Consider the following 230,686-nt stretch of genomic DNA (forward strand, 5'->3'; position numbering starts at 1 on the left):
TGGTTCCTAAAGCACGAAGCATTTCTGCCGCTTCAGTAAAATCACGCAAATCATCACCGAAACCTAGATGGTTATTGGCTTCGTAAGTGTTCATACCTTCACTTTGCAGGCGGTATGCATCGATTTTATTGTATAAACCAATACCACGACCTTCTTGGCGTAAGTAAAGAATCACTCCACCCGTCTCACCCATAATTCTAATGGTTTCGTCTAGCTGCTCGCCACAGTCACAGCGAGAGGAATGGAAAACATCACCAGTCAGGCACTCAGAGTGCATACGAACAAGAGGTATGTCTTGTGTCTTGTCTGCTGATTTAAATATCACAGCAACATGCTCTTTATCTGTTTTCAATCCATGAAAAGACAGAAGTTCAGCATCAATACTGCTTGTTACCCCTACTTTGAAATCTATTCTGGCACGCACTTCCGCCATAGCTATACTCACTTGAAAATTCGATGTATTTAACAACACTACATTATATGTCTAGGCAATATTTTGTAGCTAACTATCTAATGATAGACACTATGAGGCTGTTAACAATTTTTTTCAAGGTCGACCATGCACTAATTGTTATATTATAACAATAATTTTTCAGGTAACAAAAAACCCCACATTGGGATGACCAGCATGGGGTTATAAATTAATCAGATGCGGCTAAAGCTACGATTTTTTACAGAACGATTAACTTATTTGAGTTTGCTTCCAGATGACAAGCTGAACCCAAGCGTTCTCTAATTCGGTTAACTCTTCTTGAGTAAGCGTAGAAATGCTCGACTTTGCACTGTATTTTTCTGCCCATTTGTCAGATCGGACACGAGTATGGAACTCTTTCTTTAAATTTGAGATTACGTTATCCACAGATACATCCTTATATAACAGTGCTTAGCCTTTATAATCCTTTAATGTTACAAAATACAGGTCAATTGGTAAACAGTAATACATAATTTTTATGAGCTCTTTCTAACACTTTTTACTGATAAATATATAAATAAGAGAAATAATACGCTCGGAAGTAGCCAAAGTAATAAGTTTGAAACACTCATTGCTGGTTTATAGAGCACAAATTCACCGAACCTTTCCGTCATATATTGAGTAATCTCATTATTACTCTTCCCTGCTTTCACCATATTGAATACAACGAGGCGTAAGTCTTTTGCAATTGGAGAGTTCGACTCAATCAAGTTTTGATTCTGGCATTGCGGGCAACGTAGGGTTTTTGCCAATGTAATAGCGCGCTGCTGTTGTTCTGGGTTTTCAAACTCAAACAGTTCAACTTGAATACTCGTATCCTTATTACTGGCTGTAAACAGATCTTCTGCCAAAATCGGAAAACTAATAACCATAAGCGTAGACAGCACAACGAGTGCTTGTATTAAAGGCTTCATCATCCATTCGCACCATCAAAATACATCGCAAGTTCTTCTTGCCACACTGATTCGTTGATCACGCCCAGTAACTTCTTAATGATTTGGCCGTCAGCGTCGACCAGATACGTTTCAGGAGTACCGATTACGCCGAGTTCTAACGCTAGCTTACCTTGAGGATCACTGATCACCGTTGAGTACGGATTGCCATCGCTCGATAACACATTGATCGCTGCCCCGGAGTTATCTCGATAATTTAGCCCAACAATTGGAATACCTTTATCATGAAGTTTGAGCAAAAAAGCGTGCTCAGTTTTACATATACCGCACCACGAAGCCCAAACATTAACCAGTTGATAAGGATGCTGAGTGACATCAGCCAACGTAATTTCCTGTTTACTACTGATGCCTTCACTATTCGCTAACTCAGTAGATATGAATTCTGGGAATGCCCTTTTTTGCTCCGACACAATCGTCGATTGCTGCTTATTATTGAGCGCAAAGGCAAAACCCAACACCACCGTTAATGCCAAGATAATTAACGTGATGAGCTTGTTACGAACGCTGGTATGCATACTGTGACGCCTTAACGGTTTTCTTTTTACGATGAGTCAATGAGAGTAAAGCGCCAAGAATGGAGAACAACCCACCAAACCAGATCCAGCGCGCATACGCCTTGTATTGCACTCGAAACGCATAAGCGGTGGAATCTACTTTCTCGCCCATGGTGATATAAACATCGCCATGCCAGAACCACTTCATTGCAGGCTCACTCATGTTCATAACTCGAACTTGGTAGTGTCTTCTTTCTGGCGCTATGGTAAATCTTTTATCGTCGGCATCTAAGTTTAGTATCGCCTTCTCTGCGGTAAAATTTGAGGCGACATAAAGCTCGGTATCACGATGAGAAAGCGTCCAATCCATGAACTCTACTTGTGCGCCCGGGCTTAGTTTATAGCTGCGCTCAAATGAGTGATAGCTATTCATTGCAGCACCTACAGCGAGTACTGCAACCCCGACATGAGCAAAGGTCATCACCCAGACTTTGCGTTGGAACGTAGAACTTCGGGTAACCACTAAGCCGTAAATATGCGTCAGTAACACCCAGAATGCGAGGCCCCAAGTCAGCAGTGCCATCACTTGGGTCTGCTCGACTTGCAAAGCGTAACAGGCGAACCCTAGACCAATAGATACTAGAGCGATCAGCGTAATAACACCTTTAGTCGCTTGAGGTTTAATACTCAGCAAAGGGGCTAAGCCGACGACGGCTAACGCAAGCAAAGCCAAAGGTGCAATCAATAGATTAAAGTAAGGCGCACCTACCGATATGTTACCCAACCCAAGCAGTTCAAAGACCATTGGATAAAACGTACCAAACACCACAACAGCGGTCGCCAGAACAAAAATGAGCACCGCAACTAGGCTTAAAAAGCTCTTACTCGCGAAGCTAGTAATCGGGTTAGATTCAAAAGACTCTCCTCTGATGATAAGCAGAGAAAATGAGCTCACCAGTACCAACACTAATATAAGTAGCAGTGCGATACCTTTGGTTGGGTCAACAGCAAAAGCATGCACCGACGTTAATACGCCAGAACGAACAATAAAGGTGCCTAAGATACTCAAACAAAACGTAATGAAAGCAAGGCTGAGAGACCATTTCAAGAGCTGTTGTTTGCCCTTAGCAACGCCTAGACTGTGCAGTAAAGCTGTTGAAGTAAGCCACGGCAACAAGCTGGCATTTTCAACAGGATCCCAGAACCACCAGCCGCCCCAGCCTAATTCGTAATACGCCCACCAAGAACCAAGAATGATCCCTGCGGTTAAAAAGATCCAAGCGACTAGACACCAACTGCGACAATGGGCAACCCAATCAAACTCAATAGGATCAACCAGCAAAGCGGCTACAGCAAATGCCAGCACCACAGAAAAACCGACATAGCCAAGGTAAAGTAATGGCGGGTGAAAGATCAGCCCGACATCTTGCAACATTGGGTTAAGGTCACGCCCTTCTAGCGGCAAGATCGAGTTCATTTCAAATGGATTTGATGCGAATAACGTGAACCAAGCAAATATCGCGAGCAGTAGATTCATTACCCACAACACACGGCTTTGGTATTCATTCGAATAGTGTTTTTGTAAGGCAATAACGCCAGACCAGACGCTGATCGTCAGTACCCAAAACAACAAGGAACCTTCATGGCCTGCCCATACGGCTGCGAGCTTAAAAAATGAGGGTAATTGAGTATTTGAATGTTCAGCGACATAGAGAATAGAGAAGTCATCACTGACAAAGGCGTAGCCAAGCAATGCAACAGAAGTGAGAGAAAACAGCGCACTTGAAAGAGAGAAACTGCGGATTAAACCTATATTTTGCGTCCGTTTGTTTAGCATTTGATAAAACGAATGCACACCAATAATGCTACTGAGTACAGCAACCAACACTAAACTAAACAGCCCCAAAGAACCGACCATATCACCTCAATAAGGCTCCGCTTGAGCAGAGCCGATCTGAACACGCATCTCATGTTTACTAAAAGCATGTCCATTAATAAGCAGATGTCTAGTATCCGACATCTGCTCACTAATAAACTTGAGCAAAATTAAGCTATCGTTAACTGCCCTGCATAAAGGACAAAAGTTCTCAGCATTAATACGCCCATTAGGCTTAGCGAAGTCACGGAGAAAATATACACCGAGCTATGGCGGATTGAGGTTGGTGTAACGGCATTCAGCAACAACGGTAAAACCATGCCAACACCGATGACGCCATACCAGAACCAACTCGCCCAGAAACCACTGCCTATTGCGTTCCATACTGCTTGCTCACTTTGACCACCAGCGAAGATAAGCCCAGTAAAGAAAGTAATTAGAACAAACAATTCAAACATCACGACTGGACGTTCGAATCCGTGGATCCATGAAATAGTCGGGCTATGAGGTGATTCTTTAAAGACCAGCACACCAAATAAAATACACGCCGCCGCTCCCGAAGATAAGCTCGAGAATAAGAACAAAATCGGCAGCACTGGGTTATTCAATAGTGGGAAAGTATTTAAAGCTGAAAGCAAGAATCCGGTATAAGCGGCAAGCATAAGAGCAAGAACAGCTAAGAATATTTCCAGAGCATTCTCAAACACTTCTAATTTGCCAATCCAATTACCGACAAAATCAAATCGTCCTTTTAGCCATGCTTGATCATTCAAGAACACGACTATTTGATCTCTAAATATAATGCCGATCCAAAGGAATAAGATCACCATATATACTTGGAATAAGATCACACCCATCGACATCACAGACGTTGGATTATAGAAGATCATGATCTTCCAAAAGGATAACGGTTTTGTCAGGTGGAAAACCAAGATAAGCAGACCTGAAATGATCCCAAATGGCGCAAGAAAAGCCGTGGCCTTTAACACACCATTATGAGCAGGATCGCCTTCAATGACCTTACGTTTTAGGTAAATGGAGATCATTACGGCACCCGCCGACATCCCCGCGAGAAATAGATAGATTGCTATAATCCAGTCCCATACCACGGTACCAGACTGAAAAGCTGCGTCCCATGCACTCATAATCAAATCTCCCCTTTTTGGTGTGGCACTTTATAGAGTTTTGGCTGAGTACCTAGATAAGCTTTATCTCTGTAAACCACCTCAGATTGAAGCACCTGGTTTATCTCACTCTTAGGGTCATTTAGATCGCCAAAGACCAGCGCATTGGTCGGGCAAGATTCGACACAAGCAGGCAACTTCCCTTGTGCAAGATTGGTATCACGACAGAAGTTACATTTATCTGCGGACTTGTTCTCAGGATGGAAAAAGCGCACTTGATATGGGCAAGCCAATAGACAATAACCACAACCGACACACTTCTCTTGATGAACGTCGACAATGCCGGTTTTTTCATCTTTGTAGGCCGCGCCTGTTGGGCAAACCATCACACAAGGTGCGTTATCACAATGCTGGCAAGAGTTACGAGTAAAACGGTAATCAACATTGGGATATTCGCCTTGGGGCTCACTCTTAATAATTTCTAAGCGCGATACACCTTCAGGTACTTTGTTTACTTCACGACATGCTTCGGTACAGGCGGTACAACCAATACAAGCGGTTTCGTCATGAATCATTCCATAACGTTTAGTGCCATCTTCTTGAACATTGGCTAGCGTCTTGCGACTTGTTACTGCCGCAGTTCCCGCTACACCTGTGGTAAAAATAACGGCACCAGCGCCTGCTAAAAAGTTTCTTCTTGAGCAGCTCATAGATTACTCCTCTTCTTTCTTCTGGTTGAAGTCTGAATGGCAATCCACACACAGCTTGATGGTTTGCTTCTTATCTAAGCCCAACACCTTTGCTTCAGTCGCATGAACATCATGGCAGTTTGAACACGTTAAGTTTTGCGCGTGAACATCGTGAGTCCAACTCGCTTCACGCAGATCATCAGGCTTGTGACAATCGATACATTGGCTATTGGCATCTAAAATTAAGCTAGGGTCTAGGAAAACCTTTTCAGTTCCCGGTTGTGATTGAGCCTCGCGATACTTCACCACTTCAGGCGCACCTTCACGGTGATCGGGGCTAATAGAACTATGACAGTCGGTACAATTTACTTCGCGGCCAAGCAAAGCGTGTGCACTTTCACCATGTGAACCCAATACCGTTTCTTTTGAATCTTTATGGCATTGAACACACTTGTAGTCTTTGTCGCGGATTAATTCGACTTCATGTCTTGTTGATTCTCCTACTGGCGTAACAGCAGGCTCAGCAACAGCATGAATGGAATAACCATAGAGGCAGAATGCTAGAAGGGATTTAAGCATTATGACTATGGCCAATTTAATATTGCCCATTTTATCCTTTCCTTATACCGGCATTATTTAACTCTCAACTAAATAATATTCCAGTTAAACAAAAGTACCCTTAAACGATATTATTACCGCTTAAATGATATCAATTCTTATTTTGGATAAGCCACAACGCTTTCTATAGTTAGAATATACCTCTAATTGGGTAATACGAAATTTGGATGGGTTAATCTGTGAACGCAATCACCCTATTTATATCATGGTCAATTTAGGTAATTGATTGTTATATATGATAATAATTCTCAATTAAATTTTAATAACATTGCCCACCAATACCTCTTTAGGGGTATATAAACTTCAACGTGATTGAAGTCACTACCATTAATTGATCTAAGACAAGCTATATCCAACACGTAACAAAATGTGTTTGTTTATGAATTAATATAAACAGGAATTCTCCAGTTCTTAATTTGAATAGCAAACTCACAACGCTTGGTATAAGAATCAGTATATTGGAGATATCACTGTGAAAAAGCATTGGATACGTAATTCGGTCACAGCACTATTAATGGTTAGCGCATCACTAGCAAGCGCGACCAGTTTTGCTGCGTCTGAACAAAAAGAAATTGGCGACCCTCGTAACGACCAGTTCGAGCAAAACCACCCAGATCAATATCATTCATGGAGACAGACTTCAGAAAGCGAAGTTATTGAAGACGCACTAAAAGAAGATCCAAACATGGTTATCATGTGGGCTGGCTACGGCTTCGCAAAAGATTACAACAAGGCACGTGGTCACTTTTATGCGATTGACGACGTACGACAAACGCTGCGTACTGGCGGCCCAACGGACGAAAGCTCAGGCCCAATGCCAATGGCATGTTGGAGCTGTAAGAGCCCAGACGTAGCACGTGTTATTGAAGAACGTGGCGAAGATGGTTACTTCGAAGGTAAGTGGGCGCGTCTTGGCAACGAGATCATTAACCCTATTGGCTGTTCAGACTGTCACGATACCAAAAGCGAAGGCTTTAAAAATGGTGAACCAGCACTTAAGGTGACTCGTCCTTACGTTGAACGTGCATTTGAAACGATTGGTAAAAAGTTTGATGAACAAAGCCGCTTAGACCAACAAGCTTCTGTTTGTGCTCAGTGCCACGTGGAATACTACTTCACAGGGCCAACCAAAGGTGTGAAATTCCCTTGGGACCAAGGTACAACCGTTGGCGACATGGAACGCTACTATGATGCAATCAACTTTAAAGATTGGACGCATAAAGTATCGAAAGCACCCATGTTGAAAGCACAGCACCCAGGTTTTGAAACATGGCGCGAAGGCATCCACGGCAAGAACAAAGTCGTTTGTGCTGACTGCCATATGCCGAAAGTTACCAAAGAAGATGGCACCGTTTATACCGACCATAAAGTGGGTAACCCATTCGACCGCTTCGAAGATACGTGTGCAAACTGTCACACTCAAACTAAAGAAACCATGCGTAACATCGTTTCAAGCCGTAAAGCACAAGTGCTGAACATGAAGCTGACTGCTGAGAAACAAATCGTAGCCGCTCACTTTGAAGCAGGCGCGGCATGGGAAGCGGGTGCGACAGAGCAAGAGATGGAACCTATCCTACTGGATATCCGTCACGCTCAATGGCGTTGGGACTACGCTATTGCGTCTCACGGCATTCATATGCATGCACCTGAAATCGCTCTAGAAGTGCTAGGTACTGCCGTTGACCGCGCAGCGGATGCTCGAACTAAGATTGTTCGTCTACTGGCGAAGAAAGGCATCACCGATCCAATCGAGATTCCAGATATCTCGACAAAAGAAGCTGCTCAAAAAGCGCTTGGAATGGACATGGATAAGATGAACGCTGAGAAACAACACTTCTTAGACACGGTTGTTCCTAAATGGGAAGAGCAAGCTGAAAAGCGTGAAGCCAACTACGAATACTAGTTTCTTCAATTAGACCATTACGTAAAAACCAGTCACACTATTGTTGTGTGGCTGGTTTTTTTAGGTTTTGGGGGAATACACATCAATATCGCCCCCCGATCCACTCGCCAATTCAAGGGATAAACAATGAAAATCTTACTTTCGCTTTCGGCATTATGTATTGCACTACTCAGTTCAGGCGTTCACGCATCTGAGCGTGCTGAGACAGGGTGGGAATTAATAGAGAAAGGTGCATTAGTGGTTGATGTCAGAACACCTGCAGAGTTCGAACAAGGGCATCTAGATAACGCCATCAACTACCCTCTTTCTGAAGTGGCTACTCACTTTGCTAAGATAAATAAAGACCAACCCATCGTGTTGTATTGCCGCAGTGGCAATCGTTCAGGGCAAGCTTATCAATTCTTGCGCGCTCAAGGGTTTACTCAAATCCACAATGCTGGTGGCTTAATCGAAATGCAAGAAAGCCAATAACTTGAGAGATTAATGGCTTTAGAGGCTAATCGTTTCAAAAGCAAATCGCTTCAAAGACAAATAGCTTCAAAAGCTAATCCGGAAGAACAGCCTATTGACCAAGCCTAGCGGATCATCTGTTTGGCTTGGTTGATCGAGTGAATAATAGAGACACGATCAATGCCCTTTTGATTGGAATCTAAGATTTGAGTCCACGCATCAATCGCTTGTTGATAGCGCATGCTGATGAAGTGATCGGTCGCAATCAGCATCAATGCCGTACGATCATTGGGATCAAGCTGCATTGAGTGATCCAATAACGCATTCACGTCATCGCTCATAGCTTGAGAACTAAGATAGTAAAGTGCCGTTGCTTTGGCTGCATAGAGGCCAGAAGGTACTTGAGGGTCTAATCGAATCGCGTAGTCGTAACAGGTAAACGCAGCATCAAACTCCCCTTTCTGCATATACACACCACCAAGCTTAAACCACAAATCGGATTGATTCGGATCTTGCTCAAGGCTTTGCTGAAGTTCATCTTCGAAATCTGTTGCCGTGTAGTTATTGCTATCATCCAAAGGAAGTTGAGGTAACTCTTGCTTCAGTTGAGACCAGACCAGCACGCTCAAAGCCACGGCAGTAAGAGAAATCACCACATTGCCTTTTAGATGACTGCCATTGTTGCTCGCGGCAATAACGACCGCGATCAAAAATAGGCTCATTAGTACCAACGCAACCAACAACCAGATATCCATTCCACATCCCTTTTATTTAGATCTACCCCTACTCTATCGTTTTCGCCCTGCCTCGTTATTGATCAAAGTTTAGCGTTCGAAATTTAGTGCTCAAACTTTCGTATAAAGCGACGGGTTAAGGTTGGTGCTAAGACCTAAGCCATAAGCCATAAGCCAAATGAGAAGAGAAGAGAAAAAGAGTGAAATGACAAGCAATAAAAAACCGAGCACTTAGGCTCGGTCTTTTCATTGGTAAGCTTAATTACTTAACGTAATCGAGATTACTCAGTGTCTTGCTCGCTATCACTTTCAGAGTCAGAAGCATCTGATGCTTGCTCTTCACTTGATTCAGAAACGACCGTTCCTTCTGCATTAACTGTTTCTGCGTTTACTGCGTCAGCATTTGCTTCTTCAGTTTCTTCGCCTTCAACAATCTCAGCTTCTTCTACTTCGTCGATACGTTGTAGACCTACAACATTCTCGTCTTCAGCAGTACGAATCAGTGTCACACCTTGAGTGTTACGACCAACTTGGCTTACTTCCGCTACGCGAGTACGTACTAGTGTACCTGCGTCGGTGATCATCATCATTTCATCGCCTTCTTCAACCTGAACAGCACCAACTACTGGGCCATTACGATCAGAGACTTTGATAGATACTACACCTTGCGTTGCACGGCCTTTCGTTGGGTATTCAGCCAGCTCAGTACGCTTACCGTAACCATTTTGAGTCACAGTTAGGATATCGCCTTCATTTGAAGGAACAATCAGTGAAACCACTTGATCGTCTTCTGGAAGCTTCATACCACGAACACCAGAGGCAGTACGACCCATTGGACGTACTTTGTCCTCGTTAAAGCGAACAACTTTGCCCGATTTAGAGAACAGCATGATGTCGCTATTACCATCAGTAATATCAACGCCAATCAGTGAATCATCGTCACGTAGGTTAACTGCGATTAGGCCGTTAGCACGTACGTTTGCGAATTGATCCAGTGATGTCTTCTTAACTGTACCGTCGCCTGTTGCCATGAAGATGAATTTCTCGTTTGAGAATTCAGAAACAGGCAGGATAGCCGTAATACGCTCACCTTCTTCTAGAGGAAGAATGTTAACGATAGGCTTACCACGAGCTGTACGGCTCGCTTGCGGCAGTTGGTAAACTTTCAGGCGGTACGTTTTACCACGAGTAGAGAAACATAAGATGTTATCGTGAGTATTAGCAACAAGCAGACGCTCAATGTAATCCTCATCTTTCATCTTAGTTGCACTCTTACCTTTACCACCACGACGCTGAGCTTCGTAGTCGCTTAGGATTTGGTACTTAACGTAACCTGCGTTAGAAAGCGTTACTACAACGTCTTCTTGAGCAATTAGCTCTTCCATGTCGATGTCATGAACCGCTGCTGTGATTTCTGTACGACGCTCGTCGCCATAGATATCACGTACCGCTTCAAGTTCTTCACGGATCACTTCCATCAAACGCTCAGTGCTTGCAAGGATATGCATTAGCTCAGCGATCTCTTCTAGAAGTGCTTTGTACTCGTCTAGAATCTTCTCGTGCTCAAGGCCAGTTAGGCGGTGAAGACGAAGTTCTAGAATAGCTTGCGCTTGAGTTTCCGTTAGGAAGTATTGACCATCACGGATACCGTATTGGTCTTCAAGCCAATCTGGACGAGCTGCATCAGTACCAGCACGTTCAAGCATTGATGCAACGTTACCAAGATCCCAACCACGAGATACTAGACCAACTTTAGCTTCTGCTGGTGTTGGTGCGTTCTTGATCAGTTCAATGATTTCATCAATGTTTGCAAGCGCTAAAGATAGAGCTTCCAAGATATGTGCACGGTCGCGCGCTTTCTTCAATTCGAAGATAGTACGACGTGTCACAACTTCACGACGGTGATCAACAAAACACTTCAACATATCTTTAATGTTGAAAAGTTGTGGTTGGCCGTTGTTCAGAGCAACCATGTTGATGCCGAAAGTTGTTTGCAGTTGAGTTTGTGAGTAAAGGTTGTTTAGTACAACTTCACCGACAGCATCACGCTTACATTCAATAACAATACGCATACCATCTTTATCAGATTCGTCACGCAGTGCACTGATGCCTTCAACTTTCTTGTCTTTTACAAGTTCTGCAATCTTCTCGATCAGACGAGCTTTGTTCACTTGATATGGAATTTCAGTAACGATAATTGTTTCTTTACCGTTCTTTTCCATTTCAATGTTCGCTCGTGAGCGCATGTAAACTTTGCCACGACCAGTCTTATATGCATCAACAATGCCCTTACGGCCACTGATTAATGCTGCTGTCGGGAAGTCTGGACCCGGGATGTAGTCCATTAGCTCATCAATAGTGATGTCTTCATTATTGATAAATGCTAAACAGCCATCAACAACTTCGCCAAGGTTATGTGGCGGGATGTTGGTAGCCATACCTACTGCGATACCAGAAGCACCGTTAACCAATAGGTTTGGTATTTTTGTTGGTAAAACTGCTGGTATTTGCTCGGTTCCATCATAGTTAGGAACGAAGTCAACCGTATCTTTATCAAGATCCGTTAATAGCTCACCAGCTATTTTTGACATACGAACTTCGGTATAACGCATTGCCGCAGCTGAATCGCCGTCAACCGAACCAAAGTTACCTTGGCCATCGACTAACATATAGCGTAGTGAAAACGGCTGAGCCATACGAACAATTGACTCGTATACCGCACTATCACCGTGTGGGTGATATTTACCGATTACATCGCCTACTACACGAGCAGACTTTTTATATGCTTTGTTCCAATCATTACCTAGTACATTCATCGCGAACAAAACGCGGCGGTGTACTGGTTTTAGGCCATCACGCACATCTGGAAGGGCACGACCAACGATGACGGACATCGCGTAGTCTAGGTATGAACCTCTAAGCTCATCTTCAATATTTACGGGCGTGATCTCTTTCGCTAGATCGCTCATAGAGCCATTTTCCCTCTATAGTCAGATCGTATTTTTGAATACGTATAAGACCGAAAAATATAACACAAATTTACCTACGGAGGCATCACTTTCCCTCTCCTTTTACCATCTTGTGACCCTTGTAGCCAATCTATTGATGAGAAATTGCACCTCAGCGTCATATCTTGCTGAAACATGGTCACTTTACACCCAATAAACTAGCAAAATTGTAGATCTTCTGGTCAGCAGGAAAAGGCAAGTTATAATGCCTGCAATTTCATGGATGCATTATTTAACTTGGAAATGCCGATTATGACTAAATCACAGAACGTAGACCCAGCAGAAATCAAAAAATTCGAAGACATGGCGTCGCGCTGGTGGGATCTAGAAGGCGAGTTTAAGCCACTACATCAAATCAATCCGTTGCGCTTAAATTACGTGCTAGAGAAAACCGAAGGCCTTTTTGGTAAGAAAGTTCTCGATGTTGGCTGCGGCGGCGGTATTCTGGCTGAAAGCATGGCTGTAGAGGGTGCGGTAGTCACCGGACTAGATATGGGTAAAGAACCGCTAGAAGTCGCTCGTCTGCACGCATTAGAAACCGGCACCAAGCTCGATTACATCCAAAGCACCATTGAAGACCATGCAGAGCAAAACCCACACACTTACGATGTGGTGACGTGCATGGAAATGCTAGAGCACGTTCCTGACCCACAATCAGTTATCTCGGCTTGCTCAAAATTAGTGAAACCGGGCGGCCATGTGTTCTTCTCAACATTGAACCGTAACTTTAAGTCTTACCTGTTCGCTATTGTTGGTGCAGAGAAGTTACTTAAGATTGTGCCAGAAGGTACTCACGACCACGAAAAGTTCATTCGCCCTGCTGAGCTTATCAAAATGGTTGATAACACTCCGCTTCAAGAACTAGGGATTACAGGACTACACTATAACCCGTTAACGAACACCTACCGTTTAGGCCAAAAAGTCGATGTGAACTACATCGTTCACACTCAAAACTTGGGCTAAAAAATATCGGTAGCCCTACCGTAAAATATTTTGTAAAAAAGACGAATGAAAAGAGTTGCAATTACCATAAGTTTGCGACTTTTTTCAGTCTAAATTTCGTGCGCTAGCTTCCATTTTGACCACCTCGATTTAAATTTAATCGTCCAAAATCCATTGCCTATTTTACCCAAAGATCAAGGGATTTTTTTTTATGGGCGTGCAAAAATAAAGCATCCTTAAAAGGCGACTTTTGTACAATCAAGTCACGTCTAACGTCATCAGTTAGTGGTCACTTACAGTTTTTTTTCAATCCACCACTTATCCACAAGCAACCCAATTTCTTTACCTTGAAAAATATCAGTTGTAGCACTATCTTGTAACCCAACAAACAAATGACCCCTATATGTTGTGTTTGAACTACAATATATGGGTAGACCAAGATCACAAAGCCGAAACGTAATTTACAAAAATTACACAGAAATACACAAAAACACGGCCTTGTTCAGTTTTGTTAGGGAAATTAAGCAGAATGAACCAACAACTTACTGTTACCAAGCGTAACGGGCGCAAAGAAACGATCGATTTAGAGAAAATCCATCGAGTGATCACATGGGCAGCTGAAGGCTTGCACAATGTTTCTGTATCACAAGTAGAATTGAAAGCTCACATTCAGTTTTACGATGGCATTACCACGACTGACATTCATGAGACAATCATCAAGTCAGCAGCGGATTTAATCTCTGAAGAGACTCCTGATTACCAATATCTAGCAGCACGTCTGTCAGTGTTCCATCTACGTAAAAAAGCGTACGGTGAATACGAGCCGCCTGCACTTTATGACCACGTTGCAAAACTGGTTGATATGGGTAAATACGATAGCCACCTAATGGAAGACTACACGAAAGCTGAGTTCGAAGAGCTTGACGCGTACATCGACCACAAGCGTGACTTAAACTTTTCTTACGCGGCGGTTAAGCAGCTTGAAGGTAAATACTTCGTGCAGAACCGTGTAACAAAAGAAATCTACGAGAGTGCTCAGTTCCTTTACATTTTAGTTGCTGCGTGTTTATTCGGTAAATACCCGAAATCGACTCGTCTTGACTACATCAAACGTTTTTACGACGCATCGTCTACGTTTAAGATTTCTCTACCTACACCAATTATGTCTGGTGTACGTACGCCTACTCGTCAATTCAGTTCATGTGTACTGATTGAGTGTGGTGACAGCCTTGATTCTATCAACGCAACAGCAAGCTCTATTGTTCGTTACGTATCTCAACGTGCTGGTATTGGTATCAACGCAGGTCGTATCCGTGCGCTTGGTTCTGAAATCCGTAATGGTGAAGCGTTCCACACTGGCTGTATCCCTTTCTACAAATACTTCCAAACAGCAGTAAAATGTTGTTCTCAAGGTGGTGTTCGTGGCGGCGCAGCAACAGTGTTCTACCCACTATGGCACGGTGAAGTTCAGTCTCTATTAGTACTGAAAAACAACCGCGGCGTTGAAGAGAACCGTGTTCGTCACATGGATTACGGCGTACAGCTGAACAAGCTTATGTACTCTCGCCTAGTTCAAGGTGGCAACATCAGCCTGTTCTCTCCTTCAGACGTACCTGGCCTTTACGACGCGTTCTTCGAAAACCAAGAGCGTTTTGAAGCACTTTACGTGAAGTACGAAAACGATCCTTCAGTGAAGCGTGAAACGGTTAAAGCCGTTGAGCTATTCTCTCTGCTAATGCAAGAGCGTGCTTCTACTGGTCGTATCTACATTCAGAACGTTGACCACTGTAATACACACAGCCCGTTTGATTCTGAAGTAGCACCTGTTCGTCAATCGAACCTATGTCTAGAAATCGCGCTACCAACTAAGCCGCTTTCTAACGTAGAAGATGACGAAGGTGAGATTGCACTATGTACGCTTTCGGCGTTTAACCTAGGCGCAATCAACGAGCTAGACGATCTGGCTGAACTTTCTGAACTGGTTGTTCGTGCTCTAGATGCACTACTTGATTACCAAGACTACCCGCTTCCAGCAGCACGTAAGTCGACAATGAACCGTCGTACTCTAGGTGTGGGTGTAATCAACTACGCATACTACCTTGCGAAGAATGGTGTTAAGTACTCTGATGGCAGCGCAAATGGCCTGACTCACCGTACTTTTGAAGCAATTCAATACCACTTGCTAAAAGCGTCTGTTGAACTAGCGAAAGAGCAAGGCCGTTGCCCATCTTTCCACGAGACCAACTACGCGAAAGGCCTACTGCCAATCGATACTTACAAAAAAGATATCGACTTAGTATGTGAAGAGCCACTGCACTACGATTGGGACACGCTACGTGAAGAGATCATGGAGCACGGCCTACGTAACTCTACACTGACAGCACTTATGCCTTCTGAGACTTCGTCTCAAATCTCGAACGCGACTAACGGTATCGAACCACCACGTGGTTACGTATCAGTTAAAGCATCGAAAGACGGCATCCTGAAGCAAGTAGTTCCTGATTTCCTAAATCTTAAAGAGAACTACGAGCTACTTTGGAACATTGGTACTAACGATGGTTACCTTCACTTAGTGGGTATCATGCAAAAATTCGTTGACCAAGCTATCTCTGCAAACACTAACTATGATCCAAGTGTTTACGACAGCGGTAAGGTACCAATGAAGCAGCTGCTTAAAGACTTGCTAACAGCGTACAAGTACGGTGTTAAGACGCTTTACTACCATAACACTCGTGATGGTGCTAAAGACGACCAAGGCGATGCAGTTCAAGTGCCGGAAGAAGATTGTGAAGGCGGCGGTTGTAAGATCTAAACCGCAATAAACATTAAGACCCCAGAGAAGTTATCTTCTCTGGGTTTAAAGCATTAACAGGGTCCGTTTTATTGCGGGTCTTTAAAGGATTTGAGGCATTTATGGCTTACAGTACTTTTTCTCAACAAAAAAATGACCAACTAAAAGAACCAATGTTCTTGGGTCAGTCGGTAAACGTTGCACGTTACGACCAACAGAAATTCGAAATCTTCGAAAAGTTGATCGAAAAGCAGCTTTCTTTCTTCTGGCGTCCAGAAGAAGTAGACGTGTCTAGCGACCGTATCGACTACAACAAGCTTCCTGAGCATGAAAAGCACATCTTCATCTCTAACCTGAAGTACCAAACACTTCTAGATTCAATCCAAGGCCGCAGCCCTAACGTTGCCCTACTTCCTTTGGTATCACTGCCAGAAGTTGAAACTTGGATTGAGACTTGGTCATTCTCTGAAACGATTCACTCTCGTTCATACACGCACATCATCCGTAACATCGTGAATGATCCAGGCGTAGTATTTGACGACATCGTTGAAAACGAAGAGATCCTAAAACGTGCGAAAGACATCGCGTTTTACTACGATGATTTGATCAAGCTGACGGCTGACTACCATCGCTACGGCGAAGGCAACCACAACATCAACGGCGAAGACGTTAAGATTTCACTTCACGACCTGAAGAAGAAGCTTTACGTATGTCTAATGTCTGTAAATGCACTGGAAGCGATTCGTTTCTACGTAAGTTTCGCATGTTCATTTGCATTCGCTGAGCGTGAGTTAATGGAAGGTAACGCGAAGATCATCAAGCTAATCGCTCGTGATGAAGCTCTTCACCTTACTGGTACACAGCACATGATCAACTTGCTACGTAATGGCCAAGATGACTTCGAATTCATGCAGATCGCTGAAGAGTGTAAGCAAGAGTGTTTCGACCTATTCAAAGAAGCGGCTGAGCAAGAAAAAGAGTGGGCAGAATACCTATTCAAAGATGGTTCTATGATTGGTCTAAACAAAGATATTCTTTGCCAATACGTTGAGTACATCACTAACATCCGTATGCAGGCTGTTGGTCTAGGTACTGCTTACCCAGAAGCAACGTCGAACCCAATTCCATGGATCAACGCTTGGTTGTCTTCAGATAACGTTCAAGTTGCTCCACAAGAAGCTGAAATCAGTTCTTACCTAGTTGGCCAAATCGACAACGAAGTAAAAGCTGACGACTTTGAAGGGTTTGAGCTGTAATGCCAACAATCAAAATCAACAAGCTGACTTCTATTGAATCTAACCCTTCAAATACTCTATTGGAAACAATGGAACAAGCAGGGTTAGAGCCAGAATACAACTGCCGAGATGGCCACTGTGGCGCTTGCCGCTGTACGTTGGATTCTGGTGAAGTCGAGTACGTTGGTTTTGCTATGGCTTACACACAAGCCAATGAAATTTTGCCATGCATCTGCAAAGCAAAAACTGAGTTATCGCTGAGTAACGTTATTCATAGAAGCAAGCAAAAACGCGCATAAGCAACTGGCTTTAGGTCGCTTTGCTCGAATAACTTCAATAAGAACTAAAAAGGGTCCGCTTCCTCTAGGAATGCGGACCCTTTTCTATTTATGTCTTTAGGTATCTGAGACGACTCGCCTCTCACTCAACCAAAGCCTTTCTGCTAACTTGCTGCCACAAAGCCAAACCAGACGTTTACTACTGAATAAGGTTCAAAGTCACTGAGCCAATGTAACAAGCGCTTCGGCACTCTCCGCAGCCGTTACACTTATCTTTGTCCACCGTAGGCAACTCCCCTGCTTCGATTTGAATCGCACTTGCTGAACAAGCGGTTTGGCACGCATTACAATCCATTTGCATGTAGTTGTTACAGCTATCCGCAAAGCTAGGCTTGAGGTCGATATAAGGCGTGACCGTTGGATGAAGTGCGCCAGTCGGACACACTTCACTGCACTTGTTACACATAGAACAACTGTTGTAATCCAAATTCAGCAGCGCACTGCCCTCTAGCATCTCTATAACGCTATTCGGACACGCTTGCTCACACAATCGACAACCGTCGCAAAGACGCTCAAACAGCACCTCATCGACCGCTCTTGGCGGCCTTGCATACGAGCGCTGTGACTTCTCTTCATAATTCGCGGCAGCTTTAACCGGTTTAGAAAGTCGAGTTAAGAAACCGCGTCTATTTGAATTTATTTGTTCAGACATTAGTCGATATATAACTTTTTAGGAACAACGTTTATTTTATATTCAGATGTTAGGTATTTAAGCCAATATATTACATCAGTTGATAGTTTCTTATAAAAAGATAGTTCTGATGCTGTATTTAATTTTTCCAAATAAACAGAAGACCAAGTTAATAAATGGGAGCCCAATAATTCACACGCTGAATCAATATTATTGTTCTCTAACAAATACGCATGGGCGAATAACATTAAACCAAATTGATCTTCCGGTTCTCTTAAGCCCGTGTCTAATTCAATCTGATTCAATTCTAAAAACTGTCGATACTTTACAGTAGAAGCACCGAACACAACGCGGTCTTTATCTAGGTAAACAGACCCCCAAGGCGGAGCTGGCATGTCGCCAACGCCTTCAAACAGGCGGCTAAACTCCGCTGAGAGTGCATTTTCGTCTTCACTTCTCAATGCGAGCAAGCATTCTTCGGAAAGCACTTCACTCTCCACCAAAGCTTCGACAATGGTGATCAACTGTTCTTTACTTGTCGCTTGATAAAATAGCGAACCCAATAATTTATGCGTATCGATAATCATTATTATTTATACCGTTATAGGTTTAAAGATAATTATATTAATAAATACATTTCATTCTTTGATCTATTTTATACATTCGATTCATAACATTTAAATTTCGCTCTTATTTGATGCCAATCAATCAATATTTAAAAATTAAAAGACAAAAACAAAACTACCTATAAAGTGCTATTCATCAATAACAATAGGCATCTTAGAATGACGAATAAGAAAGAATCTGGGGTAATGAATCTTACTCGAAGAGGCTTCATGAAGACTTCTTCTGCAGTAGGCAGCGCAGCTGCACTCGCAGGCGGTATTGCGTTACCTTTCAAATCCAAACCCGTAGCGGCTGCGGTTGCTGAGAATGTGGATGAGAAAATCGTATGGAGTGCATGTACAGTAAACTGTGGCTCTCGCTGCCCATTACGTATGCATGTACAAAACGGTGAAATCAAATACGTAGAAACAGACAACACAGGTACTGACGAATACGGTCATCACCAAGTTCGTGCGTGTCTACGTGGTCGCTCTATGCGTCGCCGTGTTTACAACCCAGATCGCCTGAAATACCCAATGAAACGTGTTGGTAAACGTGGTGAAGGCAAGTTTAAACGTATTAGTTGGGAAGAGGCTTACGACGAAGTCGCTAGCACCATGCAACGTCTTATCAAAGACTACGGTAACGACACCATCTACCTAAACTACGGTACAGGTACGCTGGGCGGTACGGTAACTAAGTCTTGGCCACCAGCTCAAACGCTGATTGCTCGTCTAATGAACTTAAGTGGTGGTTACCTAAACCATTACGGTGACTACTCAACAGCGCAAATCGCGAAAGGCTTGAGCTACACCTACGGTGGTTGGGCAAACAACAACTCTTTCTCTGACCTAGAGAACACCAAGCTTAACATCCAATTTGGTAACAACCCTGCTGAGACTCGTATGTCTGGCGGCGGTCTGATCCACCATTACGTAGAAAGCAAAAACAAATCGAACGCAAGAACGATCATCATCGACCCTCGCTACACCGATACTGCCGGTGGCCGTGAAGATCAATGGATCCCAATCCGTCCTTCTACAGATGCAGCATTGGTTGCTGGTCTTGCGCACGTAATGATCACTGAAGACCTTGTCGATCAACCGTTCCTAGACAAATACTGCGTAGGTTACGACGAGACAACACTGCCGGCATCGGCGCCTAAAAACAGCGACTACAAATCTTACATCCTAGGTTTAGGTGAAGATGGCGTAGAGAAAACGCCAGAATGGGCTTCTAAGATCACCGGTATTCCCGTTGATACTATCGTCAAGCTTGGCCGTGAAATGGGCACAGCAAAACCGTGCGCAATCCACCAAGGCTGGGGCCTGCAACGTACTGCGAACGGTGAGCTAGCGTGTCGTGCAATCGCAATGCTGTCATTACTCACCGGTTCTGTGGGTGTGTCTGGCGGTTCAACAGGCGCTCGTGAAAGTGACATCAACATTCCGTTTGTTCGCTTCCCTACTGTGCCAAACCCAGTTGAAACTTCAATTTCAATGTTCATGTGGACAGACGCAATTTACCGTCACCATGAAATGACCGACATCACTGACGGTGTTCGCGGTGCAGAGCGCCTTAAGAACCCAATCAAAATGATCTGGAACTACGCAGGTAACTGCATCATTAACCAACACTCAGACATCAACAAGACTCACGCGATTCTTCAAGATGAAAGTGCGTGTGAAATGATTGTTGTGGTTGATAACCATATGACTTCTTCAGCGAAATACGCCGATATCATCCTGCCAGACTTAACAACGTCTGAGCAAGACGACTGGTGTATGGATGGTAAAGCAGCGAATATGCCTTACTTCATCTACGCGCAGAAAGCCATCGAGCCTCAGTTCGAAGCGAAATCTATCTATGAAATGTGCTCTCAGTTGGCTAAGCGTATGGGCGTCGAAAAAGAGTTCACAGAAGGCCGAACTCAAGAGCAATGGATTGAGCATCTTTACGCTGAAACTCGTAAGAACGATCCAACACTGCCAACCTTCGAAGAGATGAAAGAGCTGGGTATCTACAAACGTAGCTATGACCACCACTACATCGCTTACGAAGATTTCCGCAAAGATCCTGAAGCGAACCCACTGACAACACCAAGCGGCAAGATCGAGATCTACTCAGAGCAACTGGCTGATATCGCGAAGACTTGGAAACTGAAAGAAGACGAAGTAATTCACCCACTTCCCGTTTACGCGGACTCTTTTGAAGGTCACAACGACCCACTAGCAGAGAAGTACCCACTTCAGCTAACTGGTTTCCACTACAAGGCTCGTACTCACTCGACTTACGGCAACGTTGCAGAAATCAAAGCAGCAGCACCGCAAGAGTTATGGATCAACCCGATTGATGCTCAAGAGCGCGGTATTAAAAATGGCGATATGGTGAGTATTTTCAATGACCGTGGCGAAGTTCATATTCCAGCGAAAGTGACACCTAGGATTCTTCCTCGAGTTGTCGCACTAGGCGAAGGTGCATGGTACGCACCAGATGGTCAGAAGATCGACCATGCAGGCTCCATCAACGTGCTGACGACTCAGCGCCCGAGCCCACTTGCTAAGGGTAACCCTCAGCATACAAACCTAGTTCAAATCAAAGCGCTAAACAAAGCATAAGGTAGGTTGGAATGAAACAATACGGCTTTTACATTGATTCAAGTAAATGCACGGGTTGTAAAACCTGTCAGCTTGCTTGTAAAGATTATAACGATCTAGACATCAAAACGAACTACCGTCGCGTATACGAATACGCAGGTGGTGGCTTCACTCAAGATGGTGATACTTGGGTTCAGAAAGATGTCTTTTCTTACTACCTATCTATCGCTTGTAACCACTGTACTAACCCAGCGTGTGTGAAAGTGTGTCCTTCGGGCGCTATGCACAAACGTGATGAAGACGGTTTGGTTGTGGTTGATGAGAGCGTATGTATTGGTTGCCAGCACTGTAGCAATGCGTGTCCTTACGGCGCACCACAATACAATGCTAAGAAAGGTCACATGACGAAATGCGATGGTTGTTACCAACGTGTTTCTGAAGGCAAACAGCCTATCTGTGTTGAGTCTTGCCCACTTCGTGCATTGGAGTTTGGCGAAATCAACACACTTCGCGAGAAGTACGGCTCTGGTGCGGATGTGGCTCCACTGCCATCTTCAACAGAAACGCTACCAAACATCGTGATTAAGCTGAACAAAAACGCGAAGCCGACTGGCGATACCAGTGGTCACTTAGCAAACCCGAAGGAGGTGTAAGATGATTTTTCATGAATGGTCTTTGATCTTCTTTACGGTGCTAGCGCAAACTGCGGTTGGTGGTTACTTACTAATTGGCGCACGTGCACTGGTACTTAGTCATGACGAAGAGAAGCTGAACAGCTACAAGGTTCCAATGTTCATTCTGTGGGCACTGATGGGTCTTGGCTTCATGTTCTCGACAACGCACCTTGGTTCTCCACTGCGCGCGTTTAATGCCTTTAACCAACTAGGCTCTGCTTGGTTGTCTAACGAAGTGTTCTTCGGTGCAGCATTCTTCGCTGTCGGTGGCCTGCAATGGCTACTGTCTGTGGTTAAGAAAGGTGGCGTTGCTATCCAGAAAGCACTGATGGTCGGCGCTATGGTGCTGGGTGTTATCTTCATGTACGCAATGATCAACGTATACATGATCAATACAGTACCAACGTGGGACAACATCTACACACCACTGAGCTTCATCATGACCATGGTTGTGGGTGGATTGCTGCTATCTCAGTTCGTGATTGTATTCGCAAACGACAGCCGCTTTACGGTTGACCGTAACATCACCATGCTGGCTGTTATGGCAGTTGCTATCAGCTTGCTTGTGACAGTAGGAAAACTGAACCTAATCGGTGACATCCAAACTTCAGCGGCAAAAGCATCTGAGTTAGTCGATGGTTTAGGGAGCTATGTGATTCTTCAAGTGGCATTGCTAATGGCAAGCTTGTTGATTTGGATTCTACCTATGCTGAACAAAGCAAAAGTGAACCCAGTTAGCCTTGGCTTAGCACTAGTATTGTTCTTGGCTTCAGAGTTAATCGGCCGTGGTTTGTTCTACAGCCTACATATGACAAGCGGTTTGTAATCGAGTTCTTACAGACATGAGTTACGTGTAACATAGCTGCTTGTTTGGTTATCTAGAAGGCTAGATAAACTAAAGGCCCAACACCTATTTAGATGTTGGGCCTTTTTATTTCGTTTTTTCTAGCGTTTTTAGTACAGACTTGGTTAGCTCGCCTAAATACTTACTTAATAATAGCCGCTGGAATAAACATGTCTTTCAATCGCTTAACCGAAGAGTAAGTGCCAAACATCGGTTTGTTGTCTAAATGCCTTCTCAACATATCGGCAGCAACGGTCTTAATCACGTTACGTTGGTCTTCGCGTGAGTATTGACGATAAAATTCAAGCACCTGGCCCCATTCTCCCGCTTCGGTCGACAATGCAACGCTGAATGTGTTGCCTTCTAACTTGCCAGTCACCAAAGCTAGCTCAGTACCGCACTTCTCTCTTGTTGCGCCAACGAGAGCAAAGGTCGCGGCTAATGGATCGCTCTTCTCAAGTTCACTCTCTTTTGGCTCAGCCATCACCCACGAATGCCCGAAGCAATCTTCAACCTGCTCATTCAACTGCAGCCACGCTGACAATGCGCCTTTGGTCGACACTTCAGACACAGATAACGTCTTCTTTTTCTCAGCCATGATGTGTCCAATATGATCAATCATAGGCTCATCAACACTGACGACATTACTTTCTAACAACTTGTAAACCATTTGCAGCAACTTAACGCGAGTTTCTAAGTCTGCCTTAGGACCAAACAGTTTGACCTCAATGAACGGCAGATAAGAGCGATAACCCAACTCATAACCTTCTGGCAGCTTTAATTGGTCCAAAACATCGGAGATACCGGATTCAGACAAACCAAACGTAAACAGTCGACTGCATTCAGAGGCAACCACTTGAGGGTAAGTACTCGACAAATCAGGAATAATCTCAAACGTCACCATGCGTTTGAATTCAGTCGGGACACCCGGAGTGAAATAGAAAGTCGCATCGTTGATTTTCAGTTTGAAGCCGCAAGCCGTGCCCACAGGGTTATCGACAATCTCTGAACTCGCTGGCAACAAAGCTTGTTTAAGGTTGCTGTCCGGCATCGGCATGCCACGTCCAGAAAACATCTCTTCCATACGAGTTAGCCATTCAGGGAACATGACGAGTTTCTGCTCTGAAGCCGCCGCAGCAGCAGCAGCACTCATATCATCAGTTGTCGGTCCTAAACCACCATTAACGATAACCACATCATAGTTAAAACTCAGCATCAGCAGTTCTTCAACTAGAGCATTCATTTGGTCACCCACAGTCGAACGTTTCGCTAGGGCAAAACCGTGCTGATAAAACTCAGCAGACATCCAAGCTGCGTTTGTGTCTACAATGTCCCCATGAAGAACTTCTTCACCAGTGCTTAACATTGCGATTTTCGTCATATTTCTATCCTTTGTAGTCATAAAAAGACACTGCATTATTTACAAACTGGTCTATGGTTGAGTTTGAGACATTTCATCTTTTCACAAATATTAATAATGTTAAATCTAAGGTTTTCTTAGGAAAAGCAATAAATTATTAGTTCCCTAAATCAGGCATTTAATAGATAATTGTGACTCTGATCAATTCTTAACTTCTCATGGAGACCCTTGTGGCCAAATCACCGTTACTAACGAAGGTTACTGCTGCATTTTCAATGCTAATGTCAGTTAACTCGGTTGCAAGCCAATACGACTTCGACCAGCCAATCAACCTTTCTTACTCGGATGAATGTGCTCAAGATTACTGTGTTAATGAAAGCTTGTACACCTACAAGCCTAGCAAGAACTATGCACTAAGCGAATCAAGTGATCAGTACGATCTAACTATCGATAAGCAACCAATCTACCTTACTGTCAGCGATGGCAAAGATTGGGATTACTTAATGGGTCAAACCTACACAATTCTTGGCCTAAGTGTCGCAACCGTTGGTCTAATGACTCTTTTACCTGAAAGTATCACTAAGTGGGATGATGACCAACGTGATATCAGCGCACTAGGTAAAAAATGGAAAGATAACGTTTCCGAAGGCCCAGTTTGGGACCGTGACGAACACTTCCTAAACTACGTGATGCACCCTTATTTCGGTGGTGTTTACTACACCGCAGCTCGACATGCTGGTTACGACGAGTTTGAGTCTTTCTTATACTCTTGGACAATGTCGACCTTCTTCTGGGAATATGGCGTAGAAGCGTTTGCTGAAGTACCGTCATGGCAAGATCTCTTCATCACACCTTTCTTCGGTGCGGTTGTCGGTGAAATAATGCTAGAAACCGAGCAAGATATCATTGCTTCCGGTGGCGAAGTGATGGGCTCTCAAACCATGGGTGATGTTTCGTTATTCTTCCTTAACCCTGTTGGCCATATCCACTACTGGGTAAGTGATGCATGGGGTGGTGACGCAGAAGTTAATCTGAATACTAACCCTTGGTGGGATAACCAAGATGCTGCTAGATTTGCCTACGATGCTGGCGCACGATACGATTCTCAATTTGTTGGTATGAACTTTAAAGTAACGTTCTAAAACTGCATCCACGTTATTTGCTAAGTTGTTTACTCACAGTAGCTTACTAAGCCGTTTACTCAGTTGCTTGGTTAAGTTTCTGAATCACAGATAACAGCGATAACTCTTCTAAAAAGCGGCTCTCTAGCCGCTTTTTTTGTGCCCTACTCTTCATTCTCTTTTTTTGTATCACAGCTTAGTTTCAAAAATTGACGCAGGTCAAACATTGTTCGATGTAAACTTCTACACTGAAATTAAAGAACTTTATCGCGTGATATCAAACATTTAATTAACAACGATTAATTGAGACTTTGGGGGCTGATATGAACAGTACATTTATCGTAAACTTTATCGGAAAAGCATCACCAGCAACAATCAAGCAACTTGCTGCGGTTACTCACGAAAACGACGGGAAATGGCTCATCAGTAAAGTTAACTTTATTGAAGACCAAGTCGCAGGCGTACTAAAAGTTCAACTTCCAGCCATCAACGAATCGGTAGTGAAAGACGCCTTTAGCGCCAACCCTGACCTCATTGTACAGTTTGTCGATTCAGACCATATACATAATGTTCAAGATACAATACATCACTTACGACTCGATTCTAACGACCGAGCAGGCATCGTGAATGAAGTGACACACGTATTAGACAGACAAGGTATCAGCATTCTAGATATGGATTGTCACCGTGTGTTTATCGCCGGAGGCGGTGGTGTTAGCTCTAGTTTGTTTACTTCCAAAATTGCCGTTAAGCTACCAATCGAAGTTCTAATAGATGACGTGGTCAATGAACTAGAAACCCTCAGCGAAGACACTCGAGTGATGATTGAAAGTTAAGTACTAGTGCCCAGCTGTTGTAATTAACGTTTGTTGTCGCTGACGGTTTATTGTCACTAACAGTTATATCCAAAATCAAAAAGAGCAGCTCATCGGCTGCTCTTTTTATTATTCTGAATTTATGACTCAGCTACTTAACTGACCACTGTGACAGAGAACGTTTGAAGTCTTCATAGCCAAACTCATTCAACTTTTGAACGTCGCCATTGCTTCGCTCGCAGTAGATTGAAGGCATTTTAAGGCCGTTGAACCAGTTCAGTTTCACCATGGTGTAGCCTGCACTGTCTAACAGGTGCAGCTTTTGACCAATCTTAAGTGGCTCATCAAAGCTCGCTTCGCAGAACTGATCGCCCGCAAGACATGAACACGAACCAATCACATAGTCGTGGTTACCGTTTTCAGACGCTTCCAATACCGATGCTGGCTCATTGTAGATAAGCGTATCAAGGCGGTGTGCCTCAGTCGCTGAATCCACAATCGCTGTTTTCTTCACGTTCTCAACAATATCAACCACTGTCACAACTAGGTCGGTTGTTTTAGTGATGATCGCTTCACCCGGCTCAAGGTACATCTGCACGCCGTGTTTCTCAGAGAAGGCTTTCAGCGCAAGACCAAGCTTTTCAATGTCATAGCCCGGCCATGTGAAGAACACACCACCGCCCATGCTCACCCAGTCCAATTTATCTAAATGCTCACCAAACTGTTCTGAGATTGAATCAAGTAGGCCGATAAACGCATCAACGTCTTTGTTCTCACAGTTCATGTGGAACATTACACCATTAATCTCATCGAAGATTTCTGGTTTGATGTGGTCAGCTTGCACACCCAAACGCGAGAATTGACGCGCAGGGTTTGCCAAGTCTTGCCCTGCGTAGCTTACACCTGGATTCAGACGTAAACCCAGCGACGCTTTGCCTTCAACAATATGACGGTACGCTGCGAATTGGCTTTGCGAGTTGAAGATCATCTTGTCGCAGATATCGGCAACTTCTCTCACGTCGTCTTCGCTGTAACCGACACTGTAAGCGTGCGTTTCACCACCAAAGGTTTCGTGACCAAGCTTCACTTCGTATGGACCAGAGCTTGTCGTGCCATCGAGGTAAGGTTTGATGATGTCAAACACACCCCATGTCGAGAAACACTTGAGTGCCAATACCAACTTCACACCTGAAATCTCTTTCAGCTGCTTAGCTATCTCTAAATTCGCAATCAACTTGTCTTCGTTGATCATGAAGTAAGGCGTTTTTAGTTCGTTGTTTTGCATGTTAATACCTTGCGGCCCTCGAGTTCACGAAGGCACATGATAATCGAACAAAGCCGACGCAACAGCATCGGCTTGTAATTATACGTTCTCGTCAATCATATGACTTTGAATGGGATTCGCAGAGCTTTGCCCTTGTCGCTAGGACATCGCGCGGAGTTTACGAACGTAAATGAGCACGATGGACAACGCGACAAGGGCAAAGAGCAAGAACTACTTCAAAGTATGGATTAGAGGTAGACCGGCTGTCGGCTCTAGCTCTTGAACGTGCCAATCTAGACCGATTTCAGGCATTGTTGCTAGGAATGGGTCTGGGTTTAGCTGTTCCATGTTGAACACGCCTTTATCAGCCCATTCGCCACGGAAGAACTGAAGTGCAGCGGTAATTGCTGGAACACCTGTTGTGTAAGAGATCGCTTGGTGCTCTACATCTTCGTAAGCCACTTCGTGGTCTGCGTTATTGTAGATGAATACGCTGCGCTCTTTACCGTCTTTCTTACCTTGAACCCAAGTACCGATACACGTTAAACCTGTGTAACCCGGAGCCAAAGATGTTGGATCTGGTAGTAGTGCTTTAAGAACATGTAGAGGCTGAACCACAGTGCCATCGTGCAGTGTTAGCGGATCTGGGCTAAGAAGGCCGATATCACGCATGCAGTTGAAGTAGTTCAGGTATGCATCACCAAAGCCCATCCAGAATTCGATACGCTTAGCTGGGATGAACTCTTTCATTGAACGAACTTCATCGTGCGCCATTGAGTAAACTTTGTGAGAGCCACAGTTCGGGAATTCAAACTCAAGCATACGAGAGTGACAAGGTACTTGTTTCCACTCTTCATTTTCCCAATAGAAAGAATCGCCTTGGATCTCAAGCATGTTGGTTTCTGGGTCAAAGTTTGTCGCAAACTTCTTGCCGTGATCGCCAGCATTCACGTCCATCACGTCAATTGAGTCAATCTCATCGAACAAGTGCTTAACCGCGTACGCCGCAAAGATTGACACCACACCTGGATCAAAACCAGCACCAAGAATACCTGTGATGCCCGCTTCAGCGAACTTCTCACGGTAACCCCATTGCCAATCGTAAGCTTGTGGTACTTGTTGACCTTCAGAACATAGGTCAACCGCTACCGATGTATCTAGGTAAGATACTTTAGATTGGTAACACGCTTCCATGATCGCCATGTTTACCCAAGGAGGACCAGCGTTGATCACTAGATCCGGCTTAACTTCTTTAATCAAAGCAACAAGCGCATCAACATCATCAGCGTCTACTGAACGTGCTTCTAGTTTCTTAGTTGAATCTTTAAGGTTGTTTTTACCTTTGATCGATTCGATGATTTTTTCACACTTCGCGATTGTGCGAGAAGCGATCGTGATATCACCCAGTACTTCGTTATTTTGTGCTGCTTTATGTGCAACAACCCAACCGACGCCGCCTGCACCAATTTGTAGAATAGCCATAGTTTTAATTACCCTTGTTGTTCTGCTAGCTCAATAGCTAAAGTTTGAATTTTGTTAATTAGAGATTTGAAATCTGATGTCGTTAAGCACGGATTCAAGATAGTGAATTTCAGCGCGCTTTTACCGTCAACGACCGTTTCGCCAAGCACGGCAACACCACGAGTCAGCGCTTCCAGTCTTAACGTTTGATTCAGTTTGTCCAAATCCATAGCGCTGTTTGCTGATTGCCCATGGCTAGGCACCGAACGGAACAGCACAGTCGACAGTGACGGCTCAGCAAGAAGTTCAAAATCGTCATGCTTCTGAATCAGGTCGGCAACCTCAAGCGTCTGCTCAAGGAGATGATCGTACATATCACCCAGTTGCTTTGGCCCAACGCTTTGCATCGTCATGAAGACTTTCAGTGCATCGAAACGCTTGGTGGTAGCGATAGACTTATCGACTAGATTCGGCAGCTCATCGTGTTCACGGTTTAAGTAGTCTGCGTGATGCAGTAGGTACTTAAAGTTTGTTTTGTCTTTGAGAAGCACAGCACCACAGCTGATTGTTTGGAAGAACAACTTGTGGAAATCAACGCTTACTGAGTCCGCTTTTTCGATGCCTCTCAGGCGAGCTTTATGGCTACTTAAGATAAGCGCGCCACCGTAAGCACTGTCGACATGGAACCAAAGATCTTGTTGGCTTGCGATGTCTGCAATCGCGTCAAGGTCATCGATAGCACCGTGATCGGTTGTACCCGCCGTGCCAACCACAGCAAAAGGAATCAACCCTTGAGCTTTAAGTGCTTTCACTTCTGCGTCTAGCAAGTCCGGCTTGATCGTGCCGTTTGCATTGGTATCAACACAGCACACTGCCGCTTCGCCTAATCCCATTAAAGATGCGGATTTTTGAACCGTGAAGTGAGATTTCTTTGAACATAAGATACGCAGTTTGCTCGCGTACTCTGGCAAACCTAACTTTTGGATTGAGTGACCATCGTGCTTATCGGCAACCCAGTCTCTCGCTAGCAATAAACCCATTAGGTTACTTTGCGTGCCGCCGCTTGTAAAAACACCATCAGCTTGATCGCCAAGTTGGTATTTCTCACACATCCAATCCACGACTCGTTGTTCAACATAAGTCGCTGCAGATGCTTGGTCCCATGAATCCATTGATTGATTCAACGCCGCGATAATGGATTCCGCAGCAACAGAAGCCATAAGAGGAGGAGTGTGAAGGTGTGCAATACAGTCTGGGTGCTGCACGAAGATAGAGTTCGCTGCGACTAAGTCAGCCGTGCTATCCACAACATCAACCAGAGCGTGCTGGTTGTTATCGAGATCGACAGCATTGATGGCAGCTTCTAGCACTTTAGGGTCTAAACCTGAATAAGGGGTTTCAACTTGTTCAAAAACGGTTTTCATCGCTTGAGTGGTTTGGTTCATCACGTTAGCGAATTCGTCGCTACCGCCTAAACCTGTCTGGATGAAATGCTTGTTCCATTCCTGATTTGATTCTTCGCTTTGTGTTTGGTCTTGTTGTAAACCACCACCCGCTGCGATGATCGCTTCTTCCATCACGCGCAATGCAAAGTCGATCTGCTCAAAAGAGATAATCATAGGTGGAAGGAAACGAATTACCGAACCATCACGGCCGCCCTTTTCAACCATCAAGCCGCGCTCTAATGCTGCTCGTTGAATCGCTAGGGTTAATTCGCCGTCTGATTGTGGTTCGCCAAACTTGTTAAGCTCACCATTTGGTTTTTTGATCTCAGCGCCAAGCATCAGGCCTTTACCACGAACTTCAGCAATACAGTTCACGCGTGCTTGAATTTTCTCAAGCCCGTGACGTAAGTATTGGCCAGCAATGTTTGCGTGCTCAACTAAGCCATCTCGCTCGATGATTTCCAACGCTTTAGCGCCAGACACCATTGCCAACTGATTACCACGGAATGTGCCGGTGTGCTCACCCGCTTTCCAAGTATCAATACTCTTATCGAATACAAGCAGCGACATAGGCAGTCCGCCACCAATCGCTTTAGACAAACATAAGATATCAGGGTTAACGCCTGACTCTTCAAACGCAAAGCGATGACCGGTTTTACCCACACCACACTGAATTTCATCCAAGATCAGTAGGATGCCGTGTTCATCACAGATGCGACGCAAGCCTTGTAGCCAAGATGCAGGAGCTGGAATCACACCGCCCTCACCTTGTACAGGCTCAACGATCATCGCTGCTGGTTTCATGATGCCGGATTCGTCGTCATTCAACATACGTTCGATATAACGAATGCTCGCGTTGGCACCTGCTTCACCACCAATGCCAAACGGGCAGCGAAGGTTGTATGGGAAAGGCATGAAATGTACGTCAGACATCAAGCCGCTACGACGCTCTTTAGTTCCGAGGTTACCCATCATGCCCATGGTGCCGTTAGTCATGCCATGGTAAGCACCACGGAAAGCAAACATGGTGTTACGACCTGTTGTTTGCTTGGCTAGCTTGATAGCCGCTTCCACAGCATCAGCTCCAGATGGACCACAGAATTGAAGAACAGAGTTAGTTGAAAAGTCTTGAGGGAGAAAAGCTTTAACTCGCTTGATAAACGTCTCTTTTGCTTGAGTCGTAATATCAAGTGTTTGGTATGGCAAACCAGAATCGAGTTGATCTTTAAGTGCTTGGTTGATTTCAGGGTGGTTGTAACCCAAAGAAAGTGTACCAGCACCGGCTAAGCAATCGAGAAAGAGTTGGCCACGAGTATCTTCAACTAAAACACCGCATGCTCGTTTAATAGCAATAGGCAGGCGTCTTGGGTAAGAGCGTACATCCGACTCATGCTGTTCTTGCTCAAGCAAAATAGCGTCAGGTGTTAGGTCGTAAGTTCCCTCAACGATAGGAACCATAGTTGAAAATGAATTTGCGATATTATTAATATCGACTTCAAAGGCGGTAGTCATAAAAATCCCCTTGAATGTGTTCATACTCACCTCCATCAGACGCAATTGCACACCGTCCCTCTATTAATTTAGAGAGAATTCATAGTGAAACACGCGTATTGTCTAGAAATGAGATAATGAGATATAGCTGTACGCTCGCATAAGTCAAATGACGAATACGAAATTAGGCCGTCTTAGGACAGCAAAAATTAGTTAACGTGAGCTCAAGGTTCAGTAATGCTACTATTTTGAAGAATTGGACATTTGTGCAGTATCGGACAGCTATGAAGAACTGGCCCTTTTGGAAATGCAGAGCTGATTAGCAATGTTGTTATTAGTGTGTTCAATGTTGGGTTTCCCATTAGCATGGCGAATTGCGCCATAAGTATCCCGTCTATCAGCTAAAGGATTAGCCGATACCTACCCTACGTAATGTCCCAATCAGCAAGAATGGTCACTACGCGTATCCCCCAGAAGCAATCACGGCTCTTTTTGAGCATCGCCATTCCGAGATTGCGCGGGAAAGTAACATAAAGTGAAATGAACGATCAATAGTTTTCAATAATAGCTTAGTAAATAGCAGCCGTGATTCAAAAATTGCCGAAAATATCGTCAACTTATTTTTTAGGTAAGGAGATCCTCGGTTCATTCGTTCCTCATGCCCGAGGATGACGACGTGGGTATATAGGCGGTGTTAGTGATGGCTTTGAGGCTGTGGCGCATTCCGTCATTCCCTAGCGTGAAGAATGAGTTCATAGGGAGTCCCTTACAACATGTCGATATATTGCTTTATTCAGAAACTATCTGATGCAATAGATTAAACACTAGTTAGTCAGCAGACGATAAGTAGATCCCCGGGTCGCTCGTTCCTCACGCCCGAGGATGACGACGCGGGTATACAAACGTTGCTAGTGAGGCTTTGAGATCTCAGCACCCTTTCGTCATTCCCTAGCACGAAGAGCGAGTTCATAGGGAGTCTCGCTGTTAACGAGCCTTAAAAGCCAACAAAGTAATAAGATGAGTCAAGCCTCAGAGGCCATTTGAGCACAAACGTCATTCCCTAGCACGAGGAACGAGTTTATAGGGAATCTCGCTTTTAAAAGCTAAGTAATGCAAACGAACTTGATAGCGAAGGTTTTGAGATAGACATGAAATTTGAGTGCGGGTTCGAACAAGAAGAGTACTGACATGTAAAAGCTAAAAGCCAGAAACCAAAAAGCCCGAACATTTCTGTTCGGGCTTTTTAATTTGGAGCGATACATCGGGTTCGAACCGATGACCTCAACCTTGGCAAGGTTGCGCTCTACCAACTGAGCTAGTATCGCATTTGCTACATCCGTTAAGACGTAGACTTTAATAGATGGTGCCCCGGGCCGGACTTGAACCGGCACAGCGCGAACGCCGAGGGATTTTAAATCCCTTGTGTCTACCAATTCCACCACCAGGGCACGCAATTCTTTATTGCGATGCCGATTACTGAAAAGTAAAACACCATCTTAATGCTGACGCCAATCAACATTACAAATTTTGGAGCGATACATCGGGTTCGAACCGATGACCTCAACCTTGGCAAGGTTGCGCTCTACCAACTGAGCTAGTATCGCATTTTCATTACTCTTACCTCTTCTCATTAACTAAGAAAAAGAGATAATGGAGGCGCCTCCCGGAGTCGAACCGAGGTCCACGGATTTGCAATCCGCTGCATAGCCACTCTGCCAAGGCGCCTTAGTAACTCCAATCGAATCGCTTATTGCCATCCTCTTGGGTACGGGATGCATTCTACGGATTCAGAGGATTGAGTCAATATTATTTTTGTATTTTTAATTCGTTTGAATAGATTTCATACGAAACAGGCTAAATAGCTGACTTTGTGTGCAAAGGACTTTGTGGACAGGCCATTCAAAGGCGATCTATATCACATTAGATATCCACTATTGATAACTTAACCTTAGGTTAAAGATCAAAAAAGCGAGCCTCAGCTCGCTTCTTCATCAATGATGTTTTTCGTCTAACAAATCGTCTTTGGCGGCCATCAAGTATTGCGCCATTGACCAGTAAGTAAGAACGGTTGCAACATAGAGCGCAATGTAACCTACCCACACCATCCAGTCGTCGTATCGCCAGATCAGTACCCAAAGAGCGAACATCTGAGAAACGGTTTTGACTTTACCAACCCAAGATACCGCAACGCTTGCACGTTTACCGATTTCAGCCATCCATTCACGAAGCGCTGAGATAATAATTTCACGAGCGATCATGGTAACCGCTGGAATCGTTATCCAAATCGAATGGTAATGCTCAGTCATCAAGATAAGAGCCGTAGCAACCAGCACTTTATCCGCTACAGGGTCAATAAAGGCACCGAAGCGAGACGTTTGCCCGAGTTTACGAGCCAGCATGCCATCTAGCCAGTCAGTAAAACCCGCTACCCAAAACACCATTGCAGCAGCAAAAGGAGCCCATTGGTAAGGTAGGTAAAAAACAACAACGAATACTGGGATCAAAAATAGTCTCAGTAAGGACAAAATGTTAGGTATATTCAAACGCATATTATTGGGCTCTTATTAATTGCGCTTTAATGGTGCGGGATTTTTACTATTGTTTCAATGCTTGATAAATGTTTTCTGCCAAAGAATGACTAATGCCCGGTACTTTGGCTATTTCTTCGACAGTTGCACGCTTAAGTTCTTGTAAGCCACCCATATATTTCAGCAAAGATTGACGGCGCTTAGGCCCTACCCCTTCAATTCCTTCAAGCGCACTGGTTCTACGCGTTTTACCACGTTTTGCTCTATGCCCTGCAATCGCATGATTATGGCTTTCATCACGAATATGTTGGATAAGGTGCAGTGCTGGCGCATCACTTGGTAAATTAAACTCTTCACCTTCAAGGGTCACCAAGGTTTCCAAACCGGGTTTACGTGTTACCCCTTTCGCAATACCCATCATTCTTGGTCGAAACGGCCAATCATCCCAATATTTGGAAATGATCTCATGGGCACGATTCAACTGACCTTTACCGCCATCGATAAAAATGATGTCTGGGATCTTGTCGACATCGAGTTGTTTTGAATAGCGTCTCTCAAGCGCCTGAGCCATTGCAGCGTAGTCATCACCACCGGTAATACCTGTGATGTTGTAACGACGGTATTCCGGTTTAACTGGCCCTTCTTGATTGAAGACCACGCAAGATGCAATCGTACTTTCACCCATGGTGTGACTGATATCGAAACATTCCATGCGTTTGATAACGTCCATCGACAGCACTTCTTGAAGCTCCTTAAAGCGCTGATTGATCGTCATCTTGTGATTAATCTTGGTGGTAATGGCTGTTAATGCATTGGTGTTAGACAGTTTAAGGTAGCGACCACGAGTTCCAGAAGGATTGGTATTGAAGTGGATCTTACGACCCGCAACTTCACACAAGGCTTCTTGAATCGGTGTGACATCGTCCATCAAATCAGCATTAAGGATGAGACGAGTTGGGATGGTTCTCGCTTCATTATGTGCAAGATAGTATTGGCTTAAAAAGCTCGAAAAGACTTCCTCTCGCACCGTATTGTTTGGAATTTTCGGGAAATGGCTTCTACTGCCTAAAACCTTTCCTTGGCGAATCATCAAGATGTGAATACAAGCCACGCCATTTTCTTGAGCAAAACCTAACACGTCCATATCTTCCATTGAGTCGTCAGATACGTACTGTTGCTCTTGCACGCGTCGAATCGCTTGGATCTGGTCACGGAAAGCAGCAGCTTGCTCAAAGCGAAGCTCTTGGCTTGCCTTGTCCATTTTGTCGATGAGTGTCTCAAGAACTAGCTTGTCTTTCCCCTGCAGGAATAAACGAACGTAGTCGATAAGTTCACTGTACTCTTCATCAGAGATGATTGAGCTAACACATGGCGCAGCGCAACGACCAATCTGATACATCAAACACGGGCGCGTTCTGTTGGCATAAACCGTATCTTCACACTGACGAGCAGGAAAGATTTTCTGTATTAGGTGCAACGTCTCACGCACAGCGCCGGAATCAGGATAAGGACCAAAGTACTCTCCCTTTTTCTTCTTAGCACCACGATGCATCGACAAACGAGGATGTTTGTGACCGCTAATAAAAATATAGGGATACGACTTATCATCGCGCAGAAGTACGTTGTATTTCGGTAAGTACTGCTTGATGTAGTTGTGCTCAAGGATAAGAGCTTCTGTTTCTGTATGCGTTACAGTGACATCGATTTTGTCGATATTGCTGACTAAAGCGCGCGTTTTTTCACTGTCGACTTTTTTACGGAAATAACTGGAAAGGCGTTTTTTGAGGTTCTTTGCTTTACCGACGTAGATAACAACAGCCTCGGCGTTATACATACGATAAACGCCGGGCTGTTCTGTTACTGTCTTGAGAAATGACACTGAGTCAAACAAGTTGGTCACTATACGATCTCAGTGTTAAAGGGTCTCAGTGTCTAACATTCCATGTCTAATCGCTAAATGCGTCAGCTCTACATCGCCACTGATATCCAATTTGCTGAACAAACGGTAGCGGTAACTGTTGACTGTTTTAGGACTTAGATTGAGTTGTTCTGAAATATCCGTCACTTTCTGACCTTTGGTAATCATCATCATGATTTGAAGTTCACGCTCAGATAAGTCTGCGAATGGATTTTCAGACGCAGGCGAGAATTGGCTCAAAGCCATCTGCTGCGCAATTTCTGGTGAAATGTATCGTTGGCCACTATTAACCACTCGAATTGCATTTACCATTTCATCCGGACCTGCCCCTTTAGTAAGGTAACCAGCAGCTCCGGCTTGCATCACTTTAGTTGGAAACGGATTTTCCGTATGAACAGTTAAAACGATGATTTTAACATCAGGGTTGAAACGCAAGATTTTCTTGGTTGCTTCTAAGCCACCAATACCAGGCATATTCATATCCATCAAAATAACGTCAGTATTATTACTACGACACCATTTTGCAGCATCTTCACCGCTTTCAGCTTCCCCTGCTACGTTCATTCCACGGACGTCTTCAATAATACGTCGTATCCCTGTGCGAACCAGCTCGTGATCATCTACAAGGAAAACATTTATCAAACTTGTATCTCCACACTATTAATTGGCTCTGCAACCACTGTGTCATTTCATCTGTTTGAAACAATTGAACAAAGGAACAGTGGATCGCAGCATTGAGTACATCTTAACTTAATTACTAAAAAAAAGCTCTGTTGAATATGTGCTGAAACACGAACTTTAGCAAGTACTTATTAACAAATAAGCTAACTAAAACAACAAGCTTTTTCTAAAAATCAACCAGTTAAAACAACACCCAATAAAATTACACAAGATAAAGATATTTTCAATACCATTGAATAGCCATTCACGACAATTTCACTTATTTGCTTATGGAGTCCCGTTATTTGCCTCTGTTAACTAGAATTTAGTTAGTATTTTGGTTGCCTGTTGTGCGCAGAGAGCCGCTAGATGGTAGTATTCGATTCCCCATTTCAATAGGTTACTACATTGGATATTCAGCAAGGCTTTGTACTCACAAGACAAGCGAGAGACTTTTCAGGGCGTACCCAAATTGATTTGTGGTTAAGCTCCCCTCAAGGCCCAACTCTGCTGACGATTCAAAATGAAAAACCTGTATTTTTTGTCGCTCAATCTGATGTTGAAGAATGTCAGGCAATCGCAGCGAAAGAGTCGATTGATTGCCAATTCAAGTCCCTAGAACTCGCCACATTCGATCAAACCTCTCTCGCCGCATGTTATACATCACTGGCGAGAAGTAGCTTTGGTTTAGCACAAGCCTTTCACAGCGAAGAAATTCAGACCTTTGAAAGCGATATTCGACTCGCCGATCGATATCTTATGGAACGCTTTATCAAAGGCAGCATTGAGTTCACTGGGACTGCCGTGAAAAAAAGTCAGCATCTTAGAGTTTCCAATGCAAAATGCAGAGCGGGCGATTACTTACCCAGTTTATCTGTGGTTTCACTTGATATTGAATGCTCAGAAAAAGGCGTGCTTTATTCTATTGGCTTAGACAGTCCGATGGACAGCCGAGTCATCATGGTCGGTGAACCACAAAAGGCTGACACAAACGTCCAATGGGTTCCTAATGAGAAAGCTCTACTCGAGGCGATGATTAGATGGTTTTCTGAATTTGATCCCGACATCATCATCGGTTGGAATGTCATTGATTTCGATTTTAGGCTGCTGCACAAACGTTCAGAATGGAACGAAGTGAAGCTCAGCATCGGTAGAGACAATCAACCAAGCTTTTTCCGTAGTTCTGCACAAAACCAGCAAGGCTTTATCACGATCCCAGGCCGCGTTGTGCTGGATGGCATCGACATGCTCAAGACAGCGACCTACCACTTCCGCTCTTGGTCTCTTGAATCGGTATCTCAAGAGCTACTCGGCGAAGGCAAAGACATCCATAACGTTCACGACCGCATGGATGAGATAAACCGGATGTTTAAGTTCGATAAGCCTTCGCTCGCCAAGTACAACCTTCAAGACTGCGTGCTAGTAAATCGCATCTTCGAACACACTCACCTACTCGACTTCGCGATTGAGCGCTCTCGATTAACCGGTGTCGAGCTGGATCGCGTTGGCGGCTCTGTCGCTGCTTTTACTAACTTATACATGCCTCAGATACACCGAGCGGGTTACGTCGCGCCTAATTTAGAGCCCGAGAACTGGATCGCTAGCCCCGGTGGCTATGTGATGGATTCGATTCCCAACCTTTATGACTCGGTGTTGGTCCTCGATTTTAAGAGCCTTTACCCATCGATAATTCGCTCTTTCTTGATTGACCCGATGGGGTTAATTGAAGGACTAAAGTTAGAGTTAGGCTCTGAGGAAGACCAAGCGGTGGCAGGGTTTCGTGGCGGTCAGTTCCACCGCTCTAAGCACTTTCTACCAGAGATGATCGAAAACCTGTGGGCAGCACGTGACGTTGCAAAGAAGAACAACGAAAAAGCGTTCTCTCAAGCGATTAAGATCATCATGAACTCCTTCTATGGTGTGCTTGGCTCTTCTGGCTGTCGCTTCTTCGATACCCGTTTGGCCTCATCGATCACCATGCGTGGGCATGAGATCATGAAGCAAACCAAGGTTCTAATCGAGGATAAAGGTTATCAAGTAATTTACGGAGATACCGATTCAACCTTCGTATCGCTAAACGGCAGTTACGATCAACAAAAAGCAGACGAGATCGGGAACGCACTGGTCGCTTACATCAACGATTGGTGGACGAATCACTTAAAAGAAACCTACAACCTAACCTCAATACTCGAACTGGAATACGAAACTCACTATCGCAAGTTTCTAATGCCAACCATTAGAGGTTCAGAAACCGGCTCGAAGAAACGCTATGCAGGCTTGATCAATCAAGGCGACCAAGAGAAGATCATCTTTAAAGGGCTTGAAAGTGCGCGAACCGACTGGACACCTCTCGCTCAGCAATTCCAACAAACCCTGTATGAGATGGTGTTTCACGACCAAGATCCAACGGACTATGTCAGACAGTTTGTCGATGAAACCGCTGCTGGTAAACACGATGATTTACTGGTGTACCAAAAGCGTTTGCGCCGCAAACTACACGAGTATCAAAAAAACATTCCGCCACAGGTTCGCGCAGCTCGTATGGCCGATGAGATCAATGCCAAGCTAGGTCGCCCGCTGCAATACCAAAACAAAGGGCGTATTGAATATTTGATTACTCTGAGTGGCCCTGAGCCAAAGGAGTACTTGAAGAGTGGTATCGATTATCAACATTACATCGACAAACAAATCAAACCGGTAGCAGAGGCTATCTTGCCCTTCATCGGTTTAGATTTTGAACGAGTCAGCGGACAACAGTTAGGCCTGTTCTAGACCTATTCTATTTTCGATACGATCTTCAAACTCGAGATAAGCTTAAAACGAAAAAAGCAGAGAAGTGCTGTGTTACTCAGCCCGCTCTGCTTTTTAGTATTCATTGGGAGGTTACGAATCTCTATCCGATTCGAAACTCAGTTTTCTGATACTGCTTAACCAGCCACTCGCCAAAGCCATCAAGAATCCCTATCACCGAACGTTTAGGAATCGGTCTACCAGAAAGTAAAATACCTAACCTTTGGATTTCGACGTCTTTATCTGGGTGATACTTCAAGAACTGTTGACCACACTCTATTGGGTCATCGAACCAATATTTGTCACGATACATCACCAAAGAGTAACTGGCTCGCAGAAGCTTCTTGGCAATAATCATCTGCGCGCCTACTTGTTGTTCTGGCGTTGTTGCTCGGGCGATCTTATTGCGATACACCGCTAACCAGTTTTCCGCATCCATATTCCAGTGCTTAGCGATTTCCCAACTTGTTTCAAAATCACCATAACAATCCGATAAATCTTCACCATGCACGCACACAGCTAAATGCTTGAGCATAAAGCCCCACGTGAATATGTTGTCGAAATCAACGATCTCGCTCACCAAGGTAGTTTTAATCGCCACTTGAGTGACCTGCGGGAAGCTCTTTTGAAAACGCCATTTGATGGTATTCAGCAGCGTGGTTCGTTGATCTGGGAAAGGACGATGGGTAACCACAACCACATCTAGATTCGAGCGACCGACGACGGCTTGTTTGCGTGCCACACTGCCATAAACATAGACACTGTGCAGATTGGATCCTAACCCACCTTTTAAAAAGGTAATCAGATCGTTAACCACAGGTTGGAATTCAGGTTGAAATGGCTGTGTTGGGTCAATAACAGGTAGCTGCATAGGTCGTTTCGGTAAATAAAATAATGATTTAACTGTCTCTCTATGATCGCTTAGGTGACTTTATGATTCAAGCTATTCCTATTTATAGCGTCTACGAGATATAATCACCGGATAGACCCAATAAGGACAAACACAAAATGCCTAGAGCAAGTGAGATTAAAAAAGGTTTTGCGATCAACGTTGATGGCAAAACAGTACTAGTAAAAGATATCGAAGTGACAACACCAGGTGGCCGTGGCGGTCAAAAGATTTACCGCTTCCGTGGTCACGATGTAGCGACTGGCGTTAAAACAGAAGTTCGCCACAAGGCTGACGAAATCGTTGAAACTATCGACGTAACTAAGCGTGCAGTGATGTTCTCTTACGTTGACGGCAACGAGTACATCTTCATGGATAACGAAGATTACTCACAGTTCATCTTCAACGGTGAAATGATCGAAGACGAACTACTGTTCATCAACGAAGAAACTCAAGGCATGTACGCGATTCTTATCGACGGTACTGCAGCAACGCTTGAACTACCAACTTCAGTTGAGCTAGTGATCGAAGAAACAGACCCTTCAATCAAAGGTGCATCTGCTTCAGCTCGTACTAAGCCAGCTCGTCTGTCTACAGGCCTTACTGTTCAAGTTCCTGAGTACATTGCAACTGGCGACAAAGTTGTTGTGAACACAGCTGAACGTAAATACATGAACCGCGCAAGCTAAGATATTTATTATGACCGAAGCTAACGACCTAATGTCTTACGACGACGCAATTGACACTGCATACGACATCTTTCTAGAGATGGCTCCTGATAACCTTGAACCAGCAGACGTGATCCTATTCACGGCTCAGTTTGAAGATCGTGGCGCTGCAGAGCTTGTTGAAACTGGTGACGATTGGGTTGAACATGTTGGCTTTGAAGTCGACAAAGAGATCTACGCTGAAGTACGCATTGGTCTTGTAAATGAAGCTGATGATGTCTTAGATGACGTATTCGCTCGTCTGCTGATCAGCCGTGACCCTGAACACAAGTTCTGTCACATCTTGTGGAAACGCGACTAGGCTCTTCTTAAATCAGCTCAGAGTACTGAGCTGATTTTCTTACGACTTCATAGCCTCATCACTTTACCAAACTGCAACTCTACAAAATTATGACCAAAGCAAAGACAGATACACTATCCAAAGGCTATGCCTGTGTTGGATTAGTAAACCCCAAAACACCTGAAAATGTTGGCTCAGTAATGCGAGCGGCTGGTTGCTACGGAGCAAACTCTGTATTTTATACTGGCACCCGTTATGACCACGCTCGACAGTTTCATACCGACACCAAAGAAAAGCACCTTGAGCTACCATTAATTGGTGTTGAAGACCTGAAAGACATTATTCCAGTTGGCTGCGTACCAATCGCGGTTGATTTGATAGAAGGCGCTAAGCCTCTGCCTGATTATAAGCACCCACCTCGTGCTTTTTATATCTTCGGCCCTGAAGATGGGACTCTGAAAAAAGAGATCACGGACTTCTGTCGTGAAACTATCTATGTTCCGACTAATGGCTGCATGAACCTTGCTGCTGCGGTCAATGTCATTCTATATGACCGCATGGCGAAGGGTGACAACTTCTCAAATCATTTGAAAGTGACCTAAAACCAATCGTAGTCCATAGCTAGTCACCCTAGCTAGTGAAGCACTTCTACCTGGTTAATCGTTTCTACTTGGTAAGCACTTCCACATGATTTGAACTGCGCCATATTCAAGACGAAAAAAACCTGCTAAGTTAGCAGGTTTTTTAGTATTCGAAACGTTGGATTAAGCTTTAAGCTTAAGAACTGTAGCAACTACTGGTGTAATTACTTACGTGATCTTGGCTTAGCCGGTTTAGCCGGGCGTCCGTTGTTCAGTTTAGGCTTTTTGGTAGCCTGAGGTTTGCCATTGGTCGCTGGAGCACTACGGCCTGAATCAGGTGTTGTAGTACCGCGAGTTGCAGGCTTCTTACGTTTAGTCTGGTTGCTACGGCCTTTAGGAGCATTTGCACGCTCTTCGTGACGCTTAACAGCACGACGAATTTTTTGACTACGAGAACGCTCACGCTTACGAGAAGTGTTTGCAGGATCAAGATCCAACAGTGTCTCTTTTTCTGGCTGAAGTTCAACAAGCTCACGCAAGTAGTTTACTTCTTGAAGATCTAGCTCTTTCCAACCGCCACGAGGCAGTTTCTTATCAAGGTAGATATCACCGTAACGTACACGTTTCAGACGGCTTACTGTTGTTTCTTGTGATTCCCAAAGACGACGAACCTCACGGTTACGACCTTCGTTAATCGCTACGTAGAAAGTATGGTTCATACCTTCACCGCCAGCGTAAACCACGTCTTCGAAACGAGCCATACCATCTTCAAGTTGAACGCCACGAGTCACGTTCTTAACTTTTTGCTCAGTCACTTCACCAAACACACGTACTAGGTACTCACGCTCAACCTGACGGCTTGGGTGCATTAGGCGGTTTGCAAGTTCACCATCAGTAGTGAAAAGCAAAAGACCCGATGTGTTTGCATCAAGACGGCCAACTGAAATCCAACGAGAACCACGGATCTTAGGTAGACGATCGAAAACAGTGCGGCGACCTTCAGGATCATGACGAGTACAAAGCTCACCTTCAGGTTTGTAGTAAGCAAGTACACGACAAACCACTTCTTCAGAGGCTTTGCCTGTAATAGTGTGGCCATCGATACGGATCACTGAGTTCTCGTCTTCAAGACGCTCACCCAATTTCGCAACTTGACCGTTAACACTTACACGACCAGATTTAATTAAACCTTCTAGTTCACGACGAGAACCGTGACCAGCTCGCGCTAAAACCTTCTGTAATTTTTCGCTCATTTACTCTTTTCTACCTAATTGTCGTCTTCACAGACGTCGAATGAATTTTTCGCGACCAAATCGCGGTCGCGTATTATCGCAAATAATCTGCCAAAAAGCACTTGTTATTTACTCTGGCAGGTTTGCTGTTTCGTTACAGACTGTTAATCAGTAACGCTATTATTCAAACGGCGCTGGATCGCCGGCACCACGACGTAAAACAACGGCATCATCGTCACTGAAGTCAATAACCGTAGTCGGTTGCTCACCTAGATAGCCGCCATTCAAAATGACATCAACCGCATGCTCTAGGCTGTCGCGAATTTCTTCTGGATCCGATTCAGTTGTCTCGTTACCCGGAAGAATCAGAGACGTCGACATCAATGGCTCGCCCATCGCTTCCAACAGGTCAAGTGCAATCTTGTTGTCTGGGACACGAATACCAATCGTTTTACGTTTCGCGTTCATCAAACGCTTCGGTACTTCTTTGGTTGCTTTGAAGATAAACGTGTAAGCACCGGGCGTGTGCGCCTTAAGTAAACGGAAAGCCACGTTATCAACTCGTGCATACAGTGACAACTCCGAAAGATCACGGCATAACAACGTGAAATTGTGCTTATCATCGATTCGACGAATTTTACAGATGCGTTCAAGTGCTTGTTTGTTTTCAAGCTGACAGCCCAGCGCATAACCGGAATCTGTTGGATAAACCACAACGCCGCCATTGCGAATAATCGCAACCGCTTGAGTAATTAAGCGCGCTTGTGGGTTATCTGGGTGTACATAAAAAAACTGGCTCATTGTTGATCCTCGTTATCGAATCTCTCGACTCTATCATCAGAAGGAGCTGGTTCACCTAAATACTGTCATCGGTATCAGTTGGTGAAACCGTTTGAAACTCCCAATCTTTCCATACTTCTTCGACCCCAGAAGGTAGCCAGAGATTACGTCCAAGTTCCATCCACGGAGATGGGTAATGGAAGTCACTGCCTTGGGAGGCTAATAGTTTGTATTGTATAGCATAATCCGCAAGTGTGCGTCTTTCTTGTTGCGCTTGCTGAGGCTGAGCGACTTCCATAGCGTCACCATTTGCTTCAACAAATGCAGCGAGAAGGCGTTTAACCCACTTGGCGGTAAGGCCATATCGCGCAGGGTGTGCAAGCACCGCTTGACCACCAGCAGCATGAATAGCCGTGACAGCATCACTCATTGAACACCACGTTGGCGGCACATAACCTGGGTTATTGCGAGTCAGAAACTTTTTAAACACCTGCTGCATGGTTTTTGCGTAGCCGTTATCGACTAACCACTTAGCAAAGTGAGCACGAGTGATAGGCGCATCACCAGCTATCAATTTAACTTCTTCTAGCAACCCTTCACGAGTCGCTTTCTCAAGACGTTGAGCAATCATCTCTGCACGCCCAACACGGTGTTGCTTCTGTTGTTCAATTAACGCTTTTAGCTCTGGTGACTCCGGATCAACATTTAACCCAACAATATGGATATCTTTGTTTTGCCAAACGGTCGAAATCTCAATGCCGTTGATCAACTGGATAGGAAGGTTGTTATCAGCAATATAGCTGCGTGCTTCAGCAAGCCCATCAGTCGTATCATGATCTGTAATCGCTAACGCTTCGATGTTAAAGCCTAGCGCTCGGTCAATCAGTTCAGGTGGAGTAAGTCGGCCATCTGAGGCTGTTGTATGACTATGTAGATCAATTCTCATATATTCTTTTTCATTGTTTTCAATTTTTATCGTTATATTTGTGTCAACGCACTTGACCTGCAAGCGCAAAACTAGTTAACTAGTACACAAATACGAAGTATCACATTTGATAGGTTCACCATGTTACAAGAATTTAACCAAAACCATAAAGATAAAGTTTTAGAACTTTCTTCAGTAGAAGCAAGTTCAGAGCTTAATTGGTGGCGCACTTGGACAAGTTCTTGGTGGGCTAACGTGTACTTCTAGTTAAACAGTTTGTTTATAAAAAAGTTATCACTAAGCCCGCTTTAATAGCGGGCTTTTTAATTTGTCGAACATCTCACATTCAACTGACTAACAAATCATCGAATTGACCATATTCTAGATTGGGTGAAAGGTATCTTTATGCGACTATGTACGGCAGGAAATTTAAAGAATCATAAAGGAGGTCTTGTGAACAAGGCCATTGAAATCAAAAAGCTGGGAACCATTGAGGTCATCAATTCTTTAGTTCCTTACTCGCAAGATCCAACCAGCGTTTTTCATACTTTGTGTGAAAACAAAACAGACAGTCTGTTGTTGGAATCTGCTGAGATTGAATCTAAACAGAACCTGACAAGCCTACTCCTTATCGACTCTGCTGTTCGCATCGTATGTCGCGGACATGAAGTAACCTTCCAAGCATTGACTGAAAATGGTCAAGCGCTTATCGAACATCTCACTCAAAACGTTAAAGCAGAAATTGAATCTGACCTTACCGATAACGTTTTGACGCTGACTTTTGTCGAGCCAAGCAACGAATTAGATGAAGATTCACGTTTAAGAGAAGCTTCTTCATTCGATGCACTGCGTTTGGTTCAACACAGCTTTGAGCAAGACGCGGATAACAAGCACGCGTTATTCATGGCGGGCCTATTCGCTTACGACATCGTGGCGAACTTTGAACCGCTAGGTGATGCTGAAGCGACTAACAACTGCCCTGACTTTGTTTTCTACGTTGCGGAAACACTATTGCGTTTCGATCACCAAGAGAACGAAGGTCTGCTTCACGCCAGCTTATTCACTCAAGATGAAAACATCAGAACACAATTAACTGAGCGTCTAGCTGATATTCAAACACAATGTCAGTCATTGAAAGCCATCACAGAAGTAACGCCGCTCGACAATGTTGACGCTGTACCAAGCGTTTCAGATGAAGACTTCTGCCAAACGGTTCGTGACTTAAAAGAGTACGTAGTTAAAGGCGATGTATTCCAAGTGGTACCTTCACGCCGCTTCACGCTGCCTTGCCCTGCTCCACTGGCGGCTTATAAAGAACTCAAACAAAGTAACCCAAGCCCTTACATGTTCTACATGCAAGACGAGCTATTTACTCTGTTCGGTGCTTCTCCAGAAAGCGCGCTGAAATACGAAACCGAAACCAACCAAATCGAGATCTACCCAATTGCTGGCACTCGTCGTCGTGGTAAGCGCCCGAATGGCCAAATCGATTTCGACCTAGACAGCCGTATTGAACTTGAACTGCGTACCGACAAGAAAGAAAACGCCGAGCACATGATGCTTGTCGATCTAGCGCGTAACGACGTGGCACGAATTGCGGAAGCTGGCACTCGCCACGTAGCAGACTTATTGAAAGTTGATCGCTACAGCCATGTAATGCACTTGGTTTCTCGTGTTGTTGGTCAGCTCCGTGAAGACTTAGATGCACTGCACGCTTACCAGGCTTGTATGAACATGGGAACGCTAACGGGCGCACCAAAAATCCGCGCAATGCAGCTTATCCGTGACGTAGAAAAAACACGTCGTGGTAGCTACGGTGGTGCAGTTGGTTACCTAACCGGTGAAGGCACGTTAGATACGTGTATCGTGATTCGTTCTGCTTACGTTGAAGATGGCGTAGCACAAGTACAAGCGGGCGCGGGCGTGGTGTTCGACTCAGACCCACAAGCAGAAGCAGATGAAACTCGCGGCAAAGCACAAGCGGTTATCTCAGCGATTCAAGCAGCTCATACTAAGAACCTAACAAATAAGAAGGAGTCGTAATCATGGCTGATATTGTATTCATCGATAACTTCGACTCGTTCACTTACAACCTTGTAGACCAATTTCGTTCATTAGGTCACAGCGTAAAAATTTACCGTAACAACATCTCGGCAAAAGTAGTTGAAGCGGCGATCAACGAACTAGACAACCCTGTTGCACTGCTTTCACCAGGCCCTGGCGCTCCAGCGGATGCGGGCTGCATGCCTGAGCTAATTCAGCTGCTAAAAGGCAAAGTGCCAATGATTGGTATTTGCTTAGGCCACCAAGCGATTGTTGAAGCCTACGGCGGCACCGTTGCAGGCGCTGGCGAAATCATTCATGGTAAGGTGTCGATGATGGAACACCAAAACCATGCGACTTACCAAGGCTTACCTTCGCCGCTGGCTATCGCTCGCTACCACTCTTTAGTGGCAACGCATGTATCCGATAGCCTAACGGTGACCGCTGAAGTCGATGATTTGGTAATGTCTGTAGTTCAAGAACAAGACAAGGTTTGTGGATTCCAATTCCATCCTGAATCGATTATGACGACCTACGGTGCAACGCTTCTAGCGAACGCTATCGAATGGGCTCTTGAGAAACCTCTTCATCTAGAGAAAAGCTCTACTCTTGATAAAAAGACTAACTAGGAAACGATCATGGAACAGATTAATAAACTTTACGAACAACAGTCTCTTACTCAAGAAGAAAGCCAACAACTGTTTGATGTGATCATCAAGGGCGAACTAGACCAAATTTTGATGGCTTCTGCGCTTACTGCATTGAAAATCAAAGGCGAAACGCCAGATGAAATTGCAGGCGCAGCGAAAGCACTGCTTGCCAATGCAAACCCGTTCCCACGTCCTGATTACGATTTTGCAGACATCGTAGGTACAGGTGGTGACGGTCATGACACCATCAACATTTCTACAACTTCTGCATTTGTAGCAGCAGCGTGTGGTTTAAAAATAGCTAAGCACGGCAACCGCAGCGTATCGAGCAAATCAGGCTCTTCTGACTTACTGGATTCGTACGGTATTAACCTAGCGATGACAGCAGAAGACACTCGTACTGCAGTCGACGAGCTTGGCGTAGCATTCCTATTTGCTCCGCAATATCACGGTGGTGTACGTCACGCGATGCCTGTTCGTCAGATGATGAAAACGCGCACCATCTTCAACATTCTTGGCCCACTGATTAACCCTGCTCGTCCTAACATCGAATTAATGGGTGTTTACAGCAAAGAGCTAGTACGCCCTATCGCGGAAACCATGCTGCAAATGGGCATGAAGCGTGCTGCCGTTGTGCACGGTAGCGGCCTTGATGAAGTGGCGATTCATGGCGAAACTATCGTTGCTGAAATTAAAGATGGCAAAATTCACGAGTACACAGTGACACCGTCAGACTTTGGCCTGAACACTCACCCTCTTGAAGCAATCAAGGGCGGCGAGCCAGAAGAGAACAAAGCCATCACAACCGATATCCTGACGGGTAAAGGCACAGATGCTCAAGTGGGCGCTGTGGCAGTCAACGTTGCTCTGCTGATGCGTCTATTTGGTCACGAAGATCTAAAAGCCAACGCACAGCAAGCAATTGACGCGATGAACTCTGGCAAAGCGTACGAGCTTGTACAAAAGCTTGCTGCACACGCCTAATGAACGACGAGACAAAGAACATGACACAGACTACCGATAAATTGTCGACCCACGTTTCAGTCAAAGAAGCTGAAATGGCGGAAGTATTAGCAAAAATCGTTCGTGATAAATACCAATGGGTTGAAGCGCGTAAGCAGACCCAACCATTGGACGAGTTTAAAGCAGCGTTAACCGCAACTGACCGCAGCTTTTATGATGCTCTGAGCGGCGAACAAACCGTTTTCATCACTGAATGTAAGAAGGCATCTCCGTCAAAAGGTTTGATCCGTGACGAGTTTGATTTGGACTACATTGCATCGGTGTACAACAACCACGCCAACGCAATTTCAGTACTGACAGACGAGAAGTACTTCCAAGGTGACTTTGAGTTTTTACCAAAGGTTCGCAGCATTGCTAAGCAACCTATTCTTTGTAAAGACTTCATGGTTGATACCTACCAAGTTTACTTAGCTCGTCATTACTCAGCTGATGCTATCTTGTTGATGCTATCGGTATTGAATGACGAAGAGTACCAAGCGCTTGCTGAAGTCGCTCACTCGCTAAACATGGGTGTACTTACCGAAGTCAGCAACGAAGAGGAGCTTCATCGCGCTGTCGCTTTAAAAGCAAAAGTGATCGGTATTAATAACCGTAACCTGCGTGACCTTTCGACTGATTTGAACCGTACTAAAGAGTTGGCTCCGCTGATTCGCGAACTGGCTCCAAACGCAGTCGTGATTTCAGAGTCTGGCATCTACACACATCAACAAGTTCGTGACCTTTCAACGTTTGCAGACGGCTTCCTAATCGGCAGCTCTCTGATGGCTGAAAAGAACCTTGAACTTGCAGTGCGTAAAGTGACGCTCGGTGAAAACAAGGTGTGTGGTTTAACTCACTCTGACGATGCCGCGAAAGCGTATCAAGCAGGTGCAGTATTCGGTGGTTTGATTTTCGTTGAAGCGTCTAAGCGTCATGTGGATATCGAGGCAGCTCGTTTAACCATGAGCGGCGCACCTTTGAACTACGTGGGTGTGTTCCAAAATCATAGTGTTGCTGACGTTGCTAACACAGTTTCTGAACTCGGTCTGTTTGCGGTGCAACTACACGGTGATGAGTCTCAAGCATTTGTCGATGAACTAAAACAATCTCTACCTGAACACGTTGAGATTTGGAAAGCTTACGGTGTTGCTTCTGGTGCTGAAAACGGTGCTAAAAGCGCGCTACCAGAATTACTGAAAAGCAACGTGACTCGTCACCTGCTAGATACTAAAGTAGGTTCTCAAACGGGTGGTACAGGTCAAGCGTTCGATTGGAGCCTAATCAACAACCAAAGCGCAATCATGTTGGCGGGTGGCCTAAACCCAGACAATGCTAACCAAGCAGCGAAACTAGGCTGCTTAGGGCTAGACCTAAACTCAGGCGTTGAATCAGCTCCAGGTAAAAAAGACGCAGACAAACTGCAACGCGCTTTTGCAGCGATTCGTAATTACTAGTCCAAGCTCGGCGCTAGAAATTAGAAAGCAGAAACTAAAAACATATTTGTGAGCTTTGCCTTTTGCGAAGCTCAAGCAAGATTAAATGACTTGGTGTGAATACACATCGATAGAATTGAAGGAATAACACAATGGCTAAACTCGATGCCTACTTTGGTGAATACGGTGGTCAATACGTACCGCAGATCCTAGTGCCAGCACTAGACCAACTGGAACAAGCATTTATCGATGCACAAGCAGATCCTGAGTTCCGCAGTGAATTCATGACGCTTCTTCAAGAGTACGCAGGTCGTCCAACGGCACTAACGCTAACGCGTAACCTGACTAAAGGTACAAAAACCAAACTGTACCTAAAGCGTGAAGATCTCCTTCACGGTGGTGCTCACAAGACAAACCAAGTTCTTGGTCAAGCATTGCTAGCAAAACGTATGGGTAAACAGGAAATCATCGCTGAAACTGGCGCAGGCCAACATGGTGTTGCAACGGCTCTAGCTTGTGCTCTATTGGGCCTTAAGTGTCGTGTTTACATGGGTGCAAAAGACGTTGAACGTCAAAGCCCGAACGTGTTCCGTATGAAGCTAATGGGCGCAGAGGTTATCCCTGTTCATTCTGGCTCTTCAACGCTAAAAGATGCATGTAACGAAGCACTACGTGACTGGTCTGCAACTTATGAAGACGCGCACTACCTATTGGGTACTGCGGCTGGCCCTCACCCATTCCCAACGATTGTTCGTGATTTCCAACGCATGATTGGTGAAGAAACGAAGCACCAAATCTTAGCTCGTGAAGGTCGCCTTCCAGATGCGGTTATCGCTTGTGTCGGCGGTGGTTCAAACGCTATCGGTATGTTCGCTGACTTCATTGAAGAAGAGTCTGTTCGCCTGATCGGTGTAGAGCCTGCTGGTAAAGGTATTGATACCGACCAACACGGCGCGCCACTTAAGCACGGTAAAACCGGTATCTTCTTCGGTATGAAAGCACCACTGATGCAAGATGAGAACGGCCAAGTAGAAGAGTCTTACTCTGTTTCTGCTGGTCTAGATTTCCCATCAGTTGGTCCTCAACACGCGCACCTAAATGCTATTGGCCGTGCTGAATACGACAACGTAACCGACGATGAAGCGCTAGAAGCGTTCCAATTGATTGCACGCAAAGAAGGTATTATCGCAGCACTAGAGTCATCTCATGCTGTGGCTCACGCGGTAAAAATGGCTCACGACGACCCAGAGAAAGAACAGCTATTAGTGGTTAACTTATCTGGTCGTGGTGACAAAGACATTTTCTCTGTACACGACATTCTTAAAGAGAAAGGAGCATTATAATGGATCGCTATCAATCACTCTTCACTCGCTTAGCTGAAAAGAATCAGGGCGCATTTGTACCATTCGTAACGGTTGGCGATCCTAACCCTGAGCAATCACTTAAGATCATGGAAACGCTAGTTGAAGCGGGCGCTGACGCACTTGAGCTTGGTATCCCATTCTCAGATCCGCTTGCAGATGGCCCGACAATCCAAGGCGCAAACATTCGCGCGTTAGATTCAAAAGTAACGCCAGATGTGTGCTTCGATCTTATCGGTCAAATTCGTGCTAAATACCCAGAGCTACCAATCGGCCTACTGATGTACGCAAACTTGGTTTACGCACGTGGTATAGAAAATTTTTACGAACGCTGCGCAAAAGCAGGTATCGATTCAGTATTGATTGCTGATGTACCAACTAACGAGAGTGGCGAGTTTGTTGCTGCAGCTAAGAAGTTTGGTGTTCACCCAATCTTTATTGCTCCACCAACAGCAAGCGATGAAACACTTCAATCAGTTTCTGAGCTAGGTGGCGGCTACACTTACCTACTTTCTCGCTCAGGCGTAACTGGCGCAGAAACAAAAGCAAACATGCCAGTAACGGCACTGCTTGATCGCTTGAACAAGTTCGATGCGCCACCAGCACTGCTTGGTTTCGGTATCTCTGCTCCTGAACAAGTGAAAGAAGCGATTGTAGCTGGCGCTGCAGGTGCTATCTCTGGCTCAGCGGTTGTGAAAATCATTGAAAACAACGTTGAACAACCAGAAGCAATGCTTAAAGCACTTGCGGAGTTTGTTACGCCAATGAAAGCGGCTACGCAGAAATAATCGACGGTCATTAAATAGACGCTCGTAATCAATGGTCATTAAATAGAACCAGCGATTCAAATACTAAAAGGCTCCACAACTGTGGAGCCTTTTTTATTGCTCTTCATTTGAGCCAATCACTCATCGGCTTTCATCGCTTTCTTAATCGCTGCCTCATTGAGCGTCGCTTTGATCGGGTCGGTTATCTTCTCGACCAGATCGATGGGCATTGGGAATATGATTGTGGAAGTTCGCTCATTGGCTACTTCTGTTAGTGTTTGCATATATCGCAATTGAATGGCGTTGGGCGCTTGATTAAGAACCTCTGCAGCCTCTTTCAGCTTGGTTGATGCTTCTAGTTCCCCTGTTGCATGGATCACCTTAGCTCGACGTGAACGTTCCGCCTCGGCTTGCTTAGCAAGGGCTCGTACCATACTGTCATCAAGATCCACATGCTTGATCTCGACATTGGCAATCTTGATCCCCCAGTTATCGGTGTGTTGATCCAGTATCGCTTGCAAGTCTCTATTGAGCTCTTCTCGCTCAGACAGCAATTCATCCAACTCATGCTGTCCTAATACTGAACGCAACGTTGTTTGCGAAAGTTGACTGGTTGCTTCGAGGTAGTTCTCTACGTTATTGATCGCCATCTTCGGATCCAGCACTCGAAAATAGACCACGGCATTCACCTTCACTGACACGTTATCGCGTGTGATCAAATCTTGCGTCGGCACGTCCAACACGATAGTTCGTAGATCCACTCGCACAATTTGTTGGATGAAAGGAATGATGATAATTAACCCCGGCCCTTTAACACCGTAAAAGCGCCCAAGGAAAAACACCACTGCACGTTCATATTCGCGCAGCACTCTGAACATGCTGGCTATCAACAAGATAACGAGCACAATGACAATACCTATAGTGTGTATAAACATAACCGCCCCCTAATGGTAACGATGGCTAAGCAATTAATAATTCAATAACGTTTGTTCTAGCATGCCGCACTAGCTAGATTTCGATGATGTATCATCGGGCAGCGCCTCAACATCCAAAGATAGCCCCGTCAGCTTGGTCACTCTGATGATCTGCCCCACTTGCAATTCACTCGCACATTTGGCTTGCCAGATCTCACCTTCGACTAGCACATGCCCCGCACCGGGGAAGCCGCTTACCACTTTGCCCGTGTCACCGACTACCGCTTCCATCCCCGTAGTCACTGGTTTGTTTCTCACTCGGACTAGCATTGATATTGTTACGACGATAAAGGCAACAGAGAACAAACTGATCCCGATAATTAGTGGCAATGCGATTTGATAACCCGGCACTTCGGTATCCATCAACATGATCGAACCGAGCGTAAACGCAGCGACGCCGCCCAAACCGAAGATGCCAAAACTGGGGCTAAAGGCCTCTGCGACCATCAAAGCAATTCCCAATAGGATTAAAGCAAGGCCCGCGTAACTCACAGGCAGCATTTGTAAGGAGTACATCGCTAATAACAGACAGATACCGCCCAAAACACCCGGTAGCCCGACGCCAGGATTATAAAACTCCAGCAACAAACCGTAGATACCAATCAGCATCAAAATATATGCAACGTTCGGGTTCGTGATCACTGACAGCAAACTAAAGCGCCAGTCTTGTTCCCGCTCGATAAAAACCACCTCATTTAGCTGAACTTCCTGACTGACACCGTTGATGGTGACGGTGCGCCCGTTACTCAGTTCAACCAATTGCTGAAGGTCGCTGGCAATAAAATCAATCACGTTAAGTGTGAGTGCGTTCTCTGAGTCTAAACTCGCCGCTTCTCTTACCGCTTTTTCTGCCCATTCTTCATTGCGATTGTGTAGCTTAGCCAAACTGACAATGTAAGCCGCAGCATCATTGATGACTTTCTTTTCCATCGCAGTGGTGGCTTTTACTTGGTCTGAGTTCTCTTGTTTTGTTTCGTCTTGCTCACTCGTTGACGTGTTGTCATCTTTATTGGCGTCGTCTTGAGGAGATAACGGATTAGCAGGCGCTTTGCCCCCACCGAGCGACACAGGGGTTGCTGCACCTAGATTAGTTCCGGGCGCCATAGAAGCGATGTGACTAGCAAGTAAAATATAGGTTCCCGCACTCGCCGCACGTGAGCCTGCGGGCCCAACCCAAGTTGCTATCGGAATCGGTGACGTGGTGATGGATCGAATAATGTCACGCATCGACGAATCTAACCCGCCAGGCGTGTTCATTTTCAAAATGATGAGCTTTGCTTGCTCATCGTGAGCTTGTTCTATTTCTCTAGTGAGGTAGTCACTGGTCGCCGGACCTATCCCTCCGTTCACCTCAATCACCCAAACATCATCGGCCTGAGCGAACACAGAGCTGAACAACAGAAGAAACACAAACAAGTACTTTAATATAAAAGTCATAGCCCCTCTCCTTACAACTGAGATGCTAGATAGACGTTTTATTTAAAGCGTAGAGGTAACATCTTGGTAATAAATAGATACCTTAAGCATAGTTCAGGCTAAATTTCACACAACACGTACCTGTGGATTCACCCCAACATAAACGTTCAAAAAACACTCGCGAATGAAATCAAAATGTTAATGGAACGTTTTTCAACACCAACGCTTGCAAATCATTCACAAAACCTCCAGTGAAAAAGCTTTTATAAATTCAACAAATAACATCGCTATAAAAAACCAAGGCAAACGATTGCATTATTGTGCAAAATCAACAAATGACATTAGACCACCTGTTTTTCAGAGACTTTCACCTCTGCTCATATTGATAAATGTAAAGGATACGTGTAAAACTCGTCGCGAAATATTAATCCAATGGTACATCGTACATTGGTGAGTAGTTCTGGGATTTTTATATTTAGTAGCACAGAGGTTATGGAAGTGTTAAAAGAAAAGAGTTTACTAAGCAACATCGGCATTCAAGTCGTTATTGCAATGATCATCGGTACTGTAGTCGGTGCGATGATGGGTGACAGCGCAACTATGTTCGCTCCACTGGGTGCTATCTTCATCAATTTGATCAAGATGCTGGTTATTCCTCTAGTCGCGGTTGCCCTAATTTCAGGTGCTGCAGGTCTAGGTAATAGCTCATCGGCTGGTAAAGTCGGTGTAACAACACTGGGTTACTTTGCACTAACGTCTGCACTTGCTGTAGCACTAGCGCTTGTAATGGGTGAAGTGTTCGAACCCGGTCGTGGTATCGATGTTTCTGGCGTTGAAGGTATGTTCTCTTCAGAATACGCTGCGAAAGGCGAACTTCCAACGTTCTGGGCAACCATCACTGGCATGATCCCTACCAACGTTTTCCAATCACTGAATGAAGCAAACATTCTGCAAATTCTCGTTTTCTGCTTATTCTTTGGTATTGCGATTTCTAAACAAGCAAAAGAGAAACGTGACCCTATCATCAACGGTGTAAATGCTATCGTTGACGCTATGGTATGGATGATCAACAAAGTTATGATCATTGCACCACTTGGCGTATTCGGCCTAATGGCTGAAGCAGTAGGTACGTTTGGTTTTGGCGCGCTTATGGTCGTGTTCAAGCTGTTCATTGTTTACATCGCTGCGATTCTTATCTTCGGCTTTGTTGCTTACCCACTGATGATTCAAATCTTCACTAAGACTTCAGCTAAGAAGTTCCTAGTGGCAATGAAGAAGCCTCAAGCGGTTGCACTATCAACAGCATCTTCAATGGCGACACTACCAGTAACAATGGAAACGGTAGAGAAAGAACTTGGCGTTCGCAACTCTACGGCTTCATTCGTTCTGCCTCTTGGTGCGACGATCAACATGTCTGGTAACGCAATTTACTACGGCCTAGTTGCTATCTTCTTTGCACAGCTGTTCAACATCGACCTGTCTATGGGCGCTTACGTTGCTATCATCGTAACCTCTACGCTAGGCGCAGTTGGTCAAGCTGGTGTTCCAGGTCCTTCTTTCCTAGTGGTTGCCGTTCTTCTAGCAGCTGGTATCCCTATCGAAGGTCTACCTCTGTTGTTCGCTCTAGACCGTATCTTCGACATGATTCGTACTGCTCTTAACATCACTGGTGATGCAGCATGTGCAGTAATCGTTGATTCTCTAATCAAAGACGAAGAACAAGAAGCTGAGCTACAAAAACAGCAAGCGTAATATTAAGCTTCAGTTTTGATTGATAAATAAAAACCGCCTTCATGAGGCGGTTTTTAATTAGGTAATGATCGGTATTGATTCTGTAAATCTTACTCTTGTAAGACTAATTGATTAATCCGAATGCACGAGGCAGAGCCAAACTAATTTCAGGAATAAAAGTAATGGCCAACAATGTGACGATCAATACGGCACAAAACGGCATGATACTTCTTATAACATTCTCTATCTTGGAACCACTGACACTACAACCTACAAATAGCGCCGTACCAACGGGTGGCGTTGCAATACCAATACATAAGTTGAAGATAATCATCATCGCAAAGTGAATTGGATGCATGCCTAAATGCTCAGCAATCGGCATAAAGATAGGGGTAAAGATCAATACGGCTGGCGTAAGATCCATAAACATACCCACAATCAGTAGAATCAGGTTCATCAGAATAAAGATGATAATTGGATTATCTGAAATAGAAAGCATCCAATCACTGATCATGGTTGGTAGACCGGTAAACGCCATTGCCCATGACATGATGGTTGAAGCACCAATCAAGAACAACATAATGCCAGTGACCTGAACCGTTTCTCTACAAATTATCGGGAAGTGTGCCCACTTGAGGGTTCGGTAACAGAGTGACAGTATAAAAGAGTATAGAACCGCTATGCATGCCCCTTCTGTTGCAGTGAAAATACCACCAATAATACCGCCAATAACAACAACTATAAGCCCTAAGCTTGGCGTTGCTTGCCAAACAATATTCAGTACATCTTTTGCTGTGAAGCCGTCATTCGCACTTGTTTTGTAGCCCTTCTTTTTAGCGATGAAATAGGCGACGACCATACAACTTAAGCCCATTAAAATACCTGGGACATAACCTGCGATAAACAGCGCCGCAACGGACGTTCCGCCCGATACTACTGAAAATACGATCAATGAATTACTCGGCGGTATAAGTAAGCCTGCCGGGCAAGATGCAACGTTTACTGCTGTTGCTAAGTTTTTATCATAGCCATCTTTTTCTAATTCAGGGCCTAAGGTTTTACCAACCGCAGCTGCTGCTGCAACGGCTGATCCTGAAACGGCGCCAAACATCATATTGGCGAAGATGTTCACGTGAAAAAGTGAGCCTGGGATCCAACCAACCAAGAGTTTTGCAAGGTTGATGAGTCGACTCGCGATGCCACCCACATTCATTATGTTACCAGCGAGGATAAAGAAAGGGATGGCTAATAAACTGAAACTATCAATACCAGTAATGATTTTTTGACCCGCAGTAATACTTGCGACTTCAAAAGGTAAGATGAAATACATGATCGTTAAAGATGACATGGCAATTGCAATCGCAATGGGCATGCTAATCGCGATCATGAATAAGAATAGGCCTAGCAGCCAAACACCAATGGACAAATCCATAATATAGAGTCCTTTTTAAAACTTACTTTTTGTTGGGTTCACAAAAAAGATCAAACGTATTCATGACCAAATAGATGAGGATAATAACGGCTGAAATCGGCAATATTGAATACACCGTCGACATCGGTAATTGCAGTGCGGGAGAGAGTTGTTGTGTGGTTCTTCCCATTAAGGCGATGCCACCTTGAAGCATTGCTAGAAATACAAATGCGCCAGAAATCACATTGATAAGTAGGTGTAATGCTATGTGTGCTTTACCCTTAAGATAACCATCCAATAACGTTATAGCTAAGTGTCCTTTGATACCGAATAAGTAGCTTGCTCCTAATAAGCCAAGCCATACCATTGCATAACGAGCAAGTTCATCAGTCCAGTTACTTGGGTCATTCAAAACATAACGACTAAAAACCTGCCAAGTGACAGTAACGACAAGTAACATTAATGCAAAAGAAGAGACAAAAAGAATCAACCTATCAAGTAGGTTTCTGAAAGTTGCTAACATGATGTGATACCTCAAAAAATTTTGCCTTAGCAAAGCCAAGGCAAAATTATATTTTCACTAAGACTGATTAAAGAGCTTCAATTTTTTCAATGAATGGAGCTAGTTTTGGATCTTTTTTCGCCTCATCAATCATAGGTTTAACAGCTGCACGGAAAGGGGCTTTATCAACTTCAACAAACGTTACGCCTTCTTTCATTCCTTTCTCTTTGTTCATGTCATCTGTTGCGTCCCAGATTTTGATCTGCTCTTCAAGAGACTCAGCAGCAGCTTCTTTTAAGATTTTTTGCTCTTCTGCCGTTAATGAACCCCATTTGTATTCTGAAATGATGATCACGTCAGGTGTCATCATGTGCTGGTCCATAGAGTAAAATTTGGCAACTTCGCTGTGTTTCATTTCAACTAAGCTAGAAATATTATTTTCAGCACCGTCAATGACACCTTGTTGCAATGCCGTGTATACCTCATTGAAAGGTACTGGTGTTGCTTTACCACCTAATAGGTTAACCATTTCCATCATGGTTGGAGAACCAGGGACTCGAACTTTCATGCCTGCTAGATCAGCTGGTGAGTTGATGGCTTTTTTAGCGTAGAAGCTGCGTGTGCCTGAATCATAGAATGTAAGACCAATGAAGCCTTTACCTTCGCTTGAAAGCAACATCTCTTGTGCAGCCTCACTTCGCATGAACGTTCTCATGTGTTGAACATCACGGAATAAGAAAGGCAGTGCATTAACCTTAAACGTTGGTTCAAAAGATTCGGCTAGCCCACCATTGATTTTGGCCATATCAATCGCGCCAGTAACAACTTGCTCTGCTTGGTCACGCTCAGAGCCTAGTTGACCGTTTGGAAAGATCTTAATCGTAAGGTCACCATTCGATTTTTCTTTCACTTTATCAGCCATGATCACCATGCCTTGGTGAGCTGCGCTTTCTAATGACATTGCATGCCCTAAGGTCAAAGTTTTTGCTTGAGCGCCAAATGCCATCAGAATTGATGCCGCTGCAATCGTCAGTAGGTGTTTTTTCATGTTCTTCTCCAGAATCCATTTTGTAAGAGGTACAGTTTTTATATGACACGTTCTAGCTGAGCTTGAAATCTAACGTTCTATTGCACATCGCTCATAGCAGTAACGTTTCATTACAATATTCTTACCCTATGGATTTTGTATTACAATACTATATGTATATTTTGTGAGCTAAGGTTCATCTATTGGCCTGAGAACCTAATTGATTGTGATACCAATCATATTTGGGACTAATTAGACTATTAAGCAGCCCTACTTTGGATTTTTTGGGAATTTCGATTACTTTCAACTGCTTTAAGAACAATCTCTTAGCAAAAAAGCACCGATATATTTATGTTATTTTAAGACATTAAATTCAGTTATGGAGCACGACAAAGAAGGTCTCATCGATTGAAAAAGCGAGTCGTGAACGGCGATTTCTGAGGTGGTCGAGGTAAGGTTTTAGGCTGAGCGTATGGAACAAGAGTGGATAAGCAGGGATCAAGACAATGGTGGGAATCTTACTAGGACGAATTGTTTGTAACAAAAATCCGAGAGCCTCAAAGCCCTCGGATTTTTTTGGTGGTCTAGTTTTTAGGCGTTAGACGAATTACAAATCAGCACCATAAATATCAAACGTGAAGTACTTAGCGGCTATCTTGTCGTAAGTACCGTTCGCTCTGATCTCTTCAATCGCGGCATTGAATTGTTTCGCCAGTTTTGAATCCTGCTTTCTTAGTGCTAACGCCGTACCTTCGCCAATGTAGGCTTTGTCGGTCACTGCTTTACCTTTAAATTCAAAGCCCTCACCTTCTTTTTTATCCAAGAAAGCTAATGACAGTTGATCTGAGTTGCCGAAGGTTAGATCTAGACGACCGTTTTGCAGATCCAGATAAACTTCATCTTGGCCGGTATAACGCTTAATGTTTGCCACATCGCCAAACTTGTCGGTTACGTAGCGATCGTGAATCGTACCTTGCTGAACACCGATGGTTTTACCTGCTAAGCCTGCCTGATCGACGCTGAACTCGGCGCTTTTAGCAGCAACAAACACGGCTGGAGTTTGGTAGTACTTATCAGTAAACAAGATCTTACGCTTACGCTCTTCGGTAATACGCATTGAAGCCATAATCACATCTGACTTTCTTGCCAACAAACTTGGAATTAGCGAGTCCCAACTTTGTGAAACCCAAGTACAATCGAGTTTGGCTTGCTCACACAAGGCATCAGCTATCTCAATATCAAATCCGACAGGCACACCGTCACTGTTTTTATAGTTGAATGGCGGATACGTAAAGTCCGACGCCAAACGGATTTCTTTCGCCTGTACCGTTGTACCAAGTAAAGCGGCCGCACAAGCGAGTCCTAGTATTATCTTTTTCATCATTGCCATCCTAGATATGATCTTTATCGAGTTGAGATTGAGTTTCTTTATGTTGAGATTGTTGAATTTGTTTGCCTTGTTGATTCTTTTCTAATTCGGTTTGGTAACTTGTTAGTGACGTTATCACTTCTAGCATGCTCTCTTGGCTACCAATACTGATTCGAACACAGTTACGCAAAGCAGGTTCGTGGTTTTGATTCCTTGTCACAATGCCATCCTTCGCCAATACACTGAACACTTGATGCCCAGGTTTTTGACGCAGCAAAATAAAGTTCGTCGATGAAGGGTAAACAGACTCGATGAAATCAAACTGCGTTAACTCACAAGCAAACCAGTTACGTAGTTCGACCAGCTTTTGTGTCGCGTCTTGCATCACTGAGACTCGCTCATCAGACAATGCGTCTAACACGATTTGAGATGAGCAATCTGGCATTGGATACGGTGGAATTAATTTAGCGACATACTGCATCACATTTTGACTCGCTATGATAAAGCCACATCGAACCGCAGCCAGTCCAAACGCCTTAGACAAGGTGCGAATCACTACCAAATGCGGATAACGCTCAATAAGGCTCACCGCTGACGTTTGTGGTTCAAACTCGATATACGCTTCATCGACTACCACTAGAGATTTTCCAATCGTACCTTCCAGTACCTGAATCAAATCCGATTTGGGAATCACATTGCCCGTTGGGTTATTTGGTGAGCAAAGAAACACGATGTTAGCCAACTTCGCTTTGTTCACGATATCAGCGACATCAAGACTCAAATCTTCCTGCAACGGAGAGTCCAAGGTATCGATCGCCAATGCATCGGCGCAAAACTCATACATTGCATACGTTGGTGAACAAATAAGTATATTGTCACTCGCTGGCTTACAGAATGTTCTGATCAGTAAATCTATCGCTTCATCTGCACCACGAACGGCAACCGTTGCAGCATCAGTTCCGCAATACGCTTGATAAGCCTTAGCAATATCTTGCGGTAAAAAATCTGGGTATCTATTGTGGCTTGCTTCTCCTGGAAACAGCGAGCTTTCCAATTCATTGGCGTTTAGCCAGACTCGTCCATCACCACCAATTCTTCTTGCCGATTGGTAAGGTATTAATTTTTTTACAGCCTGAGGTACTAAACTATCGATAAAAGATGTCAAGAAGCTATCCCTTTCACAAAATCACAATGTCTTCACCACTGCCTTCATATTCAAAAAATGTGACTTATACACATATTGAATCACAAATGATGATTAAGTATTTACATTCAAACAGAACACTATTGATAAATGAATCGAAATAATCACATAATAGCCATGATAAAAAATCATAGGTAAAGATATGAATCGCACACTTCCTTCAACTAAAACCTTGCTCGCGTTCTTGTCGACGGCAAGGCATCTCAACTTTACGCGAGCGGCACATGAGCTCAATGTTACGCAAGGTGCAGTAAGTCGTCAGGTATTGTCGTTTGAAGAAAGCCTTGGCTGTGATCTCTTCTATCGACATGCTCGAGGATTGTCTTTAACGCCGAAAGGAGAAGAACTGGTTCCTCTGATACAAGGAACGATTCATCAACTGCAATCGGCTCTCAATCAAGTGGCAAGTTCTCCCTCTAAGATCAAGCTCAACGCCCCCAGCTGTATTACCTCTTGGCTGCTACCCAAGTTGATGTCTTTTCAGCAAGCCTACCCTGAAATTGATGTCGAGCTCACGTCGACCATCAAGCACGTTTTTGAACCAAGCTTTGACCCGTTTGACGCCGTAATCACCTATGGTAAGAAGCCAAACCAACAATCGATTGTGAGCCAGTTATTGTTCAACGAGCAGCTGGCTCCGGTCTGCCAGGCGCAAAGCATTACTCAGGGCCATCTTGTAAGTAACGCTTCTACTATCATCAAGCCACACAAGCTCGCTCAATACACTTGGTTACACGCCAACAATGAACAAAGTGATTGGCGACTTTGGTTAGAGCACATAGGAAGTCATGACCTTTCAAGTAAGAACAACCAACAATTCGCGACACTTGATCAAGCTATGAACGCAGCCATTCAAGGGTTTGGCATTGCCATAGGCGATATCACGCTGGCCAAGCAAGATATCGATTTGGGCAGGTTGGTGAAAGTGAGTGAAGGCAGTGTCTTTTCTGGAAATGGTTACTTCTTGCTGCAGCCTAAGAATCGACAAAATACATCTTTATCTACGCTGGTTGATTGGCTTGTCGATTAGCGGCAATCACCGTAGATAGAAGCACACCATAAATGGCAGTAGAGCGTCATAATGAGAATTTCATCGTTCTCAAAATGAAACTATTTTATGTCTGTTACGTATTGGTTGTCAGAGAATAGAACGTACCTTGCTTTAACTGTTTGAAAAGAAATTCAATTCTATTTGGTAGGGAAAATGTTCCGTTCAATTAGAGAAAATGGCATTCGAATTGCTTTGTCATAGATAACCCAACCAATATACAGCAGGTTGCAACAGTTTCACTGCAGCTTGTCACGGAGGATAGGCTATGACCTTACAAAGACATACGTATTACGGCTTGATTCACCATGGAATTAAAACCTTATTAATGGACAGAATTGGCCACTTCACAGAGCGTGAATATCACGAGTTTCTCGACCTAACGACAGGCAAATCGACGTGTTTTGCCATGAGTGAGCAAGAGCTCGAAAACACCTTAGACAGCTTAAAGAGCGAAGGTTACCTTGAAGACATCAAGAAGCTAATACCTCGCTACCAAACCACATCAATGCGATAACGTTATCCAACTCGATGATGAAAAGATCCGACTAGATAAAGCATTTACATGGAATTAATTAGGACCCAATTGTCTCGGGCTATTTAGCATCGAGACAGTTTTCGTTAGACTGTCTGCAACTCAACTAACTGGACAGTCAGTGCCACATGAAGCAAATCCTTGATTTCATTCCTCTCATTATTTTCTTTGCGCTGTATAAGATGTATGACATCTACACGGCTACAGGTGCATTGATTGTTGCTTCCGCAGTACAAATCGTTTTGACATACGTCATCTACAAGAAAGTAGAGAAAATGCAGATCATCACCTTTCTGATGGTTGCCGTATTTGGTGGCATGACCATTTTCTTGCACGATGACAACTTCATTAAATGGAAAGTAACCATCGTTTATGCATTGTTCGCTATCGGCCTGACCGTCAGTCACCTAATGGGCAAGTCAGCGATTAAAGGCATGCTGGGTAAAGAGATCACACTTCCTGAAGCGGTATGGAGCAAGATCAACTGGGCTTGGACTTTGTTCTTTACTCTATGTGCCATTCTCAACGTTTACGTTGCTTTCAGCCTACCCTTGGATGTTTGGGTAAACTTCAAAGTATTTGGCTTACTGATCGCTACTTTTGCATTTACCTTGCTAACGGGTGTCTATATTTATAAGCATTTGCCGAAAGAACAGCATCTACAAAAAGACCAGCAGAAAGAGTTAACGGATAAAAATACCGACGAGAAGTAACCCTAAGGGATGAGTCCTCATCCCCTTTTTGATACAATTATTATCAATATGCTATTTAACAGTGGCCAATGATACTCGTGATCATTGGCCACTGATTGTTTGTGTTCGGTGAATACGTTAAAAATACGACCACCGCGAACCCCGCAAACACATCTATTTAAATTTAAAACAATCAATACCATTAAGAGTACAACAATGACTATTCAATCAACTTTGAACCCGATTGGTTCTTTACTTCTTCGCACTTTGGCGATGCCTTCTGATACCAATGCAGCAGGCCAGATTTTCGGTGGTTGGATAATGTCTCAGCTCGACCTTGCTGGCGGGATACTGGCGAAAGAGATCTCTAACGGCAAGATAGTCACGGTTTCAGTATCGAGTATCGAGTTCAAACAACCAGTTTCAGTGGGTGATGTGGTATGTGTTTATGGTGACTGCACCAAGATTGGTCGTAGCTCGATGAATATCGACCTAGAGGTATGGGTTAAGCCGGTACTTGATCACGGCATCGGCGATCGTTACAAGGTATGTGGCGCGACATTCAACTACGTTGCTGTAGACGAAAGCGGTAAACCCCGCCCAATTAATAAATAGTACTTTCGACAGCCCTATCGCACTTTAAGGTCTTTAGTCGTTTCGATTAAAAATGCTAAAGACCTTCTCACTCTCCCGCACCATTTCACAATTTCTTATCATTAGCTCTTCCAATACCCATTAGTTCGCGTAAATTAGCAAGATAGCGAATTTAAACGCCCTCAATTTAGTGAAGTAAAATAAGGATATCTCAATATGTGGTACGTGATTTTTTCTCAAGACGTCGAAAATTCATTAGAAAAACGCCTAAGTGTTCGCCCACAACATCTAGAACGCCTACAAACACTTCACGATGAAGGCCGCCTTTTGACAGCAGGTCCAATGCCAGCGATTGATTCAGATAACCCTGGTGAAGCGGGCTTCACAGGTTCTACTGTGATTGCTGAGTTTAATTCTTTAGACGATGCACAGGCATGGGCAGACGCAGACCCGTACATTGCTGCAGGTGTCTACCAAAATGTGATTGTTAAACCATTCAAGAAAGTATTTTAACGTGAAAAAATGGATTATCGGTTCACTGGCCGCTGTTCTGCTTGCAGGCTGCAGCTCATCAAGTGAACAAGACAAACAAAGACAGCTAGAAATGATGGCGCAGCATCGCGCTGGCGTTTTATCCGCAGGCCTTCCGATTGAGTATGGCCCGCTGTCGGTCATGCGCGTGCTGGCAAAGAACACGGTTATCGAAATCATGATGATCTACAACCAAGATGCAAAAGGTGCTAAGCCTTTAAATCAAGTTGTAGACATGAGTGTGAATAGCTACTGCACCAACTCTGAAGTAAGAGCAAACCTCGACATGGGCTTGGCTTACAACATCAAGATTCGCAACACTCGCGGACAATTGATCGTTGAGAAGCTGATCAGTAAAGAGACGTGTCAAAGTAGCAGCTAGTTTCTAGCTCGAGATTCGAACAAGCACAGAACCAAAAGGCCTCGCACTTGCGAGGCCTTTTTTGTGGTTCATCGTGGATTAGCGGATCAATCAAAATCTTAGACTGAATTATACCTCAGCCGATTCCCACTCTTTACGCAGTGTCTTAGTCGCCGACACAAGATTTGTCAGTGCCGCTTCTGTTTCTGCCCAGTTACGTGTCTTTAATCCACAATCTGGGTTTGCCCACAAACGTTCTGCTGGGATTTTTTCTGCCGCTTTCTTAAGTAAATCCACAATCCACTCTTCTGAAGGAATGTTTGGCGAGTGAATATCGTAAACACCGGGGCCAATCGCATTCGGGTAGTTGAACTCTTCAAACGCTTTCAGCAGTTCCATGTTCGAACGAGAAGTCTCAATGGTAATCACATCGGCATCTAGCGCAGCCACTGAATCAATGATCTCGTTGAACTCGCTGTAACACATGTGTGTGTGGATCTGAGTCTCAGGCTTGGCACTCGCTGCTGAAATCTTAAAGGCATCCACTGCCCACTCTAGGTATTCTGCATGGTCGCGCTTTTTCAAAGGCAAACCTTCGCGAATAGCAGGTTCATCGATTTGAATGATGTTGATCCCTGCATCTTGCAAATCAGACACCTCATCACGCAGAGCAAACGCCAGTTGGTTAGTGATCTCTTTACGTGAGATGTCTTCACGTGGGAATGTCCAACATAAGATGGTGACTGGGCCTGTCAGCATCCCTTTCATCTGCTTCGAGGTCAGAGATTGAGCATAGGTCGACCATTCCACCGTCATTGGTTTTTCTCGTTCAATATCCGCGACCACAATCGCTGGCTTCACGCAGCGTGAGCCATAGCTTTGTACCCAACCAAACTTAGTTGTTTGAAAGCCTGCTAGGTTTTCTGCAAAGTACTCCACCATGTCATTGCGCTCGGCTTCGCCATGAACAAGCACATCTAGATCCAGTGCTTCTTGACGCTTAACAGCATCCGCAATATGGCCCTTCAATGCGGTTGTGTATTCCGCTTCACTCAGTTTGCCAGTGCGGTAAGCACTGCGCTGAACTCGGATCTCTCCTGTTTGTGGGAACGAACCAATGGTTGTGGTTGGTAATAGCGGTAAACCCAACACCTCAGACTGATGTGCCGCACGTTCTGCATAAGGCGCACTTCGATCTGCTAGTGCTTTCGTGATGGTATTAAGGCGCTCTCGTACCTGAGGCTTGTTCACATGAGTCGCGCTCTTACGTGCAACGATAGGTTGGCTGTAAGTCTCACACGCCAAAATGGCATTTTGATCGCCATCTAACGCCGCACCCAATAAGCTCACCTCGGTCACTTTCTGTTTTGCAAAGGCAAACCAACTCTTCACTTCTTCGCTAAGCGTCTCTTCTAACTCAAGGTCTACCGGGCTATGCAGCAGTGAACATGAACTTGCGACCCATAGTTTATCGCCTAGCTTTTCTTTCACAGGTTGCAGTAACTCAAGCTGAGAAGCTAAGTCTGCTCGCCAAACATTGCGTCCATTGATTGCACCCGCAGAAAGTACCCAATCTTCCGGTAACTTATTCACCACTTCATCGAGTTGCTGCGGTGCGGCAGCCAAATCGATGTGTAAGCCGTTGACGGGAAGCTCCACGATCTTGCCTAACGTATCAGTCACAGAATCAAAGTAAGTGGTCAGCAATAGTTTCACATCGCATTGAATCACTTGATAAGCCAGTTTGAATGAATCAGCCCACTGCTTTTCAAGTTCCAGAGAAAGGATAGGTTCATCGATTTGAACCCACTCAACACCCAGCTTGGCAAGTTTAGCCAAAATCGCTTGATAGGCAGTAAGAAGGCGAGGCAATAAAGTTAAGCGATCAAAGCCCTCTTCCACTTCTTTGCCTAAGTACAGATATGACAGTGGGCCAAGAAGTACAGGCTTAACTTTGTATCCGGCTTTTATCGCTTCGTTCACTTCGTCAAACAGCTGCGGCCAGCTCACTTCAAAGGTGTCGTCTTTACTGAACTCAGGAACAATGTAGTGGTAGTTAGTGTTGAACCACTTAGTCATGTCGGAAGCAGCCGAACAGTCTTTAGTGCCATCATTCGACGTATGCGTACCACCGCAGCAAGTAGACTGAACTTGAGACTGACCGCGACCTACACGGAACAAGGTATCCAGATCTGGGAAGGCTTTTTCATCTTCTGCTCCACCAGCATGACGTTTTGGCACATGACCTAGAAGTAGAGTCGTTGTTAGAACATGATCGTACCATGCGAAGTCACCCGCAGTTGCAAAGCTTAGATTCGCGTCAGCTTGTACATTCCAGTTACGATTTCTTAATTCGCTGCCGAGTTGTTTGAGCTCAGATTGATCGATTTCACCGCGCCAGTATTTCTCGAGCGTGAATTTGAGTTCTCTTTTCTCGCCGATACGTGGGTAGCCAAGAATATGCGTTGTTGTCGTCATGAGTCTTTTCCTTATTCGATAATTTTAATTTCCGGTCAGACTGCCTTTGATGATTTCAACCTTTCCACAAAGGCGTCTGGATGGCTAAACTATCGCCTTAATCCGATCTATGGACAACGTCCAAATATTCATCTTGTTTATTAATAATATTCATCTTGAATCATCCAAAGATGAACAGTTTAAATCCATCTGGACATCTAGACGTTTACAAAAGACCAAAAACACCGTAGGGTGATTATTAAGAAATATTGAATTGGCTTAGGGAATATGAGGAATACTCATGATAGAGCTTAAACACCTTCGAACATTGACCACCTTGAGAGACAGCGGATCGTTAACAGCCACTGCGACCTCTCTTCACCTGACTCAGTCAGCGCTTTCTCATCAATTGAAAGACCTTGAAGCGCGTATTGGCGGTCAGCTTTTCCTACGAAAAACTAGGCCAGTGAAATTCACCTCTGAGGGTGAGATCTTGCTTAAGCTCGCGGATGAGATACAGCCAAAGATTGCTAAAGCAGAGAATGAGTTGGCGAGCCTAAAAGAGGATGTGAATGGCCGATTGCACATGGCGATCGAGTGTCACTCATGCTTCCAATGGCTAATGCCCGCTTTGAAAGAATACCAAGTTGCTTGGCCAAGCGTGACGCTAGATTTCTCGTCAGGGTTTGGATTCGAGCCTCTACCGGCATTGATGGCTGGAGAACTCGATTTGGTGATCACCTCGGATATACAGCCCCGTTCTGAAGTTCACTACGAACCGCTTTTCGATTTTGAGATGCGTCTTATCACCGCGATCAACTCTCCTTTAGCCGAAAAGCCGAGTATTGAACCGCAAGATCTTAGTGATATTACGATGCTCTCTTATCCTGTTCAAAAGCAGCGTCTCGACGTAGTAAAACACTTTTTGCAACCCGCAGGCGTTGAACCAAAGAAATGGAAACAGGCAGACAACACATTAATGTTGGTACAAATGGTATCAGCTGGCTTAGGTGTCGCGGCCTTACCTAATTGGGCAATCAGTGAGTTTTCAAGACAAGGGTTAATCGCCAGTAAACCATTGGGCAAAGGACTTTCAAGAAGGTTGTTCGCAGCGGTAAGAAACTCAGAAAAAGACAAACGCTACCTGCAAGCTTTCTTTAGCACGGCAAGACAGCAAAGTAAGAGTCACCTAGATGGCATTGAGGTCGTTTAAGAGGCGCGTTGTTGGGTTAGTTTATGCCAGCGTTGAACCAGATAGGAATGCGCCAGAAACAAAAAAGTCACAGATTATCTGTGACTTTCTTCTTTTAGCTTTAGTACCGACGATGGCGGTACTTGTTCATTCACGATACTGGCTTACTCTCGATAACTAGTTCATTCTCGATAACTGGCTCACAATCGATAGCTGACTCACAATCGACAGAAGATGCGCCAGTTTGTTGCTTATCTTGGATAAGACTTAAACTGGTTAGTTAATGGATCGTATTGATAGCCAAGCATATCAAGCTTACCTACAACACTTTCTATATCCATTTCATACATACTGATCAGCTCTTCAAAGCTATCGCATTCTAAGCGAAGTTTTTCATTCACGATTCCCAGCAAAATAATGCTATCGAAACCTTTGACGTTGCTTAAATCCATCCCGTACTCCTAACGAACACACCGACTAGATTTAAGTTTAGAACGCTTACCAACACCACGCTAAAAAACAGATCACACTTTTTCGATTCAACACCGAAAGGCTTGTGAGATCAGTAACCGCCTACATCGCCCAAACTGGCGTTAAACCAACGGCCGCAACCAATAACATCAACAATGAAATAGTCAGCTGAAGCTTTTCAGGGGTTTTAACGAATAATAGATGCCAACACCACACCACGATAGCTGAGATTAGCAAAGCAAAGCTAAACAGTAAGGTTGAAATCATTGGCTCTAATTGAGCTTCAGACAGAGAGTAAACATTTACGACCGTCGCCAAAACCACCAGCATGCCGGTTAATACGCCCACAACAGGCAGAACACGGTGAAATGCTTGTAAGCGTGTTCTCGCAATCGTCAGCAGTAAATGACCAAACGCAGACCCCAACAGTGCCACTAGCAGTAAAGTAGTAATAATACCGACGGTAGTTGCTTGCTCAGTCGCTTGAATAGCAACGTATGAAAGCGCCAAACCACACGCAAGGTACATCACCCAAATAGGACCAGAATCACGTGTCTTCTTGGTTTGAACTTGAGAATAGAAATAAAAGATCGCGAACACGATAAGAAACGCTTCAATTCTTAATGAAGCAACAGCAAGCCAAAGCACGCCAATCGCAGGTAACATCTTGTGAATACGGCCACGTTGTCCCGGGCAAATATCCCCTTTTACCAAGATGAGGGTTAAGATCAGTTGGGCTCCTAATAGCGTGGGAGCAAATTGTACTAATAATGATTCGACCATTGTGGATCTACTTCTTCAGACTTATTTTCGCGAATAATATCAAAAACTGCTGCGAACACTAATCAAAATCACAAATTAGCGACGTTATTCAAGGCTTCAACTATGCTGTTGTATGGTTCTTTTGTCAGCATTATCTGCAAAATGGCGAAAGACATCAGAACTAACAGGGGCATGTTCTACTGGCTAGTCTAGGCTCATGCCGCTATAATTCCCGCCTCAAAAATCAGAGGTTGAAATATGTACAGCGATATCACTCCTATTCACGAACACAAAAAATACTGGGCCGAGTGCTACGGAACAGCACCCTTTTTGCCTACCAGTAGAAAGGAGATGGATGCTCTTGGATGGGATAGCTGTGACATTATTATTGTAACTGGTGACGCTTATGTCGATCACCCGAGCTTTGGTATGGCTATCATTGGCCGTTTGCTTGAAGCTCAAGGTTTCCGCGTGGGCATCATTGCCCAACCAAAGTGGGACAGTAAAGATGCCTTTATGGAACTGGGTCGACCTAACCTATTCTTCGGCATCACTGCGGGTAACATGGATTCCATGATCAACCGCTACACCTCTGATCGCAAACTTCGTCACGACGATGCTTACACACCAAACAATGAAGGTGGCAAGCGTCCTGACCGTGCAACTCTGATTTATTCTCAACGTTGTCGTGAAGCTTACAAAGGCACACCAATCGTTCTTGGTGGTATTGAAGCAAGCTTACGTCGCGTTGCGCACTACGACTACTGGTCTGATAAAGTTCGTCGCTCTGTATTGTTTGATGCAAAAGCAGACATTCTTCTTTTCGGTAACGCTGAGCGTGCACTGGTTGAAGTCGCACACCGAATTGCCGACGGCGAAGATATGTCGACGCTGACAAATATTCGCGGTACTGCAATCAACCTGCCTGCAGCGCCTGAAGGTTACAAAATTATCGATTCTTCTCGTATCGAAAAACCGAACAAAGCCTACGTTCCGGTTAACCCGTACGAAGTAGAAACGCAATGCGATACCAAGAAAGATGAAAAAGAAGAAGTAAAGGCGCAGCCAATTACTATTCGTCCTTCTCGTCACGATGCAAAAACAACCGCGGTTCGTATCCCTGGTTTCGAAAAGCTCAATAACGACCGTATTCTTTACGCTCACGCTAGCCGTATTCTGCACCTAGAGACCAACCCGTATTCAGGTCGTGCTCTTATTCAACGTCACGGTGACCGCGAACTATGGGTAAACCAAGCGCCAATTCCTCTTGCAACTGAAGAGATGGATTACGTGTTTGGCCTTGCTTACAAGCGTGTTCCTCACCCTATGTATGGCAAAGCGAAAATTCCTGCATACGACATGATCAAAACCTCGGTTAACATCATGCGTGGTTGTTTTGGTGGTTGTTCTTTCTGTTCAATCACAGAGCACGAAGGTCGTATCATCCAGAACCGTTCGAAAGAATCGATCTTGGATGAAATCGAAGACATTAAAGATAAAGTACCTGGCTTTACCGGTACCATTTCTGACTTGGGTGGCCCAACGGCGAACATGTATCGTCTAGGTTGTTCTGATCCTAAAGCTGAAATTAACTGTCGTCGCCCATCATGTGTGTTCCCTAAAATCTGTGAAAAACTGAACACAGACCACCAGCACACCATTGATCTTTACCGCTCAGCGAGAAAGGTTCCGGGCATCAAGAAAGTAATGATCGCATCAGGCGTTCGTTATGACCTTGCGATTGAATCTCCAGAATACGTACGTGAGCTTGTGACTCACCACGTTGGTGGTTACTTGAAGATTGCTCCAGAGCACACTGAAAAAGGCCCTCTGGATCTGATGATGAAACCGGGCATGGGCACTTACGATCGTTTCAAAGAGATGTTCGAGAAGTACAGCGCTGAAGCCGGTAAGAAACAGTATCTAATTCCTTACTTCATCTCTGCTCACCCGGGCACGGAAGATGAAGACATGCTTAACCTTGCGTTGTGGCTGAAAAAGCATAACTACGAGTGTGACCAAGTACAGAACTTCTACCCATCGCCAATGTGTAATGCGACGTCGATGTACTACTCAGAGACCAACCCTCTGAAGCGCGTGAAATACAAAAAACGTGAAGATGTTCCTGTGCCGAAAGGTGATCGTCAACGTCGTCTGCATAAAGCATTGCTTCGTTACCACGATCCAGAAAACTGGAAGATCATCCGTGAAGCACTGATCAGCATGGGTAAAAAGCACCTAATTGGTGACAAAGCGAACTGCTTAGTGCCTGAAGAAGACTTTGAGGCTCAGACACCGGCACAGCGTCGTAAGTCTGGTCGTCATGGTTCACAACGTTTTGCAACTAAGCACAGTAAAGCTCAACCGGGTCTTGGTGGCGAAAGCCCACGTAACCATTCTAAGCCTGGTGGCAATAAGCCTAAACCGGGTGGTAAGAAGCCAACAGGTAGCCAAAGCAACGGCAATCAGGGCAACGGGAAGCAGAACGGTAATGGTAATAAACCAGCGACTGGCTTCATCAAAAAAGCCCCTGCTAGCCAACAATCGCAAGGCAATGGCGGAGGGAATGGCAAGCCAAACCGTAGCAAAGCGGGTAATGGTCAAGGTGGTAAACCTGCAAGTAACGGAAAGAATCGCCAGCGCGCAACACAGCGTTAATATAGCGAACCCACTTACTTAGTTATCATAAAAACACAAAGCGCAGCTATTTAGCTGCGCTTTTTTGTGTCTGTTACTAATGAACTACCCAAAGGTTTCACTTGGTTATGTGATTACAAGGGATTCTAACGGGTAAAGACCCAATACTGACTAAACAAATAGTTAGTGACCATGCCCACCAAGATACCAACGGCCATTGCGATAAAGACAGCCCCAGTAAATGCAGGAAGCAATTCAGTCATCAGCTTAAAGCACAGCAAATTAGGTATCGCCGATATCGATGCGGAAAACATGAACTTTTGCCACTGAATCAACTTCTCTGACCAACTACCCTGCCCTTTGAAGTCAAAAGTTAGCACTCGATTACCAAACCACGTTGTCGTTGCGGCTGCAATGAAAGATCCTATCCGTGCACTCATCAAAGGCAGCCCAACGGCATAATGCAGTAACGCAAAAACTAAGCAATCAACAACAAACCCACCAATCCCAACCACAGCAAATCGAACTACCTTGTGGTGGGACTGTAACCTCTGACTGTGCGTTTGAAGCTTGTTGTTGAACATTCGTAACCCCGAGTTAACGCTGAACATCGCTGCCACTTTGAATGTGACTCAACGATAGATTTGGCTTGATGCTTGAGCTATGACAGCTGAATAAAGCACGCTTTATTTTCACCGTTGGCTCTAGAATACACGTTAATGCGTTCTCTTTAATCTTGGTTTCCACTTCAGATCTTTTACCAATCAGGTAGAACTTATCAATGCCATCTAGCTGCTCGATATCGAGAAGTTTTTTCGCTTGACCATGACTGTAAAATTGCCCAGAGAATGGTCGTTTACCCACGTAAAAGCTTGGCGCAGAATCCGTAATCTGTTCGAAGATAATACGGTCACTTTTCTCGTTCGCCTTGCCGAGATTCAGGTAGACCATAGCAATCATTAGTAACACAGGTAGAACCAAAGCCACGCTCGAGAACCACTTCTTATCTTTTTCCACTACGAGTATAGCAATCAACAAGCCAAGAGCCGGAATACCTGGCAGGACGTAAGCTGGGAGAATATTGCCCGCCATAGTGAAAAGAATCAGAGGTGAAATCAACCAACAGACAAGAAATGAAAACAAGCCGCGATTTTCAGTATTAATTTCTGCAATTTTCTTACATCGAGCAAATGCCAATATAGGTAATACAATCGACCACGGCGCAGCCGCTTGAAGCCAAAACAGCCAGATCATACCTCTTGCTTGGTCATGGGCAGAACCATATAAATCGCCCTCCCAGCCACTCACAACAAAACGCTTAAAGTGCTCGCCAACAATAAAGTAATCAATAAAGCCCGGTGTTGCCATTTCAGCCATGATGTACCAAGGCAAAGCAATCGCTAGCATCACACCCAAGCCAGACAACAATGGAAAGCGTTGCCAAAGCACTTTGAAAGCGCCAAAGAAGCCATGTTGTAATACTAACCAAGGGAAAACTGCGATACCCATGATCACAATCGCTACTGGCCCTTTTGCAAGCAAGCCTAGTGCTAAGCCAATGAAACCAACATAACCCCAAGATCGATTAGTCTTCGCACTGCCTTCACCTTTCCAACCCTCTCCTCCTAGCCAACACAAGTAGAAGCCTAACATGGCAATGGTCATCGCTAAGGTTAATGCTATGTCTGTCATCACAGCGCCCGCGGCAATAGAGAAAATACCGCATGTCGCCAACACTACCGCGGCAACCAACGCACTTTGCCCAGTTCGCTTCGCCATGTAAGCGGTTAACAAAATTGTCGCTACTCCCGCTAACCAGTGAGGTGCACGAACAGCAAACTCATTCAAACCAAACAGCTCAATACCAATAGCGCTCATCCACGTAAACAATGGTGGCTTACCCCAAAAAGGAATGCCGTAATCAAACTGCGGTGTTAACCAATTCCCAGTTTCGACCATCAAACGAGCCATTTCGCCATAGCGCGCTTCTGTGGTGTCCATTAATGGGTAAGTCGCCAGAGATAAAAGCCTTAGAACCAATGCAAAAGCCAACAAGTACCATAGGTGCGTTCGGTTCAGGCTCATGCTGACTCCTCTAATTTGAAATGTGTTTTTAACGCAGGTGTATCGACCACCGATTGGATCAGATACAAAGGACGATTCTTGGTTTCAATGAAAATACGGCCTATGTATTCCCCCATTAAACCAATACTTAAAAGTTGGATGCCGCCAAGGGCAAGTTGTACGACCATCATTGACGGATAGCCCGTGATTGGCTCACCAAACATGATGGTTTTGAATACGATAACCATGCCATACAAAAAAGCAGTGAGCGCTACTAGGCCACCCAGTACTGTAGCGATGCGCAGCGGGCGAATCGAAAATGAGGTAATTCCATCCATTGCCAACCCAACCAACTTCAAGTAGTTCCACTTAGTCTCACCACAAAAGCGAGCATCGCGCTTAAATTGGATCGTTGCTTGTCTGAAACCTGGCCATGAAAAAATACCCTTCATATAGCGGTTACGTTCTGGAAGTTGATTGATATGATCGACAACTTCTCGGCTTAACAGTCTAAAATCACCCACATTCTCAGGCACGTCAATCTTCGCCGCCACGTTCATAACTTTGTAAAAGCTTGCCGCTGAAAACTTCTTGAACCATGTTTCACCGTCACGCTGGCTGCGCTGCATGTTGACCACGTCATAACCTTCGCGCCACTTAGCGATCATTTGCGGGATAAGCTCGGGTGGATCTTGCAAGTCTGCATCTAACAGGATCACTGCTTGTCCACGACAATGCTCAAGTCCAGCGCTCATGGCTGACTCTTTACCAAAGTTGCGGCTTAAACCAATAACAGAAATTGAGCTATTAATTGAAGTGAATGAACTCACCAAATCCAAGCTGTTGTCTTTACTGCCATCGTCGACATAAACAATCTCGCTCGTGATCGGTAAGCTATCGAGAACCTTAGTGAGGCGAGAGTGAAACTCTTCCAACACCTCTTGTTCATCGTAAAAAGGCACAATGATAGACAAAGAGGCCGCAGGGTTAATCTGCGACGTGGACATTTTAGGGCGGCTTATATGAAGTTTAGACATAACAAACTCTTCTATTTTCTAATCTGGAACTAACTTACTCTCCCATAAGTGAAAGTTATGTTATTGACATATTTTTCACGCTCACTCAGGATAATGTTACTGTCTATTTCTGTATGAGAATCAAAATGAAACGAGTTCTATTAGTCGAAGATAACCGTGAAATTGCAGGTGTCTTGTTTGATTATTTTGAGTGTATTGGAATGGAACTCGATTACGCGGACAACGGTGAACTTGGCCTGCAGCTCGCGTTGGAAAACTCATTTGATATCATCATATTGGATCTAATGTTACCGAGAATGGACGGCCTCACGGTTTGTAATAAGCTGCGAGACCAAGGCAATGCAACACCGATTCTGATGCTGACTGCACTGGATAGCCGCGAAGATATGTTGAAGGGTTTTGAACATGGTGCCGATGATTATCTCACCAAGCCTTTTGATTTGGATATTTTGGAAGCGAGAATGAAAGCACTCGTTCGTCGCTACCGCGGAAAAGTGGCCTCTTCTAAACTTCAGTTCGATGAACTCACCATTGATCAAAAAACCCGTAAAGCTTACCGCCAAGACAAGCTGCTTGCGCTTAACCCAACCACTTACACTATACTTGAGATGCTGTGCCAAAGCGCACCTGATGTGGTAACACGTGAAGCTATCTCATATAAATTATGGGAAGAAAACGAGCCCAACAATGATGTATTGCGCAGTCACATCTATCAATTACGTAACCAACTCGACAAGCCTTTTGACACTCAGATGTTGATTACGGTGCCTAAAGTTGGTTTCCGATTGGAGCCATCGAATTGATTTCAAATGTTCTTACAAGCACAAAAACCCTAACGGGCCGCTTAGCGGTTTTCTTTGGGTTAATGGCATTGATTGTTTCTGCGTTCGTCTACGTTGTGTTTATCACAGCCCTGTACTTGTCGGAAGACCGCGTGGGTGAAAGACGCATCCTTATTGATCGTAACTATGCAGTCGGGTTATTCCAGTCAGGCGAAAGTGGAGAGCTTCGTATTGATGATTTGACTATCGCTTACAACGATCTTTCCTATCTGCCGAAAAAGTATTTAAAGTATATTAAAGGCAAGGAAAATTTCATTGGTGAGGTCGGTGAAGATCCAGAATCTCGCATGGTATATGTAGGCGAGTATACTCATGAAGGTAGAACCCATCCGATTGTTCTGCTTTCTGAGATAGACCGAGTCGAGCTTAGTGTCTTTGAGCTCGTTTATGCCACCACATTTGTATTAGCCCTTCTCTCTATCTTGATTTTTAGTTTTGGTGCGTTGCTCTACAGGCTGTCTAAGCGGCTGATTGAGCCCTTCAACTCCCTGTCTGAACAGCTTGAATCCAATAAGCTCAACCTAAACGAAGAGTTTGGTGTAAATGACGATGCGGCAGTGGAATTTCGTCAGTTGACGGATCAACTCAATCAATATCGTCGAGAGATCAATTCCCTGCTCAAACGTGAACAAGCCTTTGCACGCTATTCTAGCCACGAGTTAAGAACACCGCTAACTGTTGCTCGTGGTGCCAACAAGCTATTACTGAGAAGCGACATGACAGAGTTTCAATCTCGTCAGGTCGAACGTATTGATGACGCGACTGTTCAAATGTCGGAAATGGTCGATGCCTTACTTGGCTTAGTTCGTTATGAAAGAAATAGCGATGATGCACCTCTCCGGTTATTTAGTCAGCAAGAGTTGGAAACAATAGTCTCAAAAAATTCTGTGCAGGCGAGTGAGAAAAAAGTCGGAATCTCTTTACAGGTTCAATCAGAGCCGACTATTCAAGCCACCAGCCCGATCATGAATATGTTGATCGGTAATTTGTTGAGGAATGCAATTGCTGCGACGAATACCGGTACCGTCAACATCATCCTGTCTCAAAGCAACATTGTCATAGAAGACCAAGGTGAAGGTTTACAAGAACAATACAACCCAAATGGTCATGGACTAGGTTTGTTGATTGTCGACGACTTGTGCCAACGCTTCGGTTGGGGCTTTCAATTATTCAATCGCACTTGTGGAGGATGCATCGCAAAAATCACCTTTCAAACAGAGTCATCCTCGTCAATATCAGAGCAAATAAACTCTTAGAGCTGTACTCAATATCCGACGAAAACTTGATTTAGTTGGTTTACAGCACTTGCAGGCTACTAGATACTTGTTAGTCCTATTTGAACTAAAAATGCTGGCTTCTTAGTCAGCATTTTGTCTAAGCGCGATGAAACTAAATAATAGCCCTGTAACTCAACATCAATACAACGACCACACCTTTTTCTTAAAGCGTGACGATCAGCTCCACTCTCACTTTTGCGGCAATAAAGCACGAAAGTTCATGAAGCTACTCGAAGACGAACACCCGAATACGACAACCTTAATCAGCTACGGTTCTGCGCAAGCTAACTCTCTATTCTCACTCGCTGCACTTGCAAAAATTAAAGGCTGGACGCTTGAGTTTTACGTTGACCACCTTCCTCAATGGCTAAAAGAACGTCCAATCGGCAATTACCGTGGAGCTATAGACTTGGGCGCTAAGGTTATTTCAGTCAAAGAGACGGGCTCTGAGCTTCATCCTCAGGAGTATATTGAGCAAATAAGACAGCCAGATTCTCAGTGCATTGTATTGCCTGAAGGTGGACGCTCTCAGCTTTCTGAATACGGCGTGAAGCAACTGGCGATGGAAATACTCAGCTGGACGCGTTTCGAAAACAAACACGATTTCGTGGTCGCACTACCAGCAGGCACCGGCAGTACGGCTCTATATCTGCATAAGCATTTAAAAGTGCACAACATCCCGGTGTTAACCTGTGCGTGTGTTGGCGGCAGCGACTATTTAACGCAGCAATTCAATGAACTTGGCGAATCCGATCACCCACAGATCTTACCGCTCAAAACCAAACACCACTTTGGTAAGTTGTATCAACAGGACTATCAAACCTGGTTGGGTCTACAAGAACAAACGGATATTGAATTCGACCTACTCTACGACCCATTGATGTGGCAATGCCTAGAGCGATGGCAAGAAGACAACCCAACCAAAACCGTCATCTATATCCATCAAGGTGGCATCTTAGGTAATGAGTCGATGTTGCCGCGCTATCAACGTAAGTATCCAGAGATGAGCATTAGCAAAACCAAAACCAACGCATCTTGGTAATTGTTTTCTTTATTCCCCAGTTTAGCTATTCAAGTTTTGGTAAGCTGAGAACATCACAAAACAGCCATCGTACTCCCTCTCGATGGCTATTCATCAGCAATAGCCTCCTGCTATCCCTGCCATACATTTCAAGTTAAAAACAGAAATCTGGCGAGAATCATCGCGTTATCTATACTTTCGATTGGAACGTCAATTGTCATCGAAAGGAATCACGCATGCGAACAATCAATACGCTCGGCCTGTTTTCAGTTTTACTGCCCTTCTCTGCGATTTCAGGAGAAAACATCACTTACCAAGTCGATGGTATGGATTACGAAGGTTATTGGAGTGAGGCCAGTGACCAAGCACCTTTGGTGCTGCTAATTCACGATTGGGATGGCTTAACTGATTACGAAAAGAAACGTTCTGAGATGCTCAACGAACTCGGGTACAACGTGTTCGCCATCGACCTATTTGGTAAAGGCATTCGCCCGACCGAAGTGAAAGACAAAAAACAACACACAGGCGAGTTGTATAAAGACAGAGAAAAAATGCGTGCACTACTTAATGCGGGAGCGATGGAAGCGAAAAGACTTGGTGGTAACTTAGATAACAACGTGATGATGGGTTACTGCTTTGGCGGCGCTGCCGTTTTAGAAGCTGCTCGTGCGGGTATCTCATCAAAAGCTTATGTGACCTTCCATGGTGGTTTATCAACACCGAAAGGCCAAGACTACTCTCAGACCAAAGCCCCTGTGGTCGTGTTCCATGGCACAGCTGATTCTATGATTACAATGGAAGATTTTGGCAGCCTTGCCGCTCAACTTGAAACAACCAAGGTTCCGCATGAAATGACCACCTACAGTGGTGCGCCACATGCCTTTACCGTATTCGGCTCAAACAACTATCAACATGAAGCTGACCAAAAATCGTGGGATAGATTTACCCATGTGCTAGAAACCACCACCAGATAACCTTCGACATCCACTCAGAAAAGTAACCCCATTCTAAAACTTAGAATGGGGTTACTTGCACCATCATTACATCATGTTGTTACAAATAACGATGAATACTCAAGTCATCTGTTTTGATATCACTTGAAGAACCACTGACTATGCCTGCCAAGATCTTCCCTGAACCACACGCCATCGTCCAACCTAATGTTCCATGGCCCGTATTGGTAAATAAGTTCTTAATCGGAGTCTTGCCGATAATAGGCGTGCCATCTGGCGTCATTGGTCTTAGCCCAGTCCAGTATTCAGCCTTTGAAAAATCACCCGCTTGTGGAAAGAGATCTTTGATCACCATATCAATCGTGGCTTTGCGTTTTTCTGGGATTAGGTAGTCAAAACCAGCGAGCTCTGCCGTACCCGCAATACGAATTCGGTCATCAAAACGCGTCATCGCCACCTTGTAGGTTTCATCCATTACAGTAGAGGTTGGTGACTTATCTGCATTCACGATCGGTAGCGTTAGCGAATACCCTTTCACTGGATAGACAGGTATCGACAAATCGACTTGCTTCAACAAGTCTCGAGAATAGCTTCCTGAAGCGACCACGTAAGCGTCCGCTTTGAAGTCACCTTGAGTCGTGGTAATACTTTCAATGGTTTGATTCTGATGATTGAGCTTGACCACTTCAGTATCAAACACGAACTGAACGCCGAGTTGCTTGGCTTTCTCAGTCAAGGTTAAACAGAACTGATGGCAATCACCAGTTTCATCTTGTGGTAAATACAGGCCGCCAACCAGCTTATCTTTCACATCTGATAAACCTGGTTCAATGGATAGGCATTGCTCAACGTCAAACAACGAGTGCTCTATCCCGCTCTCTTGTAGCAACTGCATATCTTGCTGAATGAAATCCAATTGCTTCTCGCTTCGAAACACTTGTAGCGTCCCTTTCTGCCTACCTTCATAAGCCAATTGCTCACTGGTTCTTAGCTCAGTCAGACAATCTCGGCTGTAGTTTGCGACTCTCAACATCCGCGATTTGTTCTGTGCATATTTAGCTTCGTTGCAGTTGGCGAGCATCTTCGTCGCCCAAGAAACTAACTCAGGAGAAAGTGACGGCTTTACTTTGAGAGGGGCATGTTCTTGGGTTAACCATTTCATCGCTTTCAAAGGGATACCAGGCGCCGCCCATGGTGAAGAATAGCCATAAGAAATTTGCCCTGCATTCGCAAAGCTGGTTTCTTTGCCACTGCTATCTTGACGATCAATAACCGTGACCGAGTGACCTTCTTTCGCTAGGTACCAAGCACTGGTCAATCCAATAACACCACTGCCAATTACAATAACTTCCATTCTCTTCCCCTAACGCCCGACAAAGCCAAAACCAGTCGAACGCAGTTGTCAGTCTAAAACTCGTTTCGTTAATGGTTTGTAACTTATTCCGCACATGTTGACTTAACAATAGAGAGAGCGTTGACAAAAACTCAATTCGACTTAAAAACGAATTCGGCAGTTTAGAACTGTGATATTGGCGGTATTTGAGAGCTTGGGAGGGATAGCTACATAAATCTACAATGCCTAGATATTGTAAGCGTCATGACTCAAGAAAGTGGCGTTTTCAAGTAAGAAATCCAACAAGGTTTCGGCCTGTAACGTAAGTGCGCGACCTTTCAAAGATTGAACCTTAACCGTCGCCTTCGATAGCATCTCCAACTCGGTCGCAACCACTTCGATCTGCCCAGACTTGATCTCATCGATCACGGTGAGTTTGGGCATAAAGGTTACGCCCAACCCTGCTGAAACAAAGTTAGTCAGTGCGGTTACCGAATTGGTTTGAAGCTTTGGCTGCAAGGTAAGATGGGAAAATTGTTCGGCCTGCTTTACCAGTCTCCCCATGCCTGTCGAGTTATCGATCAAGGCGAGAGAAGCATCTTTAATATCTCGCAGTGTCACAAGTGCACTTTTCATCGTCAGGGAGTGTCCTTTCGGAGCAATCAATTCCAGCGGATGGCTGCGTTCAACGTGGGAGTGCAGTTTAGGGTGCGGTGCAGATGCATAGGTTATCGCAAAATCTATCTGTTGATCTTCCAACATTTTTACGGCGTCCAATGCCCCAGCAATCTCAATTGATAAGTTGATATCAGGGTATCGAGCCATGAAGGTTTGCATCGGCTTTGACACCAAGTTGGTAATAAACCCTTCACCGATGGCAATGCTGACATTGCCTCCTTTGAGGTTTTTAAGCTTGGTTAGTCGAGCAAGTACTGCGGCCTCTCCACGAACAATGGAACGGTAGTAATTCAGCAGTTCATTACCCGCTTCAGTTAACAGTGATTGGCGGTTGTTGCGCTCCCATACTTTCATTTCCGCTTGCGCTTCTAACTGTGTCAGCATTCTACTCATCGCGGCAGGGTCAACGTTCATCATCTTAGATGCTTTACGTAACGACCCATATTTTGATAACGCGTTTAAGTACTCGAGAGCACGGATATTAAAGTGGTGCATTCAACTTCCTTGTGATTCAACTGACACTGATTCAAGCGTCTCACAAATTTACTGCGAACATGTATCCCAATTTATCAAGAACGTGTTTGCACTTACTAACTTGTGCACCGAGTCACTGCCAAGCCAAAGATTGAAGGAAGATTCATATTAAGAAACTAGGGTTTCTGTCATGGGGTAATGAATTCCTAATAGTTAGATTATTAATAATATTTCGTACTATTAATAATCTAGATTCATACCAAAAGATCAAGCGTTTATCGATGATAAAAACACCAAATATGGTTCATTCTGCGACGCCATTAATAGAGGAAATAACTATAAAGAAATGATTAAAGGAACTGATACTAGGGATGGATGTAGATGACGTGAAATATAGGGGCTCTAAAACGAGAAAACCCCAGCATTTCTGCTAGGGTTTTGAATAGTGGTGGAAGGATGGGGATTTGAACCCCAGATACGCTATAAACGTATACTCGCTTTCCAGGCGAGCGCCTTAAGCCACTCAGCCATCCTTCCACAAATTGTGTGTTGAGCTTGTCACTCAACGAGGCGCTACTTTATTGATTCTGCTTGCTTTGGTCAAGGGGCTTTGTCAAAAAAAGTGCCTTTTTCAGTTTGTTCGATTACAAATTAACTCATTAGATCAAAAACAAACCAAATTTCATTCTTTCGCTGCACTTACGCTTGTTGCTTTTCTTAAGCTTGTTGGTAGTAGCCCGGAACTCGAAACCATTTACGGCACATATCTAGGAAGTAGCCATAAAGTACACCCATACCACACGAGATAACCGCATTACTGGTTACAGCCGTAACGATCTGGTCGCTTGAAGCACCCACCGCCAATAAAATACCGGCATACACAGGCGACTGGAACAACACGTAAGCTAAAAGGTCAGAAATATTTTTCATCAACGAACTTTGTGAAAGCTTTGCACCATTACGTAAAAACCAATCACGAAAAAGACCATAAGGCCAAGCAATAGCAATGTTCACTGGGATAGATAACGTTCGAGAAGCGAGAGACTGCTCAAATGTCATACCAGAAATAAACACTTCTACGATCATGCCTGAAATAAAACAGAAAACGACCATAGCAAATGTATCCGCAGCTGCGTTTCGAATACAAAATGGACCACGAGACTTCATCGACGACAAACCTAAAATATATCACTGCCTATTGAGTGAATTAGCAACATATAAACAAGGTGCATTTACACCCTACCAGATAATGTCGCTATTAAATCATAAGATTAGCAGTCATACATTCCAAATTAAAAATCAAGTTGTAAATTAACAACCAAAAACCTCTTCAAAAGCAGTAGCTTCCACCAAAAAATCAAACCAAGGTCAAATATTAGACAATTCGTCATTTACTTACCGTAATTAAACAACATTTAAGCCATCGGTAGATTTACGGTAATGATATTAATGACATCTTGTGTAGGTAGTGCTCCTGAAGAAACCTGCTCTAGCGCTTTATCGACTTGTTCAGTAAGTTCAGCGTTGTTCATAGGTTCAACGTGGGCACGTAGACTCTCTAGTGCAAATTGAATCAGTTCTAGGTTGTTGTCTTCTAGCGCCACATACAGCGTCACCAATAGCTCTTCGGTGTTATCTTTATTTCGCAGATCAGGTTTAGGCAGTGACTCGCTTTTACTTTTCGAGTCGTGTTTTTTTACATCTTGGCTTTCGAGAGCATCCGCTTTTACTTCATGGTATTGGTAAAGCTTATTTGAATAGCGGAACAAGGCATCATCCAGTTCACGCTCATCAATCGGCTTAGCGATAATGTAGTCCACACCCGCCCCCAGCATACGTTCGCGAGTCTCTTTAAAGACATCAGCCGTACAACCAAATACCAGTACCGATGACACATCACCTATCAAAGCACGAATCGCAGTGGTTGATTCAACGCCATCCATCACAGGCATATGGTTATCCATGAGTACCAAATCAAAGCGCTCGGCAACCACTGCTTGTATTGCAAGTTCACCATTTTCGACGCTCTTACAAGTGAAACCTTTGCTGCTCATGAAGGTTTCAATGATCACCGTATTCGTTCGGTTATCCTCGACAATCAATACTTTTAAGCCTGAGTAGTCCAACTTCTTATGTGGCAAGCTCTCTATCTCGCCAGGCTGGCATGGCTGAATCTTCAAGCGAACATCAAAGCTCGTGCCTATCCCTTCTTCACTGGTGACGGTAATACTGCCATCCATGAGTTGGGCAATTTTCTTCACTATCGCTAAGCCAAGGCCTGTGCCGCCAAAACGCCTTGTTGTGGAAGACTCCGCTTGTTCGAAAGGTTTGAAAATACGCTTTTGAGCCTCCTTAGAAATACCAATTCCGGTGTCGCGAACTCGAATACTAAGATAGGTGTCACTCCCCTCTATGACTTCTTTCAAGTACACCTCGACAAAGCCTCTGGAAGTAAACTTCACCGCGTTGTTCAAAAGATTAAACAAGATTTGTCGTAGACGTGCTTTATCTGAGAAGTACCAACGACCAGAAGGCACCTCAGAATACACTTTGAATTGCAGCCCTTTCTCTGAAGAGAGTGTGTAGTAGACACTGTTGATACTGCCGATGATCGAATCGAGTGGGAAGCGAGTCTCATCAAGATCCAACCTTCCCTGTTCGATCTTCGAAAAGTCTAAGATTTCGTTGAGTAAGGTCATCATGTGATCACCTGACTCATACAAACTCTTAAGATGCTTCTCTTGTTCAGAATTTAGAGGCGTTTTTAATAGGATCTGAGCAGTACCCAATACCCCATTCATAGGGGTACGAATTTCATGTGACAGGGTCGCAAGAAAAGAAGTTTTAGCATTGGTGGATGCCTGAGCTTTAACCTTTTCCGCTTCAAGATAAATGGTCTTTTCGTTGAACGTTTTAATCAAGTGACCAATTTCGTCTTCACTTGAGTAGTCAACATCTATGATTTCGCCTGCTTTCGAGCTATCTAGCTGTGCGGCAATCGTTGTAATTGGGCTAATCAAATAACGGTTCAATAAGTAGTAGCCCGCCATCACACAAAGTAGCAATAGCGGAACAATACCGCCCTCAATACTCATCACCTGACGAAATACTTCGTCTGCTACACGTGACTTAGAATTAACCACATCCACTTGCCAACCGAAATCACCAAATTGATTGCTACTGATGTAGATCCCTTCAACGAGATTGAAGTTATGCGAAACCAACACTTGATTGAGTTTATCTCTGAGCATAATGCCAAGATTGTATTCTTCGGCGTGGTTCTTGATAAAGCCTAGCAACTCTTCAAGTGAGAGATCCACCGTCGCAACGCCAGCAAAAATGCCGTCGTAATAATAAGGCGATGAAGCGGTAATCATTCGAACGTGTGTGTATGGGTCGATATACACATCGCTCCAAGAGATCGTTCCTTGTTTTTCGTTGACTACAGAGGTGTACCAATACTCTTCTTGATAAGGGGTGTTTTTAGGATTGTTGTAAGAAAACAGCTGATCAATTTGCCCATCGTCGGCTTTGTTGAAAAAGTGGCTGTTAAGAAGTTTTTTAGGGTCAAGCGTATAAGGTTCAGGCCAAATTCCAGCACTGACGATCGTATCGTCGCTCGCCGCCAACATGAACTTAAAGAGCGGAATAACATCATCACCGTTACGATGCGCTTGAGCAAAGCCAACTAGACTATCAACAAAGCCTTGAGAGCTGCTGAGCGGCTCTGTAATCAATGCGGATAAAAGTTGCGTACGCAAGTCGAGGTTTTGTTGTAATTTGGCGCGCACAGGGGATTCTACGACGTAATACGTCACACTACCGACAATGGCAATAAACATCGCAAGGTATAACCCAAGCGCTACCATACTTTTTTTCTTTAAAGACGACCGTATCTGCATAATTCTTTTATTGTTTTCTTTTCTGTTAAACCTAGTGTTTATCATCCATGACATCAAGCCTTTTTAGATTGAAGCTTGATTGGCACAAGTTCATTGGTACTATAAGCGCAAATATGTTCCCTTTTACGGTACCTCACTTTGACTTTACAAGATATTCTTGCGCTTCCAGAGTTGGAAGGAAAGCTAATCACAGAACACAAAACAATGGGTTTTGTCACTGCAATGGCAGCGGCACCTAATGTGTTAACCCCTCATGAGTGGCTACCGTTCTTATGGGGTGGCGAAGAAGTCGCGCCTTTTACGGATGGCGAGCAGCTAGAGAGCTACATTGAAGTTATCATCACGCTTTGGAATAAAACACGTCCTGAGCTAATTGAAGGAACGTGGGTTTGGCCTGAAGCTTGCCAATTGGATGATGCAGAAGTGGTGAATACCGCAGCTCGCGATTTCTGTGAAGGCTTACTTCAAGGCTGGCAGATCGCCCGTGATGACTGGGAAACATTGATGCCTGAAGAAAGCGAAGACAACGCACTCGTGGGCGGTGTGTTGCTTTCACTGAGCATGCTTTACGATCCAGAAACGTCAATTGCGACACTTGCAGAGCAAGGCATCGAAGGCCTAGAGCAATTCGAAGAGATCTTCAACGCGGTTCCTGTAATGCTTTGCGGATTAACGCAGCGTGGTATTGCACTGGCTGAAGCTCAATAAAAGTTAGCTTTATACATACCCAAAAGGCCTCACAATGAGGCCTTTTTTCGTTGTTGGACGAGATCAAAATTGTAGCTCTAGAAGCCTTTCCAATCGAAGTCATCAATTCGCTCGTCGGCGATATAAAATAGTTTAGTACCGCTGCTGACCACTTGATCGAGTTCTGGGTTAAGTTCAATACCACTACCCGTATCAATCGCGATCAACGTTGCTTGATACTTCTCTTTGAATACAGAGAAAATAGGCGCAACGGTGACAGACTCAGCATTTTCAGGGAAGTACGTTGAATACTGTGTCATGCCTCTTGTGGAACTTAATAGCTCTTGGTGAAGCGCACTAGAACCAGGGTCGACAGCAGCTTTGGCCAGCATTTCCGCACCCACAGCAGGAATACACTCTGAGTTAGGGCAATGTTTATGTAGCAGGTCGCTCAGCGCTTCATCTTTAAAATAAACCAGTAAGTGAGCTTTCGGATTTCGGTTAGCACAGTAAAGTGCTGCAGACAGGGTGATGTCGTCTTCTGGGTTATCAATCAGGATGCAACTCGCAGACTCAATACCCGTTTTCTCCATCTCTTTTCCATCGGTGTAGCTGTTTACTTTGACGAAATTGATTTCACCGGGTAACGGGTTTTCGATATCTGAACGAGTACATAATACGATTGGTCGCTTACCCGTTTCTTCGTGTTGCAGCATGCGGATGAGGTGAATAGTTCTTTGTTCATTCCACCCCAACATCAAAATGTGGTTGTCCACTCTAACTCTCCTTTTCCCTAGCAAGCCCGCTCGCCAATATTCAACACCTTCTGTTGCCACTTTACCGAGTAATGCGGCAAAAAGGCTTAGTCCACCCGGAATCACAAATAGAATGACTATCCACTGCCCCGCAGCTGTGGTCGGTGACAAATCACCATAACCAACTGTAGAAGCCGTCACCACCAAGTAGTAAGCAAATACGGTAACCGAACTGGTTAAATCTGTTTCACCCGCCAAATACAGCATCGACCACGATAGAACTATGTAGCCAAGAAAAGTGAACAGTAAGTTTTTGCCATTCAAAACAAAGATGTTTGCTTTGATCCAGCGTTTGAGTTGTAACCAGATTATCATTCGAGCCTCTAATCCATTTCTCTTAGTTACATGCTAGAAAAAATACGCGATATCAACAAGATGTATCATCAGAAAAAGATACATGACCACAAGATTGATATGGTCGCCCTATACTCAGGTACAAAAAAACCAGCACTATTGGCTGGTTTTTCGTACGTTAGATAAAAGAACGGCTTACGCGTTACCTTTTACCTGCACATTTAACTGCTCTGCAAAATCTAGCATACGGTTCAATGGAATAAGAGACTTAACGCGTAATTCGTCAGAAACGAAGATTTCGTGTTGCTCACCACCATGCTCAAGTGCATTTTCAATCGCTTCAAGGCCATTCATAGCCATCCAAGGACAGTGTGCGCAGCTGCGACAAGTTGCACCAGCACCCGCAGTCGGCGCTTCAATCAGCTCTTTTTCAGGAACCAATTGCTGCATCTTAAAGAAGATACCTTTGTCTGTCGCGACAATCATCTGTGGATGAGGCAGCTCTTTCGCTTTCTTGATCAGTTGGCTTGTTGAACCCACAGCATCAGCCAGCTCAACCACGCTTGCTGGTGATTCTGGGTGAACCAAAATAGCGGCTTCTGGATATACCGATTTCATTTTCTTCAGAGCATCAGCTGAGAACTCATCATGAACGATACACTCACCTTGCCAAAGCAACATGTCAGCACCAGTTTGATTTGCAATGTAAGAACCTAGGTGGCGGTCTGGCCCCCAAATAATGGGTTTGCCTTCAGCATCTAAGCTTTCAACAATTTCTAAAGCGATGCTCGACGTAACGACCCAATCTGCACGTGCTTTAACAGCCGCAGAGGTGTTCGCGTATACAACCACTGTGTGGTCGGGGTGAGCATCACAAAATTCTGTAAACTTATCCGCAGGACAGCCAAGATCAAGTGAACATTCAGCTTCAAGCGTTGGCATTAAAATGCGTTTTTCAGGGGTAAGGATCTTTGCAGACTCACCCATAAAACGAACACCAGCGATGATCAAAGTGCTTGCTGAATGACGGTTACCAAACTTAGCCATTTCTAATGAATCGCCAACGAAACCACCAGTTTCTTCTGCCAGAGCCTGAATTTCAGGATCGGTGTAGTAGTGTGCAATTAGAACTGCATCTTTTTCTTGAAGTAGTTTTTTGATGTTTGCGATGTGGGCCTGTTTCTGAGCGTCGCTCAATGGAACTGGCTTAGGCGGAAACGGGTAAACTGTATCGATTTTATCTAGTATATGACTCATTGCTCTTGCTCTACGCAACTTCTTCCGAGGATTAGAGTATTCTACACAGGACAGCGATGAGGATCAAAAAGGATTGGTTGCAAGTAGTGACTAGCTAATGCTTAAAACGCATAAACAAGGCGATGTGTTGGCATCATAAAGAAGATAAGTAGACACCAAACGGGAGTGATCAGGTATAAAAAAGAGGTACCTGAGCACCCCTATTTTGTTTTACAAGTGGGTTTTAGCCACTTTAGCCGAAGCACTGTTTGGGTACTCGGTAACGACTTGTTGGTAATATTTCTTAGCTTGCGCCGCATTGTTGTTGCGTGCAGCTATGTCACCAAGCTTAACCAGTGCATCTGCTCGCTTATTTGAGTCTTTGTATGACACAACAGCGGCAAAGCTCTTCACGGCTTCTTTATCTTGCTTCTTAGCAAAATAAAGCTGACCTAACCAGTAGTGTGAGTTAGGTGTGAAGGTTGAATCTGGGAAGTCTTTTTGAAACTTTTGAAATGCTGCGATAGCACCCGTGTAGTCTCGTTGCTTTAGAATCATATCTACAGCGTTTTGATAAGCGGTTTGCTCATCCACATCAGTACTGAACGTACCAGAAGCGTCTTTAGAGCCTTCGCTCGCTGCTACTGCTACCGTTGCCGTTCCTGCTGCTTTCACCTCGCCTCTCACACGATCCAGTTCAATGAACAGTTCGCGTTGGCGCTCTAGCATTTGCTTCATATCGTAGCTGTTTCGTTCCAGCTCACCACGAAGTTCACTGATCTCCAGTGCCATGTCGTCGATTTGCTGTTGCATTTGAAGCTGAACGAGATTGCGATTTTGAAGCAGGCGCTCTAAACGCTCAATATCTGATTCGTTAGATGCAGATGCTGCTCGAGAGGAAGATGATGAATTGGTTGCGGTGCTATTGAGATCGGATACTGGAGCTGGTGCAGCGAACGTAGTGTTCGCTGCACTTGCCAGTAACGAAAGCAAAATGACTCGCTTTGTGTTACTGAACATGAGGCAATTCCTCAATTATATAGTCTACTAAAATTAGTAAACTAGTACTGCGCGACGGTTTTTAGCGTACACATCTTCAGATTGACCTAGAAGAAGTGGCTTCTCTTCACCGTAGCTTACGATAGAGATTTGGTCTGCTTGAACACCTAGAGCTTGTAGGTATTTCGCTACAGCTTGTGCACGACGCTCGCCAAGTGCGATGTTGTACTCAGGAGTACCGCGTTCGTCAGCGTGACCTTCGATAGTAACGTTCATGTCAACGTTGTTGCTTAGGTAAGCTGCGTGAGCTGCTAGAATTTCTTCGTAGTCGCCAGCGATAGTAGAGTTATCGAATGCAAAGTAGATTGTTTGAGTTTCGCGTAGCGCTTGCTCTTTAAGCTCTTGCTCAGACAGTTGAGCGTTAGCATCAATTGGCGTTACAACAGTTGTGTCTACGGTGCCTTCTGAACCTGAAGTTGTTTGGTTGCTTTCAGTACCTGAAGTTGCAGATGTTGCTTCATCAGTTGAGCTACATGCCGTTACTGCCATCACTGGTAGTGCAATCATCAAGCCTTTAAGAACTTTGTTAAGTTGCATCTTTTTTTCCTTACGTTATCAAACTTAGTTTCTACAGCGACTAAGTGCTATAGATAGTTAATTGCCACAATAGTTAACACTATCAATAGCTAAAAGAATATATCACTTTAACTAGAGGAACGGTGACCATGCAGGCGCTCTTACACGCCCGTTGGTTGCCGGTAATCTAGCTTTGAAACGGCCATCGATAGAAACCATCGATAATACGTTTGTTTTGTTGTAAATAGAGCTATAGATAACCATACCTCCATTTGGCGCAATACTTGGAGATTCATCTAACAATGTCTTTGTTAGCACCTGAACCGCACCGGTTTCCAAATCTTGCTTAGCCAAGTTGAAGCCTGAATTACTGCGATTGACCATGATTAGGAATCGACCATCAGGGGTGATCTGGCCACCTAAGTTTTGGCTACCTTGCCAAGTAATACGAGAAGTCGAATTATTGGACAAATTTACATTATAAATCTGTGGTTTACCACCACGATCCGATGTGAAAATAAGAGACTTGCCATCTGGGTGCCAGAATGGTTCCGTGTTATTAGAGCGGCCACGAGTAATTTGAGTCAGCTTACGGCTAGCAAGGTCAAGTGTGTACACCTGAAGGCTGCCTGTTTTAGACAATACCAATGCCAATGTTTTACCATCTGGCGAGAATCTTGGCGCACCATTATGACGAGGGTATGAAGTTACTTTCTCACGCTCACCCGTGTAAATATTCATGATGAATATTTCAGCTTGGCCATTTTGGAAACTCACATAAGCAAGCTTTTTGCCGTCTGGTGACCATGCAGGTGACATTAGAGGTTGCTTAGAACGAAGTACCAAGCGCTCGTTAAAACCATCGTAGTCAGCAACACGAAGTTGGTATGGGTATTTATCTTTGTCGTTCACTACCACATAAGAAATACGAGTTAAGAACGCACCTTTCTCGCCAGTCAGTTCTTCATACACTAAATCAGAAATACGGTGTGCGTACTCTCTCAAGCGTTTACCCGGAACCGTCGCTTTCTTATTGAACAACACGTGATCTTTAGAAAGTACTAATTGGCCTTCATCGCTGAGTGCACGGCTTTGTCCTTTAGTCAGTTGACCACGAACAATGTCGATCAGTTGATAGTTGACTACATATTGGCCTTCAGCATTTTTAGTAATGCTGCCAGTAAGTAATGAATCAACGCCTAAGTTAGTCCAAGCATCAAAATCCACCTCACTTTCGCTGTAAGGCGTCTGTGGCATTTTGCTTGTTGCAACTGGGCTGAATTTACCACTGCGTTGTAAGTCAGAAGCAATAACCGCTGATACATCGTGTGGCAATGGCTCTGCACCTTCCCAACGGAAAGGGACAATAGCGATAGGTCTTGCGGAGTTAATACCGTCTGTAATAACCAGCTCCAGTGCCGCGTGTGCAAACTGGCTGCTTGTAGCTATTAAGAAAACAAAACTCAGTAATAGTTTCTTTAACACAAGTTCGTCCTTTTACTCTGGTGATACAGTTAAGTTAATGTCTTTCAGTGATTTCACAATGTCTGGGTCTTTCGGCAACGGGTAAGATTGCACTTGTGCCACTGCACGCTTGGTTGCTGCACATAAACGGCTATCGCCATCTAAGATACTTAAGCTACCCAATATCGCGTTAGAGCCCGTTGGAATCAGCTTAAGGTTCACTCGACATGAGCGTCCTCTATAGCTGTCTTCTAACAACAGGTTCTGCTGAATCAGTTGGGTATAAATAGCGCCGTAACGCTGTGCTTCATCACTAATAAACTGTTGTCTTGCTGAAGAGTTTTGAGTCGATTCAGTCTCCAACCCAGCAAAGATGTCGTTCAATGCTGCTTCTTGCTGTTTACGCTCTTTTTCAGCTTTTGCTGCAGCTTCTTTTGCTTTGCGCGCTTTCTCCGCTGCGGCTGCCGCTTCTTTCTCTTTCGCTATACGTTGCTTTTCGGCACGTTCAGCGGCTTCTTTTTCTTTACGAGCTTTATCTGCAGCTTCTTTCGCGGCCTTTTCTTTTGCCACGCGTTCTTGTTCAGCTTTAGCAATCGCCACTTCTTTGGCTTTGCGCTCTTTTTCCGCTTTCACAACCGCTGCTTCTTTCAATTTACGATCAGCTTCTGCTTTAGCGGCTTTCTTTTGTTCTTGCTTTAAACGAGCCTCTTCAACTTTACGTTGTTTTTCATTCTCAACTCGACGCTTTTCAGCTTCGCGAGCGGCTTTCGCTTCTTTGGCTTGCTTTTCTTTCAGCTTTCGAATGTTCTCTTCTTCAGCTTTACGATTTTTTTCAAGTCGTTCGCTTTCGCGTCTTAGTTTGTCTAGACGCTCTTGCTCTTTCTTACTCGCGGCTTCTCTTTGTTGACGAATCTGTTGAGCTTGTTGGCGAACCAACTGAGGATCAATCACCACGGCTTGAACCATCTGCCCAGTAGGCTTTGGTTCCGACATCGTGAAATCCGCCCCCCAAATAAGCGCAACGAATAAGATGACGTGCAGCCCAAGAGAGATAAGAAGCGGTGATCTAAAATTATTGGATTTCTTATTATTCGCTTTCATGAATGCTACGGAGCTATTCCCTTATATCCGTTAATAGGCCAACCTTTGGCACACCTGCACGGCTTAATTCATCAAGTAATAAAACTACTTCAGCGTAAGGCGTTGCGGCATCACCACCAACCGCCACTGGAGAGTTTGGCTTAAGAGACAGCTCGGCTTTCACTCGGACGATAATGTCTTCCATTGATAAACCACGCTGTACTTCTTCGTTGTTCACACTCATGCCAAGCTCACCGTCTTTGTTCACTTCAACGATAATAAAGCTCGCATTGTCATCACCCAATAGATCTTGTGCAGACTGAGCCGTTGAAGCCTTAGGCAATTCAACGTCTACGCCTTGAGTAACGAATGGCGAAGTCACCATAAAAATAATCAGCAAAACAAGCATAACGTCGATGTAAGGTACAACGTTAATCTCTGCTGTCATTTTGCGTTTTTTAGGTTGGTATCCGGCCATCTATTATTCCCTGCCAGCCATCGCTTGACGGTGAAGAATACTGTGGAACTCTTCAGAGAAAGTCGCATAGTTGTGCTCTAGCTTACCGACTCGACTGCTAAAGCGGTTGTAAGCCATTACAGCTGGAATCGCCGCGAATAGGCCCATTGCTGTCGCGATCAGTGCCTCTGCAATACCAGGAGCAACCATTGCTAACGTCGCTTGCTTCACTTCACCTAATGCGATGAATGAGTGCATGATGCCCCAAACCGTACCAAATAGGCCGATGTACGGACTGATAGAACCAACGGTTGCTAAGAAAGGTAAGTTGGTTTCTAGCTCGTCTACTTCACGGGCAACCGCTACGCGCATTGCACGGCCAGTGCCTTCCATAATGAAGTCAGGAGATGTTGCATTCGATTTACGAAGGCGAGCAAACTCAGTAAAGCCTGCGTAGAAAATTTCTTCAGTTCCAGAAAGCTCGTCTTTGCGCTTATTGCTCTCTTGGTACAGTTTTGCGAGATCAACGCCTGACCAGAACTTATCTTCAAATACGTCAGTTTGTTTAGAAGCTTGAGATAATACTTTACTTCTTTTTATGATCATTGCCCAAGAAACAACAGACATGCCCATAAGAATCAGCATGACCATCTTAACTAGTAAGCTAGCTTCTAATATTAGGCCTAAGATTGAGATTTCAGCAGTCACTATTCGTTAGCTCCGTGAGAATAAATGTTGGCATTGCTTTGGGTTTCATTTTTTGATTATCGATACATGCTACCTTAACCATTGCTTTACACAATGCCTTGCCATCAGGATTTACGATCTCTTGACAGAAGACCAAGGTAGCTCGCTTCAACTCGTAAATATTTGTAATGACTTGTAAAGAATCATCAAGTCGCGCACCTTGAATAAAATCAATGTCCATATGTCGGACTACAAAACCGATATTTTGTTCTAACAAGACTTGCTGAGAGACGCCAATTGAGCGCAACATCTCAGTTCGAGCGCGTTCGAAAAACTTAAGATAGTTTGAATGGTATACAACACCACCTGCATCGGTGTCTTCGTAATACACTGTCACTGGCCACGTAAATGGCTTAGATATTCCCTGCAATTTGATACCACAATCCAAAACGATAAAGATCTCACTATAACCTAACTCCTTATCATTAATAGTATATCGCTGTGAATTTTTTGATTTAATAGACGAAAAAAAAGGCCATCTGTATAAGATGACCTCTTTTTGACTAAAAACCCAACAAGTATAAAGGTTCACGTCGTTATGAACCTAAATCTTCTGCCTTTTATAAAAGGCGCAACACCGTTAGGTAGAGCAAAATTGTGAGTGAAACGTATGGGCTAAACAGTAGCTGCCACATCCAAGCTCTAGGCTTAAACCCGATACCGTAAACCATGCTTGAGCACACTGCCCAAATAAACATTGGCCCGATGATCGCGTTAAAGCCACCGATGCTTGTCGCATACGCTTCAGGATCCCACATCACTAAACCAACATGCATGAAACCCAATACGAGGGATAAAGCTCTTAACAGAGTCTTATCCATTGGTTGATGCAGTTTAGCGATTTGCTCCGCGAGATTACTCACTGTCTTTATCCATCATTTCTGAATGCTCTAACCATAGAGCATTGATGATGCCGAATGCACATGCTAGAAGTACACCCAAAATCCATGCGAAATACCACATAAAATTTCTCCTAAGTTATTTAACTTCTAGCTTAGTAAGCTGAAACGTCGTTATCTTCGATATGTTTCTTATCTAGACGACCGAACATTTTGTAGTATGTCCAAGTTGTGTAGCCAAGAATCACAGGAACCATTACCGCCGCAACTCCGGTCATAAGACCAAGCGTTAACTCACTCGCTGTTGAATCCCACATAGTCAAACTATGGCTAGGGTTCAGGCTTGATGGCATTACGAATGGGAACATTGCAAAACCAGCCGTTAAAATAACACCAGCGTTAGATAGGCTTGAGAACAAGAATGCGAAACCACCACGCTCAAAGCGAGATGCAATCACAGCAAGCAGTGGCATTGCTACACCAAGGATCGGCGCAGCCCACATTGCTGGATACGTTTCGAAGTTTGTCATCCAAGCACCAACTTGAAGTGATACTTCTTTGTTTAGTGGGTTTGAATCAGCAAACGTGTCCATCGTGCTAGTGATTACATAGCCTTCAATAGACTGAACCCAGAAGCCACCGATAACGAACAGAGCGATAGCGATTAGGCCCGTGATCTGAGCAACGTTACGAGCGCGGCTGTGCAGTTCTTCTGTTGTCTTCATTTGAAGCCATGTTGCACCTTGCATCACGAACAACATCAGAGCCAACACACCACAAAGCAATGCAAATGGGTTAAGCAGAGCAAAGAACGTACCATGGTACTTAGACATCATAAATTCGTTCAGATCAAATGGTACACCTTGTAGTAGGTTACCAAATGCCACACCGAAAATGATTGGTGGTACTGTGCCACTAAAGCAAAGTGCGTAGTCCCAAGTTTTACGCCATTTTGGAGCTTCAATCTTAGAGCGGTAATCAAGAGCAAGTGGACGTAGCCAAAGCGCTGCTAACGTCGCGTACATTGCGAAGTAGAAACCAGAGAAAGACGTCGCGTAAACCAGTGGCCATGCAGCAAACAATGCACCACCAGCAGTGATAAGCCAAACTTGGTTGCCATCCCAGTGAGGGGCAATCGTGTTTAGCATAATACGACGTTCAGTGTCGCTCTTACCGATAACAGGAGAAAGGGCTGCAACACCCATATCGAAGCCATCAGTTACGGCGAAACCAACCAGTAGAACACCGATCAATACCCACCAAATAAGTCGTAAGCTTTCGTAATCAAACATAATATTCCCTCACTTATACTTCGACTGAACGGCTAACTTTGTCTTCAACAGAGTTATCGTTTTGTTCGAAGTGGTAACGGCCTGTCTTTAAGCTACTTGGACCTTTACGTGCGAATTTCAGCATTAGGTAAACTTCAGCAATCAAGAACACTGTGTACAGTGCAAGAATCGCGAATAGAGAAGTCCAAAGCTGTTCAATAGTCAGTGCTGATGCAGCCACATTAACAGGTAGGATTTCACCAACCGCCCATGGCTGACGACCAAACTCAGCAACGAACCAACCTGCTTCAATCGCAATCCAAGGTAGTGGGATTGAGAATAGCGCCGCTTTAAGTACCCATGGTTTCTGTTCGATCTTCTGACGACACGTTTGAACAAACGCCGCACCGAATACAAACAGCATGATGAAGCCACAAGCAACCATTAGACGGAATGACCAGAATAGAGGCCAAACTGTTGGGATAGAATCATCCGCAGCCATTTGGATTTGGTCTTCTGTTGCATCAACAACGTCGTCTGTGTAGCGCTTAAGAAGCAGACCGTAACCTAGGTCACCTTTCACTTCGTCGAACGCTGCGATGTTTTCTTCAGACTTGTCGCCTGAACGTAGCTTTTCAAGCAGCTCGTATGCGTACATACCAGTGCGGATACGATCAACGTGATCATCACGTAGGTCACGTAGGCCCGTTACTTCAGTATCAAGCGAACGCGTTGCGATGATGCCCATTACGTATGGGATTTTAATTGCGTAGTCAGTATTCATTGTTTCTTGGTTTGGAATACCAAAAACAGTAAATGCGGCTGGTGCTTCTTCAGTGTGCCACTCGGCTTCTACCGCAGCGAGCTTCACTTTTTGAACTTCACCAAGCTCGTAGCCAGATTCATCACCTAGTACGATTACTGACAGGATCGCCGCCATACCGAAAGATGCTGCAATCGCAAAAGAGCGACGAGCAAAGGCAAGGTCACGACCTTTAAGAATGTAGTATGAACTGATACCAAGGATGAACATTGCACCCGTTGTGTAACCAGACGCCACTGTGTGTACAAATTTAACTTGTGCTACTGGGTTTAGTACAACTTCAGCGAAGCTCACCATTTCCATACGCATGGTTTCAAAGTTAAATTCTGCACCCACTGGGTTTTGCATCCAGCCGTTTGCTACCAAGATCCATAGCGCTGAGAAGTTAGAGCCAAGTGCTACTAACCACGTTACCGCTAAGTGCTGACGCTTTGACAATCTGTCCCAACCGAAGAAGAAAAGACCAACAAAAGTAGACTCTAGGAAGAATGCAACAAGCGCTTCAATAGCTAGCGGAGCACCGAAGATGTCTCCAACGTAGTGAGAATAGTAAGACCAGTTTGTACCAAACTGAAACTCCATGGTTAAGCCTGTCGCTACACCAAGAGCAAAGTTAATACCAAACAATTTACCCCAGAACTTGGTCATGTCCTTGTAAATTTGTTTGCCCGTCATTACATATACTGACTCCATAATGGCAAGAAGAAATGCCATACCTAAGGTCAGTGGAACAAATAGGAAGTGATACATCGCTGTAAATGCAAACTGCAATCGCGACAGATCAACAACATCAATCATGGTAACTCCTTTGTGTCGGCTGAATGACACTTGTGTGATTATTCACCGCAAAAATCCATGTTAAAACAATTTATGTAATTGTTATTACAAATTGAAATTTGTAGCAAAAACGTACCGTTATAGTTAGATTATTGTTAAGCATGAGCTAATATAGCTGGCGCTAATATTACTGGTAAAATCAGTATGTTTCAAAAGGTTTATAGGAGAACCTTGCGTTGATTTGTATCAATTTTATTCGAGCAAATTAGAGTTATTTTTGTACAATCATGATTAAAATCACACCAATTTAGCCTCTGTTAATAACAGCGCATGATATCTGTGACAAAAGCTCAGCACCACTTCAACATACGAATTACAACTACCTATAAAGTATTAACAAAAAATATGACAACTTATTTCATTTTTTGCTAGCTAAATCAAACCTGCAATCAAAGTTTTCATTTTTGACAGAGGCTATTCAGCCTTTTTATCGAATCGCTCAAAGAGTTGTTATTCAATAAAAAGCAAAAAATCCCAGCGCTTATGCAACTGGGATCTTTGAAAATGAATAATTTAACGATTAGACGGTTTATCTATTCCAAAGTGTAAATACGCTCTGTCGGTCGCGATTCGACCTCTTGGCGTTCTTTGTAAGTAACCTTGCTGAATCAAGTAAGGCTCCAACACATCTTCAATGGTGTCTCTCTCTTCACCAATCGCAGCTGCCATGTTGTCGATACCAACCGGACCACCGCCAAACTTCTCCATTATCGCAAGCAGAAGCTTTCTATCCATGTAGTCAAAGCCTTTGGCGTCAACGTCCAGCATGTTGAGTGCTTTATCTGCAACGTCTGGGCAAATATGTCCATCGCCTTTCACTTCCGCATAGTCACGAACACGACGTAGTAGACGGTTAGCAATACGTGGTGTGCCACGCGCACGGCGAGCAATTTCTAATGCACCTTCAGACTCCAGAGATAGGCCAAGGCAATCCGCGCTGCGTTGAACGATATTTTGAAGATCTTCTACTTTGTAGTATTCAAGACGCTGGGTAATGCCGAAACGGTCACGTAACGGAGACGTCAGTGAGCCAGCGCGAGTGGTTGCGCCAATCAAAGTGAAAGGAGGAAGATCAATCTTGATAGAACGTGCCGCAGGGCCTTCACCAATCATGATATCTAATTGGTAATCTTCCATTGCGGGATACAACACCTCTTCAACCACTGGGCTTAGACGGTGGATCTCATCAATGAACAGCACATCATTTTCTTCAAGGTTAGTCAGTAGCGCCGCAAGGTCACCTGCTTTCTCAAGAACAGGGCCTGAAGTGGTACGGATGCTCACATCCATTTCATTGGCAACAATGTTTGCCAACGTGGTTTTACCTAAACCGGGAGGGCCGAAAATCAACAGATGATCCAGAGCTTCATTTCGCATTTGAGCGGCTTGAATAAAAATCTCCATCTGGTTACGAACGTGGTCCTGACCTTGATAGTCGGCAAGTGCTTTAGGGCGTATTGCGCGATCAATGACATCTTCATCTTTAAAGACCGGATTATCCGGTGCAATCAGGCGATCGGCTTCAATCATAAATTCTGTTATTCCTAACTCTGCTCTTCCTGACTCTGCGCTTCTTGACTCTGTGTAAAGGCAAAGTGAATGAGTCTATTTTGTAGAACAAGTATATGAGGTATTAAACCATCGACTTTAGTGCTTCGCGAATCAATTGTTCACTTGTCATGCCATCTTTAGCCACTTGAGCAACAACTTTAGAGGCTTGAGTTGGTTTATAACCCAATGCAAGTAGTGCGCTTACTGCTTCTTCTTCAGCATCGTGAACCGTTGGCATAGAGTCCATAGGCGCTGCATCCGTTGCAGGCGTAAACAGATCACCAGCTCCCCACCCTTTGAGGCGGTCTTTCATTTCAACAACCAGACGCTCAGCCGTTTTCTTACCAACACCCGGCAGTTTAACCAGTGTCGAGATATCTTCACGTTCAACGCTCTGAACGAATTGGCTTGCCGTCATTCCAGAAAGGATACCAAGACCAAGTTTAGGTCCGACACCATTCGCTTTAATTACTTCACGGAACAAGGCACGCTCTTTAACAGTGTTGAAACCATAAAGTAGCTGAGCATCTTCACGTACCACAAAATGAGTGTAGATAATTGCCTCTTCGCCAACGTTTGGTAATTCATAAAAACAGCTCATTGGCATTTGTACTTCATAACCAACACCACTGACTTCGATTAGCAACTCTGGTGGCTGTTTTTCTATTAATGTACCGCGTAGGCGTCCGATCACAATTCACTCTCTTGATGGAATATTATTTGAGGGACAGAATATAAAAGAACTGGATGCTTATCCAGTTCTTTGTGTTTATTAAGGTGATTTATTTAAGCTTGCTTAGCTTGGGAAACCACACTATTCAGGCTTTCAACCAGTTCTTTTACCGAAGTAACATGGCCTGTTAATTCAGAACCATAATTGGCCACTAAACCCGATACTGATTTAGTTTCTGCAACACTCTGCGCCACCTCTGAACTCGCGAGATCGAGTTCTTTCAGAGAGCTCATCTGCATTGCCATAATATTGGTGAGCTGATTAACATCTGTTGAGATGGTTTGCACCTCTGAGATGATGCCGTTCATTTCATTCGCCGTAGTTTCAATAATGGCTCGACCGTTTTCTACTTCTTCTTTACTGCGATCTAACAAGGTTCGAATTTCTATTGCTGAATGACTGCTTTTCGCCGATAGCTCTCTCACTTGATCGGCCACCACAGCAAAACCTCGTCCTTGTTCACCGGCTCGAGCGGCTTCTATTGCTGCGTTGAGCGCTAATAGGTTGGTTTGTTCGGCTACGGAAGTAATCAAATCGGCGACTTTCATGATCTCTTGATTACTTTGAATGATCTGGCTGATGGCACTGGTTGAGGCTTCTAGTGACTCAGAGCTCTTTTGCGCTTTGGTTCCAACCGCTTCACTGCGCTCTTTCAGTTCACCCACAAATGAATTGGATTCTTCGATACCTTGAGTCATTTGATGCAGCTGTTGACTCATCTCTTCTGCTGCACTCGCCTGAGATTCACAATTGACATTCAACACTTCGACTTGAGCATGCAGGTCTTGCGACTGCTGGTCTAAATGAACCGAAACACCTTGTAGACTCTCTGAATTCGAATTGGCTTGGTCGAGCACGATAGAGAGCCGACCTTCACTTTGCGTCGCTTGATTGGCAACGTGTTGGCTTTCTGAAATCGCATCCTCTGCCATTTCGATCGCCACCTCTTTCTGTTTCGCAGTAAATGCTTGGGCAATGCAGATCACCACCAGCGGCATAATCACACCAGACCAAGTTTCTAACACTACCGCATCAGGGGTTAGCTCAAGCTGGGGAAATGCAAATCCATTGAGATGTGCTGAGGTCATCACTAATGAAACACCGATAACCAGTCCACTCCACACCAAAGCCACAATTCGTGTTCCAGATAAGAAGAAAGCGACCACTAACAAAGGCACCCAATAAGCTTGAGTGGAAGCCACAACCCCACCGCTTTGGTAAATGATGTTCAACGCGTGGACAGCCATGCCGACAAAACCAAAGTTAAGTGCAAGGCTCGGCTTACTCGTCACACGAAGTAGCAGTGCAGAGATCAGTTCGAATACGATAAGAAATACAGATGTAGCGATCAGAAGTTGCTCTTCGTGCTTAGTCCACTTGATTAAGCTATAGACGCCCACGAAGAATGCGATAAAAGTGAAGAGTAATAAGATATCGGCTTGTCTGACTTCGTTGTTACTCCACCCATTGCTTTTGGGTAGAAACAGCGCGCGCCACAGCTTGATTGGGTTCATCAGTGATCATCCTTGATTAACTTGTTAGACCTCCGACCAATGTTAATAACATGTTAAATAATACGCAATGTTATTATTTGGGTTCTGTTCGAAAGATCTCATTTCATCAAGGATTTAGGCGCGTATTGTTATGATATGAGCCAAACAGGGCGTAAGGCTCATCGAATGAAAACGTCTAGAAAGCGGTGGGTGGGATTAACGGTAGCGCCCTTTTCTCGCACCTGTTGCTTTACCTGCCAGTGCGACCAAGGTTTTATTGGTATTGGCGTGAGTGATTGCTACGCCTAGAGCATCCGCTGCGTCGGCTTGTGGCTTAGCGGGTAGCTTGAGCATACTCATCACCATATTCTGAACCATCGACTTATCAGCACCGCCATTACCTGTTACCGCTTGCTTGATTAGTCTTGCCGCGTATTCATGTACGGGCAAGTCAGCGTTCACAGCTGCCACTATCGCACTACCGCGAGCTTGACCAAGCTTAAGTGCTGAATCGGCATTCTTTGCCATGAAGACTTGTTCGATCGCGAACACGTCTGGTTGAAACTGAGTAATGATCTCACTCACACCCGCATAGATCTGCTTTAAGCGACCTGGCAACTCTTTTTCTGAGGTGCGAATACAACCGCTACCTAAATAATATAGGTGGCGGCCATTTTGACGAATCACACCATAGCCGGTAATACGAGAACCAGGGTCAATCCCTAAGATAATAGACATAACTTTAATACTGATTATTTATACATGCTTTATGAGCTTAGTATATCGAACGCAAAAAAAAATGCCCGTCAAATTAACGGGCATTTTGTTGTTCTGCGAAAGAAAAAGTTCTATCAAAAACTAAGTTTTGCTGAAAGCTTAAGTACTATCTAAGACTTAAGCTCCATCGAAAACTCACTGCTTGATTAGAAAGTTGAGCTTAATCGTTTGATTAGTCTTCTTTCTTCGCTAAGTTAACAGCGATTGCTAGCTCTTCCAGTGATGCTGGGTTTGCTAAGCTTGGCGCGTCTGTTAATAGACATGCTGCAGCTGTTGTTTTCGGGAATGCGATAACGTCACGGATGTTCTCTGTACCACAAAGAAGCATTGCTAAACGGTCAAGACCGAATGCTAGACCTGCGTGTGGTGGCGTACCGTACTTAAGTGCTTCAAGTAGGAAACCGAACTTCTCTTGTTGCTCTTTAGCTTCGATACCTAGGATACCGAATACAGCCGTTTGCATTTCTGCGCTGTGAATACGTACAGAACCGCCGCCGACTTCGTAGCCGTTGATTACCATGTCGTAGGCATCAGAGTTAGCTGCTGCTGGGTTCGATTTTAGCTCTTCCGCGTTCACACCAAGTGGTGATGTGAATGGGTGGTGCATAGCGTGAAGATTGCCTTCGCCATCTTCTTCGAACATTGGGAAATCAATAACCCAAAGTGGAGCCCACGCTTTCTTATCTGTTAGCTCTAGGTCATCACCTAGCTTGATACGAAGTGCGCCCATTGCTTCAGCAACGATGTTCGCTTTATCTGCACCAAATAGGATGATATCGCCAGATTCAGCTTGAGTGCGCTCAAGAAGACCGTTGATCACGTCTTCGTTTAGGAACTTAGCAACTGGAGATTGGATACCTTCCATGCCAGCAGCACGGTCGTTAACCTTCATCCAAGCTAGACCTTTCGCGCCGTAGATACCTACATGTTCAGCGTAACCGTCGATTTGCTTACGAGTTAACTTAGCGCCACCTGGTACACGGATAACCGCTACGCGACCTTTTTCGTCGTTCGCAGGGCCAGAGAATACTTTGAACTCAACGTCTTTAACCAAGTCAGCAACGTCAACTAGCTCTAGTGGGTTACGTAGATCTGGCTTATCAGAACCGAAACGACGAATCGCTTCAGAGAAAGGCATTACTGGGAATTGGCCCAGTTCAACATCTAAAAGCTCTTTCCACATATCGTGAACTAGCTTCTCAGTCACGTTACGTACTTCTTGAGAAGACATGAACGATGTTTCGATATCGATTTGAGTAAATTCAGGCTGACGGTCAGCACGTAAATCTTCATCGCGGAAACATTTAACGATTTGGTAGTAACGGTCAAAACCAGACATCATCAGCAGTTGCTTGAACAACTGAGGAGATTGAGGAAGCGCGTAGAAGCTGCCTTTATGAACACGGCTTGGTACCAGGTAGTCACGCGCGCCTTCAGGTGTCGCTTTCGTTAGCACTGGTGTTTCGATGTCTAGGAATAGATTTTCATCTAGGAAACGACGAACGAAGCTAGAAGCACGTGCACGCAGCTTAATACGATCGCTCATTTCTGGACGACGAAGATCGATGTAGCGGTACTTAAGACGCTGTTCTTCAGAGTTCGTTTGGTTGAAATCTAGTGGAAGCGCTTCTGAACGGTTGATGATCTCAAGACCAGTCGCGTAAAGCTCAACTTCACCCGTTGCCATATCTTTGTTTACTTGGCTGTCAGGACGAACACGTACTTCACCAGTAAATTTGATACAAAATTCATTACGCAGTTGGTTAGCTATCGGGAAGATATCTTTCATATCTGGATCGACAACAACCTGAACGACGCCTTCACGATCTCGCATATCGATAAAGATAAGACCGCCTAAATCACGGCGACGGTTTACCCAGCCGCACAATTCTACAGTTTGTCCCGCCAGGGACTTGTTCAGGTTACCACAGTAATGGGTACGCATAATGAATTTCCCAATCTCTTAATTGTTTACTAGTTTCCAAGCTGTCAGTGGTCATTCCACACAACAGAGCAAAGGAACATTTATACGCGGAAACTCGCTTAAAATCGACCTTCCACATTCGAATTTATTGTGTTTTATCTGGCTTTGCTGCTTTTTAGCCCATCAAGTGCGCAAAGATTCATCAAAACCGAAAAAATTGCGCTAATTATATCTCGAAAGTACCTTAATCAGCAAAACTCTCGTAAAGTAGATTTTAGGGCGCGTTGACCTTTCGTGGTTAAATTTCGTTCGAGATAAAAGCGTTTTAATCGCGGCGAGGGGGAAGTAGCCTAGTCATTCTAAGCAAATCTCCCTCAACAAAGAGTAAAACGCTTTTAGCCGAACCCTTCGGGCAGCGTTTGCTGGTCATTTCTACTACGTTATCGGCTTCTCATGTAGGCTAGCTACACATCAAAGCCTCTGCCTTGTATAAATACCCAGCAACTCGCTGCAAAAACCAGCTCGAAAGATCAACACGCCCTAATTTCAAACCAAAAACTTTTTGTAATGACTGATAGCGTGATGAATAACGGTGTAATAGATGGATGATCGTGTAATAACAGAAACTTTACCTCTAAGACTTGGATTAACCATGTGGTCTCATTCCGAGTGGCAAAGTCAGTTCTATGGTAAGGGAACAAAACCTGCTGAACGCTTAGAGAAGTACACACAAGTTTTTCATACGGTTGAAGGCAACACGACCTTCTACGCCACACCGAGTATGTCGACCGTTCACAACTGGAAAGCCGCCAGTCACGGTGATTTTAGGTTCACCTTCAAGCTGCCAAAGTTCATCACCCACCAGCAACAACTCAGGCACTGCCAAGCCGAGCTCAAAGAGTTTTTAATGACCATGTCGCCACTCCACGACCGTATTGGCCAATGGACGATTCAGCTACCACACAGTTTTGAACCTAGCATGCTGCCTGCCCTGCAAAAGTTTTGTACCTTGTTCCCCAAAAATATGCAGCTCGGTGTAGAGGTTCGTCACCTTGGTTTTTTTGATAAGGGTGATGCAGAAAAGCGCTTCAATCATTGGTTAATAGAAGAGGGGATCAATCGCATTATCATGGATAGCCGTCCCGTTTTCTCCGCACCACCAACCACAGAAGCGGTGATCGATGCTCATCAGAAAAAACCACGCGTTCCCGTGCATGCGATTGCGACCGCCAATAATCCTATGATTCGATTTATTGGCCACCCAGATCAAGAACCTAATATTGAATTTTTTAAGCCTTGGTTTGCCAAAATTCCAAACTGGCTTAATGAAGGCAAACAACCCTATTTAATGATCCACACCCCAGACAATAATCACGCACCTGAACTCGCTATTGCTATTTATAAGCAGCTACAAAAACAAGTGTCTGAAAATACATCACTTATATTGCCTGATCTCGCTCAATTTCCAGCACAGAAAGGCAATCATCAAATCTCGATGTTCTAGCCCATCACCTATCAGTAACTTCGAACCTTGAGCTAAATCTCAGTTTTCGTGACAGCCGCGCTTTTTTTACGTAAAATACGTCCCCTTTTATTTGGTATGAATTTTGTGCCAATTACGCTGACTGTCGAGAGAAAATGCCATGAGCAACACAGACAATATCTTTTCCGCTCCTATTGATAAAATTGGAGACTTCACCTTTGATGCAAGGGTTGCTGAAGTATTTCCGGATATGATTCAACGCTCGGTGCCTGGCTATAGCAATATCATCTCTGCAATCGGCATGTTGGCTGAGCGCTTTGTAAAGCCACATTCAAATATTTATGACCTAGGCTGCTCTCTTGGCGCGGCGACACTTTCTATGCGTCGCCATATTCAGCAAGAAGGCTGCACCATTTTCGCTGTTGATAATTCACAAGCGATGGTTGAACGCTGTAAGTTGCACGTTAATGCTTACCGCAGTGACACGCCAGTAGAAGTCATTGAAGCCGACATCCGTGAAGTAGAAATTAAAGACGCCTCTGTTGTGGTTCTTAACTTTACGCTGCAATTTCTGTCTCCCGACGACCGATACGCTCTGCTTGAGAGAATTTATGCAGGCTTGCGCCCGGGCGGGATCTTAATTCTGTCAGAAAAATACGTATTCGAAGATGAAAGTTCAAATGAACTGCTTATCGATCTGCACCATGATTTCAAACGTGCCAATGGATACAGCGAGCTTGAAGTAAGCCAAAAACGTAGTGCAATCGAAAACGTGATGCGTCCAGACTCGATCCCTGTCCACAAGGAACGCTTTGATAAGATTGGCTTCTCAAGCAGCGAAGTGTGGTTCCAATGCTTCAACTTTGGTTCAATGTTCGCGATTAAATAGCGTACATACCCAGTCAGCTCGTACTAAAACGTCATCCTCAAGAGCGAGGAACGAGCGAGTTGGGGAGCGCTATCAAGTACGATAAACCGAGATTCCCTATCATGTTCGTCCCTCACTGTAGGGAATGACAAATTTAATTTTTATTTTAGGGTTTATTGACCCTATTAACTCAGTGAAAAACTATGTTTAATTTTGCCAATTTTTATCAACTCATTGCCCAAGACACTCGCCTACAGCCGTGGCTCAATGTTCTTCCTCAACAGCTGACGGATTGGCAAAATGCAGAGCACGGTGACTTCGACCGTTGGTTACGTGCACTGAATAAAATCCCTCAAGGCGTGCCTGACCAAGTTGATCTGAAAAACTCAGTAACCATTGGTAGCTCGACACCATTTCACACAGGTGAACTTAAGAAGTTAGAAAGCTTACTAAAGACCTTCCACCCGTGGAGGAAGGGTCCTTACACCGTTCACGATATCCATATCGATACGGAGTGGCGCAGTGACTGGAAATGGGACCGTGTCCTTCCTCATATTTCTCCATTGAAAAACCGCTCTGTGCTTGATGTAGGTTGTGGCAATGGTTACCACATGTGGCGCATGCTAGGTGAAGGCGCACGCCTAACAGTGGGTATCGACCCTTCTCACCTATTCTTGGTTCAGTTTGAAGCTATTCGTAAGTTAATGGGCGATGACCAACGTGCTCACCTATTACCTTTAGGTATTGAGCAACTGCCAAAACTAGAAGCCTACGACACTGTATTTAGCATGGGTGTGTTGTATCACCGTCGTTCACCACTGGATCACTTGATTCAGCTGAAAGACCAATTGGCATCTGGCGGTGAGCTGGTTCTTGAAACCTTGGTGATTGAAGGTGACGAGAATGCGGTATTGGTCCCTGTTGACCGTTACGCGCAAATGAGAAATGTGTACTTCTTCCCTTCTGCTCGCGCGCTGAAACGCTGGCTTGAACAGGTTGGCTTTGAAGACGTACGTATCGTTGACGAAAATATCACGACGATTGGCGAACAACGCACAACAGAATGGATGACACACAACTCTCTTCCAGATTACCTCGATCCGAACGATCCAACTAAAACGGTTGAAGGTCACCCGGCACCGAGACGTGCTGTTCTTGTCGCGACGAAACCGTAATTTCTATAGGACCAAGCCATTAACTCTGTGGTCACTAAGTCTTAGTTATTTATATGTGTAAGTTTTGATTAGCAAGAGCATGAATTGTATAAAACTTACGCTCATGCTTAACAAATGAACGAACTCAGATCACAATAATTTTCGTAGCGCTCACATAGCGATTCAATATGACCAGACTCTTACAATAGGATGCTTCACGCGTCCTTTTTTGTGGGATAAACTACTAAATAGTCTGAACTATTCTCTAATTCTCAAAGGTTTTTTATATGTTTAAGCGATTATCGCCTATCGTGGCGGTTGGTTTGCTCTCTGGTTGTACCCTCACGAACGGTGCTACCTACCACCAAGAAACTCTCGACGCTATTGCCCGCTCAGAGACAAACATCGCAAATAAGGTTCAAAATCTTGAACTACAACTAAGTAATCAAAGTGATTATATTGAAAGCTTAGAAGACGAAATCACCACTCTTTCTAGTCAATTAGATGTTCATCTGACCAGCATGGAACATAAGGTTATTGAAGAGCTAGAGCAAGAAGAACCCGTCGTCGTTGCCGCTACTCCTGTCACTACTACGTTACAACCGACCATCCTTGGCGGAATCGAAAAAGTGTCTATCGACTCGATCAAACAGAGCTTTGATGCGCGTGTTGATACTGGCGCAACCACCTCTTCTTTAAATGCTGTCGACATCAAAGAATTCGAACGTAACGGTAAAGACTGGGTGAGATTCCATTTGGCCGATAAAGCACAAGCTGTAGAAGACCAAAAATGGATTGAAGCGCCCGTTGTGCGGTATGTAAAAATCCGTCAGTCAACGAATGACCAGACAGAACGTCGAGCTGTGATCGAATTATGGGTAAAAGTTGGAAATATCCATGAAAAAGCGCAATTTACATTGGCGGATCGCTCTCAAATGAGTCACCCTGTATTACTAGGGCGCGAATTTATCAAAGACATAGCGCTAGTAGATGTAAGTAAAAAGTACGTACAAACGGAAGTTAAATAACAATAGTAGGGTAAGCTATGACGTCAAGAATTCCATTTTATATCTCTATTTTCCTGCTCATCGTGGCAGGTATAACACTGAGTATGTTCAGACATACAACCTACGGTGTACCTTGGACTCCAGGGGAAACCAGGCAGGTTTGGGACGTTGAAGCTCGTATCGAGTTCAATGCGGTTGGTAAAGAAGCAAAAGTTTCATTAGCTGCTCCTCACACTCAATCTAATTACACACTTATTGGTGAGTCAGCTTCATCTCCAGGTTACGGCATCTCTTACTTGAACACCGAGTCAGGTCGTCGTGCAGAATGGTCTATTCGCCACGCTGATGGCCCGCAAACTATCTACTACAAGACTCAATTCCTAGTTGATAACCAAGCAAAAATTGATGCGATACCACCAGAAGGTGAAATTACGCAACCAAGCTTTGATGGTCCAGAAGAAGCGGCAGCGTTGGCACTGATTGACCGAGCAACCAAGCGCTCAGCAGACAACATCACCTTCACTCGTGAACTTATCAAAACGCTTAATGATCCAGACAGCCAAAACTCTGCGCTGATTCTGAATAACATGAGCAAAGTTGAAGCAACACACAAGCTACTTTCAGCAGCAAACATTCACAATAAAGTGGTTGGTGTTATTGAGCTAGAAGATGGACGTCGTCGTCAATCTATCCAGCAAATGAACCAGATCTGGGATAACGACCAATGGGTTTTATTCTCTCCTGAATCAAGCGAACAGCAAGTTCAGCCAAACCTGCTAATTTGGGATGAATCAAATGTATCTCTATTAGACGTGGTTGGCGGTCAGAACAGTAAAGTTCACTTCTCAATGATTGCTCAGGAGGTGACTCCCACTGAAGCAACCAACAGTAAAGTCTCTGCTGATCAACTGTTAAACCTTTCAATTCACAGCCTACCGTTAGAAGAGCAAGCGATGTTTAAAACCATCATGCTGATTCCTATCGGCGCTCTGATTGTTGTGTTCCTACGTGTCATCATCGGTCTGAAAACGTCTGGTACGTTCATGCCTGTACTGATTGCAGTAGCCTTTGTACAAACACAATTGGTAACGGGTATTGTCGGCTTCCTACTTATCGTAGGTACAGGTCTTATTATTCGAAGTTACTTATCCAAGCTCAATTTGCTACTGGTCGCCAGGATATCCGCCGTAATCATTACGGTAATCATGATTATCTCTGTGTTTACTGTTGTGGCGTTTAAAGTCGGTCTGACTGAAGGTCTATCGATTACGTTCTTCCCAATGATTATCCTATCTTGGACTATCGAACGTATGTCTATCCTTTGGGAAGAAGAAGGGGCGAAAGAGGTAGTGCTACAAGGTGGTGGTTCTCTATTTACCGCTGTTCTTGTTTACTTAGGCATGACTAACCCGTTCATCCAGCATTTAACGTTTAACTTTATTGGTTTACAGCTTGTTATTCTAGCGACCATCTTGCTACTAGGTAACTACACAGGCTACCGTCTAACCGAGCTTCGTCGCTTTAAACCGCTAGCGGAGGACTAAGTTATGTTTGATCAATTTACTTCACCGTTTAAGTTGAAAGACAAAGGCATAATGGGAATGAACAAGCGTAACCATAGCTATATTGGTCGCTACAATGATCGTTCCAAGTATCCACTCGTTGATGACAAGCTTAAGACTAAGATTATCGCTGAACAAGCTGGTGCAACCGTACCAACACTGATTGGCGTTATTGGTCACCAAGCTGAAGTAAAAACAATCCACAAGATGGTTAAAGAGTGGCCGGGGTTTGTAATCAAGCCCGCTCAAGGTAGTGGTGGTAAAGGTATCCTTGTTGTTATTTCTCACAAGGATGGTGTTTATACCAAGCCATCAGGTTCGACTATCAATGAAGAAGACGTAGAGCGTCATATCAGTAACGCTCTCGCGGGTCTTTTCTCACTGGGTGGTAAGAACGACGTAGCCGTGGTTGAAAACCTCATCAAGTTTGACGAGTGTTTTGATGGCTTCAGTTATGAAGGTGTGCCCGATGTACGAATTATCGTATTCAAAGGCTACCCTGTGATGGCGATGATGCGTCTTTCTACTTCAGCTTCTGACGGCAAGGCAAACTTGCACCAAGGCGCTGTGGGTGTGGGCATCTGTATCGCGACGGGTAAAGCCGTTCGTGCGGTTCAATTTGACCACCCTGTGACTCACCACCCGGACACCGACAAAGAGTTGGCACAACTTCAAGTACCGCATTGGGAAAAACTGCTTACGCTAGCATCAAGCGCGTGGGAAATGACAGGCCTTGGTTACATGGGCACTGACATGGTTTTAGACCAAGAAGAAGGCCCAATGGTACTAGAGCTAAACGCTCGTCCAGGATTAGCAATACAGATTGCAAACGGCGCGGGTTTATTGCCTCGCTTGCATCATATTGAAAACCTAGGCACGCCAGCTGAATATCCAAAACCTGCCGAGCGCGTGGCATACGCCGCAAAACAATTTGGTGTTCACGGTAACGAACTCGCTTCAAACTAAGTGATTAACTCGGTCATTTGACACCGAGCCTAGCTCAATAAATTAAGCCGCATAACTCTGAGAGTTACGCGGCTTTTTAATGCCTATTGTTAATTAGCTTAACGCTCGGAACTAAGCTTCTGTTGTTTCTGCTTCAGGCTCACGAATTGGGTCAATGCGGACTGCCGCCACCTTAAACTCTGGGATCTTAGCGTGCGGATCGGTTGCAGTCGTAGTTAAGCGGTTAACTGGAGATTCGACAAAATGGAATGGAATAAATACCACCCCCTTTTGCATTCGCTTAGTGACAAATGCCGCGATTTCAATTTCTCCACGACGGGTTGATACTTTGAGCATCTGGCCATTCGAGATCCCTAACGCTTCGGCATCATGAACACTCACCATCGCACGTGGTCCTGCCAAGTTATCAAGCCCTTTGGTTTTACGTGTCATGGTTCCTGTGTGGAACTGTTCTAGGATGCGACCTGTCGTTAATACTAGCGGGTATTCCGCATCAGGAAGTTCTGCTGCGTATCTAAACGGAATCGCTTCCATTTGACCACGTCCGCGAGTGAATTGAGTCTGGTGCATGATACGTGTGCCATCAGGGTTGTTCTTATTAGTTGGCCATTGGACGCCGTTCACCGTAATATTATCCCAACGTAAACCACCATACTGCGGCGTTACACGTGCTATCTCATTGGTGATATCAGCAACGGTTTTATAGTCCCAACCGCCGCCCATTGCGTTGGCTAGCATTTGAATAATCACCCAATCTTCTTTCGCGTCACCAGGCGGATTAACAGCAGGATTAATACGTTGGACTCGGCGCTCTGTATTGGTGAAGTGGCCAGACTTTTCAGCAAACGAACAAGACGGCAGAACCACATCGGCATACTGAGCGGTTTCGGTTAAGAAAATATCTTGAACCACTAGGAAATCCAACGCTTCAAGACCTTCAATCACATGCGCTTGATTTGGGTCACTCAACACTGGGTTCTCACCCATGACATACAGACCACGAACATCTCGATGGCACGCTCCATCAATAATTTCGGTGAGCGTTAACCCCGCTTCCGCTGGTAAATCAGCAACACCCCACTCCATCGCAAATTTTTGACGAACTATCGGGTTATACACTTTCTGATAACCTGGAAGGTTGTTCGGCAATGCCCCCATATCACACGCTCCCTGAACATTGGATTGACCACGTAATGGGTTGATACCACCGCCTTCGATACCAATGTTGCCACACAAGAGTTGTAGATTAGCGATTGAACGTACATTGTCGTGACCAGTAGTGTGTTGCGTAATACCCATCGAATAATATACGGCGGTGCGTTCTGCAGTACCAATCAAACGAGCCATCGCGAAGATATCTTCCGCTTTCACGCCAGTCACCAATTCGACTTTATCAAGTGAGTAGCTTGGTGACATGACTTCCTGCAATAAGGTATCAAAGCCATCAACACGATCATCAATATAATCTTGATCGTACCAACCGTGTTTGATGATCTGCTGCATCACACCATTAATCAGCATCACATCGGTGCCCGGTCGGTGCGCTAAGTAAAGCTCAGCATGGTCAGCAATATCGATTCGTTTTGGATCAGCAACGATCAATCGTGCTCCACCATGCCTAACCGCTTGCTTGATGTGCGAGCCAATAATTGGGTGTGCTGAAGTAGTATCTGAACCGATAATAAAGATCACATCTGAGTGCTTGATACTTGGAATATCATTGGTCATTGCACCGCTACCCAGCGAAGCCTCTAAACCGGTAACAGTCGAAGCATGACAAAGACGTGCACAGTGATCGACGTTATTGGTACCTAGTTCGCGACGTATGAATTTTTGGAAGACATAGTTGTCTTCATTGGTGGTTTTCGCCGACGAGAAGCCCGCCAAAGCATTGCTACCAAAGCCCTGTTTAATCGCGGTAAATTTATCAGCAATGAGTTTAATCGCTTCTTCCCAACTTGCAGGTTGCAACCAGCCATCTTTACGAATTAATGGTGTGGTTAAACGCGCATCACTGCCCACAAAATCGAAACCGAATCGCCCCTTAACACACAACATACCTTCATTAACCGGAGAGTCACCGCCTTCGATATAACGGATTTTGTTTTTCTGCTCATCGATATGCATGGTTAGCTTACAGCCCACACCACAATAGGTGCAGATGGTATCGACTTTCTTGAGTAAGTCTGTGTCTCCCTGCTTTCTATCACGAGCATCCACCATTGCACCGGTCGGACACGCCTGAATACAAGATCCACATTGAACGCAGTTTGAGTCGCCCATTAAGGTCTTGTCTGCCCCAAAATTAGGACGACATTCAGGTCTTGATGCAGGCTTGCCATCAAATTGATTCATGAAGCTTAGAACGCCATGGACATTCTGTTCGCGGCACGCTTGGATACACTGCCCGCAACTGATGCAGCGGTTGGCATCAAAGATAATAAATTCTGAACTGTCGTCAACAGCAAATTTTTGTCTTGTTAAACCGACCTTCGCTTCTTCTGCACGAATCGCCTGCCAACTCTCATTCGAAGCCACATCGATTTTGTACTCTGGATGTGTTTGCGTTGCCTTGTATTCGGTCGAGTAGTCTCGTAAGTCGCAATCGGTGTTGGCTTGGCAGCCACATTCTAGACATCTTGCTGCTTCCGCAATTGCATCGGCATTATCAAACCCTGTTTCTACTTCGTCGAAGCTTTGTTCACGCTGCTCGGGTGTTAGCTCTGGCATGATCTTACGCGCCATACGCTGTATGGATTTGTATTGCTCAGGATCCACCGCTTTGAGCTGCTTGTGCTTTCTTGCATTAAACGGTTTAACCGGAATGTTATCCATATCGCCATGAAAGAACCGATCAATCGCCTGTGCAGCAATGCGCCCATCCCCCACCGCTTCCACTGCGGTTGCAGGGCCGCGTCGGAAATCACCAATACTAAAGATATTGCCAGTACCTGTATGCATGGTTTGCGGATCGGCATCAGCGGTATTCCAACGAGTAAGAGGAATATCAATCGCTTCATTGTCCATAAAGCTCAGATCCGGCTTTTGCGACACGGCAGCAATAACCGTATCAAACGCTTCAACAAAGAATTCGCCTGTTGGTTTAGGGCTGCGACGACCTGAAGCATCAGCCGGACCCAAAGCCATACGCTCTAATCGTATTTCTGATACATGACCATTTTCATCGGCTATGTTTTCTGCCGGGTTGGTTAAGAAATGGAACTTCACACCTTCATGCTCAGCTTCTTCGATTTCGTAATCTTCTGCCGGCATCTCATCTCGAGTACGACGATAAATCAGCGTAGTATCCGCGCCATCACGCACCGCTGTTCGAGCGCAGTCAATCGCGGTATTACCACCACCAATCACTGCAACCTTTTTACCAGTGACATACTGCTGATCGATCACGTAATCTTTCAAGTAATCGACGCCTAGATAACAACCGCCAAGATCGCTGCCCGGATAATTCATTTCAACTGCTTGCGATGCACCAACCGCCAAGCAAACCGCATCAAAATCGTTACTCAAATCAGACAGTGTAAAATCAACACCGAGTTTTTTATCACACTCTACCGACATCCCATTACGACACATCAGTTCGATTTCTTTATCTAGGATCGATTTAGGTAAGCGATATTCAGGGATACCGTAACGCAACCAACCTCCCGCTTTGGGCATCGACTCATAAACACTAACATCGTAGCCTTCGTTAGATAGGTAATAACCTGCTGTAAGACCACCGGGGCCACTACCAACAATCGCAATACTCTTGCCTTTGATTGGTTTCTTAGTTGGCATGTAGCTCTCTTGAGCGGCTAAATCTGCGTCGGCAGCGTGTCGTTTGAGTTGACGAATCGCGATGGATTCATCGACCAAGTTGCGACGACATTCCGTTTCACAGAAAGCAGGACATACTCGACCAATCGACAGGGGCATTGGTAGTGTCTTTTTGATAACCTCTATCGCTTTGATGTGATCATTTTGCGCAATATGATGCAGGTAAGATTGGATATCGACCCCAGCAGGACACGCTGTTTGGCATGGCGCTTCACAATCCGCGTAATGATCGGTCATGATACGGTTCAACGCGTCTTGCCGATGAATCGTTAACTGTTTTGACTGGGTGGTAATATTCAGCCCATTAGACACTTCAAGCTCACAAGAACGAGTGACACCAACGCCATCAACTTCAACAACACACAAGTCACACGGTACTTTATCCGCTGTTTTGTTCAAACCACATAAAGATGGGATCTCTAAACCACATGTTTTTGCCGCCTCAAGAACGGTTTGTCCTTGCTCGACAATTCGATATTTCCCATCAATAACGATTTGAATCATACCTAAGTCCTACCTTTACCTTTCGCACACGCGAGTTATCAATAATTAAAATTTAAGTAATACAATATTATTAATATTATTAAATCTATGTCATTACCATACATTATTTGTGGTTTTGTGCGTGTGACCTCAAACAAGTTCCATTGATAATAACCATAAGGTATGAGTGGTCTTATCAGTATCGACGAGAGGACTAGGCGGAAGGTACTCAGTTGTAGAAATTAAATTCAAGGTACAAAAAAGCCCCTAATGATTAGGGGCTTTGAACAAATATCATTGAGTCGCTTTCGAGCTTATAACACAGCTATCAAGCTTATTGCTCAGTTTCTTCGATAAGCTCTTGCACCGGAGATGCTGGTTTGTTTTGAGCAAAACCGCGTAGGCCAACAACGTGTACGTGTTCGTGATCTTTGAAGACCTTACGAACCAGTTTGTAGGTTGTACCTTTCTCTGGACTAATGTTTTCAGGTGCTGCAATCAGAAGTTGCATACCCAAACGGTCGCACAGTTCAAACAGCGTAGAGATCGACTTAGAATCCAAACGTGCTGCTTCATCAAGGAACAACAAACGACATGGAACGATGTCTTTACTGCGAAGTCGACGAGATTCCTCTTCCCAGCTCTGAATAACCATCAATAGGATTGACTGACCCGTACCGATCGCCTCACCCGTAGACAGTGCGCCCGATTCAGCTTGTAACCAACCATCTGAACCACGGTTAACTTCAACACTCAGCTCTAGGTAGTTACGGTAATCCAGTAGCTCTTCACCCAGAACTTGCGGAGAACGTTGACCCATATCGATATGCGGGTTCACTCGTTGGAACAACTTCGCCATCGCTTCTGAGAAGGTAAAGCGCGTTGATTCAAACAAGTCTTTGTGTTGCTCTTGTTGAGTCGCTAGCCCTGATAGCAAGATCTCGTGGCTTTCACGGATCTTAACGTTCAGACGTACGCCTTTAACCTGACCAAAGTAAATGTTAGACAAACCTTGGTTCAGCATTCGAATACGGTTCTGCTCGCGCTGAATCGTTTTCTTGATGATGCTTGCTACAGACTCAGAGCTGATTGCTAGGCGATTTTCACGCTGCGTCAATTCTTCTGTTAGTCGAGCTAGCTCAACTTCCATCTCTTCGATTGCTTCAACCGGATCATCCGTGTGAATAATGTCTTGGCGAATACGCTCACGAAGGTGTTGGTAAACCGCAATGTAGAACAGAACTTTACGCTCTGGATGTGCGTTGTCTTCAGATAGACGCAGCGAATCACGCAGGTCATCATTGTCGGCTACCGCCAGACGTAGCGCACCCAGTGATTTATCCGACATAGAGCGAAGCTCGCCTGCCGTTAGATAAGCCAGTTCACGTTTGTGTAGACGACGTTCAACGTCATTCTCACGCGCTAAACGAAGTACTGAACACCAGCCTGCTTTTGCTGCAACAACGAAGGTACGAAGCTCTGTGTACTCTTTTTGAACTTTCTTAAGACGCTTAGCCAAGGCTTTCATCTCAAGTTCAGTTGATGTAATGGTACGCTCGTATTCACTCTTACGACCACGTGAAGTATGCAAACGCTCATGCAGTTCGTCACGACGACGTACAGCACGCTCTTCAGCGCCTTCATCAGCATTGACACCAAACTCTTGCAGCTCTTGTTTGAACTCTTGAACCGTTTCTTGCTTCGCTTGATGTGAGCTCTTCAGTGCTGCCAATACTTGGTTGTATTGGTTCATCTGTTCGCGAGCTTGCTTCAAGCCATCACGGCCTTTGGTTCTTGCTTGTTCTGCTTGAACCAACTTCGCTTTCAATTGCTCGCTCAGTTCGCTGCTCTTGTTTAGAAGATCAACAGAATCCGCGTAAGCAAAGTAGTGACGACGTTCGATTAAGTCAGACAGAGCAAACACTTTGCCTTTCAAGCTTTGTAGAGCTTGGTCGGCTTGTTGATATTGCGCTTCTAGTGTCTCGAACTGTTCAGGGTCTGCGTCTAGTGCAGATACGATTTGCTCTAGAGAAGTAAGCGATTTGCCGTGCGTATTCAAGTAAGACTTAGCTTCACTTAAACGCTCTAGTTGCGCTTCTAATTCAGCTAGGCGTTCAGCCAATGTTTCGTCTTCTAAAATACGAACCATTGGTGCTAATTTGTCTAGCGCACCCAACGCTTGTTTACTCTGTTGTAGCTGACTACGTTGCTGTTGCTCTTTAGAATTTAATTCAGCCAAAGAACGTACAATCTGGTTACGCTTGTCACGAGTAGACACTAGTGCCTGTTCAGGGTCATCGTTAAACGCAACGTGTAGGTGCTTAGCAACAAAGCTATTGAATGCTTGGTATAGGCGATTCAGCTTTTGTGCATCAAACGCCGCTTTCGCGTGGTTTTCCACAACAACATCACGCTCTTCACGCAATTTCTCTAATCGTTGTTCACGGGCCGCACGGCCAAACAGAGGAATCTCAGGGAAACGAGAGTAACGCATTTGGCGATCGTTCAGCTGAACACACACCGCGCCCTCTAACTCATCAGCATTGAATGAGCTGTCATCAAATGCATCGACATCGCCTTCAAGGATGTAAAGGTCATCTGGACAATCATCAAGATCCACCAGCTTCTCTTTAATACCATCAAGATCAGAGACCACAATCGCATGACGAGCAGGACCGTACATCGCACTGAAATACGGCGCATCACCAATGGTAATGTCATCGTAGATCTCAGAAAGCAGCACGCCACCAAGCGTATCCGCTAAACCTTTCAAACGAGGATCGTTAGAACCACCCGGAGAAGCTAAGCGTTCAATCTCTTGCTCAAGTTGCGCACGACGAGTCGCTAATTGATCTTTCGCGACCGCTTGAGATTTTTCGTCTTCAAGCACTTGCTGCATTTGAGTCATTACTGCTTGGCTATCTTCTAGCTCAGCGTCTGTTTGATCTCTTAGGGCTTCAAGTGCATCGTTCGCCGTGATCCACGCTGGAGCAATAGACTCAAGTTTTTGAATCTCTTGGTCGTGGTTTTGTTGCACACGACGTTGCTCACTCTTCGCTTCACGCAGCTCTTCTTGAGCGTACTCAAGAGACTCGATCTGCATTGCATGGCGTTCACGTTCTTCATCGAAAACCGCTTCGTCAGTTAGTGAGATGTTGTGTTGCTTTTGGTATTCAGTCGCAAGCTCTTTTGCTTGACGCTGCTGCGCCACATCACGAGCCATGTCGCGGTGCTGAGCACGCCACTGTTGTTCGTTTTCAACAACGTGTTTTGCGTTACGGCCTTTTTCTAAAGCTTGCTTAGCACTGTTAGACGCTTCATTACGCTCAACGTCACCAACGATGCTTTTAACAAGAGCGAGCGCTTTGTCGAACTGCGCAGACGCAGCAGAAGACATGTCTAGTTTATGCTTAGTCGACAGTAACGTTTGAATGCTTGATTCTTCTTGTGCTTTTAGCTCAGAAACCAGAGTTAATGCGCTTTCTGCAGTAATAGACTCATCACCAAGTAGCTGCTTAGTTTTCTCTAATGCTTGAACCGCTTGTTGGTATTGAAGCGCACGAGTCTGCTGAACATCCAACGCTTGTTGGTAGTCAGCAAGCTGAGTTTTCAGGCTATCCACTTCTTCTTCAGTAATGGTTGCCTGCTCTTCAGCAAGAAGTACTCGCTCTTGAGCTTCTTCAACTACCATCATCTGTTCTTCTAGACGCTCATTAAGCTCTTCTAGATCTTCACTGTAGCGAGCAATTTTCTCTTGCTGACGAAGTGCAGTTTGAACCAATTGAAGATGATCCGAAGCCGCTTGATAATCTTGCTCTAGTGCCGATTCTTGATCGACCAACAGCTCAAGCTCTTCTTGAACGCGGTTCAACAAGTTGTTTTGATCAAGCAAGGTTTCGCGAGAACCAAACAGTTCACCACGGAACTTCATCGTTTGATCAAGCTTGTTGCGACGATCGTTGGCATGGCGCATGTAATCTGCTGCCACGTAGTTCGTAGATTCAGTGATCAAGTGCTTGAACAAGTCACGATCCGACTGAGTCGTTTTGATCGCTTCTAGCGTCATGCGGTTTTCGCGTAGTGCTGATTCCATGTCTTGGAATGCTTTCTTCACGCCACCATTTTGCGGTAGAAGGTAATCACGCAGAGAACGCGTAATCGCACTAGAAATACCACCGTAAAGCGATGCTTCAATCAGACGGTAGAACTTAGAACGGTCGCTGCTGTTACGCAGTTTCTTCGGTACCACACCGTATTCAAACATCTGTGAGTGGTAATCAACAATCGAAGAAAAGGCTTTAAAGTGCGCGCCTTCGTGTTGTGCAACCGCCGCTTTCACATCGTTCAACTGGCATACGCGAGCATGGCTGTCTGAAACGTTCTGAATCAAAACATCGGTTGGTTTCACATGGCTTGGGAGGCCTTGGATAACAAACGGTTTGATGTCTACTTTCTTATCACGACCCGCTACTTGCTGCAGTTTTACTGCGAACAATAGACGCTGATTACGAGAGTTCACAACATCTAGCGCGGCATAACATGCGCCCGGCTGAAGCTTACCGTAAAGGCCTTTATCACGAGATGACTGTGAACTGCCCGCTTCCGTTGTGTTACGGAAATGCAGAAGGCTTTGGTCAGGGATCAGCGCTGTGATGAATGCCGCCATTGTGGTCGACTTACCTGCACCGTTACCGCCAGAAAGCGTTGTAACCAACCCATCAATATCAAAAGTACGCGCAAAAAAGCCGTTCCAGTTGATCATGGTTAATGATTGATACTTACCTCTTTCAATCATGCTTCACCTTCTACTTTTGTTTGTTCGCCATCGTTTGACTCAAGGTCAAAGCCGGCTTGATCGTTAAAAATGTCTTGTTGACCGTTTTCATCTACGTCTAGTTCTAGTTCTGATGCAGCTTCCGCTTGTTCTTCATTCAACAAGCTGCCTTGGTTAGGTTCTTGGGTATGAACCACAGCTTCACCATCACGGATAAGACGTAATTGCGCTTCTTTCATGTCGTCGCCAACACGAACGTCAGCGCCAAAGCGGAATACCGCTTCGCTGATACGGAACTTGCCGGTTTCACCAATCGCAATCAGCATGCCGATACGGCGTAAACGACGCAAAGAAGTACGTACTTTTTCAAAGAGCTTTTCTTTGTCTAAGTCAGAACCAGATGCGCGGTTCGTTGCTAGCTTCATGAGCTTTTTCTCATCCGCTAACGACATCAATTCATCAAACAGTTCTTGATTGGTGAAGATACCTTCATGAGCAAGACGTTCTGGGCTTAGGTATAAGAAACACAACACCTTACCAACCAGCATGTCTAATTCAGACAACACACTACGGCCAATCAGAGACGTAGAACGCGGACGCAGGTAGAAGAAACCCTCCGGCGCTTTTACCAGTTCCGTATTGTAGCGTTGGTAAAAATGCTGAAGTTCCACTTCAAAATCAGAAAGCAACGCGTGGTTGTCTAGGTCTTCTGTTGAAACATGCTTACCTGAACGCAGCATGCTATCTAGCGCAGGGAACAACGGGTTCGCTATCGCTTTTACCAGTTTCTCTGGCATGTAATCATCAGTACTTGTTAATGACATTTGCTTGTACCTTTGCACCGAAATCGTTGATTGCCTGCCAATCCGGCTGAATAGCCTGATAGTCAGACTCTGAGTAACCTAAGCGCACGGCTTGGTCGACAACAATTCTGGCTAAATCAAAATGGTGTGTGCGAGGGTGTGCTGCGAGGTAATCGCGTAACACAAGGCCAAGGTCAATTGGCGCGCCTTGCTGTTTGTGAGCTTTTAACATTTCTGCAATTCGTTCTGAAAGCAGATCATTCACTTGCTCAAATTCTTCGTACTCAACGTCGATTGGCGCTTGTCCCATCACTTCATCATCACGAAGCACGAGCGCTTCATCACGAAGATCGGTCAGCTTCTCAGCATCGGCGTAAGTCAATAACCAAGGCGCATCAAAGTAGTCTGTGACTGACTGACGCAACCGCTGGCTAAAGGCACGGTTTTTATCCATATCGATCGCGGTACGGATAAATTTGTGAACGTGGCGGTCGTAGCCGATCCACAAGTCGATTGCTTGCTGACCCCAACTGGTGATTCGGTCAAGCTTCATTTGCAAACCGAACAGGGTTTCGCCAACGAACTCGAGTTCATCGTCACCGTAAACAATTTCTTGAATATCGAGGATCTGTGTTTGCAGTTCATCACCCGCCGCTTGCAAGGTATCTTGCAATTCTTTTAGCGTCGCAGAAGTTTCTGATAGCAAAGCTTCACAGTTATTAATCGCTTCTCGCCAGTCCTTATTTAAAAGGTCGGCAATTTGCTGCTTAACGGTTTGTTGCTGCTCATCCATAACACGTTGGTTAAGATCAATCTGATCGAAAATTTCACCAACTGAATATTTGAGCACGCCGTAAACGTTCTTTTTCCAATGCCCCGGAGTTCCGCCCTTCTGCGCAGCTTCAATGGCTTTTGCCATCTCATCGGCAACCATAGAAAGCTGAATAGACAGTTTTAATTTAGAGAACTGACGGTGACGTAAGTAATAATCAGAGATACCAACGGCCAACGGTGATAAGCGGTAGATGCTCGCACCATCGGTGATTTCACTGGTAAAGCGGCTGATCAACTTCTGTTTAACTAGCTCATTGATGGCATTGTTGGCACGAAACGCAGACGCTTCGCCAGTATCTTCAAACAGTCGAGTGACAATGGTAAATGCATCGTGCAGTTCACCTTCGCCCAACTCTTCATCGAACCTTTCATTGCTTAGTACTGCGATAGCAATCAAAAATGCTAAGCGCTCTGGTGGCAAGTTTAATGAAAAATCATGCTGCTTGACCCAGCCCACCAACTCATCAATTGGCTGCTCTTCGGCAGTTTGAGTCATTTCACTCATTGTGGTTCCTGTTACTGTTCTTCGTCATATCGAACGTATTAGATATGACGCCTATTTCTTTATGACGCGGGCTTGTTACGATTGCATAGCGCATGTTGTGGCTTCTTTTACCACATTCACCGCTGCTATTGCGCAGGTTTTTGAGCCCAAACGTGAATATAACGGCCTAGTGACAGATATGGCTCTTGGCGGCATAGCTGTTTTTCTAGTTCCAATACATCTTCAAATTGGTAATCGCCCATGTACTCCATATTACCTATGTAGTCACTGAAAGAACGAATGCCTGATTTACCACATATTTCTAGACCGGCGTCTTCTATCCATTGGTAAACCTCTTCTGGCTTCAAGCCTTTTTGTGGTTGCAGCTTAAACCGTTTTCGATGTGGCATCCCATTCAATACATGAGGAATGTTGCCACAAATCACATTTTTCAGGACTAATCCGTGGTGGTTGTAAAACATTATCGAAGCAACGCCACCGGGTTTTACTTGCTCCAACAATAAATCAAGCGCCTCTTTAGGATCGGCTAACCATTCCATTACCGCATGAAACATCACAAAATCGACTTTTTCATCGAGATGTTCTGCGACTTTTTGTACCGGAGAATGGATGAATCGATACTGATCTAACAAACCCGCCTCGCTGATACTTTCTTCTGCTAGCTTCAGCATTTCAGAAGAGAGGTCACAAAGAGAAACGTTATGCCCAAGCGACGCAATTTTTTGCGACATCTGCGCAAGGCCGCCTCCAGCATCAAGCACATGCAGCGGCGAAGCTGATTGCTCAAATTTGCTCAAAGCTTGTTCTAAATCTTCCCATACGATGATCTGACGGATCTCTCCTTTGTCAGAGCCGTAAATATTTTTTGCAAATTTGTGGGCAATATCGTCGAAATTACGGTCTTCAGTCACGGCTACTTGAGTTATTATGTCCTATCGTGCCTGCTATTCTGTCACAGGAATTTCAGGAATAAAGAGGCGATGTCTCTTTTTACTACTAAGTGATGTTTTTTCGGACTATTCGGATATGTTTGAGCTGAAAAAAGTAGTGTCTTCGTTACTGATGCCACTGCCAGCAATGTTAATTCTCGCTTTTCTGGGTTTAGCCCTAGTGATGTTTACTACCAAAAGGAAGACGGGTTGCCTAATCACCCTTTCAGCCCTATGTGGTATTTTCCTAATCGCTTTCCAGCCAGTTTCTAGTCAACTTTTAATGCCAATGGAAAGGCAACACACCGCTTTTTTACCTGTCGATGAAACCGTCGATTACGTGATGGTTCTCGGAAGTGGTCACGTCGTAGACGACCAAATCCCACCAACATCAGAGCTTAGTCGCACCGGTCTAATGCGTTTAAGTGAAGGGATTCGTATTCTACGCCTTTACCCTGGTGCAAAACTCATTTTGTCTGGCTATGGCGCAGGCACTGAAGTGAGCAACGCTCGAATGATGGCCAAAGTTGCGTTGGCTCTAGGTGTCGCAAAGCCCGATATCATTCTGCTTGAAACAGCAAAAGACACATGGGAAGAAGCCCGACAAGCCGCTGCGTTCGTTAAAAATAAAAGAATGGTACTGGTAACTTCCGCTAGCCATATGACTCGCGCATTGAATGAATTCCATGCAGCTGGCATGAAGCCATTACCAGCCCCAACCAATTACCTTGCACAAGAAGGGATTGTTGAACCTTGGAATAAGTACATGCCTAAAGCTCTTTACCTTGAGCAAACTGAGCGTTACTGGCACGAAACAATGGGGTTGATGTGGCAAAGCCTGCGTGATTGGCTTGATACAAGCAATGACACCGTTGAAGAACCCATTGTTGTTCCTGAAACATCTCGCTTAGTTGAAGATGACGGTGGTATTTCTGCGGCGCAGCCTCAATAAACTCAACCGAATCAGTGAACTGAATTTTATCAGTAGACATAATCTTACCTGTAGACTTAGTCTTATCTGTAGATTCGCCAGATAGGCAAAACTGATTAACCAAGTAATTTGCAGGTTTCCAGTTCGTAAACAATAAAAGCTAAGCAATAAAAAAGCCGAGACATCAATGATGTCTCGGCTTTTTACGTTTAAATATCGTTGTTGACTGGTCATCCCGAAGGAAATCAATCACCAGCGAACATGTAACCTTCACCGTGAACCGTTACAAAAATTTGTGGATTCTTAGGGTCAAACTCCATCTTCGCACGCATACGACGGATTAACACATCGATAGTTCGATCGTTTGGAGCATCCACTCGGTGACTGATCATATTCAGAATACGTTCACGACTTAATACCTGGTTAGGATAAGAAGAGAGCGCAACCAACAGTTCATATTCAGCTTTAGTCAGTTTTACCGGTTCGCCGTTTTTGCTTAGCGCACGACGAGGGATATCAAACGTCCACTCACCAAAACGAACCACAGATTCGTCTTCAGTCTCTTCAACCTTACCTGCTGCTGTTTTACGAGCGGCAGAAATGCGCCAAAGTAGGTTTTTAACTCGAACCAATAACTCGCGAAGTTCGAAGGGTTTAGTAACGTAATCGTCAGCGCCCATTTCAAGGCCAACGATTTTGTCGATGCTATCCGTGCGTCCAGTAACTAAAATAATTCCAATGTCTGATTGACTGCGTAATTCGCGAGTTAGCATCAATCCATCTTCGCCTGGTAAGTTGATGTCCAGCATAATGAGGTCAACATTGTTTTCTTCTAACACGTTTCTCATTTGAGCGCCGCTTTCTGCTTCGCTTACTGTGTAACCTTCGTTCTGGAAGTATCCGACCAATTTACTGCGGGTTACCACATCATCTTCTACGACTAATACGTGATAGCTCATCTACACCACTTTTCTTATTTAATAGTTTCAGTGACTATTCTATTCATAACTCGTAACAATTCTAGTGGTACACAAGATAAAAGCCAGAAACATGGATCTTTTTTGATACAAGACAATCTTAAACCTTGCTATTTATCGTCCATCGCAATTCAATATAGGCATTACTACTAACGAGTAACTTTGCGTTTCGCAAATAACCTTGTTATTCAGCCTTGGTGTGCTTATGCACTAGTGACTTCAAGATGCATATAAGTAACACCACAAGACTAAATCAGGATCTAAGAAATGAAAGATACGAAAGCGTTCAACGAGCAAAGAGCAGAAATATACTGGTGGCTATCAAGCTTATTCGCTAAAGAGATCACTCAAGAAGAACTCGATCACTACCACTCTGTTGAAATTCGTTCTTTCCTAACTGGTTTAGGCGAAAATGAAACACTAAAGCCGGCGATCGATAGCCTAGTGGATGCGCTAAACCGCCTACAAACGCGTGAAGATGCTCAACTAGAATTGTCTGCAGACTTCTGTGACTTATTCTTAAAAACAGATAAGCATGGCGCACTTCCTTACGCTTCTATGTATATCGGTGAGACTGGCCTTTTGAATGATAAGCCAGCAAAAGATATGGAAGAGATCATGGCTAAGCACAACTTAGTGGTGAACCAAGACCTAAAAGAACCAGCTGACCATATCGCTATCGAACTCGACTTCCTTGGCAATTTGATCATCCGTTCTAATGAAACGGAACTTGAAGAAGAGCTAGAAAAATCGTTCATTGTTCAACAGCAATTTATCGAGCAACAACTTCTTACTTGGGTACCAAAGTTCAACGTTAAATGTCATGACGTTGACGAATTCGGTTTCTACGCATCAGTCTCATCTCTGCTACTTGCATTCTGCAAATTGGACACCCAATACCTCGCTGGTGAATAAGCTTATTGGATGACTCGTTAAATAAATTCAGAAGAATGTGACAATTCACCCGGATTTCCGGGTGAATTTTATTGCGAGTAATTTCTAGTCAGTCTAAAATTGTGACCGCAAACGATAAAATATGAAACATTCACGAAATGCTATGCTTATTATAGTTTTGAGCATTTCGGTGTTAAGACAAGCCGCTCAATAGCGGTTTTTTGTTTTTTAGCACTTTAGTACCCAAAGAGCCCTACAAATTTAAGCTCTTAGTTAGGTAGCTTAACGGCTACTTCATTCCGTACTTTGGGAAAGTAGCTTCTAATAGGATAAAACCATGGCCACTATAAAAGATGTCGCTCGCTTAGCAGGCGTATCAACAACAACCGTTTCTCACGTAATTAACAAAACTCGCTTTGTTGCAGAAGCGACGCAAGAAAAAGTAAATAAAGCCGTAGACGAACTGAACTATGCACCAAGTGCCGTTGCTCGTAGTTTGAAGTGCAATACAACCCGCACTATCGGCATGCTAGTTACTCAATCAACTAACCTATTCTTCTCTGAAGTTATCGATGGTGTTGAAAGCTACTGCTACCGTCAAGGTTACACTTTGATCCTGTGTAATACGGGCGGTATCTATGAGAAGCAACGTGACTACATTCGAATGCTTGCAGAGAAACGTGTAGATGGCATCTTAGTTATGTGTTCTGACCTAACTGAAGAACTGAGAGGCATGTTAGACCGTCACGCTGACATCCCTAAAGTGATTATGGATTGGGGCCCTGAGAGTTCTCAAGCAGATAAGATCATCGACAACTCTGAGGAAGGTGGTTACCTAGCGACCAAATACCTCATTGATCACGGTCACTCCAAGATTGCTTGTTTAAGTGGCCACTTAGACAAAGCGGCATGTGTTGAACGCATCGCGGGTTACAAACGCGCACTCAACGAAGCTAAGATTGCTGCTGATGATAACATGATCATTGAAGGTAACTTCGAGTGTGATACGGCGGTTCTTGCGGCAGAGAAAATCATTAAGATGGTAGATCGCCCAACGGCCGTATTCTGTTTTAACGACACGATGGCACTCGGCCTAATGAGCAGACTGCAAGAGAAAGGAATTCGTATCCCTGAAGATATTTCAGTGATCGGCTATGACAACATCGAGTTGGCTGAATACTTCTCTCCGCCGTTAACAACGGTTCACCAACCCAAACGTCGTGTTGGTAAGAACGCTTTCGAAATTTTGTTAGAACGCATTAAAGATAAAGACCATGAAAAGCGTGTGTTCGAAATGCATCCTGAAATTGTTGAGCGAAGCACAGTTAAAACGTTAAATTAATTGATAAATTCAGTTTAATATAATTAAGCGCACCTTTAGGTGCGCTTTTTTTATCAACAACATGAATGAACCTGGTATCATACTGGAAAGATCATTAATTGAAGCAATATCACATTTTGAAATAACAAGTGTGAGCCTCATTCAACAAAAACTTTATTCTATTCAATCAGTCACGCACAGGGAAAATCACTTGAAAGAGTGAGACGCAAAGCTTCCGGCCTAAACCACTCGTTGGTATGGTAGCGGGGTTACCGATGGCAAAATGCAGTAACTACTAATAATTTAGTAATTTACGGCTAATTGACAATTTAATTGCAACATTTTGCTAATCTCTCGGACCTGCTTATTTGGTGGCGTAGTTCAAATACACCGAGATAAATAACATGGATAAACCGATACTAAAGGATTCAATGAAATTATTTGAATCCCTAGGAAAAATAAAATCACGCTCGATGTTTGGTGGCTTCGGTCTTTTTGCTGATGACACTATGTTTGCTCTGGTTGTAAATGACCAGTTGCACATACGAGCAGACAAATGCACAACGAAACAGTTCGAACAACAAGGGTTTCAACCGTACGTCTACAAAAAACGTGGTTTCCCTGTCGTTACTAAATATTTCGCTTTACCTGAAGGCCTGTGGCAAGACCAAGAGAAAATCTTGCAGCTTGCAACGACGTCTCTGGGTTTTGCTAAAGAAGAAAAAGCTGAGCAATCTTCAGCTAAGCCTACTCGACTCAAAGATCTGCCCAACCTTCGACTCGCCACTGAGCGTATGTTGAAAAAAGCAGGGATCGATTCCGTAGAACGTTTATATGAATCTGGCTCTGTAAACGCATTTAACGCCATCAAAGAATCACATGCGTCTTCCGTCAGTATTGAACTACTTTGGGCGTTAGAAGGCGCGATCAATGGCACACATTGGTCTGTTATACCGCAGCAGCGTCGTGAAGAGCTTATCAATCGCGTCAATTAACATTGTCAGTGCAATCTATATACATAACTAAGCCGCATTTACTGCGGCTTTTTTTATTTCGAAAAAACTAGTCCTATCTATAGCTGGAACACTTTGATCAGAAAGATGGACGGTAATAGTATTTGTAATCCACTTTAACCATCGGAATGAAGTTGATTTCTCCAGAGGAGTTCATTATTTCTTTTACCTTGATAGTACCGTTTTTGATTTCAAACGAGCGCACATCTACTTTTTCTGAGGCTTGAGGTAAGATTCTGCTCAATTCATATGAGCGCTTACTATTTATATCCATCCAGATTTGTTTTCCAGATTCGTAAGCCTGTGATTGGCTCGCCACTACATCGCCTTTAAAGACTTTAGACTCAACAGCTGTCCGGTGATAGACGCCCGAACCCATCGCTTGGAAAGAGAATAGGCCTGTTGTAGCAATAACCGTAATCATTGATAATAATTTCATAGCTAGCTCCTTAGTTGTCTGCCTGAATAATTATCTAAAACAATCTTCATGCCACGATTGTTACGTATATAGAACGAGCCAAGACCAAAACTCTTTCAAATTTTTGTTACTTTTTACGTGGTACAAATTATTACTATAAAAATAGTTTATACAAAACAAGTCTCTACCCGAGAGCCACAACCTTCTAATCAAAGAATTTTTCCACTTCTATTCTGCCAATACTTGTCGCTAACATAGGGCTAAGCAATTAGGCTAGCTGTTCAACCCCGATTCATCGCCTAGAATAGATAGTTTTTTATTATCTGGTGAAAGTTAATCTATGCTTTGCCTGTCTATCTATACTAATGGTATACATTGAAAATTTAGAGGAAGTATCAATGAGTAAGAAAATGATATTGGGTATTGTGTTGGTCGTAACCATCGTCTTGTTAGGCGTCAATTTCGGCCAATACTTAACGCTTGAAAATGCCAAGGCCCAACAAGCCGTTTTAACTGACTACATTGATAGCAACTTCATTGCTGCCGCTGCTATCTATTTTGTCGCGTATTTAATGATTACTGCTTTCTCAATTCCTGGTGCTGCTGTTGTGACCCTGTTAGGGGCTGCGCTATTTGGTTTCTGGAATAGTTTGCTGCTGGTCTCTTTCGCCAGTGCCATTGGTGCAACCCTCGCATTTCTAAGTAGCCGCTACCTTTTACGTGACTGGATCCAAACCAAATTTGGTGACAAATTAGCAACGATTAACAAGGGCGTTGAAAAAGACGGAGCATTTTACTTGTTTTCTCTGCGTCTGATTCCTGTATTCCCATTTTTTCTTATCAATCTGTTGATGGGTCTAACACCGATGTCCGTGAGTCGTTACTACATTACGAGTCAAATAGGGATGTTACCGGGTACCGCTGTTTTCTTGAATGCTGGTACTCAACTCGCGGAAATTGATTCACTTTCGGGTATCGTGTCCCCTTCAGTACTTTTGTCATTTGCCTTACTGGGTGTATTCCCAATCATTGCAAAATGGTTGATGAATAAATTTCGCTCAGCACCTGTGGCTGAATAACGTCTATCACTGAATAACGTATACTTATAATAGCTAAATAACGCATATAGCCAGATAAGGTTCTATCTCAATGAAAATCTTCAGTGCATCGAATCCGACAGAAGCCCACATCATCTGTGGATTGCTAGAAAGTGTGAATATTGCGTGTGAAGTTCGTGGTGAAGGGTTATTCGGTTTGAAAGGGGAAATCCCATTTACCGAAGAAACTGACCCTTACGTATGGTTATATGAGCCAGAATTGGCGAGCAAAGCCCGGGCAGTTGTTAATGACTACCAGAAACAGCAAGATTCGATCATTTATGAAGAGTGGCGTTGCGGAGAATGTCATGAAGTCAACGAAGCACAATTCGGTTCTTGTTGGCAGTGCGGTGCTGCTTCACCTGTATAGCAGATTTTGAAAGGTAAAGTGGCTCCAACGGCCTTATATAACAACTCGGTCAGATACCTCCTCCAAATAAAAACGGGAAGCTAAAATTAGCTTCCCGTTTTTATTTCAATTCTATTCGAGCATCTGTTCTGCTAAAGAATCACTGAATTTGCTTTTGTATAAAAGCGATAGATCGTTGATTGAATTCTTCAGGGTTTTCTACGTTACACACATGCCCACAATTGGCAATTTCTACCAACTCACTCGACTTATGCGCTTCTACCATTTCTTTTACTGGCTTGATGAACATGTAGTCGCGCTCGCCCATCAAATACAAAGTTGGAATCGGCAATTCTCGGTCTTTGAAGTACTTCATCAATGGGTTCACATCAGCCGTAAGGATAAACCAGCGTTTAAACTCTTTTTGGCACAGCTTTTTGGCTTCGCGGATAAACAGGTGACGTGATTCTTTTTGGCTTTTTTGTGGCATCACAACGTAAGCAAAAAGGCTGTATAACCACATATAAGGAATGATGTGCTTACTCAAGTTACCCAACTTGATTAAGACTTGAGAGCGAGTGTTGAGTTTGGTCACGGCACCACCTAGCACCATTGAACGTACTCGGCCAGCCGCTAGCTCTGCGACATTACGGACAATAATCGTGCCCAAAGACATGCCTACAAAGTGTGCAGAACGGATTTTCAGATGGTCTAACACCTTAAGAATATCGAGCGTTACCGCTTTGAACGTATAACGATTCGAAATCAGCTCTTTGAGGATGTTGTCTGATTTACCATGCCCTCTCAAATCAATGAGAAGCAAGTTGAAGTGCTGTTTATACGCTTTGATCTGCTTAAACCAAATGGAGGAACTGCCTCCTGCGCCATGCACAAATACAACCCACTCATCGCTCGTAGGGTGAGTAAATGTTTTATGAAATAGTAAACTCTCAGACATACCTATCGCTTTAATTATTGGAATGGAGCTCTGCCTCATCACAAGGCGATGGCTAAGGATATCACGCAATCAAGAAATTTAAGTGATAATAGTGTCAAACCTAACATTAGTCATGTGAATACCTACCCCACCTTTTCTACCTGACTAAAATGAGTTTGCAAGTTTTCTCTTCCTAAACGTGATGTGATCTGACCAGAAAACAAAAAGGCACTCTACTATCAGAGCGCCTTCTACTATTAAGTTCAGTTGTTATACATCAGCTTATTTTACAGCTAATTCAGCACGTTAAAATGCAGAATGGTACATCGTAAGATATTCTTTTGCCGCATCTTCCCAACTAAAATCTTGTTGCATCGCGTAAAGTTGAACACGTTTAATTTCAGCGGGATTTTGTGCATAAAGTAGTAATGAACGATGCAATACTGCCAGTAACGCTTGCGGTGTTGGCTCTTCAAAAGCAAAGCCGGTCGCTATCTCGGGATCCTGATCGTAATCATTCACACTGTCTTTTAAACCGCCCACAGAGCGAACAATCGGTAACGTACCGTAAGCCATGCTGTAGATTTGGTTTAAGCCACAAGGTTCGAACTCCGAAGGCATCAAGAAGAAATCAGAACCCGCTTCAACTAAGTGCGCAAGCTCATTATTATACGCTTCTACAAACGAGAACTTATCTGAGTGAAGTGCCGACAGCTCTTTCAGCTGACTCGCTAAAACTGGATCACCAGTACCGACAATCACGATCTGAAGATCGTTTTTCAAAAACTGTTCGATGATAGGCAGTAAGTAATGAACACCTTTCTGATTAGTCAAACGACAAACCATGCCATAAACCGCACAATCGGTGACGGGGAGGCCAACATCTTGTTGCAATTTTTGCTTACAAGCTGACTTCCCACGAACCATGCTGTGTTTTGTCGCTTTGAATTTACGAGGAAGGAAAGCGTCCGTTTCCGGGTTCCAAGCTCCGTAATCACAACCATTCAAAATGCCAAAAAGATCCGCGGATCTGTACTGGAATTCTGCTGCCATACCGTGACTGCCTAATTCCGTTTTCAGCTCCTCGGCATACGTTGGACTGACTGCGTTCACCTTATCAGCACACATGACGCCGGCTCTCAGCATTGTGACATGCGTGTCACTCACTGAAGCTTCAGGCACATTGTAGCTATGCATTTCTGGTAGAAATTGCAGTTCATCGTATGCGAACACACCTTTGAAAACTGCGTTGTGAATTGAGATAACACTGCGCGTATTTTCAAAGAAATCATGTTGTTGATAACGTGACTTAAGCAAAAAAGGAACAAAGCCTGTATGCCAGTCATTTGCATGAATGATATCAGGTTGGAAGGCAAGCTTAGGAAGCATATCAAGGCAGGCTGCACTGAAGAACGAGAAACGCTCTCCGTTATCTGCGTAAGCTTGATTATTTTCTGCGTACATTTCTGGACGGTCGAAATATTTGGCACATTCGATACCAAAAACTTGAACACCTTCTACACTCAGTCTTTTGACTTGGTAAGCGGTATGAGGCCAATGATCGAGCTCGGTCGATAAAATGACTTCGGCTGCATCAATGTTTGGAATGTTTCTATACGCGGGGATAGTCACTCGAACGTCCTGTTCGAGTGTTTGTAACGCTTTCGGCAGTGCCTTGGCTACATCAGCCAAGCCACCACTTTTAATCAAGCCTTCAACTTCAGACGCTACAAAAAGTACCGAGAGAGTTTTAGTAACCAACTCGCGCTCCTTTAGAAATTACAACTACACCATCGTCAGATACGTGGTAATGCTTTTTGTCTTCTGTCAGGTTTACACCAATTTGAGTGCCCGGTGCGATGTCTGCATCTTTATCAATGATAACGCGACGAAGTATACAACCCTCGCCCACCTTCACATCACCTAATAAAATACTCTCACTAATATCACACGCTGATGCGATATTACTGCGGAAGCCTAATACACTCTTTTCAATACGCGAACCACGTACGTAACTACCGCTACACACAAGGCTATCAATGATCTGAATTCGACCATTAGCCGAGTCAGTAAACGTCGCTGGTGGTAGTGGCGGATAGTAAGTGTGTAGAGGCCATTTACGGTTGTATAGCGAGAATGGTGCATCTTTCTTAAGAAGGTCCATATGTGCTTGCCAGTACGCATCAATCGTACCTACATCGCGCCAGTAAACTTCTTCTTTCTCACCAGTAATACGGTTGGTGCTGAAATCATAAACAAACACATCACCGCGTGGGAACATGTTTGGAATAATGTCTTTCCCGAAGTCATGTGAAGATTCAGGTTTATCTGCATCTTCCGTTAGTTCAGCAAAAAGTTCTTTCGCTTCGAATACGTAGTTGCCCATTGAAACGAGCGCTGACTCTGGGTCTCCCGGAATCGACTTAGGGTTTGCAGGTTTCTCTTCAAAGCCAATCATACGGCCTTCAGCATCCACCTCGATAACACCGAACTCTGATGCTTCAGCAAGCGGCATACGCAGTGCAGAAACGGTTAACGCTGCTTTCTTTTCTTTATGGAAATCAAGCATTTGTTTGATGTCCATTTTATAGATATGGTCAGAACCAAAAATACAGACTTGATCAGGTTCTTCCAGCTCCATAAAACCCATATTTTGGTAGATAGCATCTGCTGTGCCTTCATACCAACGCTTTCCTTTACGCATTTGCGCAGGAATTGGGTCGATAAAACGATCTGTGATGCCACTGATATTCCAACCTTTTTTCATGTGGTGGAACAGAGATTGTGACTTAAATTGTGTTAATACGTAGATCTTCATAAGATCAGCATTAACGAAGTTGTTCAAAGCGAAATCAATTAAGCGGTAACTACCACCGAAAGGAACCGAGGGTTTGCTGCGAGATTCAGTCAAAGGTCTTAAGCGAGAGCCTTCACCACCAGCAAGAATCATTCCCAATACACCAGCCATTTTATTCTCCATATATCTATAGCTTGTCGATGTCAGTACTCGTAGAGGTGTCTTCCTCTGGGGGATGAGCACTAACACTTATTTCGGTACTTAACGAATATTCATTCACATACAGTGACAATATCCTAAGCCAAACGTTGTTATGCGTGCACTATTCTTTGCACTTGGTTTTATATACGTTATCGACTTTTCGGTCGATTTCAATTTTTAATACGCCATTCTGTGCTATGTAAGCTGATTGCTTTCCTAAGACTTAAAGCAGCTCACACTACACCGTTCGGGCGAAACATTACATTAACACCCGTCACACATCAGGTATACAACTAAACACTGATCTTTGAGTTACAATATTTGAATTAAGTTACATTCTCGTTAAAGTTGCATAAGAAGATATAATTAATCACCTCCATTTATTTCGCCCTGTGAATTTAATAAATTCTCGCAATCGACACATCAAATCAACCAGTTGCATAATTAGTCGTATTTTGGTCAAAAAAAAACAGCCTAATGGCTGTTTTTTCTTCAAATAACGTTCAGTTACTTCTCTTTAGGCTTTTTACGTTTATCCGTAACTTCCCACTTACCATCGATGTACAAAGCAGTCCAACCAGATGGTTTACCATCCGCTTCAGTACGAACGTAGTTCTCTTTTGTCTTACGACTAAAACGAACGACTGTCGGCTTGCCATCAGGATCAGCAACTGGTGCTGATGTCAGATATTGGAATTTAGGTGAAATACGGTCTTTAAAACGCACCAGCTCTTCCACTAATGGCGCACGTGTTTCACGTGATTTAGGAAAGTTGCTCGCTGCCATAAATAGACCCGAAGCACCGTCACGAAGTACGAAGTACGCATCTGAGTTTTCACATGGAAGTTCAGGAAAATGCACTGGATCTTCTTTAGGTGGCGCTACTTCGCCATTTCTCAGAATCTTACGAGTGTTCTTACAATCTTCACTCGTACAGTCCATGTATTTACCGAAACGACCGTTCTTCAGAACCATGTCAGAACCACATTTGTCACACTCAACAAGTGGACCATCGTAGCCTTTGACTTTGAATTCGCCATGTTCAACCACATAACCTTCACAGTTAGGGTTGTTACCACACACGTGCATCTTACGCTTATCATCAATCAGATAAGCATCCATTGCCGTTTCACAAATAGGACAACGCTTTTTCGCTCGAAGTGCTGCTGTTTCAACGTCTTCTTCAAGAACGTTGATAATACCTTCTTCATCACCAAGGTTGATTGTTGTCTTACAACGCTCTTTTGGTGGAAGTGCATAACCAGAACAACCTAGGAATACGCCTGTCGAAGCTGTACGAATACCCATTTTACGGCTACAAGTTGGACACTCAATATCGGTTTCTACGATATGATTTGGCTTCATGCCACCAGCGTCTTCGTCTAGATCCGCTTTTTCCAAATCGCCAGTAAAGTCTTCGAAGAAGTTATCTAGCACGCCTTTCCAGCTTGCTTCGCCTTCTGCAATTTGGTCTAACTTCTGCTCCATACGAGCAGTAAAGTCATAGTTCATTAGATCATTGAAACTGCCATCTAGACGGTCAGTAACAATTTCACCCATCTTCTCAGCATAGAAACGGCGCTGTTCAACTTTTACATAACCGCGATCTTGAATCGTCGAGATGATTGATGCGTAAGTTGAAGGACGACCAATACCGCGCTTCTCAAGCTCTTTAACCAGCGCAGCTTCAGTGAAACGTGCTGGTGGCTTAGTGAAGTGCTGTTTAGGGTCGAGTGCGATTAAGTCTAGCTTTTCACCAACCTGTACAGCAGGAAGAATAGTATCTTCATTTTTGCCCATTGGACGTTGAACGCGAGTCCAACCGTCAAACTTAAGAATACGACCTTTCGCTTTTAGCGTGTACTCATCCGCTTTAACGCTTACTGTCGTTGAATCGTATTGCGCAGGTGTCATTTGACAAGCAACGAATTGATTCCAAATCAGTGAATATAGCTTGTGTGCGTCTGCGTCTACGCCGTTTAAGTCTTCCGACTTAACATCTACACTTGAAGGACGAATCGCTTCGTGGGCCTCTTGAGCGCCCTCCTTGCTGCCGTATACAAGTGCTTTAGGTGGAAGATATTGCTCGCCGTACTCAGAACCAATGTATTCACGAGCGGCTTCAACAGCTTCTGAACTCAAGTTGGTTGAGTCAGTACGCATATAAGTGATGTAACCCGCTTCATACAAACGTTGAGCCAACATCATGGTTTTCTTCACGCCGTAACCAAGACGCGTACTCGCCGCTTGTTGCAGCGTAGACGTGATGTAAGGTGCAGACGGCTTACTCTTAGTTGGGCGGTCTTCACGTTTACATACTTCGTATTGAGCTTTTTCTAAAACGCTAACTGCAGCTTGTGTTTGCGCTTCATTATCAGGTTTAAACGCAACACCGTCTTTCTGAGCGACTTGCAGTCTGAAATCTGTTTTCTCTGCTGTTTTGGTATCAGCATGCACATCCCAGAACTCTTCGGGGATAAAAGCGTTGATCTCGCGCTCGCGCTCAACCAGTAGTTTTACAGCGACTGATTGAACACGGCCAGCGGATAGGCCTCGTGCTACTTTCTTCCAAAGCAGTGGTGACACCATAAAGCCAACAACACGGTCCATAAAACGTCGTGCTTGTTGTGCGTTTACGCCATCAATGTTTAGCTCACCTGGAGTTTCAAAAGCTTGTTGAATAGCATTTTTAGTGATTTCGTTAAACACCACTCGCTTGTATCGCGTTTCATCGCCACCGATGATCTCACGAAGGTGCCATGCGATAGCTTCTCCTTCGCGGTCCAAATCGGTTGCGAGATAAACATGGTCTGCGTTCTCAGCCAGTTTTTGCAATTCAGCAACGACTTTTTCTTTACCAGGTAAAATTTGGTAGTTCGCTTCCCACTCTTGATATGGGTTGATACCCATCTTTTTAATGAGAGCTTTGCGATCTTTTTCTTTCTTGATACGAGCTTTATCTTCTGGGCTCATACCCTTGGTTGAAACTGCAGCAGCCTTTTGACCAGTACTTTGACCCGCCGTTGGTAAATCACGTACGTGACCTACACTCGACTTAACGACAAAGTCTTTGCCAAGATATTTATTGATAGTTTTAGCCTTGGCTGGCGACTCCACTATAACGAGCGATTTACCCATATTGACTCTAACGTCCTTAATCACGATGCTTCAGCACCAACAATTTAGCTTGTGGGCTTTTACGCATGATATTCTAAATTCATTGCTTCTTTTTTTACTATTGTGCGAGATTACTAGAAGATCAACCGCTTTTTTCAAAATTGGATCTGATCGCTCGACAATTCGACGACTCATAGAGAAAAGGGGCACAATATAAAGAAGCTATAAAGTACTCACTAAGAATACTTGCAAGAGCCTATTCATCAGGCATTACGTCTAAACGGGCTCATACTAAGCTTGTCCGCGAATCTAACGCGAGCCCCATTCAATTATTTTTGCCGTAAATCACAAAATAAATTGTGGATGTTTGAAAAGACTCTCTTAATCGGTTGTGAAATCATTGAATTTCTAGTTCGACACCATAAACTCAACGTTATATTCAGTTATCAGAGATAAACTCATGACAAAGAAAGTAATAGCAGAATTTGATTTACTGCTTATCGCAAACCAAATTATCCAATCACATGATGACTACATTGAAGGCATGCGCGCAAACAGCGTAGTAGAAAAAGACGATGTCCTCATCTTCAAAGGTGAATACTTCTTAGACAGCAATGGAATGCCGACAGAGAATACAACCGCAGTATTTAACATGTTTAAATACTTAGCGCACCATCTTTCAAAAGAATTTACGCTTCAGCAATAACGAAAAAGCTTGCCATTTAGGCAAGCTTTTTTACTTCCTGGACCGTTATATGCTTAGCATTTTTATTGGCTCAGCATTTTCAGCTTGTCGAAGTAGTCAGGGAAAGTCTTTGAAGTACAACCTGGATCATTAATTGTCACAGGTGTATCACTCAACGCCACCAACGAGAAACACATCGCCATACGGTGATCATCATAGGTATCGATCGCCGCATGTGTCAGTTGAGCAACAGGGTTAACGATGATGTAATCTTCACCCTCTTCAACCTCTGCGCCAACTTTACGAAGCTCTGTCGCCATCGCCGCTAAGCGGTCGGTCTCTTTCACACGCCAGTTGTAAACATTACGGATTGCCGTTGTACCTTTAGCAAACAAAGCTGTCGTTGCGATAGTCATCGCTGCATCTGGGATATGGTTATAGTCCATATCAATGCCTTTCAGCTCACCACAACGAGAGATAACGTAGTCGTCACCCCATTCAATTTCAGCACCCATTTTTTCAAGCGCATCAGCGAATTGGATATCACCTTGGATACTGTTTTTACCAATACCCGTTACTTTAATCTCACCGCCTTTAATCGCTGCGGCAGCAAGGAAGTATGACGCAGATGATGCATCACCCTCAACCAAGAAATCACCCGGAGCTGAGTAAGATTGCCCAGTCGGAATTACGAACTCTTGGTAATCGTTGTTGATCACATCCACACCAAATTGTTTCATAATGTGTAGCGTGATATCGATGTAAGGTTTAGAAACCAATTCACCCTCAATTTTGATTGTTACCTCACCTTCAGCTAAAGGCGCAGCCATCAAAAATGCCGTCAAAAATTGGCTAGAGATAGAACCATCGATTGAAACCGTACCGCTTTTAAGGCCAGTACCCGTGATCTTCAATGGTGGGTAATTTTCGTTTTCTAGGTATTCAACGTCGGCGCCGGCTTCTTGCAGTGCAGTCACTAAGTGACCGATTGGTCGCTCTTTCATGCGAGGCTCGCCAGTCAGAACATATTCACCACGACCCAAACAAAGTGCAGCAGCCAGCGGGCGCATCGCCGTACCCGCATTGCCTAAGAAAAGCTCTAGGGCTTTGTCACTTGAGAATGCACCACCCACACCCGTCACTTCACAGACGGTTTTATCTGCAGACAGCTGATAATCAACACCTAATTGCGTCAAAGCATTCAGCATATGGCGAATATCATCACTGTCTAGTAAGTTTGTTAGGCGCGTGGTTCCCGTTGAAAGTGCTGCCAAAAGAAGCGCACGGTTGGAAACACTTTTTGAGCCAGGTAAGTTAACTTCCCCGCTCACTTTTTGAATTGGTTGTAACGTAAGGCTTTCCATTAAATCTTATAGTCCTTGTACCACCCGAAGTCACTGGCGCGTATTTATTTTCGGGTGATGAATAATTCTTCGTACTTGCAGACTAACGAACTTTTCCAATGAACTCCAGAGCTAATCCCCTCGATAAAGGCGATTAATTAGCCAACTAAACACATTTACATACTAGTACACGAGATCAACTCGAACGCCATCTGAAAAATAAAGAATTCGCACATCATCACCTCGGTTAAACAACATCGAGTTATCGACGTCTTGAATGATGTTAACCAACTTGTCATCTTTAGTTTTGACCAATAACTCGACGAGCTTATATTCCACTTTGTATTGTGTGTTACCTCGATTGCGAGCAATCCCGGCGCCCGCCACAGCACCGACGGTCGTTGCGACTTCTTTGCCGGTACCGCCACCAAATTGATTACCTATCAAGCCACCAATAGCCGCACCTAACAAGGTTTCCCAACCATTCGCTTTCGACTCTACGATCTCTTGTTGGGTAATGTATCTGACTGTGTCAATCTCACCATAAACGACCTCATTGACTGGTCGAGCTTGGTTTCTGTTGTAAGCTGCATTTGCCAACATGGGCAAAACAAGTAAAATCCAAAGCAACTTTTTCATGGTAAAACTCCTAAAGACCTCTTGGTCAGTGATTAATCTGTAACACGGTACTTATGACTATATACCTAACCGAACTTGATACTACTAGTATAGAGTTTCCTTCGCCTTTCGACGCGCTTGATGAACCTAACGGTCTGCTCGCCTTCGGTGGTGATTTGTCACCCATGCGAATTTTAAACGCTTATAGCCAAGGTATATTTCCATGGTACGGTCCAGGGGAGCCTATACTTTGGTGGAGCCCTGCACCACGAGCGGTATTTAATCCTAAGACATTCGAACCGTCAAAAAGTCTTAAAAAGTTTCAAAGAAAGCATAATTACCGTGTCAGCATCAACCAAGCGACAGACAAAGTGATTGGCTACTGCTCCTCGCTAAGACCCGAAGAAGAAACTTGGCTAAACGGTGACATGCAGTCAGCGTACCGCGAACTTTCTTCATTAGGTTTCTGCCACTCCGTTGAGGTTTGGCAAGGCGACGAGCTTATCGGCGGACTTTACGGTTTGCAAAGAGGCCAAGTCTTTTGTGGTGAATCGATGTTTAGTCTGAAGACCAATGCCTCTAAAATTGCACTGTGGTACTTTTGTGAACACTTTACACGATTCGGAGGAAAGCTCATCGATTGCCAAGTCATGAACCCTCATTTGGAATCCTTGGGCGCTATCGAAGTAGAAAGAGATGAGTTCCTTAGTGCTTTGAAAATACTTAAAGAAAATCAACTTAGCGATGGATGTTTTAAATCACAATGGCTAGAGGGAACGCCTTCATGAGTTCAGATTTACAACAAATCAGAATTGGATTGACCGATAACCATGCTTGCAGCTACCTGCCACATCTTCAAGAAAGAGTGGCGGTCACGCTTGATGAGCACATGCATACTTCAGATAATTATGAAGTCCTGCTCGCCAACGGATTTCGCCGCAGTGGAGCGACCATTTATAAGCCACATTGCGATAATTGCTCTGCGTGCCAAGCTATTCGCCTCTCGATTCCCGAGGTCAAGCTTTCCAAAAGCCAACGACGAATCCTCAACAAAGCCAAATCACTACGTTGGGAATTGAAAGACGAGATGGATGACAACTGGTTTGACTTATATAGTCGCTATATAACCGCTCGTCACCGTTCCGGAACCATGTATCCCCCAAAAAAAGAAGAGTTTCTACAATTCTCTAAAAATGAATGGCTTGCCACAAAGTTCATGCACATCTATGATGATAGCCAGTTAGTCGGCATCGCCGTCACTGATGTGATGTCTCACTGCACAAGCGCATTTTATACCTTCTTCGATCCTGATATCGACATCTCTATGGGAACACTAGGTGTTCTGTTTCAAATCCAGCACGCCCAGAAAGAACAGAAACAGTGGTTATATTTGGGTTATCAAATCGATGAATGTCCTGCGATGAACTATAAAGTACGATTTCAACGTCATCAAAGGCTAGTAAATCAGCGGTGGCAAGGGTAGAATACGCGACAACTTTACATATTTTGATTTTAACGGCACAATCAAGCCGTTGAAAACCGCCAAATTTCGAAAGAGGATTAGATGGCTAAAGAAGACGTAATCGAGATGCAAGGCACGGTCCTTGATACTCTACCAAACACGATGTTCCGTGTTGAGCTTGAAAACGGTCACGTAGTGACAGCACACATCTCTGGTAAAATGCGTAAAAACTACATCCGTATTCTTACTGGTGATAAAGTAACTGTTGAGATGACTCCATACGACCTTTCTAAAGGCCGCATCGTCTTCCGTGCTCGTTAATTTTTAATTACCGAATACGATAAGAAGCGGAGCTTGATGCTCCGTTTTTTATCGACCAAACAAACACTAAAGAAACACCTGATTAGCTCTCCAAGAGCCCCAACAATACCTTCAGTCTCTCGTAACATTCCCCTGCAATACACTTTTCCCTAATAACTGAGTCACCAATAACAGTGTCACCAATCGCTGTTTGTATATGCGTAGGTTAAGCCAGCATAAACGGTTTATGGTCAAACAGTGCCTCAACCCCAATCCACAGCTTTCTCTTTGTTTCAGCTACTCTATAACTAAAAAAACGCACAACCGAAGTCATGCGTTTATTATCGTGATTAGCTGTACCGCGCTCTCAATAAGCAGTCAGCAACAGCTTAAGCTGTTAAGAAATAGGCTTAATGCATAACCTCTTCTTTAGCACCAACATAGATGAAATCTAGATCGTCTTTAATCAGGGATACTTTAACCGTACCGCCGTCAACCAAACTACCAAACAGCAACTCATTAGCAAGAGGCTTTTTAAGCTTCTCTTGAATCACTCGTCCCATAGGACGCGCACCCATAGTCTTGTCATAACCTCTTTCAGCTAACCAATGACGAGCATCCTCAGAAACTTCTAAAGACACGCCTCGAGCGTCCAGTTGAACCTGAAGCTCAACAATGAACTTGTCGACAACTTGGTTAATCACACTTGGATCAAGGCTGTTGAACCAAATGACATTATCAAGACGGTTACGGAACTCAGGTGTAAATACCTTTTTGATCTCACCCATCGCGTCTGGCGCATGATCCTGTTGGATCAAACCGATCGATTTCTTCTCAGTTTCAGCAACACCAGCATTGGTCGTCATCACAAGGATCACGTTACGGAAATCCGCTTTACGACCATTGTTGTCAGTTAGCGTACCGTTGTCCATCACCTGTAGTAGCAAGTTAAAGATATCAGGGTGAGCCTTCTCTATCTCATCAAGTAACACAACAGAGTGTGGATTCTTGATTACAGCATCAGTGAGTAGACCACCTTGGTCATAACCAACATAACCAGGAGGAGCACCGATCAAACGGCTCACAGAGTGACGCTCACCGTACTCAGACATGTCAAAGCGCAACAGTTCAATACCCATCAACTTAGACAGCTGTACAGTCACCTCTGTTTTACCTACACCAGTAGGACCAGCGAATAGGAATGAACCAACAGGTTTATTGTCTGCACCCAACCCTGCACGAGTCAGCTTAATCGCTTCACTCAATACATCGATCGCTGGGTCTTGTCCGAATACCAACATTTTCATGCGGTCATCCAGTTTCTGTAACGTATCTTTGTCTGAAGATGATACTGACTTCTCAGGAATACGAGCCATTTTCGCGACCATTGACTCAATATCAGCCACGCTTACCGTTTTCTTACGACGGCTTGCTGGTGCCAAACGACTACGAGCGCCGGCTTCATCAATCACGTCAATTGCCTTATCTGGAAGGTGACGTTCATTAATGTATTTAGCTGACAACTCCACAGCGGCACGCAACGCTTTGTTGGTGTAACGCACTTCGTGGTGAGCTTCGTATTTTGGCTTCAAACCGATCAGAATCTTGGTTGTGTCATCTAACGATGGTTCAATAATATCAATTTTCTGGAAGCGACGAGCTAAAGCACGCTCCTTCTCAAAAATGCTGCTGTACTCTTGGTATGTCGTTGAGCCGATGCAACGTAATTTACCGCTGCTTAGTAGTGGCTTAATTAAGTTTGCCGCATCAACCTGACCACCCGATGCTGCACCTGCACCAATAATAGTGTGGATCTCATCAATGAATAGGATTGCGTCTTCTTCTTTCTCTAGTTGCTTAAGAATCGATTTAAAACGTTTCTCAAAGTCACCACGATATTTAGTCCCAGCTAGAAGTGAACCAATATCTAAAGAATAAATCACACTACTCTGAATAATTTCAGGTACTTGACCTTCAACAATACGCCATGCAAGACCTTCCGCGATGGCGGTCTTACCCACACCCGCTTCACCCACTAACAGAGGGTTGTTTTTACGACGACGACATAGAACTTGAACCGTACGCTCAAGCTCTTTATCACGCCCGATAAGCGGGTCGATATTACCTTGTTTTGCCACTTCGTTAAGGTTAGTTGCAAAATTTTCTAGACGATCTTCAGAGTTAGCTTCTTCTGCATTCTCTGCGCCACCAAATGAATCAGACGGTGATGAACTATCACCTTCGTTACTGGCTTTAGTAATGCCATGAGAAATAAAGTTAACAATATCTAAGCGACTAATGTCGTTTTTCTTGAGTAAATATGCCGCGTGAGATTCTTGCTCACTGAAAATAGCCACAAGTACATTTGCACCTGTAACTTCGCTACGACCTGAAGACTGAACATGAAAAACAGCGCGTTGAAGTACTCGTTGGAAGCTCAACGTAGGCTGAGTCTCACGAGTCTCGTCACTTTCTGGGATAAGTGGGGTTGTTTGATCGATAAAAATATCGAGCTCATTGCGAAGAGCATCGAGATCAGCCTGACAAGCTTGGAGCGCTTCCTTGGCCGCATCATTTTCTAATAATGCTAGTAGGAGGTGTTCGACAGTCATGAATTCATGTCGCTTGTCTCGCGCACGAGCAAATGCACCATTTAAACTCGTCTCTAATTCTTTATTTAGCATAAGTACCTCCTAAGGGAACAACAGTGTTGTTCGAGCAATTTATACTTGCTCCATTGTACATAGTAGCGGATGCTCATTTTCCTTTGAGTACATCTTTACTTGCGCTACCTTTGTTTCCGCTATTTCAGCACTGTATGTGCCGCATATAGCTTTACCTTCATAATGAACCTTGAGCATCACTTCCGTTGCTTGTTCGATATCTAGTGAGAAGAATCGCTCTAGGATCTCGATTACAAAGTCCATAGGCGTGTAGTCATCGTTATTCAATACAACGTTATACATCGCCGGTGGCTTTACTTTTGTCTCTTCTTTCTCCAGTAAATCTGAGCCTGGAGATGCCCATTCAAAGTTTCTGCTCATATCGCTTTGCTAAGAGTTATTTTTCGGAAGTCGTGAGTGTTACGTCATTCAAATTTACCACATTCACGCATTACGGTGTACTAAGAAACTGCACCGAGAAACAGTACCAAAAAATATTCCTCTATACTGAGCCTAATCCACCATTTCCATCGCTGCAAATAAAAGATCTCTATTAACAGGATTAACATATGTGATTGATTAAAAAGACACCATAACTATTGATGCTAACGATAAGATTACCGCTAAGTTACTATTTAGTTAATAGTTTGCAGTTAATCTCGAATGTGATTTGTTATTAAATTTGATCACTTTTATACCAATTTACTATTGACTGCGCTCAATCATTAGCTACATTGGAGCTAAAAGGTTTTTCTGATACAACTTTATAACAAGATTCAAAATCGAGTAATACGCGTTAAGAACGAACAATAAGGAATAATTACGCAGGGTAGCGTTAATTTCCGTAAGCAATGTATGAGATTCAAGCTATCAGCTGAAATTCTTTAGTTGGTAGGAATGATATCAATCGCACTTACAACAATTGATATAACAACGTTAGTAACAAAATGCATGAGGGATGTATAGCATGGCTACAGGTACAGTAAAATGGTTTAACAATGCCAAAGGGTTTGGCTTTATTTGTCCAGAAGGTGAAGACGGCGATATTTTCGCGCACTACTCCACAATACAGATGGAAGGTTATCGAACCTTAAAGGCAGGTCAGCAGGTCGACTATGAAGTAGAAAGTGGACCTAAAGGCTCGCACGCTAGCTCTGTTGTTCCTGTAGAAGGCAGCGCCGCTAAATAGGCGATGGCCGAATCATGTTGACCTCCATCAGTCCTAATTAACGGCTGACAGGTAAGCAGAATATTGAAACCGCTCATTTGATACCCCTAATACAGGATTAAATGAGCGGTTTTTCGATCTAGAAGCTATAACGTTGCTCACAATACGATTCGCTCGAGGATGTTTGCCCCCAAGGTGCTTCTGGGTCTAGGTCTAGGTCTAGGTCTAGGTCTAGGAAAGCATTATGAATAAACAAAAAAGACGCTTTAACGTTATCGTTAAAGCGTCTTTCTTTTTGTCTTGGTCTATAACTTAACTGTCAGACCAAGCAACTCGTTAGTAAATCATGACCATAATTTGCTAACGATGAGTCTAATCACTATGCGTCAATGAATGCGTTCAGTGTTGAACTTGGACGCATTAGTGATGAAACCAATGCATCATCAAGTAGGTAATAACCACCTAAATCGCCTGCTGGACCTTGAGCGTTGTTTAGCTCAGCAACGATAGCTTCTTCACTTTCAGCCAATTGACTTGCCACACCTGCAAACTCAGCAGCAAGGTCAGCGTCAACCGTTTGCTCAGCAAGCGCTTTAGCCCAGTATGCTGCTAGGTAGTAATGGCTACCACGGTTATCAAGCTCACCTACTCGACGTGAAGGAGATTTGTTTTTATCTAGGAACTCGCCCGTCGCTTTATCAAGCGCGTCAGCTAGAACTTGTGCCTTAGCATTGCCAGTGACTACGCTTAGGTGCTCTAGAGATGCCGCTAATGCCAAGAATTCACCTAAAGAATCCCAACGCAGGTGGTTCTCTTTCTCTACTTGTTGCACGTGTTTAGGAGCAGAACCGCCAGCACCGGTTTCAAACAGACCGCCACCGTTCATTAGTGGAACAATCGATAGCATTTTAGCTGACGTACCAAGCTCTAGAATTGGGAATAAATCCGTTAGGTAGTCACGTAATACGTTACCAGTAACAGAAATAGTATCTAGACCTTCTTTGATACGAACCAATGAATATTGAGTTGCTTCAAGTGGAGCAAGGATCTTAATTTCAAGACCATTAGTATCGTATTCAGGAAGGTACGCTTCTACTTTCTCAATAAGCTGAGCGTCATGTGCGCGAGACGCGTCTAGCCAAAATACCGCAGGAACACCCGATGCACGAGCACGAGTAACCGCTAGCTTAACCCAATCTTGAATTGGTGCATCTTTAACCTGACACATACGGAAGATATCACCTTCCTCTACGTCTTGCTTAAGAAGCACTGAACCTGAAGCGTCTACAACTTGAACCTGACCAGCAGCTTCAAGGATGAAAGTCTTATCGTGAGAACCGTACTCTTCCGCTTTTTGAGCCATTAGGCCAACGTTTGGTACACTGCCCATCGTTGTAGGGTCGAAAGCACCGTTCTCTTTACAGAAATCAATAACGGCTTGGTAGATGCTCGCGTAGCTACGATCTGGAATCATTGCTTTCGTATCTTTTTGCTTACCTTCTGGATCCCACATTTGACCTGAAGAACGTAACATTGCAGGCATCGATGCATCAACAATGATGTCACTTGGAACATGTAGGTTAGTAATGCCACGGTCTGAGTCAACCATCGCTAGTGGAGGCTGAGTTTCGTATACTGCTTGTAGGTCAGCCTCGATTGCCTGTTTCTGGTCTTGAGGAAGTGCAGCGATTTTTGCGTATACATCGCCGATGCCGTTATTTACATCAACACCTAACTCGTTGAACAGTTGACCGTGCTTAGCGAACACGTCTTTGTAGTAAACCTTAACCGCATGACCAAAAATCACTGGGTCAGACACTTTCATCATCGTAGCTTTCATGTGAAGAGAAAGCAGTACACCTTGCTCTTTAGCCGATGCGATTTCTTTCTCAAAGAACGCAACCAAAGCAGCTTTGTTCATCACTGACGCATCAATGATCTCTTTATCTTGCAGTGCAAAAGCTGGCTTCAGTGTTTTCTTCGCGCCATCTTTGCCAACAAATTCGATGCTCACTTCTGTAGCACCTTCAATCGTTACTGACTTTTCACTGCCGAAGAAGTCTTTGTCGTCCATACTTGAAACGTGCGACTTAGAATCTGCAGACCATGCACCCATTGAGTGTGGGTTCTTCTTCGCATAGTTCTTAACAGAAAGTGGAGCACGGCGATCCGAGTTACCTTCACGTAGTACAGGGTTTACTGCACTACCTTTGATTTTATCGTAAGTCGCTTTAACGGCTTTCTCTTCGTCAGTGTTTGCTTCTTCTGGGTAATTAGGAAGTGCGTAACCTTTTGACTGTAGCTCTTTGATCGTTACTTGAAGCTGAGGTACAGATGCAGAGATGTTTGGAAGCTTGATAATGTTCGCTTCTGGTGTCTTAGCCAATTCACCTAGTTCTGCTAATGCATCACCAATACGTTGCTCTTCGTTCAAATAGTCAGGGAAGTTGGCAATAATACGCCCTGCAAGTGAAATGTCGCGAGTATCAACGTTAATACCAGAAGAAGCTGTAAAAGATTGAATGATTGGCAGCAGAGAGTAAGTTGCTAGCGCCGGAGCTTCGTCTGTAATGGTATAGATGATCGTTGGTTTTTCAGTAGGCATGAAATTTCCCTATAGTTCTTACAAGCTCATTTAAAGTATTGAGCATGTTATAAATTGACCAGTAAGCCACTCAAAGAGTGAAAACTGCTTACTCGATAGTCGTACTCTATCTTATTTTTCATGCAATCTTGATGACAGCATGAACCAAATCCGTGAGTGCGTTGTTATAATAAAACACGAAGGTATAATTAAACAAATCAGGCTTAAGAGTCCATCAACTTGTTCTATTTTGTGTCTTTTAGGCGCGCAAATGATAGCTCAATTCCGTTTCAGTGAAAACTTTTCAGCACACTTCGTTTACATTTTTGCAAGGTAGTTAACATGTCTACTCGCTCACACAGCGTATCTCGTTCAGACAAACCAGCTCGTGCTGGTGCAACATTAAAACAAAGCGGTAATAGACAAAACCGAAGCAGTGATAAAAATAACACGGGTAGTTCGCATAAAAAATCGCACTCGAGTAAGCACCGATATAAAAGTAAACCTACCAACGTGAAACCTAAGGTGGCAATCGAAGATCGCAAAGTCATTTTGTTCAATAAGCCTTTCGATACTCTCAGCCAGTTCACTGATGGCGAAGGCAGGAAAACACTCGCAGACTTTATTCCTGTTAAAGATGTTTACGCGGCGGGTCGACTTGACCGCGACAGCGAAGGTTTAATGGTCTTGACCAATGATGGCATCTTTCAAGCCAAATTGACCCAACCAAACTCAAAGTCACCAAAGACTTACTGGGTGCAGGTTGAAGGCGCACCTGATGAGGAAGATTTAGATAAATTGAGAAAAGGCGTCGAGCTAAAAGACGGCATGACACTGCCTGCTCAGGTTGAGGTGATGTCTGAACCTGTTGTGTGGGAAAGAACCCCTCCAGTGCGTTTCAGAGCCGCAATACCTACAACATGGTTAGCGATTACTATCATTGAAGGGCGTAACCGTCAGGTAAGACGAATGACAGCAAATATCGGCTTCCCTACCCTGCGACTTATTCGCTATTCAATGGGCAGCATGAACGTGGGGCAACTTCAGCCTGGTGAGTGGAAAGAAATCTAGTAGACCATTAGCAGAAATGAAAAAGCGAGGAATCTGTCTTAGACAGGAACACCTCGCTTTAAAAAATCTTGGTCTTACTTTTGGTCAATTAGCCATTTTTGAAATGCTTTACGCTCTTCTTCGTTTGCTCTTGAATACCAAAGTTTAAGCTGAAGGGTATTTTCTGATTCTTGTACAGAGCTGTCGATAGCAACCGTCGTTCCAACCACAGCACCAGCTTGTACCGCCGCTAGCTCTTCCTTCAGTGAGCGAATTTTACCAGAATCAAAAACCAAACCTCTTTCTTGATTATAATCTTTTACCAACTGAGGAATATCACCATAAGGTAATGCACCTTTCGCTGCAGGCAGAATTTCTTGCTCAACTTCTACATCATCACCATTTATAGAAATGTTGAATATAGGAAGTTCTCTATCCACATTCTTCGCAATTTTAGCGTACTTTCTACTTTGAAGATCAACTTCTACATCAGCATTCTCAGGAACATCGACGACCATAATATAAGGAACTGTACTGATAAATTCGCGTTTACCTTGATCGCTCAAATACCCGGTGTAATCTAAAACGAGTTGGTTTTCCCCAGAGGTCAATACCGCGTCTTCCACATTGACAATCACCTCACCGTTCAAAGTATTTAGAGTAATACCAGAAGCTAGCTCAAGAGAAGCTGTTGCATATGGTGCAGAGACCAGACAGATAAAACTTAAATACCACTTGTTCATGTACAATTCCTTAATCAATAAATGTAAAAAAGCCAGCTTAACGCTGGCTTTTATATAGCATAGTTAACTACAAATTAGAAAGTGTAGTAAACACCAGCAATAACACCGTCAGCATCTAGAGTCTCAGAAGCGTACTCGAAGTCAGCGGTTTGGTATTCTGCGAAGAATAGGATGTTGTCGCGGAATGCGTAGTCAGCACCAACAACTAGGTTAGTAGAGTCGATGTCAGAGATAGAAGCAGTACCTGCAGCAGTTGCAATCTCATCAGTAGTCGCTACTGCGTAAGTAGTGTATAGACGAACAGCGTCAATTTGGTAAGCAGCAGCTACACCCATTGTCTCGCCATTGCCGTAAGAGTTAGCAGCGATGTCTGAAAGGTCCCAGTAACCGTAACCTTGGTTGCCCTCAAATTGTGCGTAAGTAAGCGCTAAGTAGAAGCCACCAAATTCAGCAGAAGCAGAAACACCAGCAAGAGAGTAATCTACATCTTTAGCAGCATCACCAGCAATGTAAGAAGCACCGATAGAGAAGTTGCTGAATGCGTAGTCTGCAGAGATACCGTAAGTGTTGTCAACGTTTTCAGTTGAATCAGTGTTTACGTCAGCAACAATAGTGAAACCTTCAACAAATTGACCTTTGAATACAGCGCCGTGACCAGAAGATTCTTTATGGTGACCACCAGTAGAACCCATGTAGTTACCTTCGTTTGTGATATCGTCTTTCTGAATTGCGTCAGCAGATTCTGCTAAGTCGCCAGTTTCACCAAAAGCCATACCCCAAGTGTCAGTTTTAAAACCAGCTAGAACATCATCAAACTTAGCTTCTTTACCATCTGATTCGATTTCAAAAGATGCAAATGCTGTAAACTGGTCGTTTAGCTTTTGCTCAGCGTCTAATTGGATTTTAGCCCAAGTAGAAACGTCAGCTTCGTTCTTAGTTGTTTCTGTAAGGTTTTTGTCTACTTCAGATTGTTGTAGGTAGATATCTACCTCGCCTTTTAGGCCAACTTTAGTATCGTCGTTAGAGTAAATTTCTGCTGCGTTTACAGAAGTTGCTGTAGCTGCGATAGCTAGCGCTAATAGAGTCTTTTTCATAATAAATCCACTGCCTTTTCTAAGAATGGGAGATCCTTGCCCGGTTCCCTTTTATTTTTATGACTGGTCATTACCACTCTTTGTTGGTTAATCACCGTCACTAAATTTCGAGGTCTAGATTGCAAAAGATTATCCTGCGTGTCAAATAAACTAAAAACACATCTAAAAAAAACACAAACCAATAACAATCAAAGGCTTACATTTTTTTTCATTGTTTTACGAGTAACTTATCCTTAGTTTTATCAGGAAATATAATAATATAAAAAAAGAACATAACAGTATTTAAAACCAGAAAAACTAATAAACAAACAACAAATCAGAACTTAACACCTACAAGTCAGTCTTTTTTAATATTTATATTTCACAACATAAATAAAATCGTTAAGTTCCTGATGGTTCAGTTTTTTTTTGTGAACAAGATCTACCTTTGATTTAAAAGCAAGCTATTTCGCCGCAAATGTACCGACTAGTGATATGTGCTACTATCCTCGCTCCGTTATGTAGGTCACAGTATGCTAACTACTAAAATTCAAAAATCCATTCGCACCAGTTATCAAAACCTCCAAGATCAGCTGGACAACTTTGTACCTCGACGTGCTCAAAATTACCTTGTTGCAGAAATAGCTAAGACACTTTGTGGTCAATACCACAAAAGTAATCGCATGATTGTGGCTGAAGCGGGAACAGGAATCGGGAAATCACTCGCCTATCTCATGGCAACAATTCCTGTCGCTGTGCTAAATAATCGAAAAATCATCATTTCGACAGCTACGGTTGCCCTACAAGAACAACTCGTCAATAAAGATCTCCCTCTATATAGAAGACTGACTGATCGAGAATTTTCTTTCATATTAGCGAAGGGCAGACAGCGTTATTGTTGCTCCGAGAAGTTAGCCGCTGCTTGTGGGCTTGATGGTGGACAAATTGATGGCGGACAAATGGCAATGTTCGAATCCAAGCCAAAGAAGAAAGACATCGACCAACTTCAAACTATGTATCGAAGCCTAACCCAAGGTAAATGGGATGGTGACCGTGATTCGTGGCCAAAGCCAATCGACAATATGATTTGGCTGATGATTGTCAGTGATAAGCATAGCTGTAACAACAGTATGCCGACTCATCGAGACTGCCCTTTCCAAAAAGCACGCTCGGAGCTGGATAAAGCAGACGTGATTATCGCCAATCACAGTTTAGTGATGGCTGATGCCGACCTTGGTGGCGGCGTGATACTGCCCGAACCAGAAAATAGCATCTATATATTTGACGAGGCTCACCACTTACCACACGTAGCGAGAGATCACTCTTCTGCAGCGGCGAGCTTAAAGGGTGCCGCTTCATGGTTAGAGCGTTTGAATCAATCAATCACCAAGCTTTCGGGCTTGGCGGATGAAAAGCGAGTGGGTCGATTCAGAAATGAATTGCAGGATTCTGTACAACAGCTGATTCCTACTCTTACTCAAATGAGCAAACAGTTTGATGCTAACCACTTTGAAGACGGCTTGTATCGCTTCGAGCATGGCGACTTACCTGATTGGCTAGAGAATGAATCTAAAGATCTCAAGCAACTCACACAAAAGGCGAGCCAAGCCGTTGCGAAGATTGCAGACTTGATTGCAGAGCGAGTTAAAGACGGAGAGCTTTCTGCAAAACTGGCAGAGCCTGCGCTTGCAGAAATTGGTTTCTATATACAAAGGACAGAAAACCTTGCTCAGGTTTGGCGCTTAATGGCTGAGCCTAAACGCGAAAAAGGAGCGCCTTTAGCGCGTTGGCTTGAACTGAATAAAGAAAGTGAAGGCGATTTCGTTGTGAATGTTTCGCCACTAGAGGTGGGTTGGCAACTGGACCAACAGATCTGGAGTCGTTGTGTTGGTGCAGTACTCGTCTCTGCGACAATGAGAGCACTTAACTCCTTCAACTTTTTCTGCCATCAAGCTGGTATCAGTCAAAAAGCCGAAGACGGTGTACAATTTCTTGCTTTGGCATCGCCGTTTGATTATCAGAACCAAGCTGAGCTGGTTGTTCCTGCAATGAAGTACGAACCACAAGCACCTCAGTTTACTGAATATCTTATTGAAATATTGCCTAAGGTAATAGAAGACAACAAAGCCAATCTCGTTTTATTCTCTTCTTACTGGCAAATGAATAAAGTTGCAGAAGCTTTAGCAACAGATTTCGTTAAAAAGTCGTGGGCATTGCAGGTTCAAGGTGATACTTCACGAACCGAAATCCTAAAAAAACATAAAAAGCTGATAGACCAAGGTAAAACCAGCGTCCTTTTTGGAACGGGTAGCTTTTCTGAAGGTCTTGATCTACCGGGTGAGCTACTTGAAAACCTCGTGATTACCAAGATTCCTTTTGGTGTTCCTACCTCTCCTGTAGAGCGAGCACATTCAGAATATATTGAATCACGCGGCGGTAATCCTTTTATGCAGATTACTGTTCCAGAAGCGAGTAAAAAGCTTATTCAATCTGTGGGTAGATTGCTGCGCAAAGAACGAGATTCTGGTAGAGTCACGATCCTTGATAGACGCATAGTCACGAAGCGATACGGGAAATCCCTACTCGATTCGCTACCGCCTTTTAAAAGAACAATAAAATACTAATTTTACTGCCCTCAAGGTAGTTATGGGCCTGTCATCGCTAGGCCCTTGCATTCACAACCCAACATGACTAATCCATTGATTATTCATGTGGCTGCCCTAACAGCCGATAACGAGAACACTAGCTATTTATGGAAATGATTGAGCCAACCATGTTGGTCATACTTGCCTTGGTTGCATTTGCAGCAGGCTTTATCGATGCTGTCGCTGGTGGCGGAGGGATGTTAACCGTCCCAGCTTTGCTATCGCTTGGTTTACCGCCACACATTGCACTTGGAACTAATAAGCTGGCCGCAACGTTTGCCTCATCAACTGCCGCTTTTACTTACTATCGAAAGAAACTGTTCAAACCTGAATGTTGGACCAATGCATTCATATCGACATTAATAGGTGCAACAATCGGCACCCTGACTGTTGATGCCATTAGTACAGAGTGGTTAGAGAAGGTATTGCCATTAGTTATTCTGGCCGCTGCTGTCTATACCATTTTTCATAAGACTCCGGATGTGAGCCATAATGTGTCTCCTAAACCGTGTCCAGTACTTAAAAGAAAACAAAAGTACCAAGGATTCATTCTTGGCTTTTATGATGGTGTTGCAGGCCCAGGTACTGGCGCGTTTTGGACTGTGAGTTCTATGGCGCTTTATCGCTTAAATATCTTACTGGCTTCTGGTTTGTCTAAAGCGATGAACTTCACTAGCAACTTCACCTCTTTGGTGACCTTTGCGATTCTCGGTCATATTGATTGGGTTCTAGGTTTAACCATGGGGCTTTGTTTGATGGCTGGTGCATTTGTTGGAGCACATTCTGCTATTCGCTTTGGTGCTACATTTATACGACCTGTCTTTGTGACTGTTGTGAGTGTTCTTGCGATTAAACTGGCTTACGAAGCGTGGTTTGTAAACTTATAGCCACCAGCCAATGGGAAGCGAAATGAACCATTTTTCAAATCTTAAAAGTGTACTGGATACCTTAATTGGGCACAGTTCTCAGGTCGACAAAGCCCGTGGTGCTTATCATCAAGCCTTGTTTGACCGAACCTTATTTAAGTGCAGCTCTTCTATTTTAATGCCCTACGCACTTGAAACTCAAGCAACGTACAACACCATTATTCGTGAACAAGCGACAAATCAACTGACCGCATCTCGGGCCAACTACCTGACGGAAAAGCTGACTAACCAGATAGCTGCAATCCAAAGGGAGCTCGCTAACCATGATTTACGCTTAGACCGAAAAAGTAAGTCAGGCAAAAATCTCAACGACCTATACAACGAACTCGCTCAGCACCAAGATTGGCAAAAGCGACTGGTCGATTTAGTACGAGTACGAAAGTTAGCGTTTGATTCTGCGCCTCGCCACAGTAAGAAAAAAGCGGACGAGGCTTGGCAATTAGCAAAAGAACGATTAGAACGCTGTGAAGACTCAATGAAAAATATTGAGAGACTGATTAACTTAGAGAACCCTAAGCGAAATGAACACTGATAACACATCATCACCACTGGATAATGCGCCAGAAGAAGTTAAGTTAGCTGTCGACCTGATCTATCTGCTCGAAAGCAACGAAATCGACCCAAAAGTGGCGTTAGAAGCAATTAAGATTGTCCAACAAGATTTACAAGCCAAACTAGCATCTAGCATCTAGCATCTAGCATCTAGCATCTAGCATCTAGCATCTAGCATCTAGCATCTAGCATAAAAACATACAGGATTCACATGTACCAACTTAGCTTTTCTATGCCCGAATTTCTTGAAAACTACTGGCATAAAAAACCAACCATCTTAAAAGGTGGCTTCCAAAACTTCGTCGACCCAATTTCGCCGGAAGAACTTGCTGGTTTATCGATGGAAGAAGAAGTGGATTCTCGCTTTGTCTCTAACCTCGACAACCAATGGACTGCAGAACATGGTCCATTCTCCGAAGAGAAATTTGGCGAGCTAACTGAAACACATTGGCAATTGATCGTTCAAGCAGCGAACCACTGGCACCAAGGTGCAAATCAGCTGACTGAAGCGTTCCAAGCCTTACCAAACTGGTTATTCGACGACCTAATGATCTGCTACTCAGCACCAGAAGGTGGCGTTGGCCCCCATATTGATCAATACGATGTATTCATCATTCAAGGTCAAGGTAAACGCCAGTGGAAAGTTGGCGCAAAAGATGTGGGCCAATACAAAGAGACCGTTCAAGCTTCTGCACTTCGTCAAATCGAAGGTTTTGAACCGATCATTGATGAAACCTTAGAGCCGGGCGATATCCTTTATATCCCACCGGGTTTCCCGCATGAAGGCAACACGTTAGAGCCGTCAATGAGCTACTCTATTGGCTATCGCTCCCCTAAAGAACAAGAGCTAATCAGCAACTTCGCCGATTTTGTACTTGCTCATGATATGGGTGACGTTCATCTTCACGATCCAGAATTCAAAACGCAAGATGGTTACGGCAAGATTCGTTCATCGGATTTAAGCAATCTAACTGACATGTTGAAATCTGCACTAGAGCGACCTGAAACCATCAGCGAATTCATGGGATGTTTGCTAAGCCAATCACGCCACCAGCTTGATATCGTAGCTCCTGAGCCATTATGGACAGAAGAAGAGATCGCTCAGCACTTAGAGTCAGAAGGCGAGATCCACCGCGTGTCTGGCTTAAAAGCGCTCTACCACGAGAATGAAACCAACACGGCTTACATCAATGGTGAAGTGGTCAAGGTTGAAGAAGCAGATTCGTCACTACTAAACGTACTTTGTGACGACGAGGTGATTAATTCAGCAACCAATCTTTCTCCTTCAGGTGTAACAGTCGTGACTGAATTAGTAAACAAAGGTTACTGGTTTATCGAAGACTAACTTGGTTAATTGGTTTCGGTGGATATCATCGAGATCTAAAACCTTAGAACCTTAGAAAAACAGAAAAGGGACAAATGAAATCTTCATTTGTCCCTTTTTCGATTCAACCGTTAGCTAGCCTTATACTGCTAAGTCTTAAACAGCTAAACCTTAAACTACTAGACCTTGAATTGATTCACCAATTTCTGTTGCTGTTGAGATAGTTGCTCGATTTCGCTGCCCACTTGCTCAGAAGCTGCGGCTTGCTCCAAGATCTTCGCACTTAAGTCGCGAATGTTAACCACACTTTGATTCACTTCACCGGAAACCGATTGCTGCTCTTCTGCTGCTCTCACTATCTGGCTATTCATATCGCTGATCTCTTCAATTGAAGTGAAAATCGAACCAAGATCTTCAACTGCATTTTGAACATGTAACGCAGTATCGTTGGCTAAGATATTACCTTCTTGTATCGCTTCGACAACATCTTGAGTTCCAGCATGAACCTTGTCGATCACCGCTCTGATTTCACCAACCGATGATTGTGTACGACTTGCTAAGTTTCTTACCTCATCAGCTACAACAGCAAAACCTCGTCCTTGCTCACCCGCCCTCGCCGCTTCAATCGCCGCATTCAATGCTAGTAAGTTGGTTTGCTCAGAGATCCCTTCAATAACACTTAAGATTTCGGTGATGTTACCGTTATTTTTAGCTAACTCTTCAACAATAGGAACAGCGCTCGACATACGCTCCACCAGCTTTCTCATTTCTCCAGCTGAGAGTTCGATGACTTGTTGCCCTTGTCGAGCAGAACGGTTCGCTTCACAAGCAGCATCAACTGCAACTTCTGCATTTTGTACCACTAAGCCAGCAGTCTGAGTCATCTCTTCTGCGGCTGTTGCCACTAGGTCAACTTCTTTAAATTGAGATTCACTGCTTTCACGTGTACTTGATGCTGATGCCTTAGCTTGGCTTGTCGTACTCGCTACTTGCTCAGTGGTTTGAATCACTTCTTTAATCGTGTGCTGAAGCTTGTCTAAGAACAGGTTAAACCCTTGTGATAACTGACCAATTTCGTCTTGAGATTTCACTTCCAAACGCTGAGTCAAATCACCTTCACCAGAAGCGATATCATTGAGCCTTTCGACTACCTGTCGGATAGGCTTAACAATAGACAATGAAGAAAACGCGATAATAGCTAAACCAAAAAGAATAAAGATGACGCCTGCAATCACTTCCGTTTGGATGCCTTCGCTTACTTTAGTACTAATGATTGAATCCAATCGGTTAGCATCGGCAACCACACTCTCTCGCGGGATCTCAAACAGCACGCCCCAAGTTTGGTTTGCCGCGGTAACAGGAGCAAATGCGAGTAACCACTCACCATTCTCACTCCATTGAGTCGTCACTTCACCACCGAAAATAAAGTCAGTCATTAAATCACTGTTGGTATTGTCACTTTGAAAGACCGAGCCGACTGCAATACTTGAGTCATCTGAAGCAATAACCGAACCGTCTAGGCTGACAACATAAACGGCACCAGCGCCATCAAATAAGCTTTGATCTGATTGCGTGACCACACTGGTCAAGCCATCTAACCTTAGGTCAATACCCAAGAAGCCAATAGCAACATCATCAACTAAGATAGGTACTGAAATTGAAGAGGTAAGTAATGCAGTACCACCGCTGTTCACGACTCGTGGAGTACTAATACACGTTTGCCCTGAAGACAAAGGACAATAAAAGCGTTCGCTATTGCTATCATCGCTCAAGATAGGTTCTGACAGAACGTTCGCTAGAACATTTTCGCCATTATCCGCCACCTTCCAATAAGGAGCAAAACGACCTTTTTCATTAGATCCAACATAGTCCGCATCGACATAATTCGCATCTTCACCATCAAGTAAATCAGGTTGGAAAACTAAATATGCACCTTGAATAGAATCAAAGTTCAAAACTGAGCGACGAACCATTTCATCTAACGCAGTACGAAGCTCTTCACTTGGGGTAAAGTTTTCATCCGCATTGTTCTTTAGAAACTGAGCACTGGCTGCTAACATTTCTGCGCGGTAAACCGCTTCGTCTACATAGCGTTGGGTTTCTTGAGCATTAAGCTGAGAAACAGACGCCAGCAACTGCTGAGTTTTATTGATAACTGATTCTGAGCTTTGAGATTTGATGACTTGTTGGTTACTGGTCGCGTTATAGATTGAAAAACCAATAAGAGACAGTGAAGTAATGATTAGACAGCAGCCTGCAAGCAGGGTGATTTTCCACTGTACCGATAGTGAGCGCATTTAATATCCTTATTTAAGCCAAAAGACTTCCATAACCGTAACTACCACATTGAGATGAATTGAAGAGCACAATGTAAATAAGTTTGACGAATAGCTTAGCGGATAATTACAGCACAAATTGCTTACATATAAAACGAAAGTTTACATAAATGTTAATAGGCCGTGTCTTTTGCCTTTTTTCTGTGATTTCAACTAAATGTATTCACGCCATCATGGGCCATGTAACTATTGAACTAACACTTTAGGCATAACCATAGCATCGAAATTTCTAGGAAAAACATTCCCCCTTTTGATCTTTGAGAACACAGTAACTTCGGATTAGTTTTAATAATCCAAACTATAGATTTTTATCTTGATCAACTTCACACTTTTTGATTGCTAACTCGGCATTCAAGATCTAATATCTCGCGCCTAGATTCCCTGAACACTTTATTTATTTGGCTCTCCTCAAAGGAGCGCTAAGGCTTTTTACGTCTTTATTTTTTGGAGAGATACGCAAATGTCCGCCTCGTTTCCATTAGCGAAACTTACCTTTTTAATCGCTATTCTGACTGCTGTAGGTCAAATGACTCAAACGATGTACGTGCCTTCTATCGGTCATATGTCAGGTGAGTTCTTGGTTTCGGCGTCTTCACTCCAAGCTGTGATGGCGTGTTACTTGATCCCTTATGGTCTGTCGCAATTTGTCTACGGTCCACTTTCTGATCGCCTAGGTCGTAAACCGATCATCGTGATTGGTTTGATCATCTACATCATCGGCACTCTGGTGGCATTGTTCGCTCACGAGTATGAATGGTTCTTAGCGGGTAGCTTTATCCAAGGTTTGGGTATCGGTTGTGGCGGTGCGATGTCTCGTACATTGACTCGCGACTGTTTTGAAGGCGCAGAACTGCACCGTGCAAACAGCTTAATTAGCATGTGTGTGATTTTCTCACCATTGATGGCTCCTGTATTGGGTGGTTACCTAACAGAAGCTTTCGGCTGGCGTTCTAGCTACTTGTTCCTTGCGCTGTTTGGTATCGCCGTTGTGATTACCATGATGACGAGCATGATGGAAACACTGCCGAAAGAACGACGCAAACATGAATCAGTTGCCAACAGCTACAAATTCGTTCTGTCTGACAAACGTTTCCAAGGTTTCTTATTGGTATTAGTCGCAACCTTTGCTGGTGTAGCCGTATTTGAAGCAGCGGCAGGTGTGTTGCTTGGCGGCGTACTTGGCTTACCTGCAACCACAGTAAGCTTGTTGTTTGTCTTACCCATTCCAGGTTACTTAATCGGTGCAGGCCTATCTAGTTACATCGCACAACGTCGCAGTGAGCGCCGTGTACTGAATGTTGGTCTAGTTGCTATCTTGGTAGGCTCAACAGTGGTATTGATACCGGGTCTATTCGGTCAAACAACAGCATTAACTTTGATTGGCGGTGCAACGATTTACTTCTTAGGCGCTGGTATCTTATTTCCAGCAGCAACAACGGGAGCGCTTTCGCCATTCCCATTCCACGCAGGTACAGGGGGCGCGATCCTCGGTGGTATGCAAAATCTAGGTGCTGGCATCGCAACACTATTGGCATCGTTCTTCCCTGCTCAAGACCAACTGCCACTCGGTTGCTTGATGATTGCAATGTCATTCATCGCCATGCTTGGTTTACGTTGGGTTAATCGTAAACCTGACCATTCAAACGAAATGCCACTGGCTATCTAAAGTAAAACTCGAACCCAGCCCAAACAACGAAGAGGGACATACTGAAAAGCGTGTCCCTTTTTTGTTTCGCATTTATTCCTTCCACTCTCACGTATCAGCAATTTCATTTAACATTACTTTGATTTTTTGAAAACAATAACAGACACTTACGCTGAAAGTGCATATCCAGAATCCAATTATAAATAACATCACTGGAAGAAACCTAACCAACAAAGGATGCTGGCATTAAAACGAGTAAGGTGCACACTAAGGATATACAGATGCGTATCGCTTTAACCACATTAGCCGTATCAATAGCGCTTGTCGCCGGATGCAGCAATCAAGGAATAACAACCATGAACCACTACTCTCCATCGCAACTTGTCGCCCAGCAAACACAAGCTCCTGTTGCTAAGAAAGTCCCTCATGCAATGACGATTCATGGCGATACCCGAATCGACGATTACTACTGGATGCGCGATGATGAACGCCAAGACCCAGAGATCTTGAAACAACTTGAGCAAGAGAATCAGTACGCAGATACGGTGCTTAAACATACAGAAGCGGCACAAAAACAATTATTTGAAGAGATCAAAGGGCGAATCGCAAAAGACGACAATTCAGTACCGGTTCGCAAAGGCAGCTACTTCTATTCGAATGAAGTCACAGGTGACAACGAATACCCCGTTCACTTACGTGCAAAAGACTTTGCAGGCGCAGACAAGCAAATCATTTTAGACGTTAACGCACTGGCAAAAGAACATGAATTCTTCAGTGTTGGTGGCTTGACGATCAGTCCAAACGAAAACTTGTTGGCCTATGGCGAAGATACGCTTAGCCGCCGGATCTACACCATCAAGATTAAAGACCTCACGACAGGTGAATATCTGAAAGATGAAATTGAAGGTGCCTCGAGTGCAATTGCATGGCAAAACGACAACCAAGCCTTCTACTACATCAAGAAAGATCCACAAACATTGCTGGGTTACCAAGTTTTACGACATGTATTGGGCACATCTCAGACAAGCGATGAGCTAATCTACGAAGAAACCGACAGCGCTTACTACACCTCTTTGAGTAAAAGCAAAGATGGTGAACAGGTCTACATTTGGCACTCGAGCACTGAAACCAGTGGTGTTTCGATCATTGATGCCAACAACCCAAACGCGAAAGCAGAACCTTTCTACCCACGAGAGGCAGGCATCGAGTACAGCATCGCTAAGCTAGATGATTGGTATTACATCGACACCAACTACCAAGCCGTCAACTTCCGTTTAATGAAAGTAAACACGGCAGACATGCATGACCGTTCAAAATGGGTCGACGTCATCCCAGCAGACGACGACACTCAACTTGTCGATTTCGAACTGTTTGATGACCATCTTGTTTACGAGCAACGTGTGAATGGCTTGTCTACAGTGAAAGTTCGCCAACTCTCAACAGGCAACGAGTTCCCACTTGAATTTAACGACACCGCATTTGCCGCTTACCTAACGAGTAACTATGAATTAGATAACTCAAAAGTTCGTGTCTATTACAGCAGCTTAACTACGCCAGGTACTTACTATGATTTCGATCTAAGTACAGGTGAATCTGAGCTAATGAAGCAAACACCCGTATTAGGTGATTTCGAAGCGAATAACTACCAATCAGAGCGAATCATGGTAACGGCTCGCGATGGTAATCAAGTTCCTGTCTCTTTAGTTTATCGTAAAAATTTATTCAAGAAAGACGGCACTAACCCTATCTATCAATACGGCTACGGCTCTTACGGCCACACAATCGAACCAACCTTTGGATCGGCTCGCCTCAGCTTACTTGATCGCGGATTCGTTTATGCTATCGCACATATCCGTGGTTCAGAAATGCTTGGTCGCCCTTGGTATGAAGATGGCAAGAAACTGACCAAACAAAACACGTTCAACGACTTTATTGATGTAACCAAAGGGCTTGTTGAAGAAGGTTACGGCGCTAAAGATAAAGTATTTGCGGTAGGCGGGTCTGCTGGCGGCCTATTGATGGGCGCAATCATCAACCAAGCACCAGAACTTTACCGTGGTATTGGTGCACATGTTCCGTTTGTAGACGTGGTGACGACTATGCTTGATGAATCGATTCCTCTCACCACCAACGAGTATGACGAATGGGGCAACCCCAACGATAAAATCTACTACGATTACATGCTAGGTTACTCGCCATATGACAATGTGAAAGTTCAAAGCTACCCGAACATGTTAGTAACAACAGGCCTGCATGACTCACAAGTACAATACTTTGAACCCATGAAGTGGGTGGTGAAGCTGCGTGAGATGAAAACAGACAACAACGTGCTGCTGTTCAAAACCGATATGGAAGCTGGTCACGGCGGGGCTTCTGGTCGCTTCAAAAGATTGAAAGAAGACGCACTTGAATACGCGTTCTTTTTAGACTTACTAAAAACTCAGTAGACTCAGCGTAACTGTAGGTATTCACACAATTTAACGTCGCCATTTAGTCTTTATAAAGTGGCGACAGAAATTATTAAGCATGGTTAAATACCATTAACCATGAAATCCACCAAATCAACAAACCCTTGATAAACAAGCAAGCACAAGGGTTTACGAGAGGTATAAAAACAAATGAAAGTCATTAGCTTCAACATAAATGGCCTTAGAGCCCGCCTTCACCAACTGCAAGCGATTATCGACAAACACCAACCTGACGTAATTGGTCTTCAAGAAATTAAAGTCCACGATGAAGCCTTTCCGCTCGCTGATGTTGAAGCGATGGGTTACAAGGTTTACTTCCACGGCCAAAAAGCGCACTACGGTGTGGCTATGCTTTGTAAGCAAGAGCCAATTTCTGTACAGAAAGGCTTTCCTACAGACAATGAAGACCATCAAAAGCGCATGATCATGGCGACGTTTGAAGATGAAAATGGTGAGAAGGTCACTGTGCTAAATGGTTACTTCCCTCAAGGCGACAACATTAAGCATGAAACCAAATACCCGTACAAGCGTGAGTTCTACAAAGACTTAATGACGTACCTGAACGATTACCACAACAAAGATGAACAAGTGATCGTAATGGGCGACATTAATATCAGCCCTACCGATATTGATATCGGTATTGGTGAACCTAATGCGAAACGTTGGTTGAAAACAGGTAAGTGTTCTTTCCAACCAGAAGAGCGCGCATGGTTGAAAACACTGATGGATTGGGGTTTTGTGGACAGCTTCCGTTTACTACACCCTGAAGTGAACGATCAATACTCGTGGTTTGATTACCGCTCAAAAGGCTTCGTAGACAACCGTGGTCTGCGTATTGATGTGGTCCTAGCAACTCAAAAGCTTGCTGACAAATGTACTGAAGCGGGCATCGACTACGAGCTACGCGGTATTGAAAAACCATCAGACCACGCTCCGATTTGGTCGACGTTTAAGTAACGAGTAAATTGGTTATTATCAATTAAAAACGGCGCTATAGAAGCGCCGTTTTTTAACTATGATTTGTAACGTGTGATTAGCTAAGTGGTCTTAAGTAAGCTAGAAAACGTTTCTCTGCGAATTTAAAAATCGCAATAATAATAAACGTTAGCCCCATATAGAACAGGCCTGCCGTTAGGAACGATTCAAATGGTGCGTAGTAACGTGAGTTAACCAAACGGGCAGCACCCGTTAGATCCATAATGGTTACGATACCTGCTACCGCTGAGCCATGAAGCATAAAAATAACCTCATTACTGTAAGCCGGTAATGCTCGACGTAAAGCACTTGGAAGAATGATGCGGCGGTATGTCTTGGGTGTGCTCATACCATAAGCTTTTGCTGCTTCAACCTCACCTTTAGGCAAGCCGTTGATAGCACCACGAATGATTTCTGCTGTGTATGCCGATGTGTTAAGAATGAATGCCACCAAAGCACAAAACCACGCATTTTCCCATAGTGTATCTTTTACCGGGAAGAACTGATCCATTCCGTAGTAAATCAGGTACAACTGCACCAATAATGGCGTACCACGGAAGAAATAGATGAACGACCAAGCAGGAGCGTTAATCAGCATATTTGGACTGTTACGAGCAATAGCTAATGGTATGGCTACACATAAGCCAATGATCAAAGCGACGCAAACCATCCAAGCCGTTGTCCATAAACCACTAAGGTAAATCGGCAGGCTTTCAATTATCAATGAAAAGTCCATAACTACCTCGCGTGGATACTGAATTTACGTTCAACCAACTTAAGCAAGCCCGTCGAAACACTGGTGAAGAATAGGAAAATAAGTGCCACTGTCATATAAAAGGTAAATGGCATTTTGGTTGAGCCTGCAGCCAACGCGCTAACACGTACCATGTCTTCTAGGCCAATAATCGAAACCAACGCGGTGGTCTTAAGTAGAACCAACCAGTTGTTACCAAAACCCGGCAGTGCGTGACGAATCATTTGAGGTAGTAAAATACGGCGGAACGCTAAAACGGGCCCCATGCCGTAGGCCTTTGCCGCTTCCATCTCACCGCTGTCGACAGCCATGATTGCACCACGGAAAGTTTCAGCCATGTAAGCGCCAAAGATGAAGCCAATGGTTAATACACCAGCAATAAATGGGCTGACATCAATATAATCTGGTAGGTAAGCGGTCCACTCGTGGTTAGGATCACTTGATGTGAACCACTCATTGAGCCACTCATTGATGGAATACAAACTGTTGTTTAAAAGGATTTGTCCACCAAAGAAAATCAGCATCATCAATACGAGATCGGGGATGCCTCGAATGACGGTTGTGTAGAGGGTTGCAATTGCACGAGCCCAGCGATAAGGCGCAAGTTTTGCTAAGGCACCTAGCATACCAAGAACCATAGCTAAAATTAGCGACAGCAAGGCAACTTCGATTGTAAGCACCGCCCCTTTCAGGATCGAAGCTTCATATCCTTGTAAATCAAACATAATGAATTCCAACAGAACTGCGAAAAAGTTGGTAAGACAGGGAGAGGAGAACCTCTCCCTTAAGAATTGACGCTAGATATTACTGACCGTATACGTCGTAGTTGAAGTATTTAGCCGCGATATCTTGGTAGATGCCTTTTTCACGTAGTGAAAGGATTGCCGCATCTAATTGCTTAGTCAGATCTTTGTCTTGCTTACGTAGAGCAATACCAAAACCATCGCCGAACCATTTAGGATCTGTTAATGATGGACCAACAAACTCGTAGTCTTCACCACCCGCTTTGTTTAGTACGCCTTCTTCTAGAGCAGATGCATCACCCAGTACAGCAGCTACGCGACCGTTAGCTAGATCAAGGTAAGCTTCATCGAATGAACCGTAACGAACGATTTCTACTGTGTCGCCATAGTTATCTGTTAGGTACTTATCGTGAGTTGTTGCACGTTGAACGGCAATTTTTTGACCGCTTAGATCATCGAAGTTAAGGCCTGCACCTTTTTTAGCGATGAACTTGTTTGGGATAAGTGCGTATTTACCAGTGAAGTCGATCTTTTTCTTACGCTCTTCCGTGATAGACATTGCCGCGATGATCGCATCATATTTACGAGCAAGTAGAGAAGGAATAATGCCATCCCAATCTTGTGCAACGATCTTACACTGCACCTGCATTTCAGTACAAAGCGCGTTAGCCATATCAACATCGAAGCCTTTTAGTGAACCGTCAGCTTCTGTCCAGCTAAATGGAGGGTAAGCACCTTCAATACCGAAACGTACTGTTTTCCATTCTTTTGCTTGAGCTACGCCCGTTGCAGCAGTTGCAGCAAGTGCCGCGACTAATAACCACTTTTTCATATCCCTACTCCTGTGATTTAGGTTTTTATGTTTTGCTAATTTTAATATTGTGTTTGTTGTTACTTATTAACTTACTTGTTGTGCTTTATTGTTCATACCGTCGCCATTTTCCTTAGCGGCGGTATTTCAATTCTGATTAGTAAATCGATGAGATAAATTGTTGTAAACGCTCAGATTCAGGTTCAGTAAACAGTTTAGCTGGATCGCCCTGTTCTTCCACTAGACCTTGATGCAAGAACATCACATGATTTGATACGTCGCGTGCGAAAGCCATTTCGTGTGTTACCACAAGCATGGTTCTGCCCTCTTCTGCTAGATCGCGCATTACACCAAGCACTTCGCCTACTAACTCAGGGTCTAATGCCGATGTTGGTTCATCAAACAGCATAACTTCAGGATCAACCGCTAGCGCTCGCGCAATAGCAGCACGCTGTTGTTGTCCGCCAGACAAATGACCTGGGTAGTAATCTTTACGCTCATACAGACCGACTTTCTTCAGTAGTAACTCTGCATTTTCAATCGCTTGTGCTTTAGGTACACCTAGGACGTGAACAGGCGCTTCGATAACATTTTCGAGAACGGTCAGGTGAGACCACAGATTGAAACCCTGAAAAACCATCGCTAGGCGAGAACGGATTCGCTGTACTTGTTTTTCATTGGCAGGAACTGAAACACCTTGGCGGTTGTTTTTCATTTGAATTAATTCGCCATTAACCCAAATTTCGCCGGCGGTAGGTGTCTCTAAAAGGTTGATACATCTAAGGAAAGTACTTTTACCCGACCCAGAAGATCCGATAATCGAGACTACATCGCCTTTATGCGCAGAAAGTGAAATTCCCTTTAAAACTTCATTTTGACCAAACGTTTTGTGTAGATCCTTTATGTCCAGCGCTGGTACATCTTTCATGCGCTTTCTCTCCCAAGTTTGTGAAAATGCAAGGTACTCCGACCTTTTCATGCGATACAAACTAGCACCACACGGAATAACATGCAACAAATTATTAACCTAATAATTTGGAATAAATAGCGATTCACTCTGACTTATTATGCAAAAGGTAGCGTTTTCACCTCAATTTAATGAATGAGTTCTATCAATAAGTCGTAATTACCACTCTTACATTGTTTAAATAAAGTTAATCAAAATGAGATTCTCGTAGCCTGATAGCTCACAAGAAAAACACGTTTTGTGAACTTAGAAACATCGCTGTCGAAAACATGCAACCAGAGCATTCAACACATCCCTTCTATCAATCACTGTTCTGTTTGAAGTCATTACATGGTAAGTATTTCAAGAGGAATGGATGACAATCGAATAATAGTGAAATAACTCAGTTGGCGTTGAGAATTCAGCTAATGCCATAACGGGAGAGGCTCAAAGAAGATTGGAAAACGTCAGTTTGTGAAAACAAATTACACTTTTTATCAACGGTACGTTAATGAATCGCTGCGTTTTGTAGCTTTCTTTCACATACACTCATAAAGTGATCAAGATCAATCACCCTAAAGGGTAAGCTTGTTAGACTCCTCAATACAAAATAAGGCATTAAAAATGCCAAACATTTCTTTTAACTTAGCTGCATAAAGCACATCAAAACCGTGCAACATAATGTTAATAAGTTATAACTAAGAAATAACGCAATTACGCGAACTTATTTAATTCAATTTTAGAATTACTAACATAAAAATATGAGGAATCTATGTCAGACGTTGTGAATAATGCGAACTCTGAAGTAGAAGAGAAAAGCTATAAAGAGCTACACCGCCCTTCTTCGGAATTTGAGAGCCGCTCAGATTATTTAGATCACGAACTTCAAATCATGAAGCCTCGCCGCTTCGGTTTAAACCTTCCAGGCCGTGATTTCCGTTTTGAACTTGAAGACCTTGTTCCTGCACTTGCTGGTACCATCGGTATCATCGCGATGTACTCAGCAGTAATGATGTCTTGGGCTGATGGCCTAACTCAAGCTTGGGATCACGTAAACCTAGGTAAAGACTTCGCAATTGAAGTTGCTCGTGTAGAAATGCTGATTCCTGCACTGCTGTTCTGTATTCTTGCTTCTGGTTTCTTCAACCCTAAAGCAAACCTTGCCGGTAACCACGGCCCAATGATTCCTCTTATTGGTACCATCGCTCTCGCTGGTGCTCACCCTCTTGCATTGGCAATCCTTATCGGTGTCTTCGGTCTGATCCTAAGTTTCCTAAAAGGCGGCTCCAAGCTGGTTAACCTGACTTCCGAAGGTACCGCTGGCGGCTTGCTCATTTTCTTAGGCCTAACAGGCACCATGAGCCAAATTAACTCGATTCAAGCATGGGCGGTTGGTCTTCAATCTTCTACTGTTGAAGCGGGCAGCATGGGTTACGTTGGTTTGATCGTTCTTGCTATTACGATTGCTATCTACGCTTTCTTAGCAAAAGTGAACAAGCGTTGGTTGGCTATCCCAGTTTGTGCATTCACAGGCCTTGCTATTGCATTAGCACTAGGTGCTGGTTTCGATATCGTATTCGAAACTGAAATGGGCATTCCAAACCTAAACCCAGTTTACTGGTGGGGTTCTACTTCTGAAGGTTGGATGCTTGGCTTGCCAAACGTTGAACACTTCATTGCTTCTTTACCATTCGCAATTCTTGCCGTAGCAATGTGGTCGCCAGATTTCCTAGGTCACCGTATCTTCCAAGAACTGAACTACCCTAAACGTTCTGAAAAAGTTCTGATGGATGTTGATGACACAATGACTATGTGTTCAGTTCGTCAAATGGTGGGTACTGCAGTTGGTGGTGGTAACATCACATCTTCTTGGGGTACTTACATGATCCCAGCAGCAATCGCGAAACGTCCGATTCCTGGCGGCGCAATCTTGCTTGGTTCTCTGTGTATTATTGTTGCGATTCTTGGTTTCCCAATGGACGTAGCTGTATGGCCACCAGTGATGCGTGTTGCGCTGCTTGTAGGTGTATCTCTGCCTCTACTTGAAGCGGGTATGCAAATGGTTAAGGATTCAAAAGATTCTCAAGCAGCTGGTATCTGTATCTTCGGCTCAGCGGTTGTTAACCCAGTATTAGCATGGGCATTGACTATGCTTCTAGATAATAACGGTCTAATTGGTGATAAAGAGCGTGCGAAGCGTCTATCATTTGTAGACAAGATTGTTATCCCAGTTGGCGTTTTAGTTATCTGTTTAGTAGCAATGCTTGCAGTTGGTATGCTAGAAAGTCAATATGGCCTAAAAGCTTGGCTATAATGGTTCTAACTACACAAAAGTAGTATTGGGATTAAAAAAAAGTTTGGGTGGCAACCCCTGCCACCCATTTTTTTTCAACTTTTTTTGGAATTTATTGATTTAGTTTAAGGTTTACAGAAATTTTTTAGCGTAGTCTTGAATACATAGAGTAAAGACAACATATAAAAGGTAGTGACAATATATATAACCATATGATGCGAATATGCTCATATATATTGTTATTAATAAGAGTGTACTACCCTTACGAGGGGCGCTGGCTCAACAGTGTTAATGTACGTATTTTTTCTACTAAAAAGGTAGGTATGTCATGGCAGAGCAATTTGCTAAAGCTTGGGAAGATTTTGCTGCAGGTGAGTGGCAAAGCGAAGTAAACGTTCGTGATTTCATTCAAAAGAACTACACGCCGTATGAAGGCGACGAGTCTTTCCTAGTTTCTGAGGGTACTGAAGCAACTAACAAGCTTTGGTCTTCGGTAATGGAAGGTATCAAACAGGAAAACGCAACTAAAGCACCTGTAGATTTCGATACTTCTGTTATCTCTACCATTACTGCTCACGATGCAGGTTACATTGAGAAAGATCTTGAGACTATCGTTGGTCTACAAACTGAGAAGCCACTAAAACGTGCAATCATCCCTAACGGTGGTGTACGTATGGTTGAAGGTTCTTGTAAAGCATACGGTGAAACTCTTGACCCAATGGTTTCAAAAATCTACTCAGAATACCGCAAAACACACAATGCTGGCGTTTTCGATATCTACACTCCTGATATCCTAAAATGTCGTAAGTCTGGTGTTCTGACTGGTCTTCCTGATGCTTACGGCCGTGGTCGTATCATTGGTGACTACCGTCGTGTTGCACTATACGGTATCAACTTCCTAATGAAAGACAAAGCGGCTCAATTCGCATCTCTACAAGAGCGTTTCGAGAACGGCGAAGATCTTTCTGCAACAATGCAATTGCGTGAAGAGATCTCTGAGCAACATCGTGCTCTAGGTCAAATCAAGCAAATGGCTGAGAAATACGGTTTCGATATCTCTGAGCCAGCTCAAACTGCTCAAGAAGCTATCCAGTGGACTTACTTCGGCTACCTAGCTGCTGTTAAATCTCAAAACGGTGCTGCAATGTCTCTAGGTCGTACTTCGACTTTCCTAGACATCTACCTAGAGCGTGATATCGCTGCTGGCAAAATCACAGAAGACCAAGCACAAGAGATGATCGACCACTTCGTAATGAAGCTGCGTATGGTTCGTTTCCTACGTACTCCTGAGTACGATGAGCTATTCTCTGGCGACCCAATCTGGGCTACAGAGTCTATGGGTGGTATGGGTGTTGATGGTCGTACGCTAGTAACGCGTTCGAACTTCCGTTTCCTTAACTCTCTATACACTATGGGTCCTTCTCCAGAGCCAAACATCACGGTTCTTTGGTCTGAGCAACTGCCTGACGGCTTCAAGCGTTTCTGTGCGAAGGTATCTATCGATACTTCTTCTATCCAGTACGAAAATGATGACCTAATGCGTCCTGATCTTGGTTCTGATGATTACGCAATCGCTTGTTGTGTATCACCAATGATCGTTGGTAAGCAAATGCAGTTCTTCGGCGCTCGTGCTAACCTTGCAAAAACTATGCTTTACGCAATCAACGGCGGCGTTGATGAGAAGCTTAAGATGCAAGTTGGCCCAGTTGGCGACAAGATCACTGACGAAGTACTTAACTACGATGACGTAATGGGTCGCCTAGACACATTCATGGATTGGTTAGCTAAGCAATACGTGACAGCTCTAAACAGCATTCACTTCATGCACGACAAGTACAGCTACGAAGCGTCTCTAATGGCTCTTCATGACCGTGACGTTCGTCGTACTATGGCTTGTGGTATTGCTGGTCTGTCTGTTGCTGCTGACTCACTGTCTGCAATTAAGTTTGCTAAAGTGAAGCCAATCCGTGATGAAGACGGTATCGCAACTGACTTCGAAATCGAAGGCGATTACCCTAAATACGGTAACAACGACTCTCGTGTAGATGACATTGCTTGTGAACTAGTTTCTACGTTCATGAACAAAATCCGTAAGCTTAAGACTTACCGTGATTCAATCCCTACACAGTCAGTTCTTACTATCACGTCTAACGTGGTATACGGTAAGAAGACAGGTAACACTCCAGACGGTCGTCGTGCTGGCGCTCCTTTCGCTCCTGGTGCTAACCCAATGCACGGTCGTGATGAGAAAGGCGCTGTAGCTTCACTAACGTCTGTAGGTAAACTACCGTTTGCTGATGCTCAAGATGGTATCTCTTACACTTTCTCTATCGTGCCAAACGCGCTAGGTAAAGAACAAGACAGCCAACGTGCTAACCTTGCAGGCCTAATGGATGGTTACTTCCACCACGAAGCTGGCATTGAAGGTGGTCAACACCTTAACGTTAACGTTCTTAACCGCGAAACTCTTGAAGACGCAGTTAAGCACCCTGAGAAATACCCTCAGCTAACGATTCGTGTTTCTGGTTACGCTGTACGCTTCAACTCTCTAACTACAGAGCAGCAAGCTGACGTAATCGCACGTACATTTACTGAGTCTCTATAAGCTCACGCTAAATAGACGGTAAATATTATTAGCCTCGCCAATGTGCGGGGCTTTTTTATATCTGCTGTAAATCGCACTGAACTCACCTACCTCCCAAAATGTTAGGTTGAGCAAGAAAGCACCCAATCATTCACTTTTTTTCCACAAATTCACTTAAATTACGGTAATATCTCTGTTCATAATTTAAGAGTAACTGCTCCATGAAATACCTGCGTTGTTTACCCCTGATTCTTCTCTCTTTCTCATCTTTAGCCTCTGAGCGTTCTACGCTGACTTTTGCTTTAGATAACGATGGTATTTTTGGTGTCGACCAAGACTATACCAACGGCTTATTTCTGGGTTACACATCATCAAGTATTACGCCATATAATTGGGTAAAACCATTGAGTCTTTCCTACTGGGGCGCAAGCTCTCTAGACAAGTGGGAAATCACCATTGGCCACAAGATGTATACACCTTCTGACATTGAGTTAGAAACACCGTCGCCTAATGATCGCCCATACGCAGGTTACCTTCACACCGAATTCAACTACATCAGCTTGAACCCACAGCAAGCCCAACGTTTTAACATTACATTTGGCACCACGGGCGAGCGCGCACTTTCAGAAGACGCTCAAAAGCTGGTTCACTCGATCACAAAATCGGATGAGCCTATGGGCTGGGAATATCAAGTTGATGATGAGTGGGCGGGGAGCGTTGGTTACTTAAGTCATTTCAACCTAATGCGTAATCAAGCACTAGCAAATACAGACTTCGAGATCTCTAACGTTTCTGAAATCAACGTGGGCAACTTTAGAAGTGATATCTCGACTGGCTTTATGTTCCGTTGGGGCACTGACTTGGGCGGCAACTTTGGTGCAGCCAACATCACCACGGAAAACCCTTTCAAACCGGGCATGATCGGCGCATCAAACAGCGGTTGGTTTACCTACGCTGGCCTTGAGGGTCGTTATCGATTCAACGACCTAACTATCGAAGGTGATCGCTCAGGCGTTGATGAATACGCAAATAAAGAAGGCCTAGACTCCGCTATCTACGATGTGACTTTAGAGAACATTCAGGCTACTGCTGTGCTTGGTGTGGCTTGGTATAACCAATACGTTGGTGCCTCTTTTGCACTAACAGCAAAAACACCGGATTACGAAGAAGCAAAAGAGTCAGTGTACACCACTGGCGGTATCACAATGTTTGCTTTCTTCTAGCCACCCGTAAGGGCTTTCGTCCTTTACTTTTCAAGTTTAATAAAGGCAATCATCTTCACAGGTGATTGCCTTTATTTTTAAAGGTCTCGTTACCATTTGACCCTATTTTATGTACCGTTTTTGTAATAAAATAAACGGTATAAATTCCTCTACGAGAATAGCTCATGTCTACAACTGGTCGCATTCACTCATTCGAATCTTGTGGTACTGTCGATGGCCCTGGCATCCGCTTCATTGTGTTTCTTCAAGGCTGCTTAATGCGTTGTATGTACTGCCATAACCGCGATACATGGGATCTTCATGACGGAAAGGAAGTAACGGTCGAAGAGATCATCAACGAAGCAAAATCTTACCGTCATTTCATGAAAGCATCGGGCGGTGGTATCACCTGTTCTGGTGGTGAAGCGATGCTACAACCTGAGTTTGTTCGTGACTTTTTCCAAGCGGCGCAAGCTGAAGGTATTCACACTTGTCTTGATACTAATGGCTACATTCGTAAGCACACTGAAGTGGTCGATGAAGTACTAGAAGCCTCTGATCTAGTGATGTTGGATCTTAAACATATGCGAGATGAGATACACCACGATTTCATTGGCGTATCAAACAGACGTACTCTGGATTTTGCACGCTACCTGCACAAAATCGGTAAGAAGACGTGGATTCGTTACGTGATAGTTCCTGGCTACACGGATACGCCTGAAGATGCTCATCTTCTTGGTGAATTCATTAAAGACATGGATAACATCGAGAAAATAGAACTGCTTCCATACCACAAGCTTGGTGCTCATAAATGGGAAGCGCTTGGTTATGACTACCCTCTTGAAGGTACAAATCCGCCAAGCAAAGAGAAAATGGACGAGATTGTTGCTGTTCTAAGCCAGTACCATTCAAACGTAAAGTACTAATACTGCTAAAGTTCGAATAAAGACGGTGCTCAACCTCTATTTAAACGCCTCAATTTCGATTGGGGCGTTTTGTTTTATGGCTCAAACAATCCTTTCACTTTTCTTTACAACTTTTGTTTATCAATTCAAAAAATCATATTAAATCCGTGTTGAGATCATGTTTCCACTCGTAGGAATGCTGTTACTCTTACTGCAACAAAAGAATATAACATTTAGTTTTTTAGTGAGGCTCCTCCCATGGAAATGACCAATGCTCAGCGTCTAATTCTATCAAATCAATACTACCTAATGTCTCAAATGGATCCTGAGAACTCCGCTAAATACCAACGTCTACAAACGGTTGTAGAGCGTGGTTACGAACTTCAAATGCGTGAACTTAATAAAGAATTTGGCTGTTTGACTGAAGCCGAGTGTCGCGAAGTTATCGACATCATGGAGATGTACCATGCCATGCAAGAGTCGAACAAAATGCTAGCAGAACAAGAACGTGCTGAAGTAGACCAACGTCGCCTACAGTTCCTAGGTTTTGATATCGCTTCTGAAGCTCAGAGCGTACATTACGTGCGTTTCCTTGTTGATTCTGAAGGTCTTTACCCTCAATTCGACAAAGCAGATCACCACTTTAATAGCCAAATGCCAATGCTAGAGAAGTACCGTCGCATGCTAACAACATGGCGCAACTGCCCTCGTCAGTATCACCTATGTGCGACAGAGCTATCTCAAATCTTTAGTGCTTAATACATTTATTGATCAGCTCTAACTTTTAAAAAATTTCAAAAAAGGGTTACTCATCATGAGTAACCCTTTTTTAATGTCCGCATTTAGAGAAAAAAATACAAAGCCACTAAAAGACGTAAGCAACACCGACGTTTGCGGCCATGTTGATGCCACTTTCAAGTATTGGGCTGTTCTCAATATCACCTTCAAGGTTGGTATAACGAACGCCACCAGTGACCCGGATATTTGGCGTCACATGCAAGTAACCACCTAAACCAATAAAGTACTGACCATCCCAGTCTGTATCGAACTCATTCAAATTAGTTCTCGACGCTTCTGCTGAACTCACCCCGTATAAGTGGTTATTCAAGCGCTCACTGTTATAAGCATAACCAATAGAGGGTGTAATCGCCCACCCATTGCGACGAATCGGTAAACGCCATGCAGCTTCCGCATAGATACCATTATGCCTAAACCCTAAGTCAGAGCCTGCTGTCGCTTCAAACATCCCGACCAAGGTGATCACTTGGTAGCTAATGCCACCTAATACTGATGCTTTACGTTCATCTAACTTTTGAATATCAACGTTATCAGAATCACCCGGCTTTAATGTCCTCGAATCATAAACCGCTCGAAACACGATATTCTGTGGTGAGCCCGCAGGAAGTAAGCGATAACCCGCACTGAATCCACGCATGAAAAAGTGCTCACCTTCATAACCAATCATAGGGATCACAGCACGGTTTGACGGTGTATCTTTATAGATAGCAGGAGAATAAGAAGCGGCAACGCCCAGTGACCACTGCGAGATTTTTGCATGTGTTGCTGTCGAAGCCAGTAACGCAACACTGATAGCCACTATTTTTAACCCATAATTCTTCACTACATCTACCTATTTATTGAGCAATTTTTGATAACGCCGCGCATTATATGGTACTTCATTCCAGTAAATCAATAGAGCTCAGTTATACATCTAATACACATAAATCCAGTGTGAGTATTATTAAGCGACCTAAAATCACAAAACAAACGGCTAGATCCCCTCGAATGTAAAATAATTGGATTCTACACGCCTCAAGTTGCCTATTGCGCTCGCTAGGTTTTTCACACGCAAAATTGTAAATAAATACATAATTGTTAAGCAAAATTGTGCAAGCGGGTCTAACCTTAAAATGTAGGGAGAGCCTATTTTTCAATCGCTCATCAGTTTTGACTGGTTAACAAGGGGAATGTGACTATGAGTATTTTTGACCACTATCAATCACGTTATGAAGCAGCCAAGGAAGAAGAGCTCACATTGCAAGAGTTCTTAGGGCTGTGTAAAGACGATAAAAGTGCTTACGCTAACGCTGCTGAGCGCTTACTACTGGCCATCGGCGAACCGGAGGTTATAGACACCGCTCAAGACCCCCATCTAAGTCGTATTTTCTCGAACCGTGTCATCTCACGCTACAGCGAATTTAAAGATTTCTACGGCATGGAAGATGCGATTGAACAGATTGTTTCTTACCTAAAACACGCTGCACAAGGCTTAGAAGAACGGAAGCAAATCCTTTACCTGCTTGGCCCTGTGGGCGGTGGTAAATCTTCCCTTGCTGAAAAACTCAAAGCACTGATGCAAAAGCTACCAATCTATGTGCTGTCTGCAGATGGTGAGCGAAGCCCTGTGAATGATCACCCCTTCTGTCTATTCGACGTAAACGAAGATGGCGACCTTTTGAAACAAGAGTACGGAATAGAGAAACGTTACATACGCTCTATCATGTCTCCTTGGGCAGCGAAACGCCTCCATGATTTCGGTGGTGATATCTCTAGATTTAAAGTCATCAAACTACGCCCTTCGATTCTCGACCAAGTTGCGATCGCGAAGACAGAGCCTGGTGATGAAAACAACCAAGATATTTCGTCTCTGGTTGGTAAAGTCGATATTCGTAAACTTGAACACTTCTCTCAAGATGACCCTGATGCCTACAGTTACTCTGGTGCGCTGTGTAAAGCCAACCAAGGTGTGATGGAATTCGTGGAGATGTTCAAGGCGCCAATCAAAGTCTTGCACCCACTTCTAACGGCAACGCAAGAAGGTAACTTCAACGGTACTGAAGGACTTTCTGCACTGCCGTTTGACGGTATGATTCTAGCTCACTCAAACGAATCCGAGTGGCAGACCTTCCGTAACAACAAAAACAACGAAGCCTTCCTCGACCGTGTGTACATTGTAAAAGTCCCTTACTGTCTGCGCGTCTCTGAAGAAGTTAAGATCTACCAAAAACTGCTTGAGCACAGTGAGCTATCCAAAGCCCCTTGTTCGCCAAGCACACTCGATCTGCTATCGCAATTCAGCATCCTATCGAGACTGAAAGAGCCTGAAAACTCTTCTCTGTTCTCAAAAATGCGGGTTTACGATGGTGAGACTCTAAAAGACACCGATCCAAAAGCGAAGAGCTACCAAGAGTACCGAGACTACGCAGGTGTTGACGAAGGCATGTCTGGGCTATCAACGCGTTTCGCCTTTAAGATCCTGTCTCGTGTATTTAACTTCGACCAAGCCGAAGTGGCGGCAAACCCGGTTCACTTGTTCTACGTGATTGAACAACAAATCGAACGTGAGCAGTTCCCTCAAGAGACCGCTGAGAAGTATCTTGAGTTCTTGAAAGGATACCTAGTACCGCGTTACGTAGAATTCATTGGTAAAGAAATTCAAACCGCTTACCTAGAGTCTTACTCTGAGTACGGACAGAATATCTTCGACCGCTATGTCACCTACGCGGACTTCTGGATTCAAGACCAAGAGTACCGCGATCCAGAAACAGGCCAGCTATTTGACCGTGCTTCTCTGAATGGTGAACTTGAGAAAATCGAGAAAACAGCCGGTATCAGTAATCCTAAGGACTTCCGAAATGAGATTGTGAATTTTGTGCTTCGTGCCAAAGCCAACAATAACGGTCAAAACCCAGTTTGGACGAGCTACGAGAAACTGCGCACTGTAATTGAGAAGAAAATGTTCTCTAACACTGAAGAGCTGCTTCCTGTTATTTCGTTCAATGCTAAGACCTCAACGGATGATCAGAAAAAACACGACGACTTCGTTGCTCGTATGATGGAAAAAGGCTACACCGAGAAACAAGTGAGACTGCTATCCGAGTGGTACCTAAGAGTTCGTAAATCCTCATAACCAAACTGTATTGAGCTGCTCAACTGAGCAGCTCGTACAAACCAATAACTTTATACCCTAATAAACGAATAGCTCTAATAAACCAATAACTCTTACAACCTATAAAAAGTAGGATCGCGACATCAGCTGAGAGGGAGTTCTTATGGCACAATTTATCGATCGGAGGCTCAATGGCAAGAATAAGAGTGCTGTGAATAGACAGCGTTTCTTACGACGTCATAAAGAGCAAATCAAAGAATCTGTGGCCGATGCAGTCAACCGACGCTCAATCACCAATACTGAAACCGGTGAAGACGTCACTATTCCCCATAAAGACATCAAAGAGCCAAGCTTTCACCAAGGTCAAGGCGGCGTAAGAGAACGCGTTCACCCAGGTAATGACCAGTTCATCACGGGCGACAAAATTGAACGTCCTAAAGGTGGCGGTCAAGGTGGTGGCGCAGGCCAGGGTGACGCAAGCCCTGATGGCGAAGGCCAAGATGAATTTACATTCCAAATTTCAAAAGATGAATATCTTGATATTCTCTTTGAAGATTTAGCTCTTCCTAATCTAGAGAAGAATCAGGTCAACAAAATCACCGAATGGAAGACACATCGCTCTGGTTATCAAAGCGCGGGGATTCCTTCCAACATCGCTATCGTTCGTTCACTGCAGCAATCTCTGGCTCGTCGAACCGCGATGACAGCAGGTAAAAAGCGCGAGCTTAACCTACTGATGGAGCAGCTTGACCAAGTTAAAATGACGGAACCCGCACAACCCTTTGAAGAAAGCCGTTTAAAAGAAGAGATTGCCGAGTTACGTAAAAAAATTGAAAGCGTGCCATTTATTGACACCTTCGACCTGCGTTTTAAAAACTACGAGAAGCGCCCTATTCCATCTAGCCAAGCCGTTATGTTCTGCCTAATGGATGTATCTGGCTCAATGGATCAAGCCACGAAAGACATTGCGAAGCGCTTTTATGTCCTTCTGTATCTGTTCCTAAACCGCACCTACGAAAACGTCGATGTTGTGTTTATTCGTCACCATACTCAGGCTAAAGAAGTCGACGAACATGAGTTTTTCTACTCACAAGAAACTGGCGGCACGATCGTTTCTAGTGCACTGAAACTAATGAAAGAAATTGTCGCAGATCGTTATCCTGCTAATGAGTGGAACATCTATGCAGCACAAGCCTCTGATGGCGATAACTGGGCTGATGACTCTCCTCGTTGTAAAGAGCTATTAGTCAATACACTTCTGCCAACTTGCCAATATTACTCTTACATCGAAATAACACGCCGCTCTCATCAAACACTTTGGCACGAATACGAAAAACTCGAGAGTAGCTTTGACAACTTCGCCATGAAAAATATTAAAACGGTGGATGATATTTTTCCTGTGTTTAGAGAACTGTTCCAGAAAGAGACAGCGTAAGGGGGCTTGCCATGACAGCGAAATCAAACGTTGCAGAGAAAGATAAAGCGACACAGAAGAGAAACGACAAGATGCTGCCTGATGGTCCAGATTGGACATTCAACCTCTTGGAACAATATCACGTAGAAATCAAGCGTGTGGCGCAGCATTACCGTTTAGATACTTACCAGAACCAAATTGAAGTGATTACTTCTGAGCAGATGATGGATGCTTACTCGAGCATCGGTATGCCGATCAATTACAATCACTGGTCATTTGGCAAAAAATTCATTCAAACCGAGCAAAACTACAAGCATGGTCAGATGGGATTAGCGTACGAAATCGTGATCAATTCAGATCCTTGTATCGCATACCTGATGGAAGAGAACACGGTCACGATGCAGGCGCTCGTAATGGCTCATGCTTGTTACGGCCATAACTCTTTCTTTAAGGGCAACTACCTGTTCCAAACCTGGACCGATGCCAGTTCCATTATCGACTACCTATTATTCGCTAAAAAATACATTACCGATTGTGAAGAAAAATACGGTGTTGCCGAAGTCGAACAACTTCTCGACTCTTGTCATGCCCTCATGAATTACGGCGTAGACAGATACAAACGCCCTGAGAAGATTTCCATAGCTGAAGAGACAGCAAGGCAAGAAGAACGTGAAGCGTATCTGCAATCTCAAGTCAATGAGCTGTGGAGAACTGTGCCTAAAAATCAAGACAAGGAAAAAGAGACCAAAATCCGCTTTCCTAGCGAACCTCAAGAAAACATTCTCTACTTTATCGAGAAGAACGCACCACTACTTGAACCTTGGCAGCGCGAGTGTGTTCGCATCGTTCGCAAGGTGAGCCAATACTTCTACCCTCAAAAGCAAACTCAAGTAATGAACGAAGGCTGGGCAACCTTCTGGCACTACACCATTCTTAACCACCTTTACGACGAAGGTTTGGTGAGTGACAAGTTCATCTTAGAATTCCTACACAGCCACACCAGCGTGGTCGCACAGCCCGCCTACAACAGCCCTTATTTCAGCGGGATAAACCCTTATGCGCTTGGCTTTGCGATGTTTAGAGACATCCGACGCATCTGTGAAGAACCAACCGATGAAGACAAAGAGTGGTTCCCTGAGTTAGCCGGAAGTGATTGGTTAGAAGCGGTGCACTTTGCGATGCACAATTTCAAAGATGAAAGCTTCATCAGCCAATACCTTTCACCAAAGATCATTCGAGACTTTAAACTGTTCTCTGTGCTCGACGACGATCGCAAAAACACCATTGAGATAAGTGCTATTCACGATGACCCAGGCTATCGCTTGATTCGTGAAAAGCTTGCGGCGCAATACAACCTAAGTAACCTTGAGCCGAATATTCAGGTGTTTAACGTCGATGTTCGTGGTGATCGCTCGATGACACTACAATATGTGCCTCACGGTCGTATCCCGCTTGATAAAGGCTACGACGAAGTGATGAAACATCTCTATCGCTTATGGGGCTTTGATGTGATTTTGGAAGAGCTCAAAGATACGGGTCATAGAGAGATTCTGACTACTTGTCCAAAACGTAATGATTATGGAGCCAAGATTTAATACCAATCACAGTAAGTAAGTGCTTGGTATAAAACTCCGCTCCCCCTACAACATAGTGGTCACCCGCTCGGAAGTGGAGCAATAAAAAAGCGCATAAGTCTGATGACTTATGCGCTTTCTTTTTAAGGCTCAAACGTCTTCAATAGACGCAAGGCACTAAACCTAGATACTAGATACTAGATACTAGATACTAGAGCTAAAACTAAATAAGCTTAAACAATCGGCTTTTGGCCGCGTTCAATCAGCTTCATCAGCACGCTGTCTGCAGATTTACCTGCCACGCCCGCTAGTTTGTCTGACAGCTTTTTCTTCTGTACGTAGTGAATCGCTAGAACCGTTTTGTCCTTACATGCCGCTACGACTAAATCATCAGAAGTGCTGATCTCATCCACCAGCCCAAGCTCATGTGCTTGTGTACCAAACCAGTGTTCACCCGTTGCTACTTTTTCAAGATCGAGTGCTGGACGATGGTCACGGATGAAGTCTTTGAATAGGCCATGTGTCTCTTCGAGCTCTTCTTTAAACTTCTCGCGTGCTTTATCGCTGTTCTCACCAAACATAGTAAGCGTGCGTTTGTACTCACCCGCCGTTAGCTGTTCGAACTCAATATCATGCTTTTTAAGCAGTTTATTGAAGTTTGGCAGTTGAGCAATAACACCAATAGAGCCAACAATAGCAAAAGGTGCAGATACAATTTTGTCCGCGATACATGCCATCATGTAACCACCACTCGCGGCTACTTTGTCTACAGAGATAGTCAGAGGCAGGCCTGCTGCTTTGATACGGTCGAGTTGAGAAGACGCCAAACCATAGCCGTGAACCATACCACCGCCAGACTCAAGCTTAAGCAAGACTTCATCACCTTCACGAGCCACAGCCAACACCGCCGTTACCTCTTCACGTAGCGAAGCCACTTCTTTCGCATCAATGCTGCCGTTAAAATCGAGAACGAATAGGTGTGGTTCACGCTTGCTATCAAGCTCACCCTCTTTCGCTGCTTTTTTCACTTCTTTGCCACGTGATTTTACTTTTTCTTTTTCCGCTTTCTTTTCTGCTTTATCACGGGCTTTGATGAAAGCATCATCGTGTAGATGGTGCTCTAATTGTTCAATCGTCTGTTTATGGTGCTCAGATAGGTTCGTGATTTCCAGCTCACCTTTAATCGCGCTTGATTTTCCACCCACCGATTTAGCAATCACTAAAATTGCAATGATGGCGATTACAACGGTCGCAATCTTGGCTAAAAACAAGCCGTAGTCCAACAAAAATTCCAATGTCATATCCCCTAATGTATGAATTAGTGTATTGTAACCATCTTGTCACGATTACCAAGAATTTCTCATCATTCCTGCGTTTATCTGTGTGATTAAACACCAATGGAATGACGAACATAATAAAAGAAAGAAGGATAAGCACAGTGGATTACCCAATCTCTACAGATGCCCTCAAAGATAAAGTAATTTTGGTTACAGGTGCCGGTGCTGGCATTGGTCGCCAAGCCGCACTAAGCTTCGCTCAACATGGTGCAACTGTCATTCTGTTAGGCCGCAATGTTAAAAACCTTGAATTCATTTACGATGAAATCGAAAGTGCTGGTTACCCTCAGGCTGCGATCATTCCGCTAGACCTCAAAGGAGCAACAAAGCAGAACTACATTGATATGGCTGAAACCATTGAATCACAGTTCGGTCGTTTAGACGGCCTACTGCATAACGCAGGTGTGCTTGGCACGTTAAGTCCATTTGATCAAATCGATGAAGAGACGTTTGATGGCGTTATGCAAATCAACGTTAAAGCTGAATTTCTAATGACTCAAGCATTACTGCCTGTCATTAAAAAAGCTGAAGCCGGTCGTATCGTATTCACCTCTTCTACAGTTGGTCACTCTGGCCGTGCATTCTGGGGCACTTATGCGATTTCTAAGTTTGCTACCGAAGGCATGATGCAAATCCTAGCGGACGAACTTGAAGACACCAACATCCGTGTAAACGCGATCAATCCTGGCGGCACTCAAACACGCATGCGTGCAAAAGCGTACCCAGGTGAAGATGCGAACAAGCTGAAAACGCCACTCGACGTCATCCCGCTTTATCTACACTTAATGAACCCAAGTGTGACAGACATTAATGGCCAATGTATCGATGCTCAACCTAAGTAACTGATATCATTAACCAACAGTAAGAAGCCGCTTCCATAGCGGCTTTTTTTGTATCTAAATCAACCATCTAATATTTAGTTCATCTGATTTTCGTCATTTTTCTTTGCATCTTTTCCATTGTTAAATATACTGTATAAATATACAGGTATTTAATTATGCATGAACTAATAAAAAACTTACAAGACCGCCAGCTAATCTGGACAGGGTTACAATCAACAACGCAAGGAAGTACTACTTCAACAGGCTATTCTCAATTGGATAAACAGCTTGATGGTGGCTTTCCGACGCATGGTGTTATTGAGGTTGAATCGCAACAAGGGATCGGTGAACTTCGCCTGCTTACACCCTATTTAGCTCAACAAAACTCACAACAATTGGCCATCTTCATTAACCCACCGGGGAAGATCTGTGCTGAGTTTTTTAACAGCCAAGGTATTGAACTAGAGAACATCCTCGTTATCCAACCTCAGCGCGATCTCGATGCATTGTGGGCAGCTGAGCAATGTCTCAAAAGCGGTGCTTGTCACTCTGTATTGCTATGGGGAGCCGATCTAGAAATACACCAAACCAAGCGCCTGCAAGCAGCAAGCGAAACCGGTAAGTGTCTGCAATTTCACTTTAAGGCCACCAGCCATAATCAGTTATCCCTACCCGTTTCTCTAAGCATGAAGCTATCTTCTCACGCCCAAGGGTTAAAGGTTGAGGTCACAAAAAGGAAAGGCAGTTGGTCGTATGGCAGCTTTATTCTAGACATGAGCCAAAATTGGCCGTTACTCACTGAAAAAATCACCCTTCAAGACAGTTCACATAGTGCTTTATCAAATAACACCGTGCTGGCTTTTCCTATTGCGAAACAAGGCTAGCGTATGTTGTGGCTTTATCTGCACTTTCCATCTCTGCAGTTGGATACCTTGTTTAATTCTGAGCTATCTAACTCCGAGAAAGTTCACTCTAATGAAGAGTCACACGAGCAACCTATTATTATCGTGGATGAAAAAGATCACCGTGTGCTGCAAGCTAACCAAGCTGCGCTGCAATCGGGAATTTCACTTGGTATGGGGCTAGGGTCTGCGGCGGCGCTTTGCCATAACTTACACGTCCACCCTTACAGTATTGAGCTAGAAAAAAGTAAGCTCAAAGAGATCGCTCAATGGGCGTATTTGGTCACTTCTGACATGGCTTTACTACCACCGAATGGTTTGTTGATTAAAGCTTCTAATATGCTGTCACTTTACGATGGGTTAGATAACTACTGGCATGAGCTCAAAATCCACTTAGAAACGCTCAATATCCAGTTCAGCTTCGCGACGGGTTACTCACCACTTTCTGCGATCCTTTTGGGCAAGCAATCTATCAACCAAGTCACTAATAATGTTGAGCAAATGAAAGCATGGGTCAATCAACAAGCATTGAGTTCTAGTGAGTTGCCAACTAAGCAAGTGGAACGTCTGAACCGTGTCGGCATTAACTTAGTGGATGACCTATTGAAACTGCCTTTGCAAGATGTCGCACGTCGCTTTGATATCGATTTGGTGAACTATGTGGGTCGCCTTAACGGACAGTTCAAGCACTCTATTGATTTCTACCATCCACCAGAGAATTTTCAGCAATATCTCGAGCTATTATTTGATATTGAAAACATCCTGTTTATCGAAAAGCCGTTACTGAAATTATTAAATCAACTCGAGTGTTTTTTGAAGCTACGCGACCGAGTGGCTTTCGAGTTAACGCTGACTTTGCATCTGAGAGATAAAGACGACCACCCTGTCTCTTTTTATTCAGCTCAAGGTGATTACCTTGCTGAAAAATGGGCGAACCTTACTCATCTCACCTTAGAGTCACTGAAGACCACGGCACCGATTCAGGGGCTGACCCTTTCCGTAATTCGTCATGGAGAACCGCAAATGGCCTACCGTGATCTTTTTGATGGCAATACAGGAACACTTGCCGCGTTAGATTTGCTCTCACTACTTCAAGCCAAGTTAGGACAAGCTTGTATCCAGACTCCCAAAATACAGCATGACCCAAGACCAGAAAAAGCCAATCAGTACTCGCTCCCAACACTGAGTAAGTCTGTAGCAAAGAGGCAAACTCCCTCAAGAAGCGAGCAACAAACCATAGATCTCAACGTCCATCAACAACGACTCCGGCCCAGTATTTTACTGCCAGAGCCCGAAGCCCTAACCGAAAGCGTCACCTTATCTCAAGGCCCTGAGCGCATTGTGTCTGGATGGTGGGACGGAGAGAAGATCATTCGTGACTACTTTATTGCTCACAGTGAAAACGGTCGATGGCTCTGGATCTTTAGAACGCCCGATAAACAGTGGTTTTTGCACGGCTTATTTAGCTAGCTTGTAGGAAAGTAAGTCAGTAAGAAAGCTAGTCTGTAAGAAAGTCAGTAAGAAACTTCGTTAGCTCGTCCGTTCCACTTACTCAATTTCAACATCCCTTTTCAATCATGTTCACTCGCAATGGTTAAGTGAGATTACGTTATGTCTCAGCAATACTCAGAGCTATTTTGCCAAAGTAATTACTCCTTCCTTGAGGGAGCCTCACACGCAGAAGAGCTTGTTTTACAGGCCGACTTCTTACGTTACAAAGCACTCGCTGTTACTGATGAGTGCTCAGTCGCGGGTATCGTTAAGGTTCACTCTGCAATCAAGCAACATAAACTGTCGCTCAAGCAAATTGTCGGGAGCATGTTTTGGCTAAATGAAGAATGCCAAGTGATCTTGATATGCCCAAACAGACAAGCCTACGCCGAGCTGTGCCGTATTATTACCAACGCGAGACGTCGTAGCAGCAAGGGACATTATCAGCTCTCTGAGTGGGATATCATGTCGGCTAAGCACTGCTTCATTCTTTGGCTTCCTCAACAGAAAAATGAAGACGCACACTGGGGGCAATGGCTCTCCCAGCATCATTCAGGTCGGTTGTGGATCGGCTTACAACGACACCTAAAACAAACCGACCAGCAGTACATCGATTACTGTGTCGAGCTGTCACAACATCATCACCTGCCGATAACGGCTTGCGGCGGTGTATTGATGCACAATGCTAACCGCTTACCCTTGCAGCACTCACTCACTGCGATCAAGTACCAAAAACCCATTACTGAAGTGGGTAGTCACTTACTGGCCAATGCCGAGCGCTGTTTACGAAGCATCAATAAGCTCTCACGTATTTTCAAAGCGGAGTGGCTAGAAGAGAGCAACCGAATCTCAGAACTGTGCGAATTTGAGTTAAACAGTTTGCGCTACGAATATCCCAGTGAACTGATTCCTCAAGGTGAGACACCCATGAGTTATCTGCGCATGTTGGTCGAGAGAGGGAAACAAGCTCGCTTCCCACAAGGTGTGCCTAGCAACATTCAACAAATCATAGATAAAGAACTCGGATTGATTGATGATCTCGACTACCCTTTCTTCTTTCTCACCATTCATGACATCGTCATGTTTGCCAAAAGCCAAGGTATTCTTTACCAAGGTCGAGGTTCAGCGGCCAATTCCGTAGTCTGTTACTGCTTAGAAATCACCTCTGTCGATCCAAGACAGATCTCGGTGTTATTTGAGCGCTTCATCAGTAAAGAGCGCGATGAGCCGCCTGATATTGATGTCGATTTTGAGCACGAACGACGTGAAGAAGTCATCCAATACATCTATCAAAAATACGGTAGAGAACGCGCTGCGCTTGCTGCAACGGTCATTTCTTATCGCTTTAAAAGTGCGGTAAGAGATGTCGGTAAAGCATTAGGGCTACAAGAAACCCAGCTCGACTACTTCATCAAGAACACCAACCGTAGGGACAAAAGCCTAGGTTGGCAGGCTCAGTTAACTCAATTGGGGCTGCAACCTGATTCTTTGAAAGGGCAACAATTTATCCACTTGGTGAATGAGATCATCGGCTTTCCACGTCACCTATCTCAACACGTTGGTGGCTTTGTCATATCTTCAGGGCCTTTGTATGAACTGGTTCCCGTCGAGAATGCCGCAATGCACGATCGAACCATTATCCAATGGGATAAGGATGATCTTGAAACATTGGGGCTGCTGAAGGTTGATGTGCTCGCGTTGGGTATGCTCTCTGCGATTCGTAAATGTTTCGACCTAATCAAACGCATTCATGGTCGCTCACTAACCATTGCAGAGATCACCCGCCTCAAAGACGATCCTCAGGTTTACGGCATGATTCAACGGGCAGACACTGTCGGGATATTCCAAATTGAGTCACGAGCGCAAATGAGCATGCTACCAAGGCTTAAACCGAGAACTTATTACGACTTGGTGATTCAAATCGCTATCGTACGCCCAGGGCCTATTCAAGGTGATATGGTGCATCCGTTTCTAAAACGTCGAGATGGTATTGAGCCAATTAGTTATCCATCTAAAGATGTGGAATCGGTACTGTCACGCACCTTGGGTGTACCTATCTTTCAAGAGCAAGTGATTAAGCTCGCGATGGTCGCGGCAGGGTTTACGGGGGGAGAAGCAGATCAGCTCAGACGCGCGATGGCCGCTTGGAAAAAAAATGGCAACGTCTTTAAGTTTAAAAACAAGCTCATCGAGGGGATGCAAAAGCGTGGCTATGAGACAGAGTTTGCCGAACAGATCTTTAAACAGATATGCGGCTTTGGTGAGTACGGCTTTCCTGAGAGCCACTCGGCTTCGTTTGCGGTGTTAGCGTATTGCTCCGCTTGGTTGAAATGCTACTACCCAGAGTGCTTCTACGCTTCTTTACTGAACAGCCAACCCATGGGCTTTTACAGCCCTTCACAGTTGGTACAAGACGCACAACGACACAATGTGGCGATTCTTCCAGTATGTGTGAACGCCTCACAAGACAACCACATAGTCGTTGAACATCAGAACGGCTTAGCGATTCGCTTAGGGCTGCGACAAATCAAAGGATTCAGCGAGCATGGGATTCAAAGTGTGCTCGCCAATCGCCCGCAATCCGGTTATCGCCACCCTAGCCAGGTGAAGCAGCTGTCGATAAATAAGAAAGATATCGAGCTACTGGCCTCCGCAAATGCGCTGAATAATGTCTCAGGAGATCGTTTTCAGACGCGTTGGGCAATGATGGACTCAGCCTCTGATCTACCTTTGTTTAACCAAGTCGATGACTATACAGAAGATGATAATGGCGAGCTCTCATTGCATCAACCAAGTGAGATGCAAGATCTACTCGAAGATTTCACCAGTGTCGGGATTTCATTAAACAAACACCCAATCACTTTGCTCGAAGAAGCCAATCGATTAGGTCGATTCACACACATGAAGGACTTAATACAACAAAGACACAAATCCATGGTCACCGTTGTCGGATTAGTCACGGGTAAGCAATCACCCGGCACCGCAGCTGGGGTCACCTTTGTCACATTGGAAGATAACACAGGCAATATTAATGTTGTGGTCTGGGGAGCCACCGCGCGCGCCCAACAGCAAGCTTATCTCACAGCCAAGGCTTTAAAGGTACAAGGGATATTAGAAAAAGAAGGGGAAGTCGTGCATGTTATCGCGGGTAAGCTCATCGATATTACCGAGGAGATTGTTGACTTGACCACCAAGTCTCGGGATTTTCATTAGCGATGTATCAACTGTTTTTCTATCGTCCATTGACTAAGAAACGATAGACGGAGAAACGAAAAAGGAAAGAAACGAAAAAGGGAAGCATCAGCTTCCCTTCAATTCAATTTGTTGAGTTATGACTCAACTTCAGCTTCCGTACGTCTTTTCTTAAATTCCCTATACAGTAATAAGCTCAAAGTCATTACGACTTTAGAAGTCAACCATATCATTAAGAGGAACTACCTTAGATTGTGTGTGAAAAGTTACGATAGTAGTTGAGCATATTTCGTTAAGAAAAATATGCTGCATGAATATTAGCAAACGTTTTCCATAAGGTCACTTAAAATAACCGTACAGCAGTCTTAATTATAAAATCTGACGCATTCGCTCTTGAGTCACTTCAACCAGAAGGTCCGGTTGGAACTTAGAAATAAAGCGATTACACCCGACTTTCTCAACCATAGCTTCATTAAAACTTCCACTTAATGAAGTATTTAGCGTGATGAACAGGTCATGCATTCTTGGATCCGTACGCACTTCATGCGTCAGTTTATAGCCGTCCATTTCAGGCATTTCGGCATCGGTGATCATCAACAATATTTCTTGATTGATGTCTTTACCTTCATCACACCAGCCCTTAAGTAAGGTCAGTGCTTCTAAACCATCACAACATTCAATAATGTTCAAACCCAGTTGCGATAAGGTACCTTTGATCTGGTTACGCGCGGTTGAAGAGTCATCAACGATAAGTACATTGCGTCCAACCATTTCATTGGCAAGTTGCTCATCTAATACACCGTCAGAAATCGAAACATCATAATCGATGATTTCAGCGAGTACCTTTTCAACATCAATAATCTCAACGATCTTGTGCTGCTCTTCTTCTTGAATATGCGTGATAGCCGTCAGGTAATTGGCACGACCTGTTGTCTTTGGCGGCGGCTGAATTTCAGTCCACGTCGTATTCACGATATTACGCACTTGTCCTACCAAGAAACCTTGTACAGTTCGGTTGTATTCGGTGATGATCAAGTTATTTTCTTGAGTCTCATCTCGTGACGGTGGGAAGCCAATCGCGCTGCGCAAATCGATAACAGGCACCGATTCACCACGTAGAGACGCAACACCCGTAATATGATGGTGAGAGCCCGGCAAGCGAGTGAGTACTGGCACTTTTAGGACTTCTTTCACTTTAAATACGTTAATCGCAAAAAGTTGACGACTGTTTAAGCTGAATAACAAGAGCTCCAGACGGTTTTCACCGACCAGTTTGGTTCTCTGATCAACCGAATTTAAAACGCCAGACATACAACACCTTAGTGACAAATAATAACTGTGGCTACAATAGCCTACTTCAATAGGTTAAAGCAAAGCGCCAATGCACAGAATGCTTAAACTAAGTACAACAAATGATGTTATACAAAGCTTAAGTACATGGAAAGGTTTCGGGTGAGTCTAAAAGACGAGTATAAGGTGTTAACCTTCAACAACTTTCATTAACAGTTGGCCATCATATAAAGCTTGTTTAACAAGCGCAGCACCAGGCATGGTGGCTTGTTTATAGAATCGAGATTCCACCAGCTCTAAATCTTGATGGTAAACCGATAAACTCTGCTCTTCGATACACTTTTGAATCGCAGGGTACAACACGCTTTTAGCCTGATTGATAACACCACCCACCAAGATTTTCTCAGGGTTGAAAAGGTTAATCACAATCGCTATCGCGGCACCTAAGTAACGACCTAGCTGTTCAATAACTTCAACAGCCAATGGATCGCCATCAGCAGCGGCAGCACAGATCTGTTCAATAGTGACATCTTCAAACACAGTTAAGGACGATGCTTCACCATTAGCCAGTCGCTCTTTCACTTGATCACGGATCGCCTGAGAACTCGCGACTGTTTCTAAGCAGCCTCGGTTACCACAATGGCAAAGTTTGCCCTGCTTATCGATCTGGATATGCCCAAGTTCACCGATATTACCGTGGCGACCTTGCAACACTCGGCCGTCAAGGATGATCCCAGCACCTACACCATGGTGAATCGAGATAAGAACTGAATTATCGTTGTCTTGTGAGTGACCAAACAGCTTCTCTGCTAATGCCCAAGCTCGGGTATCATTGGCAATAAAGACAGGCAGACCTGTTTCTTTGTAAATCTCAGGACCCAACGCTAAATTTTTAACGTTGTAGTGCGGCATCTGCAACACAATACCTTGCTCAGAATTCACAAGACCCGGTAGCGTAACCGCAATGCTTGTTACCCTATCGAGTTGCTCAGCATAGGTTTGGAAAAATTCATCAATTTCATGTAGAAGACGCGCAAGCACATCATCTTGGTCACGTTCATGAATATCAATCTTGGTATCGATAAGCACGTCGCCGCCCAATTCATGGAGCGCGATCGTCAAGTATCCGCGACCAAGACGCATCGACAGAAACTGCCAACCTTCGTTATTGGTTTGCAGACCGACAGCAGGACGCCCACGAGTCGTGGCTTCTTGAACCGTCGTTTCGTGAATAAGGTGAGCTTCAATGAGTTCACGGGTAATTTTAGTAATACTCGCCGGAGCCAACTCACTTTGCTTGGACAGATCGATACGAGAAATAGGACCTTTAAGGTCAATTAGTTTATATACACGACCAGCATTGACCTGTTTGATATGATCAATATGGCCCGGTTGAGCCATGTACATTTTACGCTCCAGAAATCATCAACGAGTTAATTTTTTTACTTTGCGAAGTAATTGTGAAGTCACTTGGTATATCGCCGTGACCAGTATCACGTATATACATGAATCTTTGTGTATCGAGTCAAATAGTTCGAGGAAAATTAACACCAAAATCGATAAATTGAGACTTAATTTTCAGAATAAAACATCGTTATTGAGCCCTGAATTCAATAATTAGAGACAAATAATGAAATATCTCCCTAGCTCCCAATAAATAATCAATTAATGCATATACTTAATTCAGTCTTTTGAAAGATTACTTGGCCTCACTCTAGGAGTATTCATGACAGCCGAATTAAGAAAAACGAAAATCGTCACAACGCTAGGCCCTTCTACTGATAAAGGTAACGTGCTTGAAGAGATCATCAAAGCCGGTGCCAATGTCGTCCGTATGAACTTCTCTCACGGCACCAGCGACGACCATATACAACGCGCAGAAAACGTCAGAGCAATTGCAAAAAGACTTGGCACTCAAATCGCTATTCTCGGTGACTTACAAGGCCCCAAGATTCGAGTATCGACATTCAAAGATGGCAAAATCCAACTTGCTGTGGGTGACAAATTCACTCTCGACAGTAGCCTAGGTTTAGGTGCAGGCAACCAACAAGCGGTCGGTCTTGATTATAAAGAATTACCTAACGACGTTTCAGCTAACGACATCCTGTTACTCGACGATGGTCGTGTTCAGCTGAAAGTGACCGAAGTGGAAGGCTGTCGCGTTCATACAGAAGTCATCATTGGCGGCCCACTGTCAAATAACAAAGGCATCAATAAAAAAGGCGGTGGCCTTTCCGCAGAAGCGCTGACAGAAAAAGATAAGCGCGACATCGTCACCGCAGCCCAAATCAAAGTGGATTACCTCGCAGTGTCTTTCCCACGCAACGGCGCAGACATGCACTACGCTCGTCAGCTTGCACGAGAAGCGGGCTTAGAAGCTCACCTTGTAGCAAAAGTAGAGCGAGCAGAGACGGTAGCCACTGTTGAGAACATGGATGACATCATAATGGCCTCAGATGTGGTCATGGTGGCTCGTGGTGACCTCGGAGTAGAGATTGGCGACCCTGAATTGGTCGGAGTACAAAAACAGCTTATACGCCGTGCTAGAGCGCTTAACAGAACCGTCATCACCGCAACTCAGATGATGGAATCAATGATCTCAGCACCAATGCCAACCCGTGCCGAAGTGATGGACGTTGCCAATGCGGTACTTGATGGAACAGATGCGGTCATGCTTTCAGGTGAAACCGCTGCCGGTGATTACCCGGTTGAAACCGTAAAATCGATGGCAGAAGTCTGTATTGGCGCAGAGAAAATGGCGGGCATTAATAACCAATCCAATTACCGTATTGACCGTACTTTTGTCACCGCCGAAGAAACTGTCTCAATGGCAACCATCTACTCTGCAAACCATATGGAAGGCATTAAGGGCGTAGTCACTCTCACCGAGTCAGGCCGTACTGCACTGATGATGTCTCGTCTAAGTGCTGATATGCCTATCTACGCGCTGTCTCGTAACGAAGGAACACTTAATCGCTGCACCTTATACCGCGGTGTGACACCTATCTACTTCGAGACAGAAGCGGAGGATAGCTTTGACATTGCCCTATCTACGCTCACTTGCCTAAAAGAGAAAGAGCATCTTAAGTTTGGCGATCTCGTGATCGTCACTCAAGGCGACATTATGGATGTGGCGGGCTCAACCAACTGCATGAGAATCTTACCTGTCACTTAATCAGTTGGTGTTTTAGGTCAGTTCGTTGATCAGCGACCCAGCCAAGATCAAAAAAGGGTTATTGAACTAAGTTCAGTAACCCTTTTTCACTTCAGAACCTTGTTAGCTCATTGCGTACTAACTTTCAAATTCGAGTATTACTTATCAATTTCGAATATTACTTAGCAATTTCGAACATTATTTATCAGCAGCGCAAGTCGCCAACTGTGGCATATGTGAGCTGCGAGCGTTTTCCGTTGAAGTATAGGTTTCTACAAATCGGTAACCCGCCTCTAAACCTAAGTCGTAATCGTACAACAAATCTTCCTTGTCACTCATCAAAGAGCTCGACTTAAGCGGTTTGCTGGGTGCAATTTGAACAACAAACGCATCGTCCGGTGGAGAGTTCAAAAAGTTCTGAGTTAATGAGTAGGTCTGATAATGAACCATCAACATGTCAGCTAAGCCAGAATCAAACTTATCGCCAATCAAATGACTTAAACGATAAATATCATCAGCACCAAATAGCCATCGTCCACCATTGAGCAGGTCAAGGTGCCCTCTATCGCGCTTTTGCTCCTTTGAACGGAGAATTTGCTGCTGAAAGAATGACGTCCAATCTGTTTTCCATTGTTCTACTTTTTGTTGCCAATGATCTTGCACACTATCAAACGACTCACGGAACCATTCCAACTCCTCAGCCGATATAGGCTTAGGTGCTTTCATTAAGGCATGTTTACCTTGAATCTCCTTGGATAGCTCGGCTCCCTCTTCCAATACAGGCTCAGTACGTATCACGACTATCGATCGAGCTTGCCTACGCCATGCTTCTTGCACAGGAATAGACGCAGACACGCCACCGTCAACATAAGCACTGTCACCAATGAAAATTTCATCATTGTACAGACGAGGGATGGCACAGGTCGCAATCATCACTTTGTACCAGTCTTCTCCCATCAGAGGAAAATAATGGTCTCGTAAATCTTTAGAATCCGTTACTGCCGCAGAGAAATGGCGATCACCTAAGGTTTGTCGTCCCAAATCAAGATCAAGCTTGTATGGGTAAGCCATGATCTGTTCTAAGGCCCACTCTAAACCTAAGTTCTGTCGCTTTCGTATATAAGAGAAAAGATTGAAGAATTCTGGAGCCGTCGTTAAATCAAGAACGAAAGAACGACCTAGCCCTTTATCACGACACAGATAGGCACACAAATTAAGCGCACCCGCTGAGGTGCCAAAGAATTCGTCGAAAGGGTCAAAATTAGAAAGAAGAAATGCGTCCAGCACACCAGCCGTAAAAATACTTCGCTGTCCGCCGCCTTGGGCAACCAGTGCTGTTTTTCCAGCAATAAACTTAGCGTAGTAATCTAAGTCTATTGCCGAATCAATATTGGTTATAATCCCACTATTCATGATTCCCTGAGTATAAAAACTCAGCCTCGCAATAGATGGTATTAGCTACCAATCGCAATAAAACCAAATGAAAGAATGATGGTATAGATGATCACTGTTATTTGTAGAGCATTTTTCAGATTATGGTCCATAGACACCTCTGGCTTATTATTAATTTGTCGAGTCTCTATATAAGTTCTATCAGGTGTGTGAAGTATCTTCAAGAATCGTCGAAATTAGTCGCACAATATTGATGTAACCATCACAATTAGTAAGTGTATGGATAAGGATATACTCATGAATAACAAAGCAAATATGATGGCACTGATTGCACTTTTCTCCGTTTCGAGCGTGTATGCTTCGCCGGAGATCATCATTACCCCGATGGTGGGTTATACCGGAGGCGGTAGTGTCGAAGACCAGGATGGTAAAACGTATGATATGAAAGGTTCGGAAAACTATACCTTTGCGATTGAAACGCCACTTGAGAAAGGACGTATCGGCTTTTTCTATTCAAATCAGAGCTCTGAATTAGAAACGCTCAACCTAAGCTCTTCCATCCAATACCTTCACTTTCAAAGCAGTATCTACTACCCTGCTTCCTCTGCGTTGTCAGGATATCTAGGGTTAGGTCTTGGTGCTTCTTACGTTGATGTAGATTGGGCGAAAGATAAATATGGGTTCTCAACTTCTATCTTTGGTGGCTTAGAGTACAAATTCAGTAACCGCTTAGCGTTAAATACACAATTACGTTGGCTAGGTACTGTGGTCGACAACGACACCTCTGGTGTTTGTAACGTACCGAGCAATGGCCAAGACTGTATCATCCGCTTTGATACTGACTGGATGAACCAATTCCAAGCCAATGTCGGATTGAGTTTTACCTTCTAATATTGGATCAATAAGTCTTTAGACTAGAAGTATTCTAAGGAAATGAAAAAACCAGCTTGATGCTGGCTTTTTCATTATAAAAACGGTTTTCAGTTCAACTTAGAACTTGTAGGTCACACCTAGTGCGCCGCCTACTTGTAACTCAACACCTTTGTACATGTCGAGCTCAGGGTGAACTTGTGCGTAAGCATTCCAACCTTCATAGAAATTCACTTTCACGCCTAGCGGCAAACGCAAACCAAAATCGTCATTCCATTCAGCCCAAGCACCTGCACCAACATACCAACTTAAAGGCGCTTCAGTTTCAAACTGACCACGCTTAAAAATATAGTCAAATGCGGCACCATCGTTACCAACGGTTGCACGATACTTTTGATCAAACTCAACAACGACACTTAAATCTTGGTCGAGGGCTAAACCAACTTCTAGGTTTGGAGCTTCAGAAGCGTGAGCGAACGAAATCCCACTGCAGCACATAAGGCCAATCAAGTAACGATGTTTCATAATATTCTCAGACTGTGTTTAAAAAAGGGAGTTTACTGGAATCTCAGCGAAAGGTGTCATCGCTAGGTAAAAGATAAAAGACACGAAAAATTTGGGAACGACCATCAATTGATCGAGTTGAGCGGTAACTCTCTGAGTTGATGGGGATTAAACGCAGAAAGGTCTTTCATAGAGCAGAAAACAAAAAAGGAGGCCTTTCGGCCTCCTTTCAATTTATTGAATCAGTGAATTAACCGTTGTTACGGATCCACTCATCCATATCTGTCTTAAGGTTGTCAGACTTAGTACCGAAGATAGCTTGTACGCCACCAGCAACTACAACAACACCAGCTGCGCCTAGTTTCTTCAGTTTGTCTTGGTCAACAGCTTCTGTATCAGCTACTGCAACACGTAGACGAGTAATACAAGCGTCAAGACCAGTGATGTTCGCTTTGCCACCGAATGCAGCAACTAACTCACCAGCAAGCTCTGTACCAGTTGCAACGATGTCGTCTTCTGACTCGTCTTCGCGACCTGGAGTTTTAAGGTCAAGTGCTTTAATCACAGTGCGGAATACAATGTAGTAAATTGCAGCGTAACCAATACCACATACAACCATTAGGCCCATCTTAGACGCGTTGCCAGATAGAACTAGGAAGTCGATTAGACCGTGTGAGAAAGATGTACCGTGTACAAAACCTAGAGTGTTCGCAAGAACGTATGCAGAACCAGCTAGTAGAGCGTGGATTGCGTACAGTACTGGAGCAACGAATAGGAATGAGAATTCGATTGGTTCAGTGATACCCGTTAGGAATGAAGTCAACGCAGCAGAAGCCATGATGCCCATTACTTTAGCGCGGTTTTCAGGCTTAGCTGAGTGTGCAATTGCGATTGCAGCAGCAGGTAGACCGAACATCTTGAACATGTAACCACCAGCTAGCTGACCGAAGCCATTGCCCGCTGCACGAGATGCGTCATCAGCAACTAGGTAACAAGTAAGAACACCGTTTTGAGTTTCGCCAGCAGCGTTTACACAAGTACCAGCTTCAAAGAAGAAAGGTACGTTCCAAACGTGGTGAAGACCAAATGGAATTAGAGAACGCTCAACGATACCGTAGATACCAAACGCCACTTGTGGGTTTTGGTGAGCAGCCCAATCAGAGAACGCAGAGATAGCGCCGCCAACTGGTGGCCATACTACAGATAGTAGGATTGCTAGACCAATCGCAGAGAAACCTGTGATGATTGGCACGGCACGCTTACCAGCGAAGAAGCCTAGGTACTCTGGTAGTTGAATACGGAAGAAACGGTTGAATGCCCAAGCAGCAACACCACCGACTAGGATACCACCTAGTACACCAGTATCGATTTTATCAACGCCCATTACACCAGCCATTACGCCAAGTGTAGCAGTCATGATGCCGTAACCAACGATAGCAGCTAGACCCGCTACGCCGTCGTTATTAGTAAAGCCAAGTGCTACACCTACTGCGAACAGTAGTGCCATTTGACCGAATACTGAACCACCCGCTTGTTCCATTAAGTTTGAAACAATTTCTGGAATGAAAGGAAGGTCTGCTGCACCGACACCTAGCAAAATACCCGCAACTGGTAAAACTGATACTGGTAGCATCAGAGACTTACCAACTTTCTGCAGGTTAGCAAAAAGGTTCTTAAACATGTTTATGCTCCTGATAAAGATAAAATAATTACATGGGTTCTAACGGCACACCCCCGTAGCCTATATGTTAGCACCCAGTGAAAATGTAACCATGTATTGCATTATATTTTCTGCCGCTAAATATATATTGATGCGGAACTAACTTTCTAGTCACTTACGAAATTTAGTTTCAAAACACGTCTTGGATCACATGTCAAATCTAGAAATGCAATGCTTTACAAGACATTAAATCATTGAAATATAAATATATTTTTTGATAGGTGCATTATTTTACTGGGTAAATAAAATAGGAGCTAATGTTATTTTTAGTAACAAAATTACAAATGATGTAAATAGTGCTCTCAAGTTCAACATAATTAGTAAACATTAAAAAAAAACGTACTTTTGGTGATCAAAAACACAAAAAGGGAGCTTTCGCTCCCTTTTATTTGTTTAGTTAGTTTTTTATCGCAAAAAAAGTTTTCGGTAATTTTTGGTTGTTTGTTCAGCAACCTCTTTCATTGACAGCCCTTTCAACTGCGCGATATAAGCCGCCACTTCGACCACATATGCAGGCTGATTCTGTTTACCTCGATATGGAATCGGAGCCAAGTATGGCGAATCCGTCTCGATCAGCAACCTATCTAGCGGTAGGTTTTTCACAACATCTTTAAGTTCTGTGGCTTGTTTAAAGGTCACAATACCTGAGATCGAGATATAAAAACCTAACTCCATTGCCGCTTCGGCGAACGCTTGATCTTCAGTAAAGCAATGAATCACACCGCCGCACTTCTCTGCTCCACCATCGCGTAAAATAGCTAACGTATCTTCACGCGCGTTACGCGTGTGGATGATCAAAGGTTTATTAAGCTCAACAGCCAACTCAACGTGCTGCTTGAACCTAAGCTGTTGTAGTTCTGCCGTCTCTGGCTGGTAGTGATAATCTAAGCCTGTCTCACCTATCGCCACAACCTTTGGATTGCTCGCATACTCACGCATTCTTTCTAGACAGAAATCGCTCTCTACATCGAGAGGGTGAACGCCACAAGAAGCTTTAACGTTATCGAACGGCGAGATCATCTCAAGCATATTTTCAAACGAGTCTAATGTCACACCGACAGAAAGCAGTTGGTCTACGTTTGCTGCCTTCGCCTTATTAACCACGTCTTCTACACTGGTGTGTAAATCTTGGTAATCCAGTTTGTCTAAATGACAGTGGGAATCTACGAACATGTTTCCTCGCAAGTGGCAATCAGCCAGTTCATTATGAGTAGCTCCGTATTGAGCCCGGGGTGTTGCTTTAACTGCTCAATCAATATCAACAGTTTATTCGATGCTGCGTAAGCACTTTGATAAGACATTACCTCAACCAAAGCTTTCGCACTCGGAGTCATCGCCTGATTCGCCAAAGCAAAATGCAGCTTTTGCACGTCAGACAGTAAGTGCCATAGCCAGCCTAGTTGAACCAAAGGGTCTTTACTAAGCTCTGTGGAAAACTTCAGCATGTCAGGTTGAGTGCCTTTGATTACATTGACAAAGCCATCGAGCACTTTTGTTGAGGCTTCAACACCGCCTTGCTCAAACATGGCTTTCGCTTTCAAAGGCGCGTTGTCATTGAGCGCTAGAATATACTGCGGAACCGCTTTACCTACTTCCCCATCGAGCCAAGTCGATCCAGTATCCAACTGTGGGCTAACCACATTGAATTGCTGACAGCGGCTAATAATAGTCGGCATTAAGCGATTACTGTTACGAGTAGAAAGAATGAAGATACACTTACTTGATGGCTCTTCTAGAGTTTTCAGCAATGCATTCGACGCCGATTCGTTCATCGCCTCTGCAGGGTTAAGCAAGATAACGCGCAAACCACCTAACTGGGACGATTGTTGAGCCCAGCGGTTACTCGCACGTACTTGGTCAACGGTAATCGATTTACCTTCTTTCTCAGGTTCAATCACATGGAAATCCGGATGACTCCCCGACTTCATCAATTCACAACTGTGGCAAAATCCACACGACTCGCTTTCGTAATTAGTACACATCAATGCATCGGTAAGTTGGCTAATCAGCGCATCAACGCCGAGCCCTTCCGGTGCATTAACAATCACAGAGTTAGGAAAACGCTCTGCATCGAGACTTTTTTTCCACTCACTCCATACCGGTGTGAGCCAAGAATACACTTCAGCCATGACTACCTACTGTTTATTGAGCCAAGCACTGAGCGCGACTTTAATATCAGCGGCTACTTGCTCAATTTCTTGCTGCGCATTAATCACGAGTACAGAATCGTCTTGCCCTGCAATTTCTAAGTAACGCTCACGCGTGCGATCGAAAAATGAGATGTCCATTTTTTCAATTCTATCAAGCTCACCGCGGCCTCTAGCACGCTCTAGTCCTACTCTAGGGTCTAGGTCCAAATATAGCGTTAGATCTGGCTTAAAACCGCCTAGCGTGGTTTCTTTCAGTGATTCCATCGTAGTGCGTGCGATCTGACGACCACCACCTTGATAAGCTTGAGATGACATATCATGACGATCACCCAACACCCATTTACCACTGTCGAGTGCAGGCTTGATGACGTTCTCGACTAATTGAACACGTGCCGCGTACATCAGCAATAGTTCCGTCATATCTTGAAGCTTCTCACCTTCGTGCTCTTCTTTAACCAATGAGCGCATCTTTTCAGCTAAGACAGTGCCACCCGGCTCACGAGTATTGACGATATCTTCAACACCCGATGCTTTTAATGTCTCAACGATGGCATTGATTGCTGTACTTTTGCCAGCACCTTCAAGGCCTTCAACTACGATAAATTTCGACTGATTCATAATTATTTCTTTATTTGTTTTTTCTTAATTGCTTTAAGTAAGCTCGTACTGCACGGTTATGCTCAGTCAAACTCTTTGAAAATACGTGACCGCCGGTTCCACTCGCAACGAAATACAGGTAGTTGCTCTTCTCTGGATTCAGCGCAGCATTGATAGACGCTTTGCCCGCCATTGCAATAGGCGTCGGTGGTAAACCACTCATTGTATAAGTGTTGTATGGCGTTGGAGTACGTAAGTCTTTCTTACGTATATTGCCTTTGTAACTGTCGCCCATGCCGTAGATAACCGTTGGGTCAGTTTGCAAACGCATACGCTTGTTCAAGCGATTAACAAACACAGAAGACACACGTTCACGTTCTGACGCTACTGCAGTCTCTTTCTCAATGATAGACGCAAGAATTAGCGCTTCATATGGCGATTTAAGAGGCAGTTTATCGGCTCTATTTTCCCACTCATCATTGACCACGTTCATCAGATCTCGGTGGGCACGTTTCAACAAATCTAAATCCGTTGTGCCGTAGGTATAGTGGTATGTTTCCGCTAAGAAAAGGCCTTCTAGCTTTTCATTTTCGATACCCAACTTTTCAGCGACCTCTTGTTCAGAGACACCATCCAACGTCTGCTGGATGAATTCGCTTTCTTGGAGCTGAACAAGCCATTCGTCAAAACGACTGCCTTCTACAAACGTAATAGTAAATTGGTGCTCTTTTCCTTCGACAAGTACTTGCAAAGCTTGCTCTAGCGTTAAACCCGGTTCGAGCAAGAACGTGCCTGCTTTTACGTCTACAAGCTCAGGATGTAACTTACGGATTAATTTCTCGTAAGGAGAAGCCTCAAAAAGCCCCTCGTTAATCAACTGTGCTAGAACACGGTTAAAGCTGCTACCTGAAGCAACGGTAACCACCTGCGGTTTTTCTAATTGAATAACTTGTTTCAGGTTATCTTGCGCTTGGTTGTAAACATAAAAACCAGCAGCAGCGGCTGCGATTAAGCACAAGGTAATAAAAATAAATAACTTTTTGATCACGAGTTTAGTTGTCCTTGAAGGCTACGAGTAACGGTTCCAATGTTGAATTGGGTATCACTAATACGGGTAACGGGGGCAACCCCTAAGATGGAGTTGGTCATGAAAATCTCATCAGCTTGCATGAGTTGAGATAAGCAGTAGTCACTAATTGTAACGGAAAGTTCAGCTTGATTCAGCGCGGTTAACACTTGCTTACGCATAACCCCCGCCACACCACTTTGCGTGAGTTGAGGTGTATATATCATCTGTCCTTTGCGCCAAAACAGATTGGCCATGGTGGTTTCAATCACATTGCCCGAGATATCAAGAACTACACCATCAGCTTCATCGGCCTGATCCATTTCATCTTTCATCAAGATCTGCTCAAGACGATTATTGTGCTTATGGCCTGCGAGCAATGGGTTCAAACCTAGTGCTTGTTGGCAGATACCGAGTTCTACACCAGAATCTTGCCACGCTGAATAATGACTAGGGAAATCAAATGTACTGATGGTTATCGTTGGCTTGGCGATGTTCTTGGTACTGTAGCCACGACCGCCGGCCCCACGGCTAACGTGTAGCTTTATCCCAGCTTTTTGATTATGAGGCTTGTTTGTATCATGAACGATCTTTGAACCATAAAGGCTCTTTGTTCCATGAAGATCGTTATCTTGGATATGTTGAAGTGCATTATCGATCCAAAGGCTAACAACATCCCAATCAAGTGTTGGAATACGTAACGCTTTAAGGCATTCGTCGACACGACATTGATGATCATAAAAATGCTGAACCTGACCCTCTTGGACAAGCATGGTGGTAAAACAACCATCCCCGTACTGGAACGAACGATCCAAGATATCGACAGTTTGCTGGCTTTCTCCATCAACCCAAAACATGTTTTTCCCCATAAAAAGAAACGGCTCAATGCTAAAGCATCAAGCCGTTTAAAAACAAGTCTAATTATGACTATCTACGAATGTTTACATCTTTAATAAGATGATTAAATCTTTTTGAAGATCAAACAGCCGTTTGTACCACCGAAACCGAATGAGTTACATGCAGCATATTCCATACCGCTAACTTTACGCGCAGTGTGGGGTACTAAGTCAATATCTAAGCCTTCTTCAGGATCATCTAAATTGATTGTTGGTGGAACAATTTGATCAATTAGAGACATCGCTGTGATGATCGCTTCAGCAGAACCTGCAGCACCTAGAAGGTGGCCTGTCATTGATTTCGTAGAAGAAACCAAGACTTGCTTGCTGCCTGCTTCGCCAAGAGCACGCTTGATGCCCTTAACTTCCGCTACGTCACCTGCAGGAGTCGAGGTACCGTGCGCGTTAACATAACCGATTTGTTCACCAGTAATGCCAGCATCACGCATAGCCGCTTCCATTGCTAGTGCACCACCAGAGCCATCTTCACTTGGAGATGTCATGTGGTAAGCGTCACCCGACATACCGAAGCCAACTAGCTCACAGTAAATCTTAGCGCCACGAGCTTTAGCATGCTCATACTCTTCAAGAACCATCATGCCTGCACCGTCACCAAGAACGAAGCCGTCACGGCCTTTGTCCCATGGACGAGAAGCTTTTTGAGGCTCATCGTTACGAGTAGACAATGCTTTAGCCGCACCAAAACCGCCCATACCTAGTGGTGTAGATGCTTTTTCAGCACCACCCGCTAGCATTGCGTCAGCATCGCCGTATGCAATCATACGAGCCGCGTGGCCAATGTTATGTAGGCCAGTCGTACATGCTGTAGAGATCGCGATGTTTGGACCGCGTAGGCCACGCATGATAGACATGTGACCCGCAATCATATTCACGATCGTCGACGGTACGAAAAACGGGCTGATTTTACGAGGGCCTTTTTCAGTTAGAGCCTTGTGACCGGCTTCGATCAAACCAAGACCACCAATACCAGAACCGATAGCAACGCCTACACGAGGAGCGTTTTCTTCAGTAATAGTTAGGGCTGAATCATCTAAAGCTTGAATACCTGCTGCGACGCCGTACTGGATGAACAAGTCCATCTTACGAGCATCTTTTTTAGTCATATACTCTTCGCAGTTAAAGTCTTTAACTAGACCTGCAAAACGAGTTGAGAAATTGGTTGCATCAAAATGATCGATATTAACGATACCACTTTGACCAGCTAGCAGGGCTTTCCAAGAAGATTCTACAGTGTTGCCTACCGGCGACAACATACCCATGCCAGTGACAACTACACGACGCTTGGACACGATATTACACTCCGGGGATTGAGGTGATTTAAGATGAGGATAGATGAGTTAGATAAAACACAGGCGGTCAAGGTGACCGCCTGGGAGAGATTATTACTGAGCGCTAGTTACGTAATCGATAGCAGCTTGAACAGTAGTAATTTTCTCAGCTTCGTCATCTGGGATTTCAGTGTCGAATTCTTCTTCTAGAGCCATTACTAGCTCAACTGTGTCTAGAGAATCTGCACCTAGGTCATCAACGAAAGAAGCTTCGTTTTTAACTTCAGCTTCGTCTACACCTAGCTGTTCAACAATGATTTTCTTTACGCGTTCTTCGAGGTTGCTCATTTTTTCTTTTCCTTTACAGAGTTCGCTTTATGCGATGTTTTCCGTAGTTTATTCAATCTATTGAAAGTTGCAAGGTCAACTTTTCTGGTCAAACCACAATTTTCACGATTTTAACCGAAATTACGTATGATCTTGACTTAAATCATGCACAAATGTTGCACATAATTTACACCATGTACATACCGCCATTGACGTGAAGTGTTTCACCTGTGATATAAGCTGCCGCAGGTGACGCCAAAAATACCACAGCTTCAGCGATTTCGCGAGGGTCACCTAGTCGACCTGCTGGTACATTCGCCAAAGTTGCTGCACGTTGGTCATCATTTAGCGCTTTAGTCATGTCTGTTTCGATGAAACCTGGCGCTACAGTGTTCACTGTAATACCACGAGACGCAACTTCACGAGCCATTGATTTAGTGAAACCAATCACACCAGCTTTTGCTGCTGCGTAGTTAGCTTGACCAGCGTTACCCATAGTACCTACTACAGAACCAACGTTTACGATACGGCCTTGACGCTTCTTCATCATGCCACGCAATACAGCTTTAGACATGCGGAAGATAGGCGTTAGGTTAGTATCAATGATGTCATTCCATTCATCGTCTTTCATACGCATAAGAAGGTTATCACGAGTGATACCAGCGTTGTTCACTAGAATGTCAATCGCACCGAATTCATCGTTGATGGTTTTCAGTGTAGCAGCAATTGAGTCAACATCAGTGACATTAAGAGCAAGACCTTTACCGTTCTCACCAAGGTACTCGCTGATTGCAGCAGCGCCGCCTTCAGACGTAGCAGTACCGATAACTTTAGCACCACGCTCAACTAAAAGCTCAGCGATTGCACGACCGATGCCACGGCTTGCGCCTGTAACTAGTGCAACTTTGCCTTCTAAATTCATCATAACTTCTCTATTAATTGGTTATTTACTTAGCAGCGTCTAGTGATGCAGTGTCATTAACTGCAGCAGCTGTCATAGTTTTAACAATACGTTTTGTTAGACCAGTAAGAACCTTACCTGGGCCAAATTCTAGTAGCTTTTCAACGCCTTGCTCATTCATCGCTTGTACACCTTCAGTCCAACGAACTGGGCTGTATAGCTGACGAACAAGTGCGCTTTTGATTTTTGCAGGGTCTGTTTCAGCAATAACATCGACGTTATTGATAACAGGCAGTGCCGGCGCGTTGAACTCTAGAGCTTCTAGAGCAACCGCTAGCTTGTCTGCTGCAGGCTTCATAAGGGCACAGTGAGACGGCACAGATACAGGTAAAGGAAGAGCACGTTTAGCGCCTGCTTCTTTACATAGTGCACCAGCACGCTCTACTGCTGCTTTGTTACCCGCGATAACAACTTGGCCTGGTGAGTTGAAGTTAACTGGAGACACAACTTCGTCTTGTGCCGCTTCTTCACACGCTTTAGCAATCGCTTCATCATCTAGACCGATGATTGCGTACATTGCACCAACGCCAGCAGGAACCGCTTCTTGCATCAGTTGACCACGTAGCTCAACCAGCTTGATCGCTTCTTTAAAGTCGATAACACCCGCACACACGAGTGCAGAGTATTCGCCTAGGCTGTGGCCTGCTAGGTTTGCAGGTTGCTCTAGACCAAGCTCTTGCCATACACGCCAGATTGCAACAGACGCAGTGAGTAGAGCTGGTTGAGTACGGAAAGTTTCATTTAGATTTTCTACTGGACCATCTTGAACCAATGCCCATAGATCGTAACCAAGTGCTTCTGAAGCTTCAGCAAATGTCTTTTTAACAACATCATACTGTTCGCCTAGGTCAGCAAGCATACCGATAGCTTGAGAGCCTTGGCCTGGGAATACGATAGCAAATTTGCTCATTGTAATTTTCCTTTAAGCAAAGCAAAAAATTGAATAAGGCACATAAGTAATGTGCCTTGTTTGTTGATTATCGCTTGGAGTTAGAATTTAACTAACGCAGAACCCCAAGTGAAGCCGCCGCCAAATGCTTCGAGTAGAAGCGTTTGACCACGTTTAATTCGCCCGTCGCGAACAGCCTCATCAAGGGCCGTTGGTACGGTAGCTGCCGACGTATTGCCGTGCTTATCAAGAGTAATCACAACTTGATCAAGCGACATCGTCAGCTTTTTAGCGGTTGCCGAAATAATACGGTAATTCGCTTGGTGTGGAACTAACCAATCAAGCTCTAACTTATCCATATTGTTCGCCGCTAATGTGTCTTTAACTAGCTTAGAAAGCTGAGTTACCGCCACTTTAAATACTTCGTTGCCCGCCATGTGCAGCCATTTGTCTGCATCACCGCCACGCTCTGGAACTTCTAGGCTTAGAAGCTCACCATATTTACCATCAGAGTAAATGTGAGTAGACAAAATACCTGGCTCTTCGCTTGCGCCTACAACCACCGCGCCTGCAGCATCACCAAATAAGATGATAGTAGAGCGGTCAGTCGGATCACAGGTTTTTGACAGTGCATCCGCACCGATTACCAAAACGTTTTTACACATACCAGTCTTGATATGTTGATCAGCAACAGACAGTGCATAGACAAAGCCAGAACACGCCGCAGCTAAATCAAACGCAGGGCAGCCTTTGATACCAAGCTTACCTTGTACCTGACATGCCGAAGACGGGAATGTATGGCTACTGCTGGTTGTCGCAACGATGATTAAATCAATATCTTCTTTGTCGATACCTGCCATCTCAATGGCATTCTCAGCAGCGTAAAACGCCATATCCGCAACGGTTTCGTTTTCCGCTGAAATACGACGCTCTTTAATACCTGTTCTAGCAACGATCCACTCATCGCTAGTCTCTACCATTTTCTCTAAGTCTGCGTTAGTACGCACCTGAGATGGCAAGTAGCTGCCAGTACCTAAAATTTTGCTATACATGAAGACTAATAATGCCTCTCGAGTAAAACCGCTTCCAAACGATCGCTAATGCGGCTGGGGACTTGTCGTTTGACCTCGTGTACTGCTTCACCAATCGCGTTGACGACTGCAGACACATCAGCACTTCCATGACTTTTAATGACAATGCCGCGCAATCCTAACAAACTTGCGCCGTTATACTGGTCGGGGTTCAAGGTTTTTAATTCAGTAAATAGCTCAGAAAACAACATTCTGGCGATCCAACCCTTTATTGTTGAAGCCATCATGCGCGTTTTTAGCTTATCAATAAAGAGCTGAGCCGTACCTTCGCACGTTTTTAAGCAGACATTGCCCACAAAACCATCACATACGACGACATCAGCAGCATCTTGAAGTAATTGATTACCTTCAATATAGCCTATGAAGTTCACAGACTGAGTATTAGACAACATTTCCGCGCATCGTTTCACAAGGTCATTGCCTTTGATTTCTTCTGCACCGATATTCAAGATAGCGACACGTGGAGCGCGACCTAAATGTTGTACTGCCAATGCACTGCCCATTACAGCAAACTGAAACAGTGAATCTGCGTCACTAGAAACGTTCGCTCCTAAATCAAGCATCCATGTACGGTTGCCAGAAGCAGTAGGCAAAGCTGAAACCAATGCAGGCCTATCAATACCAGGAAGGAGTTTGAGTCTGAAACGAGATAACGCCATCAGTGCGCCAGTGTTACCACCACTCACACAAGCATCAGCCTGTGATTCGGCAACCAGATCGATAGCAGCACGCATAGAACTACCCTGACTATTACGTAAGGCTAGTGAAGGTTTTTCAGAATTGGAAATGACTCGATCACAATGCTGGATACTCAAACGAGAATCAGGCATTCGACCTAATGAAGATAATTGAGATGTGATCGTATTTCGATCACCTATGAGAATGACTTTTAGCTCTGGGAAATACGACAGTGCCTGCACGGCGGCAGGCACTGTTACACGAGGACCGAAGTCCCCGCCCATTGCATCAAGCGCAACGGTTAGATTTTGCAAAGGTCAACCTTACTTGTTGATAACCTTTTTGCCGCGGTAGAAACCTTCGGCAGTCACGTTGTGACGTAGGTGAGTTTCACCTGAAGTTGCGTCTACAGAAAGTGCAGCTGTAGTTAGCGCATCGTGTGAACGACGCATGCCACGCATTGAACGTGATTTCTTGCTCTTTTGTACGGCCATTGACCCTACTCCTATGTAAATTCTTAAAGATACTTACTAATAAGTTACTTCTTTAAGTTTTTTAAAACATCAAATGGATTCGGCTTTTTATCTTCCTCAATTTCTTCAGGAAGTTCACCAAACACCAAGTTATTTGAGTTAACGCTACATTTCGCATCGTCGTGCATTGCTATTTGTGGCAATCCAAGGATGAACTCGTCTTCAACTAATTGAATCAGGTCTAACTCACCGTACTCGTTCAGATCTACCAAATCGTACTCTTCCGGTGCTTCCTCTTCGCTTTTCTCGCTGTAAACAGGAGTATAAGTAAATTGGACATCGCACTCATGTGCGAAAACCTCATTACAACGTTGACACTCTAAATCGACTTCGACGTTAGCTTTACCAGAGATAACGACTAATCGTTGTTCATCAAGCCCAAATGACATTGAGACTTGCGCGTCACGTTTTACGCCTTCAGTTGTTTCAGTTAAACGCTTCAAAAGACTGACTTGAATGATACCATCCATATCGAGTCGTTTTTGAGCCGTTCTTGCCGGATCAACTGTACGCGGTATTTTTTCCTTTTGCATAGGGCGCGAATCTTATCTTCCAAATCGTGTTTAGTCAAAGGAAATGGCAAAAAAAATGTACTTTCCTACCTTTCCTGTTCAGAGCATTATGAATAGCAGGATAAGTTACGTTATCCTGAACTAAATGCTTACACGAATTGTAAATTAAAATGAGAAATTACCAACTAGTTTTAGCTTCTACATCTCCATTTAGGCAAGAGATCCTCAAAAAACTACAGTTAGACTTTGTCACAGCGAAGCCTGACTGCAATGAAACACCACTTCCAGAAGAGACACCTCAACAGTTAGTGATGCGTCTTGCCGAGACAAAAGCCAAGTCTTGTACTGTCGAACAACCAAGCCTAGTGATTGGTTCCGATCAAGTGTGTGTGATCGATGGAGAAATCATTGGTAAACCACACACTCGTGAAAAAGCGATTGAGCAGCTATCTCGCCAAAGCGGTAAAAGCATCACTTTTTATACTGGGATAACCGTATGGAACAGTGAAACCAATAAAGCCGACACTCGTTTAGATACCTTCATCGTGCATTTCCGTGATTTAACACAGCAGCAGATCATTTCTTATGTTGAGAAAGAACAGCCTTATTACTGCGCGGGCAGTTTTATGTGTGAAGGGTTAGGTATCGCGCTATTTAAACAGATGGAAGGTAAGGACCCGAATACCTTGATCGGTCTACCTCTGATCGATCTGGTTGATATGTTAGAAGCGCAAGGAATGAGCGTACTATAACGGATACCCTCTCTTTGTTAGAGATTCCCTACTCCTTCCTTCGTCAGTCTAGGGAAGGACGAGGATAGCTACATTATCCAATCAGCTCATGATGTAGGACCTGACTTTAAAAAGTCGTCATCCTCAAGAGCGAGGAACGAGCGAGTTGGGGATCTTCGACAACAGATGAAAACAAAAAAGGTTGACGAATTTCGTCAACCTTTTTTGTTAGTAGATAGGTAAGGCTAGAAACAGCTAACCCTTTCGTATCTCGTATCTTCTTAAAGCTTACGTAGACCAGTGAGTGCTCTTTCTAGCCTTTTTTCCATTGGAGCCGAGATATCCATCTTCTCTTCGCTACCTGGGTGGGTAAACTTAATGTTGGCGGCATGTAAGAACAAACGATTCAATCCTACTTTACCCGTGTAAGCATCAAAACGACGATCACCGTAACGGTCATCCCAAGCAATTGGGTGGCCAGTATACTGAGCGTGTACTCGAATTTGGTGCGTACGGCCGGTAATTGGGCTTGCCTGAACTAACGTCGCATCTTGGAATTTTTCCAAAACCTTAAAACGAGTTTCAGAAGCCTTACCATTCGGGTTAACGCGAACAATGCTGTTTACTTCATTTTTCAATAAAGGGGCATTAACCACTTTACAGCTGTTCTTCCATTCGCCCATCACTAAAGCGAAGTAGTATTTTTGAACCGTTTTTTCACGGAACTGTGCTTGAAGGTGTCTTAGCGCCGAGCGCTTCTTAGCAACAAGCAAAATGCCAGACGTATCTCTATCAATACGGTGCACTAATTCAAGAAAACGAGCATCAGGGCGAAGTGCACGCAATGCTTCAATCGCGCCAAACTTTAGCCCGCTACCACCATGAACCGCAGTGCCTGATGGTTTATTCAGAATCAGCATGTGATCATCTTCATAAATGATGCACTGTTCTAATTCAGAAACCTTATTGAGTTTCGTGCTTGGCACGTTCTCTTCTGTTTTCTCTTCAATAGTGACTGGCGGGATACGAACTAAATCACCTGCTTTTAGTTTGTATTCAGCCTTGATGCGTTTTTTATTTACGCGGACTTCGCCTTTACGCACGATTCGGTAAATCATGCTTTTCGGGATGTTTTTTAATTGGTTGCGTAAGAAGTTATCAATACGCTGACCAGCCATATCTTCGTCAATGTCGACAAATTGGACTTGGGTTCTAATTTCGCTCATTGGGACATTGTATCACTGTCACTTTTGATAATTGAGATTTTCTTAACCCTATTCTGAACTTATTTATCTATAATCCCTGCCGATCTATCCCTAAAAGGTCATTGAAGTTCTATATTTCTTTGATTCTTCGAACAAAAAAGCACCAAGCTTCCTGCAAATTAAAATATCAATTGATAAATTATTTATAGACAGTGAGTTAGAGCTATCAAAACCCAAACAAAAACTGTTTTTTTTACCGCATTACGACAAAGCAGATTGCTGTGTTTACCGACCACTGCTATAGTTCACAGCTGCTATCAATGGATTGACTAATATTTAAACAGCTAACCATTCATAAGCAAGTAAATGAGTAGATGACTCAGATTAGACAGTGCTGCAATCGGCGTAAGACACGGTCAACTGAGTTCCTTATCGCTCTACTCACGTACACTCATGTTGAGTATTCACCGCCACATCGCGGATCATAGGCTAACTCCCTATGATGACTGACGTGCCCCAGAGCATCCCTACTCCAGCCGGGAGGCTGCACCGATAAAGCCATGGGATCTGGCACCATGAGAAACGAATAAAGCGATAAGACCAATGATGAAAATAAGAAAAGACAATGAGAATTTCTAAATGAAAAGAATGTTAATTAACGCAACTCAAAAAGAAGAGTTGCGTGTCGCTTTGGTTGATGGCCAGCGACTGTTCGATCTAGATATCGAAAGTCCAGGTCACGAGTCAAAGAAAGCGAATATCTACAAAGGACGTATTACCCGTATTGAACCAAGCCTAGAAGCGGCATTTGTTGATTACGGCGCAGAACGTCACGGTTTCCTCCCTCTTAAAGAAATTGCCCGCGAATACTTCCCTGAAGGTTATACATACCAAGGCCGTCCTAGCATTAAAGAAGTGCTAAGAGAAGGACAAGAAGTAATCGTACAAGTTGAGAAAGAAGAACGTGGTAGCAAAGGCGCTGCACTGACAACTTTCATCTCTTTGGCTGGTAGTTACTTAGTTCTTATGCCTAATAACCCTCGTGCTGGCGGTATTTCTCGTCGTATCGAAGGTGATGAACGCACTCAACTGAAAGCAGCATTAAGCACTCTTGAGCTTCCTCAAGGCATGGGCTTAATCGTGCGTACAGCAGGTGTTGGCAAAAGTGCGGAAGAGCTAGAGTGGGACTTGAACGTTCTATTGAATCACTGGGGCGCTATTAAGCAAGCTTCTGATTCAAATGCAGCTCCTTTCCTTATTCACCAAGAAAGTAACGTTATCGTTCGTGCGATTCGTGACTATCTACGTCGTGATATTGGCGAGATTCTAATCGACAGCAATACTATTTTTGAACGTGCACAAGCGCACATTCAATTAATACGCCCAGATTTCATGAATCGCGTTAAGAAATACGATGGTGAAGTGCCACTATTTAGCCATTACCAGATTGAAAGCCAGATCGAATCAGCTTTCCAACGTGAAGTTCGTCTTCCGTCTGGTGGTTCTATCGTGATCGACCCAACAGAAGCTCTAACTTCTATCGATATCAACTCTGCTCGTGCAACAAAGGGCAGCGATATTGAAGAAACAGCGCTAAACACTAACCTAGAAGCAGCCGATGAAATTGCACGTCAATTACGTCTACGTGACCTAGGTGGTCTTGTTGTTATCGACTTCATCGATATGACTCCGGTTCGCCACCAACGCGAAGTTGAAAGCCGTTTACGTGACGCCGTTCGTTTAGATCGTGCGCGTGTTCAGATTGGTCGTATTTCTCGCTTTGGTCTTCTAGAGATGTCTCGTCAACGTTTGAGCCCATCACTAGCAGAAGCAAGCCACCACATTTGTCCTCGTTGTACAGGTACTGGTGTTGTTCGTGATAACGAATCTCTAGCACTTTCTGTTCTACGTTTGATTGAAGAAGAAGCTCTGAAAGACAACACAGCACAAGTACTTGCTGTTGTGCCTGTTCCAATCGCCTCTTACCTTCTGAACGAAAAACGTCGCTCAGTAAACCACATCGAGAAGAACCAAGAAGTTAAGATCACTGTTGTTCCTAACTCTGACATGGAAACACCACACTTTGAGGTTATCCGTGTTCGTGAAGGTGAAGAGTTCGATCTACTCTCTTACTTGCTGCCTACCAAGCTAGAAGCTTTAAAAGAAGCAGAAAGCAAAGAACCAGTAGAACAGACTATTCGTCCTAAGAAGATCGAAGAGCCTGCTCTGAAAGGTTTCGCGGCTCCAGCTCAATCAGCACCTACTCCTGCACCAGCTCCTAAAGCTGTTGAAGAGAAGAAAGTTGAACCAGCTGCAACGCAAGAACCTAGCCTAATTGGTCGTTTCTTCAAAGCTATCGGTAGCTTCTTATTTGGCTCTTCAACTCAAGAAGAGAAGAAAGAAGAAGAGAAGCAAGAAGAAAAACCTAAGAACAATCGCAACAACGGTAACCGTCAACGCCGTGATCGTAACGACAACCGCCGTCGTAACCAACGTGGTGACCGTGGCGAACAACGTAACGAGCGTGGTGACCGTAGCGAACAACGTAATGAACGTGGTGACAATCGCAACGAAAACCGCGACAACAAACGCCGTCGTAAACCTGTACGTGATGAGAAACCTGAAGAGCAAAAAGAAGCAGCTCCACAGCAAACTCGTCAGCCTCGTAAGCCTAAGCAAGATCGTCGCAATAAGCCACGTGATGAGCAGAAGCAACAGGAAGAGCAAGTACCATCTAAATTAGCAGAAGAAGGTCTACAGCTAGCGGCAGAAGCTCAAGCTGATAAACCAGAAGCGCCAAAGGCGAAGCCTGAAGCAAAAGCTGTTAAGATCAAAGAGCGTCGTCAACGTCGTAAGCTGAACAAACTAGTTCGAGTTAAAGACCAACAAGCTCAAGCAGAAGCAGATAGCAACGCAGACAGTTCATCAAATGAACAGAAAGCGTCAGCTGCGACTCAAGCACAAGCAGCAGCTAAAGATCAATCAGTAGCACAAGAGCAGAAAGTTGCGGAACAAGTAGAAGCAACTCAAGCAAACTCTGAGCAAACTGAACAGGAAGAGCCGAAGCAACGTCGTAACCGTCGTTCTCCACGTCACCTACGTGCAAGTGGTCAACGTCGTCGTCGCGGTCGTGATCGTCGCCCTAACCCATTCCGCCTGCGTAAAGGTGGTGTAGCTTCTCCTGAGATGGCTATGGGTAAAGTGATGCCTCGCTTCATTCCAAAACCTCACCACAATCAGACAAAACCTGAAGTGGCGGAAATGGACGTTGCTGTTGAAGCTCAAGTTGCTACTGAAACTCAAGTTGCTGTTCAAGCTCAAGAGCAAAATACAGCTCAAGAGAATGCACCTCAAAGCAACGTAGTGATGGCTGGCGGTTTTGCTTGTCCTGAATTAGCTATGGGTAAAGTAATCATCTCTCGTGAAGACGCAGTTGTTGCTGAAGAAACTCGCTCTGAAGCTCAGGTAACTGAAGCTCCTGTAGTCGTTGAAACTGAGAAAGTTGAAGCTCCAGTGATTGTAGAAGCGACGAAAGTCGAAGCGGCTATTGCAGTAGAAGAGACAACACCAGTTGTTGAAGCTGAAGCACCTAAAGCTGAAAGTGCAAAAGTTGAAGAAGCGCCTGTTGTAAAAGCAGAAGCTCCTCAAACTGCACCAAAAGCAACGGTTGCTAAGAAGCAAGCAGGCTCACCAATGACTAAAGCTCCTGGTCCACAAGAGATCAAAGAGATTGAAGTTGTTGCAGCTCCGTTCCGCACTGAGCGTTTTGTACCGAAAGGTGCAGGTAGTCAGGCAGCGTCGAACCAAGCTGGCGCAGGTATGACTAAGCCAAACTACTAGCGATTACTGATAGATAATCACAAGTAAATAGAATCAAAGGCTGCTTATTAAAGCAGCCTTTTTCATATCTACTAATCGAATAAAAATTAACAGATATATTACTCAAAGTTAGGTTCAACCTTGAACTTAGTCACATTTTTGGGTAGCATTCGCGCACTTATCTTTTCGACACTTCGCTATTGCCGCTCTTTTCCATCACTGTTTGGCTACGCAATACACTCGTGTCGGTAAATCCATTTTTAGCATAGCTGAGCAAACATGTTCGAATTCCCACAATTTTCAAAGCACTCTGTAAAGAATGACGTGCTTTCAGGTCTTACAGTAGCCCTAGCTCTGGTACCTGAAGCCGTAGCATTCGCCTTTGTTGCTGGCGTTGACCCAATGGTTGGTCTTTACGCAGCATTCATCGTAGGTTTAATCACTTCCGTCTTCGGTGGTCGTCCAGGTATGATTTCTGGTGCCACTGGCGCAATGGCCGTTGTAATGGTGAGCCTAGTGGCAACCCATGGCGTTCAATACCTATTCGCAGCCGTTATGCTGGCTGGCCTTCTGCAAATTGCAGCGGGTGTATTCAAGTTAGGCAAATTTATCCGTATCGTTCCACACCCAGTAATGATTGGTTTCGTGAACGGTTTGGCAATTGTGATCTTCCTAGCTCAGCTTGGTCAATTTAAAGCGCCAGACGTAACGGGTGCATTAACTTGGTTACCAAGCGGTCAAATGACACTGATGTTAGGCCTAGTCGCGCTCACTATGGGTATCATCCACTTCCTACCTAAACTCACTACAGCAGTACCTTCTTCATTGGTAGCTATTGTAACGGTAACGGCTTTGGTTGTAGGCCTTGATCTTGAAACTCGTACTGTTGTTGACTTCCTACGTACTATGTCTGGTGACGAAGCCGCTACGCTAGCGGGCTCTCTACCAACGTTCTCTATTCCTGCAGTTCCGTTTTCTTTCGAGACACTTCAGATCATCCTGCCATACGCAATTATCCTTGCAGCTATCGGCCTGATCGAGTCTCTACTGACACTAACGGTACTAGACGAAATGACAAACACTCGTGGCCAATCTAACCGTGAATGTGTTGGTCAAGGTATGGCTAACGTAACGTGTTCTGTATTCGGTGCGATGGGTGGTTGTGCGATGATCGGTCAATCGATGATCAACGTAAACTCAGGCGGTCGTGGTCGTCTTTCAGGTATCGTAGCGGCAGTCGCACTACTGATGTTCATCCTGTTTGGTTCTGCACTGATTGAAATGATTCCTCTAGCAGCACTTGTGGGCGTAATGTTCATGGTTGTTATCGGTACGTTTGAATGGGCAACCTTCAAGCTTGCGCGTCGCGTTCCTAAGCAAGATTTCTTCGTTATCGTTCTGGTTACCGTGGTAACAGTACTAACGGACCTTGCGGTCGCTGTTGGTGTGGGTGTTGTTGCTTCGGCACTAATGTTCGCATGGCAACATGCTAAACACATCTACGCAGACAAATCAGTTAACGCTGAAGGCTCTAAAGAGTACAAAGTTAACGGCCCAATCTTCTTTGGTTCAACCGCTAACTTCCTTGAATTGTTTGACGCATACAACGATCCACAAGATGTTATCGTTGATTTCGCCAACTCACGCGTAACAGACCACTCTGCAATTGAAGCGATCGACACGATTGCTGACCGTTACGCTGCACTAGGTAAAACACTTCACCTTCGCCACCTAAGCCAAGACTGTGTTGCTATGCTGCACAAAGCCGGTAGCTTAGTTGAAGCGAACGTTGCAGAAGACCCAATCTACAAAGTAATGTCTAAGTAAGCTTAGTCATTGCTTAAATGTCTCGTCCTAAAATACGTTGACGATTTTAGTAAGCCAGTAACGCAAGTTGCTGGCTTTTTTCATGCATCTTATTTGGCGTATTCATACCTAAGCTGAGATGCGGCCTCATTTCGTTGTACGTATATATCGACTCCTCAACAAGCGTTTTCAACTCACGAAGATCTTTGCACTGAGTAAGCAAGAATTCTTGCTTGAGGATACCATTGACACGCTCAGCTAACGCGTTTTGATAACAGTCATAACCATCCGTCATTGACGGTGTTATGCCATGCTTTTTAAGCTTCTCTTGATAAAGACTAGAACAATACTGAAGCCCTCTATCTGAGTGATGGATTGTCGCATGACGATAACATCGAGTTTTTACCGTCATATCTAGGGCCTTCACAACATCGCTCGCTTTCATTTCATTGCTGACTTCATAACCCATGATTTTACGACTGAAGGCATCGGTAACCAATGACAAGTAATGAACGCCCTCGTTCGATTGAACATAAGTGATGTCGCTCACCAGAACTTCTTCTGGTTTGGACGGAACGACTTCTTTTAGCAAGTTCGGATGTTTTTTCATCCAGTGCCTACTGTTCGTTGTTTTGGTGTAACTTCGTCTCGGCTTAACGAGTAAGCGCTCTTCTCTGAGGTAATTAAACAAAGCATCACGGCCAAGTTTTATTCCCTTAGCTATCAACTTCGGCTTCAGTAAGAAATAGAGCTTACGAGCTCCCAGCCGAGGCATGAACCGTCTTAGTTCAAGCACCATCTCTTTCACAGGAGCAAGCTCAGCCTGACGAGTGGTCTCACGCTTTTCTCTCTGATAGACACACTGACGAGATATATTGAGCAATGAGCAAGCTTTATTTAAGCTTACTTTTTTCTCTTTTTGAAGGCTTCTTGCTCCTTCGCTATATACTTTTTTCTTAGCGACATCCCGTGCTCAGCATCAAGAATATCAACAACCCTATTAAGAAGAAGGCATCTGAGACGTTCATCTTCGAGCTCTTGTTCAAGTCGTTTTATTTTTTGGGCAGGCGTTTCATTCGCTCTCGGTGATTTAGGCATCGTGCTCTTCCTTGGATTGGTAGTCCAATCCATTTTGCCATGCTTTCTTAACCAAGTAAGAACAGTCGAACGACCTTGTATGCCGTAAATTGATTGGGCTTGTTTATAGGTCATGTCGCCTTTTTCGATGGCGTCTACAACCTGCAATTTAAAGCCTAGTGTGTAATCACGCTGAGTGCGCTTAACGTAGTGTTTATTTGGAATGGTCATCATTAATCCTCAATGTGTAAACACATTTCAGGACGGGACAAAAGCTAGATTTAGAAAGGCCGACATTCGATGTCGGCCTTTTTTATACCTATCGGTCAGCCCTTGCGCTGATCACCAAACGACGAACATTGTTCCTAAACTACATTGAACGCAGTATCGCTTCGCTAGACTCTTCGATTAAATCCAACACCAACTCAAAGCCATTTCCCTCACCATAATAAGGATCCGGTATCTCTTGATATTGTGACTCTCCAAAGCTCAAGAATAGAGCAAGTTTGTATTGAAGGTGGGCTGGGCACTGATTCGTTAAATCATCTAAATTCGCCCTATCTGCCGCGAGGATCAGGTCAAATTCTTCGAAGTCATTATCAACCACTTTACGAGAAGTAATCCCCTTAAAGCTGTAACCTCGCTTCTCTCCTGCAGATTTGGAACGCGAGTCTGGCGGGTTGCCTTGATGAAAACCAACCGTCCCTGCAGAGTCGACCACAACGTCAATATCCATCTGTTGAGCTTTCTTTCTAAGCACCGCTTCACCTGTTGGCGAACGACAAATATTCCCCATGCAAACAACGAGTATCTTTTTCATCCGTAATCACCTGTTCTTCCGATGGTTTTTGCTATCGTTAAGTTAGGCTATGATAGGTGCAATCACAACTTAAAAGGGTTTGTTATGTCGACCGAAGACAACAAAGAACAACGCCATAAAGCAAGACAACAGAAAGTAAAAGAACAAGTTGATGCGCGAGTGGCTGCAGCACAAGAAGTGAAAGGCTTATTGTTGGTTATTACTGGTAACGGTAAAGGAAAATCAACATCCGGTTTTGGTACCATTACACGTGCCGTTGGTCATGGTAAGAAATGTGCCGTTGCACAATTTGTTAAAGGGACTTGGGATAACGGCGAAAAGAACGTTCTTCAAAAACTGGATGTGGAATTCCAAGTCATGGGAACCGGCTTCACTTGGGAAACCCAAGACAAAACAAAAGATATTGAAGCCGCACAACGTATCTGGAAAGAATGTCAGCGCATGCTAGCCGATGAGTCGATTGACGTAATTCTGTTTGATGAGCTGACTTATATGGTGAGCTATGGCTATATCGAACTGGATGAAGTGGTAGAAGCTCTGAATAACCGTCCTAAAATGCAGTCAGTAATCATTACTGGCCGTGGCGCGCACCGTACTCTTACAGAGATGGCGGATACGGTATCTGAAGTTCGTAACGTGAAACACGCTTTCGAATCAGGTGTGAAAGCGCTTCAAGGCGTTGACTGGTAATCGCATTCAACTAGAGATCCCCGACTCGGTCATTCTTCCCTCTAGAGGATGACGACCCTTCAGTGTTACTCCCCTTAATAAAGGACGAGCACCGATCGTCATTCCCTAGAACGAGGAACGAGTCTCATAGGGAATCTCTTTGCTTACTAAGCCCGGATAATAATCAGCATCCAAAAAAAAGCGCTATTCCTACAGTAGGAATGGCGCTTCTTTTATATGCGAGTTAGGCAAAGATTAGTTAAAGAAACCTTTCAACAAACCGTCAACCGCTTCTTTGGTCTTCTCGTCTTTGATCTTATCCGTTAGCTTATTCACGCCACGGTCGATCTCTTTTTGTGCTTTTTGCTTCAACACATCATCAAAAACAAGCGCAAATTTCGGGTCAGCCCATTGGCCTGTTACCTTAATTGGGATGGTCACATCTTTCAGGTCATCAATGTTCTTACCGCCCTGACCTTCAAGCGAACCAACAATCGATGTACGTACAAGGAAGTCGACCGTTTCATTAATGAAGTTTGCTTTACCTTGACCTGTCACGCGTAGCAGTGGTGACTGTGCCGATAAGTCGTTCGTTGAAACCCAACCTTTGTCGACCTTCAGTGTCGCTTTCATTGCACTGAAGTCCGTTTTTTGAGCTTCATTTGTGCTTTCAACTTTTTCGCCTTTGATCTTAGCGTAGTTTTCTCGAATCAGTTGAGCAACGTTGATGCCATTAACAGCACCATCTTCAAAGTTAATCACGATAGTACCGACTAGGTTCTTCTTGATTCCTGTTGGCGTCAGGCTCTTACCTTTAACGTTAACATCGATATTACCCGTGCCTTCCAGCATGTCGTTGTTCGCTACATCAACCAGTAACGGTTGAACCTTCACGCCTCTAATTTTCTTCTTAGCCGTGTAAGTCGCTGGTGTTTTACGAGCGTCTAGCTTAGCGGTCGCAGAAATAGAACCTTGGTAAAGATTCGATGTGAATGAGGTTAGCTCTGCGATACCACGGTTAACCGAAAATGCCGTTTTAACATTCTGCATCTTCGCGTTGTTCGCCTTGAACTTATCAATTGTGATATCACCTTTCACGTCTAACGTTTTCAGAGCCGACAGATCAGGTTCCACTTCTTTAGCAGGAGCTGAACTACCAGAGTTTGACGTTGAGCCACCAGCAGAACCAGAAGGAGCTGTGCTCGCTGTTTCTGTTGTATTGCCTAAGCCTAAGAACTCGTCCAAGTCGATATTCGGGCTATGAAGAGAGAAACGAACCTTTGGTATTTCAGATAGGGTTACGTCTGCTTTACCGTCTAAAGCAATAGCGTTAGCTTGTAGCTTCTCTAACACAAAGCTCAGGTGGCTCTTATTAAGATCGAAGCTTAAATCAGACAGCATGTCGACTTTCATTGGAGACTGAGGAAGCGTGTCACCTTTGAATGTTGAATCTAACGTTAGCTTATTCAGCGTTACTTTTGAAATCGCGCTATCAACCGTAAGTTCACCGCCACCTTTAAGATCAAGGTCAAGGCCAGCCGCATTACCGATTACAGCGTAAGTCAGTTGGTTTACCTTATCGAACTCAAACGTATTCAAACCAATCTTTGCTGACTCAATCGACGTTGCTGGATCATTAAACTTAGCGTTTAGGTCAATATTACGCAGTGCGTAACTTGCGAAGCCTTCCGCTAATTTGAATTCTGCACTGCCGTTTGCAGAGAACTTCTGTTGGTTGTTTTCACCAGAAGCCGCAAACGTCGCGGTTGTCCATGTATCAACGGCAAACTCAGAAAGGTTCAAAGACACATCGTATAGCTTAGTGAATGAACCTGCTTGCTTGTCGTCCATCTCAAACAATGCATTTGAAACAGTGACGCCTGCAAGGTTGATCGTCCAACCAGATGCGTCTGTAGCACTTTGCTCTTGAGGCGCAGGTGTTGATTCAGAACTTGCGTCGGCTACAGGCTCAGACTCTTGAGGAGCTGATGCTTGCGTTAGCGCGTCGATATTCTTACGACCATCTTTAAGCGTTTCTAAATAGAATTCTGCACCATCTAGAGTAATGTTGCCGATCTCTAGTTGGTTGCTAAATAGCGGGGTAACCGAAACATCAACGCCAACGGTATCAACCTTAAACAGGTTTGGTTGGGTGAATCCTTCAGGGTTACGTAATTCAGTTTGACCAAGTTCGAAGCCAATAGATGGGAAGAATTGCCAACTGATATCGCCCTCGATCACGAGCTCTAGGCCTGTGTGTTTTTGGGCTTGTTCGACAATTAATGGCTTAAATTGGTTAGGGTTCACTAACAGCACTAGTGCCAGAATTGCTGCAACGACAACAAACACTGGTACAGCTATGAAAATGAGTAGTTTCTTCATCCGCATATTCCTTGCTTAGATTCCAAAAGAAAGTGGCACTATAAAAGTGCCACTGATTCGGTAAAAAATAAAGCTAAGTGAGTCACTTAGGCAAATTTTTATTCGATTAAGACTTCAACAACTTCGCAATGTGCGCTTTTAGCACGTCAATCGCAATACGGTTTTTACCACCACGAGGAACGATGATGTCTGCATGTTGTTTTGAAGGCTCGATAAACTGCATGAACATTGGACGTACTGTTTCTTGATATTGCTTAAGTACCGTGTCCATTGTACGACCACGTTCTTCTACATCACGTTTAACACGGCGTAGTAGACAAATATCTAACGGTGTATCCATAAACACGCTTGCATGCATTAGTTTACGAAGACGCGGGTCTGTTAGAAGCAGAATACCTTCTAAAATGATCACTTTCTTAGGTGTAAGTGTAGTCGTTTCAGAAGTACGTGTGTGTTCTGTGTAGCTGTATTCAGGAACTTCTACCGCATTGCCACTCATTAGCTGCTGTAGGTGTTCACATAATAGATCATGATCCAGTGCATTTGGGTGATCGTAGTTAGTTTTAACACGCTCTTCCATACTCAAGTGGCTTTGGTCGCTGTAGTAGCAATCTTCCGTGATAACACCAATTTGATGGTCGCCTACTTTCTCGCGCAACTCATTATAAATTGTACTAGCAATCAGACTTTTTCCTGATGCTGAAGCGCCAGCGATACCTACGATGACACATTGATTATTATCAGACATTAATTTTGCACCCGATATGGTTTGGTGGTGGGAAGAGATAAACCGCCTGATTATAGGGGCTAAACAACATAGATTCTAGTCGCCATTCTAGCTAATTGCAGTCAAATTGATGTTATCTATACATTAAATGAATACAATCGTTTGCTTTAGAATAACTGGCGTACAACTATTTGCACAAACCCAACGGCTCTTTAGCCAAATACAAAAGCTATTTATCTCACCCAAACATTATTTATACGGCCTTAAGACTTATCTACTCTAATCAACCATAGAAAAGTTGATCGCTTCCGGTCTCGCTTTTCCCGTCCAGAACATTTTCGCAGCCACATTTTCAGCCAATTCTAGGTAAAGACGAGTGTGTTCGCTGTCCGGGCGACGTATAACCGTTGGGCAACCCGCGTCGATGTCTTCTCGTACATCAATATGCAGTGGAATTTGCGCCAAAATATCGAGGAAGAACTCTTCCGACATGGCTTCTGCACCACCAGCACCGAAGATATGCTCTTTTTCGCCACAGTGACTACAAATATGGTAGCTCATGTTTTCCACTAAGCCTGCAACTGGCACGCTCACTTTATCGAACATCGCCACACCTTTACGTGCATCGGCTAAAGCCAAGTCTTGAGGAGTCGTCACGACTACCGCACCCGTTACTGGGATCTGTTGCGACAACGTTAGCTGAATATCACCCGTGCCCGGTGGCATGTCGATAACAAGGTAATCTAAATCAGGCCATACGGTTTCGTTAACAAGCTGACCTAAAGCCTTCGCTGCCATAGGGCCACGCCAGATTGCAGCATCATCTTTCGACACAAGATAGCCAATAGAATGAGTGAAAATGCCATGCGCCTCGATTGGCATCATCCATTTGTTGTTCTGTACTTCTGGCTTGGCATCCAACTGACCGAGCATCATAGGCACAGATGGACCATAGATATCCGCATCCAACAAGCCCACTTTTGAACCTGATTTAGATAACGCAAGCGCAAGGTTTACTGAAGTTGTCGATTTACCCACCCCACCCTTTGCCGACGTCACGGCGATAATGTTCTTAACGCCTTTCAATGGTGTTGCGACTGTAGTTTCTAGCGCAGACGGCTTCACTTTTACTTCAAACTGAAAAGTGTTGACAAGCTGTTGTTCAATCTGGGAGTGGATCCACTGTTCCAGTTCAACCGCGAGCTGATTAGCTGCAAAAGGCAAGGTAATGACAAATGACCCACGCGGATCAACCGATACAATATTTTGGTGTAGCGCCCACTCTGGGATGAGGATTGGTGACTCGAACTCATTCAACCATGAACAGAAATCTTGCTTAGAAGTAAAGTTACGCATTGGGGCTCCTTTTTTTATTTATGCTATCACCCACGAGATGAAGACTGAACCCCTAAAAAACTAGGGGAATCCTTTGTCTGATACCTTGGCGTATCACACGTTATAAAGTAGTATTACCTCTCAAAATTTATACCTATCAAAAAAGCGAATTATTAAGTATGGCAACTGATCCAAGACAACTTTTGGTAACTTGTGCGCTTCCGTACGCTAACGGCTCTATTCACCTTGGCCATATGCTTGAGCATATCCAAGCTGATATCTGGGTTCGATACCAGCGTCTACGTGGCAACACTGTAAACTTCATCTGTGCTGACGATGCTCACGGCACGCCAATTATGCTTAAAGCTCAACAGATGGGTATCACGCCAGAAGAGATGATCGCTGCTGTTAGTGAAGAGCACCAAAAAGACTTCGCTGGCTTTGATATCAGCTTTGATAACTACCACAGCACACATAGCGAAGAGAACCGCGAACTGGCTTCTCACATCTATCTAGAACTTAAAAAGAACGGCTTCATTTCTAGCCGTACTATTTCTCAGCTTTTCGATCCTGAGAAAGAGATGTTCCTACCAGACCGCTTCGTAAAAGGTACTTGCCCTAAGTGTAAGTCAGAAGACCAGTATGGTGATAACTGTGATAACTGTGGTGAGACATACAGCCCAACTGAGCTAATTAACCCTAAATCAGCGGTTTCTGGCGCAACTCCAGTAATGAAAGATTCTGAGCACTTCTTCTTCGACCTACCTCAGTTCGAAAGCATGCTTAAAGAGTGGACTCGTTCTGGCTCTCTACAGAATGAAACTGCAAACAAAATGCAGGAATGGTTCGAGTCTGGTCTGCAACAGTGGGATATCTCACGTGATGCACCTTACTTCGGCTTCGAAATCCCAGGCGAGAAAAACAAATTCTTCTACGTATGGCTAGACGCTCCTGTTGGCTACATGGCTTCTTTCAAGAACCTATGTGACAAGCGTGACGATCTAAACTTTGACGAATACTGGAAGAAAGACAGCACAACTGAGCTTTACCACTTCATCGGTAAAGACATCGTTTACTTCCACAGCCTATTCTGGCCTGCAATGCTAGAAGGCGCTGGTTTCCGTAAGCCAAACAACGTATTCGTACACGGCTACGTAACGGTGAACGGTGCGAAGATGTCTAAGTCGAAAGGCACATTCATCAAAGCAAGCACGTACTTAAACCACCTAGACCCTGAGTGTCTACGCTACTACTACGCTGCGAAACTAAACAGCCGTATTGATGACCTTGACCTTAACCTTGAAGACTTCACTCAACGTGTAAACGCTGACGTCGTAAACAAGATTGTTAACCTAGCGTCTCGTAACGCTGGCTTCATCACAAAACGTTTTGAAGGCAAACTTGCTGCTGAATTTGCAGAACCTGAGCTATACAACGAATTCGTTGCTGCTGCTGAGCGTATCGGTCAGCTATACGAAACTCGTGAGTTCAGCCGCGCTATCCGTGAAATTACTGCACTAGCAGATAAAGCTAACCAGTACATTGACGAAAAAGCACCTTGGGTTCTTGCGAAAGAAGAAGGCAAAGAGAAAGAGCTTCAAGAAGTTTCTTCTGTCGGTATTAACCTATTCCGAGTGCTAATGGCTTACCTGAAACCAGTTATGCCAGAGCTTGCGGCGCGCACTGAGGCTTTCCTAAACGAAGAGCTAACGTGGGAAGCGATTGCTACACCGCTAACTGATCACGAAATCACTAAGTTCAAAGCGCTGTTTAGCCGTATTGATCCGAAGAAAGTGGAAGCAATGATCGAGTCTTCTAAAGAAGATGCAGCCGCAGAAGCAGCTGCGAAAGAAAAAGCAGAAGCTGAAAAAGAGCAAGCAAGCCAAACTGAACTAGACAAAGAGCCAATCGCAGACGAGATTGAGTTCGATGCCTTTGCAGCAGTCGATATGCGTATTGCTCGTATTATCTCATGTGAAGAAGTACCAAAAGCGAACAAACTACTGAAGTTCCAATTGGACATCGGTGGTGAGACTCGCCAAGTATTCTCTGGTATCAAGTCAGCGTACAAACCTGAAGAGCTAGAAGGCAAGCTAACTGTCATGGTAGCAAACCTTAAACCTCGCAAGATGAAGTTTGGTATGTCTGAAGGCATGATCCTAGCTGCTGGCCCTGGTGGCAGCGACCTGTGGATCCTTGAGCCACACGAAGGTGCTCAACCTGGTATGCGTGTAATGTAATTCTGGCTTCAGTCAGATAACAAGCACTCATAGCGAAATCCCTAATGTACTTTTAACTTGAATAAGTTAATAAGCATTGGGGATTTTTTATATCTACCGAAAATAAGCGTTCTCTGTTAGAGTCGCCGTCAACTATGCTATGTAGAGTAGAAATTGGTTTGTCGACGATAACGGGCTAACCAACACCTCTTTACTCTCCAAACCCTTTTTAGGAATCCCCAGTGACTAACAACGAAATCTTGCGTCGTATTCAACACGCGCTAAACCTTAAAAATGCACAGATCATTAAAGCTATCGAGCAAGCTGATGTGACCGTTGCTCATGACCAAGTGATCAACTGGCTAAAAGACGACAACGACAAGTCATGCTCTACGATGAAAGATAAAGAGTTAGCGGTATTCCTAAATGGTTTTATCAACCTTAAGCGTGGCAAAAAAGAAGGTGTTCAGCCTAAACCTGAAGTTGCTCTGACTAACAACATGATTTTCATGAAGCTACGTATTGCGTTGAACATGAAAGCAGAAGATGTGTTAGATATATTAGAAGTGGTAGGCATCAGCCTAAGTAAGTACGAAATTGGTGCCTACTTCCGTAAGCCAGAGAACAAGAACTACAAAGTATGTGAAGACCAACTACTTTGCGATTTTCTAAATGGCGTGCAATTTACTAACCGTCCAGACTCAGAAGAGTTTGCAGGGTAAGTTACTGCCTATTGATAAGTTTTCACCAACTATCGATAAATAAAAAGCGGCGAGATAATTTGATTATCTCGCCGCTTTTTCGTTTTCTTTACGTCTTTTACTTAATAAGTAAACCAACCTAACAGGACTTTAATGAAAAGACTTAGCTATCGTCTTCAGTAAAGTTTGTTGGTAACGTTGTTTTCATCTCGTTCCAAATTTGTGCGCTTGCGATACCGTAGTTACGAATCACAAGTGGCAAGTTTTCACGCTCACCACTTTCACAAATAACAAACAAGTCTTTGTAGAACTCCATGGCTAAACGACGAGCTTCTGGGTTAGAGAAGTAGTAGCTGCCAACACGGTCGTACAATTTACGAACACCGTTGAAGATCAGACCATAAATTTGGTTACCTGAATGGAATGCTAAACGTTGGAAAAGCATGTAATCGTAGAAGTTAAAAGTTTTAGCAACTAAGATCGTTTGACGCTTCGTTTCATCTTTTTCTGCGTCTTCTTTCACTGATTGTTTGATCTTGTCAGCGTACGGGGAAGACTCTAGGAATTCATCCCATGTAGGTGCCGCAAGTAAAGCTTCACAAGATTCAATCACGTTAGTAATCGTACGCTCAGAAGCTTCTTTATTTGCTTTAAATGCATAACGCATAAAAATAGGGCTGATATTGGTGCGTGCAGCAAGTAAGTCTTCTACCATTTTGCTTGCGTTATCAACATCCAACGTCATTAATGTATCAAGAATATGAAGACCTGACGTTTCCATAAACTGGTTAACTTTAGTTGGCTTACCGTGTTGGATTGTCAACCAACCATCACGAGCAAGACGCTGAAGTACTTCACGAAGCGTAGTACGTGTAACACCAATCAGCTCAGAAAGCTCACGCTCTGCGGGCAAGATAGAACCTGGAGCGAAACGGCCATTCCAAATACTTTCAATGATATACTTTTCTGCAAATCCTGCCGGGCTTTTAGCCTTAATGACCATCTACACTTCAATCCAATTTAATTATTCTGTTCTAATTTACTCATCATACCACTAGTTCACACCCAGCGGAAACATCCTCAAAAATTTTACTCCCCCAAAACACCAGTAGAGTTAAAACTCTAAAGTTCAGCACACGTTTGCACCCTAGGTTTGAAAAGCAAGCAACGATAAACCACCATTTCAACAAACCATTAACACAACAAATTTTCTTTAAAATCAATGAGATTGGTCATAATTTCAAAGTTATTAATTTGCAATATTAAGTTGTAATAATCATATATAAACCGTCGTTATTCTGTTAATTTCAATCATTTCGCTGAAATATTGATTCTAGTCGGTTTTTATCACATTTTAAGTGGTATGCTTGCGCTACTTTGATCGCGTTTCTCAACAAAAAAGAGGTATTTTTAGGGCTACAGGGGTTTTCCTGTTGACTAAATGTTATCTAAGAGTAGAGTTGCGCTCAAAAATTAGCAGTGCTTGAGTTTCTAAGGGAGTGACTTGGCAAGACCACAGAACATTACATGGAATGTAGTTTTTCTAAGTCACTGTTAGTTATAGTTTTTAACAACCTCTATAGCTCGATTCTCAAATGTTGTATTGCTTATCTATTCATAATCAACATAAAAGAGTATTAACATGCCGATGTCTCTCGGAAACGCTTTTATCAAGAACTTCCTTGGTAAGGCTCCTGATTGGTATAAACTTGCCATCATTTCCTTTTTAATCATCAACCCGTTTGTTTTCTTCCTAGTTGACCCATTTGTTGCGGGCTGGCTATTAGTGGTTGAGTTTATTTTCACTCTAGCTATGGCTCTAAAATGCTACCCTCTTCAACCGGGTGGTTTATTGGCAATTCAAGCGGTCGCCATTGGCATGACCAAACCCGAAATGGTTTATCATGAGCTACAAGCAAACCTTCCAGTTTTACTCTTATTAGTATTCATGGTTGCTGGCATCTATTTCATGAAAGAACTGCTTTTGTTCATTTTCACGAAGATCCTGCTTGGCATTCAATCCAAAGTCCTACTCTCTGTCGCTTTCTGTATCGCAGCTGCTTTCTTGTCAGCATTCTTAGATGCTCTAACAGTAATCGCCGTTGTTATTAGCGTTGCGGTTGGCTTCTACTCTATCTATCACAAGGTTGCATCAGGTAAGGGCACAACGTCAGCGCACGATCATACTCATGATGAAGAGATCTCTGAGCTTACACGTGACGATTTAGAAAACTACCGTGCTTTCCTACGTTCACTACTTATGCACGCTGGTGTAGGTACTGCACTCGGTGGTGTAATGACCATGGTAGGCGAACCGCAAAACTTAGTGATTGCTAAGCAAGCAGGCTGGGAATTCGGTGAATTTATCATCCGTATGTTGCCAGTAACATTGCCTGTATTCATCTGCGGCATTATCACTTGTGCACTTGTAGAGAAATTTAAAGTATTTGGCTACGGTGCAGAACTGCCAAATAACGTTCGCCAAATCTTAGTTGAATTTGACAACAAAGAACGCGCAAACCGTACAAAACAAGACGTAGCAAAACTATGGGTTCAAAGTGCAATCGCAGTTTGGCTTATCGTAGGCCTTGCGCTTCACGTCGCTGAAGTCGGTTTGATTGGCCTTTCAGTTATCATCTTAGCAACGGCGTTTACTGGTGTAATTGAAGAGCACTCGATGGGTAAAGCCTTTGAAGAAGCGCTACCATTTACTGCACTTCTTGCTGTCTTTTTCGCTGTCGTTGCTGTAATCATTGACCAGGGACTGTTTAAGCCAGTGATCGATGCAGTACTTCACGTTGAAGATAAAGGTGCACAGCTCGCACTATTCTATGTGGCCAACGGTATCTTATCGATGGTGTCAGATAACGTGTTCGTAGGTACGGTTTACATCAACGAAGTGAAAACTGCACTGGTTGAAGGCATCATCACTCGTGACCAATTTGACCTACTTGCTGTTGCTATCAACACAGGTACTAACCTACCTTCTGTTGCTACGCC

At 44.1% G+C, this 230,686-nt stretch carries 192 protein-coding genes, 5 tRNA genes, 1 riboswitch and 1 other annotated feature (2 of these 199 running past the window's edge); of the genes, 83 read left to right on the plus strand and 114 right to left on the minus strand.

All coding sequences use genetic code 11. The features are described from left to right. The 8 genes from M4S28_RS11390 to nrfB form a co-directional block, all read right to left on the minus strand. On the minus strand, nt 1-433 hold the 5' portion of the coding sequence (locus M4S28_RS11390) for a GTP cyclohydrolase II (protein ID WP_004733379.1). Its footprint begins 164 nt before the window's first position; 433 of the gene's 597 nt are visible here — the first part of the coding sequence; it begins with the start codon at nt 431-433; the stop codon falls past the left edge of the window. 249 nt (nt 434-682) lie between these two features. Beyond that, the gene (locus M4S28_RS11395) at nt 683-859 is read right to left on the minus strand and encodes a hypothetical protein (RefSeq protein WP_017098202.1); all 177 of its coding nucleotides are present in this window, start codon (nt 857-859) and stop codon (nt 683-685) included. Between the two features lie 89 nt (nt 860-948). After that, nucleotides 949-1,389: a heme lyase NrfEFG subunit NrfF gene (gene nrfF / locus M4S28_RS11400; RefSeq protein ID WP_061021629.1), complete on the minus strand. Its 441-nt coding sequence runs from the start codon at nt 1,387-1,389 to the stop codon at nt 949-951. Further along, nucleotides 1,386-1,940, minus strand: a complete 555-nt coding sequence (locus M4S28_RS11405) for a DsbE family thiol:disulfide interchange protein (protein ID WP_017089802.1) — start codon at nt 1,938-1,940, stop codon at nt 1,386-1,388. Before M4S28_RS11405 ends, nrfF begins: the two co-directional genes overlap by 4 nt. Further along, nucleotides 1,921-3,837: a heme lyase CcmF/NrfE family subunit gene (locus M4S28_RS11410; RefSeq protein WP_249631835.1), complete on the minus strand. Its 1,917-nt coding sequence runs from the start codon at nt 3,835-3,837 to the stop codon at nt 1,921-1,923. Before M4S28_RS11410 ends, M4S28_RS11405 begins: the two co-directional genes overlap by 20 nt. Before the next feature lie 128 nt (nt 3,838-3,965). After that, nucleotides 3,966-4,940 (minus strand): cytochrome c nitrite reductase subunit NrfD, encoded by a 975-nt coding sequence (gene nrfD, locus M4S28_RS11415; protein ID WP_249631836.1) that lies wholly within the window; start codon nt 4,938-4,940, stop codon nt 3,966-3,968. Nucleotides 4,941-4,942: 2 nt separating this feature from the next. Continuing rightward, nucleotides 4,943-5,629, minus strand: a complete 687-nt coding sequence (nrfC, locus tag M4S28_RS11420) for a cytochrome c nitrite reductase Fe-S protein (protein ID WP_016797526.1) — start codon at nt 5,627-5,629, stop codon at nt 4,943-4,945. A 3-nt stretch (nt 5,630-5,632) separates the two neighbouring features. Continuing rightward, nucleotides 5,633-6,217, minus strand: a complete 585-nt coding sequence (gene nrfB, locus M4S28_RS11425; RefSeq protein WP_004733372.1) for a cytochrome c nitrite reductase pentaheme subunit — start codon at nt 6,215-6,217, stop codon at nt 5,633-5,635. Nucleotides 6,218-6,698: 481 nt separating this feature from the next. Between nrfB and nrfA the strand changes: the two genes are divergently transcribed. Both nrfA and M4S28_RS11435 read left to right on the plus strand, forming a co-directional pair. Beyond that, the gene (nrfA, locus tag M4S28_RS11430) at nt 6,699-8,129 is read left to right on the plus strand and encodes an ammonia-forming nitrite reductase cytochrome c552 subunit (RefSeq protein WP_249631837.1); all 1,431 of its coding nucleotides are present in this window, start codon (nt 6,699-6,701) and stop codon (nt 8,127-8,129) included. A gap of 126 nt (nt 8,130-8,255) precedes the next feature. Then, on the plus strand, nt 8,256-8,600 hold the full coding sequence (locus M4S28_RS11435; RefSeq protein WP_249631838.1) for a rhodanese-like domain-containing protein: 345 nt from the start codon (nt 8,256-8,258) through the stop codon (nt 8,598-8,600). A 104-nt stretch (nt 8,601-8,704) separates the two neighbouring features. Here M4S28_RS11435 and M4S28_RS11440 read toward each other — a convergent pair whose 3' ends face one another. Together M4S28_RS11440 and gyrA are read right to left on the minus strand one after the other, a co-directional pair. Next, entirely contained in the window at nt 8,705-9,334 is a 630-nt protein-coding gene (locus tag M4S28_RS11440; protein ID WP_249631839.1) for a TPR domain-containing protein, read from the minus strand. Between the two features lie 260 nt (nt 9,335-9,594). Further along, nucleotides 9,595-12,282 carry a DNA topoisomerase (ATP-hydrolyzing) subunit A gene (gyrA, locus tag M4S28_RS11445; protein WP_004733368.1) on the minus strand — a complete coding sequence of 896 codons (2,688 nt, stop codon included), beginning with the start codon at nt 12,280-12,282 and terminating at the stop codon, nt 9,595-9,597. A 258-nt stretch (nt 12,283-12,540) separates the two neighbouring features. On the opposite strand from gyrA, the gene ubiG reads away from it, so the two are divergent. The 4 genes from ubiG (at nt 12,541) to yfaE (ending at nt 17,588) form a co-directional block, all read left to right on the plus strand. Continuing rightward, nucleotides 12,541-13,284, plus strand: coding sequence for a bifunctional 2-polyprenyl-6-hydroxyphenol methylase/3-demethylubiquinol 3-O-methyltransferase UbiG (ubiG, locus tag M4S28_RS11450; protein WP_017078713.1), 744 nt, complete (start codon nt 12,541-12,543; stop codon nt 13,282-13,284). Between the two features lie 508 nt (nt 13,285-13,792). After that, complete coding sequence (gene nrdA, locus M4S28_RS11455; protein WP_108176287.1) at nt 13,793-16,075, plus strand: class 1a ribonucleoside-diphosphate reductase subunit alpha; 2,283 nt, start codon at nt 13,793-13,795, stop codon at nt 16,073-16,075. A gap of 101 nt (nt 16,076-16,176) precedes the next feature. Further along, entirely contained in the window at nt 16,177-17,310 is a 1,134-nt protein-coding gene (nrdB, locus tag M4S28_RS11460; protein WP_004733365.1) for a class Ia ribonucleoside-diphosphate reductase subunit beta, read from the plus strand. After that, nucleotides 17,310-17,588 carry a class I ribonucleotide reductase maintenance protein YfaE gene (gene yfaE / locus M4S28_RS11465; protein ID WP_004733364.1) on the plus strand — a complete coding sequence of 93 codons (279 nt, stop codon included), beginning with the start codon at nt 17,310-17,312 and terminating at the stop codon, nt 17,586-17,588. Before nrdB ends, yfaE begins: the two co-directional genes overlap by 1 nt. A gap of 178 nt (nt 17,589-17,766) precedes the next feature. Here yfaE and napF read toward each other — a convergent pair whose 3' ends face one another. Together napF and M4S28_RS11475 are read right to left on the minus strand one after the other, a co-directional pair. Beyond that, a complete protein-coding gene (gene napF / locus M4S28_RS11470) occupies nt 17,767-18,279 on the minus strand; it encodes a ferredoxin-type protein NapF (protein WP_004733363.1) in 513 nt (170 codons plus the stop codon). Further along, a complete protein-coding gene (locus M4S28_RS11475) occupies nt 18,279-18,845 on the minus strand; it encodes a molecular chaperone TorD family protein (protein ID WP_249631840.1) in 567 nt (188 codons plus the stop codon). The genes napF and M4S28_RS11475 overlap by 1 nt, the downstream gene beginning before the upstream one ends. Nucleotides 18,846-19,043: 198 nt before the next feature. On the opposite strand from M4S28_RS11475, the gene M4S28_RS11480 reads away from it, so the two are divergent. The 3 genes from M4S28_RS11480 to M4S28_RS11490 are packed head-to-tail and all read left to right on the plus strand — an operon-like array spanning nt 19,044 to nt 22,961. After that, nucleotides 19,044-21,482, plus strand: a complete 2,439-nt coding sequence (locus tag M4S28_RS11480; protein ID WP_249631841.1) for a DmsA/YnfE/YnfF family dimethyl sulfoxide reductase — start codon at nt 19,044-19,046, stop codon at nt 21,480-21,482. Between the two features lie 11 nt (nt 21,483-21,493). Beyond that, nucleotides 21,494-22,114, plus strand: a complete 621-nt coding sequence (locus M4S28_RS11485; RefSeq protein WP_004733360.1) for a DMSO/selenate family reductase complex B subunit — start codon at nt 21,494-21,496, stop codon at nt 22,112-22,114. Nucleotide 22,115: 1 nt separating this feature from the next. Further along, nucleotides 22,116-22,961: a dimethyl sulfoxide reductase anchor subunit family protein gene (locus M4S28_RS11490; protein WP_249631842.1), complete on the plus strand. Its 846-nt coding sequence runs from the start codon at nt 22,116-22,118 to the stop codon at nt 22,959-22,961. Nucleotides 22,962-23,121: 160 nt separating this feature from the next. Here M4S28_RS11490 and M4S28_RS11495 read toward each other — a convergent pair whose 3' ends face one another. Further along, nucleotides 23,122-24,360: a CinA family nicotinamide mononucleotide deamidase-related protein gene (locus M4S28_RS11495; protein ID WP_249631843.1), complete on the minus strand. Its 1,239-nt coding sequence runs from the start codon at nt 24,358-24,360 to the stop codon at nt 23,122-23,124. A gap of 209 nt (nt 24,361-24,569) precedes the next feature. Between M4S28_RS11495 and M4S28_RS11500 the strand changes: the two genes are divergently transcribed. Then, the gene (locus M4S28_RS11500) at nt 24,570-25,481 is read left to right on the plus strand and encodes a DUF3943 domain-containing protein (RefSeq protein WP_004733357.1); all 912 of its coding nucleotides are present in this window, start codon (nt 24,570-24,572) and stop codon (nt 25,479-25,481) included. 302 nt (nt 25,482-25,783) lie between these two features. Next, nucleotides 25,784-26,296 carry a glycine cleavage system transcriptional repressor gene (locus tag M4S28_RS11505; protein WP_076678927.1) on the plus strand — a complete coding sequence of 171 codons (513 nt, stop codon included), beginning with the start codon at nt 25,784-25,786 and terminating at the stop codon, nt 26,294-26,296. Between the two features lie 130 nt (nt 26,297-26,426). Here the strand turns inward: M4S28_RS11505 and nspC are convergent, their stop codons facing one another. The 10 genes from nspC to uvrY all read right to left on the minus strand — a co-directional run bounded on the left by nspC (nt 26,427) and on the right by uvrY (nt 37,024). Beyond that, complete coding sequence (gene nspC / locus M4S28_RS11510; protein WP_102568835.1) at nt 26,427-27,560, minus strand: carboxynorspermidine decarboxylase; 1,134 nt, start codon at nt 27,558-27,560, stop codon at nt 26,427-26,429. A 210-nt stretch (nt 27,561-27,770) separates the two neighbouring features. Further along, on the minus strand, nt 27,771-29,021 hold the full coding sequence (locus M4S28_RS11515) for a carboxynorspermidine synthase (RefSeq protein ID WP_004733354.1): 1,251 nt from the start codon (nt 29,019-29,021) through the stop codon (nt 27,771-27,773). 8 nt (nt 29,022-29,029) lie between these two features. Then, nucleotides 29,030-31,981, minus strand: a complete 2,952-nt coding sequence (locus M4S28_RS11520; RefSeq protein ID WP_249631844.1) for a pyridoxal phosphate-dependent class III aminotransferase — start codon at nt 31,979-31,981, stop codon at nt 29,030-29,032. Nucleotides 31,982-33,185: 1,204 nt separating this feature from the next. After that, nucleotides 33,186-33,261: transfer RNA gene (locus tag M4S28_RS11525), tRNA-Gly, on the minus strand. Between the two features lie 36 nt (nt 33,262-33,297). After that, nucleotides 33,298-33,384 (minus strand) — tRNA-Leu (locus M4S28_RS11530). 80 nt (nt 33,385-33,464) lie between these two features. Further along, nucleotides 33,465-33,540 (minus strand) — tRNA-Gly (locus M4S28_RS11535). Between the two features lie 47 nt (nt 33,541-33,587). Beyond that, nucleotides 33,588-33,661, minus strand: a tRNA-Cys gene (locus M4S28_RS11540). Nucleotides 33,662-33,927: 266 nt separating this feature from the next. Then, complete coding sequence (pgsA, locus tag M4S28_RS11545) at nt 33,928-34,485, minus strand: CDP-diacylglycerol--glycerol-3-phosphate 3-phosphatidyltransferase (protein WP_017078221.1); 558 nt, start codon at nt 34,483-34,485, stop codon at nt 33,928-33,930. Between the two features lie 46 nt (nt 34,486-34,531). Continuing rightward, nucleotides 34,532-36,364: an excinuclease ABC subunit UvrC gene (gene uvrC, locus M4S28_RS11550; RefSeq protein WP_102457352.1), complete on the minus strand. Its 1,833-nt coding sequence runs from the start codon at nt 36,362-36,364 to the stop codon at nt 34,532-34,534. 15 nt (nt 36,365-36,379) lie between these two features. Beyond that, nucleotides 36,380-37,024 carry a UvrY/SirA/GacA family response regulator transcription factor gene (gene uvrY / locus M4S28_RS11555; RefSeq protein ID WP_017078219.1) on the minus strand — a complete coding sequence of 215 codons (645 nt, stop codon included), beginning with the start codon at nt 37,022-37,024 and terminating at the stop codon, nt 36,380-36,382. A 426-nt stretch (nt 37,025-37,450) separates the two neighbouring features. Here uvrY and M4S28_RS11560 point away from each other — a divergent pair, with 426 nt between their 5' ends. After that, complete coding sequence (locus tag M4S28_RS11560; protein ID WP_249631845.1) at nt 37,451-39,814, plus strand: DNA polymerase II; 2,364 nt, start codon at nt 37,451-37,453, stop codon at nt 39,812-39,814. Nucleotides 39,815-39,935: 121 nt separating this feature from the next. Here the strand turns inward: M4S28_RS11560 and M4S28_RS11565 are convergent, their stop codons facing one another. After that, the gene (locus tag M4S28_RS11565) at nt 39,936-40,703 is read right to left on the minus strand and encodes a nucleotidyltransferase domain-containing protein (protein WP_065681542.1); all 768 of its coding nucleotides are present in this window, start codon (nt 40,701-40,703) and stop codon (nt 39,936-39,938) included. A gap of 137 nt (nt 40,704-40,840) precedes the next feature. On the opposite strand from M4S28_RS11565, the gene efpL reads away from it, so the two are divergent. The 3 genes from efpL to M4S28_RS11580 all read left to right on the plus strand — a co-directional run bounded on the left by efpL (nt 40,841) and on the right by M4S28_RS11580 (nt 42,331). Next, nucleotides 40,841-41,410 (plus strand): elongation factor P-like protein EfpL, encoded by a 570-nt coding sequence (efpL, locus tag M4S28_RS11570; RefSeq protein ID WP_004729781.1) that lies wholly within the window; start codon nt 40,841-40,843, stop codon nt 41,408-41,410. A gap of 10 nt (nt 41,411-41,420) precedes the next feature. After that, nucleotides 41,421-41,750 (plus strand): HI1450 family dsDNA-mimic protein, encoded by a 330-nt coding sequence (locus tag M4S28_RS11575; protein WP_004729782.1) that lies wholly within the window; start codon nt 41,421-41,423, stop codon nt 41,748-41,750. An 89-nt stretch (nt 41,751-41,839) separates the two neighbouring features. Then, nucleotides 41,840-42,331 carry an RNA methyltransferase gene (locus M4S28_RS11580; protein ID WP_004729783.1) on the plus strand — a complete coding sequence of 164 codons (492 nt, stop codon included), beginning with the start codon at nt 41,840-41,842 and terminating at the stop codon, nt 42,329-42,331. A 203-nt stretch (nt 42,332-42,534) separates the two neighbouring features. On the opposite strand, the gene rluB is transcribed toward M4S28_RS11580, so the two are convergent. The 3 genes from rluB to rnm form a co-directional block, all read right to left on the minus strand. Then, the gene (gene rluB / locus M4S28_RS11585; RefSeq protein ID WP_004729784.1) at nt 42,535-43,563 is read right to left on the minus strand and encodes a 23S rRNA pseudouridine(2605) synthase RluB; all 1,029 of its coding nucleotides are present in this window, start codon (nt 43,561-43,563) and stop codon (nt 42,535-42,537) included. Nucleotides 43,564-43,722: 159 nt separating this feature from the next. After that, nucleotides 43,723-44,343 (minus strand): L-threonylcarbamoyladenylate synthase, encoded by a 621-nt coding sequence (locus tag M4S28_RS11590; protein WP_009848751.1) that lies wholly within the window; start codon nt 44,341-44,343, stop codon nt 43,723-43,725. Between the two features lie 55 nt (nt 44,344-44,398). Next, nucleotides 44,399-45,268, minus strand: a complete 870-nt coding sequence (gene rnm, locus M4S28_RS11595) for an RNase RNM (protein WP_249631846.1) — start codon at nt 45,266-45,268, stop codon at nt 44,399-44,401. Between the two features lie 120 nt (nt 45,269-45,388). Between rnm and trpL2 the strand changes: the two genes are divergently transcribed. The 7 genes from trpL2 to trpA all read left to right on the plus strand — a co-directional run bounded on the left by trpL2 (nt 45,389) and on the right by trpA (nt 52,524). Beyond that, nucleotides 45,389-45,514 (plus strand): tryptophan operon leader peptide, encoded by a 126-nt coding sequence (gene trpL2, locus M4S28_RS11600; RefSeq protein ID WP_009848753.1) that lies wholly within the window; start codon nt 45,389-45,391, stop codon nt 45,512-45,514. Next, nucleotides 45,461-45,575 (plus strand) — a sequence feature (Trp leader region). Its footprint overlaps the gene before it by 54 nt. Before the next feature lie 125 nt (nt 45,576-45,700). Continuing rightward, nucleotides 45,701-47,290 carry an anthranilate synthase component 1 gene (locus M4S28_RS11605; RefSeq protein ID WP_249631847.1) on the plus strand — a complete coding sequence of 530 codons (1,590 nt, stop codon included), beginning with the start codon at nt 45,701-45,703 and terminating at the stop codon, nt 47,288-47,290. 2 nt (nt 47,291-47,292) lie between these two features. Beyond that, nucleotides 47,293-47,919, plus strand: a complete 627-nt coding sequence (locus M4S28_RS11610) for an aminodeoxychorismate/anthranilate synthase component II (protein WP_017076372.1) — start codon at nt 47,293-47,295, stop codon at nt 47,917-47,919. A gap of 9 nt (nt 47,920-47,928) precedes the next feature. Beyond that, nucleotides 47,929-48,924 (plus strand): anthranilate phosphoribosyltransferase, encoded by a 996-nt coding sequence (gene trpD, locus M4S28_RS11615; RefSeq protein WP_249631848.1) that lies wholly within the window; start codon nt 47,929-47,931, stop codon nt 48,922-48,924. Between the two features lie 20 nt (nt 48,925-48,944). Then, nucleotides 48,945-50,396: a bifunctional indole-3-glycerol-phosphate synthase TrpC/phosphoribosylanthranilate isomerase TrpF gene (trpCF, locus tag M4S28_RS11620; RefSeq protein WP_249631849.1), complete on the plus strand. Its 1,452-nt coding sequence runs from the start codon at nt 48,945-48,947 to the stop codon at nt 50,394-50,396. Nucleotides 50,397-50,527: 131 nt separating this feature from the next. Next, complete coding sequence (trpB, locus tag M4S28_RS11625; RefSeq protein ID WP_004729801.1) at nt 50,528-51,718, plus strand: tryptophan synthase subunit beta; 1,191 nt, start codon at nt 50,528-50,530, stop codon at nt 51,716-51,718. Continuing rightward, nucleotides 51,718-52,524 (plus strand): tryptophan synthase subunit alpha, encoded by an 807-nt coding sequence (trpA, locus tag M4S28_RS11630; RefSeq protein ID WP_017080965.1) that lies wholly within the window; start codon nt 51,718-51,720, stop codon nt 52,522-52,524. Before trpB ends, trpA begins: the two co-directional genes overlap by 1 nt. 116 nt (nt 52,525-52,640) lie before the next feature. On the opposite strand, the gene M4S28_RS11635 is transcribed toward trpA, so the two are convergent. Both M4S28_RS11635 and M4S28_RS11640 read right to left on the minus strand, forming a co-directional pair. After that, complete coding sequence (locus M4S28_RS11635) at nt 52,641-53,438, minus strand: slipin family protein (protein WP_004729804.1); 798 nt, start codon at nt 53,436-53,438, stop codon at nt 52,641-52,643. Nucleotides 53,439-53,507: 69 nt separating this feature from the next. Next, on the minus strand, nt 53,508-54,914 hold the full coding sequence (locus tag M4S28_RS11640; protein ID WP_249631850.1) for an NfeD family protein: 1,407 nt from the start codon (nt 54,912-54,914) through the stop codon (nt 53,508-53,510). Between the two features lie 411 nt (nt 54,915-55,325). Here M4S28_RS11640 and M4S28_RS11645 point away from each other — a divergent pair, with 411 nt between their 5' ends. Then, the gene (locus M4S28_RS11645; RefSeq protein ID WP_318532804.1) at nt 55,326-56,645 is read left to right on the plus strand and encodes a dicarboxylate/amino acid:cation symporter; all 1,320 of its coding nucleotides are present in this window, start codon (nt 55,326-55,328) and stop codon (nt 56,643-56,645) included. 103 nt (nt 56,646-56,748) lie between these two features. On the opposite strand, the gene M4S28_RS11650 is transcribed toward M4S28_RS11645, so the two are convergent. From M4S28_RS11650 to hisC, 5 genes are all read right to left on the minus strand, one after another. Then, nucleotides 56,749-58,056 carry a TRAP transporter large permease gene (locus M4S28_RS11650; protein ID WP_017078210.1) on the minus strand — a complete coding sequence of 436 codons (1,308 nt, stop codon included), beginning with the start codon at nt 58,054-58,056 and terminating at the stop codon, nt 56,749-56,751. A 22-nt stretch (nt 58,057-58,078) separates the two neighbouring features. Continuing rightward, nucleotides 58,079-58,558, minus strand: coding sequence for a TRAP transporter small permease (locus M4S28_RS11655; protein WP_048613908.1), 480 nt, complete (start codon nt 58,556-58,558; stop codon nt 58,079-58,081). Between the two features lie 67 nt (nt 58,559-58,625). Then, entirely contained in the window at nt 58,626-59,585 is a 960-nt protein-coding gene (locus M4S28_RS11660) for a TRAP transporter substrate-binding protein (protein ID WP_146455825.1), read from the minus strand. Nucleotides 59,586-60,171: 586 nt separating this feature from the next. After that, nucleotides 60,172-60,945, minus strand: a complete 774-nt coding sequence (locus M4S28_RS11665; RefSeq protein ID WP_020477195.1) for an ABC transporter substrate-binding protein — start codon at nt 60,943-60,945, stop codon at nt 60,172-60,174. A gap of 10 nt (nt 60,946-60,955) precedes the next feature. Then, on the minus strand, nt 60,956-62,098 hold the full coding sequence (hisC, locus tag M4S28_RS11670) for a histidinol-phosphate transaminase (protein WP_249631851.1): 1,143 nt from the start codon (nt 62,096-62,098) through the stop codon (nt 60,956-60,958). Nucleotides 62,099-62,279: 181 nt separating this feature from the next. On the opposite strand from hisC, the gene M4S28_RS11675 reads away from it, so the two are divergent. The 6 genes from M4S28_RS11675 to M4S28_RS11700 all read left to right on the plus strand — a co-directional run bounded on the left by M4S28_RS11675 (nt 62,280) and on the right by M4S28_RS11700 (nt 65,919). Next, nucleotides 62,280-63,167 (plus strand): LysR substrate-binding domain-containing protein, encoded by an 888-nt coding sequence (locus M4S28_RS11675; protein WP_215514789.1) that lies wholly within the window; start codon nt 62,280-62,282, stop codon nt 63,165-63,167. Nucleotides 63,168-63,453: 286 nt separating this feature from the next. Next, nucleotides 63,454-63,702 carry a hypothetical protein gene (locus M4S28_RS11680; RefSeq protein ID WP_249631852.1) on the plus strand — a complete coding sequence of 83 codons (249 nt, stop codon included), beginning with the start codon at nt 63,454-63,456 and terminating at the stop codon, nt 63,700-63,702. Between the two features lie 146 nt (nt 63,703-63,848). After that, entirely contained in the window at nt 63,849-64,433 is a 585-nt protein-coding gene (locus M4S28_RS11685) for a septation protein A (RefSeq protein ID WP_249631853.1), read from the plus strand. A 195-nt stretch (nt 64,434-64,628) separates the two neighbouring features. Continuing rightward, nucleotides 64,629-65,027: an acyl-CoA thioester hydrolase YciA gene (gene yciA / locus M4S28_RS11690; RefSeq protein WP_017061510.1), complete on the plus strand. Its 399-nt coding sequence runs from the start codon at nt 64,629-64,631 to the stop codon at nt 65,025-65,027. A gap of 195 nt (nt 65,028-65,222) precedes the next feature. Continuing rightward, complete coding sequence (locus tag M4S28_RS11695) at nt 65,223-65,519, plus strand: YciI family protein (RefSeq protein WP_004736512.1); 297 nt, start codon at nt 65,223-65,225, stop codon at nt 65,517-65,519. Between the two features lies 1 nt (nt 65,520). Further along, nucleotides 65,521-65,919, plus strand: a complete 399-nt coding sequence (locus M4S28_RS11700; RefSeq protein WP_029225239.1) for a GspS/AspS pilotin family protein — start codon at nt 65,521-65,523, stop codon at nt 65,917-65,919. A gap of 108 nt (nt 65,920-66,027) precedes the next feature. On the opposite strand, the gene metE is transcribed toward M4S28_RS11700, so the two are convergent. Then, nucleotides 66,028-68,376 (minus strand): 5-methyltetrahydropteroyltriglutamate--homocysteine S-methyltransferase, encoded by a 2,349-nt coding sequence (metE, locus tag M4S28_RS11705; protein WP_249631854.1) that lies wholly within the window; start codon nt 68,374-68,376, stop codon nt 66,028-66,030. Between the two features lie 280 nt (nt 68,377-68,656). On the opposite strand from metE, the gene M4S28_RS11710 reads away from it, so the two are divergent. Continuing rightward, nucleotides 68,657-69,568, plus strand: a complete 912-nt coding sequence (locus tag M4S28_RS11710) for a LysR substrate-binding domain-containing protein (protein ID WP_004736509.1) — start codon at nt 68,657-68,659, stop codon at nt 69,566-69,568. 230 nt (nt 69,569-69,798) lie between these two features. On the opposite strand, the gene M4S28_RS11715 is transcribed toward M4S28_RS11710, so the two are convergent. Together M4S28_RS11715 and M4S28_RS11720 are read right to left on the minus strand one after the other, a co-directional pair. Then, a complete protein-coding gene (locus tag M4S28_RS11715) occupies nt 69,799-69,999 on the minus strand; it encodes a DUF4250 domain-containing protein (RefSeq protein WP_004736508.1) in 201 nt (66 codons plus the stop codon). A 121-nt stretch (nt 70,000-70,120) separates the two neighbouring features. After that, nucleotides 70,121-70,801 carry an HI_1241 family integral membrane domain gene (locus M4S28_RS11720; protein WP_249631855.1) on the minus strand — a complete coding sequence of 227 codons (681 nt, stop codon included), beginning with the start codon at nt 70,799-70,801 and terminating at the stop codon, nt 70,121-70,123. Nucleotides 70,802-71,038: 237 nt separating this feature from the next. Between M4S28_RS11720 and M4S28_RS11725 the strand changes: the two genes are divergently transcribed. Then, complete coding sequence (locus M4S28_RS11725; protein WP_081276268.1) at nt 71,039-73,438, plus strand: YgiQ family radical SAM protein; 2,400 nt, start codon at nt 71,039-71,041, stop codon at nt 73,436-73,438. Between the two features lie 125 nt (nt 73,439-73,563). Here the strand turns inward: M4S28_RS11725 and M4S28_RS11730 are convergent, their stop codons facing one another. The 3 genes from M4S28_RS11730 to M4S28_RS11740 are packed head-to-tail and all read right to left on the minus strand — an operon-like array spanning nt 73,564 to nt 76,518. Then, nucleotides 73,564-74,028: a GtrA family protein gene (locus M4S28_RS11730; RefSeq protein WP_017078199.1), complete on the minus strand. Its 465-nt coding sequence runs from the start codon at nt 74,026-74,028 to the stop codon at nt 73,564-73,566. Then, on the minus strand, nt 74,015-75,502 hold the full coding sequence (locus tag M4S28_RS11735; protein ID WP_249631856.1) for an ArnT family glycosyltransferase: 1,488 nt from the start codon (nt 75,500-75,502) through the stop codon (nt 74,015-74,017). The genes M4S28_RS11730 and M4S28_RS11735 overlap by 14 nt, the downstream gene beginning before the upstream one ends. Next, on the minus strand, nt 75,499-76,518 hold the full coding sequence (locus tag M4S28_RS11740) for a glycosyltransferase family 2 protein (protein WP_249631857.1): 1,020 nt from the start codon (nt 76,516-76,518) through the stop codon (nt 75,499-75,501). The genes M4S28_RS11735 and M4S28_RS11740 overlap by 4 nt, the downstream gene beginning before the upstream one ends. Before the next feature lie 125 nt (nt 76,519-76,643). On the opposite strand from M4S28_RS11740, the gene M4S28_RS11745 reads away from it, so the two are divergent. The 4 genes from M4S28_RS11745 (at nt 76,644) to M4S28_RS11760 (ending at nt 80,632) form a co-directional block, all read left to right on the plus strand. Beyond that, a complete protein-coding gene (locus M4S28_RS11745; protein ID WP_249631858.1) occupies nt 76,644-77,321 on the plus strand; it encodes a response regulator transcription factor in 678 nt (225 codons plus the stop codon). After that, nucleotides 77,318-78,616 (plus strand): sensor histidine kinase, encoded by a 1,299-nt coding sequence (locus M4S28_RS11750; protein ID WP_249631859.1) that lies wholly within the window; start codon nt 77,318-77,320, stop codon nt 78,614-78,616. The genes M4S28_RS11745 and M4S28_RS11750 overlap by 4 nt, the downstream gene beginning before the upstream one ends. Before the next feature lie 127 nt (nt 78,617-78,743). Further along, on the plus strand, nt 78,744-79,679 hold the full coding sequence (locus M4S28_RS11755; RefSeq protein ID WP_102456086.1) for a pyridoxal-phosphate dependent enzyme: 936 nt from the start codon (nt 78,744-78,746) through the stop codon (nt 79,677-79,679). Nucleotides 79,680-79,894: 215 nt separating this feature from the next. Then, nucleotides 79,895-80,632 carry a dienelactone hydrolase family protein gene (locus M4S28_RS11760; RefSeq protein WP_249631860.1) on the plus strand — a complete coding sequence of 246 codons (738 nt, stop codon included), beginning with the start codon at nt 79,895-79,897 and terminating at the stop codon, nt 80,630-80,632. A 79-nt stretch (nt 80,633-80,711) separates the two neighbouring features. Here M4S28_RS11760 and M4S28_RS11765 read toward each other — a convergent pair whose 3' ends face one another. The 5 genes from M4S28_RS11765 to M4S28_RS11785 all read right to left on the minus strand — a co-directional run bounded on the left by M4S28_RS11765 (nt 80,712) and on the right by M4S28_RS11785 (nt 86,998). Next, nucleotides 80,712-81,965, minus strand: a complete 1,254-nt coding sequence (locus tag M4S28_RS11765; protein WP_249631861.1) for a D-amino acid dehydrogenase — start codon at nt 81,963-81,965, stop codon at nt 80,712-80,714. Nucleotides 81,966-82,190: 225 nt separating this feature from the next. Continuing rightward, a complete protein-coding gene (locus tag M4S28_RS11770) occupies nt 82,191-83,117 on the minus strand; it encodes a LysR family transcriptional regulator (RefSeq protein WP_249631862.1) in 927 nt (308 codons plus the stop codon). 425 nt (nt 83,118-83,542) lie between these two features. Then, nucleotides 83,543-83,633: transfer RNA gene (locus M4S28_RS11775), tRNA-Ser, on the minus strand. A 180-nt stretch (nt 83,634-83,813) separates the two neighbouring features. Next, entirely contained in the window at nt 83,814-84,263 is a 450-nt protein-coding gene (locus M4S28_RS11780; protein ID WP_004736492.1) for an L-alanine exporter AlaE, read from the minus strand. 248 nt (nt 84,264-84,511) lie between these two features. Then, nucleotides 84,512-86,998 (minus strand): hybrid sensor histidine kinase/response regulator, encoded by a 2,487-nt coding sequence (locus tag M4S28_RS11785; protein WP_445329532.1) that lies wholly within the window; start codon nt 86,996-86,998, stop codon nt 84,512-84,514. A gap of 138 nt (nt 86,999-87,136) precedes the next feature. Between M4S28_RS11785 and M4S28_RS11790 the strand changes: the two genes are divergently transcribed. Continuing rightward, nucleotides 87,137-87,706 (plus strand): UPF0149 family protein, encoded by a 570-nt coding sequence (locus M4S28_RS11790; protein ID WP_017083925.1) that lies wholly within the window; start codon nt 87,137-87,139, stop codon nt 87,704-87,706. A gap of 77 nt (nt 87,707-87,783) precedes the next feature. Here the strand turns inward: M4S28_RS11790 and M4S28_RS11795 are convergent, their stop codons facing one another. From M4S28_RS11795 to aspS, 18 genes are all read right to left on the minus strand, one after another. After that, entirely contained in the window at nt 87,784-88,815 is a 1,032-nt protein-coding gene (locus M4S28_RS11795) for a potassium channel family protein (protein ID WP_102548634.1), read from the minus strand. Between the two features lie 174 nt (nt 88,816-88,989). Beyond that, nucleotides 88,990-90,051, minus strand: coding sequence for a quinolinate synthase NadA (gene nadA, locus M4S28_RS11800; RefSeq protein ID WP_004736488.1), 1,062 nt, complete (start codon nt 90,049-90,051; stop codon nt 88,990-88,992). Nucleotides 90,052-90,261: 210 nt separating this feature from the next. Beyond that, nucleotides 90,262-91,050, minus strand: a complete 789-nt coding sequence (gene ybgF / locus M4S28_RS11805) for a tol-pal system protein YbgF (protein WP_004736487.1) — start codon at nt 91,048-91,050, stop codon at nt 90,262-90,264. Nucleotides 91,051-91,083: 33 nt separating this feature from the next. Continuing rightward, nucleotides 91,084-91,626, minus strand: a complete 543-nt coding sequence (gene pal / locus M4S28_RS11810; protein ID WP_102567194.1) for a peptidoglycan-associated lipoprotein Pal — start codon at nt 91,624-91,626, stop codon at nt 91,084-91,086. A gap of 111 nt (nt 91,627-91,737) precedes the next feature. Then, complete coding sequence (gene tolB / locus M4S28_RS11815; RefSeq protein WP_017083928.1) at nt 91,738-93,090, minus strand: Tol-Pal system beta propeller repeat protein TolB; 1,353 nt, start codon at nt 93,088-93,090, stop codon at nt 91,738-91,740. 12 nt (nt 93,091-93,102) lie between these two features. After that, the gene (gene tolA / locus M4S28_RS11820) at nt 93,103-94,170 is read right to left on the minus strand and encodes a cell envelope integrity protein TolA (protein WP_017089570.1); all 1,068 of its coding nucleotides are present in this window, start codon (nt 94,168-94,170) and stop codon (nt 93,103-93,105) included. A gap of 13 nt (nt 94,171-94,183) precedes the next feature. After that, nucleotides 94,184-94,627 (minus strand): protein TolR, encoded by a 444-nt coding sequence (gene tolR / locus M4S28_RS11825; protein ID WP_249631864.1) that lies wholly within the window; start codon nt 94,625-94,627, stop codon nt 94,184-94,186. A 3-nt stretch (nt 94,628-94,630) separates the two neighbouring features. After that, entirely contained in the window at nt 94,631-95,314 is a 684-nt protein-coding gene (tolQ, locus tag M4S28_RS11830) for a protein TolQ (RefSeq protein ID WP_004736480.1), read from the minus strand. Further along, entirely contained in the window at nt 95,304-95,741 is a 438-nt protein-coding gene (gene ybgC / locus M4S28_RS11835) for a tol-pal system-associated acyl-CoA thioesterase (RefSeq protein WP_017078182.1), read from the minus strand. The genes tolQ and ybgC overlap by 11 nt, the downstream gene beginning before the upstream one ends. Before the next feature lie 172 nt (nt 95,742-95,913). Beyond that, the gene (ybgE, locus tag M4S28_RS11840) at nt 95,914-96,216 is read right to left on the minus strand and encodes a cyd operon protein YbgE (protein ID WP_017055065.1); all 303 of its coding nucleotides are present in this window, start codon (nt 96,214-96,216) and stop codon (nt 95,914-95,916) included. Next, a complete protein-coding gene (gene cydX / locus M4S28_RS11845; protein WP_000270284.1) occupies nt 96,209-96,316 on the minus strand; it encodes a cytochrome bd-I oxidase subunit CydX in 108 nt (35 codons plus the stop codon). The genes ybgE and cydX overlap by 8 nt, the downstream gene beginning before the upstream one ends. Nucleotides 96,317-96,347: 31 nt before the next feature. Further along, on the minus strand, nt 96,348-97,484 hold the full coding sequence (gene cydB / locus M4S28_RS11850; protein ID WP_249631865.1) for a cytochrome d ubiquinol oxidase subunit II: 1,137 nt from the start codon (nt 97,482-97,484) through the stop codon (nt 96,348-96,350). 13 nt (nt 97,485-97,497) lie between these two features. Beyond that, nucleotides 97,498-99,084, minus strand: a complete 1,587-nt coding sequence (gene cydA, locus M4S28_RS11855) for a cytochrome ubiquinol oxidase subunit I (protein WP_004736475.1) — start codon at nt 99,082-99,084, stop codon at nt 97,498-97,500. Between the two features lie 552 nt (nt 99,085-99,636). Further along, entirely contained in the window at nt 99,637-100,653 is a 1,017-nt protein-coding gene (gene ruvB, locus M4S28_RS11860; RefSeq protein WP_017083931.1) for a Holliday junction branch migration DNA helicase RuvB, read from the minus strand. 103 nt (nt 100,654-100,756) lie between these two features. Continuing rightward, nucleotides 100,757-101,368, minus strand: coding sequence for a Holliday junction branch migration protein RuvA (gene ruvA / locus M4S28_RS11865; protein WP_017076435.1), 612 nt, complete (start codon nt 101,366-101,368; stop codon nt 100,757-100,759). 92 nt (nt 101,369-101,460) lie between these two features. Then, the gene (locus tag M4S28_RS11870; protein ID WP_249631866.1) at nt 101,461-102,921 is read right to left on the minus strand and encodes a methyl-accepting chemotaxis protein; all 1,461 of its coding nucleotides are present in this window, start codon (nt 102,919-102,921) and stop codon (nt 101,461-101,463) included. Nucleotides 102,922-103,116: 195 nt separating this feature from the next. Next, nucleotides 103,117-103,638, minus strand: a complete 522-nt coding sequence (gene ruvC, locus M4S28_RS11875; RefSeq protein WP_004736470.1) for a crossover junction endodeoxyribonuclease RuvC — start codon at nt 103,636-103,638, stop codon at nt 103,117-103,119. Nucleotides 103,639-103,849: 211 nt separating this feature from the next. Then, nucleotides 103,850-105,622: an aspartate--tRNA ligase gene (gene aspS, locus M4S28_RS11880; protein WP_249631867.1), complete on the minus strand. Its 1,773-nt coding sequence runs from the start codon at nt 105,620-105,622 to the stop codon at nt 103,850-103,852. 580 nt (nt 105,623-106,202) lie between these two features. Here aspS and M4S28_RS11885 point away from each other — a divergent pair. From M4S28_RS11885 to M4S28_RS11910, 6 genes are all read left to right on the plus strand, one after another. Next, nucleotides 106,203-107,105, plus strand: a complete 903-nt coding sequence (locus tag M4S28_RS11885; RefSeq protein ID WP_249631868.1) for a DUF72 domain-containing protein — start codon at nt 106,203-106,205, stop codon at nt 107,103-107,105. Nucleotides 107,106-107,244: 139 nt separating this feature from the next. Continuing rightward, the gene (gene cmoA, locus M4S28_RS11890) at nt 107,245-107,973 is read left to right on the plus strand and encodes a carboxy-S-adenosyl-L-methionine synthase CmoA (protein WP_017078176.1); all 729 of its coding nucleotides are present in this window, start codon (nt 107,245-107,247) and stop codon (nt 107,971-107,973) included. A 182-nt stretch (nt 107,974-108,155) separates the two neighbouring features. Then, on the plus strand, nt 108,156-109,127 hold the full coding sequence (cmoB, locus tag M4S28_RS11895; RefSeq protein WP_054547297.1) for a tRNA 5-methoxyuridine(34)/uridine 5-oxyacetic acid(34) synthase CmoB: 972 nt from the start codon (nt 108,156-108,158) through the stop codon (nt 109,125-109,127). Between the two features lie 266 nt (nt 109,128-109,393). Further along, a complete protein-coding gene (locus tag M4S28_RS11900; protein WP_004736465.1) occupies nt 109,394-110,134 on the plus strand; it encodes an ATP-dependent zinc protease family protein in 741 nt (246 codons plus the stop codon). Between the two features lie 17 nt (nt 110,135-110,151). After that, nucleotides 110,152-111,657, plus strand: a complete 1,506-nt coding sequence (locus tag M4S28_RS11905; protein ID WP_004736464.1) for an inactive transglutaminase family protein — start codon at nt 110,152-110,154, stop codon at nt 111,655-111,657. Between the two features lie 3 nt (nt 111,658-111,660). Beyond that, entirely contained in the window at nt 111,661-112,641 is a 981-nt protein-coding gene (locus M4S28_RS11910) for an alpha-L-glutamate ligase-like protein (RefSeq protein WP_004736463.1), read from the plus strand. Nucleotides 112,642-112,752: 111 nt separating this feature from the next. On the opposite strand, the gene fdhF is transcribed toward M4S28_RS11910, so the two are convergent. The 5 genes from fdhF to cmoM form a co-directional block, all read right to left on the minus strand. Beyond that, the gene (gene fdhF / locus M4S28_RS11915) at nt 112,753-116,982 is read right to left on the minus strand and encodes a formate dehydrogenase subunit alpha (protein WP_249631869.1); all 4,230 of its coding nucleotides are present in this window, start codon (nt 116,980-116,982) and stop codon (nt 112,753-112,755) included. Between the two features lie 313 nt (nt 116,983-117,295). After that, nucleotides 117,296-121,756 (minus strand): chromosome partition protein MukB, encoded by a 4,461-nt coding sequence (mukB, locus tag M4S28_RS11920; protein WP_249631870.1) that lies wholly within the window; start codon nt 121,754-121,756, stop codon nt 117,296-117,298. Beyond that, a complete protein-coding gene (gene mukE, locus M4S28_RS11925) occupies nt 121,753-122,559 on the minus strand; it encodes a chromosome partition protein MukE (RefSeq protein WP_017083937.1) in 807 nt (268 codons plus the stop codon). The genes mukB and mukE overlap by 4 nt, the downstream gene beginning before the upstream one ends. Next, entirely contained in the window at nt 122,540-123,877 is a 1,338-nt protein-coding gene (gene mukF, locus M4S28_RS11930) for a chromosome partition protein MukF (protein ID WP_017078171.1), read from the minus strand. The genes mukE and mukF overlap by 20 nt, the downstream gene beginning before the upstream one ends. Before the next feature lie 125 nt (nt 123,878-124,002). Further along, entirely contained in the window at nt 124,003-124,788 is a 786-nt protein-coding gene (cmoM, locus tag M4S28_RS11935) for a tRNA uridine 5-oxyacetic acid(34) methyltransferase CmoM (protein WP_017083939.1), read from the minus strand. A gap of 115 nt (nt 124,789-124,903) precedes the next feature. Between cmoM and elyC the strand changes: the two genes are divergently transcribed. After that, nucleotides 124,904-125,758 carry an envelope biogenesis factor ElyC gene (gene elyC, locus M4S28_RS11940; RefSeq protein ID WP_029222038.1) on the plus strand — a complete coding sequence of 285 codons (855 nt, stop codon included), beginning with the start codon at nt 124,904-124,906 and terminating at the stop codon, nt 125,756-125,758. A gap of 224 nt (nt 125,759-125,982) precedes the next feature. Here elyC and torR read toward each other — a convergent pair whose 3' ends face one another. Beyond that, entirely contained in the window at nt 125,983-126,696 is a 714-nt protein-coding gene (gene torR / locus M4S28_RS11945) for a two-component system response regulator TorR (protein WP_004736453.1), read from the minus strand. A 285-nt stretch (nt 126,697-126,981) separates the two neighbouring features. Here torR and torD point away from each other — a divergent pair, with 285 nt between their 5' ends. The 3 genes from torD to M4S28_RS11960 all read left to right on the plus strand — a co-directional run bounded on the left by torD (nt 126,982) and on the right by M4S28_RS11960 (nt 129,924). After that, complete coding sequence (gene torD / locus M4S28_RS11950; RefSeq protein ID WP_004736450.1) at nt 126,982-127,629, plus strand: molecular chaperone TorD; 648 nt, start codon at nt 126,982-126,984, stop codon at nt 127,627-127,629. A gap of 316 nt (nt 127,630-127,945) precedes the next feature. Then, nucleotides 127,946-128,950, plus strand: coding sequence for an HTH-type transcriptional repressor PurR (gene purR, locus M4S28_RS11955; protein ID WP_017078168.1), 1,005 nt, complete (start codon nt 127,946-127,948; stop codon nt 128,948-128,950). A gap of 170 nt (nt 128,951-129,120) precedes the next feature. Beyond that, nucleotides 129,121-129,206: riboswitch (cyclic di-GMP riboswitch) on the plus strand. 127 nt (nt 129,207-129,333) lie between these two features. Then, nucleotides 129,334-129,924, plus strand: coding sequence for a TfoX/Sxy family DNA transformation protein (locus M4S28_RS11960; protein WP_004736448.1), 591 nt, complete (start codon nt 129,334-129,336; stop codon nt 129,922-129,924). Between the two features lie 97 nt (nt 129,925-130,021). Here the strand turns inward: M4S28_RS11960 and M4S28_RS11965 are convergent, their stop codons facing one another. Further along, nucleotides 130,022-130,381, minus strand: coding sequence for a DUF3316 domain-containing protein (locus M4S28_RS11965; protein WP_102462437.1), 360 nt, complete (start codon nt 130,379-130,381; stop codon nt 130,022-130,024). Nucleotides 130,382-130,758: 377 nt separating this feature from the next. Between M4S28_RS11965 and M4S28_RS11970 the strand changes: the two genes are divergently transcribed. Together M4S28_RS11970 and M4S28_RS11975 are read left to right on the plus strand one after the other, a co-directional pair. Beyond that, nucleotides 130,759-131,439, plus strand: a complete 681-nt coding sequence (locus tag M4S28_RS11970) for a TVP38/TMEM64 family protein (protein WP_249631871.1) — start codon at nt 130,759-130,761, stop codon at nt 131,437-131,439. A gap of 70 nt (nt 131,440-131,509) precedes the next feature. Beyond that, nucleotides 131,510-131,827: a putative signal transducing protein gene (locus tag M4S28_RS11975; RefSeq protein ID WP_249631872.1), complete on the plus strand. Its 318-nt coding sequence runs from the start codon at nt 131,510-131,512 to the stop codon at nt 131,825-131,827. Between the two features lie 139 nt (nt 131,828-131,966). On the opposite strand, the gene M4S28_RS11980 is transcribed toward M4S28_RS11975, so the two are convergent. From M4S28_RS11980 to topA, 4 genes are all read right to left on the minus strand, one after another. Beyond that, nucleotides 131,967-132,764 carry an alpha/beta fold hydrolase gene (locus tag M4S28_RS11980; protein WP_004736445.1) on the minus strand — a complete coding sequence of 266 codons (798 nt, stop codon included), beginning with the start codon at nt 132,762-132,764 and terminating at the stop codon, nt 131,967-131,969. 285 nt (nt 132,765-133,049) lie between these two features. Beyond that, nucleotides 133,050-134,504 (minus strand): glycogen synthase GlgA, encoded by a 1,455-nt coding sequence (glgA, locus tag M4S28_RS11985; RefSeq protein WP_249631873.1) that lies wholly within the window; start codon nt 134,502-134,504, stop codon nt 133,050-133,052. Continuing rightward, nucleotides 134,494-135,711 (minus strand): glucose-1-phosphate adenylyltransferase, encoded by a 1,218-nt coding sequence (gene glgC / locus M4S28_RS11990; RefSeq protein WP_017078163.1) that lies wholly within the window; start codon nt 135,709-135,711, stop codon nt 134,494-134,496. The genes glgA and glgC overlap by 11 nt, the downstream gene beginning before the upstream one ends. Before the next feature lie 537 nt (nt 135,712-136,248). After that, nucleotides 136,249-138,879: a type I DNA topoisomerase gene (gene topA / locus M4S28_RS11995; RefSeq protein WP_004736442.1), complete on the minus strand. Its 2,631-nt coding sequence runs from the start codon at nt 138,877-138,879 to the stop codon at nt 136,249-136,251. A gap of 439 nt (nt 138,880-139,318) precedes the next feature. Between topA and M4S28_RS12000 the strand changes: the two genes are divergently transcribed. Then, on the plus strand, nt 139,319-139,564 hold the full coding sequence (locus M4S28_RS12000; RefSeq protein ID WP_004736440.1) for a YciN family protein: 246 nt from the start codon (nt 139,319-139,321) through the stop codon (nt 139,562-139,564). Between the two features lie 62 nt (nt 139,565-139,626). Here M4S28_RS12000 and aroA read toward each other — a convergent pair whose 3' ends face one another. Continuing rightward, nucleotides 139,627-140,907: a 3-phosphoshikimate 1-carboxyvinyltransferase gene (gene aroA / locus M4S28_RS12005; protein WP_017078162.1), complete on the minus strand. Its 1,281-nt coding sequence runs from the start codon at nt 140,905-140,907 to the stop codon at nt 139,627-139,629. Nucleotides 140,908-141,069: 162 nt separating this feature from the next. Further along, nucleotides 141,070-141,525: an outer membrane lipoprotein gene (locus M4S28_RS12010; RefSeq protein ID WP_249631874.1), complete on the minus strand. Its 456-nt coding sequence runs from the start codon at nt 141,523-141,525 to the stop codon at nt 141,070-141,072. 53 nt (nt 141,526-141,578) lie between these two features. On the opposite strand from M4S28_RS12010, the gene aat reads away from it, so the two are divergent. The 3 genes from aat to infA all read left to right on the plus strand — a co-directional run bounded on the left by aat (nt 141,579) and on the right by infA (nt 143,287). After that, on the plus strand, nt 141,579-142,292 hold the full coding sequence (gene aat / locus M4S28_RS12015; RefSeq protein WP_017078161.1) for a leucyl/phenylalanyl-tRNA--protein transferase: 714 nt from the start codon (nt 141,579-141,581) through the stop codon (nt 142,290-142,292). Continuing rightward, on the plus strand, nt 142,289-142,987 hold the full coding sequence (locus M4S28_RS12020) for an arginyltransferase (RefSeq protein WP_114633780.1): 699 nt from the start codon (nt 142,289-142,291) through the stop codon (nt 142,985-142,987). Before aat ends, M4S28_RS12020 begins: the two co-directional genes overlap by 4 nt. Nucleotides 142,988-143,068: 81 nt before the next feature. Beyond that, entirely contained in the window at nt 143,069-143,287 is a 219-nt protein-coding gene (infA, locus tag M4S28_RS12025; protein WP_001040192.1) for a translation initiation factor IF-1, read from the plus strand. A gap of 389 nt (nt 143,288-143,676) precedes the next feature. Here infA and clpA read toward each other — a convergent pair whose 3' ends face one another. Both clpA and clpS read right to left on the minus strand, forming a co-directional pair. Beyond that, nucleotides 143,677-145,950, minus strand: a complete 2,274-nt coding sequence (gene clpA / locus M4S28_RS12030) for an ATP-dependent Clp protease ATP-binding subunit ClpA (protein ID WP_017089556.1) — start codon at nt 145,948-145,950, stop codon at nt 143,677-143,679. 39 nt (nt 145,951-145,989) lie between these two features. Next, nucleotides 145,990-146,310: an ATP-dependent Clp protease adapter ClpS gene (gene clpS, locus M4S28_RS12035; RefSeq protein WP_004736549.1), complete on the minus strand. Its 321-nt coding sequence runs from the start codon at nt 146,308-146,310 to the stop codon at nt 145,990-145,992. A gap of 586 nt (nt 146,311-146,896) precedes the next feature. Here clpS and cspD point away from each other — a divergent pair. Then, nucleotides 146,897-147,118, plus strand: a complete 222-nt coding sequence (gene cspD, locus M4S28_RS12040; protein WP_004736548.1) for a cold shock domain-containing protein CspD — start codon at nt 146,897-146,899, stop codon at nt 147,116-147,118. Between the two features lie 358 nt (nt 147,119-147,476). On the opposite strand, the gene M4S28_RS12045 is transcribed toward cspD, so the two are convergent. Further along, entirely contained in the window at nt 147,477-149,702 is a 2,226-nt protein-coding gene (locus M4S28_RS12045) for an NADP-dependent isocitrate dehydrogenase (protein ID WP_249631875.1), read from the minus strand. 321 nt (nt 149,703-150,023) lie between these two features. On the opposite strand from M4S28_RS12045, the gene M4S28_RS12050 reads away from it, so the two are divergent. Next, nucleotides 150,024-150,752 (plus strand): pseudouridine synthase, encoded by a 729-nt coding sequence (locus M4S28_RS12050; RefSeq protein WP_249631876.1) that lies wholly within the window; start codon nt 150,024-150,026, stop codon nt 150,750-150,752. A gap of 74 nt (nt 150,753-150,826) precedes the next feature. On the opposite strand, the gene M4S28_RS12055 is transcribed toward M4S28_RS12050, so the two are convergent. Together M4S28_RS12055 and M4S28_RS12060 are read right to left on the minus strand one after the other, a co-directional pair. Further along, a complete protein-coding gene (locus M4S28_RS12055; protein ID WP_249631877.1) occupies nt 150,827-151,474 on the minus strand; it encodes a DUF2057 family protein in 648 nt (215 codons plus the stop codon). Between the two features lie 74 nt (nt 151,475-151,548). Continuing rightward, nucleotides 151,549-152,568, minus strand: coding sequence for a porin (locus M4S28_RS12060; protein WP_249631878.1), 1,020 nt, complete (start codon nt 152,566-152,568; stop codon nt 151,549-151,551). Between the two features lie 512 nt (nt 152,569-153,080). On the opposite strand from M4S28_RS12060, the gene dinG reads away from it, so the two are divergent. From dinG to M4S28_RS12085, 5 genes are all read left to right on the plus strand, one after another. Then, nucleotides 153,081-155,171 carry an ATP-dependent DNA helicase DinG gene (gene dinG / locus M4S28_RS12065; RefSeq protein ID WP_108149824.1) on the plus strand — a complete coding sequence of 697 codons (2,091 nt, stop codon included), beginning with the start codon at nt 153,081-153,083 and terminating at the stop codon, nt 155,169-155,171. A 128-nt stretch (nt 155,172-155,299) separates the two neighbouring features. Beyond that, the gene (locus M4S28_RS12070) at nt 155,300-156,079 is read left to right on the plus strand and encodes a sulfite exporter TauE/SafE family protein (protein ID WP_004736543.1); all 780 of its coding nucleotides are present in this window, start codon (nt 155,300-155,302) and stop codon (nt 156,077-156,079) included. Between the two features lie 22 nt (nt 156,080-156,101). Further along, nucleotides 156,102-156,650, plus strand: a complete 549-nt coding sequence (locus M4S28_RS12075) for a primosomal replication protein (protein WP_029406046.1) — start codon at nt 156,102-156,104, stop codon at nt 156,648-156,650. Beyond that, nucleotides 156,640-156,810 (plus strand): pleiotropic regulatory protein RsmS, encoded by a 171-nt coding sequence (rsmS, locus tag M4S28_RS12080; RefSeq protein ID WP_004736541.1) that lies wholly within the window; start codon nt 156,640-156,642, stop codon nt 156,808-156,810. The genes M4S28_RS12075 and rsmS overlap by 11 nt, the downstream gene beginning before the upstream one ends. A gap of 71 nt (nt 156,811-156,881) precedes the next feature. Further along, on the plus strand, nt 156,882-158,015 hold the full coding sequence (locus tag M4S28_RS12085) for a ribosomal protein uL16 3-hydroxylase (protein ID WP_249631879.1): 1,134 nt from the start codon (nt 156,882-156,884) through the stop codon (nt 158,013-158,015). Between the two features lie 158 nt (nt 158,016-158,173). On the opposite strand, the gene M4S28_RS12090 is transcribed toward M4S28_RS12085, so the two are convergent. After that, nucleotides 158,174-160,291, minus strand: a complete 2,118-nt coding sequence (locus M4S28_RS12090; RefSeq protein ID WP_017078152.1) for a methyl-accepting chemotaxis protein — start codon at nt 160,289-160,291, stop codon at nt 158,174-158,176. Between the two features lie 499 nt (nt 160,292-160,790). Between M4S28_RS12090 and emrD the strand changes: the two genes are divergently transcribed. From emrD to xthA, 3 genes are all read left to right on the plus strand, one after another. Then, a complete protein-coding gene (gene emrD / locus M4S28_RS12095) occupies nt 160,791-161,996 on the plus strand; it encodes a multidrug efflux MFS transporter EmrD (protein WP_029222513.1) in 1,206 nt (401 codons plus the stop codon). 335 nt (nt 161,997-162,331) lie between these two features. Continuing rightward, a complete protein-coding gene (locus tag M4S28_RS12100; RefSeq protein WP_249632735.1) occupies nt 162,332-164,422 on the plus strand; it encodes a S9 family peptidase in 2,091 nt (696 codons plus the stop codon). Nucleotides 164,423-164,593: 171 nt separating this feature from the next. Then, on the plus strand, nt 164,594-165,400 hold the full coding sequence (gene xthA, locus M4S28_RS12105) for an exodeoxyribonuclease III (RefSeq protein ID WP_249631880.1): 807 nt from the start codon (nt 164,594-164,596) through the stop codon (nt 165,398-165,400). Between the two features lie 76 nt (nt 165,401-165,476). Here the strand turns inward: xthA and M4S28_RS12110 are convergent, their stop codons facing one another. The 4 genes from M4S28_RS12110 to M4S28_RS12125 form a co-directional block, all read right to left on the minus strand. Further along, nucleotides 165,477-166,154, minus strand: a complete 678-nt coding sequence (locus tag M4S28_RS12110; RefSeq protein ID WP_004736535.1) for an ABC transporter permease — start codon at nt 166,152-166,154, stop codon at nt 165,477-165,479. A 2-nt stretch (nt 166,155-166,156) separates the two neighbouring features. Next, nucleotides 166,157-166,897 (minus strand): ABC transporter permease, encoded by a 741-nt coding sequence (locus M4S28_RS12115; protein ID WP_004736534.1) that lies wholly within the window; start codon nt 166,895-166,897, stop codon nt 166,157-166,159. A 79-nt stretch (nt 166,898-166,976) separates the two neighbouring features. After that, a complete protein-coding gene (gene aotJ / locus M4S28_RS12120; RefSeq protein WP_017078148.1) occupies nt 166,977-167,747 on the minus strand; it encodes an L-arginine-binding protein AotJ in 771 nt (256 codons plus the stop codon). Between the two features lie 136 nt (nt 167,748-167,883). Beyond that, nucleotides 167,884-168,654, minus strand: a complete 771-nt coding sequence (locus tag M4S28_RS12125; RefSeq protein ID WP_004736532.1) for an ABC transporter ATP-binding protein — start codon at nt 168,652-168,654, stop codon at nt 167,884-167,886. A gap of 790 nt (nt 168,655-169,444) precedes the next feature. On the opposite strand from M4S28_RS12125, the gene M4S28_RS12130 reads away from it, so the two are divergent. The 5 genes from M4S28_RS12130 (at nt 169,445) to M4S28_RS12150 (ending at nt 176,415) form a co-directional block, all read left to right on the plus strand. Next, entirely contained in the window at nt 169,445-170,986 is a 1,542-nt protein-coding gene (locus M4S28_RS12130; protein ID WP_017083998.1) for a DUF3360 family protein, read from the plus strand. 307 nt (nt 170,987-171,293) lie between these two features. After that, nucleotides 171,294-173,570, plus strand: a complete 2,277-nt coding sequence (gene pflB / locus M4S28_RS12135) for a formate C-acetyltransferase (RefSeq protein WP_249631881.1) — start codon at nt 171,294-171,296, stop codon at nt 173,568-173,570. A 200-nt stretch (nt 173,571-173,770) separates the two neighbouring features. Then, entirely contained in the window at nt 173,771-174,772 is a 1,002-nt protein-coding gene (locus M4S28_RS12140) for a lipid A deacylase LpxR family protein (protein ID WP_249631882.1), read from the plus strand. Between the two features lie 164 nt (nt 174,773-174,936). Continuing rightward, nucleotides 174,937-175,677, plus strand: coding sequence for a pyruvate formate lyase 1-activating protein (gene pflA / locus M4S28_RS12145; RefSeq protein ID WP_004736528.1), 741 nt, complete (start codon nt 174,937-174,939; stop codon nt 175,675-175,677). A 237-nt stretch (nt 175,678-175,914) separates the two neighbouring features. Continuing rightward, nucleotides 175,915-176,415 (plus strand): YfbU family protein, encoded by a 501-nt coding sequence (locus M4S28_RS12150; protein ID WP_004736527.1) that lies wholly within the window; start codon nt 175,915-175,917, stop codon nt 176,413-176,415. A gap of 106 nt (nt 176,416-176,521) precedes the next feature. On the opposite strand, the gene M4S28_RS12155 is transcribed toward M4S28_RS12150, so the two are convergent. Further along, entirely contained in the window at nt 176,522-177,277 is a 756-nt protein-coding gene (locus M4S28_RS12155; protein ID WP_249631883.1) for a MipA/OmpV family protein, read from the minus strand. A gap of 354 nt (nt 177,278-177,631) precedes the next feature. Here M4S28_RS12155 and M4S28_RS12160 point away from each other — a divergent pair, with 354 nt between their 5' ends. The 3 genes from M4S28_RS12160 (at nt 177,632) to M4S28_RS12170 (ending at nt 182,554) form a co-directional block, all read left to right on the plus strand. Then, a complete protein-coding gene (locus tag M4S28_RS12160) occupies nt 177,632-179,566 on the plus strand; it encodes a PrkA family serine protein kinase (RefSeq protein ID WP_004736581.1) in 1,935 nt (644 codons plus the stop codon). A 142-nt stretch (nt 179,567-179,708) separates the two neighbouring features. Beyond that, the gene (locus tag M4S28_RS12165; protein WP_017078142.1) at nt 179,709-180,980 is read left to right on the plus strand and encodes a YeaH/YhbH family protein; all 1,272 of its coding nucleotides are present in this window, start codon (nt 179,709-179,711) and stop codon (nt 180,978-180,980) included. Between the two features lie 11 nt (nt 180,981-180,991). Then, nucleotides 180,992-182,554 (plus strand): SpoVR family protein, encoded by a 1,563-nt coding sequence (locus tag M4S28_RS12170; protein WP_004736579.1) that lies wholly within the window; start codon nt 180,992-180,994, stop codon nt 182,552-182,554. A 212-nt stretch (nt 182,555-182,766) separates the two neighbouring features. Here M4S28_RS12170 and sohB read toward each other — a convergent pair whose 3' ends face one another. Then, nucleotides 182,767-183,828, minus strand: coding sequence for a protease SohB (sohB, locus tag M4S28_RS12175; protein WP_009849001.1), 1,062 nt, complete (start codon nt 183,826-183,828; stop codon nt 182,767-182,769). Between the two features lie 143 nt (nt 183,829-183,971). Here sohB and M4S28_RS12180 point away from each other — a divergent pair, with 143 nt between their 5' ends. From M4S28_RS12180 to M4S28_RS12195, 4 genes are all read left to right on the plus strand, one after another. After that, nucleotides 183,972-184,712 carry a YciK family oxidoreductase gene (locus M4S28_RS12180; protein ID WP_249631884.1) on the plus strand — a complete coding sequence of 247 codons (741 nt, stop codon included), beginning with the start codon at nt 183,972-183,974 and terminating at the stop codon, nt 184,710-184,712. 155 nt (nt 184,713-184,867) lie between these two features. Then, on the plus strand, nt 184,868-185,575 hold the full coding sequence (gene imuA / locus M4S28_RS12185; RefSeq protein WP_249631885.1) for a translesion DNA synthesis-associated protein ImuA: 708 nt from the start codon (nt 184,868-184,870) through the stop codon (nt 185,573-185,575). A gap of 3 nt (nt 185,576-185,578) precedes the next feature. Next, nucleotides 185,579-187,063: a Y-family DNA polymerase gene (locus tag M4S28_RS12190; RefSeq protein WP_249631886.1), complete on the plus strand. Its 1,485-nt coding sequence runs from the start codon at nt 185,579-185,581 to the stop codon at nt 187,061-187,063. Nucleotides 187,064-187,204: 141 nt separating this feature from the next. Next, the gene (locus M4S28_RS12195; protein ID WP_249631887.1) at nt 187,205-190,297 is read left to right on the plus strand and encodes an error-prone DNA polymerase; all 3,093 of its coding nucleotides are present in this window, start codon (nt 187,205-187,207) and stop codon (nt 190,295-190,297) included. Nucleotides 190,298-190,645: 348 nt separating this feature from the next. Here M4S28_RS12195 and M4S28_RS12200 read toward each other — a convergent pair whose 3' ends face one another. Beyond that, on the minus strand, nt 190,646-191,587 hold the full coding sequence (locus tag M4S28_RS12200; protein WP_004736572.1) for a chemotaxis protein CheV: 942 nt from the start codon (nt 191,585-191,587) through the stop codon (nt 190,646-190,648). A 168-nt stretch (nt 191,588-191,755) separates the two neighbouring features. Beyond that, nucleotides 191,756-192,973 (minus strand): sugar metabolism global transcriptional regulator Mlc, encoded by a 1,218-nt coding sequence (gene mlc, locus M4S28_RS12205; RefSeq protein WP_017084008.1) that lies wholly within the window; start codon nt 192,971-192,973, stop codon nt 191,756-191,758. Between the two features lie 319 nt (nt 192,974-193,292). Between mlc and pyk the strand changes: the two genes are divergently transcribed. After that, on the plus strand, nt 193,293-194,741 hold the full coding sequence (gene pyk, locus M4S28_RS12210) for a pyruvate kinase (RefSeq protein ID WP_004736568.1): 1,449 nt from the start codon (nt 193,293-193,295) through the stop codon (nt 194,739-194,741). Nucleotides 194,742-194,918: 177 nt separating this feature from the next. On the opposite strand, the gene M4S28_RS12215 is transcribed toward pyk, so the two are convergent. Together M4S28_RS12215 and cydH are read right to left on the minus strand one after the other, a co-directional pair. Further along, nucleotides 194,919-196,133: a patatin-like phospholipase family protein gene (locus tag M4S28_RS12215; RefSeq protein ID WP_017088593.1), complete on the minus strand. Its 1,215-nt coding sequence runs from the start codon at nt 196,131-196,133 to the stop codon at nt 194,919-194,921. Nucleotides 196,134-196,174: 41 nt separating this feature from the next. Then, nucleotides 196,175-196,264 carry a cytochrome bd-I oxidase subunit CydH gene (gene cydH, locus M4S28_RS12220; protein WP_102466665.1) on the minus strand — a complete coding sequence of 30 codons (90 nt, stop codon included), beginning with the start codon at nt 196,262-196,264 and terminating at the stop codon, nt 196,175-196,177. 145 nt (nt 196,265-196,409) lie between these two features. Between cydH and M4S28_RS12225 the strand changes: the two genes are divergently transcribed. Next, nucleotides 196,410-197,003, plus strand: a complete 594-nt coding sequence (locus M4S28_RS12225) for a porin family protein (protein ID WP_249631888.1) — start codon at nt 196,410-196,412, stop codon at nt 197,001-197,003. A gap of 99 nt (nt 197,004-197,102) precedes the next feature. Here the strand turns inward: M4S28_RS12225 and M4S28_RS12230 are convergent, their stop codons facing one another. From M4S28_RS12230 to yceD, 15 genes are all read right to left on the minus strand, one after another. Further along, complete coding sequence (locus M4S28_RS12230) at nt 197,103-197,507, minus strand: hypothetical protein (protein WP_017078132.1); 405 nt, start codon at nt 197,505-197,507, stop codon at nt 197,103-197,105. Between the two features lie 229 nt (nt 197,508-197,736). Next, nucleotides 197,737-199,167: a PTS glucose transporter subunit IIBC gene (gene ptsG, locus M4S28_RS12235; protein ID WP_004736562.1), complete on the minus strand. Its 1,431-nt coding sequence runs from the start codon at nt 199,165-199,167 to the stop codon at nt 197,737-197,739. A gap of 444 nt (nt 199,168-199,611) precedes the next feature. Then, nucleotides 199,612-200,379 carry a TatD family hydrolase gene (locus M4S28_RS12240; protein ID WP_017093784.1) on the minus strand — a complete coding sequence of 256 codons (768 nt, stop codon included), beginning with the start codon at nt 200,377-200,379 and terminating at the stop codon, nt 199,612-199,614. Continuing rightward, nucleotides 200,370-201,335, minus strand: coding sequence for a DNA polymerase III subunit delta' (locus tag M4S28_RS12245; protein WP_017078130.1), 966 nt, complete (start codon nt 201,333-201,335; stop codon nt 200,370-200,372). Before M4S28_RS12245 ends, M4S28_RS12240 begins: the two co-directional genes overlap by 10 nt. Nucleotides 201,336-201,341: 6 nt before the next feature. Then, a complete protein-coding gene (gene tmk, locus M4S28_RS12250; RefSeq protein WP_102442254.1) occupies nt 201,342-201,974 on the minus strand; it encodes a dTMP kinase in 633 nt (210 codons plus the stop codon). A gap of 10 nt (nt 201,975-201,984) precedes the next feature. Next, entirely contained in the window at nt 201,985-203,001 is a 1,017-nt protein-coding gene (gene mltG / locus M4S28_RS12255) for an endolytic transglycosylase MltG (RefSeq protein WP_249631889.1), read from the minus strand. Further along, nucleotides 202,998-203,876 (minus strand): aminodeoxychorismate lyase, encoded by an 879-nt coding sequence (pabC, locus tag M4S28_RS12260; RefSeq protein WP_249631890.1) that lies wholly within the window; start codon nt 203,874-203,876, stop codon nt 202,998-203,000. The genes mltG and pabC overlap by 4 nt, the downstream gene beginning before the upstream one ends. Before the next feature lie 104 nt (nt 203,877-203,980). After that, a complete protein-coding gene (fabF, locus tag M4S28_RS12265) occupies nt 203,981-205,225 on the minus strand; it encodes a beta-ketoacyl-ACP synthase II (RefSeq protein ID WP_004736554.1) in 1,245 nt (414 codons plus the stop codon). 93 nt (nt 205,226-205,318) lie between these two features. Beyond that, nucleotides 205,319-205,552, minus strand: coding sequence for an acyl carrier protein (acpP, locus tag M4S28_RS12270; RefSeq protein ID WP_012603569.1), 234 nt, complete (start codon nt 205,550-205,552; stop codon nt 205,319-205,321). A 166-nt stretch (nt 205,553-205,718) separates the two neighbouring features. Further along, the gene (fabG, locus tag M4S28_RS12275) at nt 205,719-206,453 is read right to left on the minus strand and encodes a 3-oxoacyl-ACP reductase FabG (RefSeq protein WP_010437280.1); all 735 of its coding nucleotides are present in this window, start codon (nt 206,451-206,453) and stop codon (nt 205,719-205,721) included. Nucleotides 206,454-206,478: 25 nt separating this feature from the next. Beyond that, on the minus strand, nt 206,479-207,402 hold the full coding sequence (gene fabD / locus M4S28_RS12280) for an ACP S-malonyltransferase (protein ID WP_249631891.1): 924 nt from the start codon (nt 207,400-207,402) through the stop codon (nt 206,479-206,481). 80 nt (nt 207,403-207,482) lie between these two features. Further along, a complete protein-coding gene (locus M4S28_RS12285) occupies nt 207,483-208,433 on the minus strand; it encodes a beta-ketoacyl-ACP synthase III (protein WP_249631892.1) in 951 nt (316 codons plus the stop codon). A 5-nt stretch (nt 208,434-208,438) separates the two neighbouring features. Beyond that, complete coding sequence (gene plsX / locus M4S28_RS12290; RefSeq protein WP_249631893.1) at nt 208,439-209,464, minus strand: phosphate acyltransferase PlsX; 1,026 nt, start codon at nt 209,462-209,464, stop codon at nt 208,439-208,441. Between the two features lie 9 nt (nt 209,465-209,473). Continuing rightward, nucleotides 209,474-209,644: a 50S ribosomal protein L32 gene (gene rpmF / locus M4S28_RS12295; RefSeq protein ID WP_004737376.1), complete on the minus strand. Its 171-nt coding sequence runs from the start codon at nt 209,642-209,644 to the stop codon at nt 209,474-209,476. 44 nt (nt 209,645-209,688) lie between these two features. Next, nucleotides 209,689-210,216 carry a 23S rRNA accumulation protein YceD gene (gene yceD, locus M4S28_RS12300; protein WP_004733994.1) on the minus strand — a complete coding sequence of 176 codons (528 nt, stop codon included), beginning with the start codon at nt 210,214-210,216 and terminating at the stop codon, nt 209,689-209,691. A 149-nt stretch (nt 210,217-210,365) separates the two neighbouring features. Here yceD and M4S28_RS12305 point away from each other — a divergent pair, with 149 nt between their 5' ends. After that, complete coding sequence (locus tag M4S28_RS12305; protein WP_054547254.1) at nt 210,366-210,947, plus strand: Maf family protein; 582 nt, start codon at nt 210,366-210,368, stop codon at nt 210,945-210,947. A 260-nt stretch (nt 210,948-211,207) separates the two neighbouring features. On the opposite strand, the gene rluC is transcribed toward M4S28_RS12305, so the two are convergent. Next, a complete protein-coding gene (gene rluC / locus M4S28_RS12310; protein ID WP_017078123.1) occupies nt 211,208-212,152 on the minus strand; it encodes a 23S rRNA pseudouridine(955/2504/2580) synthase RluC in 945 nt (314 codons plus the stop codon). A gap of 618 nt (nt 212,153-212,770) precedes the next feature. On the opposite strand from rluC, the gene rne reads away from it, so the two are divergent. Then, nucleotides 212,771-215,971, plus strand: coding sequence for a ribonuclease E (gene rne / locus M4S28_RS12315; protein ID WP_249631894.1), 3,201 nt, complete (start codon nt 212,771-212,773; stop codon nt 215,969-215,971). A gap of 258 nt (nt 215,972-216,229) precedes the next feature. Continuing rightward, complete coding sequence (locus tag M4S28_RS12320) at nt 216,230-217,777, plus strand: SulP family inorganic anion transporter (RefSeq protein ID WP_004733998.1); 1,548 nt, start codon at nt 216,230-216,232, stop codon at nt 217,775-217,777. A gap of 46 nt (nt 217,778-217,823) precedes the next feature. On the opposite strand, the gene M4S28_RS12325 is transcribed toward M4S28_RS12320, so the two are convergent. Together M4S28_RS12325 and M4S28_RS12330 are read right to left on the minus strand one after the other, a co-directional pair. Beyond that, a protein-coding gene (locus M4S28_RS12325; protein WP_445329536.1) for an IS3 family transposase occupies nt 217,824-219,064 on the minus strand; the annotation gives its coding sequence in 2 pieces (ribosomal slippage) (nt 217,824-218,692 and nt 218,692-219,064; 1,242 coding nt in all). A gap of 139 nt (nt 219,065-219,203) precedes the next feature. Then, entirely contained in the window at nt 219,204-219,653 is a 450-nt protein-coding gene (locus tag M4S28_RS12330) for a low molecular weight protein-tyrosine-phosphatase (RefSeq protein ID WP_249631896.1), read from the minus strand. Between the two features lie 84 nt (nt 219,654-219,737). On the opposite strand from M4S28_RS12330, the gene cobO reads away from it, so the two are divergent. Beyond that, nucleotides 219,738-220,343, plus strand: a complete 606-nt coding sequence (gene cobO / locus M4S28_RS12335; RefSeq protein ID WP_029224603.1) for a cob(I)yrinic acid a,c-diamide adenosyltransferase — start codon at nt 219,738-219,740, stop codon at nt 220,341-220,343. Between the two features lie 234 nt (nt 220,344-220,577). Here cobO and M4S28_RS12340 read toward each other — a convergent pair whose 3' ends face one another. From M4S28_RS12340 to apbC, 3 genes are all read right to left on the minus strand, one after another. After that, nucleotides 220,578-222,704 (minus strand): AsmA family protein, encoded by a 2,127-nt coding sequence (locus M4S28_RS12340; protein WP_017095946.1) that lies wholly within the window; start codon nt 222,702-222,704, stop codon nt 220,578-220,580. A gap of 106 nt (nt 222,705-222,810) precedes the next feature. After that, complete coding sequence (gene udk / locus M4S28_RS12345; protein WP_004734002.1) at nt 222,811-223,452, minus strand: uridine kinase; 642 nt, start codon at nt 223,450-223,452, stop codon at nt 222,811-222,813. 258 nt (nt 223,453-223,710) lie between these two features. Continuing rightward, entirely contained in the window at nt 223,711-224,787 is a 1,077-nt protein-coding gene (apbC, locus tag M4S28_RS12350) for an iron-sulfur cluster carrier protein ApbC (protein WP_102541074.1), read from the minus strand. A 158-nt stretch (nt 224,788-224,945) separates the two neighbouring features. Between apbC and metG the strand changes: the two genes are divergently transcribed. Then, nucleotides 224,946-227,006: a methionine--tRNA ligase gene (gene metG, locus M4S28_RS12355; protein ID WP_017084023.1), complete on the plus strand. Its 2,061-nt coding sequence runs from the start codon at nt 224,946-224,948 to the stop codon at nt 227,004-227,006. Between the two features lie 221 nt (nt 227,007-227,227). Further along, entirely contained in the window at nt 227,228-227,707 is a 480-nt protein-coding gene (locus M4S28_RS12360) for a YehS family protein (protein WP_004734005.1), read from the plus strand. A 142-nt stretch (nt 227,708-227,849) separates the two neighbouring features. Here the strand turns inward: M4S28_RS12360 and fadR are convergent, their stop codons facing one another. Next, on the minus strand, nt 227,850-228,689 hold the full coding sequence (gene fadR, locus M4S28_RS12365) for a fatty acid metabolism transcriptional regulator FadR (RefSeq protein ID WP_017084025.1): 840 nt from the start codon (nt 228,687-228,689) through the stop codon (nt 227,850-227,852). A gap of 639 nt (nt 228,690-229,328) precedes the next feature. On the opposite strand from fadR, the gene nhaB reads away from it, so the two are divergent. Next, nucleotides 229,329-230,686, plus strand: partial view of a Na(+)/H(+) antiporter NhaB gene (gene nhaB, locus M4S28_RS12370; RefSeq protein WP_004734008.1) — the 5' portion only. It continues 235 nt past the right edge of the window; the window shows 1,358 of its 1,593 coding nt (coding positions 1-1,358); the start codon lies at nt 229,329-229,331; its stop codon lies off the right edge, out of view.

It is taken from the genome of Vibrio sp. J383, assembly GCF_023503985.1.
Lineage (GTDB): Bacteria > Pseudomonadota > Gammaproteobacteria > Enterobacterales > Vibrionaceae > Vibrio > Vibrio splendidus.

What these genes read in the sequence shown, in the direction of transcription:
- M4S28_RS12110 (WP_004736535.1), bottom strand. Translation starts at nt 166,154, where the DNA reads ATGGACTTTTCATTGATAATTGAAAGCCTGCCGATTTACCTTAGTGGT.
- M4S28_RS12230 (WP_017078132.1), bottom strand. Translation starts at nt 197,507, where the DNA reads ATGAAACATCGTTACTTGATTGGCCTTATGTGCTGCAGTGGGATTTCG.
- M4S28_RS11960 (WP_004736448.1), top strand. Translation starts at nt 129,334, where the DNA reads ATGGATAAACCGATACTAAAGGATTCAATGAAATTATTTGAATCCCTA.
- M4S28_RS12010 (WP_249631874.1), bottom strand. Translation starts at nt 141,525, where the DNA reads ATGAAAAAGTTGCTTTGGATTTTACTTGTTTTGCCCATGTTGGCAAAT.
- M4S28_RS12020 (WP_114633780.1), top strand. Translation starts at nt 142,289, where the DNA reads ATGAGTTCAGATTTACAACAAATCAGAATTGGATTGACCGATAACCAT.
- M4S28_RS12140 (WP_249631882.1), top strand. Translation starts at nt 173,771, where the DNA reads ATGAAATACCTGCGTTGTTTACCCCTGATTCTTCTCTCTTTCTCATCT.
- rluC (WP_017078123.1), bottom strand. Translation starts at nt 212,152, where the DNA reads ATGAGCGAAATTAGAACCCAAGTCCAATTTGTCGACATTGACGAAGAT.
- M4S28_RS11970 (WP_249631871.1), top strand. Translation starts at nt 130,759, where the DNA reads ATGAGTAAGAAAATGATATTGGGTATTGTGTTGGTCGTAACCATCGTC.
- M4S28_RS11780 (WP_004736492.1), bottom strand. Translation starts at nt 84,263, where the DNA reads ATGAAGTCTCGTGGTCCATTTTGTATTCGAAACGCAGCTGCGGATACA.
- xthA (WP_249631880.1), top strand. Translation starts at nt 164,594, where the DNA reads ATGAAAGTCATTAGCTTCAACATAAATGGCCTTAGAGCCCGCCTTCAC.
- pflB (WP_249631881.1), top strand. Translation starts at nt 171,294, where the DNA reads ATGGCAGAGCAATTTGCTAAAGCTTGGGAAGATTTTGCTGCAGGTGAG.
- M4S28_RS11495 (WP_249631843.1), bottom strand. Translation starts at nt 24,360, where the DNA reads ATGACGAAAATCGCAATGTTAAGCACTGGTGAAGAAGTTCTTCATGGG.
- trpA (WP_017080965.1), top strand. Translation starts at nt 51,718, where the DNA reads ATGGATCGCTATCAATCACTCTTCACTCGCTTAGCTGAAAAGAATCAG.
- M4S28_RS11650 (WP_017078210.1), bottom strand. Translation starts at nt 58,056, where the DNA reads ATGGATTTGTCCATTGGTGTTTGGCTGCTAGGCCTATTCTTATTCATG.
- apbC (WP_102541074.1), bottom strand. Translation starts at nt 224,787, where the DNA reads ATGCGTAACTTTACTTCTAAGCAAGATTTCTGTTCATGGTTGAATGAG.
- pgsA (WP_017078221.1), bottom strand. Translation starts at nt 34,485, where the DNA reads ATGCGTTTGAATATACCTAACATTTTGTCCTTACTGAGACTATTTTTG.
- M4S28_RS12100 (WP_249632735.1), top strand. Translation starts at nt 162,332, where the DNA reads ATGAACCACTACTCTCCATCGCAACTTGTCGCCCAGCAAACACAAGCT.
- glgC (WP_017078163.1), bottom strand. Translation starts at nt 135,711, where the DNA reads ATGGCTGGTGTATTGGGAATGATTCTTGCTGGTGGTGAAGGCTCTCGC.
- rluB (WP_004729784.1), bottom strand. Translation starts at nt 43,563, where the DNA reads ATGAGCGAAAAATTACAGAAGGTTTTAGCGCGAGCTGGTCACGGTTCT.
- acpP (WP_012603569.1), bottom strand. Translation starts at nt 205,552, where the DNA reads ATGAGCAACCTCGAAGAACGCGTAAAGAAAATCATTGTTGAACAGCTA.
- fabG (WP_010437280.1), bottom strand. Translation starts at nt 206,453, where the DNA reads ATGAATTTAGAAGGCAAAGTTGCACTAGTTACAGGCGCAAGCCGTGGC.
- M4S28_RS12225 (WP_249631888.1), top strand. Translation starts at nt 196,410, where the DNA reads ATGAATAACAAAGCAAATATGATGGCACTGATTGCACTTTTCTCCGTT.
- pyk (WP_004736568.1), top strand. Translation starts at nt 193,293, where the DNA reads ATGACAGCCGAATTAAGAAAAACGAAAATCGTCACAACGCTAGGCCCT.
- pal (WP_102567194.1), bottom strand. Translation starts at nt 91,626, where the DNA reads ATGCAACTTAACAAAGTTCTTAAAGGCTTGATGATTGCACTACCAGTG.
- M4S28_RS11785 (WP_445329532.1), bottom strand. Translation starts at nt 86,998, where the DNA reads ATGCAGATACGGTCGTCTTTAAAGAAAAAAAGTATGGTAGCGCTTGGG.
- M4S28_RS11965 (WP_102462437.1), bottom strand. Translation starts at nt 130,381, where the DNA reads ATGAAATTATTATCAATGATTACGGTTATTGCTACAACAGGCCTATTC.
- M4S28_RS11580 (WP_004729783.1), top strand. Translation starts at nt 41,840, where the DNA reads ATGACCAAAGCAAAGACAGATACACTATCCAAAGGCTATGCCTGTGTT.
- cydB (WP_249631865.1), bottom strand. Translation starts at nt 97,484, where the DNA reads ATGTTTGATTACGAAAGCTTACGACTTATTTGGTGGGTATTGATCGGT.
- nrfB (WP_004733372.1), bottom strand. Translation starts at nt 6,217, where the DNA reads ATGGGCAATATTAAATTGGCCATAGTCATAATGCTTAAATCCCTTCTA.
- ruvB (WP_017083931.1), bottom strand. Translation starts at nt 100,653, where the DNA reads ATGATTGAAGCCGATCGCCTGATTGCACCGGATAATCCGGTCTTTAAA.
- M4S28_RS11745 (WP_249631858.1), top strand. Translation starts at nt 76,644, where the DNA reads ATGAAACGAGTTCTATTAGTCGAAGATAACCGTGAAATTGCAGGTGTC.
- M4S28_RS11760 (WP_249631860.1), top strand. Translation starts at nt 79,895, where the DNA reads ATGCGAACAATCAATACGCTCGGCCTGTTTTCAGTTTTACTGCCCTTC.
- M4S28_RS11980 (WP_004736445.1), bottom strand. Translation starts at nt 132,764, where the DNA reads ATGTCTGAGAGTTTACTATTTCATAAAACATTTACTCACCCTACGAGC.
- metE (WP_249631854.1), bottom strand. Translation starts at nt 68,376, where the DNA reads ATGACGACAACAACGCATATTCTTGGCTACCCACGTATCGGCGAGAAA.
- trpD (WP_249631848.1), top strand. Translation starts at nt 47,929, where the DNA reads ATGGAACAGATTAATAAACTTTACGAACAACAGTCTCTTACTCAAGAA.
- M4S28_RS12000 (WP_004736440.1), top strand. Translation starts at nt 139,319, where the DNA reads ATGACAAAGAAAGTAATAGCAGAATTTGATTTACTGCTTATCGCAAAC.
- purR (WP_017078168.1), top strand. Translation starts at nt 127,946, where the DNA reads ATGGCCACTATAAAAGATGTCGCTCGCTTAGCAGGCGTATCAACAACA.
- aroA (WP_017078162.1), bottom strand. Translation starts at nt 140,907, where the DNA reads ATGGAAAGCCTTACGTTACAACCAATTCAAAAAGTGAGCGGGGAAGTT.
- M4S28_RS11665 (WP_020477195.1), bottom strand. Translation starts at nt 60,945, where the DNA reads ATGAAAAAGATAATACTAGGACTCGCTTGTGCGGCCGCTTTACTTGGT.
- aat (WP_017078161.1), top strand. Translation starts at nt 141,579, where the DNA reads ATGACTATATACCTAACCGAACTTGATACTACTAGTATAGAGTTTCCT.
- M4S28_RS11645 (WP_318532804.1), top strand. Translation starts at nt 55,326, where the DNA reads ATGGTACATCGTACATTGGTGAGTAGTTCTGGGATTTTTATATTTAGT.
- M4S28_RS11910 (WP_004736463.1), top strand. Translation starts at nt 111,661, where the DNA reads ATGTTTGATCAATTTACTTCACCGTTTAAGTTGAAAGACAAAGGCATA.
- M4S28_RS12245 (WP_017078130.1), bottom strand. Translation starts at nt 201,335, where the DNA reads ATGGCTGAAGTGTATTCTTGGCTCACACCGGTATGGAGTGAGTGGAAA.
- M4S28_RS11485 (WP_004733360.1), top strand. Translation starts at nt 21,494, where the DNA reads ATGAAACAATACGGCTTTTACATTGATTCAAGTAAATGCACGGGTTGT.
- M4S28_RS11755 (WP_102456086.1), top strand. Translation starts at nt 78,744, where the DNA reads ATGAAACTAAATAATAGCCCTGTAACTCAACATCAATACAACGACCAC.
- M4S28_RS12060 (WP_249631878.1), bottom strand. Translation starts at nt 152,568, where the DNA reads ATGAAAAAGACTCTATTAGCGCTAGCTATCGCAGCTACAGCAACTTCT.
- M4S28_RS11490 (WP_249631842.1), top strand. Translation starts at nt 22,116, where the DNA reads ATGATTTTTCATGAATGGTCTTTGATCTTCTTTACGGTGCTAGCGCAA.
- trpB (WP_004729801.1), top strand. Translation starts at nt 50,528, where the DNA reads ATGGCTAAACTCGATGCCTACTTTGGTGAATACGGTGGTCAATACGTA.
- ptsG (WP_004736562.1), bottom strand. Translation starts at nt 199,167, where the DNA reads ATGTTTAAGAACCTTTTTGCTAACCTGCAGAAAGTTGGTAAGTCTCTG.
- efpL (WP_004729781.1), top strand. Translation starts at nt 40,841, where the DNA reads ATGCCTAGAGCAAGTGAGATTAAAAAAGGTTTTGCGATCAACGTTGAT.
- M4S28_RS11885 (WP_249631868.1), top strand. Translation starts at nt 106,203, where the DNA reads ATGGATGATCGTGTAATAACAGAAACTTTACCTCTAAGACTTGGATTA.
- infA (WP_001040192.1), top strand. Translation starts at nt 143,069, where the DNA reads ATGGCTAAAGAAGACGTAATCGAGATGCAAGGCACGGTCCTTGATACT.
- mlc (WP_017084008.1), bottom strand. Translation starts at nt 192,973, where the DNA reads ATGTACATGGCTCAACCGGGCCATATTGATCATATCAAACAGGTCAAT.
- nrdB (WP_004733365.1), top strand. Translation starts at nt 16,177, where the DNA reads ATGGCTTACAGTACTTTTTCTCAACAAAAAAATGACCAACTAAAAGAA.
- M4S28_RS12160 (WP_004736581.1), top strand. Translation starts at nt 177,632, where the DNA reads ATGAGTATTTTTGACCACTATCAATCACGTTATGAAGCAGCCAAGGAA.
- dinG (WP_108149824.1), top strand. Translation starts at nt 153,081, where the DNA reads ATGCTAACTACTAAAATTCAAAAATCCATTCGCACCAGTTATCAAAAC.
- pflA (WP_004736528.1), top strand. Translation starts at nt 174,937, where the DNA reads ATGTCTACAACTGGTCGCATTCACTCATTCGAATCTTGTGGTACTGTC.
- udk (WP_004734002.1), bottom strand. Translation starts at nt 223,452, where the DNA reads ATGTCTGATAATAATCAATGTGTCATCGTAGGTATCGCTGGCGCTTCA.
- M4S28_RS11740 (WP_249631857.1), bottom strand. Translation starts at nt 76,518, where the DNA reads ATGTCTAAACTTCATATAAGCCGCCCTAAAATGTCCACGTCGCAGATT.
- topA (WP_004736442.1), bottom strand. Translation starts at nt 138,879, where the DNA reads ATGGGTAAATCGCTCGTTATAGTGGAGTCGCCAGCCAAGGCTAAAACT.
- M4S28_RS12085 (WP_249631879.1), top strand. Translation starts at nt 156,882, where the DNA reads ATGTACCAACTTAGCTTTTCTATGCCCGAATTTCTTGAAAACTACTGG.
- ruvC (WP_004736470.1), bottom strand. Translation starts at nt 103,638, where the DNA reads ATGTCTATTATCTTAGGGATTGACCCTGGTTCTCGTATTACCGGCTAT.
- imuA (WP_249631885.1), top strand. Translation starts at nt 184,868, where the DNA reads ATGCATGAACTAATAAAAAACTTACAAGACCGCCAGCTAATCTGGACA.
- M4S28_RS12165 (WP_017078142.1), top strand. Translation starts at nt 179,709, where the DNA reads ATGGCACAATTTATCGATCGGAGGCTCAATGGCAAGAATAAGAGTGCT.
- M4S28_RS12170 (WP_004736579.1), top strand. Translation starts at nt 180,992, where the DNA reads ATGACAGCGAAATCAAACGTTGCAGAGAAAGATAAAGCGACACAGAAG.
- M4S28_RS11765 (WP_249631861.1), bottom strand. Translation starts at nt 81,965, where the DNA reads ATGGAAGTTATTGTAATTGGCAGTGGTGTTATTGGATTGACCAGTGCT.
- M4S28_RS12195 (WP_249631887.1), top strand. Translation starts at nt 187,205, where the DNA reads ATGTCTCAGCAATACTCAGAGCTATTTTGCCAAAGTAATTACTCCTTC.
- M4S28_RS12125 (WP_004736532.1), bottom strand. Translation starts at nt 168,654, where the DNA reads ATGAAAGATGTACCAGCGCTGGACATAAAGGATCTACACAAAACGTTT.
- tmk (WP_102442254.1), bottom strand. Translation starts at nt 201,974, where the DNA reads ATGAATCAGTCGAAATTTATCGTAGTTGAAGGCCTTGAAGGTGCTGGC.
- M4S28_RS11480 (WP_249631841.1), top strand. Translation starts at nt 19,044, where the DNA reads ATGACGAATAAGAAAGAATCTGGGGTAATGAATCTTACTCGAAGAGGC.
- M4S28_RS11975 (WP_249631872.1), top strand. Translation starts at nt 131,510, where the DNA reads ATGAAAATCTTCAGTGCATCGAATCCGACAGAAGCCCACATCATCTGT.
- M4S28_RS12305 (WP_054547254.1), top strand. Translation starts at nt 210,366, where the DNA reads ATGAGAAATTACCAACTAGTTTTAGCTTCTACATCTCCATTTAGGCAA.
- M4S28_RS11715 (WP_004736508.1), bottom strand. Translation starts at nt 69,999, where the DNA reads ATGGATTTAAGCAACGTCAAAGGTTTCGATAGCATTATTTTGCTGGGA.
- clpA (WP_017089556.1), bottom strand. Translation starts at nt 145,950, where the DNA reads ATGCTAAATAAAGAATTAGAGACGAGTTTAAATGGTGCATTTGCTCGT.
- M4S28_RS11900 (WP_004736465.1), top strand. Translation starts at nt 109,394, where the DNA reads ATGTTTAAGCGATTATCGCCTATCGTGGCGGTTGGTTTGCTCTCTGGT.
- M4S28_RS11565 (WP_065681542.1), bottom strand. Translation starts at nt 40,703, where the DNA reads ATGCAGCTACCTGTTATTGACCCAACACAGCCATTTCAACCTGAATTC.
- M4S28_RS12200 (WP_004736572.1), bottom strand. Translation starts at nt 191,587, where the DNA reads ATGTCTGGCGTTTTAAATTCGGTTGATCAGAGAACCAAACTGGTCGGT.
- M4S28_RS11610 (WP_017076372.1), top strand. Translation starts at nt 47,293, where the DNA reads ATGGCTGATATTGTATTCATCGATAACTTCGACTCGTTCACTTACAAC.
- ubiG (WP_017078713.1), top strand. Translation starts at nt 12,541, where the DNA reads ATGGATGCATTATTTAACTTGGAAATGCCGATTATGACTAAATCACAG.
- cobO (WP_029224603.1), top strand. Translation starts at nt 219,738, where the DNA reads ATGTCGACCGAAGACAACAAAGAACAACGCCATAAAGCAAGACAACAG.
- M4S28_RS11655 (WP_048613908.1), bottom strand. Translation starts at nt 58,558, where the DNA reads ATGTTAGCAACTTTCAGAAACCTACTTGATAGGTTGATTCTTTTTGTC.
- torR (WP_004736453.1), bottom strand. Translation starts at nt 126,696, where the DNA reads ATGAGCTATCACGTATTAGTCGTAGAAGATGATGTGGTAACCCGCAGT.
- M4S28_RS12130 (WP_017083998.1), top strand. Translation starts at nt 169,445, where the DNA reads ATGTCAGACGTTGTGAATAATGCGAACTCTGAAGTAGAAGAGAAAAGC.
- M4S28_RS12075 (WP_029406046.1), top strand. Translation starts at nt 156,102, where the DNA reads ATGAACCATTTTTCAAATCTTAAAAGTGTACTGGATACCTTAATTGGG.
- rsmS (WP_004736541.1), top strand. Translation starts at nt 156,640, where the DNA reads ATGAACACTGATAACACATCATCACCACTGGATAATGCGCCAGAAGAA.
- nrfF (WP_061021629.1), bottom strand. Translation starts at nt 1,389, where the DNA reads ATGATGAAGCCTTTAATACAAGCACTCGTTGTGCTGTCTACGCTTATG.
- M4S28_RS12150 (WP_004736527.1), top strand. Translation starts at nt 175,915, where the DNA reads ATGGAAATGACCAATGCTCAGCGTCTAATTCTATCAAATCAATACTAC.
- cydH (WP_102466665.1), bottom strand. Translation starts at nt 196,264, where the DNA reads ATGGACCATAATCTGAAAAATGCTCTACAAATAACAGTGATCATCTAT.
- fadR (WP_017084025.1), bottom strand. Translation starts at nt 228,689, where the DNA reads ATGGTCATTAAGGCTAAAAGCCCGGCAGGATTTGCAGAAAAGTATATC.
- gyrA (WP_004733368.1), bottom strand. Translation starts at nt 12,282, where the DNA reads ATGAGCGATCTAGCGAAAGAGATCACGCCCGTAAATATTGAAGATGAG.
- cspD (WP_004736548.1), top strand. Translation starts at nt 146,897, where the DNA reads ATGGCTACAGGTACAGTAAAATGGTTTAACAATGCCAAAGGGTTTGGC.
- M4S28_RS12330 (WP_249631896.1), bottom strand. Translation starts at nt 219,653, where the DNA reads ATGAAAAAGATACTCGTTGTTTGCATGGGGAATATTTGTCGTTCGCCA.
- mukF (WP_017078171.1), bottom strand. Translation starts at nt 123,877, where the DNA reads ATGAGTGAAATGACTCAAACTGCCGAAGAGCAGCCAATTGATGAGTTG.
- M4S28_RS12215 (WP_017088593.1), bottom strand. Translation starts at nt 196,133, where the DNA reads ATGAATAGTGGGATTATAACCAATATTGATTCGGCAATAGACTTAGAT.
- M4S28_RS12045 (WP_249631875.1), bottom strand. Translation starts at nt 149,702, where the DNA reads ATGCCTACTGAAAAACCAACGATCATCTATACCATTACAGACGAAGCT.
- M4S28_RS11685 (WP_249631853.1), top strand. Translation starts at nt 63,849, where the DNA reads ATGAAGCAAATCCTTGATTTCATTCCTCTCATTATTTTCTTTGCGCTG.
- M4S28_RS11710 (WP_004736509.1), top strand. Translation starts at nt 68,657, where the DNA reads ATGATAGAGCTTAAACACCTTCGAACATTGACCACCTTGAGAGACAGC.
- M4S28_RS11725 (WP_081276268.1), top strand. Translation starts at nt 71,039, where the DNA reads ATGTACAGCGATATCACTCCTATTCACGAACACAAAAAATACTGGGCC.
- napF (WP_004733363.1), bottom strand. Translation starts at nt 18,279, where the DNA reads ATGTCTGAACAAATAAATTCAAATAGACGCGGTTTCTTAACTCGACTT.
- M4S28_RS11405 (WP_017089802.1), bottom strand. Translation starts at nt 1,940, where the DNA reads ATGCATACCAGCGTTCGTAACAAGCTCATCACGTTAATTATCTTGGCA.
- M4S28_RS11520 (WP_249631844.1), bottom strand. Translation starts at nt 31,981, where the DNA reads ATGAACACATTCAAGGGGATTTTTATGACTACCGCCTTTGAAGTCGAT.
- rne (WP_249631894.1), top strand. Translation starts at nt 212,771, where the DNA reads ATGAAAAGAATGTTAATTAACGCAACTCAAAAAGAAGAGTTGCGTGTC.
- M4S28_RS11720 (WP_249631855.1), bottom strand. Translation starts at nt 70,801, where the DNA reads ATGGTCGAATCATTATTAGTACAATTTGCTCCCACGCTATTAGGAGCC.
- tolR (WP_249631864.1), bottom strand. Translation starts at nt 94,627, where the DNA reads ATGGCCGGATACCAACCTAAAAAACGCAAAATGACAGCAGAGATTAAC.
- rnm (WP_249631846.1), bottom strand. Translation starts at nt 45,268, where the DNA reads ATGAGAATTGATCTACATAGTCATACAACAGCCTCAGATGGCCGACTT.
- fabD (WP_249631891.1), bottom strand. Translation starts at nt 207,402, where the DNA reads ATGAGCAAATTTGCTATCGTATTCCCAGGCCAAGGCTCTCAAGCTATC.
- M4S28_RS11770 (WP_249631862.1), bottom strand. Translation starts at nt 83,117, where the DNA reads ATGCACCACTTTAATATCCGTGCTCTCGAGTACTTAAACGCGTTATCA.
- yciA (WP_017061510.1), top strand. Translation starts at nt 64,629, where the DNA reads ATGACTATTCAATCAACTTTGAACCCGATTGGTTCTTTACTTCTTCGC.
- cmoA (WP_017078176.1), top strand. Translation starts at nt 107,245, where the DNA reads ATGAGCAACACAGACAATATCTTTTCCGCTCCTATTGATAAAATTGGA.
- M4S28_RS11635 (WP_004729804.1), bottom strand. Translation starts at nt 53,438, where the DNA reads ATGTTTATACACACTATAGGTATTGTCATTGTGCTCGTTATCTTGTTG.
- aotJ (WP_017078148.1), bottom strand. Translation starts at nt 167,747, where the DNA reads ATGAAAAAGTGGTTATTAGTCGCGGCACTTGCTGCAACTGCTGCAACG.
- M4S28_RS11475 (WP_249631840.1), bottom strand. Translation starts at nt 18,845, where the DNA reads ATGATTATCGATACGCATAAATTATTGGGTTCGCTATTTTATCAAGCG.
- M4S28_RS11870 (WP_249631866.1), bottom strand. Translation starts at nt 102,921, where the DNA reads ATGAACCCAATCAAGCTGTGGCGCGCGCTGTTTCTACCCAAAAGCAAT.
- tolA (WP_017089570.1), bottom strand. Translation starts at nt 94,170, where the DNA reads ATGAAAGCGAATAATAAGAAATCCAATAATTTTAGATCACCGCTTCTT.
- M4S28_RS11505 (WP_076678927.1), top strand. Translation starts at nt 25,784, where the DNA reads ATGAACAGTACATTTATCGTAAACTTTATCGGAAAAGCATCACCAGCA.
- nrfC (WP_016797526.1), bottom strand. Translation starts at nt 5,629, where the DNA reads ATGAGCTGCTCAAGAAGAAACTTTTTAGCAGGCGCTGGTGCCGTTATT.
- M4S28_RS11575 (WP_004729782.1), top strand. Translation starts at nt 41,421, where the DNA reads ATGACCGAAGCTAACGACCTAATGTCTTACGACGACGCAATTGACACT.
- M4S28_RS12340 (WP_017095946.1), bottom strand. Translation starts at nt 222,704, where the DNA reads ATGAAGAAACTACTCATTTTCATAGCTGTACCAGTGTTTGTTGTCGTT.
- cmoB (WP_054547297.1), top strand. Translation starts at nt 108,156, where the DNA reads ATGTTTAATTTTGCCAATTTTTATCAACTCATTGCCCAAGACACTCGC.
- M4S28_RS11640 (WP_249631850.1), bottom strand. Translation starts at nt 54,914, where the DNA reads ATGACTTTTATATTAAAGTACTTGTTTGTGTTTCTTCTGTTGTTCAGC.
- M4S28_RS12320 (WP_004733998.1), top strand. Translation starts at nt 216,230, where the DNA reads ATGTTCGAATTCCCACAATTTTCAAAGCACTCTGTAAAGAATGACGTG.
- nrdA (WP_108176287.1), top strand. Translation starts at nt 13,793, where the DNA reads ATGAACCAACAACTTACTGTTACCAAGCGTAACGGGCGCAAAGAAACG.
- M4S28_RS12055 (WP_249631877.1), bottom strand. Translation starts at nt 151,474, where the DNA reads ATGAACAAGTGGTATTTAAGTTTTATCTGTCTGGTCTCTGCACCATAT.
- M4S28_RS11680 (WP_249631852.1), top strand. Translation starts at nt 63,454, where the DNA reads ATGACCTTACAAAGACATACGTATTACGGCTTGATTCACCATGGAATT.
- clpS (WP_004736549.1), bottom strand. Translation starts at nt 146,310, where the DNA reads ATGAGCAGAAACTTTGAATGGGCATCTCCAGGCTCAGATTTACTGGAG.
- cydA (WP_004736475.1), bottom strand. Translation starts at nt 99,084, where the DNA reads ATGATTGATGTTGTTGATCTGTCGCGATTGCAGTTTGCATTTACAGCG.
- yfaE (WP_004733364.1), top strand. Translation starts at nt 17,310, where the DNA reads ATGCCAACAATCAAAATCAACAAGCTGACTTCTATTGAATCTAACCCT.
- trpCF (WP_249631849.1), top strand. Translation starts at nt 48,945, where the DNA reads ATGACACAGACTACCGATAAATTGTCGACCCACGTTTCAGTCAAAGAA.
- M4S28_RS11735 (WP_249631856.1), bottom strand. Translation starts at nt 75,502, where the DNA reads ATGAGCCTGAACCGAACGCACCTATGGTACTTGTTGGCTTTTGCATTG.
- torD (WP_004736450.1), top strand. Translation starts at nt 126,982, where the DNA reads ATGAAAGATACGAAAGCGTTCAACGAGCAAAGAGCAGAAATATACTGG.
- M4S28_RS12115 (WP_004736534.1), bottom strand. Translation starts at nt 166,897, where the DNA reads ATGTTTGATTTACAAGGATATGAAGCTTCGATCCTGAAAGGGGCGGTG.
- M4S28_RS11590 (WP_009848751.1), bottom strand. Translation starts at nt 44,343, where the DNA reads ATGAGCCAGTTTTTTTATGTACACCCAGATAACCCACAAGCGCGCTTA.
- aspS (WP_249631867.1), bottom strand. Translation starts at nt 105,622, where the DNA reads ATGCGTACCCATTACTGTGGTAACCTGAACAAGTCCCTGGCGGGACAA.
- nspC (WP_102568835.1), bottom strand. Translation starts at nt 27,560, where the DNA reads ATGCAAAACAACGAACTAAAAACGCCTTACTTCATGATCAACGAAGAC.
- M4S28_RS12050 (WP_249631876.1), top strand. Translation starts at nt 150,024, where the DNA reads ATGTCTACTCGCTCACACAGCGTATCTCGTTCAGACAAACCAGCTCGT.
- mukE (WP_017083937.1), bottom strand. Translation starts at nt 122,559, where the DNA reads ATGTCATTAACAAGTACTGATGATTACATGCCAGAGAAACTGGTAAAA.
- trpL2 (WP_009848753.1), top strand. Translation starts at nt 45,389, where the DNA reads ATGTTACAAGAATTTAACCAAAACCATAAAGATAAAGTTTTAGAACTT.
- emrD (WP_029222513.1), top strand. Translation starts at nt 160,791, where the DNA reads ATGTCCGCCTCGTTTCCATTAGCGAAACTTACCTTTTTAATCGCTATT.
- M4S28_RS11905 (WP_004736464.1), top strand. Translation starts at nt 110,152, where the DNA reads ATGACGTCAAGAATTCCATTTTATATCTCTATTTTCCTGCTCATCGTG.
- M4S28_RS11730 (WP_017078199.1), bottom strand. Translation starts at nt 74,028, where the DNA reads ATGTTCAGCGTTAACTCGGGGTTACGAATGTTCAACAACAAGCTTCAA.
- fdhF (WP_249631869.1), bottom strand. Translation starts at nt 116,982, where the DNA reads ATGATTCAAATCGTTATTGATGGGAAATATCGAATTGTCGAGCAAGGA.
- M4S28_RS11795 (WP_102548634.1), bottom strand. Translation starts at nt 88,815, where the DNA reads ATGATAATCTGGTTACAACTCAAACGCTGGATCAAAGCAAACATCTTT.
- M4S28_RS11515 (WP_004733354.1), bottom strand. Translation starts at nt 29,021, where the DNA reads ATGGCTATTCTACAAATTGGTGCAGGCGGCGTCGGTTGGGTTGTTGCA.
- metG (WP_017084023.1), top strand. Translation starts at nt 224,946, where the DNA reads ATGGCAACTGATCCAAGACAACTTTTGGTAACTTGTGCGCTTCCGTAC.
- rpmF (WP_004737376.1), bottom strand. Translation starts at nt 209,644, where the DNA reads ATGGCCGTACAAAAGAGCAAGAAATCACGTTCAATGCGTGGCATGCGT.
- nadA (WP_004736488.1), bottom strand. Translation starts at nt 90,051, where the DNA reads ATGAGTCATATACTAGATAAAATCGATACAGTTTACCCGTTTCCGCCT.
- yceD (WP_004733994.1), bottom strand. Translation starts at nt 210,216, where the DNA reads ATGCAAAAGGAAAAAATACCGCGTACAGTTGATCCGGCAAGAACGGCT.
- M4S28_RS12190 (WP_249631886.1), top strand. Translation starts at nt 185,579, where the DNA reads ATGTTGTGGCTTTATCTGCACTTTCCATCTCTGCAGTTGGATACCTTG.
- elyC (WP_029222038.1), top strand. Translation starts at nt 124,904, where the DNA reads ATGTTTGAGCTGAAAAAAGTAGTGTCTTCGTTACTGATGCCACTGCCA.
- ybgF (WP_004736487.1), bottom strand. Translation starts at nt 91,050, where the DNA reads ATGTTCAGTAACACAAAGCGAGTCATTTTGCTTTCGTTACTGGCAAGT.
- mukB (WP_249631870.1), bottom strand. Translation starts at nt 121,756, where the DNA reads ATGATTGAAAGAGGTAAGTATCAATCATTAACCATGATCAACTGGAAC.
- M4S28_RS11660 (WP_146455825.1), bottom strand. Translation starts at nt 59,585, where the DNA reads ATGAAAAAACACCTACTGACGATTGCAGCGGCATCAATTCTGATGGCA.
- M4S28_RS11440 (WP_249631839.1), bottom strand. Translation starts at nt 9,334, where the DNA reads ATGGATATCTGGTTGTTGGTTGCGTTGGTACTAATGAGCCTATTTTTG.
- cydX (WP_000270284.1), bottom strand. Translation starts at nt 96,316, where the DNA reads ATGTGGTATTTCGCATGGATTTTGGGTGTACTTCTAGCATGTGCATTC.
- pabC (WP_249631890.1), bottom strand. Translation starts at nt 203,876, where the DNA reads ATGTTTTGGGTTGATGGAGAAAGCCAGCAAACTGTCGATATCTTGGAT.
- M4S28_RS11435 (WP_249631838.1), top strand. Translation starts at nt 8,256, where the DNA reads ATGAAAATCTTACTTTCGCTTTCGGCATTATGTATTGCACTACTCAGT.
- M4S28_RS12285 (WP_249631892.1), bottom strand. Translation starts at nt 208,433, where the DNA reads ATGTATAGCAAAATTTTAGGTACTGGCAGCTACTTGCCATCTCAGGTG.
- M4S28_RS12240 (WP_017093784.1), bottom strand. Translation starts at nt 200,379, where the DNA reads ATGTTCGTAGATTCCCACTGTCATTTAGACAAACTGGATTACCAAGAT.
- M4S28_RS11410 (WP_249631835.1), bottom strand. Translation starts at nt 3,837, where the DNA reads ATGGTCGGTTCTTTGGGGCTGTTTAGTTTAGTGTTGGTTGCTGTACTC.
- M4S28_RS12090 (WP_017078152.1), bottom strand. Translation starts at nt 160,291, where the DNA reads ATGCGCTCACTATCGGTACAGTGGAAAATCACCCTGCTTGCAGGCTGC.
- M4S28_RS11675 (WP_215514789.1), top strand. Translation starts at nt 62,280, where the DNA reads ATGAATCGCACACTTCCTTCAACTAAAACCTTGCTCGCGTTCTTGTCG.
- M4S28_RS11695 (WP_004736512.1), top strand. Translation starts at nt 65,223, where the DNA reads ATGTGGTACGTGATTTTTTCTCAAGACGTCGAAAATTCATTAGAAAAA.
- M4S28_RS12070 (WP_004736543.1), top strand. Translation starts at nt 155,300, where the DNA reads ATGGAAATGATTGAGCCAACCATGTTGGTCATACTTGCCTTGGTTGCA.
- nrfD (WP_249631836.1), bottom strand. Translation starts at nt 4,940, where the DNA reads ATGAGTGCATGGGACGCAGCTTTTCAGTCTGGTACCGTGGTATGGGAC.